The 230,686-nt window shown below is 41.3% G+C and carries 167 protein-coding genes and 6 pseudogenes (2 of these 173 cut by a window edge); 85 read left to right on the top strand and 88 right to left on the bottom strand.

Features of this window, described 5'->3' with window-relative positions; translation table 11 throughout:
- From NSTC731_RS30330 to NSTC731_RS30310, 5 genes are all read right to left on the bottom strand, one after another.
- On the bottom strand, window positions 1-140 hold the start of the coding sequence (locus tag NSTC731_RS30330; protein WP_445628186.1) for a carotenoid oxygenase family protein. It extends 1,243 nt beyond the left edge of the window; only the first 140 of its 1,383 coding nucleotides appear in the window; its start codon is at window positions 138-140; its stop codon lies off the left edge, out of view.
- A 373-nt stretch (window positions 141-513) separates the two neighbouring features.
- Window positions 514-3,705: an efflux RND transporter permease subunit gene (locus tag NSTC731_RS30325; RefSeq protein WP_445628185.1), complete on the bottom strand. Its 3,192-nt coding sequence runs from the start codon at window positions 3,703-3,705 to the stop codon at window positions 514-516.
- A 204-nt stretch (window positions 3,706-3,909) separates the two neighbouring features.
- Window positions 3,910-5,535 (bottom strand): efflux RND transporter periplasmic adaptor subunit, encoded by a 1,626-nt coding sequence (locus NSTC731_RS30320; protein WP_445628184.1) that lies wholly within the window; start codon window positions 5,533-5,535, stop codon window positions 3,910-3,912.
- Between the two features lie 990 nt (window positions 5,536-6,525).
- Entirely contained in the window at window positions 6,526-7,815 is a 1,290-nt protein-coding gene (locus tag NSTC731_RS30315; protein ID WP_445628183.1) for a glycosyltransferase family 4 protein, read from the bottom strand.
- Between the two features lie 742 nt (window positions 7,816-8,557).
- Window positions 8,558-9,136: a PEP-CTERM sorting domain-containing protein gene (locus NSTC731_RS30310; RefSeq protein ID WP_445628182.1), complete on the bottom strand. Its 579-nt coding sequence runs from the start codon at window positions 9,134-9,136 to the stop codon at window positions 8,558-8,560.
- A 744-nt stretch (window positions 9,137-9,880) separates the two neighbouring features.
- On the opposite strand from NSTC731_RS30310, the gene glyS reads away from it, so the two are divergent.
- Both glyS and murD read left to right on the top strand, forming a co-directional pair.
- Window positions 9,881-12,031, top strand: a complete 2,151-nt coding sequence (gene glyS, locus NSTC731_RS30305; protein ID WP_445628181.1) for a glycine--tRNA ligase subunit beta — start codon at window positions 9,881-9,883, stop codon at window positions 12,029-12,031.
- A gap of 84 nt (window positions 12,032-12,115) precedes the next feature.
- Window positions 12,116-13,609 (top strand): UDP-N-acetylmuramoyl-L-alanine--D-glutamate ligase, encoded by a 1,494-nt coding sequence (gene murD, locus NSTC731_RS30300; protein ID WP_445628180.1) that lies wholly within the window; start codon window positions 12,116-12,118, stop codon window positions 13,607-13,609.
- A gap of 139 nt (window positions 13,610-13,748) precedes the next feature.
- On the opposite strand, the gene NSTC731_RS30295 is transcribed toward murD, so the two are convergent.
- The 4 genes from NSTC731_RS30295 to NSTC731_RS30280 form a co-directional block, all read right to left on the bottom strand.
- Window positions 13,749-13,973 carry a type II toxin-antitoxin system HicB family antitoxin gene (locus tag NSTC731_RS30295; RefSeq protein WP_292719064.1) on the bottom strand — a complete coding sequence of 75 codons (225 nt, stop codon included), beginning with the start codon at window positions 13,971-13,973 and terminating at the stop codon, window positions 13,749-13,751.
- Window positions 13,973-14,164, bottom strand: a complete 192-nt coding sequence (locus NSTC731_RS30290; protein ID WP_445628179.1) for a type II toxin-antitoxin system HicA family toxin — start codon at window positions 14,162-14,164, stop codon at window positions 13,973-13,975. Before NSTC731_RS30290 ends, NSTC731_RS30295 begins: the two co-directional genes overlap by 1 nt.
- 313 nt (window positions 14,165-14,477) lie before the next feature.
- Complete coding sequence (locus NSTC731_RS30285) at window positions 14,478-15,086, bottom strand: hypothetical protein (RefSeq protein WP_445628178.1); 609 nt, start codon at window positions 15,084-15,086, stop codon at window positions 14,478-14,480.
- 177 nt (window positions 15,087-15,263) lie between these two features.
- Window positions 15,264-15,851, bottom strand: a complete 588-nt coding sequence (locus NSTC731_RS30280) for a thylakoid membrane photosystem I accumulation factor (protein WP_445628177.1) — start codon at window positions 15,849-15,851, stop codon at window positions 15,264-15,266.
- 355 nt (window positions 15,852-16,206) lie between these two features.
- Between NSTC731_RS30280 and NSTC731_RS30275 the strand changes: the two are divergent.
- The 4 genes and pseudogenes from NSTC731_RS30275 (at window position 16,207) to NSTC731_RS30260 (ending at window position 23,293) form a co-directional block, all read left to right on the top strand.
- Window positions 16,207-17,567 (top strand): annotated as a pseudogene (locus tag NSTC731_RS30275) (MurT ligase domain-containing protein).
- Window positions 17,568-17,658: 91 nt separating this feature from the next.
- Entirely contained in the window at window positions 17,659-18,474 is an 816-nt protein-coding gene (locus NSTC731_RS30270) for a type 1 glutamine amidotransferase (RefSeq protein WP_445628176.1), read from the top strand.
- Between the two features lie 81 nt (window positions 18,475-18,555).
- Window positions 18,556-19,179: a Uma2 family endonuclease gene (locus NSTC731_RS30265; protein ID WP_445628175.1), complete on the top strand. Its 624-nt coding sequence runs from the start codon at window positions 18,556-18,558 to the stop codon at window positions 19,177-19,179.
- A gap of 691 nt (window positions 19,180-19,870) precedes the next feature.
- Window positions 19,871-23,293 carry a leucine-rich repeat domain-containing protein gene (locus NSTC731_RS30260; protein ID WP_445628174.1) on the top strand — a complete coding sequence of 1,141 codons (3,423 nt, stop codon included), beginning with the start codon at window positions 19,871-19,873 and terminating at the stop codon, window positions 23,291-23,293.
- Window positions 23,294-23,338: 45 nt separating this feature from the next.
- Here NSTC731_RS30260 and NSTC731_RS30255 read toward each other — a convergent pair whose 3' ends face one another.
- From NSTC731_RS30255 to NSTC731_RS30235, 5 genes are all read right to left on the bottom strand, one after another.
- Window positions 23,339-23,902: a hypothetical protein gene (locus tag NSTC731_RS30255; protein WP_445628173.1), complete on the bottom strand. Its 564-nt coding sequence runs from the start codon at window positions 23,900-23,902 to the stop codon at window positions 23,339-23,341.
- A gap of 115 nt (window positions 23,903-24,017) precedes the next feature.
- Entirely contained in the window at window positions 24,018-24,611 is a 594-nt protein-coding gene (locus tag NSTC731_RS30250; protein WP_445628172.1) for a DUF4360 domain-containing protein, read from the bottom strand.
- 791 nt (window positions 24,612-25,402) lie between these two features.
- The gene (locus NSTC731_RS30245; protein ID WP_445628171.1) at window positions 25,403-26,008 is read right to left on the bottom strand and encodes a Uma2 family endonuclease; all 606 of its coding nucleotides are present in this window, start codon (window positions 26,006-26,008) and stop codon (window positions 25,403-25,405) included.
- Window positions 26,009-26,315: 307 nt separating this feature from the next.
- A complete protein-coding gene (locus tag NSTC731_RS30240; RefSeq protein WP_445628170.1) occupies window positions 26,316-27,929 on the bottom strand; it encodes an NAD(P)H-quinone oxidoreductase subunit 4 in 1,614 nt (537 codons plus the stop codon).
- A gap of 429 nt (window positions 27,930-28,358) precedes the next feature.
- Complete coding sequence (locus NSTC731_RS30235) at window positions 28,359-29,468, bottom strand: S-(hydroxymethyl)glutathione dehydrogenase/class III alcohol dehydrogenase (RefSeq protein ID WP_445632211.1); 1,110 nt, start codon at window positions 29,466-29,468, stop codon at window positions 28,359-28,361.
- Between the two features lie 374 nt (window positions 29,469-29,842).
- Between NSTC731_RS30235 and NSTC731_RS30230 the strand changes: the two genes are divergently transcribed.
- A complete protein-coding gene (locus NSTC731_RS30230; RefSeq protein ID WP_445628169.1) occupies window positions 29,843-31,126 on the top strand; it encodes a valine--pyruvate transaminase in 1,284 nt (427 codons plus the stop codon).
- 106 nt (window positions 31,127-31,232) lie between these two features.
- On the top strand, window positions 31,233-31,985 hold the full coding sequence (gene rimM / locus NSTC731_RS30225) for a ribosome maturation factor RimM (protein WP_445628168.1): 753 nt from the start codon (window positions 31,233-31,235) through the stop codon (window positions 31,983-31,985).
- 341 nt (window positions 31,986-32,326) lie between these two features.
- Here rimM and NSTC731_RS30220 read toward each other — a convergent pair whose 3' ends face one another.
- Window positions 32,327-32,536, bottom strand: a complete 210-nt coding sequence (locus tag NSTC731_RS30220; protein ID WP_445628167.1) for a hypothetical protein — start codon at window positions 32,534-32,536, stop codon at window positions 32,327-32,329.
- Window positions 32,537-32,884: 348 nt separating this feature from the next.
- Here NSTC731_RS30220 and NSTC731_RS30215 point away from each other — a divergent pair, with 348 nt between their 5' ends.
- Window positions 32,885-35,266, top strand: coding sequence for a phosphoketolase family protein (locus NSTC731_RS30215; protein ID WP_445628166.1), 2,382 nt, complete (start codon window positions 32,885-32,887; stop codon window positions 35,264-35,266).
- A gap of 212 nt (window positions 35,267-35,478) precedes the next feature.
- Here NSTC731_RS30215 and NSTC731_RS30210 read toward each other — a convergent pair whose 3' ends face one another.
- Window positions 35,479-37,962, bottom strand: a complete 2,484-nt coding sequence (locus NSTC731_RS30210; RefSeq protein WP_445628165.1) for a hypothetical protein — start codon at window positions 37,960-37,962, stop codon at window positions 35,479-35,481.
- Window positions 37,963-38,193: 231 nt separating this feature from the next.
- Between NSTC731_RS30210 and NSTC731_RS30205 the strand changes: the two genes are divergently transcribed.
- The 3 genes from NSTC731_RS30205 to NSTC731_RS30195 all read left to right on the top strand — a co-directional run bounded on the left by NSTC731_RS30205 (window position 38,194) and on the right by NSTC731_RS30195 (window position 43,278).
- Window positions 38,194-39,837: a DUF1565 domain-containing protein gene (locus NSTC731_RS30205; protein ID WP_445628164.1), complete on the top strand. Its 1,644-nt coding sequence runs from the start codon at window positions 38,194-38,196 to the stop codon at window positions 39,835-39,837.
- Window positions 39,838-40,617: 780 nt separating this feature from the next.
- The gene (gene argZ, locus NSTC731_RS30200; protein WP_445628163.1) at window positions 40,618-42,729 is read left to right on the top strand and encodes a bifunctional arginine dihydrolase/ornithine cyclodeaminase; all 2,112 of its coding nucleotides are present in this window, start codon (window positions 40,618-40,620) and stop codon (window positions 42,727-42,729) included.
- A gap of 33 nt (window positions 42,730-42,762) precedes the next feature.
- On the top strand, window positions 42,763-43,278 hold the full coding sequence (locus NSTC731_RS30195) for a DUF2085 domain-containing protein (RefSeq protein WP_445628162.1): 516 nt from the start codon (window positions 42,763-42,765) through the stop codon (window positions 43,276-43,278).
- Between the two features lie 222 nt (window positions 43,279-43,500).
- On the opposite strand, the gene NSTC731_RS30190 is transcribed toward NSTC731_RS30195, so the two are convergent.
- The 9 genes from NSTC731_RS30190 to NSTC731_RS30150 all read right to left on the bottom strand — a co-directional run bounded on the left by NSTC731_RS30190 (window position 43,501) and on the right by NSTC731_RS30150 (window position 53,344).
- Window positions 43,501-44,133 (bottom strand): hypothetical protein, encoded by a 633-nt coding sequence (locus NSTC731_RS30190; RefSeq protein ID WP_445628161.1) that lies wholly within the window; start codon window positions 44,131-44,133, stop codon window positions 43,501-43,503.
- Window positions 44,134-44,304: 171 nt separating this feature from the next.
- Window positions 44,305-44,529, bottom strand: coding sequence for a hypothetical protein (locus tag NSTC731_RS30185; RefSeq protein WP_445628160.1), 225 nt, complete (start codon window positions 44,527-44,529; stop codon window positions 44,305-44,307).
- A 151-nt stretch (window positions 44,530-44,680) separates the two neighbouring features.
- The gene (locus tag NSTC731_RS30180; protein ID WP_445628159.1) at window positions 44,681-45,964 is read right to left on the bottom strand and encodes a glycosyltransferase; all 1,284 of its coding nucleotides are present in this window, start codon (window positions 45,962-45,964) and stop codon (window positions 44,681-44,683) included.
- A 509-nt stretch (window positions 45,965-46,473) separates the two neighbouring features.
- Window positions 46,474-47,733, bottom strand: a complete 1,260-nt coding sequence (locus NSTC731_RS30175) for a glycosyltransferase (protein ID WP_445628158.1) — start codon at window positions 47,731-47,733, stop codon at window positions 46,474-46,476.
- 158 nt (window positions 47,734-47,891) lie between these two features.
- A complete protein-coding gene (locus tag NSTC731_RS30170) occupies window positions 47,892-48,359 on the bottom strand; it encodes a DUF2141 domain-containing protein (RefSeq protein ID WP_445628157.1) in 468 nt (155 codons plus the stop codon).
- A gap of 78 nt (window positions 48,360-48,437) precedes the next feature.
- On the bottom strand, window positions 48,438-49,421 hold the full coding sequence (locus NSTC731_RS30165) for a glycosyltransferase family 2 protein (RefSeq protein WP_445628156.1): 984 nt from the start codon (window positions 49,419-49,421) through the stop codon (window positions 48,438-48,440).
- 245 nt (window positions 49,422-49,666) lie between these two features.
- A complete protein-coding gene (locus NSTC731_RS30160) occupies window positions 49,667-50,671 on the bottom strand; it encodes an NAD-dependent epimerase/dehydratase family protein (RefSeq protein ID WP_445632210.1) in 1,005 nt (334 codons plus the stop codon).
- Window positions 50,672-50,875: 204 nt separating this feature from the next.
- Window positions 50,876-52,054 carry an ABC transporter permease DevC gene (gene devC, locus NSTC731_RS30155; protein WP_445628155.1) on the bottom strand — a complete coding sequence of 393 codons (1,179 nt, stop codon included), beginning with the start codon at window positions 52,052-52,054 and terminating at the stop codon, window positions 50,876-50,878.
- An 81-nt stretch (window positions 52,055-52,135) separates the two neighbouring features.
- Window positions 52,136-53,344, bottom strand: coding sequence for an ABC exporter membrane fusion protein (locus NSTC731_RS30150; RefSeq protein WP_445628154.1), 1,209 nt, complete (start codon window positions 53,342-53,344; stop codon window positions 52,136-52,138).
- Between the two features lie 1,332 nt (window positions 53,345-54,676).
- Between NSTC731_RS30150 and NSTC731_RS30145 the strand changes: the two are divergent.
- The 7 genes and pseudogenes from NSTC731_RS30145 (at window position 54,677) to NSTC731_RS30115 (ending at window position 72,557) form a co-directional block, all read left to right on the top strand.
- Window positions 54,677-54,954 (top strand): annotated as a pseudogene (locus tag NSTC731_RS30145) (hypothetical protein).
- A 247-nt stretch (window positions 54,955-55,201) separates the two neighbouring features.
- Complete coding sequence (locus tag NSTC731_RS30140; protein WP_445628153.1) at window positions 55,202-60,652, top strand: beta-ketoacyl synthase N-terminal-like domain-containing protein; 5,451 nt, start codon at window positions 55,202-55,204, stop codon at window positions 60,650-60,652.
- Window positions 60,653-60,976: 324 nt separating this feature from the next.
- Complete coding sequence (locus NSTC731_RS30135) at window positions 60,977-62,704, top strand: SDR family NAD(P)-dependent oxidoreductase (RefSeq protein WP_445628152.1); 1,728 nt, start codon at window positions 60,977-60,979, stop codon at window positions 62,702-62,704.
- A 306-nt stretch (window positions 62,705-63,010) separates the two neighbouring features.
- Complete coding sequence (locus NSTC731_RS30130) at window positions 63,011-67,783, top strand: PfaB family protein (protein WP_445628151.1); 4,773 nt, start codon at window positions 63,011-63,013, stop codon at window positions 67,781-67,783.
- A 218-nt stretch (window positions 67,784-68,001) separates the two neighbouring features.
- A complete protein-coding gene (locus NSTC731_RS30125; protein WP_445628150.1) occupies window positions 68,002-69,678 on the top strand; it encodes a PfaD family polyunsaturated fatty acid/polyketide biosynthesis protein in 1,677 nt (558 codons plus the stop codon).
- A gap of 2 nt (window positions 69,679-69,680) precedes the next feature.
- On the top strand, window positions 69,681-71,195 hold the full coding sequence (locus NSTC731_RS30120; protein ID WP_445628149.1) for a thioester reductase domain-containing protein: 1,515 nt from the start codon (window positions 69,681-69,683) through the stop codon (window positions 71,193-71,195).
- Window positions 71,196-71,753: 558 nt separating this feature from the next.
- Window positions 71,754-72,557, top strand: a complete 804-nt coding sequence (locus NSTC731_RS30115; protein WP_445628148.1) for an SDR family NAD(P)-dependent oxidoreductase — start codon at window positions 71,754-71,756, stop codon at window positions 72,555-72,557.
- Between the two features lie 85 nt (window positions 72,558-72,642).
- Here the strand turns inward: NSTC731_RS30115 and hetI are convergent, their stop codons facing one another.
- Window positions 72,643-73,362, bottom strand: coding sequence for a 4'-phosphopantetheinyl transferase HetI (gene hetI / locus NSTC731_RS30110; RefSeq protein ID WP_445628147.1), 720 nt, complete (start codon window positions 73,360-73,362; stop codon window positions 72,643-72,645).
- Between the two features lie 175 nt (window positions 73,363-73,537).
- Here hetI and NSTC731_RS30105 point away from each other — a divergent pair, with 175 nt between their 5' ends.
- The gene (locus tag NSTC731_RS30105) at window positions 73,538-73,705 is read left to right on the top strand and encodes a hypothetical protein (protein ID WP_181929464.1); all 168 of its coding nucleotides are present in this window, start codon (window positions 73,538-73,540) and stop codon (window positions 73,703-73,705) included.
- A gap of 93 nt (window positions 73,706-73,798) precedes the next feature.
- Here NSTC731_RS30105 and NSTC731_RS30100 read toward each other — a convergent pair whose 3' ends face one another.
- Window positions 73,799-74,863 carry a YheT family hydrolase gene (locus NSTC731_RS30100; RefSeq protein WP_445628146.1) on the bottom strand — a complete coding sequence of 355 codons (1,065 nt, stop codon included), beginning with the start codon at window positions 74,861-74,863 and terminating at the stop codon, window positions 73,799-73,801.
- Window positions 74,864-75,020: 157 nt separating this feature from the next.
- Here NSTC731_RS30100 and NSTC731_RS30095 point away from each other — a divergent pair, with 157 nt between their 5' ends.
- Window positions 75,021-75,764: a response regulator transcription factor gene (locus NSTC731_RS30095; RefSeq protein WP_322670411.1), complete on the top strand. Its 744-nt coding sequence runs from the start codon at window positions 75,021-75,023 to the stop codon at window positions 75,762-75,764.
- A 376-nt stretch (window positions 75,765-76,140) separates the two neighbouring features.
- Here the strand turns inward: NSTC731_RS30095 and NSTC731_RS30090 are convergent, their stop codons facing one another.
- The gene (locus NSTC731_RS30090; protein ID WP_445628145.1) at window positions 76,141-76,983 is read right to left on the bottom strand and encodes a methyltransferase domain-containing protein; all 843 of its coding nucleotides are present in this window, start codon (window positions 76,981-76,983) and stop codon (window positions 76,141-76,143) included.
- 263 nt (window positions 76,984-77,246) lie between these two features.
- Between NSTC731_RS30090 and NSTC731_RS30085 the strand changes: the two genes are divergently transcribed.
- Complete coding sequence (locus tag NSTC731_RS30085) at window positions 77,247-78,584, top strand: TrkH family potassium uptake protein (protein WP_445628144.1); 1,338 nt, start codon at window positions 77,247-77,249, stop codon at window positions 78,582-78,584.
- A 185-nt stretch (window positions 78,585-78,769) separates the two neighbouring features.
- Window positions 78,770-79,465, top strand: coding sequence for a potassium channel family protein (locus NSTC731_RS30080; RefSeq protein WP_289797626.1), 696 nt, complete (start codon window positions 78,770-78,772; stop codon window positions 79,463-79,465).
- Window positions 79,466-79,683: 218 nt separating this feature from the next.
- Here NSTC731_RS30080 and NSTC731_RS30075 read toward each other — a convergent pair whose 3' ends face one another.
- Complete coding sequence (locus tag NSTC731_RS30075) at window positions 79,684-80,781, bottom strand: tetratricopeptide repeat protein (RefSeq protein WP_445628143.1); 1,098 nt, start codon at window positions 80,779-80,781, stop codon at window positions 79,684-79,686.
- A gap of 112 nt (window positions 80,782-80,893) precedes the next feature.
- Window positions 80,894-82,159, bottom strand: coding sequence for a tRNA preQ1(34) S-adenosylmethionine ribosyltransferase-isomerase QueA (gene queA, locus NSTC731_RS30070; RefSeq protein ID WP_445632209.1), 1,266 nt, complete (start codon window positions 82,157-82,159; stop codon window positions 80,894-80,896).
- A gap of 244 nt (window positions 82,160-82,403) precedes the next feature.
- Here queA and NSTC731_RS30065 point away from each other — a divergent pair, with 244 nt between their 5' ends.
- Window positions 82,404-82,793, top strand: coding sequence for a hypothetical protein (locus NSTC731_RS30065; RefSeq protein ID WP_012412259.1), 390 nt, complete (start codon window positions 82,404-82,406; stop codon window positions 82,791-82,793).
- Between the two features lie 70 nt (window positions 82,794-82,863).
- Here the strand turns inward: NSTC731_RS30065 and NSTC731_RS30060 are convergent, their stop codons facing one another.
- Complete coding sequence (locus NSTC731_RS30060) at window positions 82,864-83,343, bottom strand: YraN family protein (protein WP_445628142.1); 480 nt, start codon at window positions 83,341-83,343, stop codon at window positions 82,864-82,866.
- 292 nt (window positions 83,344-83,635) lie between these two features.
- Here NSTC731_RS30060 and NSTC731_RS30055 point away from each other — a divergent pair, with 292 nt between their 5' ends.
- On the top strand, window positions 83,636-84,145 hold the full coding sequence (locus NSTC731_RS30055; protein WP_445628141.1) for a pentapeptide repeat-containing protein: 510 nt from the start codon (window positions 83,636-83,638) through the stop codon (window positions 84,143-84,145).
- 78 nt (window positions 84,146-84,223) lie between these two features.
- Here the strand turns inward: NSTC731_RS30055 and NSTC731_RS30050 are convergent, their stop codons facing one another.
- Window positions 84,224-84,625, bottom strand: a complete 402-nt coding sequence (locus tag NSTC731_RS30050; protein WP_445628140.1) for a hypothetical protein — start codon at window positions 84,623-84,625, stop codon at window positions 84,224-84,226.
- A 177-nt stretch (window positions 84,626-84,802) separates the two neighbouring features.
- Between NSTC731_RS30050 and NSTC731_RS30045 the strand changes: the two genes are divergently transcribed.
- A complete protein-coding gene (locus tag NSTC731_RS30045; protein ID WP_445632271.1) occupies window positions 84,803-84,964 on the top strand; it encodes a hypothetical protein in 162 nt (53 codons plus the stop codon).
- On the opposite strand, the pseudogene NSTC731_RS30040 reads toward NSTC731_RS30045, so the two are convergent.
- Window positions 84,925-85,197: pseudogene (locus tag NSTC731_RS30040) on the bottom strand (hypothetical protein). The gene NSTC731_RS30045 and the pseudogene NSTC731_RS30040 overlap by 40 nt on opposite strands.
- Before the next feature lie 417 nt (window positions 85,198-85,614).
- Here NSTC731_RS30040 and NSTC731_RS30035 point away from each other — a divergent pair.
- On the top strand, window positions 85,615-86,421 hold the full coding sequence (locus NSTC731_RS30035) for a GmrSD restriction endonuclease domain-containing protein (protein WP_445628139.1): 807 nt from the start codon (window positions 85,615-85,617) through the stop codon (window positions 86,419-86,421).
- Window positions 86,414-87,010: a HEPN domain-containing protein gene (locus NSTC731_RS30030; RefSeq protein WP_445628138.1), complete on the top strand. Its 597-nt coding sequence runs from the start codon at window positions 86,414-86,416 to the stop codon at window positions 87,008-87,010. Before NSTC731_RS30035 ends, NSTC731_RS30030 begins: the two co-directional genes overlap by 8 nt.
- A gap of 147 nt (window positions 87,011-87,157) precedes the next feature.
- Here NSTC731_RS30030 and NSTC731_RS30025 read toward each other — a convergent pair whose 3' ends face one another.
- The 3 genes from NSTC731_RS30025 to NSTC731_RS30015 all read right to left on the bottom strand — a co-directional run bounded on the left by NSTC731_RS30025 (window position 87,158) and on the right by NSTC731_RS30015 (window position 89,758).
- Complete coding sequence (locus NSTC731_RS30025; RefSeq protein WP_445628137.1) at window positions 87,158-87,475, bottom strand: helix-turn-helix domain-containing protein; 318 nt, start codon at window positions 87,473-87,475, stop codon at window positions 87,158-87,160.
- Entirely contained in the window at window positions 87,447-87,842 is a 396-nt protein-coding gene (locus tag NSTC731_RS30020) for a type II toxin-antitoxin system RelE/ParE family toxin (protein WP_445628136.1), read from the bottom strand. Before NSTC731_RS30020 ends, NSTC731_RS30025 begins: the two co-directional genes overlap by 29 nt.
- A gap of 161 nt (window positions 87,843-88,003) precedes the next feature.
- The gene (locus NSTC731_RS30015) at window positions 88,004-89,758 is read right to left on the bottom strand and encodes an N-acetylmuramoyl-L-alanine amidase (RefSeq protein ID WP_445628135.1); all 1,755 of its coding nucleotides are present in this window, start codon (window positions 89,756-89,758) and stop codon (window positions 88,004-88,006) included.
- Between the two features lie 84 nt (window positions 89,759-89,842).
- On the opposite strand from NSTC731_RS30015, the gene NSTC731_RS30010 reads away from it, so the two are divergent.
- Together NSTC731_RS30010 and NSTC731_RS30005 are read left to right on the top strand one after the other, a co-directional pair.
- Window positions 89,843-91,480, top strand: a complete 1,638-nt coding sequence (locus NSTC731_RS30010) for a CTP synthase (RefSeq protein ID WP_445628134.1) — start codon at window positions 89,843-89,845, stop codon at window positions 91,478-91,480.
- A 94-nt stretch (window positions 91,481-91,574) separates the two neighbouring features.
- Window positions 91,575-91,997 carry a hypothetical protein gene (locus NSTC731_RS30005; protein ID WP_445628133.1) on the top strand — a complete coding sequence of 141 codons (423 nt, stop codon included), beginning with the start codon at window positions 91,575-91,577 and terminating at the stop codon, window positions 91,995-91,997.
- A gap of 181 nt (window positions 91,998-92,178) precedes the next feature.
- On the opposite strand, the gene NSTC731_RS30000 is transcribed toward NSTC731_RS30005, so the two are convergent.
- The 4 genes from NSTC731_RS30000 to NSTC731_RS29985 all read right to left on the bottom strand — a co-directional run bounded on the left by NSTC731_RS30000 (window position 92,179) and on the right by NSTC731_RS29985 (window position 96,126).
- Entirely contained in the window at window positions 92,179-93,654 is a 1,476-nt protein-coding gene (locus tag NSTC731_RS30000; protein ID WP_445628132.1) for a sugar ABC transporter substrate-binding protein, read from the bottom strand.
- Window positions 93,655-93,901: 247 nt separating this feature from the next.
- Window positions 93,902-94,804 carry an ROK family protein gene (locus NSTC731_RS29995; RefSeq protein WP_445628131.1) on the bottom strand — a complete coding sequence of 301 codons (903 nt, stop codon included), beginning with the start codon at window positions 94,802-94,804 and terminating at the stop codon, window positions 93,902-93,904.
- Window positions 94,805-94,921: 117 nt separating this feature from the next.
- Window positions 94,922-95,116, bottom strand: a complete 195-nt coding sequence (locus NSTC731_RS29990) for a hypothetical protein (protein ID WP_322670426.1) — start codon at window positions 95,114-95,116, stop codon at window positions 94,922-94,924.
- Window positions 95,117-95,229: 113 nt separating this feature from the next.
- Complete coding sequence (locus tag NSTC731_RS29985) at window positions 95,230-96,126, bottom strand: ABC transporter permease (protein WP_292726601.1); 897 nt, start codon at window positions 96,124-96,126, stop codon at window positions 95,230-95,232.
- A gap of 328 nt (window positions 96,127-96,454) precedes the next feature.
- On the opposite strand from NSTC731_RS29985, the gene NSTC731_RS29980 reads away from it, so the two are divergent.
- Entirely contained in the window at window positions 96,455-96,742 is a 288-nt protein-coding gene (locus NSTC731_RS29980; protein WP_445628130.1) for a hypothetical protein, read from the top strand.
- A 412-nt stretch (window positions 96,743-97,154) separates the two neighbouring features.
- Here NSTC731_RS29980 and trxB read toward each other — a convergent pair whose 3' ends face one another.
- Together trxB and NSTC731_RS29970 are read right to left on the bottom strand one after the other, a co-directional pair.
- Window positions 97,155-98,525 (bottom strand): thioredoxin-disulfide reductase, encoded by a 1,371-nt coding sequence (gene trxB / locus NSTC731_RS29975; RefSeq protein ID WP_445628129.1) that lies wholly within the window; start codon window positions 98,523-98,525, stop codon window positions 97,155-97,157.
- A gap of 393 nt (window positions 98,526-98,918) precedes the next feature.
- Window positions 98,919-99,056: a hypothetical protein gene (locus NSTC731_RS29970; protein WP_445628128.1), complete on the bottom strand. Its 138-nt coding sequence runs from the start codon at window positions 99,054-99,056 to the stop codon at window positions 98,919-98,921.
- A 535-nt stretch (window positions 99,057-99,591) separates the two neighbouring features.
- Between NSTC731_RS29970 and NSTC731_RS29965 the strand changes: the two genes are divergently transcribed.
- From NSTC731_RS29965 to NSTC731_RS29945, 5 genes and pseudogenes are all read left to right on the top strand, one after another.
- Window positions 99,592-100,158, top strand: coding sequence for a Uma2 family endonuclease (locus NSTC731_RS29965; RefSeq protein ID WP_445628127.1), 567 nt, complete (start codon window positions 99,592-99,594; stop codon window positions 100,156-100,158).
- A gap of 204 nt (window positions 100,159-100,362) precedes the next feature.
- Window positions 100,363-100,911, top strand: coding sequence for a type IV pilin-like G/H family protein (locus NSTC731_RS29960; RefSeq protein ID WP_445628126.1), 549 nt, complete (start codon window positions 100,363-100,365; stop codon window positions 100,909-100,911).
- 186 nt (window positions 100,912-101,097) lie between these two features.
- Entirely contained in the window at window positions 101,098-103,338 is a 2,241-nt protein-coding gene (locus tag NSTC731_RS29955) for an O-linked N-acetylglucosamine transferase, SPINDLY family protein (protein WP_445628125.1), read from the top strand.
- A gap of 337 nt (window positions 103,339-103,675) precedes the next feature.
- Window positions 103,676-104,096 (top strand): annotated as a pseudogene (locus NSTC731_RS29950) (XisH family protein).
- The gene (locus tag NSTC731_RS29945; protein ID WP_445628124.1) at window positions 104,084-104,419 is read left to right on the top strand and encodes a XisI protein; all 336 of its coding nucleotides are present in this window, start codon (window positions 104,084-104,086) and stop codon (window positions 104,417-104,419) included. Before NSTC731_RS29950 ends, NSTC731_RS29945 begins: the two are co-directional and overlap by 13 nt.
- Here NSTC731_RS29945 and NSTC731_RS29940 read toward each other — a convergent pair.
- The 5 genes from NSTC731_RS29940 to NSTC731_RS29920 all read right to left on the bottom strand — a co-directional run bounded on the left by NSTC731_RS29940 (window position 104,416) and on the right by NSTC731_RS29920 (window position 113,078).
- The gene (locus NSTC731_RS29940) at window positions 104,416-110,217 is read right to left on the bottom strand and encodes a glycosyltransferase (RefSeq protein WP_445628123.1); all 5,802 of its coding nucleotides are present in this window, start codon (window positions 110,215-110,217) and stop codon (window positions 104,416-104,418) included. The genes NSTC731_RS29945 and NSTC731_RS29940 overlap by 4 nt on opposite strands.
- The gene (locus NSTC731_RS29935; RefSeq protein ID WP_445628122.1) at window positions 110,204-111,328 is read right to left on the bottom strand and encodes a DegT/DnrJ/EryC1/StrS family aminotransferase; all 1,125 of its coding nucleotides are present in this window, start codon (window positions 111,326-111,328) and stop codon (window positions 110,204-110,206) included. Before NSTC731_RS29935 ends, NSTC731_RS29940 begins: the two co-directional genes overlap by 14 nt.
- Entirely contained in the window at window positions 111,325-111,747 is a 423-nt protein-coding gene (locus NSTC731_RS29930; RefSeq protein ID WP_445628121.1) for a sugar 3,4-ketoisomerase, read from the bottom strand. Before NSTC731_RS29930 ends, NSTC731_RS29935 begins: the two co-directional genes overlap by 4 nt.
- A 117-nt stretch (window positions 111,748-111,864) precedes the next feature.
- On the bottom strand, window positions 111,865-112,605 hold the full coding sequence (locus tag NSTC731_RS29925; protein ID WP_445628120.1) for a DapH/DapD/GlmU-related protein: 741 nt from the start codon (window positions 112,603-112,605) through the stop codon (window positions 111,865-111,867).
- A gap of 74 nt (window positions 112,606-112,679) precedes the next feature.
- Window positions 112,680-113,078 (bottom strand): tetratricopeptide repeat protein, encoded by a 399-nt coding sequence (locus NSTC731_RS29920; RefSeq protein WP_445628119.1) that lies wholly within the window; start codon window positions 113,076-113,078, stop codon window positions 112,680-112,682.
- A 975-nt stretch (window positions 113,079-114,053) separates the two neighbouring features.
- Here NSTC731_RS29920 and NSTC731_RS29915 point away from each other — a divergent pair.
- Window positions 114,054-114,272 carry a DUF4327 family protein gene (locus tag NSTC731_RS29915; protein ID WP_012407469.1) on the top strand — a complete coding sequence of 73 codons (219 nt, stop codon included), beginning with the start codon at window positions 114,054-114,056 and terminating at the stop codon, window positions 114,270-114,272.
- A 91-nt stretch (window positions 114,273-114,363) separates the two neighbouring features.
- Here NSTC731_RS29915 and NSTC731_RS29910 read toward each other — a convergent pair whose 3' ends face one another.
- The 3 genes from NSTC731_RS29910 to NSTC731_RS29900 form a co-directional block, all read right to left on the bottom strand.
- A complete protein-coding gene (locus tag NSTC731_RS29910) occupies window positions 114,364-115,650 on the bottom strand; it encodes a protein kinase domain-containing protein (protein ID WP_445628118.1) in 1,287 nt (428 codons plus the stop codon).
- Between the two features lie 184 nt (window positions 115,651-115,834).
- Complete coding sequence (locus NSTC731_RS29905; RefSeq protein WP_445628117.1) at window positions 115,835-117,829, bottom strand: serine/threonine phosphatase; 1,995 nt, start codon at window positions 117,827-117,829, stop codon at window positions 115,835-115,837.
- 331 nt (window positions 117,830-118,160) lie between these two features.
- Complete coding sequence (locus tag NSTC731_RS29900; RefSeq protein WP_445628116.1) at window positions 118,161-118,976, bottom strand: basic amino acid ABC transporter substrate-binding protein; 816 nt, start codon at window positions 118,974-118,976, stop codon at window positions 118,161-118,163.
- Between the two features lie 131 nt (window positions 118,977-119,107).
- Here NSTC731_RS29900 and NSTC731_RS29895 point away from each other — a divergent pair, with 131 nt between their 5' ends.
- Window positions 119,108-120,310 carry an aminotransferase-like domain-containing protein gene (locus NSTC731_RS29895; RefSeq protein WP_445628115.1) on the top strand — a complete coding sequence of 401 codons (1,203 nt, stop codon included), beginning with the start codon at window positions 119,108-119,110 and terminating at the stop codon, window positions 120,308-120,310.
- Window positions 120,311-120,436: 126 nt separating this feature from the next.
- On the opposite strand, the gene NSTC731_RS29890 is transcribed toward NSTC731_RS29895, so the two are convergent.
- The 4 genes from NSTC731_RS29890 to NSTC731_RS29875 form a co-directional block, all read right to left on the bottom strand.
- Complete coding sequence (locus tag NSTC731_RS29890) at window positions 120,437-120,892, bottom strand: hypothetical protein (protein WP_445628114.1); 456 nt, start codon at window positions 120,890-120,892, stop codon at window positions 120,437-120,439.
- 365 nt (window positions 120,893-121,257) lie between these two features.
- Entirely contained in the window at window positions 121,258-121,884 is a 627-nt protein-coding gene (locus NSTC731_RS29885; RefSeq protein WP_322670449.1) for a J domain-containing protein, read from the bottom strand.
- Window positions 121,885-122,267: 383 nt separating this feature from the next.
- Complete coding sequence (locus NSTC731_RS29880; RefSeq protein ID WP_322670450.1) at window positions 122,268-122,876, bottom strand: ATP-dependent Clp protease proteolytic subunit; 609 nt, start codon at window positions 122,874-122,876, stop codon at window positions 122,268-122,270.
- A 139-nt stretch (window positions 122,877-123,015) separates the two neighbouring features.
- Window positions 123,016-123,678 (bottom strand): ATP-dependent Clp protease proteolytic subunit, encoded by a 663-nt coding sequence (locus NSTC731_RS29875; protein ID WP_445628113.1) that lies wholly within the window; start codon window positions 123,676-123,678, stop codon window positions 123,016-123,018.
- Between the two features lie 238 nt (window positions 123,679-123,916).
- Between NSTC731_RS29875 and NSTC731_RS29870 the strand changes: the two genes are divergently transcribed.
- The 4 genes from NSTC731_RS29870 to NSTC731_RS29855 all read left to right on the top strand — a co-directional run bounded on the left by NSTC731_RS29870 (window position 123,917) and on the right by NSTC731_RS29855 (window position 128,223).
- Window positions 123,917-125,173, top strand: a complete 1,257-nt coding sequence (locus NSTC731_RS29870; RefSeq protein WP_445628112.1) for a vWA domain-containing protein — start codon at window positions 123,917-123,919, stop codon at window positions 125,171-125,173.
- Between the two features lie 12 nt (window positions 125,174-125,185).
- Window positions 125,186-126,466: a vWA domain-containing protein gene (locus NSTC731_RS29865; protein WP_445628111.1), complete on the top strand. Its 1,281-nt coding sequence runs from the start codon at window positions 125,186-125,188 to the stop codon at window positions 126,464-126,466.
- A 115-nt stretch (window positions 126,467-126,581) separates the two neighbouring features.
- A complete protein-coding gene (locus NSTC731_RS29860) occupies window positions 126,582-127,814 on the top strand; it encodes an NACHT domain-containing protein (RefSeq protein WP_445628110.1) in 1,233 nt (410 codons plus the stop codon).
- Entirely contained in the window at window positions 127,726-128,223 is a 498-nt protein-coding gene (locus NSTC731_RS29855; protein ID WP_445632270.1) for a hypothetical protein, read from the top strand. The genes NSTC731_RS29860 and NSTC731_RS29855 overlap by 89 nt, the downstream gene beginning before the upstream one ends.
- A gap of 504 nt (window positions 128,224-128,727) precedes the next feature.
- On the opposite strand, the gene NSTC731_RS29850 is transcribed toward NSTC731_RS29855, so the two are convergent.
- Both NSTC731_RS29850 and NSTC731_RS29845 read right to left on the bottom strand, forming a co-directional pair.
- Window positions 128,728-128,970, bottom strand: coding sequence for a DUF433 domain-containing protein (locus tag NSTC731_RS29850; RefSeq protein ID WP_445628109.1), 243 nt, complete (start codon window positions 128,968-128,970; stop codon window positions 128,728-128,730).
- Window positions 128,971-129,223: 253 nt separating this feature from the next.
- Window positions 129,224-130,645, bottom strand: a complete 1,422-nt coding sequence (locus NSTC731_RS29845) for an esterase-like activity of phytase family protein (protein WP_445628108.1) — start codon at window positions 130,643-130,645, stop codon at window positions 129,224-129,226.
- 659 nt (window positions 130,646-131,304) lie between these two features.
- Here NSTC731_RS29845 and NSTC731_RS29840 point away from each other — a divergent pair.
- The 6 genes from NSTC731_RS29840 to NSTC731_RS29815 all read left to right on the top strand — a co-directional run bounded on the left by NSTC731_RS29840 (window position 131,305) and on the right by NSTC731_RS29815 (window position 138,507).
- Entirely contained in the window at window positions 131,305-134,328 is a 3,024-nt protein-coding gene (locus NSTC731_RS29840) for a bifunctional YncE family protein/alkaline phosphatase family protein (protein WP_445628107.1), read from the top strand.
- Between the two features lie 95 nt (window positions 134,329-134,423).
- Window positions 134,424-134,951, top strand: coding sequence for a PEP-CTERM sorting domain-containing protein (locus NSTC731_RS29835; RefSeq protein ID WP_445628106.1), 528 nt, complete (start codon window positions 134,424-134,426; stop codon window positions 134,949-134,951).
- Between the two features lie 83 nt (window positions 134,952-135,034).
- Window positions 135,035-135,421, top strand: a complete 387-nt coding sequence (gloA2, locus tag NSTC731_RS29830; RefSeq protein ID WP_445628105.1) for an SMU1112c/YaeR family gloxylase I-like metalloprotein — start codon at window positions 135,035-135,037, stop codon at window positions 135,419-135,421.
- Window positions 135,422-135,465: 44 nt separating this feature from the next.
- A complete protein-coding gene (locus NSTC731_RS29825) occupies window positions 135,466-136,119 on the top strand; it encodes a CatB-related O-acetyltransferase (RefSeq protein ID WP_445628104.1) in 654 nt (217 codons plus the stop codon).
- A 282-nt stretch (window positions 136,120-136,401) separates the two neighbouring features.
- Window positions 136,402-137,421, top strand: a complete 1,020-nt coding sequence (gene bioU, locus NSTC731_RS29820; protein WP_322684543.1) for a (S)-8-amino-7-oxononanoate synthase BioU — start codon at window positions 136,402-136,404, stop codon at window positions 137,419-137,421.
- Window positions 137,422-137,595: 174 nt separating this feature from the next.
- Window positions 137,596-138,507: an alpha/beta fold hydrolase gene (locus NSTC731_RS29815; RefSeq protein ID WP_445628103.1), complete on the top strand. Its 912-nt coding sequence runs from the start codon at window positions 137,596-137,598 to the stop codon at window positions 138,505-138,507.
- A gap of 65 nt (window positions 138,508-138,572) precedes the next feature.
- Here NSTC731_RS29815 and NSTC731_RS29810 read toward each other — a convergent pair whose 3' ends face one another.
- A complete protein-coding gene (locus tag NSTC731_RS29810; protein WP_445628102.1) occupies window positions 138,573-138,938 on the bottom strand; it encodes a phospholipid-binding protein in 366 nt (121 codons plus the stop codon).
- A 271-nt stretch (window positions 138,939-139,209) separates the two neighbouring features.
- Between NSTC731_RS29810 and ilvN the strand changes: the two genes are divergently transcribed.
- Window positions 139,210-139,728 (top strand): acetolactate synthase small subunit, encoded by a 519-nt coding sequence (gene ilvN, locus NSTC731_RS29805; protein WP_322670465.1) that lies wholly within the window; start codon window positions 139,210-139,212, stop codon window positions 139,726-139,728.
- Between the two features lie 107 nt (window positions 139,729-139,835).
- On the opposite strand, the gene NSTC731_RS29800 is transcribed toward ilvN, so the two are convergent.
- The 6 genes from NSTC731_RS29800 to NSTC731_RS29775 all read right to left on the bottom strand — a co-directional run bounded on the left by NSTC731_RS29800 (window position 139,836) and on the right by NSTC731_RS29775 (window position 149,948).
- A complete protein-coding gene (locus NSTC731_RS29800) occupies window positions 139,836-140,969 on the bottom strand; it encodes a YbjN domain-containing protein (RefSeq protein ID WP_445628101.1) in 1,134 nt (377 codons plus the stop codon).
- A 3-nt stretch (window positions 140,970-140,972) separates the two neighbouring features.
- Window positions 140,973-141,131 (bottom strand): hypothetical protein, encoded by a 159-nt coding sequence (locus NSTC731_RS29795; protein ID WP_445628100.1) that lies wholly within the window; start codon window positions 141,129-141,131, stop codon window positions 140,973-140,975.
- Between the two features lie 26 nt (window positions 141,132-141,157).
- Window positions 141,158-141,709 carry a DUF6939 family protein gene (locus NSTC731_RS29790; protein WP_445628099.1) on the bottom strand — a complete coding sequence of 184 codons (552 nt, stop codon included), beginning with the start codon at window positions 141,707-141,709 and terminating at the stop codon, window positions 141,158-141,160.
- A 3-nt stretch (window positions 141,710-141,712) separates the two neighbouring features.
- Complete coding sequence (locus NSTC731_RS29785) at window positions 141,713-142,513, bottom strand: hypothetical protein (protein WP_445628098.1); 801 nt, start codon at window positions 142,511-142,513, stop codon at window positions 141,713-141,715.
- Window positions 142,501-147,723 carry an eCIS core domain-containing protein gene (locus NSTC731_RS29780; protein ID WP_445628097.1) on the bottom strand — a complete coding sequence of 1,741 codons (5,223 nt, stop codon included), beginning with the start codon at window positions 147,721-147,723 and terminating at the stop codon, window positions 142,501-142,503. The genes NSTC731_RS29785 and NSTC731_RS29780 overlap by 13 nt, the downstream gene beginning before the upstream one ends.
- 407 nt (window positions 147,724-148,130) lie before the next feature.
- Complete coding sequence (locus NSTC731_RS29775; RefSeq protein ID WP_445628096.1) at window positions 148,131-149,948, bottom strand: calcium-binding protein; 1,818 nt, start codon at window positions 149,946-149,948, stop codon at window positions 148,131-148,133.
- A gap of 289 nt (window positions 149,949-150,237) precedes the next feature.
- Here NSTC731_RS29775 and NSTC731_RS29770 point away from each other — a divergent pair, with 289 nt between their 5' ends.
- Together NSTC731_RS29770 and NSTC731_RS29765 are read left to right on the top strand one after the other, a co-directional pair.
- Window positions 150,238-150,654: a ribosomal maturation YjgA family protein gene (locus NSTC731_RS29770; RefSeq protein ID WP_445628095.1), complete on the top strand. Its 417-nt coding sequence runs from the start codon at window positions 150,238-150,240 to the stop codon at window positions 150,652-150,654.
- Window positions 150,632-150,859, top strand: a complete 228-nt coding sequence (locus NSTC731_RS29765) for a DUF167 domain-containing protein (protein WP_322670473.1) — start codon at window positions 150,632-150,634, stop codon at window positions 150,857-150,859. Before NSTC731_RS29770 ends, NSTC731_RS29765 begins: the two co-directional genes overlap by 23 nt.
- 123 nt (window positions 150,860-150,982) lie before the next feature.
- Here the strand turns inward: NSTC731_RS29765 and NSTC731_RS29760 are convergent, their stop codons facing one another.
- The gene (locus tag NSTC731_RS29760; RefSeq protein ID WP_445628094.1) at window positions 150,983-151,594 is read right to left on the bottom strand and encodes a glutathione S-transferase family protein; all 612 of its coding nucleotides are present in this window, start codon (window positions 151,592-151,594) and stop codon (window positions 150,983-150,985) included.
- A 197-nt stretch (window positions 151,595-151,791) separates the two neighbouring features.
- Here NSTC731_RS29760 and NSTC731_RS29755 point away from each other — a divergent pair, with 197 nt between their 5' ends.
- The 3 genes from NSTC731_RS29755 (at window position 151,792) to gatC (ending at window position 153,817) form a co-directional block, all read left to right on the top strand.
- The gene (locus NSTC731_RS29755; protein ID WP_445632208.1) at window positions 151,792-152,493 is read left to right on the top strand and encodes an SOS response-associated peptidase; all 702 of its coding nucleotides are present in this window, start codon (window positions 151,792-151,794) and stop codon (window positions 152,491-152,493) included.
- A gap of 235 nt (window positions 152,494-152,728) precedes the next feature.
- Complete coding sequence (locus tag NSTC731_RS29750) at window positions 152,729-153,250, top strand: photosystem I assembly protein Ycf3 (protein WP_322692183.1); 522 nt, start codon at window positions 152,729-152,731, stop codon at window positions 153,248-153,250.
- Between the two features lie 276 nt (window positions 153,251-153,526).
- Entirely contained in the window at window positions 153,527-153,817 is a 291-nt protein-coding gene (gene gatC, locus NSTC731_RS29745) for an Asp-tRNA(Asn)/Glu-tRNA(Gln) amidotransferase subunit GatC (protein ID WP_445628093.1), read from the top strand.
- A gap of 448 nt (window positions 153,818-154,265) precedes the next feature.
- Here gatC and NSTC731_RS29740 read toward each other — a convergent pair whose 3' ends face one another.
- A complete protein-coding gene (locus NSTC731_RS29740; protein ID WP_445628068.1) occupies window positions 154,266-155,165 on the bottom strand; it encodes an IS982 family transposase in 900 nt (299 codons plus the stop codon).
- Between the two features lie 143 nt (window positions 155,166-155,308).
- Here NSTC731_RS29740 and NSTC731_RS29735 point away from each other — a divergent pair, with 143 nt between their 5' ends.
- The gene (locus tag NSTC731_RS29735) at window positions 155,309-155,569 is read left to right on the top strand and encodes a MoaD/ThiS family protein (protein ID WP_445628092.1); all 261 of its coding nucleotides are present in this window, start codon (window positions 155,309-155,311) and stop codon (window positions 155,567-155,569) included.
- A gap of 81 nt (window positions 155,570-155,650) precedes the next feature.
- Here NSTC731_RS29735 and NSTC731_RS29730 read toward each other — a convergent pair whose 3' ends face one another.
- The 3 genes from NSTC731_RS29730 to NSTC731_RS29720 all read right to left on the bottom strand — a co-directional run bounded on the left by NSTC731_RS29730 (window position 155,651) and on the right by NSTC731_RS29720 (window position 159,782).
- Window positions 155,651-156,508: a lysophospholipid acyltransferase family protein gene (locus tag NSTC731_RS29730; RefSeq protein WP_445628091.1), complete on the bottom strand. Its 858-nt coding sequence runs from the start codon at window positions 156,506-156,508 to the stop codon at window positions 155,651-155,653.
- Window positions 156,509-157,285: 777 nt separating this feature from the next.
- Window positions 157,286-157,768, bottom strand: a complete 483-nt coding sequence (locus NSTC731_RS29725; protein ID WP_445628090.1) for a hypothetical protein — start codon at window positions 157,766-157,768, stop codon at window positions 157,286-157,288.
- Window positions 157,769-158,345: 577 nt separating this feature from the next.
- On the bottom strand, window positions 158,346-159,782 hold the full coding sequence (locus NSTC731_RS29720) for a carotenoid oxygenase family protein (protein WP_445628089.1): 1,437 nt from the start codon (window positions 159,780-159,782) through the stop codon (window positions 158,346-158,348).
- 527 nt (window positions 159,783-160,309) lie between these two features.
- On the opposite strand from NSTC731_RS29720, the gene NSTC731_RS29715 reads away from it, so the two are divergent.
- The 13 genes and pseudogenes from NSTC731_RS29715 (at window position 160,310) to NSTC731_RS29655 (ending at window position 177,875) form a co-directional block, all read left to right on the top strand.
- Window positions 160,310-160,519, top strand: coding sequence for a hypothetical protein (locus NSTC731_RS29715; protein ID WP_445628088.1), 210 nt, complete (start codon window positions 160,310-160,312; stop codon window positions 160,517-160,519).
- Between the two features lie 655 nt (window positions 160,520-161,174).
- Window positions 161,175-161,462 carry a hypothetical protein gene (locus tag NSTC731_RS29710; protein WP_445628087.1) on the top strand — a complete coding sequence of 96 codons (288 nt, stop codon included), beginning with the start codon at window positions 161,175-161,177 and terminating at the stop codon, window positions 161,460-161,462.
- Window positions 161,463-162,151: 689 nt separating this feature from the next.
- Window positions 162,152-162,412 (top strand): hypothetical protein, encoded by a 261-nt coding sequence (locus tag NSTC731_RS29705; protein WP_445628086.1) that lies wholly within the window; start codon window positions 162,152-162,154, stop codon window positions 162,410-162,412.
- 89 nt (window positions 162,413-162,501) lie between these two features.
- Window positions 162,502-162,765, top strand: a complete 264-nt coding sequence (locus tag NSTC731_RS29700; RefSeq protein WP_445628085.1) for a hypothetical protein — start codon at window positions 162,502-162,504, stop codon at window positions 162,763-162,765.
- Between the two features lie 86 nt (window positions 162,766-162,851).
- On the top strand, window positions 162,852-163,109 hold the full coding sequence (locus tag NSTC731_RS29695; RefSeq protein WP_445628084.1) for a hypothetical protein: 258 nt from the start codon (window positions 162,852-162,854) through the stop codon (window positions 163,107-163,109).
- Window positions 163,110-163,793: 684 nt separating this feature from the next.
- Entirely contained in the window at window positions 163,794-165,233 is a 1,440-nt protein-coding gene (locus NSTC731_RS29690; RefSeq protein ID WP_445628083.1) for an NHLP bacteriocin system secretion protein, read from the top strand.
- Window positions 165,234-165,388: 155 nt separating this feature from the next.
- Window positions 165,389-165,619 carry a hypothetical protein gene (locus tag NSTC731_RS29685; RefSeq protein ID WP_445628082.1) on the top strand — a complete coding sequence of 77 codons (231 nt, stop codon included), beginning with the start codon at window positions 165,389-165,391 and terminating at the stop codon, window positions 165,617-165,619.
- A gap of 130 nt (window positions 165,620-165,749) precedes the next feature.
- Window positions 165,750-168,053: pseudogene (locus tag NSTC731_RS29680) on the top strand (NHLP family bacteriocin export ABC transporter peptidase/permease/ATPase subunit); the annotation flags it as partial.
- Between the two features lie 183 nt (window positions 168,054-168,236).
- The gene (locus NSTC731_RS29675; protein ID WP_445632207.1) at window positions 168,237-171,113 is read left to right on the top strand and encodes an NHLP bacteriocin export ABC transporter permease/ATPase subunit; all 2,877 of its coding nucleotides are present in this window, start codon (window positions 168,237-168,239) and stop codon (window positions 171,111-171,113) included.
- Between the two features lie 494 nt (window positions 171,114-171,607).
- Window positions 171,608-173,161: a YcjF family protein gene (locus NSTC731_RS29670; protein ID WP_445628081.1), complete on the top strand. Its 1,554-nt coding sequence runs from the start codon at window positions 171,608-171,610 to the stop codon at window positions 173,159-173,161.
- A 215-nt stretch (window positions 173,162-173,376) separates the two neighbouring features.
- The gene (locus tag NSTC731_RS29665; protein WP_445628080.1) at window positions 173,377-173,871 is read left to right on the top strand and encodes a quercetin 2,3-dioxygenase; all 495 of its coding nucleotides are present in this window, start codon (window positions 173,377-173,379) and stop codon (window positions 173,869-173,871) included.
- Between the two features lie 225 nt (window positions 173,872-174,096).
- Window positions 174,097-175,794, top strand: coding sequence for an alpha/beta hydrolase (locus NSTC731_RS29660; RefSeq protein ID WP_445628079.1), 1,698 nt, complete (start codon window positions 174,097-174,099; stop codon window positions 175,792-175,794).
- Between the two features lie 329 nt (window positions 175,795-176,123).
- Window positions 176,124-177,875 carry a protein kinase domain-containing protein gene (locus tag NSTC731_RS29655; RefSeq protein ID WP_445628078.1) on the top strand — a complete coding sequence of 584 codons (1,752 nt, stop codon included), beginning with the start codon at window positions 176,124-176,126 and terminating at the stop codon, window positions 177,873-177,875.
- Between the two features lie 91 nt (window positions 177,876-177,966).
- On the opposite strand, the gene NSTC731_RS29650 is transcribed toward NSTC731_RS29655, so the two are convergent.
- Window positions 177,967-178,707: an SDR family oxidoreductase gene (locus NSTC731_RS29650; protein WP_445628077.1), complete on the bottom strand. Its 741-nt coding sequence runs from the start codon at window positions 178,705-178,707 to the stop codon at window positions 177,967-177,969.
- Window positions 178,708-179,184: 477 nt separating this feature from the next.
- Between NSTC731_RS29650 and NSTC731_RS29645 the strand changes: the two genes are divergently transcribed.
- Entirely contained in the window at window positions 179,185-180,141 is a 957-nt protein-coding gene (locus NSTC731_RS29645; protein ID WP_445628076.1) for an aldo/keto reductase, read from the top strand.
- 323 nt (window positions 180,142-180,464) lie between these two features.
- Here NSTC731_RS29645 and NSTC731_RS29640 read toward each other — a convergent pair whose 3' ends face one another.
- The gene (locus NSTC731_RS29640) at window positions 180,465-181,121 is read right to left on the bottom strand and encodes a class I SAM-dependent methyltransferase (protein WP_445628075.1); all 657 of its coding nucleotides are present in this window, start codon (window positions 181,119-181,121) and stop codon (window positions 180,465-180,467) included.
- An 813-nt stretch (window positions 181,122-181,934) separates the two neighbouring features.
- Here NSTC731_RS29640 and NSTC731_RS29635 point away from each other — a divergent pair.
- Window positions 181,935-183,017, top strand: a complete 1,083-nt coding sequence (locus tag NSTC731_RS29635; protein ID WP_445628074.1) for a peptidoglycan-binding domain-containing protein — start codon at window positions 181,935-181,937, stop codon at window positions 183,015-183,017.
- A 660-nt stretch (window positions 183,018-183,677) separates the two neighbouring features.
- Window positions 183,678-185,549, top strand: a complete 1,872-nt coding sequence (gene ftsH4 / locus NSTC731_RS29630; protein ID WP_445628073.1) for an ATP-dependent zinc metalloprotease FtsH4 — start codon at window positions 183,678-183,680, stop codon at window positions 185,547-185,549.
- Window positions 185,550-185,705: 156 nt separating this feature from the next.
- Here the strand turns inward: ftsH4 and NSTC731_RS29625 are convergent, their stop codons facing one another.
- The 6 genes from NSTC731_RS29625 to NSTC731_RS29600 form a co-directional block, all read right to left on the bottom strand.
- The gene (locus NSTC731_RS29625) at window positions 185,706-187,703 is read right to left on the bottom strand and encodes a right-handed parallel beta-helix repeat-containing protein (protein ID WP_445632206.1); all 1,998 of its coding nucleotides are present in this window, start codon (window positions 187,701-187,703) and stop codon (window positions 185,706-185,708) included.
- Between the two features lie 28 nt (window positions 187,704-187,731).
- Complete coding sequence (locus NSTC731_RS29620) at window positions 187,732-188,016, bottom strand: hypothetical protein (RefSeq protein WP_445628072.1); 285 nt, start codon at window positions 188,014-188,016, stop codon at window positions 187,732-187,734.
- A 142-nt stretch (window positions 188,017-188,158) separates the two neighbouring features.
- Complete coding sequence (locus NSTC731_RS29615) at window positions 188,159-188,305, bottom strand: hypothetical protein (protein WP_445628071.1); 147 nt, start codon at window positions 188,303-188,305, stop codon at window positions 188,159-188,161.
- Between the two features lie 2 nt (window positions 188,306-188,307).
- Window positions 188,308-189,357, bottom strand: a complete 1,050-nt coding sequence (locus tag NSTC731_RS29610; RefSeq protein WP_445628070.1) for an MFS transporter — start codon at window positions 189,355-189,357, stop codon at window positions 188,308-188,310.
- A gap of 138 nt (window positions 189,358-189,495) precedes the next feature.
- Window positions 189,496-190,668, bottom strand: a complete 1,173-nt coding sequence (gene moeB / locus NSTC731_RS29605) for a molybdopterin-synthase adenylyltransferase MoeB (protein WP_445628069.1) — start codon at window positions 190,666-190,668, stop codon at window positions 189,496-189,498.
- Between the two features lie 140 nt (window positions 190,669-190,808).
- The gene (locus NSTC731_RS29600) at window positions 190,809-191,267 is read right to left on the bottom strand and encodes a Mov34/MPN/PAD-1 family protein (RefSeq protein WP_445632205.1); all 459 of its coding nucleotides are present in this window, start codon (window positions 191,265-191,267) and stop codon (window positions 190,809-190,811) included.
- A gap of 1,049 nt (window positions 191,268-192,316) precedes the next feature.
- On the opposite strand from NSTC731_RS29600, the gene NSTC731_RS29595 reads away from it, so the two are divergent.
- The 8 genes from NSTC731_RS29595 (at window position 192,317) to NSTC731_RS29560 (ending at window position 210,990) form a co-directional block, all read left to right on the top strand.
- Window positions 192,317-193,216, top strand: coding sequence for an IS982 family transposase (locus NSTC731_RS29595; protein WP_445628068.1), 900 nt, complete (start codon window positions 192,317-192,319; stop codon window positions 193,214-193,216).
- Between the two features lie 26 nt (window positions 193,217-193,242).
- Window positions 193,243-196,527: a beta strand repeat-containing protein gene (locus NSTC731_RS29590; RefSeq protein WP_445628067.1), complete on the top strand. Its 3,285-nt coding sequence runs from the start codon at window positions 193,243-193,245 to the stop codon at window positions 196,525-196,527.
- Window positions 196,528-197,525: 998 nt separating this feature from the next.
- Window positions 197,526-201,356, top strand: coding sequence for a beta strand repeat-containing protein (locus NSTC731_RS29585; protein ID WP_445628066.1), 3,831 nt, complete (start codon window positions 197,526-197,528; stop codon window positions 201,354-201,356).
- A gap of 313 nt (window positions 201,357-201,669) precedes the next feature.
- Window positions 201,670-201,858 (top strand): hypothetical protein, encoded by a 189-nt coding sequence (locus NSTC731_RS29580; RefSeq protein ID WP_445628065.1) that lies wholly within the window; start codon window positions 201,670-201,672, stop codon window positions 201,856-201,858.
- A gap of 44 nt (window positions 201,859-201,902) precedes the next feature.
- A complete protein-coding gene (locus NSTC731_RS29575) occupies window positions 201,903-205,910 on the top strand; it encodes a beta strand repeat-containing protein (protein WP_445628064.1) in 4,008 nt (1,335 codons plus the stop codon).
- Between the two features lie 817 nt (window positions 205,911-206,727).
- Window positions 206,728-207,924, top strand: a complete 1,197-nt coding sequence (locus NSTC731_RS29570; RefSeq protein ID WP_445628063.1) for a hypothetical protein — start codon at window positions 206,728-206,730, stop codon at window positions 207,922-207,924.
- Window positions 207,925-207,991: 67 nt separating this feature from the next.
- A complete protein-coding gene (gene ptsP, locus NSTC731_RS29565; RefSeq protein WP_445632204.1) occupies window positions 207,992-210,499 on the top strand; it encodes a phosphoenolpyruvate--protein phosphotransferase in 2,508 nt (835 codons plus the stop codon).
- A gap of 308 nt (window positions 210,500-210,807) precedes the next feature.
- Window positions 210,808-210,990, top strand: coding sequence for a hypothetical protein (locus NSTC731_RS29560; protein ID WP_445628062.1), 183 nt, complete (start codon window positions 210,808-210,810; stop codon window positions 210,988-210,990).
- 91 nt (window positions 210,991-211,081) lie between these two features.
- On the opposite strand, the gene NSTC731_RS29555 is transcribed toward NSTC731_RS29560, so the two are convergent.
- Window positions 211,082-211,471, bottom strand: a complete 390-nt coding sequence (locus NSTC731_RS29555; protein WP_445628061.1) for a hypothetical protein — start codon at window positions 211,469-211,471, stop codon at window positions 211,082-211,084.
- A 435-nt stretch (window positions 211,472-211,906) separates the two neighbouring features.
- On the opposite strand from NSTC731_RS29555, the gene NSTC731_RS29550 reads away from it, so the two are divergent.
- Window positions 211,907-213,136, top strand: coding sequence for a DUF4336 domain-containing protein (locus NSTC731_RS29550; protein WP_445628060.1), 1,230 nt, complete (start codon window positions 211,907-211,909; stop codon window positions 213,134-213,136).
- 216 nt (window positions 213,137-213,352) lie between these two features.
- On the opposite strand, the gene NSTC731_RS29545 is transcribed toward NSTC731_RS29550, so the two are convergent.
- The 7 genes and pseudogenes from NSTC731_RS29545 to NSTC731_RS29515 form a co-directional block, all read right to left on the bottom strand.
- Window positions 213,353-214,276 (bottom strand): manganese catalase family protein, encoded by a 924-nt coding sequence (locus NSTC731_RS29545; protein ID WP_445628059.1) that lies wholly within the window; start codon window positions 214,274-214,276, stop codon window positions 213,353-213,355.
- A gap of 577 nt (window positions 214,277-214,853) precedes the next feature.
- A complete protein-coding gene (locus NSTC731_RS29540; protein ID WP_445628058.1) occupies window positions 214,854-215,741 on the bottom strand; it encodes a carbon-nitrogen hydrolase family protein in 888 nt (295 codons plus the stop codon).
- A 155-nt stretch (window positions 215,742-215,896) separates the two neighbouring features.
- Window positions 215,897-217,255, bottom strand: coding sequence for a GTPase family protein (locus NSTC731_RS29535; RefSeq protein WP_445628057.1), 1,359 nt, complete (start codon window positions 217,253-217,255; stop codon window positions 215,897-215,899).
- Between the two features lie 12 nt (window positions 217,256-217,267).
- On the bottom strand, window positions 217,268-217,528 hold the full coding sequence (locus NSTC731_RS29530) for a hypothetical protein (protein WP_445628056.1): 261 nt from the start codon (window positions 217,526-217,528) through the stop codon (window positions 217,268-217,270).
- Between the two features lie 68 nt (window positions 217,529-217,596).
- A pseudogene (locus NSTC731_RS29525) lies at window positions 217,597-217,857 on the bottom strand (addiction module protein).
- 99 nt (window positions 217,858-217,956) lie between these two features.
- Entirely contained in the window at window positions 217,957-220,578 is a 2,622-nt protein-coding gene (locus NSTC731_RS29520; RefSeq protein ID WP_445628055.1) for a PAS domain S-box protein, read from the bottom strand.
- A gap of 283 nt (window positions 220,579-220,861) precedes the next feature.
- A complete protein-coding gene (locus NSTC731_RS29515) occupies window positions 220,862-221,560 on the bottom strand; it encodes a rhomboid family intramembrane serine protease (protein WP_445628054.1) in 699 nt (232 codons plus the stop codon).
- A gap of 282 nt (window positions 221,561-221,842) precedes the next feature.
- Between NSTC731_RS29515 and NSTC731_RS29510 the strand changes: the two genes are divergently transcribed.
- Window positions 221,843-223,975 (top strand): tetratricopeptide repeat protein, encoded by a 2,133-nt coding sequence (locus NSTC731_RS29510; RefSeq protein WP_445628053.1) that lies wholly within the window; start codon window positions 221,843-221,845, stop codon window positions 223,973-223,975.
- Between the two features lie 432 nt (window positions 223,976-224,407).
- Here NSTC731_RS29510 and NSTC731_RS29505 read toward each other — a convergent pair whose 3' ends face one another.
- A complete protein-coding gene (locus tag NSTC731_RS29505) occupies window positions 224,408-225,199 on the bottom strand; it encodes an ion transporter (protein ID WP_445628052.1) in 792 nt (263 codons plus the stop codon).
- Between the two features lie 88 nt (window positions 225,200-225,287).
- Here NSTC731_RS29505 and NSTC731_RS29500 point away from each other — a divergent pair, with 88 nt between their 5' ends.
- The gene (locus NSTC731_RS29500; RefSeq protein ID WP_445628051.1) at window positions 225,288-225,713 is read left to right on the top strand and encodes a nucleoside deaminase; all 426 of its coding nucleotides are present in this window, start codon (window positions 225,288-225,290) and stop codon (window positions 225,711-225,713) included.
- 122 nt (window positions 225,714-225,835) lie between these two features.
- On the opposite strand, the gene NSTC731_RS29495 is transcribed toward NSTC731_RS29500, so the two are convergent.
- Together NSTC731_RS29495 and NSTC731_RS29490 are read right to left on the bottom strand one after the other, a co-directional pair.
- Window positions 225,836-226,498, bottom strand: a complete 663-nt coding sequence (locus tag NSTC731_RS29495; protein WP_445632203.1) for a response regulator — start codon at window positions 226,496-226,498, stop codon at window positions 225,836-225,838.
- Window positions 226,498-227,763, bottom strand: coding sequence for a sensor histidine kinase (locus NSTC731_RS29490; protein ID WP_445628050.1), 1,266 nt, complete (start codon window positions 227,761-227,763; stop codon window positions 226,498-226,500). Before NSTC731_RS29490 ends, NSTC731_RS29495 begins: the two co-directional genes overlap by 1 nt.
- 368 nt (window positions 227,764-228,131) lie before the next feature.
- On the opposite strand from NSTC731_RS29490, the gene NSTC731_RS29485 reads away from it, so the two are divergent.
- The 3 genes from NSTC731_RS29485 (at window position 228,132) to NSTC731_RS29475 (ending at window position 229,836) form a co-directional block, all read left to right on the top strand.
- Window positions 228,132-228,644, top strand: a complete 513-nt coding sequence (locus tag NSTC731_RS29485; RefSeq protein WP_445632202.1) for a Spy/CpxP family protein refolding chaperone — start codon at window positions 228,132-228,134, stop codon at window positions 228,642-228,644.
- 334 nt (window positions 228,645-228,978) lie between these two features.
- Window positions 228,979-229,221, top strand: a complete 243-nt coding sequence (gene sipA, locus NSTC731_RS29480) for a regulatory protein SipA (RefSeq protein WP_322682666.1) — start codon at window positions 228,979-228,981, stop codon at window positions 229,219-229,221.
- A gap of 57 nt (window positions 229,222-229,278) precedes the next feature.
- A complete protein-coding gene (locus tag NSTC731_RS29475; protein ID WP_445632201.1) occupies window positions 229,279-229,836 on the top strand; it encodes a peroxiredoxin in 558 nt (185 codons plus the stop codon).
- A gap of 299 nt (window positions 229,837-230,135) precedes the next feature.
- On the opposite strand, the gene modA is transcribed toward NSTC731_RS29475, so the two are convergent.
- A protein-coding gene (modA, locus tag NSTC731_RS29470; protein ID WP_445628049.1) for a molybdate ABC transporter substrate-binding protein crosses the window boundary here: on the bottom strand, window positions 230,136-230,686 show its 3' portion. 259 nt of this gene lie beyond the right edge of the window; 551 of the gene's 810 nt are visible here — the last part of the coding sequence; the start codon falls outside the window, past its right edge; its stop codon occupies window positions 230,136-230,138.

Raw genomic sequence — 230,686 nt, 5'->3', positions numbered from 1 at the left:
GGGTTAGGGCCATTCCGCACAAACATCCCTGATAAGTCAGGGGGTAATTCACCGATGACTGCCAATTTGTCGGTGGTGATTTCTTCATGGACTGGAGCAAAATTGCCATCGAGATAGGGATTGACTGCTATTGTTACCATTGTCTTGATTTAAGCGTACATTTGTACTGTACATTCTGGTTTGTCATTATGCCCACATGGAAATTTTGAGGGCGTTGTGGAATTTTTGCAATCGGTCTACAAATTAAACTTTTTTTTTGCTGTTTAATTCGTTTGATTTGTAGGAGGTTTCATTCATCTTCAGAATAAGGTGTGCTATAGCAGATATCAAAGTAAAGATTTAGTCTATATCTCGATAGGAATAAAACGGCGATGTCTTGAGCATTGAGTCCAGCAGCATTTAAGGTACTTGCAGTTAAAAAATATCCCATCATAAAAAGCAAGGTTTATGATGGGATCATTTATTTTTTGCAAGTCCCTAAATTGATTTGCTTCAATCGATAACGATAAATACTCAATCCTCAGCTTTTGTTGAATATATAGCAGTGTTACCATTCAACGACACTGCTTCTGCTGGTATTTCTTGATGCCGATTTGGTTTGATAAATCGCTCTGTTATCGTTTTAATTACGATATACAAAATTGGGACGACAAACAAACTCAAAAAAGTCGCGATTAACATCCCACCAAAAACAGCAGTTCCTAAAGATTGGCGACTTCCCGCCCCTGCACCCGTGGCAGTAGCTAAGGGGAAAATCCCCAATAGTGTAGAAAAAGCAGTCATCAAAATTGGGCGTAACCGCTCTTGTGAAGCCTCAATTACTGCTTTGGTCATCGAAAGCCCTTGGTCTCGTAATTGGTTAGCAAATTCTACAATTAAAATTGCATTCTTACTAGCTAAACCGATCAACATTACTAGACCAATTTGACAATAAACATCATTCGCAAAACCCCGTATTGATTGAGCTATCAGCGCTCCAAAGATTGCTAAGGGAACTGATAACAGAATGATAAACGGGTCAACGTAGTTTTCATATTGAGCAGCTAATACCAAAAACACAAATACCAATCCTAATCCAAAGATCAGGGGTGCTAAACCACCAGAATCAATTTCTTCTAACGCAGTCCCTGACCATTCATAACCATAACCTGCTGGTAAAACTTCTTTAGCAACTTTTTCCATTGCTTTAATTGCGTCTCCAGAGCTAGAGCCAGGGGCGGCGGCACCATTAATTTCAATTGAGCGGAACAGATTGTAGTGATTTATCGTTTGCGCTCCCACGGTTGGAGTAACTGTGACTAAGTTACTCAAAGGAATCATTTGATTCTTTTGAGAACGAACGTATAGTTTGCCAATATCTTTTGGGTTGGAACGATACTGTTGATCTGCCTGGAGATACACCCGATAATTGCGCTGCTGGAGATTGAAATCGTTTACATATTGCGATCCCAAAGCAGTTTGTAAAGTACTGAAGACATCATCTATGGAAACTTGCAATGATTTGGCTTTATTGCGGTCTACTTCCACAAGCAATTGTGGTGTATCTGCGGCAAAGGTACTAAATACAGCTTGTAATCCTGGTGTTTGATTAGCTTTACCTAGCAACTTACCCATCGATTGCACCAAATTTTCTAAGCCACTGTTACCTCTGCGGTCTTGCAGTTGAAAGACGAAGCCGCCAAAGTTGCCTAAACCCTGAATTGGTGGCGGATTCACAGGAAAAACCCTGGCCTCTGGAATTGCCAATAACTTTCCTTGCAAGCTGCCAATAATCGCCTGTACTGATCGATCGGGTTTTGAGCGCTCGTCCCAAGATTTTAAAGTTGTAAAGATGATGCCGCTGTTAGCTGTGCTACCACTAAAACCAAATCCACCGATCGCAAAAGTCCCCAGTACTTCTGGAATTTGCAGAATTTCTTTTTCTACCTTTGCAATCACATCGCTAGTATATTGCAGTGAAACCCCTTGCGGTCCTTGGATAATTGTGATGAAGTAGCCTTCATCTTCATCGGGTAGAAAGGCTGTTGGTACTGTGGTGTACAGCCAAGCAGTCATTCCTAAGGAGACGATAAACAACCCAATGACGATGCTTTTGAATCGTACCATCCAGGTAAGCGATCGCTCGTAACTTGACCTTACCCATTCCAAGAATCTATTAATCCGGTCAAAAATCCAACCCAGTAAGCCTGAAGGTTTTTGTCCTTGACGCAGCAGCAGTGCACATAAAGAAGGTGTCAGCGTCAAAGCTAGAAATGTCGAAATCGCAATGGAAAAGGCGATTGTCAGCGCAAATTGCCGATAAAGTGCGCCTGTGGTTCCCGGAAAAAATGCCACTGGCACAAACACCGCCATTAATACCAGTGATGTGGCAATAACTGCGCCAAACAGCTCCGCCATTGATTCACTAGCAGCTCGGCGAGGACTAATTCCTTTATCCTGAATAAAGCGGCTAATTTGCTCTACCACCACAATCGCATCGTCTACTACCATGCCCGATGCTAAAGTTAGACCAAACAAAGTCAAACTATTGATGGAAAAGTTAAAAACTTTAACGAAAGCAAACGTTCCAATTAAGGAAAGCGGAATGGTAAGTGCAGGAATTAAAGTGGTTCGCCAGTCTTGTAAAAACACAAAAATTACAATTATAACCAGCACCACCGCTTCAATTAGAGTCTTGACTACTTCTGCCAAAGATTCTTCGACAAAGGAGGTTGTGTCAAAAGCTACTTGATATTTCATTCCTGGCGGAAAACTCGGAGCCAATCGCGCCAGTTCAGCTTTGACTCCCTTGGCTACATCCAAGGCATTACTACCAGGAACCTGATAAATCCCTAAACCGACAGCATCGTTACCACGAAATCGCAGAAATGAACTGTAGTTTTCTGCACCCAGTTCTGCTCTACCGACATCTTTGAGCTTGACTAATGTGCCATCATCTCCAGTTTTGAGGACAATTTCTTCAAATTCTGATGGTTCTGCTAATCGGCTAGCAGCACGTACATCAAGTTGATACCTTTGTCCTTCAGGAGCAGGTTCTTGTCCAATTCTCCCTGCACCAACTTGCAAGTTTTGTTCAGATAAAGCATTCGCTACATCCTGAGTTGTTAGCCCCCGATTGGCAAGGCGAGTTGGATCTAACCACAGGCGCATTGCATAACGGCGTTCGCCAAAAATTTGAACGTTGCTCACACCTTTGACTCTTTTTAAGGCATCTGCTAAGTAAAGGTCGGCATAGTTACTTAAAAATGTATTGTCGTACTCTTTATTTTCAGCAAATAAACCAATCGCTAACAGGATGTTACTAGATTCTTTCGATACTCGCACTCCCGTGCGTTGCACAGAGTCTGGTAGTTGTGGCTGGGCAACAGAAACACGATTTTGCACATCCACAGCCGCAATATCTTTATCCCGTGATGAATCGAAGGTGGCTGTAATGGTACTAGTACCATCGTTACTGCTGCTAGAAGTGAGATATCTTAGTCCCTCAACCCCGTTGATTTGCCTTTCTAAGATATTTGTCACTCCGCTTTCTACGACTTCTGCACTAGCTCCGCTATAGTTGGAAGTTACAGTGATTTGGGTGGGACTAATTTCTGGGAATCTGGCGATCGGCAGAGTGGGAATACTAATTAATCCGATTAAAAGGATGACGATCGCACATACCGACGCAAAAATTGGCCGCTTAATAAAGAAGTCAACAAACATAGTTTAAAAATTGGGCTTTGGGTATTTGGTATTTGGCATGGGACATTGGGAATTGAGTATGGAGAAAAGACAAGGTAGATAAGGAAGAGGGGAAAGGCAAGGGAGAGACTTGTTCAATAATTCCCCCTTGTCCCCTTGTCCCCTTGTCCCCTTGTCCCCTTGTCTCCCTTGCCTCTCTGTCCCCTGCCCCCTGTCCCTTTTCAGCTAAGGCTTCTGGCTACCAACTTCTTCTTTTTCAGGAGTAATGGGAGCGCCATTAGTTAAGTTGAGAATACCGGAAACAACAATTTTGTCTCCAGCTTTTAGTCCTTCGATAACTTGATAATTATTCCCCTCAATAACTCCCAATTTCACAGGTTTTTGTTGAGCAACTAAAGCTGGCGCTCCAGCTTTCTTTTCTACTGGTGCTTCAGCTTTTTTTTCTGTTGGTTCGGCGTTCTTTTCTGTTGGCGCTTCAGCTACAAATACAAATGTCTCCCCACCCAGGCGAGATACTGCTGTAACTGGAATTAAGATTCCCGGACGTTCGTTCCAGATCACTTTGGTTTGCACTGATTGAAGATTAAGCAGTCGATTTCTCGAATTGCCAAAGTTGGCTTTTACCAAAACTGTCTGCGAATCGGAACTAGCATTTGGGGAGATAAAACTCACCTTACCCCTTGCTATGGGTTTGTTTTGGACATCCAGCATTTGCACAGGTAAGCCCAAGCGCAACTTTCTGGCTTCGGCTACGGGAACGGAAATATTCAGTTCTAAAGAGTCGTTTCTAGTTAGTGTAGTGAGCTGATCGGCTTTTTCCACATAATCTCCCACTTTTGCTGGAATATCACCAACAATGCCAGTGAAAGGTGCTAGAACTTTTGTGTATTGCAATTGAACTTGGGCCGCTTGGACTTGGGCAGCTGCTTGAGTTACTTGCGATCGCGCTTGGGCAATTTCTTCTGGGCGGGAACCATTTTCTAGTTGCCTTAAGTTTTGTTTTTGTTGTTCCAAAGCACCACCTAGCTCATTAATACTCGATCTTCTGCTTTGGCGGAGTTGGTCTAGGCGTTTCTGGGCTACAACCAGAGCAGCTTCAGCACTTTGCTGTTCTTTGACATATCCTTCTAAGGTATCTTGAGAAACTGCGCCCTCTTTTCTCAATTGTGCGTATCGTTTGGCGCGTGACTGTGCTAGTTCCACATCGGATTTAGCTGACTGAATTTGAGCTTCAGCCTGAGCAATTTCTTCTGGTTGCGATCCCGATTGAGCATCTCTAAAGCGAGCTTGGGCTTGGGCTAACTGCGCTCTAGCTTGAGCAATTTCTTCTTGTCGCGTACCCGCTTGAAGTTCAGCAAGACGTGCCTGGGCTTGTTGCAGTGAGCCTCTAGCTTGTAACAATTGAGCTTGGACATTATCACTTTGCAGACTGATAATGACTTGTCCTTGTTGAACGCGGTTGCCCTCTTGGACGAAAATCTCGGTAATTCGTCCTTCAACCTGTGGCTTGATGATTACTGAACGTGGAGCCTCTAAGGAGCCAATAAACTCCGAACTTTCTTGAACGGTTTCAGTTTTTACTGTCGCTAGCTTGACCGGAACTGCTCTAGGTTGACCGGCATTTGCTCCAGCCGCAGGTGCATTGCTAGCATTACTAGTTTGCCACCAGCGCCAACCAAAACCTACACCTGCAATTAATAAGACGATTCCTAATAGTAGGGGCCAACGACGTTTTTGAGGTGGCTTAGGCGATCGCTGTGGCAATTCTTGCGACTCTTGACTAGAATCAGTAACAGCAGGCTGTTCTATTTCAATGGGTAAGGGAGAGTCAGGGAACTCAGAATGGGACATCTTCGTTTTCTCGTCTTGTGGATTTAGACTTGGGCAATCTACTCTTCGCTAAAAATGCATTATTTGGAATAGTTTTTTAGCCCTTTTTTCTCTATGTTGGTGAAAAATATGTTTTGGTATTTGGGCGATCGCTCACGATGTCTAGCACCTAAAATGAACCAATTTTGTTCAGCACATTATGGTTGATTTGTACATTACTTAACTCCGTTCAATTTCTTAAAGTGTAATTTATAGTTTTTCGTTAGCCAGTATAAACACAGTGCTTTCTCTCTAAGCTAAAGCACGGTTCATGTTGGTGCAGCTAAAGCTTCTGTTTGTAAAGCGTAGGCGTAACCCGCCGTTGGCGCAGCCTCTCGTAGAGAAGGCATCGTTTTGGTAATTAGAGCAAGTTAGTAGTTGCTTTTGAGTTATGGAAATGACGAAATAAAGTTACCTCATTGACCGCAACAACACGACTAATTTCTCGCGTTGTCGCTGTGTGTGATTAAACCTGTTGTTGCAAATGTTGCAAATATATTAGTTGCTGATTAGATCAAGAGTGCATAAGTTTGTGCCGTAGTTGATGGTAATGTTTTCTACGAGTGTTTGCAAGCACTTGCTTGCATTATAACCACATAGCAAACGAGATTGGTATTATTTACAGATGAGTTTATCCCTCTTGAGTAGTACTGAATACTGATCTTAAGGAAGAAAAAAGTCTGGAGCAATGCTTTCTCTACGAGAGGCTCCGCCAACGCTAGCTTGCTTCCCCGTATGGGTACGGCGAGTTAAGCGGCGATTAATTCAGCTTTATTAATCATCAAGTTATCCTTAGCAAGAACGACGTGCAATCAATCAGTATTCTCTAGATTCCTATTTTTGACCAGTCTCAACTTCCTACAGTTAGTTCACCCGATCGGTTGATATTTAAATCACCCATTCGGGTGAGTTAATTTATTCCAATCGGGGTTTTGTTTGTGTAGCTAACGAGCGAGAAATCCTCAATCCCCTTCAACCATCGACAACTGATTTCTTAGAATCGAATTTTGGTAAGATACCCACAGTTGATTTTCGGTTGGTAACAATATGAGAAAAAAGCCACTCATACCGATCGAGCGCTTGCTCTAAGGAATAGTTTTCTTCGGCAAATTGTCTTCCTGTGTTACCTAGCTTCGTCACTAGAGCCGGATTAGCATATAAATTACGCACCGCAGCAGCCATTGCTTGGGGTGATTCTGGTTCAACAACTATCCCACCACCGCTGAGTTCGATGGCTTTAGCAGCAGTACCAGTAGCGGGAACTGAACCCACAATTGGGCGACCACTCGCCAACAAAAGTGGTATTTTTGAAGGCATATTGAACGAAATCACATTATGCTTTTGCACAATCAGCCCAACATCAGAAGCTGCTAGCATTTCAGGTAGTTTTTCTCGCGGCTGTAACGGTAGTAGCAAAACATTATCTGCTCCATTTGATAAACAATATTCTTGCAATCTTTGCAATGCTCTTGATTCGCCAACAATGACAAAGACAATATCTTTGATATGACGTAAACAAACGGCTGCTTCGATTACTGTCTCTAAACCTTGCGTTAGAGCAATGTTGCCTGAATAAAGTACTACAAATTTCCCATCTAGTTGATGGTTAGATATCCAAGAGTTGCTCTGTTTCGGTAACGGGCGAATGAAATTTACATTTACCCAATTGGGAATACAAACGATTTTATTAACAGGTACTCCCTTATTTACTAAATTCTCACGAAATCCATCAGCGATCACACTAATAGTGTGTGCAGTCCGATATGCAAATTTCTCTAAAGCAGCAAGAATTCGGATCATCCACTTGTTTTTTAACAACCCGATACGCACAGCAGCTTCTGGTAAAATATCTTGCACATTTAGAACTACTGGGCAGTTGTATAACCAGCCTAATGTTGTTGCTGGCAACGTACCGAGTAGCGGCGGAACTGTTAAGATAATCACATCTGGTCGCCCACCTTTAAAAGCTTGGGGTAAGCTCGTGAAAACAAAGCTCAACTCCAGTAACAGCCGATCCACTAGGTTAGGTTTAGACTTAATACGGACGTAACTTCGCGCAATTGTGACGCCATTTTTTTGTTCAGTAAGATACCATTTATTCTCATACCCATCATAAATTTCGCGCTGAGGATAGTTCGGCATTCCCGTAATCACTCGCACTTTATGACCTCGCTTTACTAACCCTTCTGCCAATTCAGTCATTAACGGAGCAATTCCAATTGGCTCTGGATGATAGTTGTAGGAATAAATCAGAATATGCATGAATTATTTGTGAATTTTGTGAAGATAGCATGAGACGATCGAATTACTTATTAATAGCCAGTAGGGGCTGCTATTTTTATTGCTTACAGCATTTTGTTTTGCATAAAGCATAAAGCTATAGGTTTCGAGGCAGGAAGCAGAGGTATAAACTGTTTATATCTGATTTGTATCTCTGCATTTTATTACCTCAGTTATTTACAAATGCTGTATTTTGACTGGTTAAATTGTTTAATTAAAAAAAATGTGTTAAACATTGCTTATAAATTTTATTTATAGTTTTCAAAAGATTATTTTTCCGATATAAAACACTTAAAAATAAAAATATGACTTTGTATAAACAGGTGAGATTATTGATAAATATGGAGTTTATTTTTTGATGATTATGAAAGAGTTGGTCTTTTTATTTCCGAACTAATGCCTAAATTTACACTTGGGAAATTGTAACATTATATTCAGTGTTATGCATATAACCCTCATTCCGCCTTTTCAACTGGCACATGAGTATTTTTAACCAAGTCATCAGTATTGTATTCATTGAGGAGAATCTCACTTTTTGAGTAGTTTAAAGGCGCTGACTAAAACAGTGTTGAGTGCTGAGTAATAAATGCTGAGGTAAAAGTAAAATTAATTTCACTCATATTTTTAATGAGGTTATATGATAACCCTACTAGTTAACTGAACTAGTAGGGCTAGAATAGAGATTCAGTAAATTTGGCAAGCTCTGACTAGAAAGCCCTAATTTCTAGTAAAAGGCTTGCTTTTTCTTTAAAGTTGAAGCTATACCCAAACCAGCAAATGCTAGCAAACCCAACAAAGAAGCAGGCTCTGGGACTTTGGATACTTGAATAGAGCCAGAATTTTGATCTAGTATTGTTGACGTTCCCTGTTGATCGACATCCTGACGTAAGAACAAAGAGTCGCCAACCGTTCCCTGGAAGAAATATTCTCCAATTACACCCGTTCCTCCAGCGACATCAAAAGGCCCAAATAATGTCTGAGTGGAAGTATTAAAATTGAAAGCGAAGAAATTAGATTCTGATACTCCACCACTAACGGTGTTATAGGTTCCCAGAAGATTTTTAGATGGGTCTAAGAAAGAGACATTCAAGGATTGTAAAAAGTTGGTGGCTCCACTACCAAGTTCTGAAATGATTGTTGGTGCTGTAGTTTCGTCGTAGCTAAATGAACCTGTTGCTGAGTAACCACCATTACCTTGCCAATTAAAGTTTAATTCAATAGCTTGGGCTGGGTTGTTAGCACCAGTAGCGATCGCAACACTAGTTGCTGCGATCGCGGTGATTTTGGCGAAAATATTTTTCATGGTCATAACTCTAAAGTTGATTGTCATGATGCATATATCAATGCATCAATCAACACTAAGCTTACGATAGAAATATATATCCGTAAATACCGCATAAAATACAGGATGTAATGTAATGAATCTATGAAGAGAAGCACTTGTTTTATAAATTTTGCATAAAATGTCAAGTCTATAGCGATGTCTGACGACAAGCCGCATAGGCAATCTACCTGGCTTAACTTCCATTTTCATCGCTCGTAAATTAAAGGGTTTAAGATCCCTGCATTTTCACGTAGCCCAGTTCCTCTGGGGGATCTTGCAACAGTAGGGGTTTGAATCCCCGTACTTCGGCTCATTTCGGCTACGCGGTAGTTGAATCTCGACTTACTTCTCCTGTCGGAGAGGCTGCGCCAACGACTACGCTCAGTACAAGTCGCTCGATTACCGCGCAGTCGAAACTCAATAACCAACGCTCAGTAACCGTCTGAAAATGTCTAAAATGTTTGAATGCGTGAATACTTCGGCTACGCGGTAGTTGAATCTCGACTTACTTCTCCTGTCGGAGAGGCTGCGCCAACGACTACGCTCAGTACAAGTCGCTCGATTACCGCGCAGCCGAAACTCAGTACAAGTTTTAAATTTTGAATTGTTAACTATGGGGTTTTCCCTTTATTCTCTTCGACGATCGATTCAGCTAAAAATCACGAGCGATCGCCTGAGAATAACTGATAAAGTTGAGCTACGCAAAGTTGAAAACAGTGTTATATGCCTGGGTTTCTATTAGAAGTTGGTACAGAAGAACTACCTGCAAGTTTTCTCAGTGATGCTTTAGTGCAATGGCAGGAACGCATTCCCCAAAGCCTGGAAGCAAACAGCCTCAAGGGCGATGTCCAGGTGTACGGTACTCCCCGGCGGCTGGCGGTATTGATTACAGGTCTACCATCGCAGCAACCAGACCGAGAAGAAGAAATTAAAGGGCCCCCCGCCCAAGCCGCCTTTAAAGATGGTCAGCCGACAGCAGCAGCCGCAGGTTTTGCCAAAAAGCAAGGTGTGGAACTGGATGCGCTGTCAGTTCGCCCTACTGACAAAGGGGAATTTGTTTTTGTGCAAAAAAGAATTCCCGGCCGTCCTGTAGCAGAAATTTTGACAGAACTTGTTCCCCAGTGGATTTGGGGTTTAGAAGGTAAGCGGTTGATGCGTTGGGGGAATGGGGATGCCAGGTTTTCTCGACCAATTCGTTGGCTAGTAGCTTTGTTAGATGAGACGGTATTGCCTTTAGAATTAGTCAATGGTTCTAAAACGATTCAGAGCGATCGCCTTTCCCAAGGTCATCGGGTTTTGCATCCTGAGCCTGTGACAATTGCCCAGGCTACTGATTATGTTACCGCCCTCAAGTCTGCATCTGTCACCGTTGACCCAGAAGAACGGGTAAATCTGATTAAAGAACAAGTAAATGCAGTCGCAGAGAATTTAGGCGGGTATACAGTAATTTACCCCGATTTGTTAGCGGAAGTAACCAACCTTGTAGAATATCCTTCCGCAGTTGTTGGTAAATTTGAACCAGAATTTTTGGAATTACCAACTGAGGTAATTACTGAAGTAATGGTTACTCATCAACGTTATTTTCCTGTATTCAAACCAGGGAGTTTTGAGCAAGAATTATTGCCCAATTTCATCACTATTTCTAATGGCGATCCGAAAAAATCAGATATTGTTGCCGTCGGCAATGAAAGGGTAATTCGTGCCAGATTAGCTGATGGCAGATTTTTCTACGAAGCTGATTTAACTAAGCCAATAGATAGCTTTTTACCGCAGTTAGAAAAGGTCACTTTTCAAGAAGAATTGGGTTCGGTGCGTGCCAAGGTAGATAGAATAGTTAAAATTGCCGAGCAAATTAGCAGTCAATTAGAATTAGGAGAAGACCAAAGCCAAAGAATCCAACGTGCCGCTTTATTATGTAAAGCAGATTTGGTGACACAAATGGTCTATGAATTTCCTGAATTACAAGGCATTATGGGAGAAAAATATGCCTTAGCCAGCGGTGAAGATGCCGAAGTAGCAAAAGCAATTTCTCAACATTATTTGCCAAAGGGAGCCGGTGATGTTTTACCAGAAACACTCACAGGTAAAATCGTAGGTTTGGCAGATAGATTAGATACTTTGGTGAGTATCTTTGGTTTAGGTTTAATTCCTTCCGGTTCATCCGATCCCTTCGCCTTACGTCGAGCGGCTAATGCTGTAGTTAAAATTGTTTGGTTTGATAATTTACCGATAAATTTAGATAATTTATTGGCACAAATAGCAACAGACTTTGCAGCAAAATATCATAAAGATCGGGCATCATTAACCACAGCATTACAAGAGTTTTTCTTGCAACGCATCCGCACTTTACTACAAGAAGAAAAGCAGATTGATTACGACTTAGTAAATGCAGTTTTAGGAGAAAACGATCCAGAATACACAGAACGGACGTTAAAAGATTTATTGGATGTCCGCGATCGCGCTTTGTACTTACAACAAATCCGTAACGACAGTACCTTAGATAACATCTATGAGACCGTTAACCGTTCCACACGATTAGCCGCTCAAGGTGATTTGGATACAAAACAGCTAGAACCAACAACCGTAGTTCGTCAAGAATTATTCCAAAAGCCCTCTGAAGACGCTTTGTATAAAGCCTTAATCGAATCAGTACCACAAACTCAAGCAGCACAGCAAACAAGAAATTATCAACTGTTAGTAGCAGCATTAGCTAAAATTGCTCCGGCAGTTAGTAACTTCTTTGATGGCCCGGATAGCGTTTTAGTTATGGACTCCGATCCAGAAATCAAGCGTAATCGGTTACATCTGCTGGGATTAGTTCGCAATCATGCCCGTGTTTTAGCTGACTTCGGTGCGATCGTCAAAAATCTGTAGCGTAGGTCAACAAAAACTTGTGTAATTTTTGCCAAGAAAGGCTACTATAGGGAGTGCTTAACCAGGGACACTCTGCTGCAATCTATGTCCAAAGCTCATGTTGTTGGATTGGGAAAGTCCGGTGTTGCTGCGGCGAGATTGTTGAAACGGGAAGGTTGGGAGGTAGAGCTGAGCGATCGCAACACCTCCGAAACCCTCCTAGAACAACAACAAGAACTCGCTGCCGAGCAAATAACCGTAAAACTAGGACAATCCCTAGAATTGAATGGTGCTAATTTACCGCAATTAATAGTCGTTAGTCCTGGCGTGCCTTGGGATATTCCCGTATTAGTTGAGGCACGCCAATTAGGTATTGAAACCATTGGCGAAATGGAACTCGCCTGGCGAAATTTGCGATCGCTACCTTGGGTAGGAATTACCGGCACTAATGGCAAAACTACTACCACAGCTTTAATTGCTGCCATTTTCCAAGCAGCAGAATTAAATGCACCCGCCTGCGGTAATATTGGCTACGCCGCTTGTGAAGTTGCCCTATCCCAGGGAGCAGGGAGAAGGGAGCAGGGAGCAGGGGGAGCAGGAGAAAAGTTTGATAACTCCTCGGTTGATTGGGTGATTGCGGAAATTAGCAGCTATCAAATAGAATCTTCCGTCTCTCTTGCACCCCGGATCGGTGTTTGGACGACTTTTACACCGGATCATCTCAGTCGCCATAAGACTTTAGAGAACTATTACAATATCAAAGCCAAGCTACTGCGTCAGTCCGAGTTGCAAGTGTTCAATGGCGATGATGCCTACTTGAGCCAGCTAGGTTTAAGTGCTTGGCCTGATGCCTATTGGACAAGTGTGAGAGGAAAAGATTTCCTGATTAGCGAAAAAGGCTTTTACATTGAAGATGGCTGGGTTGTGGAAAAATTGACTGCAACCTCGGCACCAGAACCAATTGTGAAAGTATCTAGTTTGCGAATGGTGGGAGAACATAACCAGCAAAATCTGTTGATGGCAGTAGCAACAGCAAGATTAGCGGGAATTAATCGTGATGCGATCGCACTTGCAGTTCGGGAATTTCCTGGTGTTGCCCATCGTTTGGAGCATATCTGCACTTGGGAAGGTATTGATTTCATTAACGACAGCAAAGCTACTAATTACGATGCGGCTGAAGTAGGTTTAGCATCTGTTAACAGTCCAGCGATTTTAATTGCTGGTGGAGAAGCCAAAGCAGGTGATGATACTGCTTGGCTAGCACAAATTCAAACCAAAGCTGCTGCTGTGTTATTGATTGGCTCTGCTGCACCCGCATTTGCCAAACGTCTCCGAGAGGTGGGGTATCATACATACCATATTGTGGAAACTATGGAAAGGGCAATTCCCAAGTCGGCAGAATTAGCCAAGCAGTATCAAGCGCCTGTAGTATTGCTATCTCCGGCTTGTGCGAGTTTTGACCAGTATCCAAATTTTGAGGTGCGGGGCGATCGCTTCCGTCATCTATGCCTTGCTTGGGCAGGTGGTTGGAAACCCGCTAGAGTAGAACTTCCAGAACTTGAAAACTCTAGTCAAGAGTCCATAGTTCAAAGTCGATAAGCATCGTTTGTCTACAAGTTCGTAGTAAGGACTTTAGTCCTTGTTTTCTAAGCACTAAACTCCTTACTACAAACTCTCAAAACTAATTTGACAAAATATTAGAAGGATTATTTGGTACTAATTTAGTAGTTTTCTATAATTAGATTTTGCTATAGTTTGCAACTTCAACCTCATGAGCAATGCTTGTAGGTTTGGGAATAGGTAAACCATCTTCTAGCATCCCTTCAATATGAAATTCAATAGCTTCTGCAATCATTTGCTTGACTTCTTCTAAAGTTTCACCCACAGCGACACAACCTGGTAAATCAGGGACATAAGCGCCGTAGCTAGTTGCTCCCTTTTCAATCACAACTGTATAACGCATCAGTCTTCCTCCAATTGAGCTTGTCTCCAGATATTTTTCAGAGTACCAATTGGTACATCCACATTTGGCTTACCAGCCACTGTTACAGTACCAGGTTTATCAGGATGTTTGAACTGTCGATGACTACCTTTAGTTCTAGCAAGATACCAATCATCAGCTTCTAGTCGTTTGATAACTTCGCGTACTTTCATGCTACTACTTATCTGTACAGTTGAAATTTCTGTTACAGATAGAGTGCCTTAGAGGTTGTTTGAAAAGTCGTGATTGGTGTATCAAATATTTTTTACCCCACCCTAACCCTCCCCTTATAAAGGGGAGGGAACCGGATTTTTCTTGTTTCCCCCCTTTATAAGGGGGGACTAAGGGGGGTAACAACGCAATGAAAATCACAATCAAACACTTTTCAAACATCCTCTTATTGAGAAAGCAAAGTAAACACAATTATGTCAGCAATTCTGTCCGTCATGTTGTCATGGGTTTTAGTATTTCTACCCAACACATCAATCAACCAATGGGGCGATTTCCGGGATTGACTGCATGAATATATTCACTACCCGATCGCGGTCTTCCTCGTTTATAATAAGCTTCTTCTGGTTTACCCCATCCTAGCTGCAAAATCATTTCCAAAAAGCTAGAATTTTCCCACTTGCACAAACTTGCCCACTCTGTTCTTTGAACAATTCTCTCTACATCAGATGTGACAATTTGTTGGTATTGTTTACTATTATTAAAACTTAAGTATAAATCCATGCCTATAGTGACTTCATACCAAAATTCTACGATGGAATTTTTAGCAGCTTTTAATATTTCTAAGTCACCATTGAGGGCAATTAACTCAGTATCTATTTCGGGATAATGCAAGTTTTTTCCTTTAACTGTCATTTCACGCCAAATAATACCAGAAACTCGATTTTCTCTCTGATACTCGTGAATTGCAGTTTTGAAATCTTGATAGGCAGTAAACTGTTGCAACCCATCAGTTCTGATAAACTGGTCAATTACAGGGTTGCCAGAGACTTTTATTTCTAACTTTAAGCGTTTTCCTTTCAGGCAAGCTTGGCGTTCGGCTGCCAAAATTTGAATTAGTTCCTGGGTGGTGTAAACCTTTGACATCAGAATACACTCTATTTAGTCATTGGTCATTGGTCATTGGTCATTAGTCATTAGTCAGTTGTTACGGACTTATAGACTATAGATTAACTTTCTAATCATTATGCTTTGACATCGGCGGCGATGTAGTAACAGATATAACTAAAAATTAGGGCAGACCAATTTGGTCTACCCCATAGGTTACTTAGCTAACTCACTACTAAACTCGTTAAAAGCTCGCCGCTTTAGCTGTGCTGTTTCAGTGCGTGGTAATAAATCAAAGATTTTACGAAATTGATCGTCTATATCTTCAAAAGGTACTTGACCCTTTTTATTCAAAACTACTTCACCTGATTTATTTAATACCACGACTTGAGGAACACTCCCAGCAAAGTAATATCCTGGTTCTGTTGGATCGTAGGCCTCTTTCTGCGGGATAGTATCTACATTAATCGGCATAATCTCTGCTACCCGACCGTAGAATTCCTGTACCCGTGAAATGGAAATGGCATATCTTTTGGAATCGCTACTATCATCCAGATAAAAAGCCAAAAATACGGGTTTATGTTCCGCTAAAGTCTGTGCGAGTGTCTGTCTGGGAGGAACTAATGAACCATTGCCAGCATAAACAACAAAGATGTTGCCATCATATAAATCATTATTCAGACCAGCAGATGCAGGTTGCATACTTATAATGAAAAGACTTACAAGCAACAACAGGCATTTAGACAACCACCTTTGCCAGCGAGTAATTTGTTTATGTAAAAAAAGAAACTTTGTGCTATTCATCAAAAGGAACCTTGCAAGCTACTACTTGTTGTGAGTTTGTGCTGAATTCGGCCAACTGGGCTGGATATGTAATTACGCCCACGCACTATTTTTTAAGATAACGCCTACTGAGATTATCTCTCGCAAGTGGCTGGTATTGCTACGCAGAATTCAAAACAGAGGTAAAGTAGCGCAACAATCCAAAATCATTCGACTGAGGGTAGCTGTACCCTTCCGGGTAAGCAACGCGTAGCATTCGGCAGAAAAGTCTAAAATTCAAAATTGCGAATACTGGCTTTTTCAGCCAAGATTCGCTAAACTCACAAGATTAAATTTGCACTTTAATTAACAACCGCCAGAAAACTAGGGTATAGATGTGGGAAACAAAATACAATTCATAGATAGACTGCGATTGGGTTTCGCGGTGTCAGTGGCAAAGAGTGTGACCTTTATAGTGCAATATCTTCGACGGGCTGCGCCTACGCTCCGTCTAGGTGCTGGTAGTGTATTACCAGGCGCGATATCGCTCGTCGCATTGAACCCAGACTTTTACAATTATTGAGTCAGCAAGTTAAAAACGGGGTGATTTTAATTGCTGGTACTAACGGCAAAACTACTACAGCGCTGCTTTTATGCACAATACTAGAACGCAAAGGTTTTCGTGTCACTCATAATTCTACAGGTGCAAATCTAGAAAATGGCTTGATGACGGCGCTGTTAGAAAGCACCAACTTACTAGGTACGCTAAATTCTGATTACGCCATTTTAGAAGTTGACGAAAATATTGTACCGAAGGTATTAGCGCCACTCCAGCCACGAATCATTCTCTGTTTAAACTTGTTCCGCGACCAACTTGATAGGTACGGCGAAGTAGACACAATTAGTAAGCGTTGGACAAAAGTTATTTCTACCCTACCACCAGAAACGGTGGTAATTCCCAATGCTGATGACCCAACTTTATCTAACCTCGGTCAGCAGTTATCTCAACGGGTGTTATTCTTTGGCTTGAATGAACCAGAACATTATCTAGAAGCAATTCCTCACGCTGTTGATTCTATTTATTGTCCCAAATGTGGGCATTCCCTAGATTATAAGGGTGTTTATTTGTCTCATTTAGGAGATTTTACTTGTCCTAAGTGTGGTTTTAGTAAAAGTAAACCGACTTTAGAAAGTAGTGAATGGTCGCAAATCCTGGTTGGTTTATACAACAAATATAATACTTTGGCGGCTGTAACTGCGGCTATAGAGTTAGGAATTGATGAAGCAACAATCAGAGATACTATTAACAACTTCCAAGCTGCTTTTGGTCGGGCTGAAGATTTAGTAATTAACGGTAAACAAGTGCGAATATTGTTATCAAAAAATCCTGTGGGAACCAATGAAACCATTCGCGTAGTTACTGAAAGCACAGATAAAACCACACTGCTGGTATTGAACGATCGCACGCCCGATGGCACTGATGTATCCTGGATTTGGGACGTGGATACTGAAAAACTAGTCGAACGCGGCGGGACTTTAATAGTGAGTGGCGATCGCGTCTACGATATGGCACTACGTCTACGTTACAGCCAAAAGTCCCCTGAGAGTAACTTAAATTTAATAGTCGAAGAAGATTTGCGACAAGCGATCGCTACTGCATTAGAACATACACCAGAGAATGAAACTCTGCATATTCTGCCCACCTACTCAGCCATGTTAGAAGTGCGAGAAGTACTCACTGGTCGGAAAATTCTTTAAATTTGTCATTTGTCATTTGTCATTTGTCATTTGTCATTGGTCATTTGTCATTTGCGATCGTCCGATTCCCTATTCCCCATTCCCCAAATTTATGAGTTCTCAAAATATAGAATTAACAATTGGTTGGCTTTATCCGACGCTGATGAGTACTTATGGCGATCGCGGTAATGTAATTACTATAGAACGTCGCGCCCAGTGGCGGGGATACGATGTGAAAGTATTACCTTTAGATCGAGATTCCACAGCCGCAGATATTAAAACAGTAGATGTCATCGTTGGTGGTGGCGCACAAGATCGTCAGCAAGAAATTGTCATGCGTGATTTGCAAGGTGCAAAAGCTGATGCAATGCGCGACAAAATCGAAAATGGCACACCAGGAGTATTTACTTGTGGTTCACCTCAATTACTGGGACATTATTATGAACCAGGCTTGGGACAACGAATTGATGGTTTGGGAATACTCGATTTAGTTTCTGTGCATCCTGGTGAAAATACTAAACGCTGTATTGGTAACTTGGTAATTGAAGTGACAGCCTCACGTCTAGCGCGAGATTTAAAAGAGATGACAGGTAGCACACCATATTTGGTAGGCTTTGAAAATCACGGCGGACGCACCAAACTGGGAAAAGTGGAAGCTTTGGGGCGAGTGGTGTACGGTTTGGGAAATAATGGTGAAGATGGGACAGAAGGAGCATTTTATCAGAATGCGATCGCTACTTATTCTCACGGCCCTTTGTTACCAAAAAATCCTTTTGTTGCAGATTGGTTAATTCAAACAGCGCTGCGGCTAAAGTATCAACAGGAAATTACCTTAAAACCTTTTGACGATAACCTCGCTACACAAGCACGAGAAGCGATGTTTAAGCGATTGAAAGTGAGTTTACCAAGTGCTGCTACGGCGAAATAACTTCAGTTCGCTGATTAAGCCTCTCTCCGTGTCGGGGAGAGGTTTGGAGAGAAGTCAAATTTGACATAAAGAGGGCAAAGTATGACTCAAGCCTTAGCCAAACAAGTAACATTTGATGAATTTATCGCCTGGTATCCCGAATCTTCAAACAGGCATTATGAACTACATGATGGGGTAATTGTTGAAATGCCTAAGCCAAGAGGGAAGCACTCAGAGATAGCCGGGTTTATCAATGGTTCTTTGTTTATTGAAATCACTCGTTTGTCCATCCCTTGGTTTATCCCTAAAGAATGTGTCATCAAGTCAATTAACACTGATTCAGGTTATGAACCAGATGTCATCGTTCTTGATAGACAAGCTGTTATAGATGAACCACACTGGAAAAAAGAATCTATCATTACGCGGGGTAGTTCAGTCAAGTTGGTTGTAGAAGTTGTTTCAACCAACTGGAGTGATGATTATGCTTTGAAGTTAGAAGATTACGAATCTTTGGGTATTCCTGAATATTGGATTGTAGATTATCTAGGTTTAGGTGGTAGGCGCTTTATTGGCAATCCTAAACAACCAACTATCTCGATTTACCAATTAATTGAAGGTGAGTATCAGGTTAGGCAATTTAGAGGAAGCGATCGCATTCAATCGCCAGCGTTCCCAGAGTTGAATTTAACTGCTGAACAGATTTTTCAAGCTGGAGAAGTCGCGTAAAAAACGGCTAAAGAAGTAAAAGAACCATCAAAGGCTCGTCCGCGAGTATCAAAGACTCGTCCGCGAGTATTAAAGACTCATTCACGAGTATCAAAGACTCGTCCGCGAGTATTAAAGACTCATTCACGAGTATCAAAGACTCATTCACGAGTATCAAAGACTCATTCACGAGTATCAAAGACTCGTCCGCGAGTATCAAAGACTCATCGGCGAGTATTAAAGACTCGTCCGCGAGTATCAAAGACTCATCGGCGAGTATTAAAGACTCGTCCGCGAGTATTAAACACTCATTAACGGAGTTCATAGCCCCATTAATGAGTATTAAAGACTCGTTTACAAGCAAATCTGAGCCATTGGTAATGATAAATTCTTTTTAGATTCCGTAAAAATCATTAGCGCTCATGTAGTGCTACACAGGATAGTAGGTTGCTTTGATATCTTGCAGCATTCTCAATTAGCACCCGCGATCGCCTGAAACTGGAAGTTCCAGGCTTATAGCTAAAGTCCACTTAATGTGGACTAAAACCCAAGTCTAGAAAGAATTTAGCCCTCTTGAAAGGACTTTTGTTATGAGCGCTATGTTTCTAATCTGTGGCGTTTGTTAGGATTAGTTCAAAATATTAGTGGTTGCGAGATTGTCCAGCGAATCAGGAGCATTATATATAACTTTCGTTGACAGGTGAACCTCAGTATGGAAAATACGCCTCAACGTTATCTTGAAAAAATCCGAGAAGCGAAAAAGAAAAAGCTTAAAAAATTAGATTTAAGCAATGATTGGCGTACTGATGAGAGGGAAAAATTAACAGAGATTCCTGCTGGGGTGTTTGAACTGGAATGGTTGGAGGCTTTAAATTTAAGCGGCAACCAATTAACGACGCTGCCAATAGCGATCACCCGCCTGCAACAACTTACTTCTTTAGATTTAAGCTACAACCAATTAATGACGCTGCCAGCAGCAGTCCCTCGCCTACAACAACTCACTTCCCTGGATTTAAAGTTCAACGGATTAACGACGCTGCCAGAAGCGATCGCAAGCCTGCAACAACTCACCTACCTGGATTTAAGCTACAACCGATTAACGACACTGCCAGAAGCGATAGCCAGTCTGCAACAACTCACCTACCTGGATTTAAGCCGCAACAAATTAGTGACACTGCCAGAAACGATCGCCGGACTGGAACAACTCACCACCCTGGATTTAAGCGGCAACCAATTAACGACACTGCCAGAAACGATCGCCGGACTGGAACAACTCACCACCCTGGATTTAAGCGGCAACCAATTAACGACACTGCCAGAAACGATCGCCGGACTGGAACAACTCACCACCCTGGATTTAAGCGGCAACCAATTAACGACACTGCCAGAAGCGATCGCCCCCCTGCAACAACTCACCACCCTGAATTTAAGCGGCAACCAATTAACGACACTGCCAGAAGCGATCGCCCCCCTGCAACAACTCACCACCCTGAATTTAAGCGGCAACCAATTAACGACACTGCCAGAAGCGATCGCCCCCCTGCAACAACTCACCACCCTGGATTTAAGCTACAACCGATTAACGACACTGCCAGAAGCGATCGCCAGCCTGCAACAACTCACCACCCTGGATTTAAGCTACAACCGATTAACGACACTGCCAGAAACGATCGCCCCCCTGCAACAACTCACCACCCTGAATTTAAGCAACAACCAATTAACGACACTGCCAGATGCGATCGGCAGTCTGCAACAACTTACCATCCTGGATTTAATCGGCAACCAATTAAGGATACTGCCAGAAGCAATCGGCAGTCTGCAACATCTCACCACTGTGAATTTAAGGAACAATCAATTAACAAGACTGCCAGAAACCATCCATTGCCTGCAACATCTCACTACTCTGGATTTAAGGAACAATCGATTAACAAGACTGCCAGAAACCATTCATCGCCTGCAACATCTCACTATTCTGGATTTAAGGAACAATCGATTAACGACGCTGCCAGAAACCATCCATCGCCTGCAACAACTCACCACTCTGGATTTAGAGGCCAACCCCATCGAAAAGCCACCGCCAGAAATTCTTGCAAAAGGTACTAAGGCGATTAAAGATTATTTCCGGCAACTAGAAACAGAAGGCAGAGATTATCTGTACGAGGCAAAGTTACTAATTATCGGTGAAGGAGGAGCAGGGAAGACAACACTGGCGAAGAAGATTGAAGACCTAAATTATCAACTCCGAGAGGAAGACTCTACAAAGGGAATTGAGGTGATCCAGTGGCGTTTCCCAATGGAAAATGAGCGAGAATTTCGAGTCAATATTTGGGACTTTGGGGGGCAAGAGATTTACCATGCTACTCACCAGTTTTTCCTCACCAAGCGTTCCCTCTATGCTTTAGTGGCAGATACCCGCAAGGAAGACACAGATTTTTATTACTGGTTGAATGTTGTAGAACTGTTGAGCGATAACAGTCCGCTGCTAATCATCAAAAATGAGAAGCAAAACCGCCACCGAGAGATTAATGAACTCCAGTTACGGGGACAGTTTAATAATTTAAAAGAGACTTTAGCAACAAACCTTGCTCACAACAGAGGTTTAAAACAAGTTTTAGATAAAATCAAGCATTACATTAAAAACCTACCCCATATTGGCAGTCCCCTCCCAAAAACCTGGGTTAAAGTCCGGGAAGCTTTGGAGAGTGACGCACGCAATTACATCGGCTTGGATGAATACCTGAACATCTGCCAACAAAATGGGTTCACCCGAACAAATGACAAGTTGCAGTTGAGTGGTTATCTGCACGATTTGGGAGTATGCTTGCATTTCCAGGAAGACGCACTTTTGAACAAGACTGTCATCCTCAAACCCAAGTGGGGAACTGATGCAGTCTACAAAGTGCTGGATAATGAAAAAGTGATTCGCAACCTGGGCAGTTTCACACGATCTGACTTGGCAAACATCTGGTGTGAAGACGAATACGCCACGATGCATCATGAACTATTGCGCCTGATGATCAACTTCAAGCTGTGCTACGAAATTCCTAGAAGCCAAGGAAAGTATATTGCCCCACAACTGCTATCTGCAAATCAACTCTCATACAACTGGGATGAAACCAACAACCTGATTCTGCGTTACGCTTACGAGTTCATGCCCAAGGGCATCATCACCCAGTTCATAGTTGCCATGCATGAGTTGATTAATGAGCAATGTGTTTGGAAAAGCGGCGTTGTTCTCCTTAGCAAAGACCAGACAAAGGCAGAGGTGATTGAATATTACGGCAAGCGGGAGATTAAGATTCGAGTCTCAGGTCGTCACAAAAGAGATTTGATGACTATAGTTACACATGAACTCGATAAAATTCATGACTCGTACAAGCGACTGAAGTACAACAAGTTAATCCCCTGTAATTGCCACACCTGCAAAGATAGCCAAGAGCCACACTTTTACCCCTTTGAGATATTGCGACACTTTGTAGCCGATAAGCAAGAAGGCATTCAATGTCAAAAAAGCTATCAAATGCTTGATGTCTTAGGCTTAATTGATGATGTAATGGACAGAAGGGAGTTACTTCAAGCAGAACAGCAGATGAGTGGCGATTTTCTAGCTAATTCCTCAGAGACAAGAAGGGAAAATGTCGTTGTAACAATTAATAATGTAATTCAGCCATCAAAGCAAGAGAATAATTTTATGAAAGAACCATCTCAACAGGAAGATAATTCTCAATCAGAAGTGCATAAACCATCGTCGCAAATTTCACCTGCTGAACGTGGAATAGCCCTTGCTATGGCTCTGGCGGTCTTAGTGGTCTTTATTGTTCTTGTACTCAACCCACGAGCAATGGAAGGTGGCACTTTAGCAATAATTAGATTTTTAGCAGCTGCATTTGCTGGGATATCAGGTTATTTATTGACGGGTAGTCTTGGTTTAGAAGCACACGTACCTTTGAGTAAAACTAATATTAAAGCTACAGGGGCATTTGCGGCGTTTGTCCTTGTATTACTTCTATTCTTTTATGGAGTCCCAGCATCCGAAAATTCAGATAAACCCAAGCCTATTTCAGATGCGAAGACAACCATCACGGCGATCGCTAGCATAAATCAACATAGCGATCGCGCCACCCCAACATCTTAATGTTCTTCACCTTTTTCCTGAATAAGCGAGCGCTAAAACCACATTTTATTGTTGTTGAAGTGCAAACTTTAGCTCTGTCAACTCTAATTCTCCTCCGTTCGTCATTACTACTAAATTAATGCCTAAAACACTTTTTCCTGTAGTTGTATAGTTAGTTGGAGGTATTTGATTAGTCAAATCAAAATTCATCGCACTTCCATACATCATTTGATATGGAGTTGGTCTATCGCCAAGTAAAAATGATGAGATAGATATTTGTGCTGGTGCGTTTTTGACTACACCTTTTACAGCTAAAGGCACGAGCCTAAATTGCTTTTGAGTATTAGAAGTATTAATTCTAACGATACATCTAGCCCTTGGCGATTGTGCATTTACAGTTATAGGAGAGCCAAGTGTAAACTGATTTATTTGCGGATTGAAAGTTATATTACATCTCCGATTAACCAAAAAGTTTGGCTGGTTATCTATTGCAACAGCAGTGGTAGATGAATTGGCATTATAACAGAAAAAAAACAAGCACATTAATATGAAAAAATTACGTGCATCACTTAATCTCAACATAACTTCCTCTCCATCAACAGAAATTTGTAATTTTAAAGAAGAATACATTCGGTAGATTCAATGAGTGGGGGATTTAGACTCACCACTCATTGAAGACCACTAAATATGGATGGAATTTGGTGCGGCGATCGCTATCTATGCGCAGAATCGCTAAAAGCGAGGACTAACAACGCTTTAGGTCAAAATAAAGCCTTACATCCCCAGCATTGAGATCGGCTGTATCAACGAAAATAGAACTTCCTGCTGAGGATTGTGCAATCATATTAATACCTAATAATCCTTGCCCACCACCACTACATAAACCTGTAGCAGCTAAAACAGTAATCTCATCTTGTTCCGCAAATGCTTTACTAGATGTAAACTTGCTAGTTTTAGGGGGAGCTACAGCTTGACCAAGAGCACCACCACTAAAGCTATAAGTTCTGTTTAAGCTAGTACCTTTACTCTTGCTATTAATATCAGTAGTTCCTTGGTAAAGTACTTGTACATCTTGGACGATGAAACCACTTGGAATAAAAGTTTGAACGCGTAAAATACACTTTTGACGCTGACCATTGAATGCACTAAAGTTATCCAAGACAATCGATAAGCTTCTACCATCATCTCCAGGAAGCTGATCGGCAACACTACATCCGCCAGAACCGAGTGCATCTCCAAAAGTAATACTAGGCTCGTCAGCCAAAACCTTGGTCGCGATCGCGTTGATTCCAAGAATTGTAGATAGAGATAGTAATACACCAAATTGTTTAAAGTTCATATTGATTGTACCTATGTTGTTAAAGTTGTTTTTTCATGGAAAATGCAGTCAAAATGCATCTCCCCCAACTATTTAACTAGTACAGGATAAATCTCTAGAAGGTTTACTTTATTTAGAAACTAAATCGTTTTTAACTGTGGCAGGAATTAACTTAGTGTAGGTATACCATCACCTACGTGGGACTCACCTGTAATAGCCTAAAGTCTTGAGATTAAAAAATGGCACTTTCTCTGTAAAATCCATGAGAGAACTCTCCTATAGATGCAAAAGTAGAATTAAGCTTCAATACCCTCGCTAAGAAAAGAGGCAGTCTAGCTTTTGCCGAAATACCCCAACACAAGAAGGTGTATCTCAAGCTAATTCATGTAATAGTTAAGTGTCTCTATCCTGAAGTTACAAAAAGAATCTGAGGAACTTGTGAGGGAACACGGTGCTTATTAAAACTTAAATTTTGCCAGTCTTCAGACTGGAATTTACTGGAATATCAATAAAAATAATATTAAAACTACAAAGATGTATATGTCGTTTGTCCTGATATTAGATATCTGATGAAAGAGAATGTGAGGAAATTGTGAGGAAATATAGTGCTTATTAAAACTTAAATTTTGTCAGGATTCAGACTGGAGTCTGCTGGGATATCCTGACCATATCAGTTGTTAACTATCACAGTTTGCCAATGAGATCCAGAGACGCGATAAATCGCGTCTTCAAGGACTAACAAAACCTTGGGCTAAAGACTGTTATTGTACTTGTGCCAGTTTTTGTCAGTACTGTAAAACTAGCTGTACTTCCTACCAAATCTGATTTAAATCCAAAACAAACCCAGGTAATAACGATTCACCATAAAGTGTCTTAGGGTTATTTAATTTCTCAACTGCAATATTAGGACGATAAATAAAAACTTGGCGTTGTTTTCTATCAATTAACCAACCAAGTTGTGTGCCATTATCAATATACTCTTGCATCTTGTCTTGCAAAATTCGCAAGTTGTCGCTCTCAGAACGCAATTCAATCACAAACTCAGGACAAATTGGTGCAAATTTTTTTCGCAGTTCCAATGGTATGGCTTCCCAGCGATCGCGTTTTATCCAGGCTGCATCGGGCGAGCGCACTGCACCATTAGGCAAAGTAAACCCACCACTGGAACCAAAGCCTACACCTGTAGCATCTTGGTTTGTCCATACCCACAACTGCCCAACTAAGTTAAAATTGCGTTCATCAGTTTCCGAACCAGTTGGGGGCATAATGACTAATTCTCCAGCAGGATTACGTTCGATACGAAAGTCGGGGTTTAACTGACAAAACTCGTAAAATTGATCTTCGGTTAATGCGATCGCAGGTTGCAATTGCAAGACCATTGGTATAATTTCTGTGACTACAGGTAAGTTGGTGGTCATAATTGCTGTTTGGCTACTTCACTTGTTTTCACTATAATCTCTTCACGCTCTAGGCGCTTTGCTAATACGTCTACATGAATTGCCCTTACCTAATACCAATTTAATTAATGATTGCAACACATACTTGGGTAAAGACGCGATTCATCGCGTCTCTACAAATGATCTATTTGTCGTATTCTTTTTTCAAATTGGTATAAAAATTTTTTTCAACTCAATAATGCCAAAATTTTAGGGGTGGTTTCATAACCACCCCTTTATTCTCCTAATATTTAGAATTTACTTGCAGACCCCTGAATGGGAAGTTAATTTACTCAGAAATGTTAATCGAACTTTCAACTTGAGAAGTAGCCAATGTTGGTGCAGAGAAAATCCGCGAGTACAGGCTTGATGGTTGTTGATGAGCAACAACTGGTAGAACTTGACGAGCATGGGCGACTAATTCTACTGCTTTGACATCATAAGTCTGCGTTGCTAATTTGGGATAAAACCCGATTCCGATGATTGGCAGTAGCAAACAAGCGGTAATAAATATTTCGCGGGGTTTAACATCAGAGATTACAGCATCCAAGTGCAACTCTTTATTTTGCTCGCCGTAGAACACTTGACGCAGCATTGACAGTAAATAAATCGGTGTCAAAATCACGCCAACTGCTGACAACAGCACGACTACAACTTTAAAGCTGGAACTGTAAACATCACTGCTGGCGATACCCAGAAATACCATCAACTCACCCACAAAACCACTCATTCCGGGTAAGGCGAGAGAAGCCATCGAACCAATGGTAAATAGAGCAAAGGTTTTGGGCATTACCTTAGCCATACCGCCCATTTTATCCATCATCAAGGTGTGGGTGCGATCGTAAGTCACGCCAGACAGGAAGAACAAGCTAGCAGCAATCAAGCCGTGGGAAAGCATCTGTAATACTGCACCACTGATACCAAGTTCTGTATAAGAGGCAATCCCAATCAGCACAAACCCCATGTGGGCAATTGAAGAGTAAGCCAAGCGGCGTTTGAGATTGGTTTGAGCAAAGGCACAGCAAGCACCGTAGACAATGTTAACCACACCCAAAACTGCTAACACTGGGGCAAAAGTCACATGGGCATTGGGTAACATTTCCACATTGAAGCGGATAAGAGCATAACCACCCATTTTTAACAACACACCAGCCAAAATCATTGAACCGGGTGCTGATGCTTCACCGTGGGCATCAGGTAGCCAAGTGTGTAAAGGGAAAATCGGCATTTTCACACCGAAGGCAATTAAGAAACCTGCATAAACCAACAATTCCAAGGTTTTGGGGTATTCTTTCATTCCTAGAGTCGCCATATCGAAAGTGACGGTATCTCCAGAGAATGCTATTGCAAAACCGGCAATCAAGATAAATATTGATGCAGCAGCAGTGTAAAGAATGAATTTGGTAGCGGCATAACGGCGGTTTTGTCCTCCCCAAATGGAAATCAGCAGGTAAACTGGCACTAACTCGATTTCCCACATCAGGAAGAACAACAGCAAATCTTGGGCAACAAATACGCCAAGCTGGGCGCTGTACATCGCTAACATCAGACCATAAAATAATCGCGGCTTGGTGTTAACTTTCCAAGCCGCGAATATTGCGAGGGTATTTATTAAGCCTGTCAGAAGCACTAAGGGCATCGATAAACCATCAACCCCCACAGCCCAATGCAAACCTAACTGCGGTATCCAAGGATAGTTTTCTATAAGTTGGAGTCTTGAACTCTGGAAGTCGTATTTATACCAAAAGGCATAAATCATCAGTGCAAAGTCGGCGATCGCAACTCCCAGACCATACCACCGCACAGTTCTACCTTCCTTGTCTGGGATTAGGGGGATGGCTAAGGTAGCCACCAAGGGTAAGAGGATTATGGCTGTTAGCCAGGGAAATTCAATAGCATTCATTAATTCTGACAATCAATTTGCCTTATCACTTTTGATTTCATTATATTAAGGAATGAATATTTTTGTAAACATTCTTTAACTCTAGAAGATTAAATTTTTGACAAAGATAAGAACATATACTCATTTAATGTCAAATTTTCAGTATAAATAAGAATAAATACTTATCGGGTTTTGACGATTCCATTCTAAATGTAAACTTTTGCAACGTCAACAAAAAACGGTAGCTCAAGCCACCGTTACAATACAGTTACATTTTTTGGTTCAGCCCAATTGTCAGGACTATTTAGTCTACGCTTCTAAGTTGAGTCATAAACCTAACCCTCTGTATTGGGTTAAGTGCAACGCCAATTTAAGGTTTAGCTATGTACTGAGATACTTTAATGTGCTAACTACGAGAGCAAAATACCCTTTTAAAACATCCTCTAACAGCTAAAAGGTCACTACACTACGAATTGATTCACCTTTGTGCATCAATTCAAAAGCATCATTAATTTGCTCAATGGGCATCACATGGGTAATTAAATCATCAATATTTATCTTACCTTCCATATACCAATCAACAATTTTCGGCACATCTGTACGTCCTCTAGCGCCACCGAATGCTGAACCTTTCCAAACGCGACCAGTTACTAATTGAAAAGGACGAGTACTGATTTCCTGTCCAGCACCAGCAACACCAATAATCACGCTCACACCCCAACCTTTGTGGCAGCATTCTAATGCTTGACGCATAATTTTGACATTACCAATACATTCAAAGCTGTAATCAGCACCGCCTTTTGTTAAATCAACTAGATAGGGAACTAAATCATCCTCTACTTCTTGAGGATTAACAAAGTGTGTCATACCAAATTTTTCCGCCAAGGCGCGTTTGTTGGGATTAATATCTACCCCGACAATCATATTTGCCCCTACCATCCGCGCTCCTTGGATGACATTTAAGCCAATACCACCCAAACCAAAAACCACAACATTTGCTCCAGGTTCCACCTTGGCAGTATTGATAACTGCACCAATACCAGTAGTAACACCGCAGCCAATGTAACAAACCTTATCAAAGGGGGCATCTTCCCGAATTTTTGCTAAGGCGATTTCTGGCAATACTGTATAGTTAGCAAAAGTTGATGTACCCATATAATGATGAATCATCTGCCCATCAATACTAAAGCGACTGGTGCCATCGGGCATAACACCGCGTCCTTGAGTTAGGCGAATGGCTTGACAGAGATTAGTTTTGAAACTCAAACAATATTCGCATTGGCGACATTCGGGAGTATAGAGGGGAATTACACGATCGCCTGGTTTGAGACTGGTAACACCAGCGCCTACTTCCACTACCACACCAGCACCTTCATGTCCCAAAATAGCCGGAAACAAACCTTCGGGATCGTCACCAGATAAGGTAAAAGCGTCGGTGTGGCAAACCCCACTTGCTTTCACTTCAACTAACACTTCGCCGACTTGTGGCCCTGATAGTTGAACGGTTTCAATCGTCAACGGCTTACCTGCACTGTAAGCTACTGCGGCTTTAACTTCCAATGTCAACGCTCCTGTATAGTTTTGTCATTTGTCATTTGTCATTGGTCATTTGTCATTGGGCATTGGGATTAGGAAAGAGGTGACAGGTGATAGGGAATAATCTGTACCTTGTACCTGTACTTTATTCTCTTCTTTACTCCCCAGTTTTTTCACAGGCATTGAACGCATGATAGACTTTTGTATTACTTCATCAGTATCTACTAAGCACGATCGCGGCTATAACGATAAATATTATTACCTTTGTTAAAATGTCATTCTCTCGCTAGATTGGTTAAAGGCGGCAACAGCTGTTTTGGCAACGATGTAAACTGGATGTCAGCAGCAAACCTCAAATAATTTGTCCACCCCTAAATTAATATATTTTGTCACAGCTTATGAACCCTGCCCTAACTCAAATTGGCGCTCAAATGTCCAACCTGACTGGCGTCAGAGCAATCATGAAGGATATTATCGAAACATTACGAGCGGGTGCAGGGCAGCAGTTTATTAATTTGAGTGCTGGTAATCCGTTGATTTTGCCAGAGGTAGAACAATTATGGCGGGATTGCACTGCACAGCTTTTGGCTAGTCCAGAATATGGTGAGGTAGTTTGCCGCTACGGTTCAAGTCAGGGCTATGCACCATTTGTGGAAGCGATCGCCAACGACTTTAACAAACGCTACGGGTTAAAATTAACCGATCGCAATATCCTGATCACCCCCGGCAGTCAAACCCTTTACTTCTACGCTGCCAATACCTTCGGTGGCTACACTCCTAGCGGCGAGTTAAAACAAATCGTTTTACCTCTTAGCCCTGACTATACAGGTTACGGCGGTATTTGCTTAGTTCCAAAAGCCTTAATCGCCTACAAACCAACTCTCGATATTGATGCAGCTGCCCACCGATTTAAATATCGCCCCGACTTCAGCAAACTATCAATTACAGAAAATACGGGTTGTGTCCTCTTCTCTCGCCCATGTAATCCTACTGGAAACGTCCTCACCGATGATGAGGTGAAAAAGATTGCCGCTTTGGCTGCGCCTTACAATCTGCCGGTGTTAATTGACTCAGCTTATGCGCCTCCCTTCCCAGCATTGAATTTTACCGAAATGACACCAGTGTTTGGTGATAATATCCTCCACTGCATGAGTTTATCGAAAGCCGGATTACCAGGAGAAAGAATTGGTATTGCCATTGGGGATGAAAAGTGGATTGAAGTGCTGGAGTGTTTTCAGGCAAACATGAGTCTCCATTCTTCACGTTACGGCCAAGCGATCGCAGCTTATGCAATCAATTCTGGCGCTTTAGTGGAAATTTCTCACACTGTCATCCGTCCCTTTTACCAAAATAAGTTTACCGTTTTAGAAACCAGCTTAGAAAAGGCGATGCCCAAGGATTTACCTTGGTATCTCCATCGCGGTGAAGGAGCAATTTTTGCTTGGTTATGGTTACAAGATTTACCCATCAGTGATTGGGAATTTTACCAGCAATTAAAGCAAGTAGCTGTGATTATTGTTCCTGGAAGTACATTCTTCCCCGGTTTACAGGAAGAGTGGGCGCACAAGCATCAATGTTTCCGCATCAGCCTCACAGGCACGGATGAAGAGATAGCCACTGCTATGCAACGTTTAGCAAAAGTGGCTGAAGAAGCTTATAAAGGTGCAGCGGTGACTGCCTAATACCGCAAGGCGGAATTAAAAATTCAAAATGAATATAGCGTAAGCATTTCACTGATTTAGATGGGTGGTTTATTTCCGCCGTGTTGTACTAGTAAGAAAAATGGAAATGAAACACGAAGAAGCTAATAAAGAGATTGGAGGCACAGGTGCAAATGGGCAGAGGGGCAGAGGGGCACAGAGGCAGAGGGGCAAGAAAGTAGTAGGAAATTCAAAAATTCAAAATGTCCAATCTCCAACCCCTAATCCCCAGCCCGTAGTTCCCAGTACCCAATCCCCAGTTCCCAATCTCGATGATTGGCTAGAAATTGGTAAGATTGTTGCCCCGCAAGGATTATCTGGAGAATTACGGGTTTATCCTGTATCAGACTTTCCTGAAAGATTTGAGGTGCCGGGAAAACGTTGGTTGTTGTGTTCAGGTGGCACAGAACCGCAACCAATCGAATTATTGGCAGGACGTTACATCAGTAACAAAAACTTGTATGTCATCAAATTAGCTGGTGTGGAAAATTGCGATCGGGCGGAGGCGTTGCGCGGTTGTACGTTAATGGTGCCAGCTAGAGATCGCCCCAAATTAAACGAAGATGAATATCATGTCCTCGATTTGATTGGCTTGGAAGTCTTCATGCAAATATCTGGCGAACTCGTGGGTACGGTGGTAGACATCATCCCGGCTGGCAATGATTTGTTAGAAGTAAAATTACACCCATCTTTTACCACTGACAAAGGACAAATGACAAATGACAAAGGACAAAAGACTGTTTTGATTCCATTTGTAGAAGCGATCGCACCAGTTGTAGACTTGAAATCTAATCGCATTGAAATTACGCCGCCGCCTGGTTTGTTGGAAATTAATAATTAGGTTATTACTTGAATAAGAATTATTAATTTTGAATACGGAGCCTTCGTGTAGCGTCTCGTAGAGAAGCGATGTTAACTACACTCTACACAAGCTGAGTGGTCACAATAACGACTCTATTTCCGCAGAGTCGAGCTTAGAGATTAATTACACTTGAGTGCGTGAGAAAAGCTACTTAGAGATTGATTAGTAAATAAAAAGCAACTCCAGTAAATCTTACTTTTCAAAACTAACTACAGCAAAGCATTTAGTCTCAATAAAAAACGAGTGATGTACTCACTCGTATTTAGTTCTAAGTGTAAAAAGAAATATTTAGTTTAATAAATATCACTCTCCCCATACACTCACTTGTTTTTAACTTTTTTATCAGACTCTTTTGGTAACGTTTTTTGCGTAGAGGAGTTCTCCCAGTCTTTGTAAATGATGGCAATAATAGTTGTTAAATGACCAAACATTTTTATATACGCTTTATCGTTAAGAGCTTTAGGAAAAGTTAAAACCAACATCGGAACTACGATGACCACAAAAATGTTTCTAAGTAACTGTTGACTCATTCAAATATCTCCTTAGAGAAGTTAATTTATTTACCAGTTTTTCAACTTGGTAATTTGGTAACAAGGGGATATTCTTTGTGGCTTTTCAAAGGTAACTAAAATAATTTTTACAAACAACAGAGTAAATACTTAACGTGAGTTCGACAGTTAGAAAAAGGTAAAAAGCTTGCTAGACATGAATTTACTCAACTGGGAAGGTCGAAGGTATCACTACGATTGATTGAGAAACGGCAAAAAAGTCACAAAGGCTGAAAAAGTTCATCATCGGTTAGATGGCCATTATCTTGAAAATAAGTAAAATTACATACTGGTGAATCCGTCAAAATCCTTTTGAAATGGAGCGTCGAAATGACATTAGCCAGTCCTCCACAAACAAAGCCTTTAACAGATGAAGAATTACGTAAGATAAACGCCTACTGGCGTGCAGCTAACTATCTTTCCGTTGGGCAGATATATCTACTCGACAATCCGCTACTGAGAGAACCGCTAAAGCTGGAACACGTCAAACCCAGACTTTTAGGGCATTGGGGAACAACACCAGGGCTGAACTTGATCTATGCTCACCTGAATCGGGTCATCAAAAAATATGACCTAAACACGATCTATATTGCTGGCCCTGGTCATGGTGGCCCTGGACTAGTAGCCAACACTTATTTAGAAGGCACTTACACCAAGTATTATCACAACATCTCCCAGGATGCTGAAGGAATTCAGAAACTCTTCAAACAATTCTCTTTCCCTGGTGGTATTCCTAGCCACGTTGCACCGGAAACTCCTGGTTCGATCCACGAAGGCGGGGAATTAGGTTATGCCCTCGTCCACGCTTTTGGTGCCGCTTTTGATAACCCTGACTTAATTGTTGCGGCTGTTGTGGGTGACGGCGAAGCAGAAACAGGTGCTTTAGCGACTAGCTGGCATTCCAACAAGTTTCTTAACCCCGTACATGATGGGGCTGTACTGCCGATCCTGCACCTGAATGGATATAAAATTGCTAATCCAACGGTACTCGCACGGATCGGTCATGAGGAATTGGAAAGCTTATTTGTAGGCTACGGCTACAAGCCCTACTTTGTCGAAGGTGACGATCCCGCAGATGTTCACCAGCAGATGGCGGCGACTCTAGATATAACGATCGCTGAAATTCAAAGTATCCAAAGAGAAGCCCGCGTACATGGTTTCACCAAACGTCCCCAGTGGCCGATGATTGTCATGCGAACCCCCAAAGGTTGGACAGGCCCAAAGGAAGTTGATGGCAAAAAAACTGAAGGTTATTGGCGATCGCATCAAGTTCCCTTTGGCAACATAGCCAAACAGCCAGAACATCTGAAACTCCTAGAAGATTGGATGAAGAGTTACAAACCAGAAGAACTCTTCGACAGCAACGGTAAGCTGATTCCCGAATTAGCAGAACTGGCTCCCAAGGGGCATCGACGTATGGGTGACAATCCCCACGCTAATGGCGGTCTTTTGCTGTGTGACCTGAAAATGCCCGACTTTCGAGACTATGCCGTAGATGTTCTCAAACCAGGGCAAGCGATCGCTGAAGCTACCCAAGTTGCAGGAATTTTCCTCCGGGATATCATGCAACTTAACCAAGAAAGCCGCAATTTCCGTATCGTCGGCCCCGATGAAACGGTATCAAATCGCTTAGGCGCTGTGCTAGAAGTCACAGACCGGGATTGGGCAGCTCAGATCCTCCCGGAAGATGACCACCTTTCCCCCGACGGTCGGGTGATGGAAATTCTCAGCGAAACTAATTGTCAAGGATGGTTAGAAGGCTACCTCCTCACCGGACGCCACGGGTTTTTCTCTTGCTATGAGGCGTTCATCCACATCATTGACTCAATGTTCAATCAGCACGCCAAATGGTTGAAAACGACCAGACATATTCCTTGGCGTAGACCGATTGCTTCTCTCAATTACCTACTCACTTCTCACGTTTGGCGGCAAGACCATAACGGTTTCTCGCACCAAGACCCCGGTTTTATTGACCATGTAGTTAATAAAAAAGCAGAGATTGTTCGGGTGTATTTGCCGCCCGATGCCAACACTTTGCTATCGGTAACTGACCATTGTTTAAGAAGCCGCAACTATGTCAACGTTATCGTTGCCGGAAAGCAACCAGCATTGCAATACCTAAATATGGATGCTGCCATCAAGCACTGTACCAAAGGCATCGGCATTTGGGAATGGGCAAGCAACGACCAAGACGGCGATCCAGATGTAGTAATGGCTTGTGCTGGGGATATTCCCACCTTAGAAACTTTAGCGGCTGTGGATATTCTGCGCCAGCACTTTCCAGATTTAAAAGTGCGGGTGGTAAACGTAGTCGATTTAATGACACTACAGCCAAAAAGCGAGCATCCCCACGGTTTGAGCGCAAAAGACTTTGACACAATTTTCACCACAGATAAACACATTATCTTTGCCTTTCATGGCTATCCCTGGTTGATTCATCGCTTAACTTATCGTCATACTAACCACGATCAGATGCATGTGCGCGGCTACAAGGAAGAGGGAACTACCACCACCCCCTTTGATATGGTTGTTCTTAACGAACTCGATCGCTTTCATTTAGTAATGGATGTAATTGAGCGCGTACCAAAATTGGGATATAGGGCAGCTTATGTCAAGCAGCATTTGCAAGATAAGCTGATCGAACACAAGCAATACATCCAGAAGTACGGCGACGATATGCCAGAAATTCGCGATTGGAAGTGGCCGTATTAATAGGAAAACAGGCTTTTTCAGTTGAAGAGAATATACAATCCTAACTCCCTGACTTTGTAGGAAAGGGAGTTTTCGTCTATCGTCAGCCAACCAGGTACAGTTTTCAAAACTATAGCAGGCAACAAATAATAGGCAACAGGCTTAAAAGTCTTTTGCTATCGGGGTTTGACGTTCAGTTTCTCTACTAACCTACCTGGCAACTGCTATAACTACTACTTTCCCCGTGAGGCTTTTTCCCTCTTTCTTCTCTGCTCTATTGTATTTACGTTCTCTTGCTGCTGTTGGCGGTATTTTTTGAATTCATCACTGTTTTCATATTTTTCAAGCCATTTGTCACCTTGCATGTCCTTCAAATCTCTTGTATATACCATATAAGTTTCAGGGTTTACACTTAATTTTTCCAAATGTTTTAAAGTCGTATACATCTGATGCATATTAGGCTTATAGTGACCGCTTTTATCTGCGATCGCTTCTAGTTTGCCATTTGTAACCTTAATGGCACCAGCACCTTTGACTGGGATGCCAGCTAAAGCACTTGAATGATGATACTTCCCTTCGTCATGGCCATCAGCATAGAACTTTCCATCAGGGCTAAGAACAAAAATCATCCAATCATTTCCATCATTTGGTAGATCCTTACTAATAGCCTTCATACCTTGTGAGCTAAGCTGATCTCCAAAGGCATCTGTCCATGTACCTCCGCTAATCGTGACTCCTCTTGGTCTGCGCTCTGCTTCCGACTCCAGGTATTTGACTCCTGAAATCTCGATTTTGTTTTTATCTAGGTAATCCCAGAAAGATTCTGTAGTGGGAGGTGGTGAAGATTTCCCAGCATACTCTGATTTTGCTTTCCACTCCCAAAAATTTGTTTCGCCACCCTCTTGTTGTTTTTGCTCTTCAAAAGCCGTTCTCATCTCTTTGTCTTTTGCTTCTTGCTCATTTAGCCATTTTTCAATTCCAGTATCATACAACCAATACTCAAAATAGTTCTTGTCTTGTGCCATCAATCCTTGATTTGACAATGCAAAAGCAGGTCGATGCAGTGCATCCCAGGCTTCTAACCAATAATTTGCATGGGCTTTGTTGAAGCTATGCTCAAAAGTTAAACTTTTAGATTTACCTTTTATCTGAGGTAAAGATGGATCTGTTCTTACTATCTTCTTCAGTTTATTCCAGCGTTCCTTCCCGGTTGTTTTTGGTTTAGTTTGCTCTTCTACTTTGCTTTCTGGTATCTCTATGTTCGTTGACTCCTTGAGCTTATCCGAGTCATGCTGCGATAGAAACTTTTGCAGGAAACCTCGAACCTCTTCATCACTCAATTTTTTAACGAAGTTCTGTATCTTATTAGATATATCCTCTGGCAGCAAAGATATTAGTTGTGTTCGTGCTTTTTTAATATCTCCATCGTCAAGAATCTTTTGAGTTGCTTTTATAGACTTTATTCGCGCTGTTTCAGATTTAAATGTTTGATCTAATTTAATATTTTTTTTGATGAACTGTTCATTCTTTTCTCTTAACTGTTCAGCTTCTTGTTTTGACTGAACTTCATTTAAGTATTCTATGAGTTCTTCACCGTTTAAAGGAGTAATTTCAGTGAGTCCATCTTGGATTTTACTTGACAGCAAATCAGTTAATAATTTTCGCGATCTTTGCATTTCATATTCGTATCTAGATTGAAAATGCTGTTTGGAACTGAAATTATCTGGGTCTTCTTTATATAGATAAAAAAGATAGTCTGCTATTTTATTTAAATTTTTCTCAACCTCTCGATTGATATCGAATAAGGTTGTTTTTGATTCAGAGGAGGTACTTGGCATTTCATCTTCTGATTTCACCTCTTCCTTTGATTCCTGAGGTCGAAAATCTGAGGCTTGTGAATCTGTATCAATGCTCGATCCAGACTCAGATTCTAACTGTTGCGCCTCTTTCTCTGCTTTGATAGACTTATTCGCTATCCGATCTGTTGTTGGTTTTCTCTTATCGCTCAGCCCCGGTTGTGACTCAGTTGAAACTTTATTTTCTTGTCCTATCTTTTCAAAATGTTTAATCTTCTCGTCAACGTGTATATCACTCAGCGACGGTTGTGAGTCAGTTGAAACTTTATTTTCTTTTGCTATGTCTTCAAAGTTTTTAATTATATTTTTAACGCTAACCAGCTGGATAACATCTCCATCTGTCTGAGTTACCTTACCCTGTATCCCATCTACTGTATTCACTACATTACCCGATTCACTTGATGCTATTCTCTTATCGCTTACACCAACCTGATGCTTTAGTTTAGAAGCCGTCTGAATGGGAATATTCTTACTCTGCGGTTGATGCATTTGGCTGACGACATCTGTGGCTACCCTATTTGCTTCCTGCTCATACTTATCTCCAGGTTGCCCAATTGTAAGTTGTGGCTGAATTTGTTGTGCTAAACGTGTTTCACGCCTTGTAAATAAATCAGGGATGTCTAACAGGTTAGGCAGACCCTTGCTACTTTCTTTTCTCTGCACCCAGAAGTCATTCATCTTGGCTTGCAATACACCCAAGCGTTCCTGTCTTTCTGGTGTTATCGTGCCATGTTTTGCCTGGATCTCTAATTTTGTAGCCTCCATTTTTTGAATTTGGAAGGCTTGATTATCTATTTGTTCTTGGGTGAGAGGCTTCTTTGATGTCTCTTTACTCTGGATACGAAAGTTTTGAGGTGTCAAGTTGGATATTTCTTGGGGTCTTTGGTGACTTTGTAAGATAACTTTGTGGAGTCTTTGAAATTTCATTTATGACTTGTTTGTCACTCAGATCGAACGTATTGTAACACCAGAAGTGTTTGCATAATTTTTTAAGTTTGTACTGTGAAGTAATTTCAGTTACTTAATGCATCGATCGCTACTCATTTTCATGGTTAGCGCTAGGATAGCTATGTATTTTATTAAAGTATAAATATGGCTCAAACTTTTTACGTAAATCCAGTATCAGGTAGCAATACCAACCCAGGTAGCCAACAAGCCCCCTTCAAAACTATTACGCAAGCCCTTAAGGTATCTACTGTTGATACCAAGATTCAACTAGCAAATGGTAATTACAACGCTGCTAGCGGTGAAGTATTTCCGCTAACGGTTCCATCTGGCGTAACAGTTGTGGGTAATGAAACCAATAAAGGCAATGGCATTTTGATTGAAGGAAGTGGTACCTATCTGAGCCGTACTTTTGCTGGGCAGAATGTCACATTTGTGCTGCTGGATAAGGCGGAACTCCGAGGAGTAACTGTAACAAATTTGGCTAGCCGTGGTAGTGGTGTTTGGATTGAATCAACTGCCCCTACTGTTGCTAATAGCACCTTCATCAACAATAAGCGAGAGGGAGTATTTGCTACAGGCGATGCGAACCCAGTTGTTCTAGGTAATGTGTTCAGTGAGAATGCAGCTAATGGAATTGCGATCGCTAAAAATTCTAAAGGTCAAATTGAAAATAATACTTACTTCAAAACAGGTTTTGGCATTGCCATTAGTGATACTGCATCACCCATCCTTCGAGATAACAGAATTTATGAAAACCGTTCTGGGATTGTCATCTCTGGTAGTGCCCGTCCCGTATTACGTAATAATGTTAGTGAAAATAACACTGATGATGGGATCACAGTGATTGGAACTGCTCTACCGGATATCGGCAGTATCAATAATCCGGGGGGAAATACTCTACGCAATAACGGTAAATTTGATTTGCAAAATGTCAGTTCCAACAAGCTGATTTCTCTAGGAAATAAAATAGATGCGTCTAAAGTTACCGGAAACATAGAGTTTGCAGATAGTTCGGTTCCAACACCGACTCCAACACCAACTCCAACCCCAACACCAACGCCAACGCCAACACCAACGCCAACACCAACGCCAACGCCAACGCCAACTCCAACGCCAACACCAACCCCAACGCCAACACCAACGCCAACCCCAACGCCAACCCCAACGCCAACCCCAACCCCGATTCCAACACCAACTCCAACCCCTACTATTGAATTAACCGATATTGCGAATCATTGGGCAGGTGGGTTTATTCGGGAATTAGTCAAATTGGGGATAGTTAATGGTTTTCCCGATCGCACATTTAAACCCGATGCGACAATGACACGGGCACAATTCGCGGCAATAGTAGTAAAAGCTTTCAATCCACCACCAAGCCGTGCAGCGATCAAATTTAAAGATGTACCAGCAGACTTCTGGGCATCCAAGGTAATTCAGCAGGCATATCAGGGTTTATTTCTCTCTGGTTTTCCCGACAATACCTTTAGTCCCAACAAAAATATCCAGCGCGTGCAAGTGATTGTCTCTCTGGTGAATGGATTGGGGTTATCTAATGATGGTACGGCAACTATCAAAGTTTTCGATGACCAAGCCAAGATTCCTGAATATGCCAAGGATGAGGTAGTAAAAGCTATAGACAAGAAAATTATCGTCAATTACCCAAACCTGAAACAACTCAATCCTACCCGCGATGCTACACGCGGTGAAGTAGCGGCGATCGTGTATCAAGCTTTGGTAGATGCTGGGCGTGTAGCAGCGATCGATTCGTCTTATATAGTGACTGCTTGAGGGAGGCAGGGGAGCGGGGGAGCAGGGGAGCAGAGGAGACAAGGGGACAAGGGGACAAGGGGACAAGGGGGAATTATTGAACAACTCTCTCCCTTGTCTCCCCCCTCTTCTTCGTCTACCTTGTCTCTTCTCCATGCCCTCTGCACACCCCTCCTACCCTTCAGCTTAACAAGCGTGCTATTCAAGCCACGGGTGTTGGTGAAAAGTTAAAAGCGAACGCTGGGAAAATAAACGTTCGCTTGACTATACTTGCCGAACATAGTGGTTAGTTGCTTGTTATTAGCATACTATAGACTGTGGATTTGAGAGCATTTGATAAAGATTTTGCTGCTAATGCCGATGAATTTGATCTAGTTGCTTCGCCCTCTAATACACCCCCAGTGGCCTCACTTTGCTGGAAACCTAAATTAAATCAGGGTTTCTTAATTTTACGTGAGTTCGACGAGTGCTATTTTGACCTCTCCCCCAGCCCCTCTCCTACCAGGAGAGGGGAGCAAAAACCCTCCTTACTCGTTACTCCTCCCTCTCCTTACAAAGACACACTCGCGTTCGGCTTTTAGGAGAGGGAGGCTGTCCGGGAGAGGTCTGTTGAACTCACGTTAATTTTGAATTTTGAATTGGTATTATTACTATGTTCCAGTAATAGAATTGAGAGCGAAGGCTTGGTCAAGTCTTCAACTATCAAAAGATAGATGCTTTAGTAGCAGATTTTACCTGTAAAAAAACAAAAGTCTGTATTCAAAGTAAGCTTGTAGCATATAAAACGCTTGTAAGATTTTTATGACTTCTCGGATTCGCTTTTTAATGTGCCCTCCTGACCACTACGACGTGGACTATGTGATTAATCCTTGGATGGAAGGGAATATTCACAAGTCATCGCGCGATCGCGCCGTGGAACAGTGGCAGGGACTACATCAAATCCTCAAACAACACGCCATTGTCGATTTAGTACCACCTGAAAAAGGCTGGCCTGATTTGGTTTTTACCGCCAATGCTGGCTTGGTTCTGGGCGATAATGTCGTCCTCAGTCGCTTTTTGCACAAGGAACGTCAGGGAGAGGAGCCTTTCTTCAAACAATGGTTTGAGGCAAATGGTTATACAGTCAATGAACTTCCCAAAGATTTGCCCTTTGAGGGAGCAGGAGACGCACTGCTAGATCGGGAAGGACGCTGGTTATGGGCGGGATACGGTTTCCGCTCGGAATTAGATTCTCACCCTTATCTAGCTAAATGGCTGGATATTGAGGTGCTATCCCTACGATTAATAGACGAACGTTTCTATCACCTAGATACCTGTTTTTGTCCTTTAACAAATGGCTATTTGCTATACTATCCCGGCGCTTTTGATTCTTACTCCAACCGCTTAATTGAAATGCGAGTTGCACCAGAAAAGCGCATCGCAATTGAAGAAGCTGATGCAGTCAACTTCGCTTGTAATGCGGTGAATGTGGATAGCATCGTCATCATGAACAAGACGAGTGATGCTTTGAAAACCCGCCTTCAGGATGCAGGTTTCCAAGTGCTGGAAACGCCACTTACCGAATTTCTCAAAGCTGGTGGTGCAGCTAAATGCTTAACTTTGCGGGTGACAGAACCAGTTAGAGATGAAATTCATGCCAATGTCTCGGTAGAAAGCCGCGTCATTCGCATGGAAGGACATTTGTTAGATGCTGGCTTAATTAACCGCGCTTTGGATTTGATTATAGATGCCGGCGGAAGTTTCAAAGTCCTGAATTTCAACTTGGGAGAACAACGGCAAAGTACCTCAGCCGCCGAGGTGAGAGTATCAGCACCATCCCATGAGGTGATGGAAGAAATCATCTCCCGATTGATTGATTTGGGTGCTGTAGATTTACCCCATGATGAGCGAGATGCCAAACTGGAGCCGGTAATTCAAGATGGCGTTGCGCCTGATGATTTTTACGTCAGTACAATTTATCCCACCGAAGTGCGAATTAATGGTCAGTGGGTGAAGGTAGAAAATCAACGGATGGATGGGGCGATCGCCATTACCCAAACTGCCAATGGCTTTGTAGCTCGGTGTAAAATACTCCGCGATTTAAAAGTTGGCGAACAGGTAATTGTAGATGTTTTAGGTATCCGCACCATCCGCAAAACTGAATCGCGGGAACTCCGCAGCACCCAAGAATTCAGCTTTATGTCGGCGGGGGTTTCTAGCGAACGGCGCGTGGAATTAGTCGTTGAGCAAGTGGCTTGGGAATTGCGTAAAATCCGCGATGCTGGTGGTAAAGTAGTTGTCACGGCTGGGCCTGTGGTAATTCACACTGGTGGCGGCGAACACCTGGCGCAACTGATTCGGGAAGGATATGTACAAGCACTGCTGGGTGGTAATGCGATCGCAGTTCACGACATCGAGCAAAATATCATGGGCACTTCCTTGGGTGTAGACATGAAGCGGGGTGTCGCCGTACATGGAGGACACCGCCATCACCTGAAGGTAATTAATAGTATCCGTCGTTATGGCAGCATTCCCAAAGCTGTGGAGGCGGGAGCAATTAAAAGTGGCGTCATGTATGAGTGCGTTCACAATCATGTACCTTTTGTACTTGCGGGTTCCATTCGGGATGACGGGCCTTTGCCTGATACCGTAATGGATTTGATTCAAGCACAGGAGCAATATGCCAAACACCTAGAAGGTGCAGAGATGATTTTGATGCTGTCATCGATGCTGCACTCCATTGGCGTGGGTAATATGACTCCGGCAGGGGTGAAAATGGTATGTGTCGATATTAATCCAGCTGTAGTGACTAAGTTAAGCGATCGCGGTTCTGTAGAATCAGTGGGTGTGGTGACAGATGTAGGTTTGTTCCTCAGTCTGTTGATTCAGCAGTTGGATAAGTTGACAAGTCCTTATGTAAATAAGGTACGTTAAGAAAATAAACCGCAAAGGCGCAGACAAAGGGAAATGACAAGAGTAGCTTTCAGTGAATTGCAGGTTAATTGGGTCAGTTTTATAGCTGATTTCTTGTTGGTAGGGATGGTTTTTGGCCCGCCTATCGCTCCCTTTTTGGCTGCGTCTGGAGTGTCTTTGCTTCCTGGAATTGCGGACATCATTTATTTCATGGGTAATCATGTCTGTCCGCAACCAGATATGGGGTTAGATTTAGCACCACCATTTATTATGGCTGTGTGTATGCGCTGCTATGGCACTGTCACGGGTTTGCTGATTACTCGCCTGCTGTATGGGATAACTGGTGGTAAAGGATTTTACTGGTTAAATCAATATGGCTGGAGTGGTGTGGCGTTAGCCAGTGTGCTAATGATGGCTTATCCTTTGGAATTGGCAGCACAGATTTTTGGTTTGTGGAATTTTAATAACTATTTGGTTACGCCTTTTGGGTTAATTACAGGTTTGGCGTGGGGATTGTTTACTATGCCGATCTTACATGGGTGGCATGGTGCTAAAACTAGCTTCCGTTAATTGTAGAGACGTTGTATTACAACGTCTCTGAACATTATTAGTATAGTTCCCTCCTTTTTTAATGAGTTAGGGGGATCAAGCCTTAACCCAAGCGTATTGATTTACAGGACTGGGGGCTGACTTATAGCTGTCGCCAAGTCGTTTAGGACATAAACCTAATATAAAACCCAGACACCAAGCGACTTTCGATCCTGTTCCCTGTTCCCTGTCTCTTGTCCCCTGCTATATCTTTACGTTACGTTTTTGCCGTAAACCTACACTTAAGGCTGCAAAAGCTAATGCACCTAATGCAAAATTAGGTTCGGGAACACTAGCAATAGTAGACTTATTTTCGTTTGTAAGACCATTCCAACTGCCAAACTCGTACAACTCTAACCGATAGCTAAACAAACCGTCTGAATCACCAATAAATTGCAGAGGTGCTGAAAATTTCAGCACAGTGCCATCAAGGCTGTATGGTACTGAACCACGGATGTTACCCCAACCTCCTGAATTCGGTTCCGATGGACCAACTGAGAATACATCACGTATCCGAACGTCACCTGCAACGTGAATTTCTTCTCCGCGAATAATTGAGGAAAGGTTACTATAGGCAGAGGGCGGTCTAAAAATAGGCAATTCCCCACTCGGATCGATATAGTATTGAAAAGAATCGGCTTGTCTATCAAATTCATCAACTGTGAAAAAATCTGGCACTCTATTAAAATTTACAGTGAATGTTACTTCTTGAGCATCAAGATTTACCACTGCTGACTCTGATTCAACTAATAATACTGCTTGTGCTATTTGCCCTGTGCCCAAGGCAATTAAAGCTGCTCCAAGCAGAGACACTGGTAACTTTTGTGCGTATGTCATAAAAATTACTTTTTTAACCGTAGTCTGACATCAAGATAATACGGCAAGTAACATATTTGTTAAAAGTTATAGCAGTAATTTCACTGAAAATTTATGATAATTTTACAGAATTTTTAACAAAAATTGTACTGCTCAGAATAAACGATCGCATTTGTATCCAACAAATAGCGATTACCACTCATCTCGTAACACCCTTTGCATCGCTAATGCATCTCCCTCCCAGGCTAATTTACCCGCAAGATCGGAAAAATCATAATCAGATTTTTGTGTGCTATTTGATGCAACTGGATTCAGAACAACCACGACATTCACCTCCCCAGGCGCTAGCGGTGTTGGGATATCAAGATGCAAATGCCCTGATGCATCAACAATTGTCGTAATTTGAAAAACTTCCATTATTATCCCAGCTATTAAACTCTGGTTTCATTTTAATGCGATGTCTACGACGCGCTATGCCTACGCACCCATCAACTAACAGGTTTAGTCAAACTCAAAGTCACTAATTAGCGATCGCTAATACTGTAAATACTAGCGATCGCCATATTTTTTATCGCTGTGGTCTTATACTGGTTGTACCTACCTCCACCTTCTGCGCTCCTTCAACGATTTGGTAAAGTTTGTGTTCAAATTTCTGCATACACGCTGACCAATCAAATTCGAGTATAGAAGGGCGAGCGTGTCTAGTCATATCTGCTTTCAAACCGGGATTTTCTAGAATCGCAATTACCTTTTGAGCGAAGTCTGTAGGGTTGTTAGGTTGGGCAAGGAAGCCGTTACGACCAGGAAATACCTGTTCTGAGGTTGACGGTGCAACAACAGCAACCAGAGGAGTTCCAGAGGCTAATGCTTCGTTATTTGTCGTGCAGAAGTTCTCGGTGACGGAGGGATTGACAAAAACATCTGCTCTAGCAAACCAACCTAGAAGTTCTGTACCGTGAGACTCACCCCATACAGTAACACCCGATCCAAACTTTTTAGCACGCTCGCGGATCTCTTCATCTAGCGGGCCACTACCAACAATTACCAGATGGACATCAGGAATTTTGGCAGCTATGACTGGAAAGATATCAAGCAATTGGTTGACATTCTTTTCCGGTGTAATGCGTCCAACAAACAACAGAGTTGGTCGGTTATCATTGGGAATTGGATCGTAACAAATGTTTCGCGGGTGAAATTTTTCGCAATCGATACCTTGATAAGCGACGTATTCAGCGCGTTGGCATTTCAGTTCTTCGTATTTAGTCAGTTGTTCTTTAGAAGAGAAGTAATTGAAGTCATAAGACTCACTAAATTGCTTGACTAAAATGGGAACGATGGGACGAACCAAATTGAAGAATCTGTCTCCAAAGTAATATTTGATATACGCAACAATATCTGTATGGAACAGTGATATTATTGGCGTGCCTGTTCGTTTTGCATATTGAGTGCCGATTGGGCGACCATAACCTTGTAAGAAAAATGAGTATAAACCTCTCATTTGGGCTGCTTCTTCCACCACGATAATATCGGGCTGGAATTTCTCCAGCAACTTGGTATCGCTCCAATGCCGATAGTTCAACGGTTGAGGAAGAGACTTGTAAAATACTAGTGGTTCTGTGGGAAATGCGTAAGCAGAGAAATTGGGGAAAGATTGAATTTGCTCCAAACCTGGCATGGGGCGATCGCCAACATTTTTGGGGTAGCGATCGTTGATTTGCGGATGGATTAGAAAAACCTCATGTCCCTGCTCTAGCAACCAACGAACTCGTTGGTGTACTGCAACGGAAACACCAGTTAAGAAAGGAGCATACAACCCTGTAAACAGTGCAATGCGAAGTTTTTGCTTAGTCATAATAAAGGGGAATATTTCACAAAATTGCTGGTTTTTAACTTAGGATTTACGCAGCAAATGTTTCATGAACATCCTGATTCTTTAGCTCAGAAATTCCCGTCAATCCAGTTAGACTAAGGATTTACGCATTGTTAAATAGCTGAAATTTTCGATTTTGAAGTGGATGTTTGTCAATCTGGATTTAAACTATAGCCGTAATCACATAGCTTAGGACATAATGACAAGCGTGAATGCTAGGAAAAGTATACTTTTACCTCCAGCAAGAACTGCCTTCTGTCTCCTGCTATATCAAAACATCCAAACTGCTAAGTCAAAATTCCCCTTAATATATTTGTCTAAACCCTTGCCAAAAATGTCAATACGTTTTGGTAATCAACAAGTAAAAACGTATATTTTTACAAGGGTTATAGCTAATATAGTTCTACTAAATATAAGATAATACAATTTGAAGACTAGGGAATGTTTAGTGTAATAACTTTCATGCCCTAGTTGATATTTAGCGATTTAATTCAAAGAGAAACCTTGCTATTAATCGGTTGATCCAACCATTGATAAGGGCGATATTCCACCAAGCGGACATTCCAAGGCCCTTGAACTCGATAGCTGACACCGCGCCAGGTGACTGTTGATGTCCACAGGGATGATAGCATCGCTAACCCATAAACCCACTGTGTCAACGGAATCCCAATCAACATTTTGATAATTGTAGTAGCTGATAATTTGGCGATCGCTTGATCGTTAGAGCGAACTACTCGCTGTATCTCTAATTCCAACACCAGCATTATCAAGAGTAATCCGACAGTGTAAACTCCATAGCAGACTAACAACAGAGCCGCAGCTTCCCATTTTGCCTCTAACAGCGACTCTAGAACTAACACGCTTAGTAGAGTCGGAAACAAAATGCTAGAAACAGCTTCACTTACAAGAGCCAACCAACGAGGATGATACAGTCGAGAAAAAAGGATAAGGCGCTTGAGATAGTCTATTAAGTTGAATAAATCAGTCTCTTCACGATTGACTATTAACAGCGAAGGCACAAACTTTACCTGGAAACCATGTTTTTTCAGGATGTCGTGCATCATAAAATCTTCGCCTAAAGCTTGTCCCCACTTATCTAGCAGTTCTGTTTGGCGAAGCACTTCTGTTTTCACAGCCAAAGTTCCACCCCAAGGAATCTGGAAGATAAACATTTGCACTACTGTAGAGACATTGCCGACGTACCGCACTAAAGAACCCCAATAGCTACCTGTTGGTACGTACCAACGATTACCGGTTGTTGCGCCTACTTTCGCATCCCCTAGAGGACTGACTAATTCTCTAAGCCAATTCAGATGAACTATAGTATCAGCATCGACTAAAGCAACCACCTTGTAAGAGTCGTCCAACTCCCGGACAGCTTGGATTAAAGAACTGCATTTGAGACTACAACTGTTGCGTACTATTCTCAAAGGGCTGATTTGAACATTGGTTGCTTCTTGCTCAGTGATGGTTTCACTAGCAATTTTCCAAGCAGGATCTTCGTGACTATCAACGATCAACTTTAAATCATACTGTGGATAGTTTTGATTTAGGAGCGATCGCAAACATCTAGGCAAAAACGGATCGGCTCCGCGTAAGCAAAGAATTACTGCTGTTTTGGGTAGCTGATCGTCTGGCAATAAGTTTTTTTTAGACGAGCGCAGATACCATATAAAGACAAGCGTAAAACACACCTGAATAACCAGCCAACCCATCAAAGACTTAGACAGAAATATTGCCAAATCTTCCATTAAATTTTTAATCTCCGACAGAATAATGGATTGGAAATTGGGGATTGGGGATTGGGCATTGGAAAGAGGACAAGGGGCAGGGAGCAGGGAGCAGAGGAGAAAGAGGTAATTTTTATTCTCCCCCTGCTCCCCTGCTTCTTCCCCACTCCCCATTCCCTTTACGAATCCAGTGAATATTTCATGATGATGGTCACTGTTGTATTTTTGTTGACAACAAAACTGGCATCACGGAACTTTGGTGTACCTGTTTGTATGGACACAGTTGGATTTTTGGAAATCCCAAAACCTTCTTTGGGAATACCGAAAAAGTCTTTATTTAGTTTGCGATCGCCATTTTGATCGTCAACCACAGCGACAGCATAAGTTCCAGGTTTCAAACCGGAGAATTTTTTTGTTACAGAACTGCCAGTAATCTTAGCGCAGCCACTTTGAGCTTCACTAGCACTACTCATTGGAAATCCTTTTTCACTTGCATAAACTCGAAAGCAAATCTCACCTTTTTGGTGATGTATTCCATTTACTACAACATTAAGTGTTGCAGTTGGCTCTGCGTTCACTGTTTTAGCAAAGCTGATGCTCACTAAAGTAGCAAGCAAAACATGAGATAGTTGAGATCGTTTCAGCATAATTTTGTAATTAGGATAAGTGATTTTGGGGCTGATAGAAAGCCGCGTTAGTCAGCTTTGATTTGTGAACTGATTCTTTCAAAGAATGACTTGCTCTTCTTTAATGAATGCTGTTTTCCAATCTTTCCAAAGTACTTGCACCACACTTAGCAAATCTTTCAGTAAAAGATATTCTGTCCCTTTTAACTGCTGTTGTAAACTTCTATGACAACATAGCCGCTCATTCCAACTCAGGGGGCTACGCCATATAGAGAGTATGTACTCCCAGATTATTCTCCAATGTGGGAATAAAATTTGTCCTTTCTTTGCTGAATCAAACCACACTGTATACCCATAAAAATCGGGGAGCATACTCAAGAATGATTTTTGATTTGTATTTGTTAACAACAAATAATGGGGAAAGAACATACTCATTGATTGTTGCGGATGACTTCTGAAGAAAAACAGGTATTCAGGGATTTCATAAAACCTACCAAGAATACCAAGTCTTAACAAAAGAATTCCATCTGCATTACCGTAACCACCCATAGGCGGTATCTTTTTCAAAGCACTAGCGCGAATTACCCCGTAACATTGATTGCATAAATGCTTGGTCAGCAATTCGTGAAAACGCTCCTGCGGTTTTAGTGCATCGGCCTTGACTTTGATATCGTAATTTTGGATAAAATTCCCCTGTTCATCAATGAAATATGCCTGGGAGTGACACAAGATTATCGTAGGATCTTGGTCAAGCACCTCGACACACTTCTTGATAAAATCTGGAGAATGTAGATCGTCATGAGCTGCCCATTTAAAATACTCACCCGAAGACAGTTTCAAGACGCGATTAAAGTTACCAGCACAACCGATATTCGTGTCATTGCGGTAGTAACAAATACGTTGGTCTTGCTCGGCATAAGCTCTACAAATTTCTTCCGTTTTATCTGTCGATGCGTTATCTGAAATAATAAGTTCAAAATCTTCAAAGGTCTGAGCCAAAAGTGATTCTATGGCTTCTTTGAGAAATTTTTCACCATTGTATACAGGTAATCCGATGCTCAATCGTGGCTGATTGCTACTCATAGAAAACAAGTATTCGGAAAATCTGTGGATTATTTTCTGCTTAATTGTAGTTAGGTAGATGCAATGCAAGAATTCAGAAGTCAGAATTCAGGAGTCAGAATTTAGAATACTTTGATACCAAGCTGAATCATTTTAAGTAAATCAAGAGTCTTCTAGCTTCTTCATTTTGCAATCATTCTGTTAGCGATAGCGGGGCGTTTAGCCCATTATGGCTCCTGACTCCTGAATTCTCAAAAATATGTGAACTATTTCACCAAGCTTTGAATATCTGTTTTTTGCAGCCATTCATGTGTTTGCTGCATACCTAATTCTAGGTCAACTACTGGTTTGTAATTTAATAGATTTTGGGCTTTGGCAATGGAACAAGCATAGGGACGAGTCATAAAATCTATGGACTCTGGTAAAATATCAACTTTTTTCCGAAAAAGTTTTTGCCCTTGAACGCGTAGCTTTAGAAACAATTTGATTTCATCTTTTGATAATGAAAGAGGTGCTTGCAAATTTTCCATTGCTGCTAAACGCATAAAATACTCTTTCCACGAAGTTTCTTGTCCATCAGTGATATTAAATATTTCACCGTAGATTTCTTTTTCTATCGCGAGAAAGATGCCATCAATCAGGTTATCTATATATACATGATTGATTACTCCTTTAGCATCATTGGCGCAAGCAAATAATTTTTGGCGCATCATCAGAATTGGTCTGACTATCCAGGGAATACTTCCAGGACCATAAACATCTCCGGCTCGAATAATGATGATGCCAAAATCTGACGGATTATTCAGTTCTAGAAGTGCTGTTTCGGCTTCGATTTTCGTTTGACAGTAGGGATTATTTTCGCCAGAGAGTGGGCCGGATTCTGTAACACCATCAGGATAGTTAAAACCGTAAACCATCACACTAGATAAATGCACAAATGTTTTGACACCAGCTTGTTTAGCAGCTTTAGCCATATTGACAGTACCGCCAACATTCACATCACGAAAATGCTTAATTGCACCAGCTTCTTCAGCAATTTGCTCTGTATGTAAAACGATATCTACTCCCTGACAAGCCTTTTGAGCAATAGTAGAATCGGTGATACTACCAATAATTACCTCTACACCTAAATTCTGTAATTGTTTGTTCTGTTCTGTAGAACTTTGTAGTCCACGAACCTTCATCCCTTGCGCTATGGCTAACTCGGCTGTACGCAAACCGACAAATTCATTAATCCCGGTAATTAGGAGAGTTTTGTCTTTGAGGTTCATAAAATCGAAATTATTGTTAAATAGGTGAATTTGATTTGTTAGATAAAAGACTTTAAGTAATACCACATTTAAATATTGGTAAATACTTTTCATCTAAAATCTAAACTTTGTATAAGAAGAATTTTTCTGTGGAGAGGCTGCACTAATACTTAGCTATCAGTTTAGATCGTGGCAAAATAATTAAATTATTTTGCTACCAAGTAGCTAGAAAATCTCTCCCGGATCTGCGGAGCGAAGTTTATTGATAGCAAGCGCTCCTGATGTTATACACATTAAGACTGTTGAAGTTAAGACAATCACTGCATTATTAGTGGTCATAACTATTGGTAGTTTAGTTGCTTCTGCTGCAAAACTATACAACAATACAGAAGTAAGAAATCCTGGGATATAGCCTAAAATTGCTAAAATTAAAGCTTGCTGAAATACCACATTTAATAAATAGCTATTGGCATAACCTATGGCTTTTAAAGTGGCGTAAGCAACAAATTGGGTAGCAATATTGCTGTAAAGAATTTGATAAACAATAACCACACCAACAACCGCAGCCATTGTCAACATCAAATTAAGAATAAAACCAATAGGTGTTCTAACAGCCCAATAGTTTTTTTCAAAATCAATGAAGCCTTGGCGGGTAAAAACTTGGACATCACTAGGCAAATTTGCCTGTAAATTTTTCAGGACTTTTTCGGCATTAGCACCAGGTTTTAGTGAAATCAAACCGATATCTATCATATCTGCCGGACGAGTATTGGGATTTATCCGCAAAAAAGTTGAGTCACTAACAAGTAAATTTCCATCTACCCCAAAGGAAGGCCCTAATGTGAATAAGCCACCAATTCTCACTCGATAACCAATTAATGAGTTGAAGGGAAATATTTCAATTGTTTGTGCAGTCTCTCCCGCATTAAATTTTTCAGCTATTGGACCAAACTCTGGGCGAGAACCTCGGTCAAAAAGCACAACATCGGGAATTTTGAGTTTATCTAAATTTTTCTCAACTTCTGGAAGATTCATCACAGGTCTACCTGGATCGAAACCAATAACATATATTGAATATTTTTCACTAGTAGCCGGATTTTTCAGTTTGGCAAATTGCAAATACATGGGACTAACTGACTCTACGCCATCAAATCCCAGAGATTGATATAAACGAGTCCGCGAAAAGCTTTGATTTGAGGTCAAAGATTTATATTGCGAACTAACTAAAAATAAATCTCCCTTGAGATTCTGATGGACTGCGGTTGCACTGGAGTAGAGGGCATCTTGAAAACCAAGTTGCACAAACATTAGCAGCACAATAAAGCCAATTCCGGCTACAGCTACTAATAAACGAACTTTTTGCTGGGCTAGCTGTAGCCATGCTAAAGGAATTTTGAAAATCATGGATTTATTTATTATTTGTCATTTGTCATTTGTCATTTGTCATTGGTTAATGACCAATGCTCTATGCCCCATGTTCAATGACTAAATATGAATGGCGACATCGACTTGTAAGTTAGTGAAACGAGCGACCTTTTCACTGTCGGCGGGATTATCAATGGAGATTTTCACTTCCACTATTCTGCGGTCTGTATCTGAACCAGGGTTGAGGCTAAAGATGCTTTGTTTATCAACTTGCCAACCAATTTCTTTTACAGTTCCTTTTATTGTTCCAGGAAATGCAGTGCTGGTAATGGTAGCTTTTTGTCCTACACGCACTTTTTGAACATCGGTTTGATACACCTCTGCAATCACATACATTTGAGATGTCTTACCTATCTCAGCAAATCCTCTGGTGGTACTAATTACTTCTCCGGTTTTGGCGTGAATTTTCAAAATTTTGCCATTTATGGGAGATTTGATGTAACTTAAATCCAAGTCGGCTTTTGCTTGTTGAACAGCAGTTGTGGCGCTATTGACTTCGGTTTGTGCAACTTGAACATCTACGCTACGCACTTCACTGATACTTTTGAGTTGCGCTTGTGCTTGTTTGCGTTGTTCTTGGAATGTGTCTTGAGTTCGCTTGAGGGTGGCTTGGGCTTCTGTTAGCTGCTGTTGTGTAGTTTTTAGTTGCAAAGCTTTGCTATCTGCTACAGAAGCCGCGATCGCACCTTGTCTATATAATTGCTGATAACGATTATTCTCGGCTTGAGCGTTGTCTACTTCCGCTTGGATGCGGTCAATTGTCGCCTGTTGTGTCGCAACGTCTCCTTTATATTGTGGCTCTAAACGAGCAATTACAGCCTTTTGAGCATCAACATCTCCCGTTTTACCTCCAGATTTCACCTGCGCTAGTTTAGCTTTGGCAACTTGGAGTTGGTCTATAGCCTGTTGCAATGCGGTTTTAGAACGACCATAATTTTCGAGATAGGCCAGTAATTGCCCTGCTTTAACCGCATCTCCTTCTTTCACCAACAGTCTATCTACTCGCACCCCATTATTAGATGTAGGAGCAGTCAAAGTAGTAACTTCGCCTTCTGGCTCCAAGCGTCCTAAGGCTGTCACAGCAACTTTCGCAGGAGCAGCAGCTTTGGGAGAATTTGCTGGCGATGTCACAACTTTGGGTTTAGACCAATAGGGTGTCAAACTATAGAAAGCGATTAATCCAGCCGCTAAAGTCAGAGAAGCTGCTAAAATTACTTGCGATCGGCCTACGGGTTTTCTGAATAATCGACTTTCTTTATTTACTGCCATATTTTCATTCCAATTCTGCTTTTTTAGAGAATATCCTGGTTATATTTAGTCAATTAGAATAGACTCATCCGCAAATTACCAAGAGGGCTTTTCCTCTAGGTTTTCTACCTCGTTCGAGTGGATGGTTCTAAATTGGTTTTATATGAATTGTTGTACGCTTTTACCGCCCAAACTTAGTATTTTGGCGTGAAAATTAATGGCGTGTTACTTCAAAGCTTCCTAAGTTATATCCTAATTTGTCATCTAATCTCGTAGCGTAAAATACAATAGCGCTAGCCAGCAAACTTAACTTTCAAGAACAACCAAGCGCTAATAAAAATGATATCAAAACCTGGATAAACTTGTTATCAAGTATGGACTAAAAGTTGATTTTTGTCAACTCATTGAATTTGCATAAGTCCTGATTCTCTCACTAAAATATTTCATCACAATCAGATGAGGTGCTGAAAAAGTGTACCAATCGCTAATCTATTGTCTAGCAATTGAATACGTATAAATAGTTGGTTATTAAGCAGATTTGATATTACTAACAGATTATTATTATCAAGGTTGTGTAATATAAGACATTATTCTAGCGATTTCTAGTAGGGGTAATTGATGAATTGCCCTTACTTAAGCTATTAGCCCTGTTATTGATTGCAGATCGTGTCAGTGATAGATAAGATGCAAAACCTGAGCTTTGCTTAAGTTGACTGTTTACTGAAAATTCATTTAACTCATATTATGTTTATCTAGCAACATACTTAAAATTAATATTTGCTTTATAAATAACCACTTTGCTTCTTAACTTGACTTATATTAAAAAATAACCAAAAACTTTGACTCAATTATGATGCTTCTCTGAAAAATAATACTTATAGTTATTGGCTTTATCTATGTATTCATTGAATTTTTACTTATTAGACAACAGATTTGTAGTGTTAACTTAACCAAGAGCATATTTATGTTTAACCCATAGATAACAAAATTTTTCACATATTTATTTAGTTATAGATTATACTTTTATGCTAAATTTATTCAAAATTTCTATCAGTAAGAGTATATGGTTGTTTATAAAATAAGTTTAAAGGAATGATTTAGTTTCTGTAAAGTATGCTAGTGTTTTTATTAATTCAATGCTTTAAAGTGGTTATAGAAACTAGTTATTTAATTAATATTTTTAAATTAAAAATAACTAAAAATAACTGCGTTGTCATTACCTAGAGATCGTTTAATTACTTTTTCAACTTGCATAAACTCGGATAAAAGGCGGTGTCTTTTCTGTAACGAACTTGTCAACTTTACTGGGTTATATACCATAAAATATATTATCCTGGACGGTTACAACTAGCTATGATATTGATTGAGATACAGAACGTTTTTATTAACACCAGCTATGTGGCTGTGTTTAGGCTAGATAATCAAACGGTTTCGAGTGAAAAAACGTTTCTGTTTCCTTAGCTACTCCTCAGTTTTCCTCGCTCCAGTAGGATACCATTGCTCAAAATCTCTACTATTACAAATGGATTGAATTCACTGGTCAAGCAGCTATTACACTCCAAGACTATTTTACCAGTTTTAACAACGTCATCGACCTATTGTCACAATATCAAGAGTCTAGCGTTGGATAACATTTTTTCGCGATGTCTACGATGGTCACTGAGCCAAGTCGAAGTGCGGGCTACGCCTACGCAGTGTGCCAAAATCGCCTATAAATCTAAGGCTTTATGAAGGCAGTATGTGTCGTGTGGTGTCGATTTGGAGAAAAGCATTTAGCACAGATAAGATAGCTAGCTGCTTACAAGACGAGAGATTTTCATTATTTAGTAGGCAACAGAATTACTGTAGCTACACAATCCACAGTACTAACTATGCCCTATGTCTGCTTATTCAATTGATACTGCCTTAGCGGAGTTAGAGAGCCTTATCAATAATTGTGAAAAGGCTGTGATGAGGTCTATAGAGGAAAAAAACATGAAGTCAGATAAATCAGATAAATCAGTGTCAATTAACAAAATTAACAGACAATTACAACACAATCCTATCGCCATTGTTGGGATGGCTTCTCTATTGCCTCAAGCCAGAAATTTGCGGGAATACTGGCAAAATATAGTAAACAAAATTGACTGTATTACTGATGTTCCTTCCACTCACTGGAGCGTCGAAGATTATTACGATCCGAATCCGAGAACTACTGAAGATAAAACCTATTGTAAAAGAGGTGGGTTTCTTCCAGAGGTAGATTTTAACCCGATGGAATTCGGCATACCACCCAGCATTTTAGAAGTCACAGATGTATCGCAACTATTAAGTTTAGTAGTTGCAAAAGAAGCGATGGAAGATGCAGGTTATGGCGAAAACCGTGAATTTAACCGCGAGATGGTTGGGGTAATCTTAGGCGTGGCTATGGCCAAGCAATTAGGAATGCCACTTTCGGCGAGATTGGAATATCCGATTTGGGAAAAAGCACTCAAAAGCAGTGGTTTATCCGATGAAGATACCCAAAAAATCGTTGATAAAATCAAAAGCGCTTACGTGAAATGGGATGAGAACGCTTTCCCTGGAATGTTAGCTAACGTAGTCGCCGGACGAATTGCTAATCGCCTGAATTTTGGCGGGATGAACTGCGTAGTTGATGCCGCTTGCGCTAGTTCCTTCGGTGCTTTAAAAATGGCAATTAGCGAACTAGTTGAGCATCGTTCTGACATGATGCTGACTGGTGGCGTTGATACCGACAACACCATCATGGCTTACATCTCGTTCAGCAAAACACCGGCGGTTTCTCCTAGTGAAAATGTCAAACCTTTCGATGCTAAATCTGATGGGATGATGTTGGGTGAAGGTATCGCTATGCTTGTCCTTAAACGGTTGGAAGATGCTGAACGGGACAACGATAAAATATATGCCGTAATTAAAGGTATTGGTACTTCTAGCGATGGGCGTTATAAGAGCATTTATGCTCCCCGCAAAGAAGGCCAAGTTAAAGCTTTAGAACGCGCTTATGAAGATGCCGGCTTCTCTCCCGCTACCGTTGGTTTAATGGAAGCACACGGCACTGGTACAATGGCTGGAGATCCGACAGAATTCGGTTCTTTAAAAGACTTCTTTGATGAACACGATCGCAAAAAGCAGCATATCGCTTTGGGTAGTGTGAAATCGCAAATCGGACACACAAAAGCGGCTGCGGGTGCGGCGAGTTTGATTAAAACTGCTTTGGCTTTACATCATAAAGTATTACCGCCGACAATTAACATCACCGAGCCTAACCCCAAACTCAACATTAAAAATTCATCCTTTTATTTGAATACCGAAACTAGACCTTGGATTCGTCCAGAAGGGGAAGCACCAAGACGCGCAGGTGTCAGTTCCTTTGGATTTGGTGGAACCAACTATCACGTTGTTTTGGAAGAATATGAAGCCGACCAAAACGCTGCTTACCGCTTACATAGTGGTGCTAGTGAAGTGCTGTTGTTTGCTCCCACAGTAGAGCAATTGTTGAGCAAATCGGAAGAGATTTTAGATAAGTTGCGATTGCCAGATGCACCCGCATATTACGGGCAATTAGTCAATGAGTGCAAATCACAACAGATTCCCCTCTCTGCTCCCCGATTTGGGTTTGTCGCTGAGAATCTCGAAGAAGCCTGCAAGTTGCTGCAAACTAGCATTGACTGGTTGAAACTCAAAGGAACAGCAGCATCTTGGGAGCATCCCCAAGGGATTTATTATCGTTCCTCTGGTATGGAATTGGGTGGAAAAGTTGTCTCTCTATTTTCTGGTCAAGGTTCGCAATACTTGGAGATGGGACGCGAACTGGTGATGAATTTTCCTTTGATGCGCCGTCTGCATGGTTATATGGATAGCCTGTTGCTCAAAGATAATTTGCAGCCGCTTTCAGAAATCGTTTTTCCTCATCCTGTGTTTGGAGAGGCAGAAAAAAATGTCCAAATTGCTGCCTTACAACGCACAGAATACGCTCAACCAGCCATCGGGGTGTTGAGTGCAGGGATGTACAGCATCCTGCAACAAGCTGGGTTTAAGTCAGATTTTGTTGCCGGTCACAGCTTTGGTGAACTGACAGCGCTATGGGCTGCGGGGGTTTTGAGTACAGAAGATTACTTGTTCTTGGTGAAAGCTAGGGGTCAAGCAATGGCTGCACCCGAAGATCCGGATCATGATGCGGGTAGTATGTTGGCTGTCAAAGAAGACATCAGCAAAGTGGAAGCAGTGCTGAGACATTTTCCGCAAGTTGCGATCGCTAATCAAAATTCTCCAACTCAATTTGTCTTGGCTGGGCCGACCGCAGAAATAGCGAGAGTCAAAGAGGCTTTACATGAGAAAGGATATACAGCTGTATTGCTACCTGTTTCAGCAGCGTTCCATACACCGCTAATTGCCTTTGCTCAGAAATCCTTTGCGATCGCTACTAAGTCTGTCAAATTCCAAAGTCCGAAAATCCCAGTTTACAGCAACGTTACCAGTAAGCAGTATCCCAAGGAAGCCCAAGGTATTCAAAAAATCCTGGAAACGCACCTTTCTAATTCAGTGCTGTTTAAGCAGGAAATTGAAAATATCTATGCGGCGGGTGGTACTTGCTTTGTGGAATTTGGGCCGAGGAGAATTCTTAGCAACTTGGTGAAAGAGATTCTTGGCGATCGCCCACATATTACCGTATCTTTGAACCCCAGCACTCAAAAGAATAGCGATCGCTCTTTGCGAGAAGCAGTTGTGCAGTTGCGGGTGATTGGTTTGGCTTTGAATAACCTCGATCCTTACCAACTTCCCCAAACCATCCCCCCAATTGAGACAAAGAAGACATTAAATGTCCGTTTAAATGGGATAAACTACAGATCCGAAAAAACGAAAAATGCCTTCGCTCTCGCTTTGCAGGATGGGCATAAAGTCACATTACCCACCCCTGAATATCCTGATGCGGTTCCTTTATTTAGCAGCCCAGGTGTAACTCCACCTCTGACTGTAATTGAGACTAACGGACATAAAAAATCCACCCCAGCCATGAACGGTGTGACATCTAATATCATCACCCAGCCAGAGCAACAGATGAATCCTGTTACCCTGTCACAACCAGCCCAGGAATCTAAGATGCAACCAACACCAGAAAAGCTTACAAATTACGAACAACTTTTAGCAAGTTTAGAATATCTCCTGACACAGTTCCAGGAAAATCAAGCTGAGAATTTACAAGTTCACGGTACTTATCTCAACCATCAAATGGAATACGCTAAAGCATTTTTCCAACTGATGCAGCAGCAGAATTCTTTGTTGAGTGAAAGTAAATCAACAGCCGAAACTGCCAAAATGAAGCTAGTTGTCATGGAAAGCTTAGAGCGTAGCATGATGCAGTTTCATTCCCAACAAGGTGAAACCCTACGCATCCATGAGCAATATCTTCAAGAGCAGTTGGAATATACCAAAAACTTTTTCCAACTCATACAGCAAGAATATTCTCAAATCATCTCTGGTGAGGGAGCAACCCAACTAACAGAGATAAGTAATTTCACTCCGTTCACAACAGAAACAACTGTTAGTGATGCACCAGTACCCGCTACTACCAAGATAGTAGAAAGCCAGCCTTTGCCTGTAACTGAGCCTGTAGCTAAAAATGGCTCAACAGTTACCCAAGAACCTCTGCCGCCTGTTGTAGAGCCTGTAGTTGAAACTCCTGTATCCCAAGAGACGCGATCGATCGCGTCTCTACTGCCCACACCGCACTTCCCCACTGTCGAGACAGTAGAGCCTATAGCCGAGCCACCTGTTCCAGAAGTGGAACCCCAACCTGAAGTTGTAGTCAAAATTAGCTCACCTCCAGTCAACAACGTTGTTGCATTCACCCCAGAGCCAGCACCTACAACTGCTGCACCTGTACCTGGCGCAACCATCGATATTGTTGACTTGGATAAAAACCTGTTAGCCATCACCAGCGACAAGACCGGCTACCCAGTCGAGATGCTGGAAATGGACATGGACATGGAAGCGGATTTAGGAATTGACTCTATCAAACGGGTGGAAATCTTAGGGGCGCTACAAGAGATGTACCCTAACTTACCCAAGCCTAATTTAGAAGAACTGTCAGAAAAACGCACCATCGGTCAAGTTGTCGAGTATCTGCAATCTCACGCTTCCAAAAGTATTACTGTAGAAATTGCAGTTCACGAAGTACAACAAGCAGCCGATGTTCCAGTAGAGACTGTACCAGTAGTTGAGGTAGTTGTTGCACCAGAACCAAGCGTAGTTGTTGCATTCACTCCAGAACCAGAAGTTGCTACCGCTATAAGTGATGAATTTGCAAACTTAGGTGAAACTCTGTTAGCTATCACCAGCGATAAAACTGGCTATCCAGTCGAGATGCTGGAACTGGAAATGGACATGGAAGCCGATTTAGGGATTGATTCCATCAAACGGGTAGAAATTTTAGGGGCGATGCAAGAAATGTACCCCAACTTACCCAAGCCAAATATCGAAGAACTCGGCGACCTCCGCACCATCGGTCAAATAGTTGATTACCTACAGCAGTTGGCTGGAGGTGAAAAAAAAAAGTCTGAGCCTGAGTTTGTCCAACAGCAGCCACCCCAATTAGAACATGAACTAGAGCATAATATCCAGCGCCATCCTGTCAAACTCAGAAGCCTAGCACAACCCGATTATTTGGATTTCACTTTACCAGAGGGACACATCGGTTTAATCACCGATGATGGTTCCCTCACCACTTATAAATTAACTGAATCCCTAATCGAGAAAGGCTGGAAAGTAGTAGTTATCAGCTTCCCCCAATCGCTGATCGCCCAACAAGCGCCTTTACCCACAGGAGTAACCCGCGTCACCTTAGCAAACTTGAGTGAAGAACATCTTCAACAACAATTGCAAGCGATCGCATCTCATTGCGGAGCGATTGGAGCCTTCATCCACTTACATCCGATGTTTGTAGGAAATCACACCGGGAGTATTTCCTATAACGAATCAGAAAAGGCGATCGTCAAGCACGTATTTTTGATGGCGAAACACCTCAAACCCTCCCTCAACGAAGCTGCAAAGCATGGACGTAGTTGTTTCTGCACAGTTGCTCACCTTGATGGAGCCTTCGGCTTAGAGTACAAAGTCAACTTCGGTGCGATTGGTGCTGGTTTGTTTGGATTAACCAAAACTCTGAGATGGGAATGGCCAAAGGTGTTTACTCGTGCGATCGACCTAAGCCCCAGACTTGATGCTAAACAATCAGTACAAAACATCATCGCCGAACTTCACGACCCCAACCTTTATATAAGTGAAGTTGGCTACGGTTCACAAGGACGAGTCACGATTATCGCCGATTAAAAAGTTAATTAACGCCGTGTGCAACTTTCTCTCGAACCTAACCCCCAACCCCTTCCCTACAAGGGAAGGGGAGTAAGAATCAAAGCCTTGGCGAACACACAAGTCGAATTACCCCCCTTAATCCCCCCTTGTAAAGGGGGGAAACATGAAATCTAGTTCCCTCCCCTTTACAAGGGGAGGGTTAGGGTGGGGTAAAACCCTGGTTAATCAGCTACTTCAAACTTGTGTGTACACCGTAGCCCTGTGGAGGAGAGGAATAGAAGTGGGGTTTCAAGAATAAGTTACACATCAAAACCCAATTTATGCAGGTATTCACGAGGATTTATGACACAAACAGCCCAGCTTAGTCCATCATCTGTCTTTGTCGTGAGCGGCGGTGCAAAAGGGATTACGGCTGAGTGTACTATCAGATTAGCCCAACAGCAACCCTGCAAATTCATCCTCCTCGGTCGCTCCGAACTATTAGAAACCGAGCCAGATTATGCTCAAAATTCTGATGAATCCGCATTGAAAAAATGCATCATGGAAAATCTTCTTTCTCAAGGAGAGAAGCCCACACCCATGAATGTACAAAAAATATATAACAAAATTACCTCCAGCCGCGAAATTAAAAAGACTCTAGCAGCAATTGAAAAAACCGGAGCTAAAGCAGAATACATCAGTGTCGATGTTACAGATACGCAAGCTTTACAAGAAAAACTTGCCACTGCTGTGCAACATCTCGGCCCAATTACCGGAATCATCCACGGCGCGGGAAACTTAGCTGATAAGTTAATTGAAAAGAAAACAGAAGAAGATTTTGAAAAAGTTTACACTGCTAAAGTTCAAGGTTTAGAAAACCTGCTGGCTTGCGTCAACCCTAGTCAACTTCAGCATTTAGTTTTGTTTTCTTCAGTAACAGGCTTTTACGGAAATCCTGGACAATCTGATTATGCGATCGCAAATGAAATTCTGAACAAATCAGCCCATATATTTAAGCAAAGTTATCCCTCATGTCACGTAGTCGCTATCAACTGGGGCGCTTGGGATAGTGGGATGGTGACAGCAGAATTAAAGAAGATTTTTCAAGAGCGAAAAATTGACATAATTCCCATTGCTGTCGGCGCACAAATGCTTGTTAAAGAAATGGATAATGCCAACTATGCAATCTCACAAGTTGTTATTGGTAGCCCACTAGTTCCAATGGCTACAGAGCTAGATTCAGAATTACGAACTTATCGTATTCGTCGCCAAATGACATTGGAGGCTAATCCATTTTTACACGATCATACCATTGCTGGTTCTCCAGTTTTACCAGCAACTTGTGCAATGACTTGGATTATCAATGCTTCTGAACAATTATATCCCGGTTATCGGTTGTTTAATTATCAAGATTTCAAAGTTTTGAAGGGGATTACTTTCAATGAAACATTAGCGAAAGAACATATTTTAGAAATTGAAGAAATTTCTAAAGTTAATCTCGAACGAATCGAATTTAAAGCCAAAATTTCGAGTAAAAACCTTGAAGGGAGAATCCATTTTCATTTTAGCGCTCAACTTAATCTCCAGCGAGAAATCCCAGTTGCACCCATCTATGAATCTCTCAATCTCGAACCAGATAATATCATCACCGCGACAGGAAAAGCTTTTTACCAAAATGGTGGGGCGACATTATTTCATGGCCCCGCTTTTCAAGAAGTTAAGAGAGTTTTAAATATCAGCCCTGAAAAAATCACTACAGAATGTCTTTGGCCAGAACTCACACCACAGCAACAAGGACAATTCCCCGTCCAATGGGTAAATCCTTACACAACTGACTTGAGTATGCACGCCTTATGGATTTGGACACAACACTTTCATCAAGAAGGTTGTTTACCTGGAAAAGTGGAAAAATTTGAACAGTTTGAAGCGATACCACATAACGAAACATTTTACGTTTCTTGTGAAGTACTATCTAAGACACCAAGTAGTGCGATCGCCAACTTTATCATACACGACCGCCAAGGTAAAATCTATTCGCGAATGCTCGGCGCTCATGCCATTATTTGGTCAATGAAAATGCTCAGAAGCTAGTAATCGGTCAATTTTAAAGTTCGTAGTAAGGACTTTTATTGTTATTTTACAAGTATAGCTTTGCGTAAATTCGTGTAGAATTGAGGGTTTAAATTTAAACGCAAAGGTTCGCAAAGGGAAACGCAAAGGTTCGCAGAGAGTTCGCTAGAAATCTTGTACTAAGCAATAAAGTCTTTACTGCAAACTATCAAAGCTAGCTTAATCTTAGGATTGCTATAACTAGCCTCGTTCAAAGTTTGGGGAACAGCGTAAATCCTGCTTTTTAATTATCTCTTGCTAAATACCCAAACTCGGAGCATATAAATCGTGGAAAAAATAGCCATCATCGCATTATCATGCCTATTCCCCGATGCTAAAAATCCTGAAGAATACTGGCAAAACATCGTTAATCAAAAAGATTCGACATCCTCTGCAACCGTCGAAGAAATCGGAGTAGATCCGACAATCTTTTACAATCCAGTTAAAGGTACACCAGACAAAACTTATTCACTCAAAGGCGGATACATCCGCAACTTCGAGTTTAATCCATCTGAATACAATCTACCATCAGAATTTGTTGCTGGTTTAGATAACACTTTCAAATGGTCATTGTATGCCGCTAAACAAGCAATCGTACAAAGTGGTTATTGGGGTAATCAAACTGTTCTGGAAAAATGCGGCGTAATTTTAGGTAATTTATCATTCCCGACAAAATTATCTAATCAATTATTCTCGCCAATTTACCAGCAAGCTATTAATCCTGCTGTCAAAGAACTTTTGCAGTATGAAGACTTTAATTTAGCTGTCCCAAATGCTACCAAAGTATCTTTATACAATGCGATGATATCTGGTTTACCAGCATCTATCGTTGCTCAAGCATTATCACTATCTCAGATTAATTTATGTCTGGATGCTGCTTGTTCTTCTTCATTTTATGCGATTAAACTAGCATCTCATTACTTATGGTCACACAAAGCAGATGTGATGTTAGCTGGAGCCATCAGTTGTGCAGATTCGCTATTTGTGCGGATGTTATTTTCCGGTGTTCAAGGATATGCAGAAAACGGCATTAGCCGCCCCTTAGATAAATCCTCTAGAGGGCTAATTCCCGCCGATGGTGTTGGGATGGTAATGCTGAAAAGATATTCTGATGCCGTTAGAGATGGCGATCGTATTCTCGCTACCATTTGCGGTAATGGACTCTCAAATGATGGCAAAGGTAAGCACCTACTTAGTCCGAACCCTAAAGGGCAAATTCTAGCTTTTGAACGAGCCTATAATGAGGCAAAAGTTAGTCCCAAAACCATCGATTATCTAGAGTGTCACGCCACCGGCACATTACTAGGAGATACAACCGAATTTAACTCCATAGAAACATTCTTTGGTCAAAATCAAGCTGCGCCTCTGGTGGGTTCTGCTAAGGCAAATACTGGTCACTTGCTAACTGCTGCTGGCATGGTTGGCTTGACTAAAGTGATTTTGAGTATGTCTCATGGTATAATTCCAGCAACCATGAATGTTTCGGAACCTTTAACATCAGAAAATGGTACAATTTACGCCGACAAAATTGTTAGAACAGCTACAACATGGCCCAATAATAACGCACCAATTAAACGGGCAGCTATTAGCGCTTTTGGTTTTGGCGGCACTAATTCTCATCTGATTTTAGAACAAGGAAATACTACAGAATCAGTTGAATCAACTCCACCTATTCCTCCTACCAAAGTCGCCATTGTCGGCATGGATGCCTTTTTTGGTAACTGTAATGGTTTAGATGCTTTTGAACGCAGCATTTATGATGGCACACAACATTTTACTTCTCTACCGCCTCAAAGATGGCATGGGATAGAAAATCAAGAAAATGTTTTGAAAGAGTACGGTTTACCAGATGGAAAAGCACCAGTAGGGGCATATATCAAAGATTTTGAAATCGATACTTTATCGTGCAAAATCCCACCGAATGAAATAGACAAGTTAAACCCGCAACAATTATTGCTCCTGAAGGTTAGCGATCGCGCCGTCAAAGATGCGAAACTACAGGAGGGTGGCAATGTGGCTGTGATTGTTGCCGCCGAGACAGAATTCTCTGTGCATCAGCTACAGCAAAGATGGAATTTGTCTTGGCAAGTTAAGGATGGCTTACTCAACCAAGGAATTTCTCTACCTGATGAACAGCTTTCCCAACTAGAAACCATCGTCAAAGATAGCATTCACCAACCAGTAGAAATCGGCGAATATGTGAGTCACATCGCCAACATTATGGCGAGTCGGATTTCGGCTTTATGGAATTTCACTGGCCCTGCATTCACTGTCAGCGCTGGCGAAAATTCTGCCCTGAAAGCGTTGGAAGTTGCCCAAATGCTACTCGCTACGGGAGAAGTAGACGCGGTAGTTGTTGGTGCAGTAGATTTAGCCGGTGGTGTGGAAAATGTCTTGTTCCGCAGCCAATTTGCGCCAATTAATACAGGTGTAAATACGTTGGGTTACGACCAACAAGCTAATGGCTGGACGGTTGGGGAAGGTGCGGGTGCTGTTGTCCTCAAGCGTTACGAAGCTGCTAAGGAAGATAATGAACGCATCTATGCAGTAATTGATGCTATGAGTTTCGCACAAGGTAATTCTACTTTGAGTGACGCTTTGGTAAAACCTGATGCTTCAGCTATCAGCAATGTCTGCAAACAAGCTTTCCAGATGGCAGAGATTCAACCCACAGAAGTTAACTATGTGGAAGTCTTCGGTAGTGGCGTTCTCCAGGAGGATGAAGCTGAAATCACAGGTTTACTCCAAGCTTATCCGAAAGTGGGCAATGGTCTGCACTGTGCATTAGGTAGCGTCAAAGCCAATATCGGCCACACCTACACAGCATCGGGAATTGCTAGCTTAATCAAAACCGCTCTCTGTCTTTATTACAGGTATATTCCCGCCACACCAAAATGGTCTGGTGTCAAAACACCGCAAGTATGGTCAGGTAGTCCTTTCTATGTGGCAATGGAATCAAGACCTTGGTTTGTCGATAAAGGCGGCACACGCAGAATAGCAGCAATTAATAGCTTGGGTATAGATGGGAGTTACGCCCATTTAATCTTATCGGAGGAACCCAGCCAAGAGGAGCGCGACAACAGATATTTGCAACAAATGCCTTTTCATTTGTTTCCGATAGCAGTTAGCGATCGCTCCAATATACCAGATTTACTTAACCATCTCCAAAAATCTATCGAAGCTAGTTTTTCTTTATCAGCTACCGCCAGCCAAACATTCGCTACCTTTCAACAGCATTCTGAGCCGAAATACGTCTTATCAATCACCGGACGTAACACAAAAGAACTACTCAAAGAAATTGAATCTGCCCGCAAAGGTGTAAATAATGCCTTTGAAAAAGGAACAGATTGGCAAACACCAATAGGTAGTTATTTCACAGCGAAACCATTAGGTAAAACTGGAACAGTTGCTTACGTTTATCCCGCCGCAGTCAATTCTTATATTGGCATTGGTCGGACTGTTTTTCGCTTATTTCCGAAAGTCTTCGAGGATTTAAAAAGTAACAATCTCTACAACCGGGCAGCCGATGTTGAAAAGTTAGTTTATCCCAGAAGTTTACCTAAATTGACAACTAGGCAACTAGAAACTCTCGAAAAGCAATTGTTAGATGATTCACTAGCAATGTTTGAAAGTGAAATCGCCTTTGCTAGATACATGACAGCAATTTTCCGAGATGATTTTAAAGTCAAGCCACAATCTGTATTTGGGTATAGCTTGGGTGAAACTAGCATGATGGTTGCCCAAGGGGTTTGGAGTAATTTTGAGGGCGGAAGTAACACCTTAAACTCATCACCTTTATTTGGCGATAAATTATCTGGGCCGAAAAATGCTGTACGTGAATATTGGGGATTAACAGATTCACCAAACAACAATTTTTGGAATACTTATGTTCTCATGGCTACTCCATCTCAAGTTAGAGAATGCCTGAAACAAGAGAATCGCGTCTACTTAACTCAAATCAACACACCAGAAGAAGTATTAATTGCTGGTGATGATGCAGCCTGTAAGCGAGTAATTACAACTCTAGGTTGCAATTATTTCCCTGCTCCCTTCGACCATGTGATACATTGTGAAGCGATGCGATCGCAGTACGAGGAAATCAAGAAGGTAAACAGCTTACCATCACAAAATCTTCCTGGGATTGTGTTTTATTCTGCCGCCGATTATCAACCAGTTGCACTTGAAAGAGATACTATTGCTCACAATATCGCTAAAGGATTGTGCCAAGAACTTGATTTTCCGCAATTAGTTAATCGTGTCTACGGCGATGGAGTCAAAATATTTCTAGAAGCGGGCGCTGGTAGTGTTTGTTCGCGATGGATTGATAAAATTCTCGGCGACAAAGAACATATCACAGTCTCTCTAAATCGTAGAGGGATGGATGACCATGCTTCAATGGTCAAAGCATTAGCAAAACTACTCAGCCATCAGGTGAATGTGGATTTATCACCACTGTATAGCAAAGTCCAAGACACTGCTAATTCAAACAAAGCAACATTGAGAACAGTTACCTTGGGTGGGAAAGCGATCGCTGCTACAATTTTGAGTGAAGAAAATCGTAAAACTGTTGAAAATTTAGTTGAGGATATTAAGTGCGATGGCTTCGCCAACGCCAAGGGCGAACGCTTCAAAATACAGCATCCAGATATACCTAATATCCAACAAACTGAAATCACAGATTTTCTTAACACTTCCAACCACATAACCCAACAAGAAAGTCATTCCCCTAACATCTTGCTTCAGACAGAAGAAGTAAAACCGAAAAATATCATTGATAACGTTTTTGAACCGAGAGAACAATTACAATCTTCTGAGTCAAGCGCAATTAGACAGCCAACTCCTGTTTTTTCTCCACCCGTCAGAACTAAAAAAATTAGTAGCATCATCAGCATGTTCGATTTAAATAAGACCCAGTATCAAAAGCTAAATGCTAATAATTCAAAGATAACTAAAGCACACACAGCCTTCTTACAAGCTAGACAAGATTACAGTCAGCAAATGAGCGAAATCATTCAATTGCAACTAGCTTGCGCCCAAAACTTACTTAACGACGAATCTTAATATCTCATACCAATTCTCTCTCAACTTGCACCGCTTAATTCTTAACTTATCTCTTCCTTCGCGTCCTTTGCGTCCTTTGCGGTTCGTTTAAAAATTATTACGTGCATCTCCTAGAGAATTGGTATTACTCTCTTACTCTGTGCCCTCTGCGCCTCTGCGGTTCGTTAACAGAGTTTCACTTTTACCATCCATTGCTTGTAATCCGAGGGATAACTACCGTGACAACCGTAGATACGGTACTAAGTAAACACGATAATGGCCTTAACTTCTCCACTTGGTCTCATAACAAAAACCAAGTTTGGAAAGGTTCTTTAGAAACAGTATCTTTCGAGAAACAAACCATCAAAGATAAATTGATGGTATTAAATAAACCCTGCTACATCGTGAAAGTTGCCGGAAAAATCGGTGTCACCAACGAGGGCTATTTATCCCCTGGTGATAATGGCACAACAGCACAAGTAGAACTCTTAACATTTGCAGCCCCAATCCGCATTCAACAATTTGGCGACCCAAATTTTCTCTCCTCTTATGGAGTCAAATATGCCTACGTTACCGGCGCAATGGCTGGCGGAATAGCTTCTGAAGAAATGGTAATTGCACTAGGAAAAGAGCAAATTTTAAGCTCATTTGGTGCAGGTGGTTTAACTCCAGAACGTTTAGAAGCAGCCATAAATCGCATTCAACAAGCCTTACCTCAAGGGCCTTACGCATTTAATCTAATCCACAGCCCTAATGAACCTGCGATTGAACGCCGCGCTGTAGATTTATACCTCAAATATCAAGTAAGAACAGTAGAGGCATCTGCATTTCTCGACTTGACACCCAACATCGTTTATTACCGTGTTGCTGGATTGAGCTTAAATAGCAGCAATCAAATTGAAATCAAAAATAAAATCATTGCCAAAATTTCTCGGCGAGAAGTTGCGACTAAATTTCTGCAACCAGCACCCGCCAGAATCCTCAAAGAACTTCTTCAACAAGGATTAATTACTGAGTTACAAGCAACCCTTGCAGCTAAAATTCCAATGGCTGATGATATTACCGTCGAGGCTGATTCTGGAGGTCATACAGATAACCGTCCCCTGGTTTGTGTGTTACCTTCTATTATTGCCTTGCGGGATGAAATTCAAGCACAATATCATTACCAAACACCCATTAGAATCGGCGTAGCAGGCGGAATTGGGACACCACAATCAGCATTAGCAGCCTTTATGATGGGTGCTGCTTATGTAATGACTGGTTCCATTAATCAATCATGTGTTGAATCTGGGGCTTGTGAACATACCAAAAAGTTACTAGCCCAAGCAGAAATGGCTGATATGATAATGGCTCCAGCAGCAGATATGTTTGAAATGGGAGTCAAATTGCAAGTTCTCAAACGGGGTACAATGTTCCCCATGCGAGCGCAGAAATTATTTGAACTCTACCGCGCTTATGATTCCATTGAAGAGATTCCTTTGGCAGAAAGAGAGAAATTAGAAAAACAAGTTTTTCGCAAAACTATTGCTGAAGTATGGGAAGGAACTGCGGCTTATTTATCCCAAAAGAATCCTGAAAAACTTGGGAAAGCAGTCAATAATCCTAAACTAAAAATGGCGTTGATTTTCCGTTGGTATCTAGGATTATCTTCCCGTTGGTCTAGTTCTGGTGAAAAAGGTAGAGAAGTAGATTATCAAATTTGGTGTGGCCCGGCAATGGGCGGTTTCAATGACTGGGTACGCGGTTCTTATTTATCTGAACCAAATAATCGTGGTGTAGTTGATGTTGCTAATCAAATTATGACTGGTGCAGCCTTTTTGTACCGTGTCCAAAATTTGAAAATTCAAGGACTACAAGCTTCCGATTATTACAGTCAATATCACCCAGTTCGTTCTACATCATTGTTGGAGATTTAAAAATGACTATAAAACAGTCTTTCACAGCAGACGATATTCAAATATTTTTGGTGTCTAACTTAGCTAAGTTGCTAGGAGTTGCAACTGATGAAATAGATGTCACAGAACATTTAGAAAACTATGGGTTGGATTCAGCCCAAGCAATGATTCTAGTCAGTAACTTAGAAAAATTGCTAGGATTTCAACCATCTCCGTTATTGCTGTGGCATTACCCAAATATTGAAGCTCTTTCACAGCGTTTAGCTGAAGAAGTACAAGAAGGTTCACCAGTTCAAGATACAAAGGTAGTAGCTTCTAATGCCAACACTGCACCCTCAATTCTAGATTTAGGTGCTGAGGCTGTTCTTGACCCCACAATCCATCCCGGTGCTGCATCTAATGTGCTTGTGGGTGAACCCAAAAATATCTTTATCACTGGAGGAACAGGTTTTTTAGGAGCTTTTCTCATCCGGGAATTGCTACAAGAAACCAATGCCGATATCTATTGCTTAGTGCGTGCTGCTAATGGCGAAGAAGGCAAAAGCAAACTCCAAAATAATTTGGAACAGTATGCAATTTGGCAAGAAGAATTTAAGTCTAGAATTATTCCGGTTGTCGGCGATTTATCTCTGCCATTGTTAGGTGTTGGCTCTGAACAGTTTCAAATTTTAGCTACCAATATTGATACTATTTATCATAGCGGTGCTTTGTTGAATTATGTTTTTCCATACTCAGCACTGAAGGCAGCCAATGTTTTAGGCACTCAAGAAGTTTTGAGATTAGCTTGTCAAATTAAAGTCAAGCCTGTACATTACGTTTCTAGTGTTGCTGTTTTTGAATCCACAGCTTATGCTGGTAAGGTTGTTAAAGAGCAGGATGAATTCAATCATTGGGAAGGTATTTATCTTGGTTACTCACAAACAAAATGGGTAGCTGAAAAGTTAGTTAAAATTGCTCGTGACCGTGGACTTCCTGTAACTATTCACAGACCACCACTGATTTCAGGTGATAGCAAAACAGGCATTTGTAACACCCATGACTTTATCAATCTGATGACCAAGGGCTGTCTACAAATGGGATATTTCCCTGATGTAGATTATATGTTGGATATGTCACCCGTGGACTATGTAAGTAAAGCGATCGTTTATCTATCACGCCAAAAAGAATCCATAGGTAAAGCTTTTAATTTACAACATCCCCAACCTGTTTCTTTGAAAATACTAGTTGAGTGGATACGCTCATTTGGTTATTCAGTTGAAATGATTCCTTATGAAAAATGGCAATCTGAGTTAATCAACAATGTGACTTCTGCGGACAATCCGTTGTACACTCTGCGGCCATTTTTGCTGGAACGTTGGTCTGATGAACAACTGACTATTCCTGATTTGTATTTACAAGCTAGAAGACCCCATATTAGCTGCCAAGATACTCTTCATGCATTGGCGGGTAGTTCTATTGCTTGTCCTCCAATTGATTCTCAATTGTTTATGACTTATACCGCTTACTTGATTCAAAGTGGTTTCTTGAATCTCGCTTAGTAATTCACAAATTGCGTAGGATGTGTTAGCAAGGTAATGCACTATCCCTGATACTTGCGGTGCGTTATAGAAACCGTAACACATCCTACAATATATTTTTTAGCTCATGTTTTTTACAACACAGTATTACTGAATAGCCAATATTCCAGATGCCAGCAACAACACATATACTAACAGTGGCAATATAATTGCCCTGTTTTTTTATGCTCAATAATGTAAATTTTTAGTATTCACCTCTTGACAGAAGCAATCGAGGATAGAATGGTTAATGTCGGGCATAAAAGTTTTATTTTAACTGCTGGTTTTTGTGAGTAATCAAAAGCCCATACTAGCAGTATAAAATAACGTAACTTCTTTAATGCTCAAATTCTTAGATGCATAAATCCTAAATTTGCGTTTAGAATGCTACATCTATCTAACGCATCACACAAGCATTTGAAAGGGTAATAACTCAAGACGTTTATCGTCGGCTCAGATATTACGCGTACTTAATTGTAGAACGAGAATCACTGTAAATGCAACGCAGCTTCATCAAGTTGAATTCACCAATATTCTTACATGAACACAACACATCAAGGTCAGAGCAAAAAAACTGCTCTTATTACTGGAGCAGCCGGTGGTATTGGCTATGAATTAGCATGTATTTTTGCTGCTCATGATTACAATCTGGTCTTAGTAGACAGAAACGGGTTAAAGCTTGTAGAAATTGCAGGTAAATTCCAAAAAAAATTTGGAAATCTTGTCAAAACTATTGTCAAGGATTTATCTATTTCAACGGCTCCTGAAGAAATTTTCACAGAGTTGCAACTCGCCAATATTAATGTTGATGTGCTAGTAAATAATGCTGGGTTTGGTATCTATGGATTATTTCATGAAACAGACTTAGCGACTGAATTGGAAATGCTACAGGTAAATTTGGTGTGTCTCACCCATTTAACTAAGCTATTCGTGAAGCACATGGTAAAGCAAGGTGAAGGCAAAATCTTAAACGTCGCCTCGGCTGCTGCTTTTCAACCTGGGCCTTTAATGGCGGTTTATTTTGCTACTAAAGCTTATATCTTATCTTTTTCGGAAGCGATCGCTAATGAATTAGAAGGTACAGGTGTCACTGTGACAGTTCTTTGCCCAGGTTCAACAGAATCTGGCTTTCACGAAAGAACCGGGATGGCTGACTCTAAGTTGCTCAAGGGCAAAAAGATGATGGATGCACGAACAGTAGCCGAAATTGGTTTTCACGGCTTAATGAAGGGCAAAACCATTGTCATTCCTGGTTTTATGAATAAACTCCTGGCAAAAAGCGTCAGATTTGTACCTAGAAAACTCGTGACAAGAATTGTGAGAAATATGCAGGAAGATAAGTAAGGGGCATGGGGCATTGGGCACTTGTACTGAGCCAAGTCGAAGTATTGGGCATTGGCGAAGAATAACTAATGACAAATGACTAGGATTAATACTGCCAACACTTCAAATTCCAGCCAAAATTCTCTACAGCAACAGCAGCAACATAATTGTTTGCAGGTACTAGTTCAAACAGACTCCAGTCTTCAGATATCTGTAACTTGGCTGGTTCTGTGGGAGTGAGCGACACTTCAATTTGCTCTAACTGGGATAGTCCATCTCCAGTTGCTTTTAAATAAGCTTCCTTACAAGTCCAGTAACGGAAAAATACTTCTTGCTGTTGGTTGGGAGATAGCGATCGCAACATCTCATATTCTCTCGGTAAAAAGAACCGTTTGGCAAGAGCTTCCAAATCAGACATCGGGCGAATATATTCTAGGTCTACACCAATTGGGCGAGTACAATTCACTGCACACAAACCCAACCCTTGGGAATGAGACAAGTTAAACGCCAGTCCACTATCGGCAAATTTATCTGCTAGTACTGGTTTGCCACGCTGTTGATAATTAAACTCCACTTGTAACGGCTGGATACTCAAGTAGCGCCCTAATATAGTTCGGAGAATACCGCGACCTGCGATGAAACGCTGTCGATGTTCCTGAAAATAGAACCGTTCAGCACGAGATGTTTCGTCACTGGAAAGAGTTGCTGCTAAATTTTGCAGTTGTGTTTCTGGTTGGTCAAGGTCTATGCGCCAGACATGAATATCATCTGGTAGCAAAGTTAAATCCGTCGGTGCAGGTAGCCAAATATGATTAGAAGCGGTCATTGAGTCAAAAGGTCAAGGGAGTTGTATTTTAATAGTTTGTTTAATTCTGAAGTAGATATCTCTTCAGTAGGAAATAGTTTTTCTCAGAAAGTGTTAAATCTAAAACAAAAAAACCTTACCAAAGCTTGTTAATAAACTATTAGAACTACTTTTTTGTAGAACATAGTGAGGATGAATGATTATTAATTTGGAGTACTTTGCCTTCTTTATACTACTACTGGCAGCGCTGCTATTAGCAATTAGGCAAATGAGCGTTGCTTTGGATGAGTTAGATATTGCGCGTTTTACTCTCTGGACAGGTATTGCTTCTGTTATTGCTGGTTTACCAATGATATTGTGGTAACTTCTGGGTCAATGTCATCCTCTCTATTTTGGGCTTCCAAGCAATACGACTCCATCCGTCGAGTATCCTACAACTAGAATATCGTCTCGCCTATTACTCTGTTCGTTGTTGCTCTAACCATTGTAAAACCCGATTCCATGCCCACCAAAGATCGGGGTCTTGTACTTGACGCTGGCACTCTTTACTGCTCAAATAGCCAACATGACCGCCATACTGAGTAAGTAACAAATCTATTGCAGAATTGCGATCGCACGCTTCTTCTAATTCCGGTATGATAGCTGGGTCAAAAAGTGGGTCGTCAGCAGCATATAGAATCAAAGTCGGTTTTGAGATTTGCGGCAATATTTGTAAAGCACTGCTAGCTTGGTAATATGCTTCCACAGAAGGAAAACCAAGTCGCTTAATTACCAATTCATTGTCAAAACCCCAAATGCTATTCGCCCGTTCAATCGCTTCTGGGTCAAGGCTTCCAGGATGGGCATCATGAATCCGCCACGCCAGTTTTTTTAAATTTTGGGCAATCCCTGCTTCCAAATATCTGCCGAAGGGCTTTGTAACCAGATAAGATAGCGATCGCTGTGAATCTAAACTCGGACAAATTACCATACCACCGCCAATATCGCTATCTTCTAATCCTAAATCTCCATACTCCCTAATCACCTCACTAGCCACCTTCACCGCCCAGAGTGCCAATTGCCCTCCTAAAGAATACCCTGTAAACCAAAATTTCCCCGGACATCCCATTGCCTTAGCAGCGGCGGCGATGCGAACAAAATCTTCCCCTTCATACAAACCATCAGAAGTTAGAGTCGGGGACAAAACGGCCGTTTTGCCGTGGGCCCGCCAATCAAATAACACTACAGCATAGCCTTGAGCGTAGGCCTTACGTCCTAGCACTCTCAAAAACCATTCTGTTTTTAACTCTCCGGTAATACCATAAGTACCGATAATCGTGCTATGAGCATTTTCCGGGATAGCAACCAAGCCAAAAATTGGCACACCTTGGCCACCAATAAAGATTTGTTCGTGATAAGACGGTTCTGGGTCTTGAACAGTAATTTCCCAGTTACGTTTTCCCCACAAAGCGGTGTATACAGTCATCATCACACCGTTTTGTAAAAACCAAGACGGATTGTAGGGGGGAGTATAACACATCATAGACTATAAGATTTCGTGTAATTGAGTCTTGATTTCACAGTCATTTAATCTTAATATTTATGTAAGATTTAGAAACTTTTTTAGAATTGATTCAAAAATCTTTGTATCTATCAAAGGTTGTTAATTATCCTTAATAAGTAGTAATAATTTTTTAAGAATGCCGAGGATTCTTGTCATAGACGATGACCCAGCGATTTCAGAACTAGTTGCCGTCAACTTGGAAATGGCTGGCTACGATGTTAGTCAAGCTGAAGACGGCATCAAAGGTCAAGCACTGGCCCTCCAGCTGCAACCAGACTTGATCATGCTCGATTTAATGTTGCCCAGAGTAGATGGGTTCACCGTTTGCCAACGCCTGCGCCGCGACGATCGCACCTCTGAGATTCCCGTGTTAATGTTGACGGCTTTGAGCCAAACTCAGGACAAGGTGGAAGGCTTTAATGCTGGCGCAGATGACTACCTCACCAAGCCTTTTGAAGTTGAAGAACTGCTGGCGCGAGTGCGGGCACTTTTGCGGCGTACTGACCGCATTCCTCAAGCCGCAAAGCACAGTGAAATTCTCAACTATGGCTCATTAACCCTCGTTCCCGAAAGATTTGAGGCAATATGGTTCAATGAGACGGTGAAATTGACTCACTTGGAATTTGAGCTACTTCACTGCTTGCTGCAACGCCACGGTCAAACAGTTTCTCCCAGCGAAATCCTCAGAGAAGTTTGGGGCTACGATCCTGATGATGACATAGAAACGATTCGAGTGCATATTCGCCACTTGAGAACCAAGCTAGAACCAGATCCTCGCCATCCCCGCTATATTAAGACAGTATATGGTGCTGGATACTGTCTGGAATTACCCGCTATACCTCCATCCAATGAAGGGGCCTCAGTAACAGTCGTTGAATGAAATTCACGCTAAATTCCCTTATCTAAGCTATCACTTAGGCAAGAACTCTCTGTAACTCTTATTCCTTACCGCTTAGTTAAGGTTATTGGTGGGATTTAGTAGTATGTAGAGATGTTGCAATACAACGTCTCTACAAGACGAATTACGAATTATTTTAATACCTTGCAATAAACTACGACTGAGGGTGTCAGTCTTAAGCTTGTTAGCAGATAGACTGTAATTCTTCAGGAGACATTTTATTCAAATTTTTGAAAATAAAACTCATTCTTTCTTGAGACTTGAGTTGTTGACGGTGGACAAGCTGCTAGGGTAATCGGAATTGAATTTCTTAAATTGTAGTGCGATCGCGCTGTTTCATTACAGCGCGGTCTTGTTTCTATTTATTCCCGCATAACAACCCAAACCGAACTAACCCGCGTTCATAACCGCGACGCATCAACCCCAGTGATAACGCCCCTTGAATGGTAGTCCAACCAGCATTGAGTAAGCCCCAAAGCGCTTGGGGAGTGAACGCCGAATCAATGACTACATTCCAAAAGGGGGCGACGGCGGTTGACCAATCGGCAGTGCGAATATTGTTTAATGGAAGTTGACGGGCGATCGCTTCATACTCTGGTAAAGAAATTACATAAGGCAAACAATACACCCGATAAATATCCTGCAAGTGCTTTTCCTCATCCGGCGTCAGTGGTAACTTATCAGTCGCTCGATGACACCAAGTCACCATAATTAACTTGCCGCCAGGTTTCAATACCCGATAGCACTCCTGGAGAAACTTAGTTTTATCTGGCATGTGTTCGCCGCTTTCCAGCGACCAAACCAAGTCAAAAGAATTATCAGCAAAGGGCATTTCTTGAGCATTGGCGACTTGAAACTGAGTTTTCAGACTCAAATTTGCTTCCGTTGCGCGTTCTGTTGCTCTGGCAGCTTGCACAGGACTCAAAGTAATTCCTGTAGCCTTAGCATTAAACTTTTCTGCCAGGTATAAAGAACTGCCACCAATGCCACAACCCACATCGAGGATATTTTCTGCTGCTTGTACCCCTGCCCAATTGAGCAGTTCCTCGATTAAATCAATTTGAGCTTGACGGCGGTCTTTTTTCTGACTGCCATCGACACCGTAGTAGCCGTGGTGCATATGTTCGCCCCAAATCTGTTCCCACAGACCAGAGGAAGCATCGTAGAACTGCTGAATTTGCTGGTAAAGTGTTGCACTCATGAAAAAAGTAGTATTGAGACGAAGTAGAATTCAAAAAAAACATACAGGTAGGCTACCATGTATGTTTTTAATTAAATAAGGGTATTTTTACTTCCAGAGAAGGTAAGCCGAGATTTATCCTCCTGGGAAAAATTTCTCACTTTTACCTTAATAAACTTTACTGAGTCGAATTTATGTCAATTCTCCCAAATCGGGCTACAGCTTAAAGCATCTAGCAACCCATTTTAAATCTGACTTTTTGAATTTTGAATTTTGAATTAATTATGACTGTTGCTCGCACAATTTGTTTGGGGTTTCTGGCTGTCATTGCTGTTGGTACTATCCTGTTGATGATGCCTTTTTCAACTAGCGATGGTACATGGAATAACCTGATTGTGGCACTATTTACCTCCACATCCGCAGTTTGTGTCACGGGTTTATCAGTAGTCGATCCTGGTACTTACTTTTCCTTTTGGGGTCAGTTATTTATTGCCCTATTAGCTCAGATTGGCGGCTTGGGCTACATGACAACCACCACATTTCTGATTTTGCTCATTGGTCGTAAGTTTGATATGCGGCAAAAAATCGCCATTCAACAAGCTTTAGACCGACCAGGGATGAGTGGTAGTTCCCAAGTTATTCGTTCAATTATTGCCACAACTTTAATTTTTGAAATTACCGGAGTATTCTTACTTCTACCAGCTTTTGTTCCAGAGTATGGGTGGAGTCAAGGACTTTGGTTAGCGATTTTTCATAGCATCAATGCTTGGAACAATGCTGGTTTTAGTTTGTTTAAAGATAACTTAATTGGCTATCAGTCATCCTTATTAGTAGTCTTCACCATTACTATGTTGATTATCTTTGGGGGAATTGGCTATCAGGTAATTTTGGAAATGTATCTTTGGTTGCGCGATCGCGTTTTCCAAAAATCTCTTAAAAAGCAATTGTTATCACTAGATTTTAAAGTTGCAACCAGCACAACTATTATATTATTAGCAATAGGAACAATAGCCTTTTTTTGTATAGAAATTAGAAATCATGAAACATTTGGCTCTCTAAATTTCCGTGACCAAATATTAGTAGCTTGGTTTCAATCAGTTACTCCCAGAACTGCTGGTTTTAATACAATTGATATTAGCAAAATGACCACTGCTGGTCTATTTATTACGATTGCACTAATGTTTATTGGCGCAAGTCCAGGTGGTACAGGGGGAGGTATGAAAACAACAACTTTGAGAGTTCTAACCAGTTGTACAAAAACGATTCTTCGGGGGAAAGAAGAAGTTTTATTATACGATCGCAAGATAGCAATAACTTTAATTTTGAAAGCTGTAGGTGTGTTAGTAGGATCGGTAGCAACCGTGATTTTCGCCACGATTTTAATTAGTCTCACAGATCCAACATTAGATTTTATTCAAATTTTGTTTGAAGTAGTATCAGCCTTCGCTACCGTAGGTCTTTCTACAGGCATTACAGGAACTATCTCTACAGCAGCAAAGCTGATCTTAATTGTCACTATGTACGTTGGAAGAGTCGGTGTTTTACTGCTGATGTCTGCCGTACTAGGAGATCCCCGCCCTACCAGAATTCACTATCCTGAAGAAAATTTACTCGTGGGATAGTTAGGGAGAGAGAGTAGGAAGTAGAAGATGAGGGAGTAGGAGAAACAGGGGAAAATAACAAATGACAAATGACAAATGACTAAACTGATAAAATATACATTGGAAGGCAAAAATAAAATTTTTAATTCAAGCGGCATAACCGTTTTTTGCCCTAAATACAGGGAGCCATCATAAGGATAAAAAGGGTGAATCTGTCATCATTAAGTTTTTTTCGCAGTTTACGTAAAGATAACCACCAATTTGCTGTAATTGGGTTAGGTCGTTTTGGAAGGTCTGTCTGTTCCACACTGCACAATTTTGGTTATCAAGTGCTGGCAACAGATATTGATGAAAAACGAGTTTCAGAAGCATTAACTGAGGGAATAGTTGGTCATGCTTTGCAACTAGACTCTACAGAACCAGCCGCACTCAAAGAAGCTGGAATTTTTGAATTTGATACTGTAATTGTCGCGATTGGCAACTACGTTCAAGAAAGTATTATAACCACCCTAAATGTGAAAGAGGCTGGTGTACCTCATGTAGTTGCTAAAGCTTCTAGTGAAGTTCACCGTAAACTGTTGCGGCGAGTAGGCGCAGATCATGTTGTTTTTCCTGAGTATGAAGCGGGTTGTGCCCTAGCACGTACTCTTACTAAACCAGCAATTCTAGATCGGTTTGACCTCGACCCAGATAACAGTATTGTAGAGTTGATTGTGCCTGATGAATTTCACGGCAAAACCATCACTGAACTTCAACTTCGTAACCGATACGGTTTAAATTTGTTAGCAGTAAGCCAGGATGGGAAATTTCAAATTAATCCTGACGCTACCAAGCGTTTAGAGCGTGGTTCAGCAATGGTTGTTATTGGTTGCAATAAAGATATTAATCGTTTGCCGATTTAAAAAAGTTAGGAGTTAGGAATTAAGAGTTAAGAGTTATGCCGTGTGCAACTTTTACTCAAAACTAACCTCCAACACCTTTTAATAGAGAATAGACTTATTGCATGAATTAAAATCCCTCTTCCAAGCTTGGAAGAGGGACTTTTAAATTGGCTCCTCTTCTCCCAAAATTGGAAGAAGGAGTTGGGGGATGAGGGCAAATCGCCTTAACTCTGAGTTTTTTATTGTCCGGGATTTGTTGAAGTGGATTCTGGTTCAACTGAGACAGGTACATCGCCAGGGTTCGCGGGCGTTTCTGATTGTGCCGTCTGTGGCTCAGGTGTTTGTACTGTAGAATCTGAACTCTGAGAAGGAGTAGCTGTTTGACTGGTTTGAGGTTGCTGTTGCCCAGTTTTCTGAGCAATTTGCTGCATTAACTGCTCAATTTTCTGGGCTTGTTCAATGTTACCTTGCTCACGATATTCATTGTGAGCGCGTTTCAAGACTCCACTGGCTTTTTTGAACTCGCCCTGATTATATAAAGTTACTCCCAAGTTATAGTAAGCTGAGGCACTTTTTGGATTTAGACGAATCGCTTGCCGATAAACAGAAATAGCCTCAGGAGCTTGACCATGCATTGCTAGCAAATTTGCCATATTGCTGTAGGCTGCGGCATTTTTAGGATCTAGCTTCAAAGCTTGGCGATAATTGGCGATCGCAGGCTCGATTTGACCTTGTTGTTGCAAGGCGATCGCTAAGTTAAGATAAGCATTGGCATTGCTGCCATCTAGATTAATTGCTTTTTGGTATGCAGCGATCGCTTCCTCTAACTTTCCTTGTTCGTATAGCAACAAACCCAGATTATACAGTGCTGCCACCCTTGTGGAATCTATTACCAAGCTCTGGCGATAAGCGGTAATTGCTGCATCTTTTTCTCCTTGTCGGTGCAACACTAACCCTAAGTTGTAATAAGCTTCGCTAGAATTGGGATTAACTTTTATCGCCTCTGTAAATTCTTGTAAAGCTACATCCAGGCGATTTTGCTCTATAAATATATTACCCAGATAATTCCGTGCTGCCCCAAGGTTAGGATCTCGCTGCAACGCTTGGCGAAAGGCATATTCTGCACCTTGTAAGTCTTGACGGTTATAGCGCGTGACTCCCTGCTGAAAGAAACTAGCTGCTTCGAGATCCTGAGAAATTGCAGTTTCTGCCAGCAGCTTGCTAACTGGGAAATTAGTAATTGTCGGTGCAGCCAAAATCAAAAATGCAGAACAGCCACCGAGTGTTACCTGACAAAATAAATTTAACCAATGAGAAAATAGGTATTTTTCAGACATATAATAGCAGACCTGTACTTATTTTTAACTCCTCATAAGTCAGAGTACCCACCACGAATGAAAAAATTCCCAATTTCCAACTTTTAACTCCTAACTCTTGTACAGACAAGGGTTAATCGCGTCTCTTCCCACTCTCCACTCCCACAGCTGACGGCAAAATTAGCATGGCATCACCGAATGAATAAAAGCGATATCCAAAAGCGATCGCTTCGTTGTATATATTCAATAATCGTTGTCTGCCAATTAGGGCACTTACCAACATCAACAAACTAGAACGCGGTAAGTGAAAATTCGTAATCAAACCATCTACTACCTGCCATTGGTAGCCAGGATAAATAAACAAGTCTGTTTTTCCGCAAAATGGTTGTAAATTACCAGATTGAGCCGCCCCTTCTAAAGCCCTTACTGCCGTTGTTCCCACAGCAATAATCCGCCCGCCAGCTGCTTTCGTAGCGCGGATTTGCTCTACTGTAGCGGCGGGAACTTCAATCCATTCTTCATGCATTTGATGGGTAGTTACGTCCTCTACTTCCACAGGGCGAAATGTGCCGACACCAACGTGTAGTGTCACAAAAGCTTGATTAATATTGCGATCGCGCAACTTTTGTAATAATTCTGGGGTAAAGTGTAATCCTGCCGTCGGAGCTGCGATCGCTCCTGGCTGTTTAGCATAAACTGTCTGATACTGCTCATCAGCTGCTTCTGAGGTAGTAATGTATGGTGGTAACGGTACTTCACCAAACACCTCTAACAGTTGCACCAAAGTCTTTCCCTCTGGCACATCAAATTGCAACAAACGCCCTCCGGTTGCTGCATCTGTTTCTAGAACCGTAGCCGTTAGCTGGGGGCTAGGAGCAGGCTTGCCGTGAGCGTAGCCGAAGGGAAGTAAAGGAGAATTTTCCCCTCTGCCCCCCGCACCCCGCCCCTCTGCCTCTTTTAAATGCCCAATCCCCGCTTCCCTTGGTTCAAAGATAATCTTTGCTCCCCGTTTGAAGCTTTTTCCTGGCTTAACTAAAGCTAACCAACAGTTATGCTGCCGTTCTTCCAACAGCAACACCTGGATTTTTGCACCAGTGGATTTATGACCATAAAGCCGCGCTGGAATGACTCTTGTATTGTTCATAACCAACAAATCACCAGAGCGCAGCAGTGCAGGCAAATCATGGAAAATATGGTGTAGAGGTGCTGTTTCGATGCCTGTAGTCGGAGAATCAACTACCAGTAACCGCGAACTATCTCTAGGAACTGCTGGGTTTTGGGCAATGAGTTCTAGAGGTAGTGTGTAGTCATAGCCAGCTACCGAGCAATCTAATTCCAAATCTTTTGCTTGTGGACGAGATGTATCTTTCAAATTGACTTGTACTAGTTTTTGGTTTATTTAGTATTTATACTCTCTTAAAAAAGCTGGTTAAGCTTTCCTTTCTAGAGGAACTTTAAGGGATCTTGGCTCAGTTTTGCCGCTAGGCTATAAGATTGTTACTATTAAGTAACACGGAAAACTTAACATAAAAATTGGGTAAACCTCCCCATCTAAAAACGGGGGCTTTTACCCTACCGGGAACAGGCACTGATTGACGAATATAGATATGTAGGATTGGCTTTGATCCCAAGCACCAACAAACATGGAATACTTGTACTATCTGGCAAATGCCAGTCTAACCCTGAGGGTCGTTCAACACCTCCACGCTAGACCCCAGACACCAGTTTCGTTCGTCACCGTAATTCATCAAATTGATGGCTGGGTGGTTAGGATCAAACTCAAAGGTCAAGTCTCGCCCCAAGAAGATGGCGACTTTCGGGCTTTTCTAAATGAATTAGGAATTAGCTACGAACCGCCAATGAGGGTGCAAATGGCACTTTGGAGTTTGGAAGCTGGACAGTGCCCTGTGGATGTGATGCGTCGTTATCAGGTAGCGATCGTTTCTCATGGTAGCCCAGAAAGAGACGAAATTGAAGCGTTCCGGCAGCAGTTTGTCCGGGGCTTAGGTTACTGTCCAGAAACTTTAGCGTAAGACTATTTGGTTGTAACGCTACTACAAAATTATTGGTCATTGGTAATTAAGATATTTTATCGATTACCAATTAACCATTCTCAATTGAAGAGTCAAAAGCTGCCAGAATATATTCTTGCAGCTTCAACTTATATCCGGGTACTGATGAAGTAGCTAGAGCTTCCTGATTTGCTGTAACCCCAGTCAGATTTTTTGATATCCTTTGACAGTAGACAATAGCAACATCAAATCGACAAGAATAATCTGCCTTCTCAGGATACTGGGCTAAGAATATTCCAGCTGTCCGCCAGATTTTTGCTTGCTTTTGTGGAGTGATTGCGCTTCTTCCCCCGGCATCCCAACTACCTGAACTACGGGTTTTGACTTCAACAAATGCCAATAATGAGTGCTGAGTCCTGAGTTTTTCTACTGCTCCTCTATCATATTCAGCAATAATATCGATTTCTCCCCAGCGACAAGAAAAGCGACGATAGAGAATTATCCAACCTGTAGCTTGCAACCATTGGGCTACTAGGTCTTCTCCTAATTCACCAATATCTTGATAATGCATATAAACTTTAGTGTTATCGGTTATTTAATTCAACAGGAAAATAATAGTTTCTAGCAGTTACCTGAAATTCATCTTTCCATGATGTGTTTATTCTTCCCTGAAGAGCGTGGAATTCCCAATAGTCAAAATAAAGTGATCGTAATTGGGGTAAATATCCATAAAAGAGTGATGCTCAACATATCTGCCGCCACTGCATTCCAGAAAGTTGATGAATTTTAAAGGATTTTTGCGCTAACATCTCTGACTCAAGGATAATGAGATGGAGGAGGGTTCGCCATTGGCTAAAAATAGAATGAATTCTAAGTTAAGCGCCCGGATTTGGGCAAGTATACTCAGCTTATTCCTTTGGGGAATAGTTAGCATCGCCGCAACGGTCGGTTTTGCTCCAACAGCTTTGGCACTTGAATATAATAAAGAAATTTTGGTTGAGGCTGATTTTTCAGGACGTGATTTAACAGACTCTAGCTTTACCAAAGCTAATCTTCGCCAGAGCAACTTCAGCCGAGCTAATTTGAACGGTGTCAGCTTTTTTGCAGCAAATTTGGAGTCTGCGAATTTGGAGGGTTCTGATTTGAGAAATGCGACTTTAGACTCGGCTCGTTTAGTCAGAGCAAATTTGACAAATGCACTGCTGGAGGGTGCGTTTGCTGCTAACGCCAGATTTGATGGTGCAATCATTGATGGGGCAGATTTTACCGATACGCTGCTGCGTCCCGATGAGCAAAAAAAATTGTGCAAACTTGCCAAAGGGACTAATCCGATTACAGGACGAGATACGCGTGATACGTTGTTTTGTCCTTAGTATTTTTTAGCTGGGAATTGGGCATTGGGCATTGTGCATTGCTTATTCCCCATTCCCTACTCATAAAATATTGAGCAACTACCAACCACTCGCACCAATTTTTTGACAAACAATTTTCATACCTTTGCCTGGTGAAGAACTTGCTACAAAAGGGATTTCTCCTTTTTCTTTATCCTCTTCAAGTAGCTGTCCTTCTGGCCCGTAAATCGCAATGCGATTGCGAAACAGCCGCGATTCTTTGCACGATGCATCAAAGGTAGTCTCGAAGATACCATCTCCATAGATACCGTAAAGCTTGTATACTGTGCCCTTAATCGTTTCCGTGTCCAGAGCTACGCTGTTTCCCAATTTATCATGCCCTACAGTGATATATCTTTGTGTATCTTGAGCGATGGCTGCGCCAACACCTCCGGTGAACGCACTACCATTACTTAATAAAATAGCGATCGCTCCTACTATGCCGCCTATTTTCAAATACATACAGTTTCAAAATATAAGATTTCATATATTTTTATTCGCAATCAAAGGGTTCTGGCAGGGTAAAAGCACTGAAATCAAGACAAAGCAAGGAGTTATGGCAAGCCGAAAAACTTAGTAATTACAGGCAAAAGCTTACTACAGACTTCAACGAGCTTTTCATTAGTAGGCAAATCAGCAATGTCTACAACAGGCTACGCCAACGCACCTTTCAATCACTTGAGGGCTGTTTTTGATATCTTCTGCATGGCTCCATCTTTTGGGTTTGGCAGTGGTGCGATCGCAAAGTACAGTCCCGTGTATCACTCTGCTGTCCTGAGCAATGTACCATCAACTGGATAAACGGCATCAAAACCAATTCTTTCTCCCCAAAGTGCTGCATCGGTTTACTTGGATCGTAATCGAAGACTCGTTTCGACTAAATCATCACCGATTTCGTAATCTCCTGTTTCAACATTAATTGAGATAATTTTGCTAATGTTCTCTTGTATCTCAACTTTGGCACGGATACTTCTTTGATAGAGTTCTTTTCCACATCGAGCGACTTCTTGAGTACTGAGCATAGGGTGGGACATATAATAATTCCCCTATTTTAGCTGCTAGATTCTTGACTTCATTGTAGAGCAGAAGTTACAAAGGTTAGAGAGCAATGCTTGATTTTGTAGCAGGTAGGAAAGCGATCGCCTCAAAGCAGCAGAGGAGAAAAACGCTTTGACAAACTCTAAAGTAAGGAACTCTCGCACACTAAGAAAAACGTGAATCAAGACAACGAAGAAAAAACCCTTAATTTATATCCAATTGATTATCCTTTTGAAACTTTACACAGCCGCATTACTGCGAAGTCACCAAAGCTGATTTTAGATCCTGACTTTCAGCGAAAATATAAATGGGATAAAGACGGCTGGGAGCGGTCTTCAAAATTTATAGAGTCCTGTTTAATGAGGATACCTCTACCTTCCTGCTATTTCGCAGAATTTTAAGACGGTAAGCACATGGTTATTGACGGTGTACAGCGTCTTACGACTATTGTTCGGTTTTTTAATGATGAATTTGCTTTGGAAGGACTTAGTTCATTTAAAGAATTGGAAGGAAAAAAATTTTCGGAGATTGGTCAATATAAGTCAGAGCTAGAGTCAACAACAATAAGGTGTATTATCCTTAGGAAAGAAAACCCTAAATATCTGATTAGAGAAATTTTTTCGAGACTAAATCAGGGAGCAGTTAAGCTATCAGATCAAGAAATAAGACATGCCATATATCCTGGTGAATTTGACAATCTACTTTCTGAATTAGCTAAGTTAAAAACAGTTAAAACATTTGGTTTAGGTAAAGATGGTAAAAAAATTAAAGATAGCCTAGAGGCTGAGGAACTAGTTTTGAGATATTTTGCACTAAAAGGAACACTTGACAACTACCAGGATAGATTATCAAAGTATCTTGATGAATACACAGTGTTAAAAAAAAGTATAACCTTAGAAGAGATTGAGGTACTTAGAAATGAATTTAATAGTACTATAGATAAATGCGTTGCAATATTTGAGAGGGATGTTTTTATAGATACAACTAAACAAAAACGACGGCAAGCGATTGTTTATTATGATTTGTTAATGTACAGTTTTAGTGATATTGACAAAGAAATTCTCATTAAAAATAAAGATAAGATTCAAAATAAATTTCAAGAACTTTGCAAATTAGATGATTTTCAAAGAACATTAAGTAGTGGTTTACAGAATAAAAGCTCAATTCTAAGAAGAAGAAAGCTTTGGGGGGATTTGTTGGAGGCAGCAATTAATGAGTGAGCAAGAAATTCACGATAAATATGTAAACCTCTTTGAAAAATTGAAAGAAATTATTAAAGAAACTCAGGACAGAATTATCTTCTCAGAACCAGACCCATTTTTTGAAGATAATCTGAATTTCTTTGTGAAATCATTCCTGATTAGCATATGTGCATACTTAGAGTCCTATCTGAAGGAAATAGCTTTTAGACGTATTGATGTTATTAGTAGTAAACTTTCAAAACTCTCAATCCCGCGTAATTTAGTCCAGTGGGAGCTTTTGCGTCATAAAGATATCAAAGATAATGATTTGAAATTTGAATATCTGAAGATATCTATTAAAAAAAACGACTTAGACGAACATATTTCAGGAAATCCATACAGAACAATAGCTCTATTCAAGAAAATAGGTATGGACTTAAATGCTATTGAGGGGTTTGTCTACAAGAAAGATGTTGTTACATCTATTGTTCTAAAAAGAAATAACATTGTTCATCATAATAGCCATGCCAGTGATGTTTCTATGGCTGATTTGATGATTTACATTGACAATATCATTGATTATATGGATTCAATAACTCAAGCTGTTAAGATAGAAAATACAAAGTGAATATGAAACCTGACGATCGCACTATAAAAATCGAAAAGCTTGAACAAAAACTTATCGCAACATTGAGCAAGAACTAGCTAAAAAAGAGCGATGGGCTACGCCCCGCCGGAGGCGATCGCACTCCAGCAAGTACGCAGGGTTAACCCTTTAATCAATCACGCTATTCAATCCCCGTTTTTTAACTAGGTGCAACAGCTTAAGAGCAGTGCCACTGGGACGCTTCTGACCGATTTCCCACTTTTGAACCGTTGATAGACTTGTATTCAAAATCGCAGCAAATACTGCCTGACTGACATGAGATGATTCGCGTATTTGCTTAATTTGCTCAGGTTCAAGCGGTTCAATCCCAGGCAAGCACAGACTGTCGAATTCACGCAATGTAGTTTGATCCATCAGTCCAGCCTTGTGCAGCCCCGTAGCCGTTTCGTGAACGGCTTCAAGAATCGCTGATTTCTTCTTCGGCATTGCAAATTGCCTCCATCAATTCATCTTCCAGCTTTGCTTTTTCGAGATCCTCTAGCGTGTAAGAGAACAGCACTGATGCCAGCTTTTTTAATGCTTTTTCTTCTTTTTTGTTAATGTTACTGCGTTCGTTTTTCGAGAAGCCGAAAACAAAAAACCAGCAATCTCCCTTGTTGGTTGCGACCAATGTACGAAAGCCACCACGCTTACCTTGTCCAGAGCGGGCAATCCGCTTTTTGAACAGTCCACCTCCTAGATCGGCTTCGTAAAGTCCTGCCATCATTTCGTTTACAGCAGCGCAGAGGCTGAGGTCGTTTAAACCCTCTTTGCGTGCCCAACGGTCAAACCATCGGGTTTTGTAAATTATCATGCTATGGTCATTATCTTCGCTTATTATATAGCACTTAGTGCTATGCTTGGCAATAGACTATAAAACTCAAAAAGCTTGAACAAAGACCGATCGCAACATTGAGTAGAAACTAGCTAATCGCACTCCACCAGATACAAAGGTAAAACTCTAGTTATCCAATTTTATTTAACGCTCCTAAACCACTCAGTAATCCCCTGAGCGATCGCTTTTGCCATTTTCTTTTGTTCCTCTGGGTTCACCACCTGCTCAAATTCATCGGGATTGCTCATAAAACCCAATTCCAACAACACCGATGGCGCAGCTGTCGGACGTGTCAGCGCCAGGTTATCCCAAAACACACCATAAGAAGGTCTGCCAAGTTTTTTGACTACATAGTTGTGTAAAAACATTGCGAGACTGTGTGCTTGGGGTTGATACCAAAAAGCGCCGAATCCCTTGGTTTTTTCGGCATCACCATCATCGGGTAGAGAGTTGTGATGTATGGAAATAGCGATCGCAGGTTCTTCTTGACTGATAATTGCCTGACGTTCTACTAGGGAAACTTCGCGATCGTCCTCCCGCGTCATCACAACTGTTGCTCCTTGCTTCACTAACTCGTCGCGCAGCAACTTAGATACAACCAAATTCACATCTTTTTCTAAATATCCAGTTGGGCCACTGGCACCAGTTTCTTTACCGCCATGCCCTGGATCTAGTACAATTTTGAAATTAGCTAAAAGCTTGCGTCTTGTGTTCCCGATTTTAGGCGGATGACGCAAAGCCAAAACCAGGGTTGTACCGTCGTATCTCAGCTTGTATCCCCACTGTTGAGCTTTTTTGAGGTTAAAGGTGTATTTTACTTGTCCTGGAGCCTCCTGTTGCCAGTCTAGGCGATAAATTAGGGGATCATCATCCAGGCGAATGATGTCCGTTTGGGCAGTAGTATTGTAGAGAGTGAGAGCGAAAGTTTGCTCACTTTGTTGTACGCTCACGGGTACGGGAACTTGCAAGGGGAAAACTATCTCTGTCGCACTAGGGAGTTGACGGTATCCGACACTGCGAATTATTGTCTGTGGCGGAACTGCACCAGGTAGAATGCGGGTTTCTTTACTATTAATCCAAGCGCCATAATCTAGGCGCAACCATTCACCTTCCCTACCCGTAACTGTTGCGCGTGTGCCTTTGGGCAGTGGTGTAAGTCGGGAATAATCGGTGCTAGGGCCAGTACGAGCAACGCCTGATTCTACTGTAACCTCAGAAACTGGCAACTGTGCTCTTGAGAGGATTTCAATCTTACCAGATCCTGGTTGAGTTATCGTCTTGCCATCAAGCGTCAGTTGAAATTGAGGTTTTCCTAGATCGGCGGCTGTTGCCACTGTGGTGCAACCTTGATAGTTGCCTACGCTAGACTGGGCATGAGGCTGATTTCGCCCTGTCAAAGCTGCCAAATTACTTGGTAGTTGTGCTTGTTGAGGTTGGGGTAAAAGGGCAATAGTTTGATTAGCCAGGATTACAGAAACATTAGCGTTAGGGGGTGCGATCGCGCCAAAACAAATTACTTCTCCTGGTAATCTGGCAATGTCAACTGCGGGAGTCAAGGAATCTTTCGCAAAGGCTACCCCTTGTGGTAGTTCCGGGCTAGCGTTAAGCCGGATCACCTTAATCTTAAGTTCTTGATTCTGGCGACGCACAGTAAAAAGATTCTCCCCCAACTGTAAGGGGAAACTAGGGGAAAAATGACCAGCTTTGCTGCGGGTAATTGGCTTACTATTGATCAAAACCTGACCATCTGGTGGTGCGGTGCCCAGAAAGAAGATTTTTTGGGCACTTGTCTGGTAGTTTGTCTGGGGAAAAACGACTATGAGAGATGGCTCTGCCAATGCGATCGAGGAGGTGAGAATACAGCCTAATATTACTAATCCTAAGAGGTTTTTCACAGCAAATCACAGAAGATGACACCACAACAACTGTGGCACAATGACGGGATGTATTTTTAGAAGTTGTTAGAAATTCAAACTACTATGACTAAGTTTATCTTTGTTACTGGAGGCGTAGTTTCTAGTATTGGTAAGGGCATTGTAGCAGCAAGTCTAGGGCGTTTGCTCAAGTCGCGCGAATATTCGGTGTCGATTCTCAAACTCGACCCTTATATTAATATCGATCCTGGCACGATGAGTCCCTTTCAGCATGGGGAAGTATTCGTTACCCAAGATGGTGCGGAGACAGATTTAGACTTGGGGCATTACGAACGCTTTACCGATACCTCAATGTCACGCTTAAATTGTGTGACTACTGGCTCGATTTACCAGGCAGTCATCAATAAAGAGCGGCGCGGAGACTACAATGGCGGTACTGTACAGGTAATTCCTCATATTACCAATGAAATTAAAGAACGGATTTTGCGAGTTGCTAAAAGTACAAATCCTTCTGTAGTAATTACTGAAATCGGCGGGACGGTGGGAGATATTGAATCATTGCCGTTTTTGGAAGCAATTCGCCAGTTCCGTAAAGAGGTAGGGCGGCAGAATGTGCTGTATATGCACGTAACACTGGTACCGTGGATTGCCTCTGCGGGTGAAATGAAAACTAAGCCAACACAGCATTCAGTTAAAGAACTGAGATCCATTGGTATTCAACCAGATATTTTAGTTTGTCGGAGCGATCGCCCTTTACCCAAAGGATTAAAGCAGAAATTGTCGGGATTTTGCGATGTACCGGAAGAATGCGTTATCACTTCCCAAGATGCCAAAAGTATCTATGAAGTACCGCTAAATCTAGAACGGGAAGGAATGGCAGAACAAGTGCTGAACTTGCTGCAAATGGAACAACGTAAACCAGATTTGACGCAGTGGCAAACCCTGGTACAACGGTTACATAGTCCCAAGCACGAAGTAGAAATTGCCATTGTTGGTAAATATGTACAGTTAAGTGATGCCTATTTATCTGTAGTAGAAGCGCTCAACCATGCTGCAATCTCCACTTATGGCAAACTGCGTCTGCGTTGGGTGAATTCAGAAGAATTGGAAACGGAACCAGCCGAAAATTATCTTAAAGGTGTTGATGGCATAGTTGTACCAGGAGGTTTCGGGGTTCGGGGAGTCGATGGTAAAATTGCTGCGATTAAATACGCCCGCGATCGCCAAATCCCCTTCTTGGGTTTATGCCTGGGAATGCAATGTTCTGTGATTGAGTGGGCCAGAAACGTAGGGGGATTAACAGGTGCTAATAGTGCTGAATTTGACCCTTACACAACGGCTCCAGTAATTAATTTATTGCCAGAACAGCAGGAAGTTGTGGATTTAGGGGGTACAATGCGCTTAGGATTATATCCTTGTCGTGTTCTCCCTGATACTTTAGCTTTTAAGCTCTATCAAGAAGATGTAATTTATGAACGACATCGACATCGCTATGAGTTCAACAATGCTTACCGCGATTTGTTGTTAAAGTCTGGCTATGTAATTAGTGGTACTTCTCCCGATGGACGTTTAGTTGAAATTGTGGAATTACCCAAGCACCCATTCTTTCTTGCTTGCCAATTTCATCCAGAATTTCAATCACGCCCCAGTACACCTCATCCTTTATTTAAAGGATTCATTCAAACAGCGATCGCTCTTTCGCTTTCGACATCTAGCACACCAACACCATTGGAGGTGTCATAACAATTCAAAATTAATTGCAACATTAACTTAAGACTTCAGTAGATTTAAATATTCAGGGTGCATCATTCGTAAATTTCGGACTTGAGGAGATGTTGTGGCGTACTGGGTGAAAATCCTTTACGAGAGGAAAGAATATGTAGTAAATTTTGAACGTGTCCATGCTTTTTGTTATGAACTGAATGGCAGAGTTACTTTTTGGCTACCCGATAGTGCCATTCCCATAATAATTAATCCACAAAATAACCTAGAAGATTATCAAAAAATTATCGATTATTTAGAATGTGTGACAGGATTAGAATTAGAGCGTGCCCACTGGGTGAAAATAATTTACGAAAAAAATGAATATGTCATTAATCTCAACTGCATCAGTTCCTTTTGTCATGAACCGAACGGCAGGATAACTTTTTGGTTGCCAGATGGCACTATTCCTATTATCATCAACCCTGTGAGTAATCCTGAATCTTATGAAAAAGTTGTGAAATACGTTCAAAAAGCAACAGGATATTCTTTGTTTTGAAATTACTGTGTAGCAGAACAAGATAAAATTAACAATTCAAAATTCAAAACTTGTACTGAGTTTCGACTGCGCTCAACTACCGCGTAGCCGAAGTATTCAAAATTCACGTATTCAAACATTTTAGAACTTCTGCCTTCTGCCTCATCCCAACTACAAATATTTACGCGATTCTACTTATCGCTCACTGCCATTCATCAAAAATTTGTTTTATCCGCTCAATTGCCGTGTCTGCTGCTTCTTCTGGAGATATGCTATTGACAACTATTCCATTAAGAGCTTTACCCCAAACATTCTCTTCTAAAACTAGGCTGTAAGCAGGGTTTTGGACAATATAAAATGGACGAGTATCTTTAGTTAGTGTTTGAGTTGCAGTAGAAAGATGAGGATCTGCTGGATTTGTCCAAAAAGGATCTTTCCAAACAGACTTCATTACTGGTAGATATCGACCTCCGGTAGCTTTGAGATAGTTTCCTATGATTTCAGGTTTAATTAAATATGCGAGAAAGTCTTTGGCTACCTTCTGGTTTTTAGACTCAGCAAACAAAACTATTTCATTAATCGAGACTAAGAAGCGCATCGGTTTACCATTAGGTTTGTTCGGAAATTCTAAGATACCAAGCTTATGACGATAGGTGTCAGAATCTTGGCGAACAGCAGCAGGGATCGAAAGCGAGCTGTTAGGCGTCATAACCACGCCACGATTGAGCAAGCTGCGATTATTGTCTGGATTTAACCAGTTTACTGCGTCTGGTGGTACGTAACCCTGCTGGAAAAATTTCGCATACCACTCTAAGCTTTTAACAATACCTTGATACACCTTGGGATCGTTGAGCAGAAGTTGACCCTTGGAGTCTAAAATTTGGACATTGTATGCTTCTAAAATCTGCTCAAATAAGTAGTAGGTATCTGTAGAACCAGTGGAAAAAGGAAAACCTAATCCGTAAATATTCTGTTTTTGCTGTGCGCGCAAATCATCCTGCACTTGTTTCCAAAACTCCCAGAAAGCATCCCAATTTTTAGGGATATCGCTTTGAGTTCGACCTACTTTCTCTAGTAAGTCTCGCCAGTAGAAGATGTGAATTGTTAATTGATTAATTGGGACTGCATAGTAACTCGACTTCTTATCAACGTTGTTATATAAACGAACTGCTTCTAACACACCTTCAGAATAAATACTTTTGACTGGCTCAATTACATCAGACACATCTGCCAATTTACCTTCCCAGGCAAGACGTGGATACAGCTCCCTCTCAGCACTGCTATTGATGACGAGATCGGGTGAATTACCTGCCTGAAGTGCTCTTTGAGTCTTTTGTGGCAATTCATCGTTAGTATAAAAAGTAAGTTTAATTGTGTTGCCGCTTTGCTGTTCCCAGTTACTAATGATCTTCTGGAGCGCTTCATCCTCTTCCAAAGTGTAACCTTTATCTGACCAAATCTTCAGGACTTTACTGTTAAGAGGAGACTCGGTGACTGAAAATTGGTTAGATTTTAAGATGTTAATGCAGGCAAGAATTATCAAGCTAAATATCAATGCTACAAGTACGTAGCGATGGCTAGCTCTTATTAGCATTACGGTAAAAGTTTGCTTGACTCTTTGTTGATACTTCAAGCCTTTAGCCATTAGACTGGCTTTGGTTTTGAATAACATGCTCATTTTATGATTTTTGCCAGAAAAACATCTTTACTGCATCTTCTGACATTACATAGCGCTTATTCAAGCTTAAATAGTTGCTTTTCACTTACTTTTCACCATCAGCCAGAATTGCTAAGTAAGTGGGCAAGAATAAATTAAACTATGTTACGTAATGTAAAACTAATTAAATTATCTCTTAGTTAGAGCCTAATTTTTCTTCTAATTTGTAAAGACAGATGTCTCTAGCTGGGCTTGTTTGAACCATAATTTAAAATCTTGAATAGTTTTGCCATGCCAACTTTGCTGCACCTACTATTCCTGCAAAATTGCCTAACTTTGCTGGCAATATTTGTAAACCCTCTCGTGATAAAGGCTGCACTCGCTTCTCAATTTCTGCCTTCACACTTGGTAAGAAAAACTCAAAGCTACCACTGATACCGCCACCAATCACGATCGCTTGTGGTGTAAGTACATAAATCAAACTGGTCAAACCAATTCCCAAATTAACACCATATTCTTGCCAAAAAGTCAATGCGGCGGCATCTCCTTGTTGGGCAAGAAAACCCAATTCGATGGGTTCCTTGAGAGTGCGGCGGCGAATTGCAGTAGCACAGGCATATTGCTCCAAAGAGCCTCGATTGCCACTATTACAAATTGGGCCATCAGGATTTAAGGAAATTAAACCCAATTCTCCGGCGGCTCCTTGATGTCCAATAAATAGTTTGCCATCAAGGATAATTGCGCCACCAACCCCAGTACCTAAAGTTAGCAGAATCAGATTTTGAAAGTGGCGACCGGCTCCCAGCCAAGCTTCTCCCAAAAGAGCGCAATTAGCATCATTAGCGATCGCAGTTGGTTTGCCAGTTTTAGCTTCTAACCAGTCTGCTAAAGGCACATCGATCCATCCAGGTAAGTTAATAGCGATTTTGGCAATGCGTCCTGCGGCATCGGATGGGCCAGGAGTTCCAACACCAATGGCAACAGCTTGATTATCTGGATCGATTTGAGCGATCGCATCTACCAGAACCGCCAACACCGCTTCCGGCGTTGTTGGTTGAGGAGATACGACAGTTAAAGATTGCAGACAAGTACCATCATCTGCAAAACGCCCCAGCTTAATTGCTGTTCCCCCGACATCAATGCCAATTACTTGAATTTTGTCATTTGTCATTTGTCATTTGTCATTTGTAATTGGGTATGAGGCATTGGGCATTGGTAATTGGTGAACAGTTATCACCCATTCTCTATTCCCGATCGTCGAGTTCAAAATCAACAATCGATCGGGGTTTTAGGATTTGGCACGAAAATATTCTAAATTTTCTGTCCTATTGGGTGCGACTCGTAAATTAGCAACAGTCATAGTACGAACACTAGATTGCTCTTGCCAAGCCGTAATTGGCGCACCTCTTAAGATACCAGCAAGAGCAACGGAAAGGATAAACCCGCCAGTAGCGGCAGCAATTAACGTTAGATTATCTTTCATACAAATCTCTGTATTGTTTATTTGTCATTTGTCCTTTGTCCTTTGTCATTTGTCTAAAATTAATGACCATTGTACAGACGCGATTAATCGCGTCTCTAGTGACCGACCAATGACTATTGTCGGATTCTATTTTCTCTCCGTAATCGAGGATTGACAAATTCATTTAACCCCTCACCAAGTAGTGATAACCCTACCACCATAAATGTCATCGTTAAACCAGGAAAAAGGGTAGTCCACCAAATGCCAGTAGGTAGAGCTTCTAGAGCTTGTTTTAAATCATGTCCCCATTCTGCCACTTCTTCGGGAAGTCCTAGCCCCAAAAAGCCTAAACCGCCCAACACCAAAATCGCATCAGCGGCGTTGAGCGTGAATAGGACGGGTACGCTTTGAATGACGTTGAAAAACAGATAACGAGAAAGCACAACCCAAGTAGAAGCACCCATTGCTTGAGCAGCTTCGATGAACACTTCAGTTTTCACGCTCACGGTGTGGTTGCGGACAACGCGATAGTATTGGGGGATGTAGGCAATGCTAATAGCGATCGCTGCATTCAATATCCCACGCCCCACTACAAACGCCAATGTCACAGATAGCAGTAGCCCCGGTAAGGTGTAGATGCTATCCATAATAAATAGCAGCACTTTATCCAATTTACCGCCGAGATAACCACTCAGCATCCCCAAAGGCACACCGATAATCATACTCAGTGCCGTTGCCAAAATTACCACCTGCAAAGCAGCTTGAGCGCCGAACAATGTCCGGGAGAACACATCATAGCCGAGACGACTAGTACCAAACCAATGTTTAGCTGAGGGTGGCTCGTGAATTGGATTAGAGAGAAAATCTTTGGGGTTTTGCAGCCATCCCCAAGCCTGCAATACGGGAGCGAAAAATGCCAGGAAGATGAAAAATAGGGTGATGGCTAACCCAATGAGCATGAGTTTTTGGGAAAGATTGAGACTTTTGCCAAACTGTAAAAAGGTTGGTAGCCGCCGTTTTGTAATGGCCATAAAGCGATCGCCTAAAGCAAAGCTTGATACGCTGGCCATTTTACATATTTAGATAGGGGATTGCGTAAACATCTTTAAATAAAAGTCCGACTATTTCACGTGGATACAGATATAGACTGAGTTAGAGGTGAAATTATGCCTGATTTTTGCCAAAGCTTTTAACTACGATTCAGAGTACTACAATGTTTGCGATCGTCTCGATCAACGAATCAGTCATCTTGATGATGCAGCCTTTGATTTTTTGACACACTTTCAGTATTTTAACTGTGGTCTTGGCTGTTAATACTTAATTAATATGTAGCACAATATTTTTTATATCTTAGTCATTGTGAAACCTCTTCTACAGACTTACTTAGAACAAGAAATTTGGATACTAGTGAGAGATAAGTGGTATTTCGCCACAATTGTCGGAGTTTGGGATGATTTATTGTCCTTTAAACATAGAACTTACAACAAAGACACAGAAGAAGATACTTTCTGGGAAATGGTTGTGAAAATCAGTGAAGTAATTGCTATTGATAAAATTAAGTCTGTTATTAGTAGAAAACCAGAGATGCTGATTTCACGGCTACTAGAAACTGAGCAAGATACAAGCGATCGTCATCAAGATAAATAATATTAATTAGCTCAATTTCTGAGGTAGACTCATCCTTTGCACCTGTCTCAAGATGCAAAGAATGAGCAGTTGAAGTTATCGGCTATGGCGCGATACAGTTCAGAATGAGCAATAAAATCTGATGTAGAAATGCAATTTATCGCCTCTTAAAAGACCAATGATCTACACAAATAACCCTTAATTGAAACGTAGTGGACTATGGCAGGTATTAGACTTCTTGGCAAAAGTCCGAGAAAACGGGAAGGTGGGGCCCCAAGAAGGGGATAAGGGGCAGGGTGAAGGGGAAAAGGTTTTGGTTAAAGGGAAAGGGGACTTTTGCAGAACCTTTTCCCCAAGAGCGCAAAAAGCACAAATGCCAAGAGGTCTATTGAGTATTGGGCAGAGTCTTCCCTAGTTCCCAATACCTACTATCTCAAAGATTACTTTCAATCAACTGGCGATATTCGCTCTTTTGCTTCACGCCTTTGACTTCCTTCACCAGTTCCTTATTTTTGAACAATTGAACTGTTGGCGTTCCTGTCACACCAGCATTTTCAGCAATATCTCGGTCTTTGTCTATGTCAATTTCTACAAAGTGAATTTTGCTGTCAAATTCATCCACCACTTTATTTAAAATTGGCTTCAGGGTATGACAAGGGCCACAACCAGGAGAAACGTATTTAACAAGGAGTAAGCGATCGCTTTCATGGAACAATTTCCGTAAAGCATAACCACCCTCATGGCGCGTCCCATCCAAATTAAATCCAGCTTCTTCTTCGGCTTCAGTCTTTTTGGCTGGCTGATGTTCTAATTCATTATCTTTTGTTTCTGGCTGTTGATGGAATTCTTGAATCAAGCCACTGGAGGACAACCAGCGTTCTGCTAACATCGCCGCCATACAGCCAGTACCCGCAGCCGTAATTGCTTGTCGAAACTCATGATCTTGTACGTCGCCAGCAGCAAAAACGCCTTCTACGCTGGTTTCTACAGAACCAGGCTTAGTGACAACGTAACCCACTTCATCCAGTTCTAATTGTCCTTTAAATAGAGAAGTGTTTGGACTGTGACCAACGGCGTAGAATAAACCTTTAGCGTGCAGTTGGCTCTCTTCACCAGTTTTTGTATTGCGGACTTTCACCCCTTCCATGTGACCATTACCGAAGATATCCACGGCTTCTGTGTTCCAATGCACTTGGATTTTCGGGTTGCTCAAAACTCTGTCTTGCATGGCTTTAGAAGCCCGCATTTTATCGCTGCGTACTAACATATTCACTTTAGAACCATATTTGGTGAGGTAAATTGACTCTTCCGCCGCCGAGTCGCCAGCACCAATCACAGCCAATTCTGCGCCGTGGAAAATAGGTGTTGCACCATCGCAAATTGCACAAGCGGAAATACCCCGACTCCAAAATTCGTGTTCGTTGGGTAAACCCAAACGCTTTGCTGTTGCACCCGTAGCAATAACGATGCTGTTGGTTTTAATTTCCCTTTCTTGCGATCGCACTGTAAAGGGACGCTGACTCAAGTCAACTGATATAACATCTTCAGTATATAGTTCAGCCCCCCAGCGCTCCGCCTGCGCCTTCATCTGATCCATCAGTTCCGGCCCGGTAATTCCTTTAGGAAATCCCGGAAAATTCTCAACTTCCGTGGTTGTCATTAGTTGTCCACCAGGTAATCCCCCAGCTTGGAAACCTTCAAATACAACGGGTTTCAGGTTAGCGCGTCCGGCATAGATAGCAGCTGTGTACCCTGCTGGGCCAGAACCGATAATTACTAAGTTTTCTACAGTTGGGTTAGTCATGCAAATATACGAACTCATAACGACTACGTTTAATATAGCATAACAAACTGTGATTGGCTATGTCAGATGGAAAGCGATGTCTAAGGGCGGGCTACGCCTACGCAAAAAGCCTACAGTACTATGCGCTCAACACTTGCCAAAGATGCTCTTAACCGTTAAAAGTTTTCTCGCAGATATTTCCTGATAACTTCAACATCTATTTCTAGCAATTCTGCCATTTCTTGAATACTCATACCTTTCTCATTAAGTTTTGGGGCTAATTTCAATCTACTCTTTTCCCAGATGCTCTTGTACAATCGAATATTTGTAAATTCATCTAAATCAAACATAGTTTCAATTGCTCCTAATATATGTATGTGCCAGTTGCATAATTTACATTATTATTCTGAATCACTAAGACTGATCTTGTAGATATTTCTTGATAATTTCAATGTCTAGCTCTAGAAATTCAGCTATTTCTTGAATGCTCATACCTTTCTCAACACATTTTGGGGCTAATTCCAGCTTGGTTTCTGGTTCTGTCTTTGCCACGATACTCTCGTACAATCGAGTATTTTTGAATGCATCTAAGAGGTTGTTTGAAAAGTGATTTGCTATGATTTTAGGCACTTTAGCGATCCCCCCTAGCCTCCCTTTTTAAGCAGGGTGGTTTCATACGAAAAAAGAAAAATACATAAGTCTTGATTTCTCATGTACAACCATAGATTTTGACCCCACTTCCATTCCTCTCCCCGAAGCGGAGAGAGGCTTTGAAACTCAGTTTTATTTTTTCTCTGCTTGTATGAAACCACCCTGCCTAGCCTCCCTTTTTAAGGGGGAAACCAGAATCAAAGTCCCCCAATTCATCGGGGGATTTAGGGGTATCTAAAACGTTTTGATACCGACTTTATCAATAAGTTCAAAAAATATTTGTGATAGTTCCTTGATAAGTTAATAAACAACTACATGTGTTTTCATTGATGCTACTAATGGCAAACTATAGGAGCGTCTTTATTAGATGCAATATATTATAGCTTTCGTAGGTTAGGGTACGTATGATAGATATAAAAGCGTTATTTAATGTATTATGTCCTTTGCAATTACAGACTTAGAGCAGCTACAAACTGAGCATCCAGAATGGCAGATGGAGTTGGTAGAGGGAAAAATCATAGTTATGGGGCCATCAGATTACGAGTCAGAAGAAATTGGCGCTCGTCTAATTACCTTTTTGAATAACTGGGTAATGTCGCGCAAGCTAGGACGTATAACTGGTTCTAGCGCAGGATTTATCCTACCGAATATAGAAGAGGACGACTCGGAAAAAAGAAACTTGCGTGCCCCTGATGTGTCTTTTGTTAAAGCTGAACGATTGAAGAAGACCAAGCGCGACTTTGTAGAGTTGGTTCCAGACTTGATGGTTGAGATTAAATCTAAAAGTGACAGAATCAAACCACTTGAAGAGAAGATTGAGCTATTCTTGCAACTTGGGTCTGTAGTTGGCATACTGATTGACCCCGACAAATTGACAGTAACGGTTTATCGAATAAATCAAGCTCCAGTGGTGATGCAGAATGGCGACATGCTCACACTACCAGACTTGCTGCCAGGTTGGGAACTAGCAATATCAGAACTGTGGCCACCTGAGTTTGAATAAGGCGCTTCCACAATCGAAGTTGAGAATTTCAGCCTTGGTCAACAGCAGGGATTTAGTGATGTTTGTGTCATTTGGGATGCCAGGATTCTGGATTGGGTTACTCGATTTACCCAAACTTTTTTTCTGGAGGTGATAGGAAAGCGATCGCAGCTGGGTAAGTTACATCTAGAACACCCAAGCACTTCCTGCCCCAGGAAAACACTTATGAAAACCGAATTAAAAGCTAAGTTTCTCCAACACATCCTCAACAAAAAGAATGAAAATGAGGGTTTTACACTTATTGAATTACTAGTAGTAATTATCATCATCGGTATTTTGTCTGCGATCGCTCTACCTTCTTTCTTGAATCAAGCTAACAAAGCCAAGCAGTCAGAAGCTAAAACCTATATAGGTTCCATGAATCGCGCACAACAAGCATTTTACTTAGAAAAAAACGCATTTGCGGCTCAAGCTGATATTGGTAACTTAGGACTTGGTATTGCAACACAAACCACAAATTATAAATACGCAATTAGTGGTGGTGGTACTGGTAGTACCTTAGTAACCAACCAAGGAGCAACAGTAGTTGCGACTGCGCCTCTCAAAAGCTATATCGGCGGCGCGGGTGTCGTAACTCAAACTGGTACTGGTGAAGCTACTACTATAGCTACTTTGTGTGAAGCTGATAAAGCAAGAGTTAACAATGGTGCAGATGTAACGACCATCAGTAATGACGTTACTTGCCCAACTAACTTTACCAGCTTATCTAAATAGACATGTGAGTTAGTAGATAAAAATTACTCATCGGCAACACTTGATATAAAACTTAAGTTGCCATCACGACTTTTATTAAGCTAAATTACGTGTTTTCCCAAGTGGGTAGATTTTTCTATCCACTTTATTTCAGTTTTGCAACTTATTTATAATCAGACCGCTCATATTTTTTATTAGAGAATCAAAATGATTACAGACATATATAATTGGCAAGATCAGGCTGAACAATACTTTCTTGAAGAGAACTATTTGCAAGCAGCAAATTTATACGAGCAAGCAATAGCAATAGAACCAAATACTATCTCCTATTATTGGCATTTAGGACTATTATTACTGTTGCAAGGGCAAGAAGCAGAAGCTCAAATGACTTGGATGCTGCCAATGACAGAGGCAGATGAAGAACAGTTACAAGTTTGGACAAATGAACTATTTCAAGTTTTGCAAATAGAAGCTGAAAGGCGTGAAACGTTGGCAGAATATTCTCTGGCTTGGTTAATTCGCCATCATATACGGGAAATTAATCCTAGTTGTATAAATAATTTACTTCAAATACTTATACTTTCTATCAAATTGAAAAAATTTGAAGAAATTGATAATTTGAATGATTGGGGATTAATTGAAAGCTTAAACGCAAAAGAAGAAAATATAGAAATAAATACTAAATTATTAATCCAATTTTTAAAAGATTTTTTAAATACTGTTCCATTACATCCAATTAATTTAAATTTAGTAGAAGCTAGTCTTCCTTATTTTTCTGATACTCATCAATGCTTCTCTATACTACTTCCTGCTGCTATGCAAATTGGTCATACTTTGTGGCAGCCTTTACTAGCAGCATCTCTGCTAGAATTGCATTTACGATTAGAGCCAAATAATGTAGAGATATTGCGGCACTTAGCGACTTTTTATCAAGATGCTCGTAATTATTCTCAAGGAATAGAGACAGCTAGATTATGTTATTCCTTATCAGAAAGCTTGGCTGATAAAATTTTTGCACTCCATTTGCTGTTAAGGGGTCTAATGACAGCCGGGGGATATTGGCAAGAAATATCTACAACTTGTCAAGAATTGGAAATTGTGTTTCAACAGTTTATTAAAGCTGAACGAATTCCTTTAGAAGAAGGAAGAATCTTACGGTTGCTTACGCCATCTTTTGCGATACCTCATATTAAAGATTCTCCTGCGTATTTTCGAGCTATTCATAATCAGATAGCTGAAATTTTTAACTTTTATATTAAAGGTTTTGGTCAATCAGAAGGAAAAAATTATTGTCATAAAAATCTCAATAAACGAGATTTATTTCCCCATACTAAAAAACTAAAAATTGGTTATGTATCTTACGCTTTAAGAAATCATTCTGTTGGTTGGCTAGCTCGATGGTTATTTCAACATCACGATCGAGATAAATTTGATATTCATACTTATTTTGTGAACTATCAATTAGTCAATGACTATCTCCAAGAGTGGTATTTAAATCAGGCAGAAAAACCTCGTCAATTAGGTATGAATGGTCTAGAGATTGCTGACCAGATATATCAAGATGAAATTGATATTTTAATTGACCTTGATAGTATCACTTTAGATATTACTAGTGAAGTGATGGCACTCAAGCCAGCCCCCATTCAAGTTACTTGGCTGGGGTGGGATGCATCAGGCATACCTGCAATTGATTATTTTATTGCAGATCCTTATGTACTGCCAGATGATGCACAAGATTACTATACAGAAAAAATCTGGCGATTACCTCAAACTTACATCGCAGTAGATGGTTTTGAAGTTGGTGTACCAACTCTGCGCCGCGATGACTTGGATATTCCTATGGATGCCGTTGTCTATCTCAGCGCCCAAAGAGGATATAAGCGCCATCCAGAAACAACAAAATGGCAAATGCAAATTATTAAACAAGTACCTAATAGCTACTTTTTGATTAAGGGACTTGCTGAACAAGAAACAATTAAACGCTTCTTTTACCAAATTGCTGAAGAAGAAGGTGTAGATTGTTCTCGGTTACGATTTTTACCACAAGTTCATTCAGAGTCAGTTCATCGTGCTAATTTAGGCATTGCTGATATTGTATTAGATACATTTCCCTACAATGGAGCAACAACAACCTTAGAAACATTGTGGATGGGTATTCCTTTAGTGACAAGAGTTGGCGAACAATTTGCAGCGCGTAACAGCTACACCATGATGGTGAATGCGGGTATCACAGAAGGTATTGCCTGGACTGATGAAGAGTATATAGAATGGGGTGTGCGCTTAGGGAAAGATGAGGCTTTACGTCAGCAAGTCGCTTTGAAGCTAAAAGCATCGCGACAAAAAGCCCCATTGTGGAATGGCAAACAGTTTACCCGTGATATGGAAAAAGCTTACCAACAGATGTGGCAGAACTATAGCGGTTCTCAATTGGATGGAATACAGACCTAACCCCCAGCCCCTTCCCTACAAGGGAAGGGGAGTAAATTTCAAAGCCTCTCTCCTTTTAGGAGAAAGGTTTGGAGAGAGGTCAAACTATATTGCATCAAAACATAAGTGCTATATTAAGTACTCGCCTATCCTGCGTGGCAGCTAAAAAGGTAATATGACGTGAGTTCGATGAACCTCTCCCGGACAACCTCCCTTTCCCCGTGGGAGAGGGAGGAGCAACGAGAAATTAGGGTTTTGGCTCCCCTCTCCGTGTCGGAGAGGGGTTGGGGGAGAGGTCAAAAAAGGGCTTGTCGAACTCACGTTAATATAAAAATAATAAATACGATTATGAATAGCTATGTCTGCTAAAGATGTCTTTCATGAAGTTGTCAAAAAAGCTTTGCAGAAGGATAGTTGGCAGATTACTCATGACCTCCTCTCAATTAGCGTGGGTGGTGTGAATGTCTCTATTGATTTAGCTGCTGAAAAACTCATTGCGGCAGAACGGGAAGGAGACAAAATTGCTGTTGAAGTTAAAAGTTTTTTGGAGAAATCATCTGCAATCTCAGAATTTCATACAGCATTGGGACAGTTTATCAACTATAGAGGCGCATTAAGGCGACGACAGCTAGAACGAGTTTTGTATTTAGCAGTACCTTTGACAACTTATAAAACATTTTTTCCAACTTGATTTCCCCCAAGCCATGATTGAAGAGAATCAAGTCAAAATGATTATTTATGATGTAGAGCAAGAGGTTATTTTCAAATGGATAAACTAGCCCGCTATCGCCAGATTGTACAGCAGATATTACAGGAGTATAGTGGGCAAAAACCCTTTGATGGTAATATAGATGTTGAGAATATTTTTGATGTAGAACGTGACCATTATCAAGTAGTCCATGTAGGCTGGGAAGGTCAAGATTGGGTACATAGCTGCATCATCCATATTGATATTAAGGGTGAAAAAATTTGGCTTCAATGGAATGGTACAGAAGATGATATTGCAGCAAATTTAGTTACTATAGGAGTTCCTAAAGAGGACATTGTGTTAGGATTTCAGTCTCCTTTCATGAGGAAGTTTACAGAATATGCAGTGGGTTAGACAGGTGTCATCGCTAATTTGGATGCATTCAAGCTATCTACATCGCAGAATGGAAGATTTTCTGCTTTCGCTTGTGCGATCGCCTGTTTATTATCTGTTGCTAAAGCTATTCGAGTATGAATTCTAGGCAAAAGAGTTTTCCATTGTATATCACTTATCTTACCTAGCAAAGAAATTTCTGGGCCTTCAGTTATATCTACATCATCTTCCATGAGCAAATTCATGGTCAAAGACGATAAAAGCATATCGGCTTCCTCTTCAGAAACGTTGTGAGTATCTATCAGGAGAGTTAAGCGATTTTTATCTGGGTGAGTAGTGAGAGTAGAAATGACACTTGCTAAATCTTGATATAGTAAATCTTCTAGCTGTAACCAGTCTGGGAAAATAATTAGATTAATATCTCCTAAGCGGAAATTTTGACTCAGGGTATCTGCAAGATATTTACTAAATAGTTCTTGGAAGAGGCTGCCTATTTTAGCTGAGTAAGCGCGGCTATCTAGAAAACTAGGATTAGCTTGCATTTTTTCTTTGATTTCGGCGCTCTTTTGTTGGCGTAATTTAGGGTTATTGCCGAGTGCGATCGCTAACTGTATATAAGACTCTTCACTATCTGCAACTAAATCAGGTACATCGAGTGCTTGCACCATTGCAGCCCCCATTGCAGAACGAAAGCTAGTTCCCCGTCTAGCAATGACTGGTAAATTAACCTGTAATGGTTCTATCAAAGAAGTTGTTCCAGCAAATGGAAAAGAATCTAGATAAATATCGGCAATTTTGAAGTATTCTTTCACTTCTTGTCGGTTTGGGACTGGCTGAGGATCTAAAACTATTAATTGTTCTGCTAGTATTCCATGCTTTGAAAATACTTTAATTAAGTGATTTACAAAAGCTGTTTTAGGATAATTGTTTGACCAATTCGGGCCAAATGGCAGAAGCACTAAAACAGAGTTAGAAACTCCAGAAATTATTTTTGCCCAAGTATCAATTAGTTCCGGGATGATTTTAAAGAAGTTAGCACCAGAGATAAAAATAACTGTTTCTTCGGATATACCTAAACTTTCTCGATCGACTTTGACAGTTATATTTTCTTCTTCATTACCATAACTAAAGCAATGAGCAGACCCTTCAAGTTTCACCAACTTTTCTTGATATTGCTGTTCTGCCGTTGGCGATGGATCGGTTAGCGTACCAGAAATATAATAATCTATATGCCGCATTCCTGTTGTCACCACAGATCCGCCACTTGTGATTTGTATTCTAGCTAACCGATGCATTGATAAGAAGCAGATTTGATTGGTTACTGCCGTCACATTGGTAGCAATAAACAATATATCTAGATCATCAGCACGAATAATATTTACCTGTTCTTCTAAATTTTGTGGTAGTAGTTTAAAGAAGTTTGCGCAGCTTTGACAATATTGCTCTAATTGATGACCAGTTTGATTAAGAGAGTACAAAACTACTTCAAAATCTCTACTGATATACTCATAAATAGGAAGATAAGCAAATGTTTCAGAGCCAGGTACAAAATGTGCAGCCAGGACACCCAAGCGAATTTTTTTTCTGGTTATAGGTCTATCAGTAAAATCGTAATCTACCTCATAACCCTTCATTTTTAGTAAAAATTCTATAATTTCTGCACGTTTAACATAGATATCTTTAAGATTATGCTCATTAAAATATAGAGGAATAAAATTAGCAATGGGTACAAAGTTATTAATGACTTCATGCCACAACTGAGAATTAGAGTCTTTCAGTATCGATGTGTGTAAGTAATCAACCCATCTCTCTATATAGTAATAATAATTATCGGCATCACCCAGTTCTTGAAAGTTAACCTGAGTAGAAAATAGGAATTGTAAATAGTCTTTAAGAAACCAACGGGGTATGCGAGAGAGGTCATGCTGTAATGGTAACTGGTCAGCACGGCAATACAGCATAGCTGCTAGTAAATTCTGAATTGCTTTCGGCTGCTCAAAATCTTGAGATATACTCTTAACGATATCATTAGCAAAAATCTGTTCTTCACCAGCCAGACTTTCATATTTGATGCTGCTATTCAGTAACATATTATGTGTTTTACCTAGCAGACCCACATACATATCTTTTATCTGCTCATCTGAGACATTTAGCCATTCTTCTGCTATTTGTTTTCGCAAATGATGGAACTCTGTATTTTGTTCACTTAAAGCTGCATATTGATAAAGAGCTTGTTGTCTGGTTACTTGAGGATATCTTGTATCAGCGTAAATTGTCTGAAACAGTTTTTGGTAATCTAATAAAATGGCATCTTTTAAAACAGCATTTCGACGAGTTTGTTGTTGTGGATGTATCCTAAAGTGGGATAAAATTTTGTCAACAAAACCGATTTTGTATTGACTCATAATTCTGAGCCACATTTCTAAATCTACAAGTTGGCAAAACTCAGAGTTAAATAATCCTACTTTATTAAAAACATCTTTTCTAATAAGTACTGTGCTTGGCTCTCCAATTTTATTAATTGGATTGTCAAGTATATTGGAATCTTGCAAAAGTTGCTGTCCTGATTGAATTGGCTTTAATTCTGACCAAGCTTTGTGTACATCCTTAGCTTCGTGATGCATTAAAAAGTTTGAATCATAGACAGTATCGCCAGTATTAATGAAAAGTCTTCTCGGCGAAAAAACCAAACCTATTTCTTCATCTTGTTCAGCCAAATTAACCATTTCTTCAATAGCAGTTGGCTCTAATAAGTCATCTTGAAATAAAAATTTTATATACTTGCCTTTAGCTTGAGAAATACAAAAATTCCAATTCTGAGCTAGTCCATACTGAGTATGATCGAGAATTGAAAAATCAAAGGATAACTTTTGGTTAAATGATTTAGAAATCTCAACTGTTCTGTCAGTAGAATTATCATCAGATAAAATAATTTCTATATTTGCATAGGTTTGGCATAACACACTATTAATAGCTTCTGCAATAAATCTTTCGCCATTATAAGTAGGAATACAAATACTAACAAGAGGCTGAGAAAATTCTTTTTGATGTATTTTTATATCTCTAGCCTTATGTTGTGTTTTGTTATTTTGTGTTTGAATATTGAAGTTTATTTTTCTAATTAAGTGAGGACTAAAGCAAGGATCATATTCAATAATTTTTCCCCACTTTTCTGTCATAAAATTAGTGGCTACTTCTTCAAACTGCAAACCTTCTTCTTTGCTAATATCAACTTCCCAATTGCTTAATTTTTGGTAAATAAGCTTGACATTGGGAAGATAAATATTTTTATAGCCTTTCGCTATCAGTTTTAAACACAAATCCACATCGTTGTAGACAAGAGGTAATGTTTCATCAAATCCATCAACGCTTTCAAACACGTCTCTTCGACATATTAAACAATCTTGTGTGACGGCTGAGACGTTCTTAATCAATGCTATATTAGTTACAGTTTCAGGTTCATCTATTCTAGTAAGGCCTTTATAAATATTATTAGCAATTTTGCCTAAACCCAGTGCTAATCCTACGTGTTGAATAGAGTTGTTAGAATTAATTAAAAATCCACTAACGGCGCCAATAGACTCTCTTTGTACTTGCTCAACCATTAGATTGAGCCAATCCCCTTGAATAACCTGAATGTCACTACTCAGAAAAAATAAATAATCACCTTGCGCTTTTGTAACAGCATAATTATTCAGCTTTGAGTAACTAAAGGGAATCTTATGAGAGTAATATTTAAATCGATTAGGCTGTTGAGTTTGCCACTTGTCAATAATTTTTTCTGAGTCACATTTGACGCTACCATTATCTATGACGATTACTTCATAGTTCGGATATGATGTCTCTGCAAAAATTGATTCTAGACATTGGTTAAATATGTAGCCAAAATCTCTTGCAATGATGATAATACTAACTAGTTTATAACAGTCTATTTCATAACGAACATGGTAATGTCCAGGAAGGTTAGAGTCTAGTAAAATTTTTCCTTTTTCACCTCTTCTAGAAAGCGCATCTGTCAAAGCCTTAAATGCTGCTTCATAGGCATAAGATTTTGCAGTTGTAGAAGCAGATGTAGAACCAGAGTGAAGACGCCAATGATATAGTATTTTAGGTATGTGAAATATTTTATCTGTTTTCTCTGTCAATCTCAAAACCAAATCGTAATCTTGGCTTCCTTCATAACCAACTCTAAAACCACCAATTTCATTAACAAGCGATCGCCGATAAACGCCGAGATGACTAGTGTACATTCGAGACAAAAATGAATCAGGACACCAATCTGATTTATAAGTAGGGTAAATAAATTGGTTATTGTCATCAACTTTATCTTCATCTGAATAGATCATATCTGCATCTGGATGCTGATTGAGCAGCAGTGCTACTTCGTATAAGGCATCTGATGTTAATAAATCATCGTGATCAAAAAGTGCTATAAACTCTCCAGTTGCTATTTCTATAGCTGAGTTAGAGGAACGAGAAATATGACCATTTTCATTTCTGAAGATAACTTTGATACGGGAATCTGCTTGAGAATACTCTTCTAATATTTTTCTAATATGAGGTTCAGTAGAAGCATCATCAGCAATACATAACTCCCAGTATGGGTAAATCTGACTTAATACAGACTCAACAGCAGCTTTTAAATATCTTTCAGGAGTATTAAAAACTGGAAATATGATACTAAAAATAGGTTTAGAATTAAGAGAATAAAGTTTATTAGCTAAAAAATCAAAATTTCTTTTTATTTCGTAATTCATCTCTCTTAAGGTAATATTTGCATTTTCTAACTGTTTTTCTTTTAATAAAAAGTTGTTCTCAGTTATGCTGAGTGTTTTTTTATTAAGAAAATCTATTTTATTGGTCAGTTGATATAAATCGCTAAAAGTAAAATTATATTCTGATATTGAGCAAGAAAGAATATTTTTATCTTGCAATAAATAAAATAAGTTTTCACAACCAATAATCTGGACTGAGCTAGAATTATGTTGTAAATATAAAAATGCTTTTTCTAATTTATACTCGATTTCATCACGAAAATTAGGTTTTCTGATTTTATCTGGGAAAGCGGCTTTAAAAAGCTCTTTTGGAACATCATTAAACATCCTCCTATATACTTGTTGATATTCAAAATCAGTGCGGATAAAATTAGATGGATTACTCAAGTTTTCTCCTAGAGTTCTAATCCTATATTTAATTAATTGGTCAGGTATAATATGTATTTCATACTTTTTAATTAATTTAAGCCATATTTCAAAATCTTGTAGCTGAATAGCGGCTACGTTAAATAGTCCAGCTTCTAAAAGTAATTCTTTATATATCAAACCGGTTACAGCATTAATATAGTTACCATAAAAAAAGAAATGTCTTAGTATTTCAGACCTAGTTCTATTAGGGTGATTAAATAAGTTTTCTGCGAAATGACTATCAGTTATTATCTGGCTATTTTCATCGATAAAATCTACCCATGAAAAAACAACCTTATTTTGAGATGAAACTAAATAGTTATATTGCGTTTCTAATCTATGAGGATAACAAATATCATCTCCCGACATAAAAGCAATATACTTTCCTCTAGAATCTAATATAGCTCGATTGATTGCACTACTTGTACCTTGATTTTCTTGATAAATATAAGTTATACGTTCATCTTTAAATTTTCTGATTATTTCATCAGTTTTATCGTCAGAACCATCATTTATAATAATTAATTCAAAATTTTTATATGTTTGATTGAGAACACTTTCTATGGCTTCACCTATATATTTTTCATGGTTATAGGTAGTCATAGTTATGCTAATTAAAGGATTAGATGATGTCATGTTTGAATACTTCTAATAAAATTTCAACAACTATTTGTATTTCTGTTTTATTCAGATGAGGGCTAATTGGTAGACTAAGTATTTGGCTAGATATCATTTGTGTAATTGGATAACTATTTATTTGCCAATTTGTACCTAAATTTTCTGCATAAGCATCTGATAAATGAGGTGGAATAGGATAGTGAATCAAAGTACTAACTTCAACAGTATCTAAATAGCGTTTTAATTTATCTCTTTGAGGAGAACTGATTACAAAAAGATGCCATACTGATTCAGAAAATTCAGCTACATAGGGTAATTTTAAATCTGTATATTCTTGTAATTCTTTTAAATAGTATTTAGCTATTTGTTTACGTCGTTCATTCCATTCATCCAGCTTATTGAGCTTAACTCTTAAGAAAGCAGCTTGTAACTCATCTAACCGAGAATTGAATCCTTTGACTTCGTTGTAATACTTGCTTCGAGAGCCATAGTTATGCAGCAAACGAATTTTATCAGCTAATTGGCGATTATTAGTAGTTACTGCTCCACCATCGCCAAAAGCTCCTAAGTTTTTACCAGGATAAAAACTAAAACCTGCCACATCTGCTAAACCACCAACACGACGACCTTTATAAAGTGCGCCATGAGCTTGAGCAGCATCTTCAATTACTTTAATATTATGTCTACTAGCAATTTCATTGATAAAATCCATATCTGCTGGCTGACCATAGAGATGAACTGCTATGATTGCCTTTGTTTTGGAAGTAATAGCTGCTTCTATTTTGTTAGGGTCAATATTATAAGTATTTCTATCTGGTTCAACCGGTACTGGTATTGCTCCTGCATAAGAAACTGCTAACCAAGTAGCAATGTAAGTATTAGCTGGAACAATTACCTCATCACCTGCACCTATTTTCATAGCTCGTAAAATTAAATGTAAGCTTTCTAATCCATTACCTACCCCAATGCAATACTTAGTTTCACAGTAAACAGCAAACTCTTGTTCAAAAGCTTCTACTTCCTGACCAAGAATATACCAGCCAGACTCCATGACGCGCTGATAAGCTGCATCAAGTTCTTCTTTTAGTTCCAGATAAGGAGCTTTTAAATCCAAAAAGGATACTTTCATCTGCTCACCTGTACAGCCTTGAAAAAATCTTGGTAATCGCGGTAGTAATCAGACTCTTCGTATAATTCTGAAGCTAGAGCCATACAAACCGAACCAGAAGAAAAGTTATCAATTTCACGCCACATTAAAGGAGATATGTAAAGTCCATAGTAAGAACGATTCAAATGATAGCGTTGTTTTTGAAATCCGTCGTCTATAATCACATCAAAACTACCTGACATCGCTATTAAAAATTGTTGGCATTTCTTCAGTGAATGACCTGCACGATTAGAACCCCCCGGAACATCGTATAAATAGAAAACCCTTTTAATTTCAAAAGGAATATGCTTGTTGCCTTCAATAAAAGTTAGATTTCCACGAGGATCTAGAATTTTTTCAAGATTAATAATTTGGCAACTTTGGCAAAGTTTGATACTCATAAAATACCTTTTTAAGATGTACACTATTAATAGTATTTATCAAATAGATAAAATTTAATTTTAAGCCAGTAAGCAAATAGCTTTTATTTTTAACATGGTATTCAAATATGAATAAAGCTAACCAGCTTGCTGGTTACTGCTGATATCTTTAATAACTCGTGCTGGATTACCTGCGACCATTTTACTTGCAGGAACATCTTTACTTACAACGGATGCGGCGGCGATAACAGATTTTTCACCAATAGTTACTCCTGGTAAGATATTTGCTCCCGCACCGATAGCTACTCCATCACTAATCTTTGGCCCAATAATACGATCTTCGTCATAACCTAATTTACCTATAGCCCGATCATTTGTAGTACTAACTAGCACACTAATAAATACATCATTACCAATCTCACAATTACCTGTAATATGGGTAAGATCCATGATTTTAGTATGATTGCCAATATTGGTGTTGTAATTAATAGTTACATTTCTACTGATAAGACAAAAATTGCCGATTGCAACCTTCTCTCTAATTGAAGTATTCTCACAAATTAAAGTATTGTTACCAATGCAAATATCATAATAGATTACTGTATTTGGTCCAATTATACAGTTATCACCAATAAGTACCTTTTCTTCATAGTCTATTTTTCTAGAAACTGCACCAGTTCCTCTAGGTCGTTTGCCTAAATAAGCACCTGGAAAAATTTCTACATTGTCACCAATTATTACTCCCGCTTCTATAACAACATGAGGATGGATAATCACGTTGTTACCTAAAATAACTCCAGCAGAAATAACTGAGTAGTGTCCTATCGCTACATCATTTCCAATTTCATTTGTTTCAATTATTGCCGTTTTTTGTAGCATGAGTAACCTTTAATGTTCAGTCGATAGTTTAAATAATTTCATCTTAGTATTAGCAAAACGAACCAATTCACCACTTAATGATCGCTATTTTCCTCTTGCTTCTTAATCTTCTCTAATACAACTTTGTAATCTTGCCGATCGGGGTGCAACTTCACCAGCTTCTCCAAAGGTTCCATCGCACCTTTCGTATCCTTCAATTGCAACCGCAGCACAGACAGCTTCTCTAAAGCAAGTTGGTTTTCTGGTTCCCGTTGTAAAACTAACTCGTAGCCTTGCGCCTGTTGCTGTAATAGTGACTCAGGAGAAGCAGACGCAGTTGCTGGCTTAGGTTGAGTAGCCTGTTGGATTGCTGGAATGACTGCAAATAACGTAGAACCAAAAAACGAGAACATCGACACTATCGTGAGAATCTTTTGTCGCCGCTGAATCTGCTTTTTGCGGTTAATTAGGTATTCTTCGTCTGAACCAGCCATGTCTCACATACTTGCTGCGGTAAACACTTAAGTATCAGCAAGCCTCCGTTCTGAGGATACCCATCCGCTCAACAGAAACTAACATCCGCGCTAAAAATTTTTTACACAAACTTCAAATGCTGACTCTGAAGACGAGAGAACCTTATGGTAAGCCTATGCTGTAGCAACAATTTTGCCATGCGTAGTTTACCGCCGTAGGTCTTACCCTGAGCCTGTCGTACCCCTCCGGGGAAGCAAGCTACGCGGAGCGTCTCGTAGAGAAGGGCATCGCTCCTATACCTCAAAGCAAAACCCTACCCTGTGCCCTAACAGGTCTTATTCTCTGAGCAAAACATAAAAATTATATAAAGATTTGCAATTATTTCGCCTAAAGCCAGATGTTTGCGATAATCTAAATAACATTTAAATCAACACAAAGAATAAACATTTCTACTCAATTGCAAATTTCGCTGTCAGTTAAAAACTTTCAAATTAGCTCGTATCCTATAGCTACTGCAAAAAGTAAGCATATTTTTCCTAATTTAAACAAACAGAATTTTCCTAGTAGTCCTCAGTCACACTACTTAGTGGAACTTCCCTGAGGACTAATTATTCTGCTCGGCGTTCACAATAGATATCTTACGAAAGGTAGTGTTGCACTGTTGCAAAAAAAAGGTAGACGTAAAGAAGAAAAACAAAAGGGGCAAAAGTTAAAGGAAAAAGGGTAAACATAAACATCCCTTACTCCTTCTCCCAAAACTTTTGTCTGACTTCTGCGAAAAGGTTAAGGACTGCTTGGTAAAATTGGGATTTTCTGGTGGTAATTACCGTACAAAACCGAATTTACCAGTAACTTAGTAGAGTTTGTTATGGTATAGTTAAAAAGTTAAGACTAGCTTTACCAAATTAAACCACTCTACGGGCCGGCAACAATTGCAGAATGGAAAGCAGTTTTAATTAAGCATTTACCCACAAAATTAGAATTCAATCGAGGTTATGACTCAGCAAGTGATTCACCCAATGGTGAAATTGCAACGCAACGTGCAATCACTCATAGAATCGAATATTATCAAGCCAAGCGATAGCATCTGGAAAATCGCTCTGCTCTATGGTAATGAATGGCAGCACTGGAAACAAGAACTGCTTGACTTTGGCTTTAGTATGCAAGACCCAGTTAGTGAATTGCTAGCTGTAGAAACTTGGGATGAAGAGTAGGGAATAGGGAATAGGGCATAGGGAATAGAAATTTTTAATATTCACCACTCCCTAGACGCGGTTAATCGCGTCTCTACATACTCCCGATTCTCTAAACTTTGCAAGCAGCTAAAGCCGCAGCCAATTCCTTTGCGTTTTGATAGCGATCGCGTGGCAATGGTTCTGTAACCCGATCGATAACATCTCTTAATTGGGAACTAATGGTGGGAACTTTGGCCACATCAAACCTGAAGTTTCGCCCTCGTTGGCGGTAATACTTGAACGGGTTTTCGCCTGTGAGCAGAAAAATCAGCGTTGGCCCAATTGCATACAAATCAGATTGAGTCAAAGGTTGTCCTCGTTCTTGTTCGGGAGCACAGTAACCTTCTGCACCAATTCGAGTACCGGGCGCTGTGCCAATTTCTTTAACTGCGCCAAAATCTAACACCACTATCCGATTTCCTGAACTTCGCACCATTAAATTGGCGGGTTTGATATCGCGGTGAATCAGTGGAGGCTCTTGGCTATGAAGATAGTCCAAAATATCACAGGTTTGGATCATCCAAGCGATCGCTTGGTTTGGTGTTACGGGGCCAGTGGTATAAACACGTTTCTCCAAATCTTGTCCGTGGATTAGTTCCATTGCCAAGTATTTTTTTCCGCCTTCTACAAAGAAGTCGTAATATTTGGGAATTCCCGGATGGTTAAGGGATTTAAGAGTGTGCGCCTCTCGCTCAAATAACTCTTGAGCTTTGACAATTTTTAGCATATCAGCATTCATTTGCTTCAACACCAGCAGTTGTGGCACACCCGCAATCAGACCAGCCTCATCCCAAGCCAGATAGGTAGTACCCATACCTCCTTGTCCGAGAGTTCGCAACACCTGATAATGGCGAATTCTCTGTTGGACTGAGAGAGGTTGACCGCAGTGGATGCAAAACAGATTGTTTGGAGAATTGCCTTCGTGCGTACAAGTAGAAGATAAATTTGCCAGATTTCCTGCTGAGTAAAGTGTCTCAGCGGCGTTTTCTTCTGTCCCTTGTATTTGTTGCTGTGATCGCAAACCAGTTTCCAGTACTGTTACCTGCTGAATTTGGAATTGCAATATTGGGCCTCCCTGTGCCAATTGCAAAAGGGAATTATCTGGTAACGAACTCTGAAGTACAAGGATACCGTTGAGAAAAGTGCCATTTGTACCTTTACTAATCAGCTGCCAAGCATCGCCATTGCTAGCGTCACCGACTTTTCTCAGTTCTAGATGATGTCGCGAAACTAAACTATCATTTAAAACAACGTGATTATCTGCCGCTCGACCAATCCGAATTATGGAGGAGTTCTCAAAGCTCCACTGCTGGAGGGGTGTTTTCTGTTGCGGTTCTAACAGGGTCAGACTAACCACAATACAACCTACAAGGTAAATGGATTAGGGAATAGGGAATGGGGAAAGGGGAATGGGGAATGGGGAAAGGGGAAAGGGGAAAAACCTTATATCTTATTGAGCCTTCCAATCCTTTTCCCCTTACCCTTTTCCCTTTAACCGAGCAGTATTGCTCCCCTGCTTCTTCCCGATGCCCCATTTATTTTTAACTTTCTAGATTTGGGCGTACTTTTGCCCGAATAAGTATACCAGTAATATTGTCGTGACCGTTGTATTGATTTGCCAAATCAATTAAATCTGTAACACCCCGTTCTAAGTTAGCAGCAGAACTAAGTAAGGGTTCTAAGTGAGTTTGCCAATGGGTTTCTAGTAAATCATTGTCTGATAGACCGTCCGATGCCAACAGCAGAAGAGTGTCTTCGTTGATGTCGAAAAAGCCAACGTCGGGATTAATCGAATTTTCATCACGAGGCCCCAAGGCTTGGGTGAGTTGGTAGGCATCTGGACGGGCGTAAGCGATGCTTGCTTCCACTCCTCGATTTATTTCCCGTTGCCCAACTTCGTGATCTACTGTGACTTGTTCTAGTCCCTGCTTACGCGTCAGGCGATAGAGACGGCTATCTCCCACATGAGCAACTGCTGCTTGAGTATCTTGAATTAAAAGCATTACCAAAGTTGTACCCATACGCCCAACTCCAGAACGGGCATCTTGTTGATTGAGCTTGTAAATCGCCTCATTAGCTAAATACACTGCCTCACGAATGCTATCTTCTGTTGGCAGCTGGTTGGCAATCCAGTGTTCTTGAAAGTATTCCCTTAGGGTGTTGACTGCTAACTCGCTGGCTATCTCGCCGCCAGCGTGTCCACCCATACCATCACAAAGAATATACAAACCATGCCCTTCTAAGACTCGACTTTTGGGGAACTCCAGTTTATGAATTTTGGTTTCAATACCAAAGTTGTCTTCGTTATGATGACGTTGACGCCCCACATCTGTGCGTCCTGCATCTTCTAAGCTACTTAACTGCATCGCCAGCACCACAGTTGGCATATCATCAGTTTTGCTAATGATATCTTCTAACTCATCTGATTCCGGAATAGTGGACACAGCAGTATTTTTCTCCTTGATTGGGGGCAAAGTTGCGGTTCCTAGTGCTTCCAGTTCAATAGAAATTTCCTCCAAACGCGATCGCAATTGGGCGATCGTCTGAATCTTACCTACCTCTAAATCCCCCAACATTTGGACTACGGAGCCAAATTGAGTCCGTTGCGATTGTCTAAATAGTGCTTGCCAAACCCTTCCCAAAGCTTGGATAGTTAACGGTTCCTCTGGAATGGCAGATGTTTGGCGAGGGGCATCTTCTAACGACTCTGTGGCGGATTGAGAATTCGGTGATTCCACATACAACCTTTGTAGTGCCAACGTTTGGTCTTCATCCAATCGCAAATTCGACAAATCTAAAAGGCTTTGACGACAATTTACTGGTTCCAATACTGCCCAAAGTTGAACCATTTCATAACACCAGTGTAAAATTTTTAACGAACTGGTTGTTTCTTCTTGCCACAGGTCGAGTAAATACTGCCAATCCGAGCGATTTTCGATTATTAATACCTGTATATCACCTTGTTGCCATGCGTCGTGAATCGACGGTATCCCCTGCTCACCTGGGGATTGTAAAGCAATATAAAGTTTAGCAAGGCGAGGAATCTCATTCGCTTCTACTGATGGTGTGAGCAAATCTGATTCCTGATTTTCTAGGATTGCCTCAATCGGTGATATTTGATACGGTCGGCAGTCTAGAACTCTCACACCCACATCAGTAATAATGGCAGTTTCCGTTTTAACAGGTAGCGCATCTAATAATTGATAGCGTTCTTGGGAGTCTAAATAGGAGCCTAATGTAATTTGAGAACTAGGAGATACAGGAGATGAGGAGGGTATTGCTTGTTCATCTCCCTCACCTCCCACATCTTGGACATCCCCTTCTCTTCTCAAAGCTTCCCCAGTCGTTTCTTTAGCAATAATTGCCCAAAACACTGTTCCACATTCTGTATCACAGTTATGACAACGTAATACATTCACAGGTACATCATCGGTACCGCATTCAGGACAAACCTTGTGAGTCAGGGACGTGCCACAGTTTTGACAGAATTTGTTGCTATTGGGGTTTTCAAATTTACACTGAGGGCAAATCAGCATAGTGGAAGTTCCTTTATTCCCATTCGTTCCAAGGTGCTTCTAGCCACTAACATCCAAGGTGCCACAATTGGCTGTCCCTGACTACAGTAGATTGTAGTCGATCAATGAATTTTGGTGGCAGTATTAATTGTGACGCATATTAGATAAATATTTCATATATTGGCAGTTAATTCCTTAGAAATGGGGAACAGGGAAGAAGCAGGGGAGCAATACTGCTCGGTTAAAGGGAAAAGGGTAAGGGGAAAAGGATTGGAAGGCTCGATAATATATAAGGTTTTTTCCCCATTCCCCTTTCCCCTTTCCCCGTGCCCCTTTGCCCAATGCCCAATTATCAAGAGTCTGGCAATTGTGGAGGTTCAGCGTCAAACCATTTTTGATAAATTTGCTTGTAAGTGCCATTGGATAACAAAGTTGCTAAACCTTTGTTAATTGCATCCAAATGCGGTGAATCCTTGGGCGTAGCAATCCCGTAGTATTCTTGGGTGAGCAAATCCGCAACAACTCTAATGCCTTTGAGTTTGCCATTTTTAATCGCATACAAAGTAGCGAAAGCATCGCTGATCGCGGCATCAACGTTGCCATTGAGTAAGTCTTGGAAAAATTCTGGCCCAGAATTAAAAGTACTAATTTTGGCGTTGGGGATGGTTTTGGCAAAATCTGCCCCAGTGGAACCAATTTGGACAGCAATTTTTTTACCTTTGAGACTTTTCAAGTCTTTAATATTTTGATTGTCTTCGCGGACAGCGATCGCAAGTCCGGCTTTAAAATAAGGTCGTGAAAAAGCAATTGTTTTCAGGCGTTCGGCGGTAATTGTGATTCCACTAATTGCGGCATCAACTCTTTTAGCTTCCAAAGTTGAAATCGTGCCATCAAAGGGCAGACTTTCAAACTGGATTGCAAAACCTGCTTCTTTAGCGATGCCTGCGGCGGGCGACGCCAACGCATTCATCAAATCAATATCAAAACCTGCTAACTTACCGTCAGCTGTTTGAAATTCAAAAGGGACAAAGGTGGGGTCTGTGGCTACCTTGAGAATTTTAACATCTGGGCTAGTACTGGGATATAAACTTTGACAGGCAATAATTAGTAGTAGGCAGCCTAAGCTAAGAATTAACTGCTGCCACTTGAAGTTAATTAATTTCACCATAGTAATTTTGTTCTAGTCATCAATTTTTACGATACTTGTCAAGATGTTATAAGAAAGAATACATACGTATGACTTTTTGCTAATTGCCTTTGTGTGTGTTCTATATTCTGACTCCCAATTTTTAATCGCTTATGGCTTCTACCACTTCTGCTTACCAAATTGCTGATTTGTTCGCCGAAAGAGCTAGAAATCTGACACCACCAACTTACGGCACTGAGTTAACCAAAATCATCACCGTCAGCTTTGCCTATGGTTTGGCTGACCCAATTCTCTTTCCTCATGCTGATTTGTCGGCTGCAAGTGCTGCTGTACTGGCAGAAGAAGCTCCGCTCGCTCTCAATTATGGGCCACCTTCAGCCCAACTTTATGAACAAATAATCCTCCGCTTGCAGGCTCAAGGAATCTCTGCCAATCGCGATCGCGTCATTATTGGCTACGGTTCCGGTCAGATTTTGGGCTTGCTACCAGATGTGTTTCTCGAACCTGGTGATGTGGTAATTGTGGAAGGGCCAACCTTCTTGGGAATAGTTAATAGATTTGTCCAGGCTGGCGCCCGCCTGATTACCATTCCTGTAGATGAGATGGGAATGGATGTAGATGCGTTAGAAGAAACTTTAAGCGACTTGAAAAAACGGGGGATTCGACCCAGGTTTATTTACACTATCCCTACTTTTCATAATCCCACAGGCTCTACTATGCCGTTATCTCGTCGCCAAAAACTGGTAGCGTTAGCGGCTGAGTATGGCGTGTTGGTGGTGGAAGACGATGCTTATAGCGATTTGCGCTTCCAAGGCGAAGTTGTGCCATCCTTAGCAAGCCTTGACAAGGAGGGGTGGGTGTTATACGTAAATACCTTCTCGAAAATCATTGCGCCTGGTATCCGGCTAGGCTGGGCTTGTGGCGATCCAGTAATTATTGAGCGGTTGGCAATGTTCAAAAGTGAAGGGCCTGTGGGGCCGTTTGTCAGCCATGTGGTTGGTCGCTACTGTGCTACAGGCAAACTAGATCGTCACATTCAGGAGCTAATCGCCTGCTATAAACATAAGTGTAATTTGTTGTTAGAAGCGATCGCTCAAGAGTTTCCCAGTGATGTAGTTGCTTTGCGACCAGATGGTGGCTTTTTTGTCTGGTGTAAATTACCGCCAGACATCAGCGCCAAAGCACTCCTAATTGCTGCCAATGAACATGGCATCAGCTTTCTCCCAGGAACTCGCTGCTACGCCAATGGACAGGGAGATGATGCCATCAGGTTAGCTTTTAGCTTTCAACCAACTAAAAAGATTGTCGAGGGAATTGCTACCTTGGGAGCAGTGCTACGTGAATGGCAGCGATGATCGTACCAATTTTAGATTTTGTGGAAAGTCCGATCTAAAGAAATCTCCGGTCAGACTTTCTTTCCTTACGAGCCGTAGCAATTAGCAAACCGCTCTCCCTTTTCTACATCCTGTGAAAAGTCACGCTTAGTACCAGTTAGTGCGGGTAACAACGGTTCCGGTGCCGCAGACTAGGGCCGCGCGGGAGAGGCGGCCACTGAGGTTATTGCCGACCTTGGTGTAGGCAAAGTTAATGCCCGGATCGACGGTTTCGCCAACATAGTCCCAGCTGCTGGGGTTGGGGTTACTGCTCCGGGTGCGATCGAGGTAGACCTTGCAGTAAGGCGGCGCGTTGTCGATTCGTGCGAATGAACCGCATTGGCCGCTGTAGAAGTACTTCAGCGTTATGTTGCTTCCAGCCCAGGTTGCCTTCTTGCTCTGCTGGAGGTTGTAACGGCAGGGCGTGGACTCCGGGTAGCGACCTTCATAAGGGTAGCTTGGATAGCCCGGACTGTTGAACGGCGCAGCCTGAGCAGCGGTCGCAAATGCTAGCGATGTGGAGATGAATAGACCGAAAACCCTGGTGATTGTTCTGATCCCCATGAGTGGTTTCCAAATTCAATTTTATATTTATCTATTAGATTAACTGTTTATAGTAAGTAGGCAGAAAAATTTCTAAGTATGTAACAAAAATCTAAAGTAATTAATCCTCTTTAATTACTCTGAAAAAAGAAAAATAAGAGCGTATTTTTCAACTGTAGATAAAGTGATAATTGAAGCGTTTATTTTCTAATAGAATCCTATAATTAAGGTTTTTGGTAAAAGTTTTATACTCAGAACTAGCCTTTTCAAGGTGACTCAGCATTTTTTGGGAATTTATTTAACTGCATTAGTCGCAGATAACACAGAAGTAAGAAGAATTATTGTCCAAAAATTTTACCTACCTTGAAAGGGCTAATTTTGAATCTTTAAAAAATTTGCTCCAAGCGCTGGAAATCACGCTGGACTTCATACCAGAGACTTTTATTATGAGGGTCTGTTTTCAAAGCTTTTTTGAGATAAATTCTGGCTTTGAGTAGTTGTTTTTCGGAAATTAGCGCTCGTCCCCAAATTTGATAGGCGATCGCTAACCATTGGCGGACTTCTGCATCTGTTGACAAACGATCTGCTAAAGCTTCCGCCAGGGCGATCGCTTGCGGAAATCGTTTTTCTTGCAAAAATCGCTGCAATTGCTCATAAGTCTTCCACTTCAGCCGTTCTTCTATTTCCAACAGATTCGGCGGCTTTGGTTTTCCTGATTCTTGGCTTGTCACCGTTGTTACTGGTGTTTTCTGCCTATGCGTTGCCTTAGCGTCATCACGCCCACCAGATGTTGATACCTGAGTTGAATGTGCCACAGTTTCCTCTGGTAGTACCACTGTCATCAGGAGTTTGTACGCTTCTGTCAAGGCAATAAACTTATCTTTGGCTTTGTTGTCATCTGGGTTGATATCGGGATGATATTGCTGCGCCAGTCGTCGGTAAGACGCTTTGATGTCAGCAAAAGAAGCTCCCGATCTTAAACCTAGTAAACGGTAGCAATCTCCAAGATCCATCTTGAGCTATCAGCTATCGAATATTTAGCTATTGGCTATTATCTGTCAGTATCAGCTTCAAGCCCGGACTATTAATGATAAGGGCTAATTTTCTATTTTAAAGTTCAATGTTGACAGTTTATTCATAAAAGGGCATGGGGCATTGGGCGTTAGGAGTACTGTTAGCGATAGCGGGGCGTTTAGCCAGTGCTGAGTGCTGAGTGCTGAGTTAGGAGTTAGGAGTTAAGAGTTAAGAGTTAGGAGTTTTGTTTATCTCCTTGTCCCCTTGTCCCCTTGTCCCCTAATTCCCTCACTCCCTCACTCCCGGTTGGTGAGCGCAGTCGAACCACATCTCCCTGCCCCTCTGCCCCTCTGCTCCTCTGCTTTCTGCCCCTGCCTTCCTACTAACCAGCTACTACAGAGGTTCGTTCTTCAATCACACGGTCAATTAAACCGTATTCTTTTGCCTCTTCGGCAGACATGAAAAAGTCACGATCCATATCTTTTTCAATTTTTTCTATGGTCTGACCTGTTTTATCGGCATAAATGCCATTGAGCTGGTGACGAATCCGCAGAATCTCTCTAGCTTCAATTTCGATATCGGTTGCTTGTCCACGGGTGCCACCTGAAGGCTGGTGAATCATAATCCGTGAGTGAGGCAATGCTAGGCGTTTGCCTTTGGTGCCAGCTGCCAGCAGGAAAGACCCCATTGAAGCAGCTAATCCCACGCAAATAGTCACTACATCTGATTTAATATGTTGCATGGTGTCAAAAATAGCCATGCCAGATGTAACCATTCCACCTGGGGAATTGATGTATAAATAAATGTCTTTACCTGGATCGTCTGAGTCCAGATACAGCATTACTGCGATAATTTGATTGGCAATTTCATCATCAATATCACGCCCCAAGAATATAATCCGTTCTCGGTAAAGGCGATCGTAGATGCTAATCCAATCTGTATATTGTCCACCGGGCATCCGGTAAGGAACTTTAGGAACGCCTATAGGCATAATTTACTCCGTTTTTAATAATTTGGGGGCGGTGGGAGAGTTAGGAATAACTCATGACTCCTAGAAAGACTTGGGTTAATCGCGTCTCTACTCAGCACTCAGCACGGGCTAAACGCCCCGCTGACGCTAACAGCACTCACTAGAGGACACTGGCCGGGAGTGGGGGATTGGCGAGTTCTTCTTTCTCAAAAACTCGGTCAATTAAACCGTATTCCTTCGCTTCATAGGGTGTTAAATATAACAACCGATCCATGTCTTTAGTAATTTTTTCTGGAGCCTGTCCAGTGGTGCGATGTAAAATATCAACTAAGGCCCCTTTATTTACCAAAACTTCCCTAGCGCGAATTTGAATATCCGTTGCTTGACCTTGGGCGTAGCTCTTAGGCTGATGCAGGATAATCGAGGAGTGGGGTAAACTAGCGCGGCAACCTTTTGTACCAGCACTGAGTAGCATCGCTGCCATTCCCATTGCAGAACCGACGCAGATGGTGTGGATAGGAGGCTTGATATATTTCATGGTGTCATAGATGGCGAAGGCTTCGGTTTCAAAGCCAATGGGATCGCCACTGTAACCGGAAGTGCCGGTGGAGTTGATATAGATTTTAATCGGTTTTTCGGGGTCGTCGGATTGCAAAAACAGCAATTCGGCCACGATTAATTCTGTGACAGCAGGCACCAGAGGCATCCCAAGATAGACAATTCGTTCCTTCAATAAAAGGGAAGGTAAATCTGGCGGCGGTGTTCGGTAAAAGTTATCGCCGTAATATGGGGCTTGAACAGCCTTAATTGGGGAAATGTCCATAGCAACTGATCGCCTGAAACTATGCCGTTAACTGTAATACATCCTAGCGCGATGCACGCTTCCCTCAAGGTGCGGATTTCTCCCTAATGCTGAAGGCGGCTTCGCATCTGCCAATGCTTGGCTTCTAAGATATTCTGATTATATTAGTGTATTTATGTTGGATAAGTTTTCCGTAGAGCTAAAGTAGTGCTTTGAAGTTATTTTTTAATATGTATATCCTGAATAGGGACTCTGAGTTATGAAGGTTAATTTGCAGCCTGCCTTGAATGATGGTAATTTGGACGCAAATCAACTGAACAGTCAACGTCAGTTGGGAATTTCGATTTCGGCGATCGCAGAAAATCAAGACCGCCATGTACCCCTGAATTTATGCTTAATTCTCGATCATAGTGGTTCGATGAATGGGCGATCGCTAGAAACGGTGAAAAAAGCAGCGAATCGTTTGGTGGATAGACTCAATCCTGGCGATCGCCTCAGTGTGGTAGTTTTCGATCACCGTGCCAAAGTCTTAGTATCCAATCAAAGTGTCGAAAATCCAGAGAAAATCAAACAGCAAATCAATCGCCTAGCCGCCGATGGGGGAACTGCGATTGATGAAGGGCTGCGCTTGGGGATTGAGGAGTTGGCGAAGGGCAAAAAAGATACTGTTTCCCAAGCTTTTTTATTAACCGACGGGGAAAATGAACACGGTGATAACAATCGCTGTTTGAAATTTGCTCAATTGGCTGCTAGCTATAATTTAACTTTAAATACTTTGGGATTTGGTGATAACTGGAACCAAGATGTTTTAGAAAAAATTGCTGATGCTGGCTTAGGTACTTTATCTTATATTCAAAAACCCGAACAGGCTGTAGAAGAGTTTAATCGCCTGTTCAGCCGCGTTCAAACAGTGGGATTGACTAATGCTTATCTGTTATTCTCTTTAATGCCCAATGTCCGGTTAGCGGAACTTAAACCCATCGCCCAAGTTTCCCCAGACACAATCGAGTTACCACTGCAACAAGAAGCTGATGGACGTTTCGCTGTGCGGTTGGGAGATTTAATGAAAGATGCAGAACGGGTAATCTTAGCTAATATTTATTTGGGACAATTGCCAACAGGTGAACAAGCGATCGCTAATGTGCAAGTCCGCTACGACGATCCAGCCGCTAACAAAGTAGGTTTAGTTACACCAAATATCCCAGTTTATGCCCATGTAGTCAAAAATTACCAAGCAGACCCGAATCCCCAGGTGCAACAGTCTATTTTGGCATTAGCAAAGTATCGCCAAACCCAGCTAGCCGAGACGAAATTACAACAAGGCGATCGCTCTGGTGCGGCGACAATGTTACAAACGGCTGCGAAAACTGCCTTGCAAATGGGAGATACTAATGCAGCGACCGTGTTGCAAACTTCTGCCACTCAGCTACAATCTGGCGGAGATTTATCCGAAAGCGATCGCAAGAAAACCAGAATTGTCTCCAAAACAATTTTGCAAGATACTCCTCCCCAGTAAACTCAAGTTTAGATGAAAGTTAAATTGCTCTCGGCGTTAAATGACAATAATGTCGATCTGGCTCAAACAACTAGCCAACGTCAATTGGCAATTACGATTTTTGCCATCGCTGGTGAGTCCGATCGAAATCTCCCCCTTAATCTCTGCTTGATTTTGGATAAAAGTGGTTCCATGCATGGACAACCAATTAAAACGGTGATTCAGGCGGTGGAAGGATTAATCGATCGCTTGAAAATAGGCGATCGCATTTCAGTTGTGGCTTTTTCCGGCACTGCAGAAGTCATTATCCCCAACCAAGCGATTGAAGACCCCGAAAGCATCAAATCTCAAATTAAAAGCAAACTGACTGCTAGCGGCGGCACTGCGATCGCTGATGGTTTGGAACTGGGAATTACAGAACTGATGAAGGGTACAAGAGGCGCTGTTTCCCAGGCGTTTCTGCTGACGGATGGACATGGTGAAAGCGGTTTGCGGATTTGGAAGTGGGATATTGGGCGAGATGACAATAAGCGCTGTCTGAAACTGGCGCAAAAGGCTGCCAAGCTGAACCTAACTATCAACACTTTCGGATTTGGTAATAGCTGGAATCAGGATTTGCTAGAAAAAATTGCCGATGTCGGTGGTGGGACTTTAGCTTACATCGAACGTCCCGAACAAGCTGTGGAGCAATTTAGCCGACTGTTTGGACGGATTCAATCGATTGGGCTAACTAATGCTTACTTGCTGTTATCTTTAGTGCCCAATGTTCGACTAGCAGAATTGAAACCCATTGCCCAAGTTGCCCCAGACACAATCGAGTTACCAGTGGAAACTGAAGCTGATGGTACCTTTGCTGTGCGTTTGGGAGATTTGATGCAGGATGTAGAACGGGTAGTTTTGGCAAACATTTATCTGGGACAATTGCCAGAAGGGAAGCAAGCGATCGCGCATCTGCAAATCCGTTATGATGACCCGTTGGTTAACGAACAAGGTTTACTTTCGCCCTTGATGCCAGTGTATGCAGATGTAGTGCGGGCGTATCAACCGACATCTAATCCCCAGGTGCAACATTCTATTTTAGCATTAGCGAAGTATCGCCAAACCCAGTTAGCCGAGGCGAAATTGCAACAAGGCGATCGCACTGGTGCAGCAACGATGTTGCAAACGGCTGCTAAAACCGCTTTACAAATCGGTGATAAAGGTGCAGCGACAGTGTTGCAAACTTCCGCCACTCGCTTGCAAGCTGGAGAACAACTTTCGGAAGCAGACCTCAAGAAAACTAGGATTGTATCAAAGACCGTTTTACAGGAATAGTAAAAATTCAGCCTTGCTCATTAACTGTATAAAAGTTTCGCCTCAAGACTGTCAGCAGTAATACTCAAACATAGCGATAATCAATTTAAGTATTCTTTGCTTTCAAGTCTCCTGCATGAACAAGCTGTTCAAAAATCCGCTCTTTTTGTTCATTTTTGGTGCAACTGCTACAAGTTTAATCGGTTATTTAATTAACCAATTACCTGCAATTCCAGATTTCCCACATAAAAATTCATTAATTATTGGTGCTGTGATTATTGTGACGCTGTTAATTGCGTGGGGAACATATCAACAGGCACAGCAGCAGTCAGAAGACCCACCAGAACAAATCGACCCAATCTTAAGACCGCGATTGCTGGAAGCGGAAGAAACAAAGGTTAAAAAGCGATCGCAAGATTCTCTGCTTTTGTCGCTGATGATTGAACTAGATAAACAAGAGCAACCGGAAAAAGTCGGACGAAACCCACTGCAACCCTTATATAGAATCTCTACAAACCAGCGTACAAGCCCACCTCAGCAAATTAATCGCATGGTGGATGTGTTGCAACGAAAAGATATCAGTGGCAGATTATTAATTTTAGGACAGCCGGGAGGAGGAAAAACTACGACACTGCTAAATTTGGCAGAAGAATTATTGGAAACAGCAAAGCTAAATGATAAAGCCCCAATGCCTTTTATCTTTGAACTTTCGGCATGGCGGGATGATAGCGTTAATATTCTGGATTGGCTAATTATTCAACTTAAGGAAGAATATAATCTAAGACCTGGAATTAGTCGGTTTTGGTTAGAACGGGGTGATATTTTACCGTTGTTAGATGGCTTGGATGAGTTGGGGTTGGAACGACAAAAAAAGTGTATCAAAGCAATTAATCAATATTTGGGTGAAGATGCGAAGCGGGATTTGGTTGTTTGCTGTCGGGAAGAGGAATATCATACAGGGGAAGAACAGCTTACACAGTTACATGGTGCGGTTTGTTTGCAGCATTTGTCGGAAAGACAGATTCAAGATTATTTAAATCAGTTGAATAGACCTGATGTGTGGCAAGAAATACAGAGAAACGCGGAATTTTTGGAATTAGCAAGGACACCATTATTACTCTCAATGATGATGGTTGCATATCAAGGAAGAGCAATACAGACAAAGCAGGATTTATTTGATGCTTATATCGAGCGTAGATTTGATTTGTTGCGTGTAGAGAAGGGAGAACCGCAGCAAAAGAAAATTGTGCATTTTTTAGCGTTTTTAGGAAAGCGGGCTGATGAGTGCGCTGATTGCTTGGCCAATTTTTGGGCTGATTGGTGGGCTGGTTTTTGGGCTGAGTTTAGGGCTGATTTTAGGGTTAGTTGAGGGATTAAAGGCAGAGCTAAAAATTAAATTTACACCCAATCAAGGTATTCGGGCATCGTTCAAGAACACACTTTTTCTCACATTTATATTTAATATTATGTTTTTATCTAGCCAAATTTGGATGAAATCATTTTTGCTTAATTTTCTTAAACTTAATAAAGTTACTTTAATGCTGAGTAACTTACAAACATATATTTTTATATTTACATTATTTTTCGGTGGTGGATTAGCCTGCATCCAGCATATTTCCCTACGTTTGGTACTTTGGCGCAGTGGCTACATTCCTTGGAACTACGCCCAATTTCTCAACCGTGCAGCAGAACGTCGCTTAATTCAACAAGTCGGTGGTCGTTATCGGTTTATCCACCGTTTGCTACTTGACCATTTTGCTGATATGCGTCTGTCGTAGTTTGAGCAATGTATTCAGCTTTGATTTGCAATGTTTGGTTCATGGCTTCAAAACCAACGATACACTAACATGAATGCGTAAATTACCTAAATAAACAAGTAAACTGGGGTTTGAGAAAGTAAAAGCTCTTTTTGCTTGCGGAAAACACCAAAATGAGAAAGCAAACTGGGGTTTGAGAAAGTAAAAGCTCTTTTTGCTTGCGGAAAACACCAAAATGAGAAAGCAAACTGGGGTTTGAGAAAGTAAAAGCTCTTTTTACTTGCGGAAAATACCAAAATGAGAAAGCAAACTGGGGTTTGAGAAAGTAAAACGCCATTTTGAGTAAGCAATATGGCTTTTTGCTTATTAAATGTGAAGTTTTGAGAAAGTAATATGCCTTTTTGCTGATTGAATATAAATTTAAGTTAAATATGCGAAAGTTTAGACATCCGGCAACAACGGTAAACGATGGTGTCGATACCTGCATCACTTAGCAATGTTGCCGCAGAGAGTGGTAATCCTTGCTCAAGCAACAGTTTCATAGCGGTTAGGTAGTTCAATGATGCGATCGTCCAAGTAAGACGATGCAAAAATTAAGGCTTGCTGAATATCTTCATCTTCTAATTCGGGAAACTCTTGGCGCAGTTCTTCTCGATTAGGGTAGGTGGCTAATAACTCAATCACCCGACGAACGGTAAGGCGAAGATTACGGATACAAGCTTGTCCATTCATGCGATTCGGATTGCTGGTGATGCGATCTAATTTCATGCCATTGCTTATTTTAGTTTCTTACTTACGCCCAATTTTATAAGCAAATTTCTAACATTATTTAGGCATTATAGCGGTTTCCACATGGGTAAGGTAGAGAAAAAAATAATTAACTACAAATAAACGATACATCGAAATAAATGCATGACTTACTTAAATAAACTAGCAAACAAGTGAAATTAGTAAGCATGTAGAGTGGGCATTTTGCCTACTCTAACAGCTTCTCATGATTAAATATCAACTGAACCGAATATCAATCGTCACCTCTGCTATCCTCGTCTTCCCCTTTGATCTTCTGCGCTACGAAACCCGGCAGATCGGTACTGTCAACCGCAAAAACAAAAAATTTGTTTGGGTTGTCAACACTTGTCGAATGGTAAGTATCCGGCGCTAAAGTACCAACAAAATCGTTGTCATTGGCGATGAATAATGTATGCTTTTCCACTCCATCGATCTTCACATCTTTTCCGAAAGCCAAACCTTCAAGCTTGGCAGGAATGTCCTCTTCTTTGATGCCGTTTTGAGTTAGTGCAGCTACCACATCAAGGAATAGGGTCTTGCTTACTGCCTTACCAACAAGGTTGCTTTCCCCGGTGATATTGCTTACTTCTTGAGCATTCGTCAGATCGATCCGATAGATTTTCTTGAAAGCAGCCTTGGAGCCGTCGCCAAATCCCTTGCCATCGCGTTCATCTACTAGGAATTGGCGATCGCTAATGGCTAAAATCTCGCTGACTGTGGGATACTTCGGTTTAGCCGCCGTACCAATATTATCTAGCTGATAGGCGTATTCCTGAGTAGCACCTGTGGCGATATCAATTTTGACAATTCTGGTATAAGCACCATTAGTCCCACCGTCTTGGAGTAGGGGACTTTGCAAAATGCCAAACAAGGTTTTACCATTGGGAGTAATTGCCAGTCCTTCCATACCTTTGTTCGCAACCCGACCGGACGTGTTATCACTAATCTCTGTATCACTAACGGGACTCAAGTTGCTGACTGCAAACTTGCTAGGTAGGTTAAAGACCGCGATCCGCTTACCTGTATTGCGGTTGAATTCATATACATAAGGGCCATATTCATCCGAGATAAATATTTGCTCTCCACTATTGGATACACGCACCCCTTCAGGATCGAAACGCGCATTGTTGGAATATGTGGAGATTTGGGTAGGGTCAAAATTGTCTGAGCGTCCAGTGAAATAGTTTTTATTCTTGGTATTTAAGGCTGGTACACCGCTAGGTACACCCAATCCCGCACCACTTCCGTAGTAAAGAGAGTCTTTGCTAAACAGCAGAGTTGTGTCAATTAAGCGAGGGGTAAGCGTGAAAGGCAACGTTGATGAACCATTGCTTGGTACGAGTTTCAGTTTGATAGTTTGGAAGCGGTTGATATAGGATGCTGTGTCACTCACAGCGCTGTTATATGAGACGGCATTTGGGCCCCGGTCTGGGATAGCGATAAAGGTATTATTGCCAGCGTAAGCTAGTCCCGATCCTAGACCACCCAAAAAGTTTCCTGGAACGCCGTTTTCCAAAGGAGCAGATGTTTCGGTGGAGCGATCGCCTATATTACCATCTAGGCTGCCAATTGCAATCAATTTAACCTCTGCATTGGCAGCAGGAGCCATTGCAAATAATACCAACAATGACAAAATGAGACTTTTATTGAGCATATTAGTTCTATGGCGTAAAGACAGTATTTATTAAAAAATATTGTCAGTGTTTTTACTTTTTTAGTATCTATTACCAGTAATTAAGCAAAAGTTAAGCTTAGATTAAATAAAAATATTAAAGTTTGTATAAAACTATTATTAGTAGCAGTCAAAATCTGCTATCGAGAAACAAATAAAAACTACGTTATATATAAAAAAATGGTCAAGATAAAGTCTAAAATGGAAAAATTAAATAATTACAATTTAAAAGTAAAATTAACAATTCAAAATTAAAAATATTAGCAATTAATTCAATACAGTTCAGTTAGTGTCAAAAACCTTAAAATGTGTAGGTTGGTTTGAGGAACGTAGACTCGAAGGGGCTTCTCGAAGAGTAACCCAATATTTTCGGGGCTTTGTTGGGTTGCGCTTGCTTAACCCAACCTACAATTTTCCTTAACTAAACCGTATTGGCAACTAATTTTATAAACTTTAGAAATAAAACTGGATTTCGATATTTCCACTCAGCAACGTCAAAAAAGAAATAAAATGTTTCAAAAACTTAACTAGATACAATTTGCTACTAACAAAATATAACCAAAAATTATTCATGGCTTAACCATCAACCATAAATATCTGTATTTGAATAGTTATGGTTCTCCCTATTATAGAAAAATTGCATGAAAACTAGTAGAAACCAAGGGTATCTATTAAGTCTTTTGCTGGTAAGTAGCTTGAGTCCAAGTATCCAATCAGCTAGTGCTGGAACTACCAGACCTGTTGGTAACTTAGAAGGTGGAGCAGCTTTGCTACCTACAGGTCAAATTATCACGCCCGCAGCAGCACCAGGCTCGACGTTTGCACCTTTAGGAACTGGTTTGCGTACAGATGATAATGCTGATGCTGCTGAAGCCGTAAGCACAGCCCTCAGCCCTGATGGAAAAACTCTACTGGTTCTTACTAGTGGCTATAACCAAAACTTCAAAAATGAAAATACAGGTAGTACTTTCACTTATCCTGTATTAGATCCGCTAACTGGTAAGCCAAGTGGTACAACAACCCCAAAAGCAGAATGGGTTTTTGTCTATGATGTGACTAGCGGTAAGTTAGTTAAAAAACAACAAATTAATATTCCTAATACCTATAACGGTTTGGCTTGGGCTAAAGATGGCTCACGCTTCTTTGTCTCAGGTGGGATTGACGATCGCGTGTATGTTTATGCGTCTAATGGTAGTCAGTACGTACCAGATGCTCCCTTTATTTTACTAGATCACAATTCTGACCAAACTGCACCCTTCCCTAAATACGATGGTGGTTTGTTGAAGGATACGCCAGCTAAGGCTGTGAGTACAGGAGCAGTTGTAGCGGGTATTGCAGTTAGTAAAGATGGCAAGACCTTAGTGGCTGCAAACTTTGAGAATGACTCTATATCAATCGTTGACACTTCTACCCGTAAGGTAATTAAAGAAATTAAGTTCTTTAGGGCAGGCGACAAAATAGCAACTGGTGAATTTCCTTTTGATGTCGCTATCAAAAGTACAGACAAAGGTCAAGCAGCTAAAGTTTTTATTAGTAGCCAGCGCGATGACGAAGTAGTTACTGTTGAAATTGCTTCTGGAAAAATCACTCGTATACCAATAGGTAGTCAGCCAAACAAAGTACTGCTTTCGGCGGCTCAAAATCGACTATATGTAGCTAATGGTAATGATGACTCAGTTTCAGTCATTGATACAAATAACAATAGGGTTGTGCAAACCATCTCTCTGTCTCGCCCTGGCGATCAATACAAAGGTGGCAATCCCAACTCTTTAAGTCTCAGTCCAGATGGAGGAACACTTTATGTTACTCTAGGCGGCGAGAATGCGATCGCTGTTGTGGACTTGCAAGCTGGTCGGGTGAATGGACGCATCCCCACTGGCTGGTATCCTAATTCTGTAAGTGTCAGCCTTGATGGTCAAAGACTTTACGTTGTCAATGCTAAAAGTAATTCCGGCCCCAACCCGTCAAACAGTCGAACGACACCAGCAGGACTTGCACGTAACACTAATTTTAAAAACGATTACACCTGGGCTTTAGAAAAAGCTGGTATCTCAATTATTCCAGTGCCAAGTAGCAGTACTTTGGCTATGCTTTCAACGCAGGTAGACAAAAACAACGGTTTTTACAATCGTCGTCCTGACCGGATAATGAGGTATTTACAAGGCAAAATTAAGCACGTTATCTACATAGTTAAAGAAAACCGTACCTACGATCAGGTACTCGGTGACTTACCTATCGGTAATGGCGATCCTGCACTTACCTTGTTTCCCTACAAGATTTCACCCAACCATCACAAGCTGTCTCTTGGTTTTGCAACTTTTGATAACTTCTATGACAGTGGTGAATCTAGTGGAGTAGGTTGGAACTGGTCTACTTACGGTCGTACTACAGATTACACCGAAAAAACTCAATCAGTTCTTTACGGTAACGCTGGCTTTAACGGCTTAACCTACGATTACGAAGGTACAAATCGGAATATCAGTCTTGGACTACCGCAAACTTCCTCGAATAACTCGCCAATTAATACCCGGATAACAGGAGTTTTAGATCCTTCTGGGCAGTCTTCCATATTACCTGGAGACAGGGATGTTGATGCTCCCGAAGGAGACGGTAATCTCCAACCGGATGCCATTGGTGGTTATCTGTGGGATACGGCGCTACGTGCTGGCAAGACTGTACGCAATTACGGTTTCTTCGTTGATAACGGAATTCCTTACACCACTACTCAAACCGATCCAACTAAACCCGATCCGAAAAACCCAGCTTATATCCCCATTTCCGCAACTCCTTACGCTGACAAGATTCCTCAAGCTCCCGTTACTAAAACTGCATTGTTGGATAAAACCGATCTTTACTTCCGCTCATTCGATCAAAATAATGCCGATATTTATTTGTACAACGAATGGGAAAGGGATCTTCAGCAAAATGGATTACCCAATTTAATGCTTGTGCGTTTATCTCACGATCATTTTGGTTCTTTTGGCACTGCTTTATTTGGACTAAATACTCCTGAATTGCAAATGGCAGATAATGACTATGCTATTGGCAAACTGGTAGAAAAAATTTCTCATCTCCCGGAGTGGAAAGAAACAGCAATTTTCATCATTGAAGATGATTCCCAAAATGGGCCCGATCATGTTGATTCGCACCGTTCGTTAGCTTATGTTATTTCGCCCTACACAAAACGAGGTGCGCTCGTTAGCACTAACTACAACACCATTAATATATTGCGGACAATGGAGGATTTGTTAAACATTAACTATTTGGCAATTACTGATGCTAATGCCGAACCAATGTCAGATGCCTTCACAAGACAACCGAATTTTGAGCCTTACACAGCTGTTGTGCCAGGTAACTTGTGTGCTAAACCTGTAGATCCGAAACTAGTACCAGCTTGCCAAGACCCCAATATTGAAAATACAGCAGCTGTGCCCATTCTAAATGATGCAAAATGGTGGGCTGCTATGACCAAGGGGTTCAATTTTATCGGTGAAGATAACCTTGATGCAGAAGAATTCAACGAAATTCTTTGGGAAGGAATTAAGGGCGATAATATTCCTTATCCTGAAAAACGTAACGGTAAAAACTTACGGCAAAACCGCGAGCAACTTCTAAAGAATTGGCAATTGAGTCAAACGAATAACTCTACTGGCGCTAAGAAGTAAGTCTTAGACGTTTGGTGAAAACGTAGAGACGTAGCACTGTTACGTCTCTACAGAGTTTAAATAATTGATTTATTTAATGCAACAGGAAAATTGAGATGAAATTGTTTCAAAAATTAGCGATCGCTACTAGTCTGATTCTGGGTTTAGCTACATTAGCTACTAAATCTGCATCGGCTGCAATTATTAATTATGCGTTCAATGTTGATAGTTCTACAGCTAAAGGTAACGGTCTATTTAGCTTTGATGACACAACTTTCAGTAATGATAATATCCCAGTAGCCCCAGTTCAATCGCTAAGTTTTCAATTCGATAATGATCCTAATATTTACACCGCAAAGGATGATGTTGAATATCCAGATTATCCGGTTGCATTTCCAACTGTATCCTTAGCAGATAACGCACCTATTGGATTGCTGTACAGCTTCCTTGACAAAGCTAATCCTGACAAAAGTTACGAAATTGCTGGAACATTATTTTCTGTCTCTTCTGAAACTTCCGATTCCGGTATAGTTTCTTATCGACAAGTACCTGAACCTAGTACTTTAGGTAGCACACTTCTTCTTGGCACTATTGGCTTGTTCATGAAAAGAAAGGTAAGATCGATCAAAAACATTAAAGCTTAACCTCGATTTAAGAGGGTGTAATATGGTTGGGTTCCCACCTGCGTACACTCTCTTAATAATTGTATTAAAAAAGCAAAACTCCAATGAAAACCACTGGTATTCATCATGTAGCGATTATTTGTTCTGACTACGATCGCTCCAAAAAATTTTATGTAGAAGTTTTAGGCTTTCCGATTATTCAAGAGACTTTTCGCGCCGCCAGAAATTCTTATAAATTAGATTTAAAAGTTGCAGAAAATACTCAAATCGAACTATTCTCTTTCCCAAATCGTCCAGAACGATCTAGTAACCCAGAGTCTTGTGGTTTAAGACATCTTGCTTTTCAAGTTGATGATGTAGAGGAAACTGTTTTTTATTTAAAATCAAAAGGGTTAGAGGTAGAAAATATCAGAGTTGATGAAATTACAGGCAAGAAATATACTTTCTTTAAAGACCCAGATAATTTACCATTAGAAATTTATGAGCATTAAAATTACTTCTAGCCAAACTTCTTATCACTATAGATAATCAAGCGATGTCTACGATGCTCGAATATACTTCTCCTCCCATTTGGCTAAATGCTCATATTCAAGACCCGCGCATCAAAGTTGGAGATTACACCTACTTTGATCGGCACATCAGTTTGGCAATATTTACCCCAAAAGATCGGATTGAGATTGGAAAGTTTTGTTCTCTGGCTAAGGATATCGTTATTTTTGGTGGAGGAAACCACATTATGACAAGAGTAACGACATTTCCTTTCAAGTGGTTATCTGAGGAAGCTTCTCCAGAAGAACGTTACACCGATGCATCTGCTTGCGGGGTGACGAATATTGGCCATGATGTTTGGATTGGGCATGGAGCAACGATTTTGTCAGGGGTGAAAATTGGGAATGGTGCAGTTGTGGGCGCACAGGCTGTTGTTGCTTGTGATGTTCCTGCGTATGCAATTGTGGTCGGTAATCCAGCTAAGATAATTCGGTATCGGTTTGAGCCTAAAACAGTAGAACGGCTGCTAGAACTATCTTGGTGGGATTGGGAGTCACACAAGATTGCAGCTAATTTAGATTTGCTATATACCAACCCGGATGAATGGCTACCAGAGATCGAGTTGAAACAGCCACAAGCAGATGTATTGAAATTGATCGGGATGCCGCCATCAGCAGAACACAGAACAGATAGGTATTGAGCCGAGGTGGCACTTCCACATCCTAGACATCTAGCACCAGTCTAATTGCTGTTTATTATTGCCAAAATTTCTATATTAATAACTATGCCTATATTCCCAGTCAAAAAACTCAAAAGCGATCGCAAACACATAAATATCTGCAATATCCAGCCAAAGAACCCAGGATAATGAATCATAATTAATCTCTATAGCTTTGAGTTATCAGCCATCAGCCACCAGTTACCAGCCGGAAGCTGAGATGCCGAATAATCAGGGCTTTGGATTCAACTTAACGAATTGACTATGAATTCTGAACAAATCAAAAATTCTCTAAATATTTCGCCAGCGATACGTGTGGGAGTACTGGGTTTCGGCGGACTCGGACAAGCAGCCGCCAAAGTAGTTGCTGGCAAACGAGAAATGATTTTAGTCGCAGCAGCAGATCAAAAAGGTTACGCTTATGCTGCTGAAGGTTTAAATACTGAAAAATCTGTTGCAACCTATCAGTCTCAAGGTTCGGTGGGTTATTTAGAGCCAATTGGTACATTAACAAATCAAAGTATTCAAGATTTAATCGAAATAGCTGAAGTAGATGGGTATTTTTTGGCTTTACCCAACCTGCCAAATGATTTTATTCCCAATGTCGCCAAGGAATTTATCAAATCTGGTTGGCGTGGGGTACTAGTAGATGCAATTAAACGCACCACTGCTGTAGAACAACTCCTAGCGATGAAAGAGGAACTGCAAGCCGCCGGGATTACCTACATGACAGGATGCGGTGCTACACCTGGACTGTTAACAGCAGCAGCAGCTTTAGCCGCCCAAAGTTACGCCGAAATTCATCAAGTTGAAATTACCTTTGGGGTGGGAATTGCTAACTGGGAAGCTTACCGCGCCACTGTTCGGGAAGACATTGGCCATATGCCTGGTTACACAGTAGAAGCTGCTAGGGCGATGACTGACGCAGAAGTAGAAGCACTACTAGATAAAACTAATGGCGTGCTGACCTTGAAAAATATGGAACACGCTGATGATGTGATGTTAGAAGTAGCGGGGATAGTAGGACGCGATCGCGTTACAGTTGGTGGTGTAGTCGATACCCGCAATCCCAAAAAGCCCCTCAGCACCAATGTGAAGGTAACAGGGCGTACCTTTGAAGGAAAGATTTCCACCCATACCTTTACTTTGGGAGATGAAACCAGCATGGCAGCAAATGTCTGCGGCCCTGCTTTCGGCTATCTCAAAGCTGGTAGACAATTGCACCAACGCGGCATCTATGGAATATTTACCGCAGCTGAAATTATGCCCCAATTTGTTAGGTAAATAGGGAATGGAGACTGGGGAGCAGGGGAGACAAGGGGACAAGGGGGACAAGGGGGAATATTGAATAAGTCTCTCCCTTGTCTCCCCCCTCTTCTTTGTCTACCTTGTCTCTTCTCCATGCCCAATCCCCAATTCTTATAATGGTATTTCAGTGCTGATAAATCGGAGGTAAGTGTGACCACTACGGTACACTGGCAGGAACGAGTTGGTAATCAAAGAGATTGGATTTGGCGTGGCTGGCAAACTCGCTACACTTACATTCGCCCTAGTCAAAATCACCACAACACAACACCTCTAATTCTGTTACATGGCTTTGGCGCTTCTATTGGTCATTGGCGACATAATTTAGAGGTGTTGGGTGAGCATCACACAGTTTACGCTATAGATATGCTGGGTTTTGGCGCTTCTGAAAAAGCCGCAGCTAATTACAGCATCGAACTCTGGGTTGAGCAAGTTTACGATTTCTGGAAAACATTTATCCGTCAACCAGCGATATTAATAGGCAATTCCAACGGTTCGCTGATATCTATGGCCGCCGCCGCCGCCCATCCGGATATGGTGCTGGGTATGGTGATGATGAGTTTACCAGACCCGTCATTAGAACAAGAAGCAATTCCTCCTGTCCTGCGCCCACTCGTCACCGCAATTAAAAATGTTGTCGCTTCACCGTTGATACTTAAACCTGTATTTAACTTCGTGCGCCGTCCTGGGGTGCTGCGTCGCTGGGCACGTCTTGCCTACGCTAACCCAGAGGCGATTACCGATGAACTGATCGAAATTTTAGCAGGGCCTCCCCAAGATCGGGGTTCTGCAAGGGCGTTTAGTGCTTTATTCAAAGCGGCGATCGGAATTAACTTTAGTCCTAGTGTCAAGACAGTATTACCAACCTTAACAATTCCCATGCTTTTAATTTGGGGACAAAAAGACCGGTTTGTGCCGCCAGCACTAGCTAGCCAATTTGCCCAATATAACCAGAAGTTGGAACTGCTGAATCTGGAGGATGTAGGGCATTGTCCCCATGATGAATGTCCAGAACAAGTGAATCAAGCGATTTTAGATTGGATTGAGAGAGGAGTTAGGAGTTAGGAGTTTGAATTCTTCCCCTGCTCCCTCATCTCCCTCATCTCCCTCAAGCTTCTACCTTTTTGCACCTAGCCAATCGTCGCCTGGTTAGTGTCAACATCTGTAGCACCATTTACAGAACTCGCTACAGAAATCATTTTGTTGAGAATTTCTTGACTGGGGACTTTACCTTTCAACACTACAGTGCTACCCGTCTGAGCAACCCAAAGGGTATTAACATCGTCGAGTTGGGGATCTTCATCAAATGCCAACGCTACCCGCTTTGCCAAACCACTTTGGTCATATTCTCCGCTTAACCCTAGACGTTCTGGAGGTATTGATTGCGTAGCATTAGCGACATCACTACTAGGAGCTTGCTGTATAGCCTGTGGAGCCGGATTTACTTCTGCATTTTGAGGTTTTTCCATGCCAAACAATCTTTGTAGCCAACCCATAAAAATTTTTCTCCTATTAGAAACCGATCAAATCTGAGTATAAAAGGTTTGCAACAAATGCTGCATCTGCCAACAAAAAGATATACATTCAATCAAATTCTTGCTTGCAGTAGAATTTCTAAACAATTTCTCGATTGGAAATGCAATAGAGTGCAACGCTTAAGTTTACAATAGGAGGTCGCACTGAAAATTTAGTGCGGTAGTAGGTCTAGCATTGCCCTTAGCTAGTGTCTGCGTTACTCAATTCCTGCTCTAGCCTCTGTTGGCGAAGATGAAACATACCCTTTCAGTTCTCGTAGAAGATGAGGCGGGTGTTCTTTCCCGCATATCTGGTTTATTTGCGCGTCGCGGCTTTAATATTGAAAGCCTTGCTGTTGGTCCTGCTGAACAAGGAGGAGTCTCCCGAATTACAATGGTTGTCCCTGGTGACGATCGCGTGATTGAGCAACTCACCAAACAACTGTACAAGTTAGTCAATGTCCTGAAAGTGCAGGATATTACCGAAACCCCTTGTGTAGAGCGAGAATTGATGCTTTTGAAGGTGAATGCTAGTACCAGCAATCGCTCAGAAGTAATCGAACTGTCTCAGATTTTCCGGGCGCGAGTCGTGGATGTGGCAGAAGATTCTCTCACCTTAGAAGTTGTGGGAGATCCAGGTAAACTGGTAGCGATCGTGCAAGTATTACAAAAATTTGGTTTGAAAGAAATCGCCCGTACTGGCAAAATTGCCCTAACTCGTGAGTCAGGCGTGAATACTGAGTTACTCAAATCTTTGGAAGCAAAGGTTTAGTTGGGAATTTAAATCAAGACTCAGAAATACTCAAACGCAGCAGAAGTCATAGTGGCAATTGTTACTATGACTTCTATTTAGGGACTAGCAAAAAAACAAATATCCGACTACCCTTCAATTTTGGCGATCGCTTCTTCCGGTGAGACATTACCATAAATCACAGACATAATCCCTGGCAGATATTCATCCATCATCGTGACATTGGCATAAACCACCCGTTGAATGAGTGCTGAACTGAGTTTGTCACCTTCGACATCAATGCTGGTTTTGTAACTAATCTCGCCATCGGTAAAATCTAGTTCAAAGTTGCCGATAATCATGCCAGAATTAGCTCTAGTTAAAAACTCTGCTACAGCCAACCGCTTATTTTCTGGTGCGTTGACTGGACAAATTGAATAAAAAACGAATTGATTTTGTTCACTTCTTGCCCTAGCGTAACAATTCCATTTGCCATTTTCGCCTTGGAACGGTATTTGTAAAGCTGGCTGTCCTGGAAGTTGTACAAACGGCCAATTATCAGCTTGGAAGAAATTGATTATTGCTTCAAAAATACTACCATCTGTAGAATCTGAGGGCAAATTTGCCTCTATTTTTTGTGTTATCTCATCTGTATTAATATCAGTGAATTCAGTGAAAAATTTATCTATCCCTTCTAGCATTTTTGCAGCAGATTTTTGAGTTTTGGCTGACAAATTTGCCTCAGTCCAATCTTTAAAAAAGTTGACAATACCTTCAGCAATTCCTTCACCGTTCGTGCTTATTTGATCCAGATTTTCTGGACTAATATAAGACCAAAGAGTACGATAGCCGATTTCGCCTGATTCTTGTTGCTGTTTAACAGATAAACCCAACCAACTTTCGGTGAAGAGGATTTGGTTATCAGGTTCTTCTTGGCTTAAATTCAGGATATATTTTGCCGTTTCATCAATGTTGATGGCGTGTTCAGCCAGGAGTGGTAATAAATCGGGTTTCAGGCTGGTTTCAATGGTGATGTCTGGTTCGCTGAGGAATTTACCAGATGATAGAAGGTTACGCGCATCTGGTTTGAGATTGAATAAGGCAGTGCTGTCGATGCGTTGGTAGAGTTGCGGGTTGACTTGAAAAGTGAGGCGACACGTAATGAGTTCGTTGTTTTGCTTGGTGAGAGATAGGGCGATCGCGCGAACGGTTAGTAGCGATTGGGAGGAGTCGTGTAGGGTTAGTTCGCTGTCTAATTGATAATTTTCAGTCTGCTCTACCATATCCTATAAATTTCTGCTTGCATTAGCGACAACTTGAAAAGCACTGCGGCTTAAATTTTTAGCATTGTCGATGGCGATCGCACGAACAGTTAAGGGAGATTGGAAGGAGCCATGTAGGGTTAAGTCGGTGTTTATTTGATGATTTTCAATATGAGTTGTCATGCAAATTTATTAATATTGTTCTAGATTTAAGTCGGCCAATTATCTTCTAGGTATAGCTTAATCAGACCTGCGTGTGATAAAGGCTTTGATAAGTTATTTATGTCAGAGTTAGTTTCGTAATCTAACAAAACAACATTTGTATGTGCTGCAAGTTCTTTTAATTTGTCTATTAAGTCTGGAACACAGTTCTCTAGTACCCAGCGATAGGAAGGTAAGTATATTTGTTGTCGCGCTTCTTGATAGCAAAGTAGTGTATCACCTGTTAAACCAGTACGATGTCCTAATACTTTTCCATACTTCCGTGCTGAACGCTTGATGCCTTTCATATCAGCAATTGACAGTTTGGTAGGGTCTACATCTGCGGTTTCAAAAACTTTTAAACCCTGCCAAATTCCTTCTACCGTCATGCTAAATTCTCCTGGTGAGAAGGGAACAGGTATTCTACCATGAGGATAAAAAGGACTGAAGTGAACCCAAGGTTCAGAAGCACGGGACGTAACATCAATGATAACTGCATCAGGATAAACTTTAGACAAATTATCAACAGATGCACGGCGATTTTTGATGATTAATGACATATCTCAAACTGCCGATACTTTAGAAGATTCTGGTAAAGAAAAAATGTTGGGAAACATTGGTGAAGGTTCAGGTATAGCTAGACCCGCCTCCAAAAAGCTATATTGCTCAGGAGTTATGGAAATGGGTGTAAAGCCATAATGACGAGCTAAAGCTGCGACTGCACAGATAGGTGTTTCAAAGTCTGGATAACTACGGGGATGAAAATTCATCCACTCACCTTCATCTTCTGCCATCCAAAAATTAGCAATCTCCTTCAAAGCTTCTTCTGTATGACTATGGTCTTGGGCTGGGATACTTTGAGCAAGCTGTAGCCAAGCATTATCTTCTTCATTACTTGTACTTTCTGGTAGATTAGCAGTAAAATCCCTTTTGACCAACATCCAGAAAACCTGCTCTGATATTTGCTGACTCTTTACAGGTGTTGCTGGAAGGCTTTGGATAAAATCCCACTCTCCCCCAAGAGCTGCATATTGAGCAGCTTGGATGATTTTACCTTGAAGAAACATTCCCAATGCTGTTAAAGAAGACCAATGCCGCCACACAGTATGCTCGGCTCCGACTGCGTACAATAATGAAGTAATTTCTAATACTAACTCTGTAATGGATTTTGTAGCCTTCTCCCAGCTTAAGTTTTCTTCACTAATCAAAGTCTTAACAGTATTCAAATCTCTTTGGATATAGTGAATGACATCAGTTGCATATTCAGAAATGCCAATCCGGCGTTCTGATACTGACGGCAAGGTAATTTTTTCAACCTCTTGTGCTACAAATTCACAAAAATCTTGATGGCTTAAGATTCCCATTCGCGTAATCCACCTTGACTTTGAGCTTTTTGTCGTGCGGTTTGGTTTGCTCTGGCTCCCAATCTTTGAGGGCTTTCGCTCATTTGAGCATCATCTTGAGCAACAAGGTTGTCTCCTGGGATACTACCAGTAAATGCTACCTCAGCTTCGTTGAGGATTCTAGTTTTAATTTTAACCTTACCCTGGTTTTGTAAATCTTGTATATTGATTGCTTTTTGGTCTATCAGTTCTTGAGCAGTAAACAAATAGACAAATATCCTACCGACAACATTTCCTGTAGTACGTTGATTTTCCTTTAATGTTCCTTTTTCTCCAAAAGCATACCTAGCTGCATGTTCTGCATTTTTCGAGGTAGATATCAAGGGTATACTAATGAATTCTAGGTTTTTATATTGACCATTTTCTGCCTTTTGAAGTTCTTTTTCAAAGGCATCGTATCTGTTAACGTAGTCTTGAATCATAGCTAAGAATAAGTTATCAAACTGTTGCTGCTTGTTACTCCACCATTGTTTAACGCTCTTTGGATCTTTTGTTTTTTCTACTTTCTCACGTACAAGTTGTGCTGCTGTTTCTAAATCAGATTTACTAACATCAGAACCATCTGGTTTTTTACTACCTGCTATTTCACGAGCGGCTGCACTAAAAGTAGGTTCGCCTACTAGTTTCTTCTCTAATTGGGTGTTATAGTCTTCTTGATTCCAATTTTTCTTGAAATGAATTCCTCTATATAAAGCAAACGCACCTTTTGGCTCATCAGTTTCATCCAATTTGCGTTTCTTTGTATCGCCTTCAGGATTAATCTTAACTTTGATGTAATAAGCGCCCTCTTTGTCTTTCTTCAGCTTGGCTGATTTGAGTCTATATTTTGATTCTAGTTGTGGAAGTTTTGCCCTAATGCTATCAGGGGTAGCTCTCTGTTGGTTGAGAATCTGTTCAGCATCGGTGACAGCTTGAGCAACAATCGTCTGCTTTTGCTTGTTAGTCTGCTCATCAGCTTTAGCATCTTTGGCTTGCTTTCCTTTCTCTTTATCTTTACCAAATCCAAACTTATCTTTGACTTTATTGCCAAACTTATCAAACTTCTCCTTGACGGATTTTTTCTTGCCTTCAACCCAGTTATGAGCCGCTGCTTTCTTATCATTAACCCACTGCTGACCAGCTTCCTTCTTATCCTCAACCCACTGCTTACCGGCTTGATATTTCTCCTTCGCCGAATCTTTCAGCTCTCCAGCCTTCTTACCAAACTTGCTATTCTTAACCTTATTACCAACTTTCTTAAACGCCTTCGCACCTTTATCAATTACCCAATCAACTGCTTTTTCCATCGGTTTCCGCAGCTTCTGGAATATTGCCTGAACCTTGTCGGCAATTCCATCTAAGCCCAAAAGACTTGCTAAGAAACTGATGACGACTGGTAAAGATTTAGCTAGGGCATTTTCAACACCCTTGATTGCTTGATCGATCGCACCACTAGCGATCGCACCAATTGCATCCAGTATCGCATTAATTAAATCGGCAATCTGCTGGGCGCGTTCAATAAAGAATTTAACAATCTCATAAATCGCCTTAGCAGCTTTGATGAATGCTGAAGCTGGAGTCAACAGGCTGAGAATCCACTCAATCCCGGCTGTAATCACTTTTTCAATGATAAAGTTCTTGATGGGTTCGATCACCAAAGCGTTGAGGTCGCCCATCTTCTCTTGGACAAACTCCCAAATCCCAGCCACTCCCTGACTGGCTAAAACTTGAAATACATCAACAGTTTGTTCCAATCGGCTGACCTTTTCTTCACCCAATCGTTTCACAGCTTGGGCACGAATTGCTTCGTAGGTGAAGCCTAAAAGCTGCATCGCTAGGCTAAAGATTCCTTTGAGGTCGAAGTTTTCTGGCATTTGAATACCAGTTTCTGCCATTGTGCCTGTCAGCCAGCCAATTAATCCTTGCTGGAGATGCTTCCCGATATTATTCATGAAGTTGAGGAAGCCTTGCTTCAGCGCCTGGATCAAATTACCCAAGAAACCAATCGGGTCTTTGAGAATTTGCCCAACTACACCAGCAACTCGTGCTAGCACTTGCAAAAGCATTTTGGTCAGTTCAACGATTGTCTTGATGACTCCCACGATAAAGTCGAAAGCTTTTTGAATAAAACCTTTATTTGCTGCCTTCATTTCTTCAATGCGGGCATCAACAGCTTCCAAATTTTCTTTGTACTTCTGGGCTAGGGTATCAATTAGCTCATCTTGCTTATCGTCAACACTTTGTTGCAATTCTTCAAATTTGCTATCAATGTCTGCGGCGGCTTGTTGACCGACTCCTTTCAGGTCTTGCGGCAGTTTGTTGACATAATTCTGAATCTCCTGCTTACCATTGGCTATTTCTGCTTTGGCTTGGGTCAGTCCTTTACTGATAATGGCGACAACTTTGTTAATGACACCATCCATCTGATTGATGTAAAGCTGGCGACCTTCTTGATAGAAAGTGTTTACCTCTGAGGGCATACCAAACAATTTGTCTTTCAGCCATTTTGCTGGCCCCCAAAAGCCACTGTAGCGATCGCTCTTATAATCGTCCATCCGCTTGCCAACGTAATCCTCGAAGGCTTTTTTGGCGTCAGCAGCACCAGCATCAAAGGCTTGTATAACTTGCCCGTCTAGTTCGCCGAGGGTTTTCTCAACTTTGCCTTTGGTCTTGTCATAAATCTTATTAATATCACCAGCAACTTTTGCCCGTGCTTGCTCATCCTTGCTTTTAGCTCCAACCTGTTGCTCCCCTACCTGACCCAGGTTTTGGGTACGGATACCGTGCATTCCTTGCAAATGCTGCTGGGCTGTAGCTTCTGCCGTAGCTTGAGCGGTTGCGAGTATCCCTTGCTCTTGTTGGCGATATTGTGGCGGCGCTTCTTTTGCATTGGTTTGAGCGTCTTTCTTGGCTGCGAGTGCCCCTTGAAACTCCGGTTCATTGGAGTTTGCTAATTGCTCCTCGGTAATATCCGCCTCTTTCATCTGCTGGTCAAGTTTTTTACTGTCATCTTGCAGTGGTGCTTCGACTTCACCTTGTCCCTTAGATTTGGGTGCAGCTTTATCTGCATCAACGCCTGTTGGCGCTGTCCCTGGCTCATTCTTGGGTAGTGGTGTTACTTGTTTAGCCTCAATCCCACTAGCATCAGGTTTTTCTTTAGTTTTCTCTTCTAGCTGACCCTGAGAGCTTTTCTGTTCTTCTTTGACTTGGCCACTCAAATCGCCTTTCACAGAGTCAAGTTTGTTGTTATTTTTAAAGTTGTCTGCCTCTTCCAAGTTCTTGGGAGCCATATCAGCAATGCGCTCCATCAATTTGGCTTTGAAAGCGGCAGCGTCAAATCCTGGTGTTGGGGCTTGTTGCATCTCCCCAACTTGATTGGCTTGCGCTTTGCTGTCTACTTCATTACCTGGGGGTTGGGCTGCTGCTTGGGCTTCTTGGGCTTTGCTATTAGCAGGTGGGTGTTTTTTCTGTTGTCCTGCAACTTCTTTGGTTGTGCCGACTACCGCTTGAAATGCTGGGTCATCTTCAGGACAAGTGGGAGCTTTTTTACCATCAACTGCTGTAATGGCTACATTTGCTCTTGGTAATGCTGCGATCGCTTTCCCGGCGTTTTCTCCAGATAAATCTGCGTTTACCTTACCTACATCTGCTCCTTTGCTTTGAGCTTGCTGTTGAGAATCGACCTTTTCTGTATTAACTTTGGTATCTTTTGACTCAAGCTCTTTTGGTTGATTTCCCCCAACCTCAACCTGTTTCTGAGTTACTGCTGCACCAACCTTTTTTGTCGGGGGCGGATCTGTTGCCGCGTTACCACTATCATCTGGGGGCGTGGGACTAGCTTGATGTTTTTCTGTTGTAGCTTGATTTTGTTGTTCGCCGTTTTCCGTATCAGTTTCGGACTCTAATTTTTTTTGGTTATCTTCGTCACTTGGTTTTTGGAAATTCTCTCGCAGTTGGATAGCTAGCCCATGCCCCGCAGAGGTTGTCAGCACTTTTGTCTGAAGTTTATTTTCTTTTGGTGCTACATGAAGAGATTTCGGCTGTACTGCACTGCCATTCTGCTGGACAACGTGCGTCAACTCATGGGCCAGTAATTCCTTGCCTGCATCACTTCCAGGAGAGTATTCGCCTTGACGAAAGAACACATCCTGCCCTGTGGTAAAAGCACGAGCTTGTATAGATTCATTTAAACGATTAGATTGAGCATCAGTATGAACCCGGACGCTACCGAAATCAGCCCCAAATGCTTGCTCCATTGGGTGCTTGATATCATCTGCAAGTGGCTGCCCATTGCCACGTGCTTGTTGGATTGAAGTTTCTAGCTCAGATGTTGCGGCTGTCCTTCCTCCACCCTGACGCTGCACCAAAGGAGTAACAGAATCCGCCAGAGATTTCATTTGTAATTGGTCTTCTTCTGGTAATGCCTCCTGTGGGATAGATTGCACAGGTTCGCTCATCCTCTGCATTACCAACTGGGCGACGCTATCAGCCTCCTGCTCATAAATGTCTCCAGGTTGGCTAACTGTCAGTTTTGTTTGTGGACGCCGCAGTGATATTCGACTAATGTCATGTCCAAGCGGCTTCATTTGCAATTCTTCTTCTGATAGTTCCTCCCGTTGCAGCGAGGGAGTTGCTTTCAAAGATTTCATTTGTACTTCTTCTAGCAGTTCCTCGCGCTGAATACTGCCCTCTGGTTTCATTTGCAATTCTTCTTCATCAGATAATTCTTCTTGCTGAAGTTTCCCACTCTGTGGCTGATAAATTCTTTGCATTACCTGACGCGCTGTTTGGTCAGCTTCTTGCTCGTATTTATCTCCAGGCTCCCCAATCGTCAGTTTTGCTTGAATTGGTGTTGGTGTATCTGGCCTTCTGACTGGAATATTGGCAAAGTTATGACCAAATCGAGTTGCTTTTTCCAATCGAGAATTCAAAGATAGATCCATCTTGGCTTGCAATACAGTCAGCCGTTCTTGTCCCTCTGGCGTAATCGTCCCATACTTGGCTTGTAATTCCAATCCAGTTACTTCCATCTTTTCTTCTGCAAAAGCTTCATTCTCTACATCCGTTTGTGTCACGAGCGTAAAAGATGCTTTTTGAGTTTGCCCACCAAATGGTCTATAGGCCAATTGAGGAGTTTGTTCTGGTGCTTGAAAATTAGAAAAGCTAGATGAGGGACTTTTGAGAGATTTCATCGGTTTTGATTGCAACTATTGAAGATTCAATTTGTCTAGGTGATTAGTTTTGATTGTCATTTACCCAAAATTGCAATTATTAAGATAATTTTAGAACGCTAATCAATTAAAAAGAATTAAGATGTATTACTCCCAAAGATAAGTACTGGCTTGTAAATAGTCTCATATTGGATAAAGGAGAACACGCAGCCGTGTTCTCCTAGCCAAGAGGAAAAGTATCCTTGAATCTGCCTTCTGAATATTAGTACTTTCTTAAGTTGACAATGTTTTTATGCAAAACTGACTCTTAGTGTATAAGAAAAATCAGGATTAGAACTGCTACCAAAGAAAGTTTCGCCATCTTCAGGCAAGATAACCCTTCAGGGCTGGCGAATGTATTGTTTGTACTTTATCCAGTATTGTTTTGCTCATACAAAAGTGAAGCTGTCACTATCAAGTGTGAGACCCACTACCCCCTGCACAATACCGATGATCTCATCTTGCTCTGCTCCTAGTTTGTCTAAGAATATTCGCGTGTTACTTCCAACAACTTGCAAGCGGTAATCCTGTGAAAATCCGTTGAGTTCAATTCGGTCTTGGCTAGGGTTGAAGTCAGTAATAGTAACCAAGTCGCCAAAACCAGGATTCGTAGTGTTGTTATCGTCGTAGAAAACATTTTCAGCGTCCCCGAGGATAAATCTATCTGCTCCAGGCCCGCCAGTTAAGGTATCAGTTTCCCCTAATCCAGGGGGAAACGGACTACCAGGAAAAGTACCGATGAGGATATCGTTTCCAGATCCCCCATTGAGGATATCATTGCCCGGCCCGCCTTGTAGGCTATCATTGCCGTCCTCACCATTGAGGATATCATCGCCATTATTACCGTCTAGGGTATCATCGCCTGCTCTTGCATTTATAGTGTTATTAGAAGTATTACCAAAAAGAAAGTTGTTAAGACTGTTACCTATCCCGGTAAGGTTGCCACCTTCTCTCAGTCTCAGGTTCTCCAGATTGGCTCCTAGAGTGTAGCTGACAGAAGACCGGACGTTATCTATACCTGAATTCGCAGCCTCTGTAATGGTATCAAGAGTAGTATCAACAATGTAAGTGTCGTCACCTGCTCCCCCATTCAAAGTGTCAATACCTAAACCGCCGTCAAGTGTATCATTGCCATTATTACCGGATAATCGGTTATTTTGGTTATCGCCAGCAATGCTGTCATTTCCATTTGTGCCGATGACATTATCAAAGTTGACTGCGGTAAATGACAATGTTCCTAAACCAGGAACGTTATTAGCAGCTAAACTTTGGGTTTGCAGGTTAGCGGTGATAGATACCCCAGCCAAAGATTGAGATGCATCTATAGTGTTGTTGGCAACCTTAGCATTAGCAATCACCTTTTCTACTTTAAAGAGTAAATCTTGTCCCAATCCCCCAGCTTTTTGAATGGTTCCAACACCTGATAAGGTTATGGTTTGACCTAGTTGACTGTAGTCTGCGGTATCAATGCCATCTCCACCATCAATGTTGTCGTTACCCTGACTGCCTTTGAAGGTATCACTACCTGCACCACCTTTTAGAGTGTCGTTTCCTGTACCCCCATCAAGTGTATCATTGCCATTATTACCGGATAATTGGTTATTTTGATTGTCACCAGCAATGCTGTCATTTCCATTTGTGCCGATGACATTATCAAAGTTAACTGCGGTAAATGACAATGTTCCTAAACCAGGAACGTTATTAGCAGCTAAACTTTGGGTTTGCAGGTTAGCGGTGATAGATACCCCAGCCAAAGATTGAGATGCATCTATAGTGTTGTTGGCAACCTTAGCATTAGCAATCACCTTTTCTACTTTAAAGAGTAAATCTTGTCCCAATCCCCCAGCTTTTTGAATGGTTCCAACACCTGATAAGGTTATGGTTTGACCTAGTTGACTGTAGTCTGCGGTATCAATGCCATCTCCACCATCAATGTTGTCGTTACCCTGACTGCCTTTGAAGGTATCACTACCTGCACCACCTTTTAAAGTGTCGTTTCCTGTACCCCCATCAAGTGTATCATTGCCATCTCCACCGCTAAGACTATCATTCGCCGTGCCACCTGCGAGGGAATCGTTACCAGCCAAGCCATTCAAGATATCGTTACCGGAGGCAGTATTGGCGTTACCACCACTAGCCCAACCAACTATGGTGTCATTTCCCGAACTCCCATTTATCGTGTCAGGATTTGTAGTACCGAAAGCCATATTATCTCTCCTAAATTTCTCACTAAATATGTAAGTTCAGCATCAATGAAAGAACTATTTATCAGTTCCATGTAGCTTACTTGTAATTTGCATAATTTCATGTTAAAAAACATTAACTATTTAGTTAAAAACTTCTCAAGAAAAATATCCAACTACTTAGTGTGGGCTGACCCAAAAAGCCAGCCCTTAGTTTGGAAATTAGCGATATCTGCGGTTTTTGCTAGTACTCAGCCGAGACTTATAATCATTCCGCTGCTAAAATTTTGCTTAGTCTCTAGTCTATAAGAAAATGCTCCGATACCGTAAGCAAACAATATTTATTATTATTTCTGTACTCATCGTTGTACCGATGGGATTTTTGTTTAAGTATTATAACGGCCCTGCTCATCACTGGTTTAATGACTACGGAGCAGCTGTATTTTACGAAATATTTTGGTGTCTGTTCGCATTTTGGTTTTTTAGAAGTCGGGCGGCAGTAATCCAAATTCCTATATGGGTTTTTGTCATCACCTGTATACTAGAATTTTTGCAACTTTGGCATCCGCCACTATTAGAGCAAATGCGCGCCACCTTGATAGGTAAATTGTTACTTGGTACGACCTTTGTTTGGTGGGATTTTCCTCATTATGTATTGGGTTCTGTTTTAGGCTGGTTATGGCTGCGACAACTACACAAAATAAGTTATGCAAAAAAAAGTCAAGGTTAAACCTAATTCAAAACAGCAAAAAATTGAAGAACAACCTGATGGTAGTCTGACTGTTTATTTAAAATCGCCCCCAGTTGATGGTAAGGCTAATGAAGAGTTAATTAAACTACTAGCAGATAAATTTGATGTACCCAAGTCTCATATCAGAATAAAGTCAGGTTTCTCCTCTCGGCAAAAGCTGATGGAAATCGATCCGAATACCTAACTGCTGCTTAATAATATCTTTTATGAAGACTTTGCTGCTTTCTGAATGCGAGCTACATTCCACCCAGGACATTCTCTACTAGAGATTAGAAACCAGAGATAGTAACTTGCTCTCATCTAATTTTTATGCCTCTGTAATACTGATATACCTTGGTTGAGTTTTGACTCTTTCTATCCAAGCTTGGATAGCAGGATATTGTGTTAAATCAAACCCACCTTCATCAGCTACATGAGTATATGCGAACAAAGCGATATCAGCAATCGAATAACGTTCTCCCACAAAAAAATCTTGAGAACTTAAGTGTTTATCCATCAAGTTAAGTGCTGCATAGCCCGGTTCGCGTTTTTGTTTGATAGCTTCACTATATTCTTCAGTTTTACCTAAAATAGAAATCCAAAATCTTGATGTAGCAATAAAAGGCTCATGGCTATATTGTTCAAAACATAACCATTGCAGCACCTGCGCTCGTAAAAAACGGTCATAAGGTAAAAACTCTGTACCTTCACTCAGATAAACCAATATAGCATTTGATTCTGCCAAATATTTCCCTGGCTCGATTTCCAGGACAGGTATCTTACCGTTAGGATTTTTACTTAAAAATTCTGGTGTTCGAGTCTCTCCTTTCAAGATGTTAAGCTCTATCCTCTCAAAAGGCATACCTAGTTGTGTCAATAAAAGACGTATCTTATAACCATGACCAGAAGGTAAAAAATCGTACAGATGCAGTAGTTCCATGTTAAAATACAGTTAGGAATGTGTTGAGAAGTGAAGGTTCAAAATACAATATCTTACCAAAAGATTTTCCCAAAACCGGATATTTTTTTTGTATTTAGTATCTGAACGTACTACAGGAAATGATTCGAGAAAATAAAAAAATATTATTTATTTCTAGTTTGAGATGTTTAATTTAGTTAATGGTCGAAAAGAAAACTATGTGTGGAAGATTTACTCTAAACTATTCGGCAGCAGGATTGTCTGAAGTTTTTCATGTTGAGTCAGTTCCCGATTTGGCAGCGGAATATAACATTGCGCCTACGCAAATGGTGGCGACAGTGTTACAAAATCCCGAAAACAAAAAGCGAGAATTTAAGCAGTTGCATTGGGGATTAATTCCATCATGGGCGAAAGACGCAGGAATGGGGGCAAAGCTGATTAATGCTAGGGCAGAAACTGTTGCCGAAAAACCTGCTTTTCGTTCGGCTTTTAAGCACAGACGCTGTTTAGTGCTAGCTGATGGCTTTTATGAGTGGCAACGCCAACAAGGTAAAAAGCAGCCATTTTATTTTCGTCTCCAAGATGGGCAACCTTTCGGTTTTGCAGGTTTGTGGGAAAGATGGCGATCGCCTGCTAACGAAGAAATAATTTCTTGTACAATTTTGACAACGGCAGCTAACGAATTACTCCAACCCATCCACGAGCGGATGCCAGTAATTCTAGAGCCACAAGATTACGATTTATGGCTAGATTCCCAAGTAGAAACGCCCCAAACTCTACAGCAGCTATTGCGTCCTTATCCAGCGCCAGCAATGATTGCATATCCAGTTAGCACCTTAGTAAACAACTCTCGACATAATAGTTCAGAATGTATCGTACCCCTCAGTGAGAAGAACGCCCCCGCAAATCAGTTAAATTAACTATTGAGTTAACTAGGGGATTGGGGAAATGAGAGAGATGAGGGGCGGGAGAATAGGGGGACAAGGGGACAAGAGGACAAGGAGTAAACAAAACTCCTAACTCTTGGAAAGACTTGGGTTAATCGCGTCTCTACTTTTAACTCCTAACTCAGCACTCAGCACTGGCTCAACGCCCCGCTATCGCTAACAGCACTCCTAATGCCCAATCCCTAATGCCCAATATCCAGAGAGAAATATGCCAAGAACACAAAAAAACGATAATTTTATTGACAAATCCTTTACTGTAATGGCGGATATCATTCTGAAGATCCTGCCAGCCAACAAAAAAGCTAAAGAAGCGTTTGTTTATTATCGAGATGGGATGTCAGCCCAAGCGGAAGGGGAATATGCTGAGGCATTGGAATACTATGAAGAAGCTCTAACACTAGAGGAAGATACCAACGATCGCGGCTATATACTCTACAATATGGGGCTAATCTATGCCAGCAATGGCGACCACAACAAGGCTTTAGAACTATATCACAAGGCAATTGAGTTGAATCCACGTATGCCCCAAGCCTTGAACAACATCGCTGTAATTTATCACTATCAAGGCGAAAAAGAAAAAGAAGCTGGAGATGACGAGGCTGGCGAAGCACTTTTTGACCAAGCAGCAGACTATTGGATTCGTGCTATTCGCATGGCTCCCAATAACTACATCGAAGCTCAAAACTGGCTGAAAACCACCGGGCGATCGCAAATTGACGTATTCTTTTAGTCATTAGTCATTAGTTCTTTGTCATTTGCTAAGGACTAATGACCAATACAACTCTTGGAGAGGCTGCACTTCGACTCATTTCGGCTACGCGGTAATTGAGCGACTTGTACTGAGCGTAGTCGAAGTAAGTCGAAATTCAATGACCAACGCTCAGTGACCACGCCAACGACTACGCGGTAGTTGAATCTCGACTTACTTCGACTACGCTCAGTACAAGTCGCTCGATTACCGCGCAGTCGAAACTCAGTACAAGTGACCAATGACAAATGACAATTTATGATTGACCAAGAACAAGTTCACAAAGTAGCCAATCTTGCTCGTTTAGAATTGACTCCAGAAGAAGAGGAACAATTCACTACTCAGTTGGGAAGTATTCTGGACTATATCGAACAATTGAATGAACTTGATGTCAGTAATGTGCTGCCAACAACACGCGCAATTGATGTCAGCAACATCACACGAGAGGATGAATTGCAACCCTATCCTGACCGGGAAACTATTCTCAACAGTGCGCCCGAACAGGAAGGCGAATTTTTCAAAGTACCAAAAATCCTCAATGCTGAATAGTCAAACAATTGGGAATTTTAGATTTGCAATTTTAGATTGATGATAGCGCAGCGTAAAGCCTTCTCTTATCCCAAAAGGAGACGCTATGCGTAATTTAACTTATACAAAATGGTACGAAAGGCTTGTCTGCGACACTTGCAGGAGTACGCCAACAGCATAGCAACTCTAAAAGATGCTACCGCGTAGCTTGCCTCTCCGTAGGAGTACGCTTAGAGCCAGTCCTAAGCTAATGCACCTACATATTGCACAAACTCCGTTAAGACCGTCATTAGTCATTAGTCACTTGTCATTTGTGTTTACCAACTGGACTTTGGACAATTGACTTAGGACAACCTTCACCAGTTGATGTGCTTTTCTTTTTCCGTAACAGCTTAACAGCGTATACTTAGATTTGTTTCACGCACAAGTGGCAAAGAAGCAAAACATACTTATCTAACCTGAGTTCGGGTTAAAGATAAGGAGGTAAAAGCCACTCCAGTTGAAGGCTAGGTTTCTTAGGTTGATGACAATAAGCGATTAATCCGCAAAGAACGTTAACGCAAAAATTAACGGGGCTTCGGTGTCGAGAATGTTCAATCTGAGAAATGTTTTTGAGTTGATCATTAATCGTTTCAATAATTGAGCGTTTACGGGACAAAAGTTTGTCATGAAGACGCATCAGCCTATTCTTCATATTGCGACGGGGTTTAGCGAAAAATTGGATTCCGAACTCTTCCAAAAGCTGAGAAGCAAGTTTTTCAGAAACATAGCCGCGATACCTTCGGTAAGCTTCGCTAACGCCAAATATTTTGCCAAAAAGCTTACACAGTAAATCTGGTACGGGTTTACGGTCATCAATATTACCAGGAGTAAGAGTCACATTTAAGAGTTGACCAAGCTCATTGACAACAATATGAAGCTTAAAACCAAAAAACCAATCCACGGAAGTCTTGCCACGAGCGGCTAAACCTTTAAATACCTTATGCCGAGAAATCCGACGATTATGACATACCTTCAAGCAGGTTGAATCGATAAAGCCGATACCCGTACATTGTCCGAAACAATGCTTCAGATAGACGCATAAAGGTATTAAAGTTGATGGTATCCATTCAATAAATCGTTGATAAGAAGGAAGACCTGGAAACGCAGAACTCCACTGCTGTTTCACCTGATTCAAATAAAAATGTTTGAAATTCCGGTAGTGATTTTGATGAAAAGCGATGATAATTGTCATTATTTCACTTAAACACAAGCTTTTCGCTCTTACACGTTTTATTCCTCCATGATTTAACAGTTTTCTCTGCCATTGAGCTTCAAACGCTTTACAGAAATCATCTACATGACAGAACAAAGCATCTAAACTAAACATAGGACAGGTTGCTGGATTTGTTGTTATTTTCAGCTTACTACCTGTCCTTTTCCTTATCCCGAACTCAGGTTATCTATGTTAAATATTTGTTTACATTATTAGCAAATATTAAAATACTTGCTCGTACTGCCAAAGTATGTTATATGTCTAAATCTGTAATCACCGTTACCGTCAAATTGTTCGCTGCTTATCAAGAAGCCTTTAGGGTTTCGGAATTAGTGCTGGAATTTCCTGATAGTATGCCAGTCAAAGCAGTATGCGATCGCCTCATAGCTGAACACCCTGAACTCTCACAATGGCGCGATATAACCCGTTTTGGAATTAATTTGATATTTGTCGAACCAGATACCCTACTACAAGATGGAGATGAGGTTGTGTTGATTCCACCAGTCAGCGGCGGTTAGGAGTAGAGACGCGATTAATCTCGTCTGTACAAGAGTTTGGAGTGATAAATTAAAGATTCAAAACTTTTAAGTCATAACTATTTAAAGAGAATTGGTCTTAGCCGTTAGCTTTATTAAGTTGTCTAACTCTTGTTGCATTTGACTAACAACTAATTCATAACATTCATTGACATAATGGCGATCGCTAGCTGCTTCACGACCGTAGCGTTCAAATACAATTGGCGGACAAACCCGCGTATATATGGGCACTGGTAATGGAATATTGGGTAATGGGCCAATTGCTAATCCCCAAGGCAGTCCGAGATAGATTGGAAAAACTTCTGGGTCGATACCTAATAGCCAAGGCATCCCCCACTCGTGGAGTTGCTGCGCAACTTTGTAGCAGTCAGCGATAACAATCAGTGTATCGTGAGCGCCCCAAGAAATCACAGGCACAATCGGCACATTTTCCCGTAACGCTAACTTGATAAATCCTTGTCGCCCCGCCAAGTAAATTTTGTTACGTAAATAATTCGGTCGGAAGATATCTTCGGCTCCACCGGGATAAACTAGCAGACTCGCTCCAGAGCGTAAGGCAGCGTAAGCCATTTTTGGATGAGCAATGATTGCTCCAGCCTTGGCGACTAATTGCGCTAGTGGTGGGCTAACCTGCCAAACCTTGGGATGCATCAAACCATAAACTGGTTTTTCTACACCAAATCTTCGGAACCAGTCATACATCATCATTACCATATCTGGGGCTGCGAGTCCACCATTGTGCGAACCAACAAACAAAACTTTTTGCTGGGGTGGAATATTCTCCCAGCCACTAGTTTGAACTTGGAAATAGTACTGATAGAAAAAGTCAACTAGGGGCATCAGAGATTCTATGAACTTTGGATCTCGCTCATCCAAAGACCAACCGAGTTTTTTGTTTAATAAATGTTGCTTTTTTGACATTGAGGCATTCTAACAGCATTAGCAAAGTTCAAACAATCCCTTGTTTAGATATAACTCAATCCGGATGGGTTAAAACTAAAACTCTGTATTAAATTCAACATAAACGTGTAGCAGTTGATTTTACTTAACATGAGTCTCCAACGAAGGCGCACCAACGGGAAGGGCGAAAGAAATAAGTCAAATCCTCTTCCCTTCTGCCTCACTTCGACTCATTTCGGCTACGCGGTAATTGAGCGTAGTCGAAATTCAATGACCAACGCTCAGTGACCACCTGCCTCCAGCAAGAACTGCCTTATTTCTTAGGAGTTCGATGAACCTCTCCCACGGGGCTACGGTGTACACATATCTTGGTAATGAAGCTTAAACCCTGAATTTACCCCCTTTAATCCCCCTGATGTTTTGAGGGGAAATATCTGGTTCTCCCCCTTGCTAAGGGGGAGTTAGAGGGGGTCAGAAGGACTTGTGTGTACACCGTAGGGGAGTTAGAGGGGATCAGAAGGACTTGTGTGTACACCGTAGCCCACGGGGAAAGGGAGGAGCAACGAGAAATTAGGGTTTTGGCTCCCCTCTCCGTGTCCAAGAGGGGTTGGGGGAGAAGTCAAAAAAGAACTTATCGAACTCACGTTTACTTAATTGCGATCGCTTAATGATTAAATATTTGGTGAAATTAAATATGCGTTATCCATAATCCTTGTAGAGACATAGCAATACTACGTCTCTAAATTATTTTTCACTCATATTTTTATTGCCAGATCGCGGCGATTAATTTGGTGATGTCTATGGAGTAGTTCTTGGTTTTGAACGCTGCTGCTGGTAAAAACCGACAACTTTTTGAAGATATGTAGCAGTAAATCCACTGTTACAACCTGTATAGCTGCCAGTCATCCACCAACAGCCGACGCCACGCACAGCAGCGATTTCATTATTATTGCTGGCGATAAATTGCTTGTTCAACTCACGGCGCGTAATGCAAGATACAACTTGGCGTGCTTTCGCGGGACTATTTTCAAACTGCGTTGGTGTTAGTTCTTGTTTAAGACAATATTTCGACCAGCCTTTTAAGGTTTCTGGTTTAACTTGCCATTCACTGTAAAGTCCATCATTTGCGGTGCCGGTCTGCGGTGCAGCTAGTCGTAGCGCCTCTACCATTGCCGCAACTTGGGCATCAGAAACCTTTTGTTGTGCTTGAGCTAACAATGATGACAGTCCAAAGCTGACAATCACTCCGCTAAGTAGTAATGCTATCGGGTTTCTCCTCATGATTCTGGACTTATTTTTAGATACCAATATGTAGGATACTACGTTTTTACACTTAGCTATTATCAAAGATTAGAGTGAATTGGGAATTGAGCATTGGGCGTTAGGAGTGCTGAGTGCTGAGTTAGGAGTTAAAAGTAGAGACGCGATTAATCGCGTCTGTACAAGAGTTAGGAGTTTTGTTTATCTCCTTGTCCCCTAACTCCCTCACCTCCCGGTCACTGAGCGTAGCCGAAGTGCTGCTCCCCGGTCACTGAGCGTTGGTCATTGAATTTCGACTACGCTCAATTACCGCGTAGCCGAAATGAGTCGAAGTGCTGCTCCCCTGTTCCTCCGCTCCCCTGGTTACTGAGCGCAGTCGTTGGCGTAGCCTCTCGTAGAGAAGTATGCTCCCCTGCTCCCTCCCTTTCAAGGGCAGGCTTTTAGGCTTTCGATAAATAGTTGAGAATGTTCTCAATTATTGAACGTAGTTTTAAGTTCTCAGACAATGGTTTTGGTTTTAAAATTCCAAAAATTTGTCTAATCAAAAAAACCTGCCCCAGAAAGCTGCTCCCTCCCCCCTGCTTCATTCCCCAAATTGTTAAGCTGGGTTCCAAGTGCCGTGGAAACTGTGGGGAATAACGCTAGGTAATCCTAGTTTGCAAACGGGTTCTGCATCTAGGCGATCGCTATCAAATACCCAAACTTCACTACTATGAGTATTAGCATCGTATACAACGGTTAGCACCCAGCCTTGCTCGGAGTTTTGGGCATTTTGGGCGTAGATGGGTTCTGAAGGATAGCGGTTTTCTCCTAAGTCTGCTTCGGTGAGGGTTTCAGTTTTGTAGTCGAAGCGGGCGATCGCACCAAACCATTCTTTATCTATATCCCCTCTTTGGGGCATTAATGATATGTAAGTATAGCGGCAAGGTTGCCCAACTTGCGATTGCTGCACTACGGGAAATTCACACTTGCGATTGACAACTTCCTGCATTTCTATAACTTTAGCAGTTTGAGGATTGAGGCGGACTTGCCACAATGTTCCTGTAGGAACTGTGTGTGTCTCACCACTTGCAAATTCTCGGAGATACTCATTAGTTTGGTAAAAATCTGCATATCGCACCATGTCTAAAACCACAGAACCGTCTTTATCTTCATAGCCGTTGCCAAAATGCCAATTAAACCAAGGATCGGTTTCGCTACGACTCACTAAGGATAAGTTTTCCCGATCGAAGATTAACACCTGGGTTCCTAATTGAGGTTCCCACAACAAAGATTCACTAAAGGTAGTTAAACCTAGCAAAAGTGACAGCATTTTCATCCGCATTGGTGGCATGAAAAACACTAGATACTTTTGAGTTAAAACAAAATCATGCATTATTGAGTAACGATCTAACTTAAAAGCAGTTTTTTGGATAATTTTGCCAGTGCGATCGCTTTTGTAGAGATTCAGTTGTACAGAACTGCCGATACTGATGCCAAAGTTAAAAATCTCGCCTGTTTGGGAATCGCGCTTGTAATGAGCAGAATAAGGTAATCCATTATCCAAAGCGCCTAAATCATCCAATCCCTTCGTTTCTAAAGTTTGCAAATCAAGGGCATAAGGATTGGTTGCTTCCCATAAAGCCAACAATTTATCAGGTAGTGCCAACACTGAGGTATTCGCTGCATTCTTGATTTGTTGACCCCAGCGCTTCCAGATGGGGCCTGGCGGATGCATCCCATAGACACCATAAAGAAACCTATCCGCTTGAGTTTCAGCTTGATATTCTGCTGTTTGCACATATCGATAGACTCCGGTAACTCCTGCATCTGTGAAATGGATGCCGAGAATTGCCCCATCTCCATCAAACCAGTGTCCTACGCGAACGCTATCGCGTTCTAGGCGTGCAGGGCCATTGCGGTAAAGAGTGCCACGCAAGCCATCTGGGATTTTGCCAGAAATAATTGATAGTTGAGTAAGGGGAAATTCTTTTGCTGGTTCTGCGATCGCACCAGCCCAAGATTTATTTATTGACTTTTTGGTAATAGTCTGCATATTCAAATATTGCCTGAATTAATCTAGATCGATTCTGACATTGTTGCAATTTTTGGCATTGCAGAGAAAGCAGGATGATTTAGCACTTGATAAAATTCCTCTCCTGTATCCTCTGCCAAACAACACTAAATTACTAATTGAAAATTAAGAAATCAGTCTTTTGATATAAGCTATATTCATTTTTATATGCTTAGTGTAAATAACCTGTACAAAGTTTTGTTTGTAAATCTACCGTTTTACATAAAAACTCAAAGCATATCAAATAAATAAGCAAATTATTATATAAAACATCCTCCTTTAGTATTAGTTTTTTGAATTTTGCTCTAATATTTATATCATGAAAATATTAGGAATAAAAGTAAAACAGGAGGTTTCAAAAAGTAAGAAAAGTAGGAAAAATAGTAGGAAAAATAACAAAAGTAGGAAAAGTAGGATCTTCTGTAAAAACCGTTGACAAGCTTTTATAAAAATTGATATTTATAAATACATCCAAGGCACAAATGCCTACGCACTTTTAGGAGAAAATTATGAATAACGTTAATGGATTGACACAACTCAACAACCAAGAAGCTATTTTGGAAGAAATTAATGAGGATGAATTAGAAGGAGTTGTGGGAGGACTAGGAATAGTTGGAGGAATACTTGTAGGAGGACTAGGAGCATCACCAGATGCAGTAGCAGGTCTCAACGGGGGTCTAAAAACTACTTTAGATTCGCTTGTAGATATTCTCATATAGCCTCTCTAGCGTAATTGCTTTGCTGAACCGAAGAAATGAAGTGTAGCAAATGTGGTTACTAAGAGATGAAGTGAACTTTAACCAAAGCTAGCATAAAAATATTAGCCTGGAAAGGTTATTGTTTTTATGAAAGCTTGTTGACGAAGAGAATGCTACAAATTCATCTTCGTTTTTGCTCAATCAACATTTAGTATAACCCAATTATACACTCCTCATTGTTTAGTAAAATAGCCAGAAGTCAGAATATTCTGACTTCTGATTTTTCCATGTTACTTCTGTGTTCATAAAGAACCTATTTGTGCCTAAAGTTTGAATTGAGATTGAAGATTTGAGATTTTAGCGATTCAGTGCCGTAATAAAGATGTGTGATGCTGCCAACATCAACAGTAGTTTGGCAAGTATCGAATGAATATTTTCACCACATTTATTGATATTTCACTTTTGTCGGATGGTAAAGACTAATCGGCAATATTTTTCTCATTAAATTAATAATATAAAGTAGGTAAATATAGAGAAATAAAAGATAAAAAATCAGAAAAGTTAGTTAGTTATTAAAAGTAGGATATTTTTTTAATCTGTTGACAAATTATTAAATAATCTGCTATTTGTAAATACATCTCAGACAAAAAAAGTCTGTATACTTCTGGAGGAATTTATGACTACTTTCAATCAAGTGAGTTTCAAATCTATCTGTAATCGAAAAGTTATTGTCGAGGAACTGATAGATAGTGAATTAAAAGGAATAGTGGGAGGAGATATTGTTTTGGATTTTTCATCACAGATCAATGCGATTTCAACTGATGGTACTGATGCTGTTGTTCAAGACTCCAATCAAGATGTTGTGGATACGAAGACTAAGCAAAGAACACGCACAAGAAGAAGATTTTCGCTGACAAATGGAGTTGCACAAATAATAAATTCAACAGTGATTTCATCTATTTAGTATTCACAGTAATACCATTTATTTGTGAGGTTGCGTCAAATTTTCTTTCTTCCTTTGTTTACTTTTCTGACGAGATGCTGCGCGTAGCTTGCTTTTTTGTAGGAGTATGCGCCCTGTGGAAACCCGCTTTGCGCCTATGCAGTTCGTTTTTTATATAGTTTGGCGCATCTTCATACAGAATTGGTATAACTTAAATTCAACTCACGTTTTATGTACCCAATTAAAGGTGCGTATCCCCAACTTCTTTAGAAGTTGGGGATATTATTTTTGTGAATAATTGAATATGTTAGCTGTTGCTTATTCGGCAAGATTTTGTAATACCTATATTAACTTGTCAAAAAATTATTTATAGATATACCATTGACCGATCCTACCTTTATTAACTTGAATTAATATCGATATTTGATATTTCTTAAAATCATAATCTTCACAAAACTCTTGAACAACTTTATCATTTCTTTATATAAAATACTTTTAAAAAACTGTATTGTTTAAACATAGTGAAATTGCAAAACAAACCAAAAGCAAATTTTTGTTTTGCACATTTAATTAGTGTTTTAAAGCAACAAATTTGATAATAAAAGTCGTCAGATATTTATTATTTTAAATGTCTAAAGATTTTTATTATTTGGTTAAGTCAAAAAAGATTTCACTATGCAAAAACCATTTTGTACAAGGAAGGAATTTTTATGTCAGTTGTAACATTTGAACAAGAAACACTCGTAGTCATGACCGAATTAGCTGATGAAGAAATCAGTGGAATTGTCGGAGGAGGACGCGGTATAGATATTGATAACAGAACCAATGTTGGCGTTAATGCCAAAGGTAAGAACGTACAAGTATCCAATCAAGTTGGTAACGGAACAGCAATTGGTGGAGGAGATGCTAAGGTTTATCAAAATTCAAATCAAGAAATTGATAACAGCAAAGACCGTGTCTACTTCTGGTAATAATTGGTACTAGATTATCTCCATAGTAGGCTCATGTTGAGTTACTATTTCACTGTTCCAAAACCATTTTGTACAAGGAAGGAATTTTTATGTCAGTTGTAACACTTGAACAAGAAACACTCGCGGTCATGACCGAATTAGCTGATGAAGAAATCAGTGGAATTGTCGGCGGTGGACGCGGAGTAGATATTGATAACAGAACCAATGTTGGCGTTAATGCCAAAGGTAAGAACGTACAAGTATCCAATCAAGTTGGTAACGCATCAGCAATTGGTGGAGGAGATGCTAAGGTTTATCAAAATTCAAATCAAGAGATTGATAATAGCAAAGACCGTGTGTACTTCTGGTCATAACAGGTACTAGGTTATCTCCATAGTAGGCTCATGTTGAGTTACTATTTCACTGTTCCAAAACCATTTTGTACCAGGAAGGAATTTGTATGTCAGTTGTAACATTTGAACAAGAAACACTCGCAGTCATGACCGAGTTAGCTGATGAAGAAATCAGTGAAATTGTCGGAGGACGCGGAGGTGTAGATATCGATACCAAGGCTAAAATTGACGTTAAAACCAAAGGTGGAAACGTACAAGTATCCAATCAAATTGGTGTTGCAATAGCAATTGGTGGAGGAGATGCTAAGGTCTATCAAAAATCAAAGCAAGACATTGATAATAGCAAAGACCGTGTATACTTCTAGTACTAACTAGTACTAATAGATACTAAGCTATCTCCATAGCACGTTCATGTTGAGTTATCACCTCAACCAAAAGTCACTTTAAGGTGTTTGTATTGCCAAAATATTTATCTATGATGATTTGTATCATCCCTACAAATCAAAACAGCACTAAGCTAGCAAGCATGTAAGTTATGCATTATTTCGTTAAGAGAGTTATTAAACAGTAATCCTTTGCCAATTGCTACGAACAACTGACAAAGGACTACAAACGACCCTTACGAATAAGCTACAAACATCTTATAACATAGTGGTCTAACTATTTCTGGCATCACAACCCATTACAACGTTACACGAACATTGGCGGGTGTAAGCCAGATAATAACGAAAGGTCAAAAGGTAAGCGACCAATTGTTATTATCCCTTACTTCTTACCCACCCGTCAATGTTTTTATATAAAGATTACAAAATCGTTACTTTCACGAAAATTTACTCTTCATCTACGCAAAATTTAAAAATAAAAAATTTGATTTTCTCAGCTTTCGACCTTTCATCAGATGGTAGGTTGATTTTTGCATCTGAATACTAGTATGCCAAAGCAAACAAAACATATCCGCCTTCCACTGAAGACAGAAGGTAATTTTTTGTTCAGTTGTCAGCCTAATACCCAATTCCTTCTGAATGCAATGCAAATTGGGATGGTTTATAGTGATTAATCAAAAAAGCGACCTATTCCGCAAAGAAGCTTTAGAGCGTGCTTCTTCGCCGGAAGAACTAGATCAAATTATGCAGGTAGTCAGCCCGAAAAAGTGGCTACCTCTAGTTGCTGTTGGTTCGTTGGTAGCAACGGGGGTGACTTGGAGTTTTTTAGGTCGAATCCCAATTACGGTGACGGGTACAGGAATAATAGTTTATCCCAGTACAATTACCTCATTCCAGTCACCGATCGCAGGTAAATTGCGAACAATCAATGTCCGAGTTGGCGACTTTGTAAATAGAGGAGATGTGCTGGCGACGCTAGACCAAAGCGAACTGATGAAACAGCTACAACTAGTCCGCTCTAAATTAGGGCAACTACAAACAGAAGATCGCGCTGCTAGTTTAGTGCAAGTACAGCGACAAAATGCAGACAAAGAAGCGATTAAACAGCAACGCCAATCTTTGCAGCAAAACCTCCAGGCGGTACAGAAACTCACCCCGATTTTAAAAGAGAAAGGGCTAAATTCGATTCAACGCGATCGCGCCAATCAAACCCAAAGCTTACAAGCACTGCGGGATCTCTTACCTACCTTCAAAAAGAGATTGACCAACCGCCAGCAGCTATTGCAAGAGGGAGCAATTTCTGGCGATACAGTTTTACAGTCACAGCAAGACTACTTAAATGCTGTCACCCAAATTAATGAAGCCGAATCGCAACTCAAGCAACTAGATGTCAAAGAAGCAGATGCCCAACGCCAATATTTAGAGAATTTGAACTCAATTAAAGATTTGCAAGCGCAATTAAAACAACTAGATAGCAAAGAAGCGACTGCGGCGCAACAAGATTTAGAAAATGTAACTACCCGCAAAAAAGAAATTCAGGAAGTCCAACGGAATATTGTGCAATTAGCACTGCAACTATCAAGCAACAGCTTAGTCAAAAGCAGTTACTCTGGACGAATTTTAGAAATCTCCGCAAGTCCCGGACAGGTTGTTTTACAGGGTACACCCATCGGAGCGATCGCCGCACAAAAGCGATCGGCTCAACCTGTGAGCGTGGCATTTTTCCCCGTTGGCGATGGTAAGCAAATTCAACCAGGGATGAAGTTACAAGTCACACCTAGTACAGTGCAACGCGAACGTTTTGGTGGCATCATCGGTGCTGTCACAGAAGTCTCAGCCTTTCCTGTGACTAAAGAAGGTGCATTAAGTGTAGTCGGCAATTCCGAATTTGTGGAAGCTTTGATGTCACAAGGGCCACAGATGCTAATTACGGCACGACTGCAACCAGACAATTCCACCTTCAGCGATTACAAATGGTCTTCTTCTCAAGGGCCACATATGAAAATCACTTCTGGAACTACCACTTCAGTACAAGTCACCGTGGAAGAACGCGCCCCAATTACCTTTGTTCTACCGATTCTGAGATCCTGGAGTGGCATTTCGTGATCTTGACGATGAGAGGAATGAGGAAGAAATTATTCAAAATTTTACCCATCCAATCAACCTTGACGCTGTACTAGAGTGCGGAAATTACTTAAATAAGAATGCATTTTGGCGTACCGAGAAAACAATGTATCTAATTATTTGCGGAAAACACTAAAATGAATACGCGATCTACTGAAATGAGAAAGCATTTAGGCTTTTTGCTTGCTGAATCTACTGAAATGAGTACGCGATTTACTGAAATGAGAAAGCATTTAGGCTTTTTGCTTGCTGAATCTACTGAAATGAGAAAGCATTTAGGCTTTTTGCTTGCTGAATCTACTGAAATGAGAAAGCATTTAAGCAAAATGAGAAAGCATTCAGGCTTTTTGCTTATTAATTTGGCTTAATCAATACAATCAAGACTTCAGAAGGGAACAGTAGTGTAATACAGCAATTTTAGTCATGTTGAAAAATAGTTAAGAATTTATGTTTAAACGCTTAAATTAAGCCAAAGTCCAAGTTTTAAAAAATATTTTTATGTTCTGGCGAAATCTGCAAAATATATTAGGGCGCTTGCGTAAAAACAAGCGGTGTCATACTCCGACTCTGCTGCAAATGGAGGTAGTAGAATGCGGCGCTGCTGCTTTGGGAATTATTCTCGGTTATTACAATCGCATTGTCCCACTAACAGAACTGAGGCAAGCGTGCGGTGTCTCGCGGGATGGAGTTAGTGCCTTAAATATCTTGAAGGCTGCCAGAAATTATCGACTCAACGCTAAAAGCTTTAAAACCAACTTAGCTGGCTTGTCGCAGTTAAAATTTCCCTACATTGTATTTTGGAACTTTAACCATTTTTTAGTAGTAGAGGGAATCGGCAAACAGCGAGTTTATCTCAATGACCCTGCTACTGGACGGCGCATCGTCTCCTTAGAAGAATTCAGCGGCGCTTACACAGGTGTGGTGCTAGTTCTAGAGCCTGGTTCGGAGTTCCAGCCAGGAGGACGCAAACCTAGCACAATCTTAGCTTTGTGGTCGCGGTTGCGAGGCTCCATTGGCGCATTACTTTACTGCGTGCTGGCAGGATTTTTATTAGTAATTCCGGGACTGGCCATACCTGCATTTTCCCAGGTATTTGTAGACAACATCTTGATTGAGCATCGGTATGAGTGGTTGCGTCCCCTAATTTTAGGCATGATCTTCACAGCCGGACTCAGTGGATTTTTGACGCTGCTACAGTTGCAGTTTTTGCGTCAAATGAAAATTAAATTGTCCGTGGGCATGGAGAGTCGGTATCTGTGGCACATTTTACGCCTACCCGTTAGTTTTTACGATCAGCGGTATGCCGGAGAAATCAGTAGCCGCATACAACTCAACGACAGCATTGCTAATATGCTTTCTGGTGAATTAGCGACTACTGCGATCGCAACAGTATCAGTATTTATATATGTAGTAGTGATGCTGCAATATGATGTTGTACTAACTTTAATTGCGATCGCCTTTGTGGCGATCAACCTTGCCGCCTTACAGTGGGTGAGAAAGCGGCGCACAGATGCCAATATTAAACTCATCCAAGAAGAGGGAAAAGTTCGCGGCGTAGAAATTTCTGGTCTTCAGAGTATGGAGACGCTAAAAGCATCTGGATTGGAGTCAGATTTCTTCTCCCGTTGGGCGGGTCACTATGCCAAAGCCATCAACACCCACCAAGAATTAGAGGAAACAAACCAGACAATAGGTGTTTTACCATCTTTTCTCGGTGCGATCGCTTCTATGCTGCTTTTAGCTGTAGGCGGTTTGCGAGTCATGGATGGGGCCTTGAGCATCGGTATGTTAATAGCCTTTCTTGGCATGATGCAAAGGTTTTTCGCCCCAGTAAGTAATCTCATCAGCCTGGGAAGCGAACTTCAAGAGATGGAAGGTAATCTAACTCGCCTTGATGATGTCTTGCGTAACCCCATTGATTCGCAGTTGCAGGAAAGAGGCAGGGGGGTAGGGGGGCAGGAGGGCAGGGGAGTAGAAGAGGGGGAAAGGGTAAAGGGTAAAGGGAAAGGGACGGATCTCCTCCTTTCCCCTTTTCCCCTTTCCCTTTCCCCGGCGCAGCCATCCTCCTACCTTCTGCCCAAACTTCAGGGGTATGTTGAATTACGCAATGTGACCTTTGGTTATAGCCAAATTGCCCCGCCGCTAATTGAAAATTTTAGTCTCTCACTCCAGCCAGGGCAACGAGTTGCCTTGGTGGGTGGGAGTGGTTCTGGTAAGTCTACTGTTGCCAAACTTTTATGTGGGCTATACGAACCGTGGCAAGGAGAAATTCGATTCGACGGCAAACCTAGAAAGGAGATTTCTCGCCAAGTACTAGCCAATTCTATTTCTGTCGTCGAGCAAGAGATTTTGTTATTTGCTGGCAGCGTCAGAGACAACTTGACGCTTTGGGATACTACCATACCTGAGAGTCATCTTGTCCGAGCTTGTCAAGATGCAGCGCTTCACGATGTCATCCTTTCACTACCTGGAGGCTATCATGCTGACCTTTTAGAAGGTGCGACCAATTTGAGTGGTGGTCAGCGACAACGGCTAGAAATTGCCCGTGCTTTAGTAAATAATCCCAGTATCTTGATCGTGGATGAAGCCACCAGTGCCCTGGATACTGAAACAGAAAATACCGTCACTCGTAATCTGCGGTTGCGCGGTTGCACTTGTATCATCGTCGCGCATCGACTCTCAACCATCCGAGATTGCGATGAAATTATTGTCCTCGATCGCGGCAAGATAGTCCAACGGGGAAGCCATGCACAATTGCAGCAAGTTGAAGGGCCGTATTTACAATTAATTCGCAGTGAGGGAGCAGGGGCAGAAGAAGAGGGGAAAAGGGAAAAGGTTAAAGGGAAAAGGACAGATATTCTTGTTTCCCCTTTCCCCCTTGCCCTTTCCCCGGCGTTCGCGGAGCATCTCGTAGAGAAGCCTTCCCTCTTATCTTTCGCAAACCTCAAAGGACAACACTATCGTTTTCAATGCAATGAATCGCTACTGCTAGATGACCCGGAGACAATTTGGCTGGTAAAATCTGGTTACTTGGCGCTATTTGCGATCGCAGTTAACGATCGCATTCCCGAAGGCACTCGTCGCTATTTATTTAGTAGCACAGCTGGACAAGCGATGTTTGCGATCGCACCAAGGTTAGAGGGCAAGCAGCAAGAAGTTTTAGCAGTGTCACTTGAGGAGACAGAAATTCTCAAAGTATCCAGAGCAGATTTTAACCAGTTGTTTGCTGACGCTAATAAAGAAGTAGTAACTCTGATAGAACGCTGGATTTACCAAGTAGGTTCGGTACTTGCTGGCATCGCTACGCCAACGACACCAACATCGCTGCCAAAAACCCGCCAGTTCTCCTTAGTCGAAGACCAAATCTTCCAGCCGCATAAAATATCGTGGGTGCAAATTCTCCAAGGGCGTGCTAGATGGATGGGGTTTGAGGAACTGCCGTTAACTTCTGCCTCTGGAATGTTGCCTTTGGCTGAAAATATGTGGTTACAACCAGATAATACTGTGGAGTTGAAAAGTGTTAACACCGCAGACATAGAAGATATCAATTCCTTGTTAAGTGGTTTGTCCCAACTACAAACTTACTTTCTCCACTGCATTAACCTGCTGCAACGGCAGGAGATGGATGCAGAATTACTGAGATTTCAAGCCAGAGAACGTCTTGAGAGCCAAGTGATGCAAGAGACGTTAGCAGAATTAGCATCTGTATTGCCACAGCCAAAATCAGACGGGCTAGATAATAGTTTAGGATTCAGTAGTAATCTTGATGCAACTGACCCAAACCAAGCCTTACTAATTGCTGCTGGTGCTGTAGGACGAGCATTGGGAATTAAGATTCATCCGCCAGCTGCCTCAGAAGATTCTAATCGAATCCAAGATCCTGTAGAAGCGATCGCTCGTGCTTCGCGTATCCGCTTGCGACGAATTCAATTGCGGGACAACTGGTGGCAAAAGGATTGCGGGCCGATGTTGGCATTTACGCTTGCCGATAAACTGCCAGTGGCACTATTACCAGTGTCTGATACACATTACAAACTCTACGTTCCTGGGGAACGAACCCCTATCTCTGTCGATGCCCAAATAGCAGCAGCCCTAGCTAAGACTGCCTACGCATTCTATCGACCTTTACCTGATAAAAAGCTGAAAACTTTTGATTTACTTCAGTTTGCCCTCCAAGGACATTACAAAGAACTAATTATAGTTGTAGTAATGGGAATAAGCGTTAGCCTGTTAGGAATGCTGACACCTCAAGCTACAGCTATCCTGATCGACAAAGCGATCCCAGATGCTAATCGAGGCTTGTTGAGCCAAATTGCTGTTGCTTTGGTGGCTGCTGCCTTTGGCGGAACGCTGTTTCAACTAGCCCTTGGGTTTGCCACCATTAGGCTGGAAACTTTTGCCGATTCCTCCACCCAAGCCGCAGTGTGGGATCGATTGTTAAACTTGAAGGTTTCCTTTTTTCGCTCTTTCTCAGTTGGTGACTTGGATTCTAGAGTCACGGCTATTACTCAAATCCGCCAGCGACTGGGTAACACAGTCTTAAAAACAATCTTCTCCAGTTTGTTTTCCTTATTGAATCTGGGATTGTTATTTTACTACAATGTTTCCTTAGCTCTCATAGCTTGTGCAGTGGCACTGGTAAATATTGCCGTCACTATCATCTCTGGTAGTCTTATTGTCCGTAAAGTTCGCCCATTACTAGAGCTACAAGGACAACTTTTTGGCGTGATGGTGCAGTTAATTAATGGAGTTGCCAAACTCCGAATCGCCAAAGCTGAAACCCGCGCCTTCGCCTACTGGGGTAAACAGTATACGCATCAACTGAAATTAATGCTGAGTACCCAAGGCATTGAAGATAGCCTCGCGGTAATCAATCAAGTATTACCTGTGTTAACCACTGCTGCCCTCTTCTGGTTTGCTACTAGCTTAATTGGGCAATCCCAAACTCCTGGAGCAGGTGGTTTATCCACTGGCACTTTCTTAGCATTCAACGTTGCTTTTGGCACGTTTATTAACGGAGCCACTAGCTTGAGTAGCACAGTTGTGGAAGTTTTGCAAGTTTTACCCTTGTGGCAACGGGCCCAACCAATTTTGCAAGCTGAACCAGAAATTAGTTCCGCTCAAGCAGATCCGGGTAGGCTATCGGGCAAATTAGTTGTAGATCGGGTAACTTTCCGCTATCGCGACGATGGCCCCTTGACGTTAGATGATGTCAAAATTCGTGCTGAACCAGGAGAATTTATTGCCATTGTTGGGCCTTCTGGCAGCGGGAAATCAACTTTATTGAGGTTACTGTTGGGGTTTGAATTACCGAAATCTGGCACAATTTACTACGACGGGCAAGATTTAACTTCTTTGGATGTCCATGCTGTACGCCGTCAATTGGGTGTGGTACTGCAAAATAGTCGGTTGATGTCAGCCTCTATTTTCGAGAATATTGCCAGTGGTGCCTTGGTGACGATGGACGAAGCTTGGTCAGCAGCCCAGATGGCAGGTTTAGCAGACGATGTTGCAGCAATGCCGATGCAAATGCATACAATCGTCAGTGAAGGAGGTAGTAATCTTTCTGGTGGACAACGACAACGGCTGTTGATTGCTAGGGCGTTGGTGTTGAAACCCCGGATTTTGCTATTCGATGAGGCGACTAGCGCTTTAGATAACAGAACCCAAGCAATTGTCAGTGAAAGTTTACAACAGCTGAAGGTAACTAGGGTTGCGATCGCCCATCGCCTCAGTACTATTCAAAACGCTGACCGAATTTACGTACTTGCAAATGGCAAAGTAGTGCAGCAGGGTAATTTTGTTGAACTAGCAAATCAATCAGGGCTATTTGCACAACTCATGATGCAACAGTTGCTTTAACTGTGTATTGGGATAGGTAACTGAATTAACTTCGCTCCTATTTAAGCTTGCTCTGGTAATTTTTTTGAGTAATTTAACGTGAGTTCGACGAGTGCTATTTTGACCTCTCCCCCAGCCCCTCTCCTACTAGGAGAGGGGAGCAAAAACCCTCCTTACTCGTTACTCCTCCCTCGCCTTTTAGGAGAGCAGGGTGGTTTCATACAACGAGAAGAAAAACTAAAAATAGGTTTCAAAGCCTCTCTCCGCTTCGGGGAGAGGTTTGGAGAGGGGTCAAAATCTATGGTTATATATGAGAAATCAAGACTTATGTATTTTTCTTTTTTCGTATGAAACCACCCTGTCCCTCGCCTTTTAGGAGAGGGAGGTTGTCCGGGAGAGGTCCGTCGAACTCACGTTAATTTATTCTTTGCAAGTCCCCTACTCTGGTAAAAAATGCTGAAACTATTAAGATTAAAAGCATCTGCCTACTAAATACTCACTAATCTTTCTCAGCCATGCCTCTGTCACGCATAGTAACGCTGATTGTCGGTCTGATTGTCATTTTGGGGCTAGCCCTATGGCTAATTGATTCCCTATCACGCCTCTATTGGCAATTATCCTATTCGCCGTTGCTAGGCAATTTACTGCTGTTACTGCTGATTGTCCTGATTGGAGCCTTGGTTGCTGCTTTTGTTTATTATGTACTAGTGATTCAATCTGGGGAAAAGCGATCGCGTCGCAACCCGAAGCGAGTGACTGCGGCGCAAATTCCGGCTGCTAAATCTGACGCAGCTTCTACAACTCTCCAGGCTGTGCGACAACAGGTAGCGCAAATTCAAGATGAAGTCACCCGCCAAGCTTTATTAAGTCGATCGCGAGAGATTGAAGCCAACCTCGCACGGGGTGAAATTCAAGTTGTGGTATTTGGTACGGGGAGTGCTGGTAAAACTTCTCTAGTTAATGCGATTATGGGGCGCATGGTCGGTCAAGTAGATGCACCGATGGGTACAACTCAGGTTGGAGAAACCTATTGTTTGCGGTTGAAGGGATTAGAACGCAAGATTTTAATTACGGATACGCCGGGGATTTTAGAAGCAGGAGTGGCAGGAACAGAACGAGAACAAATGGCGCGAGAACTGGCGACAGAAGCAGATTTACTGTTGTTTGTGGTAGATAATGACTTACGACGCTCAGAATATGAGCCTTTGCGGGGGTTGGCAGAAATTGGCAAGCGATCGCTCCTAGTTCTCAACAAAACTGATTTATATACAGATGAAGATAAAGAAGCCATCCTTGCGAGATTGCGTCAACGGGTACGGGGATTTATTGCTACTAATGATGTGGTAGCGATCGCTGCCAATCCCCAACCTGCACAACTAGAAACTGGCGAAACCTTCCAGCCGGAACCGGATATTGTGCCTTTGCTGCGGCGCACGGCTGCTGTTTTACGTGCTGAGGGTGAAGATTTGGTGGCAGATAATATTCTTTTACAATCTCTGCGATTGGGAGATGAAGCGCGAAAACTCATTGATGGCCAGCGTCGCCGTCAAGCTGACAAAATCGTAGAACGGTTTCAATGGATTGGCGCTGGTGTGGTATCAGTCACGCCGATACCAGTTGTAGATTTATTAGCCACAGCCGCAGTTAATGCTCAAATGGTTGTGGAAATTGGCAGAGTGTATGGCTGTGAATTGAATATGGAACGGGGACGAGAATTAGCTCTTTCTTTAGCGAAAACCATTGCTAGTTTGGGCATTGTTAAAGGAGCAATTCAATTATTATCTACAGCCTTGCAACTTAATGTTGCCACCTTTCTGGTTGGTAGAGCAATTCAAGGTGTGACAGCAGCTTATTTAACGCGAATTGCTGGTAAAAGTTTTATTGAATATTTTCGTCATGACCAAGATTGGGGTGATGGGGGAATGACAGAAGTTGTGCAGAAACAGTTTCAAATTAATCGCCGAGATGAATTTATTAAAGCTTTTATTCAAGAAGCGATCGCACGGGTAGTGAAGCCATTACAAGATAAATCTGAGATGGTTGAACATGATGAAGAAGTCAATAGTTAAATATTATAGGCAGAAAACAACCAATTCTTTAGATAGAAGCCTCCAGTAAATATCAGTTTTAGCATGAAATAATTATCCTAATTACTTTTTGTAAAATAATAGTGGGTAGCGCATTGGAGGTTAATTACTGGGCTTTGGAATCATGCTAGGCTGTGTCTTAGTGATTTGTGCAAGCAGAGCAATCTGTTTGTCATGAAACTCAGGAGATGATGAAAATGACAATTAATCATGGGATCTTATCGCAACTAGGTGATGGTGATAGTTATTCAGTAGCAGGCGATGTAGCCACCTTTAAAGCTACGAGCGAACAAACTGATGGCAAGTATGCACTGTTTGAAGTAGTACTTGCACCCCAACTAGGCCCGCCGCCACATATTCATAGTCGAGAAGATGAAGCATTCTACATTCTTGAAGGTTCGATTGAGTTTTATCTTGATGAACAAACAGTTCTAGCAACTCCCGGAACATTCTTGCATTCTCCGATAGGTCAACTCCATAGTTTTAAAAATATTGGTTCTGCACCAGCTAAAATGCTGATTTGGGCTACCCCAGGTGGAATAGAAAAGTTTTTTGCACAAGTCGGAACTAAAGTAGAGAATTCATCAGTTCCACCGTTACCTATAACTCAAGAAGTGATTGACAGGATATTAGCAACTGCTCCAAAATATGGAATTACAATTGTCCTTCCTGAAACAGAGAATTCTCCATAAAATTGGAATTTTAATCCCCAGAATTTTTCAGTTTTCAGGATTATTTGCTTATAAATCACTCATATAAGTACTGAGTGAACTCAGTATCTATGCAGGCTGATTGCAGAACTAGGGAAAAGGGTAAGGGCGAAAGGGAAAAGGAATAAAAAACCTTTCCCCTTTAACCTTTCCCCTTTTCCCACCTCTTGCAAAAGTTACTTTTGCAAGAGGTCTACTGAATACAAATTGTCAAAGGAAATAGACCTAATGACTTATCCTAACAATCAGAGTTTGCCAGACAATCAACCGTATAAAATTTACGAATTTAAAAAAACTAATCAGGAAAAAATACCTGGTTATTTAGTAGTTAGTACTGCGAAACTGAACGTTGAGACAGAAGAAGACAATTCTCATAGGTATTTCTCATCAGTTGCTAATAAAAAGTTTTTTAATCTCAATGATGGAGAAGCTGAACCTTCAACCCAACAGATGATTGAGAAAATTTCTCAAACTTTGCAATCAAGCCCCGACCCAGAAATAATTATTAATATTCATGGATATAGTTCTACACCATCGGATACAGAGACGGGGTGCAAAAAGATTTATGAATATATTAATACGCATATTGAACAAGCAAATAAGTATATTTTTATCGGATACAGATGGCCATCAGAAAATCCTATAAAAACTGATGAATCTGGTTCCTTTAGACAAAAGCTAATCAACGCACTTTCTTCTCTACCAACTTTACTAGCTATTAATTTAGCTTTGGGACTAACAATTAGTATATTGTCTACCATAGCTTTATTATTCCTAAATATTTTGAGTAATAGTGCTGTCCATTTTTTCACAGCGTTGTTAATTTTATCTGGGATTGTATCTTCAATTATCTTTACACTAATTATTCTCAGAATATCTACTTATTTTCGTGATACTTACAGAGCAAGTAATTATGGAACTACAGATTTAGTTGAATTGATCAGACAGTTGGATTACACAGCAAAACTTCTCCCAAATAAGCGTATTAAATTATCTTTTATTAGTCATAGTATGGGGTGTTTTGTAGTTACAGATGTAATTCGGATTCTTTCTGATGTTTTTGATGTTAAATCTATTAATAAAAAACCGAATTCGGATATTGGTAATGTATTTCGATTAGGCAGACTTGTGCTAGTTGCACCTGATATTCCTGTAGAAAGTATCTTGCCAGGACGTGCTAATTTTCTTCGTTCTTCTTTACGTCGTTGTGAAGAAGCTTATATATTTTGTAATGAAGGAGACCTAGCGTTACGATTTACCTCTACTGCCGCAAATTATTTTAGTTTCCCAGCGCGAACTCGTATTAGTGGGTACAGGCTTGGTAATATAACGGTTAAACATTTCAACAATAAAAATGATTCAGTGGGTCACACGCCCAGATATGGAGTTGTTAATTTACACGAACAAGACTATGGCAAAGGTTACAGACTTGATAATCCTTATAAATATTTAGAAATTCGTTCTTCTAGTAGCGAACATAGAAAACTTGAAGAGATAACTGAAATGTCAGAAGAGTTGGTACAACCCGCAGATTTATTTACATATTTTGACTGTACAGATTATAAAGATGACCGGATGAAGCAAATCGGAATAGTTAGTTCTGCCATCCAAAAGCCAGCGATAAATTTTGGGAATTATATTTTCCTCACCTTGGCATTTATTCGGAAGTCTTTTAACAATAGAGATCCTCAAGGTGTTGATACCCACACGGGCTATTTTGAAGGTGTTTTTAGTCAGAAAGCTATTTATGAATTAGCTTTTTTAGGATTTCAAGGATTTTTGCAATCTTTGTCAATTGAAGGAGGCGAGTCCGAGCAAATTAGCATTTTTTCTCAAAAATGCCACGAAAAGCAAATTCAAGTGATTCTTGCGCCGCAAATATATCAACAAAAAACTCAAGATTAGACTTTCTTCTTGCCTTGGTTGCCTTTAGCACTTGCCGGACAAACTCGACATTTTGATGGGCAATTGCAGATTGTAAAGTATTTTTTCTACAAGGCAGCTATGATAAACATCAATTTCTCAGTTAAGAATATAACACCGCCAATACTTCGCATTTTGTTTGCGAAGTATTTGTTTTACTAAAAAAAAGATTTTTTACCCGCAATAATACTTAAAAAAAATTAACTTATATTTAAAGTGTCAAAATTCTGGTTATTTATTTCTAAAGTATTCCGGAAACAGGAGGGAATGTCAGAAAAACTAGATAAAAGGACTTACTGAGTAAGCAGGTCATGACCCACCACATAATCGGTAAATTACTACAAGGGCGTTACCAAGTTGTCCAAAGCCTCGGTGCAGGGGTGTTTGGGCAAACATACATTGCTGTAGATGTAGATTATCCAGAGAATCCTAAATGCGTTATTAAACAGATTAAAGTTAGCAGTTCCGAATCCGGCTACTTGGAGATGTTGAGGTTACTGTTTCTGACTGAAACCCAAACCCTCAAGCTTCTGGGAAGTCACGACCAAATTCCTGAATTTATCGCCTGTTTTGAAGAAAACGAGCGATTTTATATAGTGCAAGAATGTATTGAAGGACATGCGCTGACTGCGGAATTGCCCATCGATCGACATTTCGGCTGTCTGTGGAGTGAGAGCGAAGTTGTAGAATTTTTGATAGATGTCTTAGGTATTCTAGAATTTGTTCACTCTCAAGGCGTTATCCATTGCGATATCAAGCCGGAAAACTTGATTAGACGTACTGTTGATAACAAGTTAGTTATGATTGACTTTGGCTCAATCCAGTCGATCGATTTTGGCATAGGTGCAGAATTGCCCATTTATAGAATTCCCGTGACTTCATTGGGATACATACCGCCAGAACAATTTATTGGTCAAACACAGCCTAACAGTGATATTTATGCTTTGGGTATGATTGCTATCCAGGCTTTAACAGGGCTAGAACCACTACAATTAAAAACCGATCCTTCTACTAATGAAATTTTTTGGCGTTCTCAAAACACGCCAGTTAATGATTATTTAGCTGCTGTTCTCAGCCAGATGATCCGTTATAATTACCAAGACCGCTTTCAGTCTGCGGGTGAAGTATTGCGAGTACTCAAACAAATAATTTGGGAACCTCAGCCATCAGAAACATTACAAGAAGATTCTCAATTTTCCCTAGAAGTAGCAAAAAATCCTGCGTCTGGAAAATTATCCCCATTATTAACGGGAATGAAAGTAGGGCTAGCAGCTAATTCTTTATTAATGGGATTTGGTGTATATTCTTTAGTTAATACATCACCTGCATATTCAGAAACAGATACATTATATAAAGCAACAAAAGAATATCAAGCAGGAGATTTGGAAGAAGCGATCGCACTCGCTAAATCAATTCCCTCTCACAGCAATGTTTATCCAGAAGCGCAAGCCACAATTGAAGAATGGCAAGAGCAATGGCAAGTAGCTGCACAGCAATACGAAATAGCACAACTAGCTTTTCAAGAGAGCAGATGGTCTGATGTTCTTCATGCTGCTGCCAAAGTTCCAAAGATTGCATATTGGCAATCTAAAACAGATAAAATAGTTCAGAAAGCATCTGTAAACATTGAAGCACAGACGCAAGATTTATTAGCAAAAGCTTACGAAAAAGCTGCTGATAAAGATTTTTCTGCCGCCTTACAATATCTGCGTCAAATCCCTCAAGAAAGTCATGCAGGTGCTTTAGTTCAAGACAAGTTAGCTGAGTACAATCGAAAGCGGCAGATCAGAGCAGCCTACTTTTTACAGAAAGCCTATAAAAAAGCATCTATTGGTGATTTCGATCGCGCTGTCAAATTTCTTAAAAATATTCCCAGCGATACTCTAGTTTATGCTCAAGCTCAAGTCAAATTGAATGAGTATACTCAAAAACAACGCGTGCTAGCTGACAATCAAAAGATAGCTTCTACAAAAAGAACAAATTTATTCGTCCCTAAAAACTCAGTTACTAAGGTTGAATATCTTCAAGAAGTAAATTACCTTCAAGAAGTTAATATTCGGTAGGTTTAATAATTTGTAATCACGCTCTCTAGGAGATGCTGTATGTAGCTTTTGATAGGACAGGGGAAAACCCGTGCCCCATACCTTCTACTTTTTACCAAGGAACCACACCGTTTTCATCAAAAAACCCTCCGCTAGAACCATCATCAGGTAAAGTAGCGAGTCTTACTGCTGCGATCGCACCCTGTTCAACAGTACGATACCCTTGATATTGATTAATGTCAGTTGCGGTAAAACCAGGATCGGCAGCATTGATTTTAATTGGGGTATCTTTAAGTTCGGCAGCTAATAAAACTGTGATTGCATTCACTGCTGTTTTGGATGAGTTATAAGCAAGAAACTTAAAATCAGCAAATTCGTAATTTGGATCGGAGTTCTGAGTCAGAGAACCTAAACCACTTGATAAATTCACTATTCGCCCTGCTTTTGATTTCTTTAAAAGTGGCAACAACGCTTTTGTAACTGCAAACACTCCAAATACATTCGTTTCATAAGTATGTCGTAGTGTTTCAATATCAACTTCGCTAGGTGGAAGGCGATCGCCATCACTTATTATTCCAGCATTGTTCACAAGAATATCAAGTTTTCCGAATTCACCTTCGATTTGTTTAGCCGCGGAGTCGATTGTTTTTTGGTCGCTCACATCAAGTTGAATTGTTCGGGCATCGATCTGGCTAAGACGAAGTTTATTCGCCGCTTCTTCACCACGTCCTATATCTCTTGAACCAACAAGAACAGTAGCACCTCTAGAACCTAATTGGCAGGCAATCTCATATCCAATACCTTTGTTTGCGCCTGTAATCAGCGCAACTTTGCCTTTTAAATCTTCTGACATATTGCTTCTCTATTTTGATTGACACTGACAACTGTTAGTATCTTTGAGCAAGTTTAGTATACAAGTAGTGTGTATCAATACAATATTCAAGAGTGATTGTAATACAGTTCGGTTAAAGAGAAAAGGGAAAAAGGTGAATTCAAACCTTTACCCTTTCTGACTTTTCACGTTATGGGGAAAAGTCCACCAAAAACCTAACCCCCTAACCCCCTTCCCGTGTCGGGAAGGGGGAAAGTTCAAAGTCTCTTTCCTCTTAGGAGAGAGAAATAGAAGAGAGGTTTTCCAGATGCCGTGAAAAGTCAGTTACCCTTTACCCTTTCCCCAAACCACAACGGATATGAAAAGTGCTTATTCAAACCGTATTGAGAGTGATTTGTCATGTTTGCACCAGTAGTAATTCACACCTCAGATAGCTGTTGAGAAAATATGTGCAGTGTAAAGTAACAATTGACTCAAAAATTCTTGAAGAAAGTAGATATGCAAACCAAACAGCTTGGTAATTCGGAGCTTAACATTACTCCAATCGGCTTTGGTGCTTGGGCGATTGGTGGAGGTGAATGGGCTTTTGGCTGGGGAGAGCAAGATGACCAAGAATCGATCGCCGCGATCGATCGCGCTCTTGACCTTGGCGTTAATTGGATTGACACCGCAGCTATTTATGGTTTAGGGCATTCTGAAGAAGTTGTTGCTAAAGCGCTCAAAGGTCGATCTAGTCGCCCTTACATTTTCACGAAATGTTCAATGATCTGGGATGAAAAGGGCGAAATTGGTCGCAGCCTGAAGGCGGATTCTGTACGGCGGGAGGTTGAAGCCAGTCTGCGCCGACTCGACATTGAAACCATCGACCTTTACCAAATCCACTGGCCCAACCCTGACTCAGAAATCGAAGAAGGCTGGACAACTTTGGCCAAGCTCAAGGATGAGGGTAAGATTCGCTATATCGGAGTTTCCAATTTCAATGTCGAACAGTTGAAACGTATCCAAGAGATTGCACCAGTTACGTCATTGCAACCGCCTTATTCGCTGGTGAAGCCGGATGTCGAAAAGGAGATTCTGCCTTTTTGTCAGGAAAATAACATAGGTGTGATTGTTTATTCACCTATGCAATCTGGTTTGCTCACAGGAAAGATGACACCTGAGCGAGTTGCTAATTTCCCAGATAATGATTGGCGCAAAAACAATAGTGAATTTCAGGAGCCACGTCTATCTCGTAACCTGAAGCTAGTCGAGGTGTTGCAACACATTGGTAAACAACACGATCGCTCGCCAGGTGAAGTTGCGATCGCTTGGACTTTAAATAATCCGGCGGTGACTGCGGCGATCGTTGGCGGACGCAATCCTAAGCAGGTAGAAGGAATCATTGGTGCTGGAGAATTTCGTCTCAATCAGCAGGAACTAAATGATATTGATACTTTCCTGCGCGAGAATCCATAAAATCTCTGCTGGAAAACCTCATAAACCCCACGACTTTAGTCCGGGGGTCAATACTTGTCGGTTAAAGGGAAAAGGGAAAGGGGAAAAGGGAAATAAAAAACTTTTAACCTTTACCCTTTAACCTTTTCCCCAAACCCAATTCCGATTTAAAAATGCACAAAGCGTGCAGTATTGAGCCGGGGGTTTATTCATAAGACCTCTTGGCATTTGTGCCTTTTGCAACAGGTCGGGAAATGGGTGCATGTTAAAGGGGAATGTTAATTCTATCCCTTTTCCCTTTAACCCTTACCCTTTACCCGACAAATGCCAAGAAGTCTATACTTTTATTTTGTCGCTACACCGATAATATGAGGACTAACAATTGGCAATTGTGCATCAAATCGCTCGTAATGGATGCTACTAAAACCAGCATTTCCTAATGCTATCCAAGTTTCTCTATCTGGATGACAACCATCACCTATTGCTTTCCAAATTGGACTAATTGTGTTTTGTACTTGTCGCAATAAACTTCCTTGAGGTGCGGCGACATGTTCAATAAATAAGAAGCGTCCGCCTGGTTTAAGTACTCTTAAAATTGCCTGCAATGTATAATCTATATTCGGCACAGAGCACAAAAATAATGTACTAACAACAGTATCGATGCTGTTATCTTCGGCATCTAACCATTCAGCATTACCAATGCGGAGGTCGATATTTAAACCCAGTTTTTCTGCTTGTTTTTGAAGAGAAGAATGCGTCTGTGAATTTGGCTCGATTCCTATCCAATGGATATCTTTAGGATAGTAGGGTAAGTTAGCACCTGTTCTGGGGCCAATTTCTAAAACTTTGCCTTGGAGATTAGCAAAAAGAGAACGTTGGCGATCGCTGACAATTTTATCATATTTACTACTATTTGAAGCCATCATCCAGGCAAAAAAATGTTTCCCAAGGTTTGCAAAAATGTTATTTTTTGAATCTCCAATAATTTGGTTTACAGTCATTATCTACTTCCTAATTTTTGAGCCGAGAAATTGGGGTGCTAAACAACCATTTGATAGCATCAAGGTACAATACTTGGTGTTTGTTGTACCTCACCCATTAGACTCACCTGATAGGATGAATTTAATTAACGTATTAGGCGTAGCGACTGACCGTAAGATATTACAGAAAGGACAAAAGGATAGAGGCGTTTATAGATATGACGATGAGCGATGCCTACGGTGGTCACTGAGCCTCTTGCCTTGAGTTTCGACACTTCGACTGCGCCCTTCGGCTAGGCTCAGTGCATCGCTGCGCGGTAATCGAGCGACTTGTACTAAGTTTCGACTGCGCTCAACTACCGCGTAGTCGAAGTAAGTCGAGATTCAACTACCGCGAAGCCGAAAGGTGTCGAAGTGCGGGCTTTGCCTACGCTATGGTTATACAATTTTGGCTAATTATAGCCAGAGATTTTTGAATAGCCGCTTTGGTTTCATTACCTACCGCAGAGTATCCTGATTTCAAATCCAAATTGGCGGGTCTTTGATAATAACATGGGGGATGCCTGCGGTAAATGCTCGCCTACACAATTTGCTGTGGCTGACCTCCAGAAAGTTTCAGACCCCATTTGCTAACAAGTTAAAAAGACAGCTGCTTCCTATTTTAAGGATCTGTGAGAAAAGCTAACATAACTGCGGATGTTATAATCCAAAGTGGGTTTTGCAAAACAGTCATGAAGAACGAGATACCAAATTGACAGCGGTAAGAACTTAAATTATACGACGAATAGTGACAGATAAATTAACTAAAAACAATTGTTTCATCCAAGAAAAACTATGAGCTTTAAACTTCAAGCTTTGCAACTTCCGACTCTCCAGAAAAAATCCGAAGGGCCAATTGTAATTGCTTGGCAGAAATTTCTTTTAGATTATGACTTCCCCATTGCTGCCGTTGATGGGGATTTCGGGAATATTACAGCTCAAGCAACTCGTGATTATCAGACTAGTAATGCTTTAACAGTAACAGGAATTGTTGATACTGCTACTTATAAAAAAGCGCTAGAGCAAGGTTTTGCAATTTATTTCGCTATCTATACCAATGCCGGTAAAAAATTCTTAACCTATCTTAACTTTGGAGAAAATGAGGTCAAAGATTTACAAAAAAGTTTAACAGCGATCGGTCGTTTGAATCCCCCGTTAGTAGCTGATGGAGACTTTGGCCCCAACAGTACAAAAGGACTAGCCGAAACTTATAAAATCAGAGACGTTAATTTTCGAGCCGAGTTAGCTCAACAGCTTTCTAATACAACAAAAACTAAGCTTGGCATTGATTTGGAGCTAGCTTTAGACAACATAACTGAATACGCCAAAAAATTAAGAGAACAACTGAGTGGAAAAGCCTGGGTTAATTTTTTCCCAGACAGCGACTTAATTGATGATTTAGCTTCTCCCTTCCGTCAAAAAGTACAAGCTTTTGAGCAAGCCTTAAAAAATGCCGGAGCTAATATTGATATTTCCTCAGTATTCCGGCCAGCGGAACGAGCTTATTTAATGCACTATTCTTTCCGTATTAGTAATAATGAAATTGCTGCCAAAGATGTTCCACCTATGCCTAATGTAGATATTAATTGGCTACATTACACCAATGCTGGTTCTGTCCAAGCTGCTAAAGAAATGGTGTCTGCTTATAATATTGCTTTTCGACCTGTTCTTACCTCTCGTCATACCCAAAGATTAGCAATTGATTGGGAAATTACTTGGTCAGGAACCTTAAATATCAAAAACGCTAGTGGAACTATAGTTAGTATTAATCAGCCACGAACGAGTTATGAAAATCCTACTTTATGGCAAGTTGGGCGTTCTTACGGTGTGATTAAATTATCTAGCGATCGCCCCCACTGGTCGCATGATGGACATTAATGGCTAGCAAAAGCGCATATATGGAGAACGCAGTTCTAGACATGACTTGAGAAAAGTTCCAGATTGGAGCAAGGAAAGCTCCGCCAAGGCTCCAGAATAACTCTTTGTGTGGGATTTCTATTTGCGTCTCCTAATCTCTGCATATTTTTTGAGTACGGTAAACCGTATTTGCTCGGTAGTTCACAAAAATTAATTAAATTGTTAAGTTTAGTTACATAAATAAGTAAAAAAATGCTGCAAACATTCCTAAATGGGAGAAATTATGAGAAACAGTAGTATACTTGAAGATCGAGACAAGCTGGACAACTTTGCATTACCGTTAGCGAGTCTTCTCCCATCTCCCAAAGAGAGATACAAGGGCTAAGGAGCATCATGAGCCTTACAGCTCGTTGTAGACATTGCTCAGATTGGGCGAATATATCAGCATTCTTGACCAGTCTTTAATCAAGTTTCTCAAAACGTTAAGGGAAATAAGGAACAGGGGAAGCAGGGGAAAAGCAATGCCCCATGACGCCACTTGACGGCAGTTGCTCCACTTGGGGAGACCCCAAGACCGCACTGCCTCCTCCACTTGGGGAGACCCCAAGACCGCAGTGGCTCCCCCATACCCTATGCCCAATTTTCAAGTTAGTTTTCATTATTTAAGGATTGGTAACATTTATGGGAATTAAAGAACAGCCTAAGTCACCTCGGTTTCGGATCGTTGCTAATATTTTACTGGCAGTATCAGGACTATTCCTGCTCTTGAATTTATTTTTGCCTGGTTTATTTGCTTCAGGCCCTGCTGGTGTTCCCTATAGCTTATTTATTCATCAAGTACAGGAAGGGGAAGTCAGCCGAGTTTCCGTTGGTCAAAACCAGATTCTTTACCAAGTAAAAACAGAAAATTCCCAACCGGGCCAGGTGTTTGCAACGACACCAATCTTTGATTTAGAGTTACCCAAACTGCTAGAAGAAAAGGGAGTTGAGTTCGCTGCTACACCGCCACCCAAAAATACTTGGTTTACAACCCTCTTAAGTTGGGTGATTCCACCACTGATTTTCATTGGTATTTGGCAGTTCTTTCTCGCTCGTGGTGGTGGCGGTGGTCCCCAAGGTGCGCTTTCCATTGGTAAGAGCAAAGCTAAGGTTTACGTTGAAGGCGAATCTGCGAAAATCACCTTTGCAGATGTGGCTGGGGTAGAAGAAGCAAAAACTGAGTTAGTAGAAATTGTAGATTTCCTCAAGACTCCGGCACGGTTTACGCAAATCGGCGCTAGGATTCCCAAAGGTGTGTTGTTAGTTGGGCCTCCTGGTACTGGTAAAACACTTTTAGCAAAAGCCGTAGCAGGAGAAGCGGGAGTTCCATTTTTCAGCATCTCTGGTTCTGAGTTTGTCGAATTGTTTGTCGGTGTCGGTTCTTCCAGAGTCCGGGATTTGTTTGAGCAAGCTAAAAAACAAGCTCCCTGTATTGTATTCATTGATGAATTAGATGCAATTGGTAAGTCTCGTAGTAGTAACGGCTTCTACGGTGGTAACGATGAACGCGAACAAACCCTCAACCAATTACTAACTGAGATGGATGGGTTTGCAGCTGGGGATGCAACGGTGATTGTACTAGCAGCGACCAACCGTCCCGAAACCCTAGACCCGGCATTGCTGCGTCCAGGTCGCTTTGACCGCCAAGTGTTGGTAGACCGTCCCGATTTATCTGGTCGGGAAGCAATTCTCAAGATTCACGCTCAAAAGGTAAAATTAGGAGATGATGTAGATTTAAAAGCGATCGCTACTCGTACCCCTGGTTTTGCTGGCGCAGATTTAGCAAACTTGGTAAACGAAGCCGCATTATTGGCAGCGCGCAATCTGCGTGAAAAGGTTGCTCAAGAAGACTTTGCCGAAGCAATTGAGCGGGTAGTCGCCGGTTTAGAGAAGAAGAGTCGTGTGATGAACGACACTGAGAAAAAGATTGTTGCATACCATGAAGTTGGTCACGCAATGGTCGGGGCGCTGACAACCGGAAACGGTCGTGTAGAAAAGATTTCGATTATTCCTCGTGGGATGGCAGCTTTGGGCTACACCCTGCAATTACCAACTGAAGACCGCTTTTTGCTGAATGAAGATGAATTGCGGGGTCAGATTGCAACTTTATTGGGTGGACGTTCCGCCGAAGAGGTTGTATTTAATAGTATTACCACAGGTGCTTCCAACGATTTGCAACGAGCAACTGACTTGGCAGAACGGATGGTAACAACTTATGGTATGAGCAAAGTCTTAGGGCCATTAGCTTATCAACAAGGACAACAAGCAGCATTTTTGGGCAATGGTGCTACTAATCCTCGCAGATTGGTAAGCGAAGATACGGCAAAAGCAATTGATATTGAAGTCAAGGAAATCGTAGAAACAGCCCACGAACAGGCCCTAGAGATTCTCAGACAGAATCGAGACTTGCTAGAAGCGATCGCTACTCAACTCTTAGAAACAGAGGTCATTGAAGGCGAAAAACTGCACGATTTGTTGAGTCAAGTGAAACCTGTAGCTCATACTAATTCCTAATTACAACAATTTTCAGGTAATTCAACCATATCGTAGGGGCGCATAGCTGTCATTGGTGGCAACTTAACGTAAACAGTTTAGTTTGCCCTTGGTGGCAGCTATGCTATATCTGCCCCATTTTGTAATTATAATGATTTGGTAAATAGAATAATAAATTTACTGAAGTTCAGGTGGAATATCATTTAAACTAAATGTCCGCATTGATTCGCCAGAGAGATTTTCTCTCACAATACGGGTTTTAATTCGCATCACCATTTTTTCAAAAATATTGCGTACATCTCGACCATTAGCAAAGTTATTTCCTCGATTTTCATACATATTGATGAATATAGTTTTCAAGCGCTCTGATACATTTTCAGTACATATCCATCCAGGTTTTTTGTTATTACACATTGTCAGGAAAATAGAGTGCATTTCCTCACCTGTATAGTCAGGAAAATCTATATGAAAAGCAATACGAGATTTTAAGCCAGAATTACTATTGAGAAAACTTTTCATCTCATTGGAATATCCAGCAAAAATCACCACTAGACGATGCCGATAATTTTCCATTAAGGCAACAAGAGTATTTATTGCTTCTCTTCCATACTCATCATGCTGACCATTTGCTAAAGAATAAGCTTCATCAATAAATAAAACACTATCCAAAGCAGATTCAACTAATTCAGTCGTTTTTGATGCTGTCTGTCCCAAATATATCGCAACTAAAGAATCACGTTGAACTTCTATAAATTCTCCTTTTTGTAAAATTCCTAGTTCTTTAAATATTTGTCCTATTAAGCGAGCAATCGTAGTTTTTCCTGTTCCAGGATTGCCTGAAAAAAGCATGTGTCTAGTTTGCGATTCTTCTACTTCATATCCTTCTTTTTTCAAACGTTGATTGGCAATTTCCGTATCAACAATTTCTAAGACTGCTTCTTTTACTGAGTCTAAACCAATCATGGTTTCTAATTGATCTAGCAATAATTCTAGGCGGCTGTTGTCAGATTTAATAGTTCTATTAGAATTTTGCTCTTTTGATTCTTTCGTCAACTCTTTTTTACTTTTTTTAGATGAAATATTCTCAGAGATGGTATTATTTTTTAAATTTTTATTTTCTTTATTTTCTATGTATCCACTCACAATACAATCATCCGCTATGTACCAATCTTGTCGCTTATTATCAAAAACATTACAGTCTTCTATTGTGCCTCGACCATTATTTGTAACCATAACTCCATTACTTTGCCCATCATGTATTTGGCATTTACGAATCGTTGGATTACCTCCATTGTCAATGTATATACCTGGATAAGCATTCGCAAAAATATCACAGTCTTCTATTGTGCCTTGCCCATTATTTGTAACCCGAATTCCATTACCTTGCCCATCATGTATTTGGCATCTGCGAATCGTAGGATTACCTCCATTAGTAATGGCTATATCTTGATAAGCATTCGCAAAAATATCACAGTCTTCTATTGTTCCTAAACCATTGTCTGAAATCAAAATTCCATGAGTTTGCTCATCATGTATTTGGCATTTACAAATCGTAGGATTACCTCCATTGTCAATGTATATACCTGGCTGAGCATTCGCAAAAATATCACAGTCTTCTATTGTGCCTTGACCATTATCTGTAACCTGAATTCCATTACTTTGCCCATTATGTATTTGGCATTTACGAATCGTAGGATTACCTCCATCATCAATAAGTATACCTGAATTAGTATTCGCAAAAATATCACAGTCTTCTATTGTGCCTTGCCCATTATCTGTAACCCGAATTCCATGAGTTTGCCCATCATGTATTTGGCATCTGCGAATCGTAGGATTACCTCCATTAGTAATGGCTATATCTGGATAAGCATTCGCAAAAATATCACAGTCTTCTATTGTGCCTTGACCATTATCTGTAACCTGAATTCCATTACTTTGCCCATCATGTATTTGGCATTTACGAATCGTAGGATTACTTCCTTCACCAATGTATATACCTGGCAGAACATTCGCAAAAATATCACAGTCTTCTATTACACCGAGGCCCTTCTGTGTCACCAAAACTCCGCAACTTTGCCCATCATGAATTTTGCATTGCCGAACTGTAGGGTTAGTTTTTTGACCTTGAATAAAAATACCTACCCACTCTGACGCTATTTCACAATTTTCTAGCATCAATTCCCCTTGAGGGATATACACAGCATTACCATAGCTGAATGGATGGTTTTATAGTTAAATTTTTTATTTCAGATAGATGCGTTTGCATTGTTATACAGTTTTTGTCAGTCCCTGTGATCACAATATCTCTTCGCAGTCCATCACCAATGATAGTTAAAGGCTTATCAATAATAATACTTTCTTGATAATTACCACGACGAACCAAAATAGTCGCATTAGGGGAAGCATCATCAATTGCTTTACTTATACTTTGGTAGCATCCTGATTCTCCCTGAGAAACAATAAGCTTTTTTGAGCGAAAAAAGAACATAGGATTTTTTTAAGCGTAATAATACATATAAGCTTAAAACAACCCAAGTCTCTTTTGCAGGCAGGTTAGAGACACTTAAAGTATCAAATCTACATAAATTAATTCATCCCTTCATTCAGGAATGCCAGCCAAAGATATTGCGTTAAATTTCTGCGTTAGTTGGTCTTTGAGAAATGCCACTTACCGTAATGCAAACACCAACCAGGAAAAATGCCAATCCACCCCCAACAGCACCAACAAAAGTTGTTATCCGTTGCAGTTGAGGAAATATAACGCCAAACAAACTCATCCCTAAAGCAAACCCACCAAATACATCCCAACTCCTAATCCCGCCCACTGCTGGGGTACTAGCCCCAAAGCAAAAGGAATTGCCCCGTTGACAATTAAACTAAAGCTAGCAACAATTAACACAATTATTGGAATTTGTGCGCCTACAGATATCATTATCAATAACAAAGAAATGATTGCACAGATCCCACAAAGCATTGCTTGACGATTACCAATTTTGACAGCGAAGATTCCAGCTGGGATGCTGGCAATTGCGATCGCTATTCCAATCCACACCATTTGCACATCAATATTATCAGTATTGAGTTGGGCTTTCAGCACTTTTCCCAAGACATCCATGAGAAATCGGATACCCCACGCAACGCCGAAACCAGTTCCTAAAATCAAAGCCAATTTCTGCAAGGGCAACTTTACTGTTTCTGCTTGATGTTTATCCACTGGTGCTTCTGGAGGATTGACTAAGCGCAACACAGCCGCCGCCCCCAGCATTACAAAAGAACCGATCGCAAAGGTATAAACTGGCCCTGAGCTTAAAATAAACTTGTAACTTATCGGTCTAAAAGCCCCAATCACACCGCCTGTTAAAGTGACAAAACTGACTGCTAAAGGTAACTGCGCTGGTGTCGAATACATCCCCAATAGGCACATAACTGGAGAACGAAATATTGTCATTGCCAATGCCCAAGCTACCAATACTATAGGTAAGAGCGATCGCATCACGGTAGTAGGCGGGATCAAATTTACAACGCATGGTATGGCAATAAACAAAGCCGATGCCAGAATCATACCTACTGAGATAAAAGGAAACCGAGTTCCTACCCAGCGTCTAGCTTGGTCTGAAAGTCCGCCCATCACTGGTTCTAGCACAGCACCCAAAGCATTTTCGACTAGCACCAAACCAACTGCCAATGAAGCCGGAAAACCAAACTGAGTCAGAAGTTGCGGCAAATAAATATTATAAATTAACCACGAGAGGGTAATTGCTCCCTGCACCGCTGCCAACACCCAAACTTGCACCCATAAAATATTCAGATGAGATTTCGAGGTAGTCATAAGGAGATGGGGAGTGTGGAGTGGGGAATGGGAGACAAGGGAGAAGGGGGAGACAAGGGAGAAAATTTTACCTTGTCCCCCTTGTCCCCCTTGTCTTCCTCATTCCCTCATCTACTCTTTAAAGAAAGCGATGCGCTTTTAATACTCCGGAACTGAAGGATCGATTTCTCGACTCCAAGCGGTAATTCCGCCTTTAACATTCGTCCCGACAATCCCGGCTTCCTTGAGAATGGCTAGGGCTTTTGCCGATCGCCCGCCCATCTTACAATGAGCAATTAAACGATGACCGTTTAATATTTCCTTCACCTTAGCAACACCATTGCCATTTTCAATGTCTGGTAAGGGCACCAACACTGAACCTGGAATCTTGGCAATATCGTACTCATGGGGGTTGCGGACATCCAGCAGTACAAAATCCTTTGCACCGCTATCTAACAACTCCTTCAAATCCTTGACGGTCATTTCTTGACTTTCCATCTGCTGTTTTGCCTCCTCTGCCTTAGCTTGTGGAATCCCGCAGAATTCTTCGTAATCTATCAGCTTTTCAATTACTGGGCGAATCGGGTTCGGACGCAGTTTCAACTCCCGAAATTTCATATCCAAGGCGTTGTATAGCAGCAATCGCCCGCTGAGAGTGTTCCCTTGTCCCAGAATGATTTTAACAGCTTCGGTCGCCTGGATTAAACCAATAATTCCTGGCAAAATTCCCAATACACCACCTTCTGCACAAGAAGGAACCATTCCTGGTGGTGGTGGTTCTGGGAAAAGGTCGCGATAATTCGGGCCACCTTCGTAATTAAATACAGTAGCTTGCCCTTCAAAGCGTAAAATTGAACCGTAGACGTTGGGCTTATTTAGCAATACGCAGGCATCGTTAACTAGATATCTGGTGGGGAAGTTATCAGTACCATCCACAACGATATCGTAAGGTTGAATCAGCTCCAGGGCGTTTTCGGAAGTCAGACGAGTTTCGTATAAATCAACCTGACAATAGGGGTTAATCTCGTGAATGCGGTTTTTTGCCGATTCAATTTTGGGTTTACCCACCCAGGATGTCCCGTGAATTACTTGGCGTTGCAGATTAGAAGTATCGACAACATCAAAATCGACAATTCCGATGCGTCCAATACCCGCCGCCGCCAAATATAAAAGTAGTGGTGAACCGAGTCCACCTGTACCGATACACATTACACTAGCGGCTTTCAGGCGCTTCTGTCCTTCTAGCCCTACTTCCGGTAAAATCAGGTGTCGGGAGTAGCGTTCGTAATCGTCTTTGGTCAACTGGATTTCGTCCAGATTGGGATTGAGCATAGCAGTTATGATGTGGGAAAGCGGAATATTAATCCTATCGAAAAACTGGATCTTATATAGAAATAGGAGTGGGAAAGACGAATTTTCATCTGTGATAGCGGCGAAAACCGCGATGAGTCACTGTCTTTAAACTAAGCCAGTTATTTTATATTTTCAATTGCCTCTATTTGAAACTGATGAGTATCATCAAGGCTCCAACTTTTGAGTTCTCCAGCTTTGCCGTTTTGGACGGAAACTATTATATACGAGTATCCCTGCCAAGCGTATAGGCGATCGCATTCTGAGGGTATAGCAGGATGATCTGGGTGGGAGTGAAAAATGCCGATAATGTTCAGTGAGCGATCGCGTGCTTCCCTTTGTGTTTTTAACATAACTTCGGGTGCGATCGTATATTGCCGTCTTTTACTTTCTGTTGTGCGTTCTCCTGGAAATTCAGCAGCCGCTTCTGTATTCCAAGCATTTTCTGTTGGCATGACTTCTACCACAGTTTTGCCCTCATTTGCCAGATAGCCCAAAATTATACCACAGCACTCATCTGGGTAGGTGCTTTCGGCATGGGTGCGGATAGTTTGCAAGTGTTCTTGGCTAAGTTGAATCATGTCTGCGTTTGTAATTTTAGCAACTTCTAACAATTCTTGCTGAATGCGTATGCTAGCAAAAACCGCAGGCGTTTGCGATCGCGCAGCGTTCCGCAGGAAAGCTTGCCGTACCCCTCCGGGGAAGCAAGCTACGCGTAGCGTCTGTCTGCGACACGCTGCGCGATCGCAGAGAAGGTATCGCAGCACAAAAAAGAACATATATATTATGTATTTTGTATCACTCCTCAAAAGTTTTACCTACTGAGTTATGCCTTATAAATTAGAAGAATATGAAGAATATACAAAGCTTAGTACTTGTGTATACATTTTTCAGCCAGTAATGTGAAGAGTATGCAAAGATGAGTATTTAAGCATAGACATCTAAGTAACATATTCATTATGTAGTTATTTTTGAGGCTCTTGAGATATTCTCTATTTTCAAACTAGACACTCACAGATAACAGCCCACAAGGAGGGCATGAAAATCTTTTTCCCGCTCAAGAGTCAACTATTGACTATTTTCTCTTCTATAGCAGTCCTAAATGAGTTGCTTTCCACATCTATTCCCTATTCCCCATTCCCTATTCCTTGTCTCCACGAGTAGTTTGTAAATCAAATAGGATTGCTATAGTAGAACTTAGGCACTGGCAAAAAACCAAATATAAAGAGCGAATTTTAGGCATTTAATTGTTAGATTTTTTGATTATTGTTCAGTGATTTATACTGAATAAATACGATCAAAAAAGCCTGAAATGGCAGATGTTCAAAATTGACACACTCATTAATTATACAGTGCTTAAGACTTAGATAGTTTGAGATGTTTGGATAATTGGTACGTATAAACCTTGAAACAGGGTGAGTGTTAGAGAGATATTACTTCTCTTCAATGGGGAGATGAGAATATGCCGAAAACGTCAAATTTCGCCAAATACTTTGTGCCATAAAAATGCACAAACCGCAGATTTACAACTGAAATTTACTGAAAAAATCGATTTAGATAACCTGAGTTCGGGATAAGGAAAAGGACAGGTAGTAAGCTGAAAATAACAACAAATCCAGCAACCTGTCCTATGTTTAGTTTAGATGCTTTGTTCTGTCATGTAGATGATTTCTGTAAAGCGTTTGAAGCTCAATGGCAGAGAAAACTGTTAAATCATGGAGGAATAAAACGTGTAAGAGCGAAAAGCTTGTGTTTAAGTGAAATAATGACAATTATCATCGCTTTTCATCAAAATCACTACCGGAATTTCAAACATTTTTATTTGAATCAGGTGAAACAGCAGTGGAGTTCTGCGTTTCCAGGTCTTCCTTCTTATCAACGATTTATTGAATGGATACCATCAACTTTAATACCTTTATGCGTCTATCTGAAGCATTGTTTCGGACAATGTACGGGTATCGGCTTTATCGATTCAACCTGCTTGAAGGTATGTCATAATCGTCGGATTTCTCGGCATAAGGTATTTAAAGGTTTAGCCGCTCGTGGCAAGACTTCCGTGGATTGGTTTTTTGGTTTTAAGCTTCATATTGTTGTCAATGAGCTTGGTCAACTCTTAAATGTGACTCTTACTCCTGGTAATATTGATGACCGTAAACCCGTACCAGATTTACTGTGTAAGCTTTTTGGCAAAATATTTGGCGTTAGCGAAGCTTACCGAAGGTATCGCGGCTATGTTTCTGAAAAACTTGCTTCTCAGCTTTTGGAAGAGTTCGGAATCCAATTTTTCGCTAAACCCCGTCGCAATATGAAGAATAGGCTGATGCGTCTTCATGACAAACTTTTGTCCCGTAAACGCTCAATTATTGAAACGATTAATGATCAACTCAAAAACATTTCTCAGATTGAACATTCTCGACACCGAAGCCCCGTTAATTTTTGCGTTAACGTTCTTTGCGGATTAATCGCTTATTGTCATCAACCTAAGAAACCTAGCCTTCAACTGGAGTGGCTTTTACCTCCTTATCTTTAACCCGAACTCAGGTTAGGTAGAAAGTTATGGCAAATATCAATGGCACAAACGGTAATGATACCCTCTATGGGACAACAAGTGATGACTTGATTAATGGTTTAGCTGGTGACGATCAACTATATCCTAATGGAGCCTACGATACCCTCAACGGTGGCGGCGGTAAGGATAAATTTGTTTACGAGGCTAATCTTAACAGTCGTACCATTATCATCACCGATTTCGATGGCATTGGTAAAGGCTCAAACCCATCAGCAGAGGTGATTGCCTCAGTGGATACCTTGCAATTTACAGGAGATGAGCAATTAATTGCGAGAAATTTGCTATTAACTCTATTAATTCAAAATGGAAACAACTTAGAAATCAGCTTTGACGGGGTGGAGTTTGGTTCCACAGTTTTTCTGGAAAACTTTGTCCTGGAAAACCTAGACAATTTAGCCCAGGTTGGCAATATCCTATTCTATGGGCAAACTAGTATTAAAGACAGTTTTGATGTCTTCAATGCCAACTCTACCCAAAACACTATCTTTAAAAAGAACACAGTCACTTTTCTTAACGAACTCGACAATAATGTTAACGGTTTTGATAACTCAGATGATGTCATCAATGGTCAGGGGGGCAATGACAAAATCGACGGCTTGAGTGGCAACGACTTGCTGCGGGGTGGTATGGGGAATAATACTCTCATAGGTGGTGCAGGTGACGATACCTTGCGTGCTGGCAGCTATTCATTAAGCGATAATCTACTGAATGGAGGCGATGGCAATGATTCTCTCTCCATCTCTGACTCGTATGGCAAAAACACCATTGAGGGTGGTGCAGGTGACGATACCTTGAATGCTAGTGGTTCAAAAGGCGATAATCTACTGAGTGGAGGTGATGGCAACGATTTTCTTAGCTCCGGCGCCTTTGGTAGTAATAATACCCTCAACGGTGGTAATGGCGATGATATCTTCACCACAAGTGTCGGTGGCATAAACAATAATATCCTCACAGGTGGCGGTGGCAAGGATAAATTTGTTGTTTACAATTTCTCATACTACAGCAAGACTAATAATATTATCACCGATTTCGGTGGAGTAAATAAAAACATAAATCCCTCGACAGCAGTGATTGCCGAAGTGGACACCCTAAATTTTCAGGACGATGACTCCTTCTTCTTGTTTACTGCTCAAAATATGCTGCTGACCCAGAATGGCAACAATCTGGAAATCACTTTTGCAGGGACGCTTCCTAAAGGCAAACTTATCTTGGAAAACTTTGCCTTGGAAAACCTGGATAACCTCAGCAAATCTACAGGAGCGATTGTAGACTTAGGCAACATTCTGTTTGAAGGGCAAACTAGTATCACAGACAGCTTTGATGTCTTTAATGCCAACTCCACCCAAAACACGGTCTTTAAAAAAAACACAGTCACTTTTCTTAACGACCTCGACAATAATGTTAGCGGCTTTGACAATTCAGATGATGTCATTAATGCTCAGGGAGGCGATGACAAAATCGACGGATTGAGTGGCAATGACCTTTTGAGAGGTGGTGTAGGCAATAATACCCTCAATGGTGGTACTGGTGATGATAGCTTGAATGTTGACTCTTCATCAGGCGATAACCTCCTCTTTGGTGGCGATGGCAATGATTCTCTCTTTGCCTCTGGCTACCAGTATTACTCCAGCCAATACCAAGAAGGCGACGACATACAAGGCGACGATCTTCGCTTAGAGGGTAATAATACCCTCAACGGTGGTGCCGGTAACGATAACTTGAGTGCTAGTGGTTCAAAAGGCGATAACCTACTTTTTGGTAGCGATGGCAATGATTCTCTCTCTGTCTCTGGCTATTACTCCAACCCTGGCGGCGACTTTTTCCAGTACTACAACAATCGCACATTAGGCAATAATACCCTTAACGGTGGTGCTGGTGACGACACCTTGAGTGCTAGTGGTTCAGCAGGTGATAACCTCCTCTCTGGGGGTGATGGCAATGATTCTCTCTCCGTCTCTGGCTTTATCGAATATAATTACGACTCCTCCTTGAACTCTGTCTCATCTGGCAATAACACCCTTAACGGTGGCACTGGTGATGATACCTTAAATACTAGCGGTTCAACAGGCGATAACCTCCTCTCTGGGGGTGATGGCAATGATTTCTTATATGTCAGCACCCCATTAAACACCCGATCTCAATATCCTCCTATCACCTCTGATTTAGTGACTCAAACGGTAGATGCGGGTAAGGGTGACGATTTATTGTCCGTCGATTACACCTTTGCTACCGGAGGAATCACTTCGACTTTTGATGCTACTACTAACATTGGATCGATTACGGCAGGTACGGATCTAGTTAACTATAAGTTTATCGAACGATTCAATATCTTAGGTACAGCCTACGATGACAACATCGTGGGGAATAGTAGTAACGATACCCTCTCTACGGGCTATGGTGGCAAAGATACGATAGATGGAGGTAAGGGTGACGATGTGTTATCTGTCAATTACACCTCTGCTACAGGAGGGATCACTTCGACTTTTAATGCCACTACTAACAGTGGATCAATGACTGCGGGCAACGATCGAGTTAGCTACAAGAATATCGAACGATTCAATATCTCAGGTACAGCCTACGATGATAACATTGTAGGGAGCAATGGTAACGATACGCTTTGCCTGGGCTATGATGGTAATAATAGTGGCAAAGATACTATAGATGGGGGAAAGGGTGACGATGTGCTATTCTCCTATTACTACTATAGTGATGTTAGTAATACCGAGGGAATCACTTCGACTTTTGATGCCACTACTAACAGTGGCTCGATTACGCTAGGCAATAATCGAGTTAGCTACAAGAATCTCGAAGGATTAAATATTATAGGTACATTCCGCCCTGACAATATTGTGGGGAGCAACGGCAACGATACGCTCTCCGAGGGCTATGGTTATAACAATTATTCATTTTATCATGAACTTTCAGATAACGATACCCTTTATGGAGGAGATGGTACTGATACCTTTTTTTTCCATAGTATTAATAATAATGAAGAAGGTATCGATCGCGTTTATGACTTTAATGCGACTAATGAATTAATTCAAGTATCGGCTGCTGGTTTTGGTGGCGGGTTATCAGTAGGTTCACTTAAGACAAACCAGTTTACCCTCGGAACATCTGCAACAACAAGCAATCAAAGATTTATCTATGACTTCACTACAGGTGCACTGTATTTTGACTCTGATGGTAGTGCGGGTGTAGAGACTCAGGTACAATTTGCACAATTATCTCCTGGCTTGACACTAACCGAAAACAATTTTATGGTTGTCTAATTTTTTTTATTAGCGCTCTGGCATCAGTCTGGATAAAGCTTGCGAGGCGTTCTTTTCAACACCTCGCATACGATTGATCGATACAATTACTTTTAACAGAGAGGATGTGTTAGGTTTTATTCCTTAACTTTTGGCATAGGTACGGATGGTTTGCAGTATTCTTGGTTAAGTCAATTTATGTCTGCGTTGATAATTTTGATAACCTATAGCGATTCTTGCACAGATATATATTGGTAGGCGATCGCTCTCATCGTAGTATAAGTTAACCAAGGCGTAGGCTAGCAAAAACCGCAGGCGATCGCAGCCTTCAAAAATTAAAATACGTATTTTTTATCACTTATTAAAATATTTACCTACTAGGTTTTACTTTCTTATTGCCTAGACACAGAAGAATATGAAGAATATACAAAGCTCAATACTTATGTATAGATTTCTCAGCAAGTAATGTGAAGAGTATGCAAAGATGAGTATTTAAGTATAAACATCTAAGTATGATATTGACTGTGTAGTTCTTTTGAGGTTCTTGAAATGTTCTCTATTTTCAAGCTAGACACCTACGGATAACAGCCTACAAAGAAGGCATCAAAATCTTTTTCCCGATTAAGAGTCAACTGTTGATTATTTTATATTCTAGTAAGACTTAGGCGCTGGCAAAAAAATAAATATGAAGGATGAATTTTAGGCATTGAAGCTGAATTTTTTGGTACTTAAAAGAGTAATTTTTACTCAAAAAGGATGAAAAAAACCTGAAATGACTAGTTTTCGCAAATTCACACGCTAATTAATTTGTACAGTGCTTAAGACTTAAATAGTTTGAGACTATCAAAAAAGTATACGTAAAAACCTTGGAATCGGGGAAATTTTCGAGAAATTTACTGTTCCTCAAGGTTGACGTATAAAGTGTGTAGATTTCGGTAAATTTTTGCGCCCTTAAACAGCACAATCTGCAAATTGACAACTGAAGTTACTGAAAAAAATGATTTAGAAAGGTAAAAGTTATGGCAGATATCATTGGAACCAACGGTGATGATACCCTACAGGGTACTTATGATGATGCGGATACGATTAAGGGTCTTGCAGGCAACGATACCATATATCCTAACGGTGGCAAAGACACCTTAACTGGTGGAGGCGGCAACGATAAATTCGTCTACTACTACTACAACTACACCAACAACAACAACAACAACAACAATACTACGATAATCACCGATTTTGGTGGTGTAGGTAAAGGGACAAACCCAACAGCAGCAGTCACTACCGAAGTGGATACCCTAGAATTCCAGGGCGATGGTGCCATAGCCCAAAATTTGTTGTTGACCGAAAAAGGCAAGAATCTGGAAATCAGCTTTGCAGGGGATGCTTATATAACGAGGTTTTTTGATGTCCCAGTTATCCTGCAAAACTTTGCTCTGGAAAACCTCGATAACCTCAGCAAATCTACAGGTGCCACTGTAGACTTGGGCAATATCCTATTTGAGGGAGAAACTAGCACTATAGATAGCTTTGATGTCTTCAATGCTAACTCTACTCAAAGCACTATCTTCAACTTGAATACAGTCACTTTTCTTAACGACCTCAACAATAATGTTAGCGGCTTTGATAACTCAAATGATGTCATCAATGGTCAGGGCGGGGATGACCTCATTGACGGCTTAAGTGGCAACGACATACTCAGAGGTGGTGCGGGTAATGACTTCCTCATTGGTGGTGTCGGGAATGATATTCTCATTGGTGGTGTCGGGAATGACTCCCTCACAGGCAATGATACTCTCGTTGGTGGTGCGGGCAATGATATCTTGAATGTCGAATTTTCAACAGGCGATAACACCCTCAACGGTGGGGTTGGTGACGATGTTTTGGATGCTGGGGCAACATCTGGCAATAACTTACTCTCTGGGGGCGATGGCAATGATTATCTCTCTACCTCTAACGTTTATAGTAGCGTCAGCGGATACATCTATTATCCCTCCTCAAGCAATAATACCCTCGATGGTGGCGCTGGTGATGACACCTTGAATGCCGAGTCTCCATCAGGCAATAACTTACTCTCTGGGGGAGATGGCAATGATTCTCTCTCCACTTCCGGTATTTTTACTTATAGAGGAGAGCCTAATTTTAGCTCATCAGGCAATAACACCCTCAATGGTGGTGCTGGTAACGATACCTTGAATGCTGGCAATTCAACAGGCAATAACTTGCTCTCTGGAGGCGATGGCAATGATTCTCTCTCCATTTCTGGCGATCTTATCTCCTATAGCGGTCAAGACTTCTATAACCCTTCTTCAGGCAATAACACCCTCAACGGTGGCGCTGGTGACGATACATTGCGTGTTGAGTATTACACAGGGAATAACTTTTTCTCTGGGGGCGATGGCAATGATTCCTTCTATCTAGACTTCACAATTTTAGATACTCTCTCCTCTGATTTAGTGACTCAAACGATAGACGGAGGTAAGGATGACGATTTGTTGTCAGTCGATTACAGCTATACTTCTGGGGGAATCACAACGACGTTCAATGCGACCACAAATAAGGGGGAAATTACGGTAGGTACTTATCGAGTTAATTATAAGAATATCGAACGATTAAATATCTTAGGTACAGCCTACGACGACAACATTGTTGGCAATGATGGGAACGATACGCTCTACACTGGTTCTGGTGGCAAAGATACGATCGATGGGGGAGCAGGTGACGATGTATTGTTCGTCGATTACAGCAATGCTACAGTGGGAATCACAACGACGTTCAATGCGGCCACAAATAAAGGAGAAATTACGGCGGGGACATATCGGATTGACTACAAGAATATCGAACAATTAAATATTTTAGGTACAGCCTACAGCGACAACATTGTTGGCAATGATGGAAACGATACGCTTTCCACTGGTTCTGGTGGCAAAGATACGATCGATGGAGGCCAGGGTGACGATGTGTTGTCTGTCGATTACAGCAATGACAACAGTGTTTCTGGGGGGATTACAACGACATTCAATGCCTCTACCAACATTGGAGCAATTACGGCAGGCACGAATCGGGTTAGCTACAAAAATATTGAGCGATTAAATATCTCAGGTACATATCACAATGACAACATTGTTGGTAACAGTGGTAATGATACGCTCTTTGGGGGCTATGGTGGAAATGATACGATTATTGGCGGTGTCGGTAATGATATCCTGACAGGTGGGAGTGGTGACGACACCCTAACTGGTGGCACGGGCAATGATAAATTTGTTTACAACTTCAACGACAGCTACTACTCTAACGACACTAACACTGATATTATCACCGATTTCGGTGGTGTAGGTAAAGGCTCAAATCCGTCTGCGGCAGTGATTGCCTCCTCAGACACCTTGCAATTTACAGGTGGTGTATTCGCTACAGGTAGTATCTTCACTGCTCAAAATCTGCAATTAACTCAAAATGGTAGCAACTTAGAAATCACCTTTGAAAATGTCCCTAATAGCAAAGTCATTCTCCAAAACTTCAAATTAGAAAATCTGGATAATCTGCCAGCAACTTCTTCACAACCAGCTATTGGAAATATCCTGTTTGATGGACAAACCAGCATCACCGACAGTTTTGATGTGTTTGATGCCAATTCCATTCAAACTACCCTTTTCAACAGAAACACTGTTACCTTCCTCAATGACCTCGACAATAACATTACGGGTTTTGATAACTCTAATGATGTAATCAATGGTCAAGGGGGTGACGACATCATCGACGGGTTGAGTGGTAATGACCTGCTCAGAGGTGGTGTAGGAAATGATATTCTCATTGGCGGTGTGGGAAATGATACTCTCATTACCACTACAGGCAATGACACTCTTGACGGTGGTACTGGTGACGATACCTTGAATGCTAGCGGTTCAATAGCCGATAACTTGCTCTCTGGAAGTGATGGCAATGATTCTCTTGACATCTCTGGCTTTTTTAAGGTTTCTGGCTCAGTTTTCCCCAGCAACTCCTACGGCTCTCGCTCCTTGGGGAATAACACCCTAGAAGGAGGTGCAGGTGACGATACCTTGAGTGCTGGTGGTTCAAAAGGCGATAATCTGCTCTCTGGTGGTAACGGCAATGATACTCTTTACCTTATTGGCTCTTACAGCTACAGCTACGGCGATTCTAACGACTCACGATCGGAGGGCAATAACACCCTAGACGGAGGTGAGGGTGACGATCGCTTGAGAGCTGGTGGTTTAACAGGTGATAACCTGCTCTCTGGAGGCGATGGCAATGATGAGCTTGATCTTTCTGGTAACTACTACAGCTACAACTCCAGTGATTTCAACGACTCTCGCTCGTCTGGTAATAACACCCTCAACGGAGGTGCAGGAAATGATCGCTTGGATACTGGCAGTTCAACAGGCGATAACCTGCTATCTGGGGATGATGGTAATGATACTCTTACAGCCTATGACGCCTCTGGTAAAAATATCCTCACAGGTGGCAATGGCAATGACTTTCTCATAGGTGGCAATGGTAATGATAGTCTAATTGGAGGAGCTGGTACTGATACCTTTGCTTTCAATAGTTACAACCAAGGTGTTGATACTATTTATGACTTCAATGCTACTAATGAACTGATTCAGGTATCGACTTATGATTTTGGTGGCGGGTTGTCAACGCCTTCACTTCAAACAAGTCAGTTTACTATCGGAACATCTGCAACAACAAGCAATCAACGATTTATCTATGACGATATTACAGGTGCGCTATATTTTGACCTTGATGGCAGTGCAAGTACATTTACTCAGGTAAAATTTGCCCAATTATCTGCTGGACTGTCACTAACTGAAAAGAACTTTGTATTAGTTTAATCGTAATTAATCATTCTCTGCTCATTAAGCGACACAGGTTGCGAGGTGCTTTTGTAAGCACCTTGCAAACGATAGTGCTCAATCCAATTACTTCTAGCAGAGAGTAGATGTTAGGTTTTGTTTCTCAACTTTTGATATGAATGCGGATGGTTTGCAGGTGTTATTAGCTAAATTTAATTATGTCTGCGTTCATAATTTTAATCGCCTGTAATGATTATTGCATTGATAACACATATAAGATATAGCTGTCGCTAGTACAGTTAGGACGTAGACTAGAAAACGTATTGTGTTCCTCAATCAAGACTGACAACCAATGCCAAACCCTTACAGTTACGATTTTGGGCAAAAGGTGATTGAAGCAATTAAATTGAATTTTATTGAAATGCCTACTGTGAATGAATTTTATCGATTTTCAGATGTCACGGTTGAGGTAGAAAGTATGCCGAAAACGTCAAATTTAGGTGAATTTTTGCGCCTGAAAACCCCACAAACAGCAAATTGAGAACTGAAAGTTACTGAAATAATAAATTTAGGTAGGTAAAAGTTATGGCAAATATCAATGGCACTAAGGGGAACGATACCCTACAGGGAAGTTACGACGACACCTTGACTGGTGGAGGTGGCAACGATTTTTACTATAGTGTTTATACCATCACCGATTTTGGTGGCACAGGTAAAGGCGTAAATCCCTTGGCAGAAGTAATTGCTGAAGTGGACACCCTAATATTTTCAAACTCTTTCTCTGCTGAAAATCTACAGCTTACCCAGAATGGCAACAATCTGGAAATCACCTTCATAGCGGACTATAGTCCCAAAGTCATCCTGCAAAACTTTGCTCTGGAAAACCTGGATAACCTTAGCAAATCTACTGGAGCAACTGTAGATTTGGGCAATATACTGTTTAATAATGATGGCGAAACTAGCATTACAGACACTTTAGATGTTTTCAATGCCAACTCCACCCAAAGCACTATCTTCAACAAGAACACAGTCACCTTCCTTAACGACCTGAACAATAATGTTAACGGCTTTGACGACTCAGATGATGTCATAAATGGTCAGCGGGGTAATGACCGCATCGACGGCAAAAGTGGCGACGACCTTTTAAGGGGTGGTACAGGGAACAATACTCTTATTGGTGGTGTGGGCAATGATATCTTGAATGTTGACTTTTCAACAGGCAATAACATTCTCAACGGTGGCGCTGGCGACGATACAGTAAGTGCTGGAGCTTCAAAAGGCAATAATTTACTTTTTGGGGATGATGGCAATGATTATCTTGACACTTCCTACGTTTCTACTAACTTCGGATACAGCTTTATTGGTTCTTCAGGCAATAACACCCTCAACGGTGGTGCTGGTAACGATACTTTGCGTGCTGACTCTCCATCAGGCAATAACTTACTTTTTGGGGATGATGGCAATGATTATCTCTCCACCTCTGGCTTTAATCCTTATAGACCGTACTTTAGTTTTAACTCTTCAGGCAATCACACCCTCAACGGTGGTGCTGGTGACGATACTTTGCGTGCTGAGTTTTCAACAGGCAATAACTTGCTCTCTGGGGACGATGGCAATGATTCTCTTGATATATCTGGCGATTTCGTCCTGTTCGGCACTAGTGCAGGGAATTTTTACCCCTCCTCAGGTAATAACACCCTCAACGGTGGTGCTGGTGACGATACTTTGCGTGCTCGGTATTCAACAGGCAATAACTTATTTTCTGGGGGCAATGGCAATGATTCCTTCTATCTAACCAGCTTATCCTTAGATACTGCCACCTCCTCTTTAGTGACTCAAACTGTAGATGGGGATGAGGGTCAGGATTTTTTATACGTCGATTACAGCTTGGCTACTTTGACTAAATCTACGAATAGAATCTTGACTAGAGGTGACGATTTGTTATCCGTCGATTACACCTTGTCTACAGAAGGGATAATTTCGACTTTCAATCCTACTACCAACATTGGAGAAATTACAGCGGGTACGTATCGGGTTAGCTACAAGGATATCGAAGGATTAAATATCTCAGGTACTATCTACGATGACAACATTGTGGGGAGCAATGGGAATGATACACTCTCTGGAGGGTATGGTGGCCAAGATACAATTGATGGGGAAGCAGGTGACGATGTGTTGTCTGTTGATTACAGCTACGGCAATGCTACAGGGGGGATCGCAACAACATTCAATGCCACTACAAACAAGGGATCAATTACGACGGGCACATATCGGGTTGACTACAAGAATATCGAACAATTAAATATTTTAGGTACAGCTTACGACGACAACATTATTGGCAATAATGGAAACGATACGCTCTCAACAGGCAATAGTGGTAAAGATACGATAGATGGGGGTGAGGGTGATGATGTATTGTCCGTTGATTACACCTTCAATTTCAATATTACAAAGGCTATTGCAACGACATTCAATGCTGCTACTAACACTGGCTCAATTACGGCGGGCACAAATCAGGTTAACTACAAGAATATCGAACGATTAAATATCTCAGGCACAGGTTACGACGACAACATTCTGGGGAACAGTGGAAACGATACGCTCTCCGGGAGCTATGGCAAAGATACGATTATTGGCGATGCAGGTAATGATATTTTGGCAGGTGGAGGTGGGGAAGACACCCTAACTGGTGGCACGGGCAATGACAAATTTGTTTATGACTTGAGCAACAGCTACGATGACGGCACTAATACTGATGTTATTACCGATTTCGGTGGCGTAGGTAAAGGTTCAAATCCCTCAGCAACCGTGGTTGACTCTTTAGACACCTTGCAATTTACAGGTAATATCTTATTCACTGCTCCAAATCTGCAATTAACTCAAAATGGTAAAAACTTAGAAATTACCTTTGAAGGTTTCGGTAATGACAGCAAAGTTATTTTGCAAAACTTCAAGTTAGAAAACCTGGATAATCTACCAGCAACTTCTTCACGACCAGCTATTGGCAATATCCTGTTTAATGGACAAACCAGTATCAGCGACAGTTTTGATGTGTTTGATGCTGATTCTACTCAAACTACCCTGTTCAAAAGGAACACTGTTACCTTCCTCAATGACCTCGATAACAACATTACGGGTTTTGACAACTCTAATGATGTCATCAATGGTCAGGGGGGTGACGACATCATCGACGGCTTGAGCGGTAATGACCTGCTTAGAGGTGGTGCGGGAAATAACACGCTCAAGGGAGGTACTGGTGACGATACCTTGAGTGCTAGCGGTTCAACAGGCGATAACCTGTTCTTTGGGGACGATGGCAATGATTCTCTTGATATCTCTGGCAGGATATTCAGCGACCAATCTAACATATTCGGCAATTTTGACTCTCGCTCATTAGGCAATAATACTCTCAATGGAGGTGCAGGTAACGATACCTTGAATGCTAGCGGTTCAAAAGGTGATAACCTACTCTCTGGGGGCGATGGTAATGATTCCCTTGATATTTCTGGCAGCTACAGTTTCTCCTTCCCTGGCTACTCCTACGACTCTCGCTCCTTGGGGAATAACACCCTAGAAGGAGGTACGGGTGACGATCGCTTGAGTGCTGGTGCTTCAAAAGGCGATAACCTTCTGTCTGGGGGTGATGGCAATGATTCTCTTGACGTGTTTGGCTTGTACAAGTATAGTTACAGCGAGTTCAACGACTCTCGCTCGTTTGGGAATAACACCCTAGAAGGAGGTGCGGGTGACGATCGCTTGAGTGCTGGTGGTTCAAAAGGCGATAACCTGCTTTCTGGGGGTGATGGCAATGATGAGCTTGATATCTCTGGTGGCTATGACGGTTACAACTCCAACGACTACTCCGACTCTCGCCCGTCTGGTAATAATACCCTAGAAGGAGGGGCTGGTGACGACAAATTGAGCTTTAGCAATTCAACAGGTGATAACCTTCTGTCTGGGGGCGATGGCAATGATTCCTTCAATCTAATCATTAACTCCCTAGATCCTGACCTGTCTGATTTAGTGACTCAAACAGTAGATGGGGGTAATGGTGATGATTCGTTGTTCACCCTTTACAACTATACTGCTGGGGGAATCACTTCGACATTCAATGCTACTACTAACACTGGCTCAATTACGGTAGGCTTGTATCGAGTTAACTACAACAATATCGAACAATTAAATATCTCAGGTACGACCTATGATGACAATATTGTTGGCAGCAATGGCAATGATACCCTTATTGGTGGAGATGGTAATGACAGCCTAATTGGAGGGAATGGGACTGATACCTTTGGTTTCTATAATTACAATAGGGGTGTTGACACTATTTATGACTTCAACGCTACTAATGAATTAATTCAGGTAGATGCTAATGGTTTTGGTGGCGGGTTATCAAGAGGTTCACTTGGGACAAGTCAATTTACCATCGGAACATCTGCAACGACAAGCAATCAACGATTCATTTATGATAATTCTACAGGTGGACTGTACTTTGACCGAGATGGCAGTGCGGCTGAGTTTACTCAAGTAAAATTTGCCCAATTATCTGCTGGACTGTCACTAACTGAAAAGAATTTTGTGCTTGTTTAATCGTAATTACATTTTCTAATCGTTAAGCGATAAGGGTTGCGAGGTGCTTTTGTAAGTACCTCGCATTCGATTACTCTATGTAATTACTTCTAGCAGAGAGTAGATGTTGGGTTTTGTTTCTCAACTTTTGATATGAGTGCGGATGGTTTGCAAGTGTTATTGCCTAAATTTAATTATGTCTGCGTTTGTAATTTTAATAGCCTATAGTGCAATACTACTCGGTTAAGGCTAAAAAATAAAAAATCTGTAGGTTGGGGAGCCACTGCGCCCTTGCGGTTCCCCGACTTGAAGCACGTGGCGTTTGAGGAACGAAACCCAACATTTTGAGGGGTTTGTTGGGTTTCGCTTGGCTCAACCCAACCTACGAATATTCATTAACCGAGCAGTATTGACCTATAGTGGGCGTTGCTGAATTAAGGGATGATTCTTGTGGGGTGGGCATCCTGCCATTGGTGTCAACTTAACGTGAAAGCCAGCCTAGAAAAGGCTTTTAGATATTGTCTCGTTCCCAGTCTGAGACTGGGAATGCGTGTCCTTGAGGCAGAGCCGCAATTGAAGAGCATTTACAGCCAGAGGCTGGAAACGAGATTTGAAAAGAGTTTTAGCTTAAGTTGACACCAATGGCATCCTGCCCGCCCGAAAATACAAGGGACAGGCTTTTGTCCCACCTCACAAAAATAGTAAAATCATCCCCCAAATATGCAACGCCCTATAGTGAATACCGTCATGGGTAGGCGAGCATTTACCGCAGGTATCGCAACTCATTAGGCTTAAAGTAGTAACAACAACTTTTTTGCGGAATTGCGATCGCAAGACGATGAATGTTCTAATCAATTTACTGCTTTTTTTGCTGCCGATTCTGAGTAGCTTTTGGATTGCCCAAACTTTCAACCCTCTATCTTCTTATCAGCCTCTCCAAGCTGTAGACGGGGCAGCTTTATATAAAAAACAATTAACCAATGGAAACGAAGCTTATTTACAAGTTATCGAACTTCGCAAAATGCACATAGACCAAATTATCGGAGAGGTAGATAATATGGGTCTAAATGAAGGTAAGTATTATCAAGGAGAAGGTGGGCATTACAGCCCTTTTTTCCAAAATAAGTTGTTTTCTGAAGTGACAGACGAATATCAAAAACTTTATACAAACAACGTTTTTTCGATGATTAATTGTTCTTTCTTTGAACAATACCAATCTAGTACTCAATTATCCTTTCCGATTAAACTTAATGGTGTAGTCATCACTGGCGGCAGTAGCCCTTATGGGCCAATCAAAAAACCAAAAGATAAATATTATCGTAATATTCGCCTCAAAACCTTAGTCTGGGATGATAAGCAGGCATACATTACCGATTACAACCAAGCTAGCGGTGCGCCTCTTAATCAAAAAGCAGTGAAGAATGCGATTGTCACTTACCGATATAGCGATCATCCGGCGAAAGTCTTAGCCCAAAATCAAGCGAATAAGTATCAAGTCATCGGTACTCTGAACAAAGATGGTGTTAAAGGTGACGAGTTGTTGTTGATGATGACGGTGAATCAAGCAACTCTGGATAAGGCAGCCGATTTATTACGTAAATTAGGAGTCAAAAGCGATATCATTACTGTTGATGGTGGCAGATCGACTTATTTATTCAATTCCCAGAAGGGAAATATTATTGTTCCCCAACTGTCTAATCTGCAAGAAAATCCTACTTTCCGAGATTTACCTCATTATCTAGGATTCCGTAAGAAAAGCAAAAATCAGATTGCGCCAAAAATCTCGATCGCTCAACCAGCTGGTAAAGTACTTCCAAAGAAAGATCAGCCTTTTTTAATATTGTGGCGGGATAATTTTGACGGCGATGTCTCGATTAAGTTGTACGATGGGAACAAACTTATCCAAAACATTTCTTCCCGTACTGCTAGCGATGGAGTTTATGAGTGGAAACCACGTATTTCCGTAAAAGAAGGCTATTTTATTCGTATTTCTAGCTGGAAAGACCGGAATATTTTCGGGCAGTTGCAATTGTAGCAGAATGGGAAAATGAAATGGATAACTAGCTAAACGCAAACCTCTCAACAAGGTTGACGGTGTGGCATTGATCGGAATTGTTATCGTTTCTCACAGTAAACAACTAGCTTTGGGTGTGCGGGAACTCGCCGCGCAGATGGTTCAAGGCCAAGTTTCCATTGCTGTTGCAGCAGGTATTGAAGATCCTGAAAATCCATTGGGTACAGATCCGATTCAGGTTTATGAGGCGATCGCTTCAGTTTTTTCTGATGATGGTGTCTTGGTATTAATGGATTTGGGTAGTGCTTTGCTGAGTGCCGAAATGGCAATCGAGTTTCTGCCAGAAGCACAACAGGAAAAAGTGTATTTGTGTGAAGCACCTCTAGTCGAAGGTGCGATCGCTGCTGTAGTGGCGGCGGCGGCTGGTAGAGATATTCATCAAGTTATGGCGGAAGCACGCGGCGCACTCCTCGCCAAAGCAACTCAATTGGGTGTAAGTAGTCCGTTATCAGTTGTCAGCCCAACAACAACCAATACAGAATCCCCAACGCGAGAAATCCGGCTGATTGTCAGCAATCGCTTAGGATTACACGCCCGCCCCGCCGCCCAATTTGTAGCCACCGCAGCCCGGTTTCAATCTCAAATTCTGGTACGGAATTTAACCAGAAATACTGAGTTAGTTAGGGGTGACAGTATTAACCAAGTTACAACTTTAGGGGTGCGTCAAGGACACGAACTGCTGATTACTGCCACCGGTTCTGATGCAGATGAGGCACTGGCAGCATTACAGGCATTATTTGCAAATAACTTTGGTGAAGATAATGTTGTTTTAAGTTCTCCACTACCATTTCACCATGAAGCTACTCCAGCAACTCACGGCGAACTTTCGGGGATTGCAGCTTCTCCAGGAGTAGCGATCGCACCTGTTGTTCATTATCAACCCACTCACATCAAAATCACAGAATATCACGTAGACGATCCCGATCCAGAGTGGCAAAGATTACAGGGAGCAATTAATACTGCCCGACAAGAAATTCAAGCAGTTTTCTCACAAGCATCTCTGCAAATTGGCGACGCTGAAGCTGCCATTTTGGATGCCCAATTACTATTTTTAGAAGATCCAGTACTGTTGGAAGCGGCTCATCAGCGTATTTTAGATAACCATATCAATGCTGAAGCAGCTTGGCAAGCCGTAGTCGATGAAGTAGCAACTTCCTACCGCGGACTTGAGGATTCTTATCTGCAAGAGCGAGTTGACGATGTTGTAGATGTTGGGCAAAGAGTGCTGCGATTACTGGCTGGGAATGCCCCTGCGAACCTGCATCTTGAGTCACCTGCAATTTTGGTGGCGACTGATTTAACCCCCTCGGATACGGCGGGACTAGATCCGACAAAGGTGTTGGGTATTTGTACAACTTCAGGTAGTGCCACCTCCCACAGTGCAATTATCGCCCGGACGTTGGGTATTCCGGCAGTTTTGGGAGTGGATGCCCAGGTGTTGCACTTGGCAGATGGTACACTGATGGCACTTGATGGTGAAAGTGGCAGAGCTTGGGTAGAACCAGAATCAGATATCCTGGATTTACTGGCAGCAAAACAATCAGCTTGGCAAACTGCCCAACAAGAAGCACGAGCTACGGCACATCAGCCAGCGATTACTCGTGATGGTCGGCAAGTTAGCGTCTTCGCCAATATTGGTAGTATAAATGATGTGCAAGTTGCTGTGGCTAGCGGTGCAGAAGGTGTGGGACTACTCCGCACTGAGTTTCTGTATTTAGATAGGACAAGCGCCCCGACTGAAGAAGAACAATTAGCAGTGTATCAGGCGATCGCTCAAGTTTTAGATAATCGTCCCCTAATTATTCGTACCTTAGATATCGGTGGTGATAAGCCGCTTCCCTATATCAAAGTAGGGTTGCCAGAAGCTAACCCTTTTTTGGGTTGGCGGGGAATTCGTTTCTGTTTAGATCGTCCAGAACTCTTCAAAACTCAGTTACGGGCAATTTTGAGAGCTAGTGTCGGACACCAAATTAAAATCATGTTGCCGATGATCGCGACTGTAACTGAGGTACGTGCAGCGAAGGTAATTTTGGGCGAAGTGCAGGCTGAACTAAATCAAGCTGGTATCGCATTTGATGCAGCAATGAAAGTAGGAATTATGGTAGAGGTTCCCTCAGCAGTAGCGATCGCCGATCGGTTAGCTGCTGAAGTAGACTTCTTTAGTATAGGCACTAACGATCTGAGTCAGTACATCATGGCTAGCGATCGCACTAACCCACGCGTGGTAAATTTGGTTGATGCACTACATCCAGCAATATTACGAATGGTGCAGCAAACTGTCCAAGCTGCCCATACGGCGGGGATTTCGGTTGGATTATGTGGAGAATTGGCAGCAGATACTTTAGCAACACCAATTTTATTAGGTCTAGGGCTGGATGAGTTAAGCGTCAATCCTCAAAGTATACCTGGAGTTAAGCAAGCGATTGCTCGCTTAAGTATAGTTGAAAGTGAAGCGATCGTGGCATCAGCATTACAACAAGATTCCGCAGAGCATGTTAGAGAACTAATCTCAACTTCAATTACCCCACCTGCATAATCAGTTTTATGCTCTACGGTGTACACACAAGCCCTAAAAACCTAGCTTGATAAGACTTTCCTCGTTCCCAGTCGGAGACTGGGAATGCATTCATTGAGTCTCTGACTCAATGCCAGATTGGAGGCAGAGCCTCAACGAGGGGCATTCCCATGCAGAGCATGGGAACGAGATAACGAGATAAACGAGAGAAGAATGGAAAATCAAACTTTTTTTGACTTGTGTGTACACCGTAGGACTGCGGGGAGGGGAGACAAAGCATAGCTTTGGCGGGGTGGGGTTCTTCAGGTTTAATAAATAATCTAGCGGACATGATATCAGTCAATGCAATGGCATTGTTAGTCGATGCAATGGCATTGTTAGTCGATACAATGCCATTGTTAGTCGATACAATGCCATTGTTAGTCGATGCAATGCCATTGTTAGTCGATACAATGCCATTGTTAGTCGATGCAATGCCATTGCAGGTCAAGAAACTTGTGTGTACACCGTAGCCCGAAGAGCCGGGAGGGGAGACAAAGCATAGCTTTGGTGGGGGTGGGGTTCTTCAGGTTTAATAAATAATTAAGCGGACATGAATATTAATTAAAATCTTATTCCCAGTTGCCCGTTAAAGCCACGAACAGAATTGTAACCAGCGCCAACAAAAACGTTATTAGTAGCACCTACCTGAACGCCACCTGAAACGGCAACACCTTTATCCTCTGAATAAAGTCCAACTCCTACATAAGGTGAAATTACAGGCAAATTGATAAATTTTAAAACATCTACTCCCGTAGCACCATCAGCGCCAGTTCCCACTTCAACCCCGAAATTCAAAGCTCTAGCTCCAACAGCATAAGTTATGTCACCATCTTTTCCACCGACTGAAACCCAAGGTTGCGGTATCAGTTGAGCCGATGCTTGACTTGGGGCAAACAAAGTTAACAAACCTATAGATGTAATTAATGTTTTAGCAATAATCGCTATTTTCACGATGTTCTCCAATTAATTGTTTTTAGGACTAATACCAATTCTTTATGAAGACGCATAAAAAGAATCCCAGTGCCGTGGCATCTTCCCTTGGTAAGGACAAGGCTGTTTAATTCAATCTCTTAGGGATTTTGTCAACTAGCATAAGCGATAAATTTGAGGAAGTTAGTAGTACACCTCTACAACGTCTATTATTAGTTTCGTTAAAAGCTAGGTTATACCATTTGCAAAAAAAACCTACAGATGCAAAGTTGAAAATCCAGATGAAATCTCACCCCTCTTAATCACGAATTACTACTTACGTAGCTTGCTTCTTGCCTTTGGAAAGTAGTACCAATTACAAATTGGTATTATTATCTCAACAATTTGCTAAACTCCAACTTCGTGGAGAGCAAATAAAAACAATTTGAGTATTGGGAATTTGGAGGGGGTTGCAGAGTGGCTGATGAACGCATAGTCAATACACAACAGATTTATCCAAAGGATTTTTCCTGGGGATTATGGCCTGTTGTGCCACTCTACCCCTACGGTAGGCGGCAGACAATTCGTCAAGAAGTGCTTAAGGACACAATCTGGAATTTTGACCAGATTCAAGGTATTTTCTACGTTGTTGTGCCGATTCGCATGACTGTTGTAAAGTTGGAAACTGGGGGTCTTCTCGTTTATGCGCCTGTTGCACCAACCCCAGAGTGCATCAGACTTGTGAATGAGTTGGTGGTGAAATATGGCGACATTAAGTACATCATTCTGCCAACTATCTCTGGTATAGAACACAAAGTCTTCGTTGGCCCCTTTGCGAGATACTTTCCGACTGCACAGGTGTTTGTCGCTCCCCATCAGTGGAGTTTTCCGCTAAATCTCCCCCTTAGTTGGCTTGGCTTACCTCCAAAACGAACTCAAGTACTTCCAGAAGATAGCAGCAAAACCCCCTTTGCTGATGAGTTTGATTATGCAATGCTGGGCCCCATTGGTCTTGGGCCTGGTAGGTTTGCGGAAGTTGCTTTTTTCCACAAGCGATCGCATACTCTTTTAGTCACAGATTCTGTGCTTTCGATCCCAGAAGATCCACCTGCGATCGTTCTTTTAGATTCATATCCTTTATTATTTCATGCCAAGGATCGTGCTTCCGATCTTGTTGCGGATAGTCAGGTAAATCGCCGTAAGGGTTGGCAGCGTATTTGTCTATTTGCTTTGTACTTTCAACCAAGGGCATTAGATATACGCCAATGGAGTCAGGTGTTACGAGATTCCTTGAAAGCCCCAGAACGCTCAAAGAAAGCTTATTTTGGATTGTATCCCTTTAAATGGCAGTCAGATTGGCAGCGATCGTTTGATGCCCTGCGAGGTGGTGGGCGTTTGTTTGTCGCACCAATTTTACAGACGCTAATTCTCAACCGCGCCCCGAAGGAAACCATTGAGTGGGCTGATAAAGTTGCGAGTTGGGACTTCCAGTGGATTATTCCTTGCCATTTTGATTCACCGATTAAAGCCGAACCATATCAGTTTCGCCAAGCTTTCTCTTTTTTGGAAAAACAACCTGCTGTCAGTAGGGGTTTGTTCAGCAGTAGCAGCTATCGTTTACCAGAGGAAGATTTTAAAACACTTAGAGAAATCGATGCAGGTTTAAATAAGTTTGGGATTGTGCCAGCAGCCAAGGAGAAAGTGTAGGAGAGACGATATAGCGCAATACAGTTCAGATAAACCCAAAACCCTGATGATGTAGAGACGCGATTTATCGCGTCTCGAAAGACCAATTATCCTTAACTGAATCATACTGCAATATAACGCCCTCCTTGGGATGCAGGTAACACAGCTAACTGTGCTACCAAAGCTATGTATCTGTATCAGATGTTTCGTGGAATGGTATAAGTGCTGGAAATATGATTAACCATCGATATTTGTTATCCGGTCAATCAAAGAGGGTGCGCTTGAAACGTCGCCTTGTGCCAGTGGCATTTTCGAGGTACCATGCAGTCGTGGGTCGGGCACAGGAGGCTGCGGTTCTGGGCCTAGTGGTTGGGGATTTTCCACATACTCGAATTCGCCTTTGCCATCCATTGAGGGGCCTTTTGCCCAACGGCCTTCGGCGCTTTCGGTTCCTTCTGAGTGATTCCAGAACTGATAGGCAAACTCGCGTTTCTCCAATTCTAACGGGAAGGAACTGGGAACTGGAGTGGTTTCCAATCCAGAGCTTTCTAAATCTTCAATGGTTGCTAGCCACAAGTTTTGGTGCATCGTATCACGGGCGATCATAAAGCTCAAGGTATCTTTCACTCCTGGATCGTCCGTCATTTCATACAGTCGCACTGCCTGCAAACGTCCCTGACTTTCAGCGTGGAGATTAGACCGGAAATCTGCCAACAGGTTGCCACTGGAGACAATAAAGCGACCGTTCCAAGGATAGCCGACGCTATCAGATGGCGTTGCACCCAAACCAGAGACAATGGCGTGTTGGGGGTTCATCGCCGCCGCCATAATTACATCCCGTGGATTACTACCGCCCATTACAGCACCCACAACTGCATCTTTGACACTTTCTTCTTGCATTTTGAGCGGCGCTTTATCTAGAAGATGGGCAATCATCGTTGCTAGCATCTCAATGTGACCGATTTCCTCAGTCCCAACATCTAGCAGCATATCCCGGTATTTGGCAGGGCCTCGACAGTTCCAACCCTGAAACAAATACTGCATCATCACGGTCATTTCGCCAAAAGTGCCGCCGATGAGTTCTTGAATTTTCATTGCGTAGACTGCATCTGGTTTTTCGGGCGGCTTAAAATACTGGAGTTTCTTATTGTGATAAAACATTTGAATTCCTCTGTTAATTGCAGATGCGACACAAAATCAAACAGTTGCCAAACTTTTATCCGATATTTGTGTAGCCTCTTCTTATCTAGGAAACTAATCAAATGTTTTATCTTCATCAGCCTCTAGTCAGATAAAAAAAATACTTTTAAATAAGTATTTTGACTAGGCTTTCTTATTTATAGTTCTGTCTAAGAATGGATTTCAGAAAGCTTTACTTACTCTCAAGAAAGGTATAGCCAAATTGTAGAGGTTGTCCAGAGTAAAGCCGAGACTTCCGTTGCCTGGGGTCAATAGTCCAAAAACATGAACTTTTGACCAAATAATATCATATCCGCATAATTAATTTATGCGGACATGATATAGCGCTTCGGCTTACCCAATTATGCAAATTCATATCTAGCAAGCTTTTTGCTTTTTTCTAAACGTCGAACTCACGTTAACTCGATCTGATCTGTAGTTAATCTGAGCTAGGCTACAGTTCCAATTGCAGATAACTTGACCTAAAAACTGTCTTGTTAGCCAGAGCAATGCATTTATGTTTGCTAGCTCCTACAGGTAACGGCTGTTCGTAGCCTGCTCAAAAGGTTCTGCGGTCGTCGCTCCGAGCGTCGTTGCGGACGAGGTGCGGCTGGTAAATCCCAGTCCGAACCTTGCGCCTCCATAGTCGTGCGAGGTTTGGCTCGCTCTCATCCAAGTCAACGATCGCCACCATCGGTTCACCTTGCTGTAGGCATTGCCCAAGCCATTCCCCACGAGGTGAAATCAAACCCGACGGTGCGCCTTCATTTTGCGCGGGCGCGGCATAGCTGACCCAGTAGCTGTTCGTCGCCGCGAGTGCCTGCGCCTGGATAGCAAACATCCCCCTGTTATTCGGCGTGCCCGGGCCTGCGGTCGAGAACAGAACGCAATCGACATTGAGCCGCTCGTACTCGCTAAATACTTCTGCGAACTGACATTCCATGCCAACCGAACACCCGAACCGCAGACCGTCAATCTGGAATGTGACCGGGATCGAGCCTGGTGTGTACATAAAGGCCAGCTTGGTTTTCGACAGCATCCGCTCGTCGTATCGCGTCACTACCTCGCCTCGATCCGAGATGACGTACAAGCTGTTATGCGGACGGTGCGGTGGTGTCAAGCGATGCAGTGAGCCGAGAATGACCCAGAGCCGCAGCTCTTGCGCCAAAGCAGCCGTCTGATTCAACTCCTGTTGGAGAACGTCCCATTGAACCCGATCCCAGTCTGCTGGCCCAACCTTTTCGGGCCCATCGATGGACATGATGCGCTTATGCGGAGAGCAGGTGGCTCCCTCTGGGAAATGCACGAGCCTCGCGTCCGCTTCATGCGCCTTGCACATCAGGTGTCGTATCTCGCGTCCGCTCTCGCGCAGTTGAACGCTATTGCTAGGATTTTCGCGGAGTGTGGTTTGCGCTACCGCCATCCGTAGACGTTTCGGTTCCAGCATGGCTGTCGAACTCACGTTAATTTATATTCTGGAAAAAGACTTGATTTATTTTGTTTATCATTTTAATGAATATTACAATTATCTAACTCATATCGCTATCTATATAATTGTCCAATTCAGATGTTGTAATCATCCGAACCGGATTGCAACTACTCTTAACGTTTAATCCCCTTAAACCGTTCTTGCGCCGCTTGAAATGCTTCTTGCATCACTAACTGAATTTTCTGGGGATCGGGTTTCTTACCTCCCATTAGATCGCCAAAGTAAACGCAGGCTGCTTCGCCTAGTGCCCAAGTATAGGCGGCTGCCCAAGAAGCGGCGATCGCACTCCCAAAACCTGGTATAAATTTAATTAATTCTCTGGCAATTGCCTGTGCTAAAAAACCACCTGCGATCGCACTCACAACGCCTCCCGCCTGAGATGGAGTAACTGTTTGCCCATATAATTTACCCAACAGTCCCACCATTGATACTTGCAAGGCAGTCAGTACGGGCATTGTGGCAAATGGTAGAGGTACGGCAGCCAGAGTTGCAGACACGATCGCAAATGGCAAAATATAACGGCGGGCAGTATCTCGGTAAAGATTGCCAATTTGCTTGCCAACTTCTTCTCGATCTAATAGCTGATAAATCGCTTGGGCTTCTGCTTTTGGGAGTAGTTCTGCTAAAGAATCTCGCAGTGCTTCTAAGCCATAAAATACTTGAGTGTAGCCATCTTCTTCTAAGGTAAAGTCAATCAGTACAGAGCGAATCTCCTTCGGAGAGGCTTCGCCAACGCTTATTCCTGCAAAGGCTTGTTGCATTGCGGCAAATGCGCGGTTGACTTCCTGATAATCTGGCGGATAGGTGGGATGATCGACGGTATCGCCAGGATAAACTTCGTGCAAGCAGGTAACTACCAGCAGACAGGGAATGTCTGGATACTTCTGGCGCAGTTGTTGAGCAATTTGTCGTAGGGTATCAGTTGCAAAATCATTAATTTTGACAGTCAAAAGTAGGATTCTGGCGGAACGAGTTTCCTGTTGTAAATCGCCAACTAACTCTTGAATAATTGCTTGAGTATCTTGTTTGACATCACCCAGCCCCACCGTATCAGTAAAAATAAGTAACGGCACCTCATTTGAAGGATAGGCATAGCGTTGGGTGTGTTGTGTGTGTGGGCGAAATCCTTGACCGACAATTTCAGCAGAAACTCCTGTCAATCCTCTGACAATAGAACTTTTTCCGGCTTGAGGTTTACCAATTAAAAGGGCTTCTGTAGTTGGCAGTTCGGCTCGGATTTTCTCTAAAATCTCTGCAACCTGAGTATCGCTCACATTAAACCATTCGACAACTGTCTGTGCCACTTGTTCTCCGGGCAAAAGTTGCGTTAGACGTGTTGTTGCTTTGTTCCAGACACCAGCAATCCGATTTTTCCAGGAATTATCAACCGATTTGGTAGTCGCTTCATCGGTCGGTTCGCTCAATTGCTGAGAATCAGTTGATGGTAAATCAGCATCACGTTGCTCAGTCATTTTCATCCAAATCTAGAAGACCCTTTTTGTCATCTTATAGCGATTCTCAAAGGGATAACTAGTATCTTTAGTAGTGTTCTTAGGCGATCGCGTTTCGATTGACAATGCGATTGCATCGGCTAACAATGCGATTGCATCGGCTAACAATGCGATTGCATCGGCTAACAATGCGATTGCATCGACTAACAATGCGATTGCATCGACTAACAATGCGATTGCATCGACGAACAATGCGATTGCATCGACGAACAATGCGATTGCATCGACGAACAATGCGATTGCATCGACTAACAATGCGATTGCATCGACTAACAATGCGATTGCATCGACTAACAATGCGATTAATCTTTCAAGACGCGATAAATCGCGTCTCTACAATCTGGGTTTTGTCTTACTCTAGCTAACGCTTCCTCTCCAGGAATGGGTGAAATTGCACCGCTACGAACTTCATCTCTACGCTTTTTGGCTTCGTCTGTCCACAGTGTTTAAAGTGTTTCGTCTACATCAAATTCAAGACTTTAAACCAGCTTTTCTGCCAACAATGCTCTCGCTGCACTGGGCAAAGTTAAGGCTTCTTTCATAATCTGCTCAACAGATGCCATAATTTCTAAAAGCATAAGGTCTATTCAGAGTCTAGCAGGAAAGCAGTAGACATCGTACAACACTAAAGTGATAGACAGCCGACGGACGCCAATCTAGTATTAACTTGGTTCAATCAAATCAGCGATCGCTTTTATCAATACATCTGGATCTACTGGTTTGGAGATATGCATTTGAAAACCTGCGGCTAATGCTTGTTGCTGATTCATTTCCCCTGCATAGGCTGTCAGAGCGATCGCTGGGACGTTTCCTCCTTGTTGGGGGGATCGCGATCGCACTTCACGCATTAGCATATAACCGTCTGTTTTTGGCATTCCAATATCGCTAATTAAAACATCTGGTATCGACTCAGATAGTGCTTGTAATGCCTCCTGTGCTGATGATACGGCGGTTACTTGCACGCCGTAGTCTTGCAAAATAAAGGTAACTAAATCGCGGATATCTGGTTCATCGTCTACTACCAAAACTTGAGTGTCCGCAAGCAGCGAGGATTCCGGCTCTGAATATGAAGACTGATTCTCTTCACCCCGAAATTGTTCGCTTCTAACCAAAAGCGGTAACTCGACAGTGAAGGTTGCACCCAATCCTTCTCCAAGACTTTCGGCTTGAACATTTCCCCCATGCATTTCTACAACCTTACGCACGATCGCTAGTCCTAAACCTAGTCCACCAAATGTCCGAGTAGTTGTGCCATCAGCTTGACGAAAGTAATCGAATACATAAGGCAAAAAGTCTAGGCTAATTCCCTTACCTGTATCACTGACCTGAATTTGAGCCTGATTACCAACTTCCATGAGTTGAACTTCTACCCGTCCTCCTGTTGGTGTAAATTTTACCGCATTAGAAAGTAAGTTCCACACAACTTGTTGCAGCCGATTGGGGTCGCCCATCACTTGTCCCAAATTGGTATCAAATAAGGTGTGAATTTGAATTGACTTGGCTTGTGCTGCTAGTTTTACCGTTTCTAGTGCTGCTTCAACTACCATTACCAAGCTGACAGGACAGATATTCAAGTTTAATTTTCCTTGGAGAATGCGCGACACATCCAACAAATCTTCAATTAGCTGGGTTTGTAATTTCGCGTTGCGTTCAACGGTTTCTAAGGCATGGTGAGTAGTTTTTTCATCAAACTTGCGAGTCCGCAGCATTTTCGACCATCCCAGAATGGAGTTGAGTGGGGTTCGCAGTTCGTGAGAGAGAACCGCCAGAAATTCATCTTTAATTTTGTTGGCGATTTCTGCTTGTTGTCGTGCTGTCTTTTCGCGCTCGAGTAGGCGATCGCATTCTTGTTCAGCCAATTTGCGCTCGGTGATGTCCAGTACAAAAGCAACACCATGTTCTTGGGAATCATTCAGTAAAGCTATCCCTAAAACAATCGGTACTCGCTTACCGTTGCGGTGGATATATTCTTTCTCATAAATTTTGGAAACTCCGGTGGTTTGCACCTCCAAAAGGGCGCGATCGTCTGCATCCTGATACTCAACAGGAGTAAGTTCTCTCCAATTAATTCTGCCTAAAGTAGCAAATTCATCGCGAGTGTAACCAGCTAGTTGCAGAAAGGCATCATTGGCATCAATCACAAAGCCATGCACATTCCAAAAAGCGACCCCAATCAGGTTAGATTCATACAAACGTCGAAATCGCGCTTCACTTTCACGTAAAATTTTTTCTGCCCGTTTGTGTTCGGTAATATCGCGAGAAACAGTAATTACACCTTCAATAGTTTGGTCAACATTCCGTAATGGTGTGAGAATATATTCATAATAATGTACGCCATCACGAGTAACATATTTACACTCATCTTTAATCGGTTGCCCAGTTTTCATCACAGCAAGTCGTTGATTCTCTACCTGGGTTATTAAGTCGGTGGGAAAATCCATTTCTGGCAAAGTTTTGCCGATCATATCTTGGGGATTTAAACCTAGTACAATCGCTGCATCATGACTAACATACTGATAACAACCTTGACGATTAAAGATATAAATATGATCGACTGAGGCGGTGAGGATGGCATTTAAAATATTTGCCTGTTCTTGGACTTGTGTTGTGAGTTCGCGAGTACTTTCTTTTGCCTGCTTACACACAGTCGTTTCCATACAAACGCCGATCATTCGCACCGCTTGCCCTTGAGCGTTATAGATAAATTTTCCCTTGGCAGAAATCCAATGCGTACTTTGGTCTGAGCGAACTATACGAAATTCATCATTATAGTCAGTCTTTTGTGTGAAAGCGTGGGCGATCGCTTGCATTACAGATTGGCTATCTTCAGGATGAACGCACTTTTGAAACGTCTCATAAGGGCTGTCAAAACTACTTGGAACTAAACCAAAAAGCAGTTCATAATTTTCCGACCAAATGACTTGATTGGTAACAATATTCCAATCCCACAAGCCCATCTGCGATACCTCTAGAGTCAGCTTCAGCCGTTCTTCACTCTCTCTAAGAAATACTTCTAGCTGCTGTCGCGTCGCAATTTCTTGTTGGAGTTGCTCTAAAATTACTGCTACCTCTGTTGGCATGAGATCCACAGATGTTTCTTGAACTTTAATATCAGGCTTTTCTACTTCTACTGCCAGCTTTCTTTTTAGTTCTGTTAGTTGTTCTTCTAGTGCTGCTTGCCTTTGTTGATAAAATCTCTCTGATTGCTCTAAATCAGCTACCCGCTGCCGCAACACTGCTAATTCCTCAGTAAGTTGAAAGTTAAATTTATCAACATTTTGCATATTGTACACCGCTAATGTTTAACAATATCGACTTGAAGAGTAGGTATTCCCTAGTACGGCAAGGCGGAATTACAAATTAAAAATTAAAATTTAATACAGCGTAAGCTTTTGATTAATTATGCTTGATTAAGCAAAAACAATTTATATATTTCAGTCGAAAGGTATATATGAGTTTCAAGAACTGTAGGGTAAGCACTGCCAAAATATCATAATTGAGCTTTGCGATCTCAGTCAGTTAATAGTGCCCACCGTAGAAATAATAGCTAGATAGCTAAATTAAAATTTATTTCTTTAATCGGATGAAAGCTACACCAATTAATAATGCCACAACCTGCCCTAAGACGACAACACCCGATTGATTTACGCCAACAGGAGGAATATTTAAACTGCCGATACCATAAAATAATTGTTGTACAAACCACCAAAATATATAGAAAAGGGCTGGTAGTTGGATCGGGATATACAAGATTATTAGCGGCAAAACAGTGTCAATTGTAGCTTTAGGAAACTTCATAACGTATACTCCTAAAATAGCTGCGATCGCACCATTTGCCCCAATCAATGGAACTGTCAAACTCGGTTCAAGCAGAATTTGTATTACACCTGTCACTACTCCAGCAGCCAGATAAAATCCTAGATAGCGTCTGTGTCCGAGAAGATTTTCTACAGTTTTCCCAAAAACCCACAAAAATAGTAAATTTCCTAATATTTGACTAAAACTGCCGTGCAGAAATATCCCAAAAAATAGAGTAAATACCCGCCAAATCACAACTATCCAAGCAGCAGAGTTGAAAAAGAGAGCATTGGTAACTGCTCCACTAATCTGCGCTGGAATCATACCCCAAGTATTGACAAAATAGCCTAATTGACCGCTAAACTCTAGTTGAAGTTCCCATAAAAATACAGCCAGGTTAATGGCAATCAACCAGTAATTAATAATTGGTTTATTTCGACAACGAATATTATCACTAATAGGAATCATATATATTTGTCATTTGTCATTTGTCATTTGTCATTGGGTATTGAGAAGAGACAAGGTAGACAAGGAAGAGGGGGGAGACTTGGGAGAGATTTGTCAATAATTCCCCCTTGTCCCCCTTGTCTCCCTTGTCCCCTTGTCCCCCTTGTCCCCCTTGTCCCCCTTGTCCCCTTGTCCCCTTGTCTCCCTTGTCCCCTTGTCCCCTAACTCCCTCACTCCCTCACTCCTCCTTAACCTGTGGCAAGATTGAAATCAGATCGCATCGCACTTAACTAGGCAAACAAGATGCTAGGAAACACACTTGTAGGAAGATACCAAATTATTAGTAACTTGGGAGGTGGGGGTTTTGGTGAAACTTTTGTGGCTTGTGATACCCAATTACCTGGTTCACCTCTATGTGTTGTTAAGAAACTCAAACCCCAGGCAAGCGATCCGGTAACTTTGGAAACAGCTAGACGTTTATTTGATACGGAAGCACAAGTTCTGTATAAATTAGGAACTCACGATCGCATTCCCCAACTTTTAGCTTACTTTGAGGAAAATGCCGAATTCTATCTTGTACAGGAATTAATCGAAGGTCACGATCTGAGTCAAGAATTAACATCAGGTAAAATCCTCAGTCAAGAAGAAGTCATTTCACTTTTACAAGAACTTTTGACAATCTTAGAATTTGTCCATCAACAAAATGTAATTCATCGTGATGTCAATCCTCACAATATTCTTAGACGCCAACCAGATGGCAAACTAATTTTAATTGATTTTGGTGCTGTAAAACAAATTGCAACTCAAGTTATTACTCCCCAAAGTCAAACTTTAGCAACAGTAGCTATCGGTACGCCTGGATATATCCCTGGCGAACAAGCTCATGGTACGCCAAAATTAAGTAGTGATATCTATGCTGTGGGAATAATTGCTATTCAAGCTCTCACTGGATTATCAGCTGAAGAAATAGTCAAAGATGCTGATACTAATGAAATTATCTGGCATGATAAAGCCACGGTAACACCAGAATTTGCTCAATTCTTAGATAAAATGGTGTGCTACGACTTTCGGCAACGCTATGCTTCGGCAACGGTGGCATTACAAGCGCTGAAAGAGGTAACACGACCACCTGTTCAGACAATAGCGTTAACTCCTCCTCCACCAAAAAATATCAACAAACCTGAACCAAAAAAAGGTCTTTTAGGTAAAATTTTACTAACAATATTTTTCTTTGCTGTTGGTGTAGTAGCATCAATATTTATTTGGCATTACATTAATTCAAATAATGCTATAGAATTATCTAAACAAGGAAATACGTTTTTTGATTTACAACGCTATCAAGACGCGCTAGAAGTATATGAAAAAGCCGTTAATCTTAGACCAGATTATGCTCAAGCTTGGAATGGTCAAGGCAAAACACTAAATAAATTAAGAAAATACAAAGACGCATTAGTGGCCTATGATAAAGCAATTCAAATTCAGCCAGATTATTTAGATGCTTGGATTGGACGTGGTACTGTATTGGGAAATTTACAGCGATATCAAGAAGCGATCGCCTCTTTTGATAAAGCCTTAGAATTAAAGAATGACAACTCAGAAGTCTGGAATGCTAGGGGTGAAGCTTTCAGTAATTTAAACCAATATGACCAGGCAATTAAGTCTTATGAAAAGGCAATTGAACTCAAACCAGATAATTACGAAGCTTGGTATAAAAAAGGATTAGCTTTGCAGAATTCTAGGCAATATGAAGAAGCGATCGCCGCCTATCAAAAAGTCGTAGATTTAAAACCAGATTATGAGCAAGCCTGGTATAATTTGGGGAATGCACTAGTCAATTTAAACCGCTATCAAGATGCATTTACAGCTTATGATAAATCGGTGCAATATCAGCCAGATTATTACCAAGCTTGGTTATCTAGAGGTAATATACTGCTGAATCTACGACGTTATCCCGAAGCGATTGAATCTTTTAATCAAGTAATTAAATACAGTCCCAAAAACTATCAAGCCTGGTATAATTTGGGATGGTCGCTGCATCAAAATCAACGCTATGAAGAAGCAATAAAAGCTTATAATAAAGCGGCGACAATTAAGCAAAATGACTATCAACTCTGGTATAATTTGGGAAATTCGCAATACATATTGCAGAAATACGAAGATGCGATCGCGTCTTATAATAAGGCAGTTCGTTATAAACCAGACCACTCCGAAAGCTGGTATAGTAGAGGCAATGCTCTATTAAATTTGAAACGGTTTCAAGATGCGATCGCTTCTTACAATCGAGCAATAAAATACAAGCCTAACTACCAACAAGCAATAGAGGGCCGCAATCAAGCTCAAATTCAACTGCAAGGCGAAAAAGCAAAGCCTGTACCTGTAATTGTACCAACTCTTCCATTTCCTAATTCCACCAATCCACCGCAGACGACACCTTAAACTGAACCTGGGTTTTCATCAAGGGAGATATCCTATATAGGACTAGTATTTGATTTTTGAAATTACTCGTAGAGGCAGGGAACAGGCAATAGGCAATAGGCAATAGTGAAGAAGAGGATTATAAGTGTACGGATTTTTTTCAGAAATCAAACCGGATTCCTATAGCAGTTAAAAAGAATGGAGAGACGTAGCAGTGCTACATTTCTCCAAGGATTATAGATAATGCATATTTAATTTCATCAGATGTCTAATCAATCCTGCGACTAATAGTTCGCTTTCGTGACGCAAGCGGGGGAAGGAGGTAAAGGGGAAAGAAATGGAATTTTTCCTTTACCTTTAACCTTTAACCTTTTCCCCTCTTTCCTTCTTCCCTTTCCCCTTTAACCTTTACCCTTTTTCCCAAGAGTGCAAAAAGCACAAATGCCAAGATGTTTAATCAATCCTGCGGCTAGGTAACTTAGTCCCGCACCTCTGACAAAACCCAGCATTTACATCATGGAAAGCTAAACCACAACTTGAACAAACTATTTCTACCTGATTAGCAGTTTTCACTACTTGTTTAATTAAATCTCCCACTTGCCAAGGAATCAATGCAATTCCAGTAAAAATCATCAATACTGTTAGCAAGCGTCCTGATTCCGAAATTGGAATAACATCACCAAATCCTACAGTTGTCATTGTGACAACAGAAAAGTAAAATGCATCCAAAAATGTACCGTAATTTTCAGGATTAACCGGATGCTCCACTTGATAAATTAAGCCAGAATAAATAAAAACAATTGTAAATAACGTAAATAATATTCGCGCAAAAATCATCCCATCTTCACTGCTGATACTAACGAATAAAAACTTTCTATCTATAAATCTAATTAATCGTAAAATCCGAAACCATCGTAATAGTCGGATAAAGCTAATATCTACCATACCGAGAAAAAATGGCAGAATCGCCATTAAGTCAATAATCGAATAAAAGCTAAAAATATACTTAATTTTGTTTTCCGCACTCCACAGGCGAAGCAAATATTCCACAGCGAAGATGATGACGATCGCAGTATCAGCTACATTTAATTGAAACCGCATATCATCAGGAATATTATATGTTTCTGCCACAAAAATTCCTGATGATATTAGCACCAAAGAGGCAAGGGTTAAATTAATCGCTTTACCTATTGGTGTTTCTAGGTCTTCTAAGTAAAACTCTGTTTCTTGTCTGCTCAGTAACATATTCGACTATTAAAACATCTTAATTCCCAGTTATAACATTAGAAATACGATATGATTAACCATTATCCTGATGTTAACCTCAGCTTATATGAATCCAGAATCTTTTATGCGTTTAGCATTGGCAGAAGCAAAAAAAGGCGATGCACCCTACGGTGCAGTGATTGTTAAAGATAACGAAGTCGTTGCCGTAGCTCATAATACTGTAAAGAGAGACAACGATCCATCAGCCCATGCAGAAATCAATGCTATTCGTAGTTTAACAGCTAAATTGAAAAACCCCTCTTTAGAAGGTTATAGCATATATACAACTGGCGAACCTTGTCCGATGTGTGCAACTGCTTGTGTTTGGAGTGGTTTATCAGAGATTGTATATGGTGCTTCCATTCAAGATTTAATTAATGTAAATCAATCACAAATTAATATATCTTGCGAAGAGGTAATCGATAAGTCATCCCAGAAAATAAAAGTCACAAAAGACATTTTAAAAAATGAATGTTTGGAATTATTTAAATAAAGTGAAGTGAGATCGCTGACTTAAAAATAAGTCAGTAATCTCCGGGTTGCAATTCTCAACAATAAAGTAAAATTGCTATAAAGCTTAAAATTACGAATTACGAATTACGAATTACGAATTATTTAACTTGATTCATTCAAATACGATAAATATGTATTTGCCCAAATCGCCGCTTGAGTGCGATCGCGCAAATTTAATCTGTTTAAAATATTCGTAACATGATTTTTTACTGTTCCCTCAGAAATGTAGAGTTTCTGAGCAATTTCTCGGTTACTAGCACCTGTAGCAATTAATCGCAAAACCTCTTTTTCTCTAGGAGTCAGTTCAGCTAAACTAGATGGTAAAGGCGGTGAATGAGTTGGTGCAACAGGAGAAAATTGAGTTAACAGCTTTTTAACTATACCTGGGCCCAAGTGAGTATATCCTTTATGAACGGCACGAATAGCAACAGCTAATTCCTCTGATGGTGTATCTTTCAATAAATAACCCATAGCCCCATTCTTTAAAGCTGCTGACACATATTCATCATCATCAAAAGTCGTTAATACTAAAATCTTAGTTTTGGCAAAACGTTTTTGAATCTCCTTTGTGGCTGCAACTCCATCCATAATCGGCATTCTGATATCTAGCAAGATTACATCTGGCTGAAATTCTGCAACCAAATTAATCGCTTGTTCGCCGTTTTCTGCTTCTCCAACTATTTCTAAATCTGGCTCTAGTTCCAATAACGCTCTTAATCCTTGGCGAATTAAACTTTGATCGTCTACCAGCAATACTTTAATCATTATGTTAACCATGTTAATGGAATATTAACTGTAATTTTGCAACCAGAGCCAAGAGCGCTATTAATATTAAACTGACCCCCAAGTGCTAAAGTGCGATCGCGCATACTATGAAGTCCAAAACCAGTAGTATTTTGCCCAACATCAAAACCTTTACCATTATCCTGAATTATCAATCGCAAATTGCTTTTAGTCGTAGTGAGTTCCAATTTTACCTCTGTGGCATCTGCATATTTAGATATATTAGTTAAAGATTCTTGAGTAATTCGATAAATAGCAGTATTTATTTCAGGTGGTAGAGAATATTCCAGGTTGATTTGATAAATGGGTAATATTCCATTAAAGCGATGAAAATTTTCTGAAAGACTAGCGATCGCATCTTCTAAAGATTGTTCTTGTAATGGATTAGAACGCATAGTAGAAACAGATTGACGAACATCTTTTAGCGCTTTTGAACCTAATTCCTTTGCAGTTGCAAGAAATGTTTCAGCCTTACCTGGATTAGATTGCCATAGTTTTAAAGCAGTTTCTAATTGCAGATTTAAAGCAGTCAGAGAGTGTCCTAATGAATCATGAATTTCACGAGCAATACGGTTACGTTCTTCTAGGGTAGCTTGATTTTCAATTTGCATAGCATATTGACGGAGTTTGTCGTTAGCAAGAGCTAGCTTTTCTCGACTTTGCCGTTCAGACAAAACTGCATTCATCATCAATAATACAAAAACCAAACTTAAGCCAAATACTAGCGACGAATTCAAAATCAAAAATCGATATCGCTCTTGTGCCTGCGGCGATGCTTGAAAATTGAATAACTGATATTTTAGTTGTGTAGTAACTAAAAATAAAGCAAATGACAAAGCTGTAACGAATAAGCGCCCATTTAATTGAAAAATCAGACAACTGCGAGTCACTAAAATTATATAGAGAAAAGGAAAAAGCCGAGCAAATCTTTCCCCAAAAAGTCCAATTATTAAAATTAATAAAATTTCAATGACTGTATATATTACCTTAGTTGTCTGATTCTTTCTAGGTAATGTTAAGCCCATTGCCGCAAAAATAATCAGACTATAAATTGATAGTTCTGGCAATATGCTACAAACTGACAAGTCTGGAAATGCACTACAAATTGATAGCTCTGGAGGCTTAGGACGAAATCGCCGTAACGGAGGTGGTATAACAGCTGTCAATGCAGTGATTGCCAGTAATGTCCACTCCAGATAAAGCAGAGACGGAAAAGGATGTTTCTTAATTTCAATTGGACGACTCATTAGTCGCGTTGCTCCAGTTAGAAGTGATGAGTTATGAGTTATAAGTTAGGAATTAAAAGTTAATAATTTAGAATATTTTAGCAGATGCTTTCATCACTTAATTTTTTCGTTGAGTGAGAAATCAAAAGCAAATTCAAAGAACAAACCCGTTAGATAATCAGCTAAATAATGACTTATAAAATCATCATAATCAAAATTTTCATAATTTCTAACTCCTAACTCCTAACTTCTAACTTCTAACTTCTAACTATCTCTTGTCAATCATGACTTTAGTCATGGGTATAACCATGACTTTCTCCTCATGTAACTGCTGAAGATAAGTTCTTATGATGGTGGCATCCAACCAGGAAAAACCCACCACACAAGTAATGAAACTCAAAGCATTATCGCTAGTTGCTTCCGCGATCGCTCTCACTTTAACTGCAACCTCCTTTGCTGTTCACGCTCAAACAGCCTCTGCTTCACCCCTGTTACTTGCCCAAACTCCACAAAAAGAAAGAGGCCCTTGGAAAGAGTTGGGTCTAACAGATGCCCAAAAAGCCCAAATTCAGACGATTCGCCGCGATAGCCGCGCCAAATTTGAAGCAGTTTTGACCCCAGAACAAAAAGCAAAATTAGAGGCAGCCAAACAAGCACGTCGGGCTGAATGGCAAGCACGTAAAGCTCAAGGGCAAACAGGTCAACGGCAACCCGGTCAACGTCGAGGAAAGGGTGGTTTTGCTGACTTAAATCTAACTGAAGCCCAAAAAACCCAAATGCGACAAATCCGCGAGTCTGAGAAACAACAGATTCAAGCAGTCTTAACCGCAGAACAGCGTCAAAAATTAGAGCAATTCCGTCAAAATGCTCCTTCACGCCGTCAACAAGGCAATCCTCAATAATCATCTTTCAAAAAATAATAATTCAGGGGTGGGCAGTACTCGCCCATCTCAATCCCAAAAGAGATTATATAGACTTCTTGCAGAAGATGCGGAAAGGGGAAAAACTTCATCCCCTTTCCCTTTCCCTATTTATTCCCTTACTCAATAGACTTCTTGCAGAAGTCGGGTAAAGGGAAAGGGGCAAAGGGGAAAAGGATCAAATTTTCCTTTCCCCTTTAACCTTTCCCCCTTTCCCTACCTCTTGCAAAAGTACCTTTTGCAAGAGGTCTAATTTAGTAGACTTTCAAGCTAGTTTTGAGTTATGAGTTAATTCAAAACTCCTAGCTTGATTAAAATGTCAAAAGAATTCGCAATTGGTAGTAAAGTCCGTGTTGTGGCGCTACCAGCTTATGTCAAAACTGCTGAACCTATGCCCATGCTACGTCCCCCTAATGTAATTCACATGGGCGAAGAAGGTATAGTCATTGACCGCAGACCCGGTGGATATTGGGGGATTCGCTTTGCTAGGGGGGTCTTTCTCCTAGATAGTCAATATATCGAAAGTACAGATACCCCTGCCGAATCTCACTTAGAATAAGATTTCTCGCAACCAAGAATTGTAAACTTGTGTAAAGTTGTGATTCTGGTTTCCACCATGATTTCCCGCCGCACTTTTTTAAGCATATTATTTGCCAGCTGTATTTCTATCATCAGCTGGCTGAATTTTACCCCTGTTGCTGATGCTATGGGTGGTAAACTTCCGGCAATTAATCAACCCGCACCTGAGTTTACTTTGCCAACCAACACAGGTGATGGCAAAATTTCCCTCTCTGACTTGCGCGGTAAATGGCTAGTCCTGTATTTTTATCCTAAAGACTTCACCTCTGGTTGTACTATAGAGGCTCGTCGTTTTCAGCAAGACTTACCCCAATATCTCGAAAAAAATACCCAGATTATTGGCGTTAGTGCTGATGACATTGATTCTCACGCCAAATTTTGCGATTCAGAAGGACTCAAATTCCCCCTGTTGGCTGACACTGATGGTTCAGTGAGCAAAGCTTACGGTTCGTGGCTCGGCTTTTTATCTATGCGCCACAGTTTCATCATCGATCCTCAAGGCGTTTTGCGCGAGACTTTTGTCAAAGTCAACCCAACTATTCACAGTTCAGAAGTGCTGGCACGACTAGAACAATTACAGTCCACAGCTTCTTAAATAGACTTATTGCATAAGTCGGGAAAAGGGTAAAGGTTAAAGGGGAAAGGGACTTTTGCAGAACCTTTTCCCTTTCCCCTTTTCCCCAAGAGTGCAAAAAGCACAAATGCCAAGAGGTCTAATGATTAGCCTAAGTTAGGGACTTGTCTCCTTGGCTTAGGCTAACAATAATCAAGCGGTTAATTCAAAATTAGCTACTGGAAGAACTTGCATACATCTAAATTCTCCCCCTTAAAAGCTATTCATTAATTGGATCTTTCTTAAAATTTGTAAGAGCGATCGCTAAAGAAATAGAGTGATTATTTTTTATTTCCTTCGGACACAATAAAACCATATTTTTTGAGTACAGTTTTGGCTTCATTGCCAGATAGATACTGAACAAATTCTTTGGCAGCAGAAGGATTTTTACTGCTTTTAATTATTGCTACCGGATAGACAATTGGGGAATGAAATTTATCATCAGCAGCAACTACGACTTTTACCTTGTTGGAAATTTTGGCATCAGTGGCATAAACTAAACCTGCTTCGGCGTTACCACTTTCTACTGCTGCTAAAACTTGACGCACATTGTTAGCAAAGACAAATTTCGACTTGAGGCGATCGTAAATTTTCAATTTCTTCAAGACTTGCTCGCCATATTGACCGGCGGGTACGCTTCTGGGTTCACCGATCGCAATTTTTTTAATCTTACTATCTGTTAAATTGTAGAAGCTATAGATGCCAACAACATCCTGAGCCACAATCAAAACTAGACGGTTATTTGCTAGGTTAGTACGGCTACCTGGTAGCAATAGTCCTTTTTGTTCCAAGGCATCCACTTGCTTTTTGCCAGCAGAAATAAAGATATCCG

It is taken from the genome of Nostoc sp. DSM 114167 (assembly GCF_052692655.1).
Note: the sequence above shows the minus strand (reverse complement) of the source record. Positions and strands in the feature narration are given on the sequence as shown.

What these genes read in the sequence shown, in the direction of transcription:
- NSTC731_RS30325 (WP_445628185.1), bottom strand. Translation starts at nt 3,705, where the DNA reads ATGTTTGTTGACTTCTTTATTAAGCGGCCAATTTTTGCGTCGGTATGT.
- NSTC731_RS30320 (WP_445628184.1), bottom strand. Translation starts at nt 5,535, where the DNA reads ATGTCCCATTCTGAGTTCCCTGACTCTCCCTTACCCATTGAAATAGAA.
- NSTC731_RS30315 (WP_445628183.1), bottom strand. Translation starts at nt 7,815, where the DNA reads ATGCATATTCTGATTTATTCCTACAACTATCATCCAGAGCCAATTGGA.
- NSTC731_RS30310 (WP_445628182.1), bottom strand. Translation starts at nt 9,136, where the DNA reads ATGAAAAATATTTTCGCCAAAATCACCGCGATCGCAGCAACTAGTGTT.
- glyS (WP_445628181.1), top strand. Translation starts at nt 9,881, where the DNA reads ATGCCTGGGTTTCTATTAGAAGTTGGTACAGAAGAACTACCTGCAAGT.
- murD (WP_445628180.1), top strand. Translation starts at nt 12,116, where the DNA reads ATGTCCAAAGCTCATGTTGTTGGATTGGGAAAGTCCGGTGTTGCTGCG.
- NSTC731_RS30295 (WP_292719064.1), bottom strand. Translation starts at nt 13,973, where the DNA reads ATGCGTTATACAGTTGTGATTGAAAAGGGAGCAACTAGCTACGGCGCT.
- NSTC731_RS30290 (WP_445628179.1), bottom strand. Translation starts at nt 14,164, where the DNA reads ATGAAAGTACGCGAAGTTATCAAACGACTAGAAGCTGATGATTGGTAT.
- NSTC731_RS30285 (WP_445628178.1), bottom strand. Translation starts at nt 15,086, where the DNA reads ATGTCAAAGGTTTACACCACCCAGGAACTAATTCAAATTTTGGCAGCC.
- NSTC731_RS30280 (WP_445628177.1), bottom strand. Translation starts at nt 15,851, where the DNA reads ATGAATAGCACAAAGTTTCTTTTTTTACATAAACAAATTACTCGCTGG.
- NSTC731_RS30270 (WP_445628176.1), top strand. Translation starts at nt 17,659, where the DNA reads ATGAGTTCTCAAAATATAGAATTAACAATTGGTTGGCTTTATCCGACG.
- NSTC731_RS30265 (WP_445628175.1), top strand. Translation starts at nt 18,556, where the DNA reads ATGACTCAAGCCTTAGCCAAACAAGTAACATTTGATGAATTTATCGCC.
- NSTC731_RS30260 (WP_445628174.1), top strand. Translation starts at nt 19,871, where the DNA reads ATGGAAAATACGCCTCAACGTTATCTTGAAAAAATCCGAGAAGCGAAA.
- NSTC731_RS30255 (WP_445628173.1), bottom strand. Translation starts at nt 23,902, where the DNA reads ATGTATTCTTCTTTAAAATTACAAATTTCTGTTGATGGAGAGGAAGTT.
- NSTC731_RS30250 (WP_445628172.1), bottom strand. Translation starts at nt 24,611, where the DNA reads ATGAACTTTAAACAATTTGGTGTATTACTATCTCTATCTACAATTCTT.
- NSTC731_RS30245 (WP_445628171.1), bottom strand. Translation starts at nt 26,008, where the DNA reads ATGACCACCAACTTACCTGTAGTCACAGAAATTATACCAATGGTCTTG.
- NSTC731_RS30240 (WP_445628170.1), bottom strand. Translation starts at nt 27,929, where the DNA reads ATGAATGCTATTGAATTTCCCTGGCTAACAGCCATAATCCTCTTACCC.
- NSTC731_RS30230 (WP_445628169.1), top strand. Translation starts at nt 29,843, where the DNA reads ATGAACCCTGCCCTAACTCAAATTGGCGCTCAAATGTCCAACCTGACT.
- rimM (WP_445628168.1), top strand. Translation starts at nt 31,233, where the DNA reads ATGAAACACGAAGAAGCTAATAAAGAGATTGGAGGCACAGGTGCAAAT.
- NSTC731_RS30220 (WP_445628167.1), bottom strand. Translation starts at nt 32,536, where the DNA reads ATGAGTCAACAGTTACTTAGAAACATTTTTGTGGTCATCGTAGTTCCG.
- NSTC731_RS30215 (WP_445628166.1), top strand. Translation starts at nt 32,885, where the DNA reads ATGACATTAGCCAGTCCTCCACAAACAAAGCCTTTAACAGATGAAGAA.
- NSTC731_RS30205 (WP_445628164.1), top strand. Translation starts at nt 38,194, where the DNA reads ATGGCTCAAACTTTTTACGTAAATCCAGTATCAGGTAGCAATACCAAC.
- argZ (WP_445628163.1), top strand. Translation starts at nt 40,618, where the DNA reads ATGACTTCTCGGATTCGCTTTTTAATGTGCCCTCCTGACCACTACGAC.
- NSTC731_RS30195 (WP_445628162.1), top strand. Translation starts at nt 42,763, where the DNA reads ATGACAAGAGTAGCTTTCAGTGAATTGCAGGTTAATTGGGTCAGTTTT.
- NSTC731_RS30190 (WP_445628161.1), bottom strand. Translation starts at nt 44,133, where the DNA reads ATGACATACGCACAAAAGTTACCAGTGTCTCTGCTTGGAGCAGCTTTA.
- NSTC731_RS30185 (WP_445628160.1), bottom strand. Translation starts at nt 44,529, where the DNA reads ATGGAAGTTTTTCAAATTACGACAATTGTTGATGCATCAGGGCATTTG.
- NSTC731_RS30180 (WP_445628159.1), bottom strand. Translation starts at nt 45,964, where the DNA reads ATGACTAAGCAAAAACTTCGCATTGCACTGTTTACAGGGTTGTATGCT.
- NSTC731_RS30175 (WP_445628158.1), bottom strand. Translation starts at nt 47,733, where the DNA reads ATGGAAGATTTGGCAATATTTCTGTCTAAGTCTTTGATGGGTTGGCTG.
- NSTC731_RS30170 (WP_445628157.1), bottom strand. Translation starts at nt 48,359, where the DNA reads ATGCTGAAACGATCTCAACTATCTCATGTTTTGCTTGCTACTTTAGTG.
- NSTC731_RS30165 (WP_445628156.1), bottom strand. Translation starts at nt 49,421, where the DNA reads ATGAGTAGCAATCAGCCACGATTGAGCATCGGATTACCTGTATACAAT.
- NSTC731_RS30160 (WP_445632210.1), bottom strand. Translation starts at nt 50,671, where the DNA reads ATGAACCTCAAAGACAAAACTCTCCTAATTACCGGGATTAATGAATTT.
- devC (WP_445628155.1), bottom strand. Translation starts at nt 52,054, where the DNA reads ATGATTTTCAAAATTCCTTTAGCATGGCTACAGCTAGCCCAGCAAAAA.
- NSTC731_RS30150 (WP_445628154.1), bottom strand. Translation starts at nt 53,344, where the DNA reads ATGGCAGTAAATAAAGAAAGTCGATTATTCAGAAAACCCGTAGGCCGA.
- NSTC731_RS30140 (WP_445628153.1), top strand. Translation starts at nt 55,202, where the DNA reads ATGTCTGCTTATTCAATTGATACTGCCTTAGCGGAGTTAGAGAGCCTT.
- NSTC731_RS30135 (WP_445628152.1), top strand. Translation starts at nt 60,977, where the DNA reads ATGACACAAACAGCCCAGCTTAGTCCATCATCTGTCTTTGTCGTGAGC.
- NSTC731_RS30120 (WP_445628149.1), top strand. Translation starts at nt 69,681, where the DNA reads ATGACTATAAAACAGTCTTTCACAGCAGACGATATTCAAATATTTTTG.
- NSTC731_RS30115 (WP_445628148.1), top strand. Translation starts at nt 71,754, where the DNA reads ATGAACACAACACATCAAGGTCAGAGCAAAAAAACTGCTCTTATTACT.
- hetI (WP_445628147.1), bottom strand. Translation starts at nt 73,362, where the DNA reads ATGACCGCTTCTAATCATATTTGGCTACCTGCACCGACGGATTTAACT.
- NSTC731_RS30105 (WP_181929464.1), top strand. Translation starts at nt 73,538, where the DNA reads ATGATTATTAATTTGGAGTACTTTGCCTTCTTTATACTACTACTGGCA.
- NSTC731_RS30100 (WP_445628146.1), bottom strand. Translation starts at nt 74,863, where the DNA reads ATGATGTGTTATACTCCCCCCTACAATCCGTCTTGGTTTTTACAAAAC.
- NSTC731_RS30095 (WP_322670411.1), top strand. Translation starts at nt 75,021, where the DNA reads ATGCCGAGGATTCTTGTCATAGACGATGACCCAGCGATTTCAGAACTA.
- NSTC731_RS30090 (WP_445628145.1), bottom strand. Translation starts at nt 76,983, where the DNA reads ATGAGTGCAACACTTTACCAGCAAATTCAGCAGTTCTACGATGCTTCC.
- NSTC731_RS30085 (WP_445628144.1), top strand. Translation starts at nt 77,247, where the DNA reads ATGACTGTTGCTCGCACAATTTGTTTGGGGTTTCTGGCTGTCATTGCT.
- NSTC731_RS30075 (WP_445628143.1), bottom strand. Translation starts at nt 80,781, where the DNA reads ATGTCTGAAAAATACCTATTTTCTCATTGGTTAAATTTATTTTGTCAG.
- NSTC731_RS30065 (WP_012412259.1), top strand. Translation starts at nt 82,404, where the DNA reads ATGGAATACTTGTACTATCTGGCAAATGCCAGTCTAACCCTGAGGGTC.
- NSTC731_RS30060 (WP_445628142.1), bottom strand. Translation starts at nt 83,343, where the DNA reads ATGCATTATCAAGATATTGGTGAATTAGGAGAAGACCTAGTAGCCCAA.
- NSTC731_RS30055 (WP_445628141.1), top strand. Translation starts at nt 83,636, where the DNA reads ATGAATTCTAAGTTAAGCGCCCGGATTTGGGCAAGTATACTCAGCTTA.
- NSTC731_RS30050 (WP_445628140.1), bottom strand. Translation starts at nt 84,625, where the DNA reads ATGTATTTGAAAATAGGCGGCATAGTAGGAGCGATCGCTATTTTATTA.
- NSTC731_RS30045 (WP_445632271.1), top strand. Translation starts at nt 84,803, where the DNA reads ATGTCTACAACAGGCTACGCCAACGCACCTTTCAATCACTTGAGGGCT.
- NSTC731_RS30035 (WP_445628139.1), top strand. Translation starts at nt 85,615, where the DNA reads ATGGTTATTGACGGTGTACAGCGTCTTACGACTATTGTTCGGTTTTTT.
- NSTC731_RS30030 (WP_445628138.1), top strand. Translation starts at nt 86,414, where the DNA reads ATGAGTGAGCAAGAAATTCACGATAAATATGTAAACCTCTTTGAAAAA.
- NSTC731_RS30025 (WP_445628137.1), bottom strand. Translation starts at nt 87,475, where the DNA reads ATGCCGAAGAAGAAATCAGCGATTCTTGAAGCCGTTCACGAAACGGCT.
- NSTC731_RS30020 (WP_445628136.1), bottom strand. Translation starts at nt 87,842, where the DNA reads ATGATAATTTACAAAACCCGATGGTTTGACCGTTGGGCACGCAAAGAG.
- NSTC731_RS30010 (WP_445628134.1), top strand. Translation starts at nt 89,843, where the DNA reads ATGACTAAGTTTATCTTTGTTACTGGAGGCGTAGTTTCTAGTATTGGT.
- NSTC731_RS30000 (WP_445628132.1), bottom strand. Translation starts at nt 93,654, where the DNA reads ATGAGCATGTTATTCAAAACCAAAGCCAGTCTAATGGCTAAAGGCTTG.
- NSTC731_RS29995 (WP_445628131.1), bottom strand. Translation starts at nt 94,804, where the DNA reads ATGACAAATGACAAAATTCAAGTAATTGGCATTGATGTCGGGGGAACA.
- NSTC731_RS29990 (WP_322670426.1), bottom strand. Translation starts at nt 95,116, where the DNA reads ATGAAAGATAATCTAACGTTAATTGCTGCCGCTACTGGCGGGTTTATC.
- NSTC731_RS29985 (WP_292726601.1), bottom strand. Translation starts at nt 96,126, where the DNA reads ATGGCCATTACAAAACGGCGGCTACCAACCTTTTTACAGTTTGGCAAA.
- trxB (WP_445628129.1), bottom strand. Translation starts at nt 98,525, where the DNA reads ATGACTAACCCAACTGTAGAAAACTTAGTAATTATCGGTTCTGGCCCA.
- NSTC731_RS29965 (WP_445628127.1), top strand. Translation starts at nt 99,592, where the DNA reads ATGTCCTTTGCAATTACAGACTTAGAGCAGCTACAAACTGAGCATCCA.
- NSTC731_RS29960 (WP_445628126.1), top strand. Translation starts at nt 100,363, where the DNA reads ATGAAAACCGAATTAAAAGCTAAGTTTCTCCAACACATCCTCAACAAA.
- NSTC731_RS29955 (WP_445628125.1), top strand. Translation starts at nt 101,098, where the DNA reads ATGATTACAGACATATATAATTGGCAAGATCAGGCTGAACAATACTTT.
- NSTC731_RS29945 (WP_445628124.1), top strand. Translation starts at nt 104,084, where the DNA reads ATGGATAAACTAGCCCGCTATCGCCAGATTGTACAGCAGATATTACAG.
- NSTC731_RS29940 (WP_445628123.1), bottom strand. Translation starts at nt 110,217, where the DNA reads ATGACATCATCTAATCCTTTAATTAGCATAACTATGACTACCTATAAC.
- NSTC731_RS29935 (WP_445628122.1), bottom strand. Translation starts at nt 111,328, where the DNA reads ATGAAAGTATCCTTTTTGGATTTAAAAGCTCCTTATCTGGAACTAAAA.
- NSTC731_RS29930 (WP_445628121.1), bottom strand. Translation starts at nt 111,747, where the DNA reads ATGAGTATCAAACTTTGCCAAAGTTGCCAAATTATTAATCTTGAAAAA.
- NSTC731_RS29925 (WP_445628120.1), bottom strand. Translation starts at nt 112,605, where the DNA reads ATGCTACAAAAAACGGCAATAATTGAAACAAATGAAATTGGAAATGAT.
- NSTC731_RS29920 (WP_445628119.1), bottom strand. Translation starts at nt 113,078, where the DNA reads ATGGCTGGTTCAGACGAAGAATACCTAATTAACCGCAAAAAGCAGATT.
- NSTC731_RS29915 (WP_012407469.1), top strand. Translation starts at nt 114,054, where the DNA reads ATGACTCAGCAAGTGATTCACCCAATGGTGAAATTGCAACGCAACGTG.
- NSTC731_RS29905 (WP_445628117.1), bottom strand. Translation starts at nt 117,829, where the DNA reads ATGCTGATTTGCCCTCAGTGTAAATTTGAAAACCCCAATAGCAACAAA.
- NSTC731_RS29900 (WP_445628116.1), bottom strand. Translation starts at nt 118,976, where the DNA reads ATGGTGAAATTAATTAACTTCAAGTGGCAGCAGTTAATTCTTAGCTTA.
- NSTC731_RS29895 (WP_445628115.1), top strand. Translation starts at nt 119,108, where the DNA reads ATGGCTTCTACCACTTCTGCTTACCAAATTGCTGATTTGTTCGCCGAA.
- NSTC731_RS29890 (WP_445628114.1), bottom strand. Translation starts at nt 120,892, where the DNA reads ATGGGGATCAGAACAATCACCAGGGTTTTCGGTCTATTCATCTCCACA.
- NSTC731_RS29885 (WP_322670449.1), bottom strand. Translation starts at nt 121,884, where the DNA reads ATGGATCTTGGAGATTGCTACCGTTTACTAGGTTTAAGATCGGGAGCT.
- NSTC731_RS29880 (WP_322670450.1), bottom strand. Translation starts at nt 122,876, where the DNA reads ATGCCTATAGGCGTTCCTAAAGTTCCTTACCGGATGCCCGGTGGACAA.
- NSTC731_RS29875 (WP_445628113.1), bottom strand. Translation starts at nt 123,678, where the DNA reads ATGGACATTTCCCCAATTAAGGCTGTTCAAGCCCCATATTACGGCGAT.
- NSTC731_RS29870 (WP_445628112.1), top strand. Translation starts at nt 123,917, where the DNA reads ATGAAGGTTAATTTGCAGCCTGCCTTGAATGATGGTAATTTGGACGCA.
- NSTC731_RS29865 (WP_445628111.1), top strand. Translation starts at nt 125,186, where the DNA reads ATGAAAGTTAAATTGCTCTCGGCGTTAAATGACAATAATGTCGATCTG.
- NSTC731_RS29860 (WP_445628110.1), top strand. Translation starts at nt 126,582, where the DNA reads ATGAACAAGCTGTTCAAAAATCCGCTCTTTTTGTTCATTTTTGGTGCA.
- NSTC731_RS29855 (WP_445632270.1), top strand. Translation starts at nt 127,726, where the DNA reads ATGAGTGCGCTGATTGCTTGGCCAATTTTTGGGCTGATTGGTGGGCTG.
- NSTC731_RS29850 (WP_445628109.1), bottom strand. Translation starts at nt 128,970, where the DNA reads ATGAAATTAGATCGCATCACCAGCAATCCGAATCGCATGAATGGACAA.
- NSTC731_RS29845 (WP_445628108.1), bottom strand. Translation starts at nt 130,645, where the DNA reads ATGCTCAATAAAAGTCTCATTTTGTCATTGTTGGTATTATTTGCAATG.
- NSTC731_RS29840 (WP_445628107.1), top strand. Translation starts at nt 131,305, where the DNA reads ATGAAAACTAGTAGAAACCAAGGGTATCTATTAAGTCTTTTGCTGGTA.
- NSTC731_RS29835 (WP_445628106.1), top strand. Translation starts at nt 134,424, where the DNA reads ATGAAATTGTTTCAAAAATTAGCGATCGCTACTAGTCTGATTCTGGGT.
- gloA2 (WP_445628105.1), top strand. Translation starts at nt 135,035, where the DNA reads ATGAAAACCACTGGTATTCATCATGTAGCGATTATTTGTTCTGACTAC.
- NSTC731_RS29825 (WP_445628104.1), top strand. Translation starts at nt 135,466, where the DNA reads ATGTCTACGATGCTCGAATATACTTCTCCTCCCATTTGGCTAAATGCT.
- bioU (WP_322684543.1), top strand. Translation starts at nt 136,402, where the DNA reads ATGAATTCTGAACAAATCAAAAATTCTCTAAATATTTCGCCAGCGATA.
- NSTC731_RS29810 (WP_445628102.1), bottom strand. Translation starts at nt 138,938, where the DNA reads ATGGGTTGGCTACAAAGATTGTTTGGCATGGAAAAACCTCAAAATGCA.
- ilvN (WP_322670465.1), top strand. Translation starts at nt 139,210, where the DNA reads ATGAAACATACCCTTTCAGTTCTCGTAGAAGATGAGGCGGGTGTTCTT.
- NSTC731_RS29800 (WP_445628101.1), bottom strand. Translation starts at nt 140,969, where the DNA reads ATGGTAGAGCAGACTGAAAATTATCAATTAGACAGCGAACTAACCCTA.
- NSTC731_RS29795 (WP_445628100.1), bottom strand. Translation starts at nt 141,131, where the DNA reads ATGACAACTCATATTGAAAATCATCAAATAAACACCGACTTAACCCTA.
- NSTC731_RS29790 (WP_445628099.1), bottom strand. Translation starts at nt 141,709, where the DNA reads ATGTCATTAATCATCAAAAATCGCCGTGCATCTGTTGATAATTTGTCT.
- NSTC731_RS29785 (WP_445628098.1), bottom strand. Translation starts at nt 142,513, where the DNA reads ATGGGAATCTTAAGCCATCAAGATTTTTGTGAATTTGTAGCACAAGAG.
- NSTC731_RS29780 (WP_445628097.1), bottom strand. Translation starts at nt 147,723, where the DNA reads ATGAAATCTCTCAAAAGTCCCTCATCTAGCTTTTCTAATTTTCAAGCA.
- NSTC731_RS29775 (WP_445628096.1), bottom strand. Translation starts at nt 149,948, where the DNA reads ATGGCTTTCGGTACTACAAATCCTGACACGATAAATGGGAGTTCGGGA.
- NSTC731_RS29770 (WP_445628095.1), top strand. Translation starts at nt 150,238, where the DNA reads ATGCTCCGATACCGTAAGCAAACAATATTTATTATTATTTCTGTACTC.
- NSTC731_RS29765 (WP_322670473.1), top strand. Translation starts at nt 150,632, where the DNA reads ATGCAAAAAAAAGTCAAGGTTAAACCTAATTCAAAACAGCAAAAAATT.
- NSTC731_RS29760 (WP_445628094.1), bottom strand. Translation starts at nt 151,594, where the DNA reads ATGGAACTACTGCATCTGTACGATTTTTTACCTTCTGGTCATGGTTAT.
- NSTC731_RS29755 (WP_445632208.1), top strand. Translation starts at nt 151,792, where the DNA reads ATGTGTGGAAGATTTACTCTAAACTATTCGGCAGCAGGATTGTCTGAA.
- NSTC731_RS29750 (WP_322692183.1), top strand. Translation starts at nt 152,729, where the DNA reads ATGCCAAGAACACAAAAAAACGATAATTTTATTGACAAATCCTTTACT.
- gatC (WP_445628093.1), top strand. Translation starts at nt 153,527, where the DNA reads ATGATTGACCAAGAACAAGTTCACAAAGTAGCCAATCTTGCTCGTTTA.
- NSTC731_RS29740 (WP_445628068.1), bottom strand. Translation starts at nt 155,165, where the DNA reads ATGTTTAGTTTAGATGCTTTGTTCTGTCATGTAGATGATTTCTGTAAA.
- NSTC731_RS29735 (WP_445628092.1), top strand. Translation starts at nt 155,309, where the DNA reads ATGTCTAAATCTGTAATCACCGTTACCGTCAAATTGTTCGCTGCTTAT.
- NSTC731_RS29730 (WP_445628091.1), bottom strand. Translation starts at nt 156,508, where the DNA reads ATGTCAAAAAAGCAACATTTATTAAACAAAAAACTCGGTTGGTCTTTG.
- NSTC731_RS29725 (WP_445628090.1), bottom strand. Translation starts at nt 157,768, where the DNA reads ATGAGGAGAAACCCGATAGCATTACTACTTAGCGGAGTGATTGTCAGC.
- NSTC731_RS29720 (WP_445628089.1), bottom strand. Translation starts at nt 159,782, where the DNA reads ATGCAGACTATTACCAAAAAGTCAATAAATAAATCTTGGGCTGGTGCG.
- NSTC731_RS29715 (WP_445628088.1), top strand. Translation starts at nt 160,310, where the DNA reads ATGAATAACGTTAATGGATTGACACAACTCAACAACCAAGAAGCTATT.
- NSTC731_RS29710 (WP_445628087.1), top strand. Translation starts at nt 161,175, where the DNA reads ATGACTACTTTCAATCAAGTGAGTTTCAAATCTATCTGTAATCGAAAA.
- NSTC731_RS29705 (WP_445628086.1), top strand. Translation starts at nt 162,152, where the DNA reads ATGTCAGTTGTAACATTTGAACAAGAAACACTCGTAGTCATGACCGAA.
- NSTC731_RS29700 (WP_445628085.1), top strand. Translation starts at nt 162,502, where the DNA reads ATGTCAGTTGTAACACTTGAACAAGAAACACTCGCGGTCATGACCGAA.
- NSTC731_RS29695 (WP_445628084.1), top strand. Translation starts at nt 162,852, where the DNA reads ATGTCAGTTGTAACATTTGAACAAGAAACACTCGCAGTCATGACCGAG.
- NSTC731_RS29685 (WP_445628082.1), top strand. Translation starts at nt 165,389, where the DNA reads ATGAATACGCGATCTACTGAAATGAGAAAGCATTTAGGCTTTTTGCTT.
- NSTC731_RS29670 (WP_445628081.1), top strand. Translation starts at nt 171,608, where the DNA reads ATGCCTCTGTCACGCATAGTAACGCTGATTGTCGGTCTGATTGTCATT.
- NSTC731_RS29665 (WP_445628080.1), top strand. Translation starts at nt 173,377, where the DNA reads ATGACAATTAATCATGGGATCTTATCGCAACTAGGTGATGGTGATAGT.
- NSTC731_RS29655 (WP_445628078.1), top strand. Translation starts at nt 176,124, where the DNA reads ATGACCCACCACATAATCGGTAAATTACTACAAGGGCGTTACCAAGTT.
- NSTC731_RS29650 (WP_445628077.1), bottom strand. Translation starts at nt 178,707, where the DNA reads ATGTCAGAAGATTTAAAAGGCAAAGTTGCGCTGATTACAGGCGCAAAC.
- NSTC731_RS29645 (WP_445628076.1), top strand. Translation starts at nt 179,185, where the DNA reads ATGCAAACCAAACAGCTTGGTAATTCGGAGCTTAACATTACTCCAATC.
- NSTC731_RS29640 (WP_445628075.1), bottom strand. Translation starts at nt 181,121, where the DNA reads ATGACTGTAAACCAAATTATTGGAGATTCAAAAAATAACATTTTTGCA.
- NSTC731_RS29635 (WP_445628074.1), top strand. Translation starts at nt 181,935, where the DNA reads ATGAGCTTTAAACTTCAAGCTTTGCAACTTCCGACTCTCCAGAAAAAA.
- ftsH4 (WP_445628073.1), top strand. Translation starts at nt 183,678, where the DNA reads ATGGGAATTAAAGAACAGCCTAAGTCACCTCGGTTTCGGATCGTTGCT.
- NSTC731_RS29625 (WP_445632206.1), bottom strand. Translation starts at nt 187,703, where the DNA reads ATGCTAGAAAATTGTGAAATAGCGTCAGAGTGGGTAGGTATTTTTATT.
- NSTC731_RS29620 (WP_445628072.1), bottom strand. Translation starts at nt 188,016, where the DNA reads ATGTTCTTTTTTCGCTCAAAAAAGCTTATTGTTTCTCAGGGAGAATCA.
- NSTC731_RS29615 (WP_445628071.1), bottom strand. Translation starts at nt 188,305, where the DNA reads ATGAGTTTGTTTGGCGTTATATTTCCTCAACTGCAACGGATAACAACT.
- NSTC731_RS29610 (WP_445628070.1), bottom strand. Translation starts at nt 189,357, where the DNA reads ATGACTACCTCGAAATCTCATCTGAATATTTTATGGGTGCAAGTTTGG.
- moeB (WP_445628069.1), bottom strand. Translation starts at nt 190,668, where the DNA reads ATGCTCAATCCCAATCTGGACGAAATCCAGTTGACCAAAGACGATTAC.
- NSTC731_RS29600 (WP_445632205.1), bottom strand. Translation starts at nt 191,267, where the DNA reads ATGATTCAACTTAGCCAAGAACACTTGCAAACTATCCGCACCCATGCC.
- NSTC731_RS29595 (WP_445628068.1), top strand. Translation starts at nt 192,317, where the DNA reads ATGTTTAGTTTAGATGCTTTGTTCTGTCATGTAGATGATTTCTGTAAA.
- NSTC731_RS29590 (WP_445628067.1), top strand. Translation starts at nt 193,243, where the DNA reads ATGGCAAATATCAATGGCACAAACGGTAATGATACCCTCTATGGGACA.
- NSTC731_RS29585 (WP_445628066.1), top strand. Translation starts at nt 197,526, where the DNA reads ATGGCAGATATCATTGGAACCAACGGTGATGATACCCTACAGGGTACT.
- NSTC731_RS29580 (WP_445628065.1), top strand. Translation starts at nt 201,670, where the DNA reads ATGCCAAACCCTTACAGTTACGATTTTGGGCAAAAGGTGATTGAAGCA.
- NSTC731_RS29575 (WP_445628064.1), top strand. Translation starts at nt 201,903, where the DNA reads ATGGCAAATATCAATGGCACTAAGGGGAACGATACCCTACAGGGAAGT.
- NSTC731_RS29570 (WP_445628063.1), top strand. Translation starts at nt 206,728, where the DNA reads ATGAATGTTCTAATCAATTTACTGCTTTTTTTGCTGCCGATTCTGAGT.
- NSTC731_RS29560 (WP_445628062.1), top strand. Translation starts at nt 210,808, where the DNA reads ATGATATCAGTCAATGCAATGGCATTGTTAGTCGATGCAATGGCATTG.
- NSTC731_RS29545 (WP_445628059.1), bottom strand. Translation starts at nt 214,276, where the DNA reads ATGTTTTATCACAATAAGAAACTCCAGTATTTTAAGCCGCCCGAAAAA.
- NSTC731_RS29540 (WP_445628058.1), bottom strand. Translation starts at nt 215,741, where the DNA reads ATGCTGGAACCGAAACGTCTACGGATGGCGGTAGCGCAAACCACACTC.
- NSTC731_RS29535 (WP_445628057.1), bottom strand. Translation starts at nt 217,255, where the DNA reads ATGACTGAGCAACGTGATGCTGATTTACCATCAACTGATTCTCAGCAA.
- NSTC731_RS29520 (WP_445628055.1), bottom strand. Translation starts at nt 220,578, where the DNA reads ATGCAAAATGTTGATAAATTTAACTTTCAACTTACTGAGGAATTAGCA.
- NSTC731_RS29515 (WP_445628054.1), bottom strand. Translation starts at nt 221,560, where the DNA reads ATGATTCCTATTAGTGATAATATTCGTTGTCGAAATAAACCAATTATT.
- NSTC731_RS29510 (WP_445628053.1), top strand. Translation starts at nt 221,843, where the DNA reads ATGCTAGGAAACACACTTGTAGGAAGATACCAAATTATTAGTAACTTG.
- NSTC731_RS29505 (WP_445628052.1), bottom strand. Translation starts at nt 225,199, where the DNA reads ATGTTACTGAGCAGACAAGAAACAGAGTTTTACTTAGAAGACCTAGAA.
- NSTC731_RS29500 (WP_445628051.1), top strand. Translation starts at nt 225,288, where the DNA reads ATGAATCCAGAATCTTTTATGCGTTTAGCATTGGCAGAAGCAAAAAAA.
- NSTC731_RS29495 (WP_445632203.1), bottom strand. Translation starts at nt 226,498, where the DNA reads ATGATTAAAGTATTGCTGGTAGACGATCAAAGTTTAATTCGCCAAGGA.
- NSTC731_RS29490 (WP_445628050.1), bottom strand. Translation starts at nt 227,763, where the DNA reads ATGAGTCGTCCAATTGAAATTAAGAAACATCCTTTTCCGTCTCTGCTT.
- NSTC731_RS29485 (WP_445632202.1), top strand. Translation starts at nt 228,132, where the DNA reads ATGAAACTCAAAGCATTATCGCTAGTTGCTTCCGCGATCGCTCTCACT.
- sipA (WP_322682666.1), top strand. Translation starts at nt 228,979, where the DNA reads ATGTCAAAAGAATTCGCAATTGGTAGTAAAGTCCGTGTTGTGGCGCTA.
- NSTC731_RS29475 (WP_445632201.1), top strand. Translation starts at nt 229,279, where the DNA reads ATGATTTCCCGCCGCACTTTTTTAAGCATATTATTTGCCAGCTGTATT.